This window comes from Paralcaligenes sp. KSB-10 (genome assembly GCF_021266465.1).
Lineage (GTDB): Bacteria > Pseudomonadota > Gammaproteobacteria > Burkholderiales > Burkholderiaceae_B.
This window is the reverse complement of record NZ_CP089848.1, coordinates 3,023,754-3,253,153: the sequence shown is the minus strand read 5'-3', so window position 1 is coordinate 3,253,153 and position 229,400 is coordinate 3,023,754. Positions and strand designations below refer to the sequence as shown.

Annotated in this window: 221 protein-coding genes, 1 tRNA gene and 1 pseudogene (2 of these 223 cut by a window edge); 110 read left to right on the top strand and 113 right to left on the bottom strand. The window is 56.9% G+C overall.

Annotated elements, in window-relative coordinates; translation table 11 throughout:
• Positions 1–844, bottom strand: partial view of a CoA ester lyase gene (locus LSG25_RS15010; RefSeq protein WP_232741710.1) — the 5' portion only. 17 nt of this gene lie to the left of the window's left edge; only the first 844 of its 861 coding nucleotides appear in the window; the start codon lies at positions 842–844; the stop codon falls past the left edge of the window.
• A gap of 90 nt (positions 845–934) precedes the next feature.
• Here LSG25_RS15010 and LSG25_RS15005 point away from each other — a divergent pair, with 90 nt between their 5' ends.
• Complete coding sequence (locus LSG25_RS15005) at positions 935–1,825, top strand: LysR family transcriptional regulator (RefSeq protein ID WP_232741709.1); 891 nt, start codon at positions 935–937, stop codon at positions 1,823–1,825.
• Positions 1,826–2,009: 184 nt separating this feature from the next.
• Positions 2,010–2,261: a diguanylate cyclase gene (locus tag LSG25_RS15000; RefSeq protein ID WP_232741708.1), complete on the top strand. Its 252-nt coding sequence runs from the start codon at positions 2,010–2,012 to the stop codon at positions 2,259–2,261.
• On the opposite strand, the gene LSG25_RS14995 is transcribed toward LSG25_RS15000, so the two are convergent.
• Positions 2,255–3,007 (bottom strand): SDR family NAD(P)-dependent oxidoreductase, encoded by a 753-nt coding sequence (locus tag LSG25_RS14995; protein WP_232741707.1) that lies wholly within the window; start codon positions 3,005–3,007, stop codon positions 2,255–2,257. The genes LSG25_RS15000 and LSG25_RS14995 overlap by 7 nt on opposite strands.
• Positions 3,008–3,171: 164 nt before the next feature.
• Between LSG25_RS14995 and LSG25_RS14990 the strand changes: the two genes are divergently transcribed.
• Positions 3,172–4,188, top strand: coding sequence for a LysR family transcriptional regulator (locus LSG25_RS14990; protein WP_232741706.1), 1,017 nt, complete (start codon positions 3,172–3,174; stop codon positions 4,186–4,188).
• Here LSG25_RS14990 and LSG25_RS14985 read toward each other — a convergent pair.
• The 5 genes from LSG25_RS14985 to LSG25_RS14965 all read right to left on the bottom strand — a co-directional run bounded on the left by LSG25_RS14985 (position 4,101) and on the right by LSG25_RS14965 (position 9,178).
• Positions 4,101–5,084 carry a D-2-hydroxyacid dehydrogenase family protein gene (locus LSG25_RS14985; RefSeq protein ID WP_232741705.1) on the bottom strand — a complete coding sequence of 328 codons (984 nt, stop codon included), beginning with the start codon at positions 5,082–5,084 and terminating at the stop codon, positions 4,101–4,103. The genes LSG25_RS14990 and LSG25_RS14985 overlap by 88 nt on opposite strands.
• Complete coding sequence (locus tag LSG25_RS14980; RefSeq protein ID WP_232741704.1) at positions 5,081–6,451, bottom strand: MmgE/PrpD family protein; 1,371 nt, start codon at positions 6,449–6,451, stop codon at positions 5,081–5,083. The genes LSG25_RS14985 and LSG25_RS14980 overlap by 4 nt, the downstream gene beginning before the upstream one ends.
• A gap of 32 nt (positions 6,452–6,483) precedes the next feature.
• A complete protein-coding gene (locus LSG25_RS14975; protein ID WP_370635883.1) occupies positions 6,484–7,464 on the bottom strand; it encodes a Bug family tripartite tricarboxylate transporter substrate binding protein in 981 nt (326 codons plus the stop codon).
• Positions 7,465–7,512: 48 nt separating this feature from the next.
• Positions 7,513–8,214 carry a GntR family transcriptional regulator gene (locus LSG25_RS14970; RefSeq protein ID WP_232741703.1) on the bottom strand — a complete coding sequence of 234 codons (702 nt, stop codon included), beginning with the start codon at positions 8,212–8,214 and terminating at the stop codon, positions 7,513–7,515.
• A gap of 70 nt (positions 8,215–8,284) precedes the next feature.
• The gene (locus LSG25_RS14965; RefSeq protein WP_232744714.1) at positions 8,285–9,178 is read right to left on the bottom strand and encodes a LysR substrate-binding domain-containing protein; all 894 of its coding nucleotides are present in this window, start codon (positions 9,176–9,178) and stop codon (positions 8,285–8,287) included.
• 75 nt (positions 9,179–9,253) lie between these two features.
• Between LSG25_RS14965 and LSG25_RS14960 the strand changes: the two genes are divergently transcribed.
• Positions 9,254–10,018, top strand: coding sequence for a sulfite exporter TauE/SafE family protein (locus LSG25_RS14960; RefSeq protein ID WP_370636011.1), 765 nt, complete (start codon positions 9,254–9,256; stop codon positions 10,016–10,018).
• A 379-nt stretch (positions 10,019–10,397) separates the two neighbouring features.
• Here LSG25_RS14960 and LSG25_RS14955 read toward each other — a convergent pair whose 3' ends face one another.
• From LSG25_RS14955 to LSG25_RS14930, 6 genes are all read right to left on the bottom strand, one after another.
• Positions 10,398–11,369 (bottom strand): tripartite tricarboxylate transporter substrate binding protein, encoded by a 972-nt coding sequence (locus LSG25_RS14955; protein WP_232741702.1) that lies wholly within the window; start codon positions 11,367–11,369, stop codon positions 10,398–10,400.
• A 119-nt stretch (positions 11,370–11,488) separates the two neighbouring features.
• Positions 11,489–11,869, bottom strand: a complete 381-nt coding sequence (locus LSG25_RS14950; protein WP_232741701.1) for a VOC family protein — start codon at positions 11,867–11,869, stop codon at positions 11,489–11,491.
• An 18-nt stretch (positions 11,870–11,887) separates the two neighbouring features.
• Positions 11,888–12,838, bottom strand: coding sequence for a hydroxymethylglutaryl-CoA lyase (locus tag LSG25_RS14945; protein ID WP_232741700.1), 951 nt, complete (start codon positions 12,836–12,838; stop codon positions 11,888–11,890).
• Between the two features lie 22 nt (positions 12,839–12,860).
• Positions 12,861–14,051 (bottom strand): CaiB/BaiF CoA-transferase family protein, encoded by a 1,191-nt coding sequence (locus tag LSG25_RS14940; protein ID WP_232741699.1) that lies wholly within the window; start codon positions 14,049–14,051, stop codon positions 12,861–12,863.
• A gap of 128 nt (positions 14,052–14,179) precedes the next feature.
• Positions 14,180–15,121, bottom strand: coding sequence for a LysR family transcriptional regulator (locus tag LSG25_RS14935; protein ID WP_232741698.1), 942 nt, complete (start codon positions 15,119–15,121; stop codon positions 14,180–14,182).
• A gap of 334 nt (positions 15,122–15,455) precedes the next feature.
• The gene (locus LSG25_RS14930; protein WP_232741697.1) at positions 15,456–16,982 is read right to left on the bottom strand and encodes an aldehyde dehydrogenase family protein; all 1,527 of its coding nucleotides are present in this window, start codon (positions 16,980–16,982) and stop codon (positions 15,456–15,458) included.
• A gap of 347 nt (positions 16,983–17,329) precedes the next feature.
• Here LSG25_RS14930 and LSG25_RS14925 point away from each other — a divergent pair, with 347 nt between their 5' ends.
• Positions 17,330–19,189, top strand: a complete 1,860-nt coding sequence (locus tag LSG25_RS14925) for a sigma-54-dependent Fis family transcriptional regulator (protein ID WP_232741696.1) — start codon at positions 17,330–17,332, stop codon at positions 19,187–19,189.
• Positions 19,190–19,271: 82 nt separating this feature from the next.
• Here LSG25_RS14925 and LSG25_RS14920 read toward each other — a convergent pair whose 3' ends face one another.
• A complete protein-coding gene (locus LSG25_RS14920; protein WP_232741695.1) occupies positions 19,272–20,204 on the bottom strand; it encodes a LysR family transcriptional regulator in 933 nt (310 codons plus the stop codon).
• A gap of 154 nt (positions 20,205–20,358) precedes the next feature.
• Here LSG25_RS14920 and LSG25_RS14915 point away from each other — a divergent pair, with 154 nt between their 5' ends.
• Positions 20,359–21,759, top strand: a complete 1,401-nt coding sequence (locus LSG25_RS14915) for an MFS transporter (RefSeq protein WP_232741694.1) — start codon at positions 20,359–20,361, stop codon at positions 21,757–21,759.
• Between the two features lie 307 nt (positions 21,760–22,066).
• Here the strand turns inward: LSG25_RS14915 and LSG25_RS14910 are convergent, their stop codons facing one another.
• From LSG25_RS14910 to LSG25_RS14870, 9 genes and pseudogenes are all read right to left on the bottom strand, one after another.
• Positions 22,067–22,645 carry a PIN domain-containing protein gene (locus LSG25_RS14910; protein WP_232741693.1) on the bottom strand — a complete coding sequence of 193 codons (579 nt, stop codon included), beginning with the start codon at positions 22,643–22,645 and terminating at the stop codon, positions 22,067–22,069.
• 3 nt (positions 22,646–22,648) lie between these two features.
• A complete protein-coding gene (locus LSG25_RS14905) occupies positions 22,649–23,122 on the bottom strand; it encodes a helix-turn-helix domain-containing protein (protein ID WP_232741692.1) in 474 nt (157 codons plus the stop codon).
• A gap of 774 nt (positions 23,123–23,896) precedes the next feature.
• Entirely contained in the window at positions 23,897–24,310 is a 414-nt protein-coding gene (locus tag LSG25_RS14900; RefSeq protein WP_370635882.1) for an Hsp20/alpha crystallin family protein, read from the bottom strand.
• 16 nt (positions 24,311–24,326) lie between these two features.
• On the bottom strand, positions 24,327–24,767 hold the full coding sequence (locus LSG25_RS14895; RefSeq protein ID WP_232741691.1) for an Hsp20/alpha crystallin family protein: 441 nt from the start codon (positions 24,765–24,767) through the stop codon (positions 24,327–24,329).
• Positions 24,768–25,166: 399 nt separating this feature from the next.
• A complete protein-coding gene (locus LSG25_RS14890) occupies positions 25,167–25,844 on the bottom strand; it encodes an EAL domain-containing protein (protein ID WP_370635881.1) in 678 nt (225 codons plus the stop codon).
• A 138-nt stretch (positions 25,845–25,982) separates the two neighbouring features.
• Positions 25,983–26,516 (bottom strand): GGDEF domain-containing protein, encoded by a 534-nt coding sequence (locus LSG25_RS14885; protein ID WP_255696753.1) that lies wholly within the window; start codon positions 26,514–26,516, stop codon positions 25,983–25,985.
• Positions 26,505–26,882: pseudogene (locus tag LSG25_RS14880) on the bottom strand (PAS domain-containing protein); the annotation flags it as partial. The pseudogene LSG25_RS14880 and the gene LSG25_RS14885, both read right to left, overlap by 12 nt.
• 197 nt (positions 26,883–27,079) lie before the next feature.
• Positions 27,080–28,522: a deoxyribodipyrimidine photo-lyase gene (locus LSG25_RS14875; protein ID WP_232741689.1), complete on the bottom strand. Its 1,443-nt coding sequence runs from the start codon at positions 28,520–28,522 to the stop codon at positions 27,080–27,082.
• A gap of 22 nt (positions 28,523–28,544) precedes the next feature.
• Positions 28,545–29,150, bottom strand: coding sequence for a TetR/AcrR family transcriptional regulator (locus LSG25_RS14870; RefSeq protein ID WP_132476187.1), 606 nt, complete (start codon positions 29,148–29,150; stop codon positions 28,545–28,547).
• Between the two features lie 185 nt (positions 29,151–29,335).
• Between LSG25_RS14870 and LSG25_RS14865 the strand changes: the two genes are divergently transcribed.
• From LSG25_RS14865 to LSG25_RS14825, 9 genes are all read left to right on the top strand, one after another.
• On the top strand, positions 29,336–30,622 hold the full coding sequence (locus tag LSG25_RS14865) for an NAD(P)/FAD-dependent oxidoreductase (RefSeq protein WP_232741688.1): 1,287 nt from the start codon (positions 29,336–29,338) through the stop codon (positions 30,620–30,622).
• Positions 30,607–31,443 (top strand): DUF1365 domain-containing protein, encoded by an 837-nt coding sequence (locus LSG25_RS14860; RefSeq protein ID WP_255696583.1) that lies wholly within the window; start codon positions 30,607–30,609, stop codon positions 31,441–31,443. The genes LSG25_RS14865 and LSG25_RS14860 overlap by 16 nt, the downstream gene beginning before the upstream one ends.
• Positions 31,440–32,654: a cyclopropane-fatty-acyl-phospholipid synthase family protein gene (locus LSG25_RS14855; protein WP_232741686.1), complete on the top strand. Its 1,215-nt coding sequence runs from the start codon at positions 31,440–31,442 to the stop codon at positions 32,652–32,654. Before LSG25_RS14860 ends, LSG25_RS14855 begins: the two co-directional genes overlap by 4 nt.
• A gap of 1 nt (position 32,655) precedes the next feature.
• Positions 32,656–33,171, top strand: coding sequence for a chalcone isomerase family protein (locus LSG25_RS14850; RefSeq protein WP_232741685.1), 516 nt, complete (start codon positions 32,656–32,658; stop codon positions 33,169–33,171).
• Positions 33,168–34,424, top strand: a complete 1,257-nt coding sequence (locus LSG25_RS14845) for an MFS transporter (RefSeq protein ID WP_232741684.1) — start codon at positions 33,168–33,170, stop codon at positions 34,422–34,424. The genes LSG25_RS14850 and LSG25_RS14845 overlap by 4 nt, the downstream gene beginning before the upstream one ends.
• Positions 34,421–34,945, top strand: a complete 525-nt coding sequence (locus tag LSG25_RS14840) for a DUF3833 domain-containing protein (protein ID WP_232741683.1) — start codon at positions 34,421–34,423, stop codon at positions 34,943–34,945. The genes LSG25_RS14845 and LSG25_RS14840 overlap by 4 nt, the downstream gene beginning before the upstream one ends.
• A gap of 26 nt (positions 34,946–34,971) precedes the next feature.
• Positions 34,972–35,754: an SDR family NAD(P)-dependent oxidoreductase gene (locus tag LSG25_RS14835; RefSeq protein WP_232741682.1), complete on the top strand. Its 783-nt coding sequence runs from the start codon at positions 34,972–34,974 to the stop codon at positions 35,752–35,754.
• Positions 35,755–35,832: 78 nt separating this feature from the next.
• Positions 35,833–36,285, top strand: a complete 453-nt coding sequence (locus LSG25_RS14830; RefSeq protein WP_132476166.1) for a TspO/MBR family protein — start codon at positions 35,833–35,835, stop codon at positions 36,283–36,285.
• A complete protein-coding gene (locus LSG25_RS14825; RefSeq protein WP_232741681.1) occupies positions 36,234–37,193 on the top strand; it encodes an alpha/beta hydrolase in 960 nt (319 codons plus the stop codon). Before LSG25_RS14830 ends, LSG25_RS14825 begins: the two co-directional genes overlap by 52 nt.
• Before the next feature lie 97 nt (positions 37,194–37,290).
• Here the strand turns inward: LSG25_RS14825 and LSG25_RS14820 are convergent.
• A tRNA-Thr gene (locus LSG25_RS14820) sits at positions 37,291–37,366 on the bottom strand.
• A 495-nt stretch (positions 37,367–37,861) separates the two neighbouring features.
• Here LSG25_RS14820 and LSG25_RS14815 point away from each other — a divergent pair.
• From LSG25_RS14815 to LSG25_RS14800, 4 genes are all read left to right on the top strand, one after another.
• A complete protein-coding gene (locus LSG25_RS14815; protein WP_232741680.1) occupies positions 37,862–38,644 on the top strand; it encodes an ABC transporter permease in 783 nt (260 codons plus the stop codon).
• A gap of 9 nt (positions 38,645–38,653) precedes the next feature.
• The gene (locus LSG25_RS14810; protein WP_232741679.1) at positions 38,654–39,430 is read left to right on the top strand and encodes an ABC transporter permease; all 777 of its coding nucleotides are present in this window, start codon (positions 38,654–38,656) and stop codon (positions 39,428–39,430) included.
• A gap of 7 nt (positions 39,431–39,437) precedes the next feature.
• Entirely contained in the window at positions 39,438–40,235 is a 798-nt protein-coding gene (locus LSG25_RS14805) for an ABC transporter ATP-binding protein (RefSeq protein ID WP_232741678.1), read from the top strand.
• A gap of 62 nt (positions 40,236–40,297) precedes the next feature.
• Complete coding sequence (locus LSG25_RS14800) at positions 40,298–41,359, top strand: ABC transporter substrate-binding protein (protein ID WP_232741677.1); 1,062 nt, start codon at positions 40,298–40,300, stop codon at positions 41,357–41,359.
• Between the two features lie 127 nt (positions 41,360–41,486).
• Here LSG25_RS14800 and LSG25_RS14795 read toward each other — a convergent pair whose 3' ends face one another.
• Complete coding sequence (locus tag LSG25_RS14795) at positions 41,487–43,073, bottom strand: amidohydrolase family protein (RefSeq protein WP_232741676.1); 1,587 nt, start codon at positions 43,071–43,073, stop codon at positions 41,487–41,489.
• 144 nt (positions 43,074–43,217) lie between these two features.
• Complete coding sequence (locus LSG25_RS14790; protein ID WP_370635880.1) at positions 43,218–44,708, bottom strand: PLP-dependent aminotransferase family protein; 1,491 nt, start codon at positions 44,706–44,708, stop codon at positions 43,218–43,220.
• 251 nt (positions 44,709–44,959) lie between these two features.
• Here LSG25_RS14790 and hisD (LSG25_RS14785) point away from each other — a divergent pair, with 251 nt between their 5' ends.
• Both hisD (LSG25_RS14785) and LSG25_RS14780 read left to right on the top strand, forming a co-directional pair.
• Positions 44,960–46,303, top strand: coding sequence for a histidinol dehydrogenase (gene hisD, locus LSG25_RS14785; protein WP_305072044.1), 1,344 nt, complete (start codon positions 44,960–44,962; stop codon positions 46,301–46,303).
• Positions 46,290–47,483: a DegT/DnrJ/EryC1/StrS aminotransferase family protein gene (locus LSG25_RS14780; RefSeq protein WP_232741675.1), complete on the top strand. Its 1,194-nt coding sequence runs from the start codon at positions 46,290–46,292 to the stop codon at positions 47,481–47,483. The genes hisD (LSG25_RS14785) and LSG25_RS14780 overlap by 14 nt, the downstream gene beginning before the upstream one ends.
• A 36-nt stretch (positions 47,484–47,519) precedes the next feature.
• Here LSG25_RS14780 and LSG25_RS14775 read toward each other — a convergent pair whose 3' ends face one another.
• The 5 genes from LSG25_RS14775 to petA form a co-directional block, all read right to left on the bottom strand.
• Complete coding sequence (locus LSG25_RS14775) at positions 47,520–47,951, bottom strand: ClpXP protease specificity-enhancing factor (protein ID WP_232741674.1); 432 nt, start codon at positions 47,949–47,951, stop codon at positions 47,520–47,522.
• Positions 47,952–47,955: 4 nt separating this feature from the next.
• Positions 47,956–48,564 (bottom strand): glutathione S-transferase N-terminal domain-containing protein, encoded by a 609-nt coding sequence (locus tag LSG25_RS14770; RefSeq protein ID WP_232741673.1) that lies wholly within the window; start codon positions 48,562–48,564, stop codon positions 47,956–47,958.
• A gap of 140 nt (positions 48,565–48,704) precedes the next feature.
• Positions 48,705–49,559, bottom strand: a complete 855-nt coding sequence (locus LSG25_RS14765; RefSeq protein WP_232741672.1) for a cytochrome c1 — start codon at positions 49,557–49,559, stop codon at positions 48,705–48,707.
• 18 nt (positions 49,560–49,577) lie between these two features.
• A complete protein-coding gene (locus tag LSG25_RS14760) occupies positions 49,578–50,966 on the bottom strand; it encodes a cytochrome bc complex cytochrome b subunit (RefSeq protein ID WP_232741671.1) in 1,389 nt (462 codons plus the stop codon).
• Between the two features lie 78 nt (positions 50,967–51,044).
• On the bottom strand, positions 51,045–51,689 hold the full coding sequence (petA, locus tag LSG25_RS14755; protein ID WP_232741670.1) for a ubiquinol-cytochrome c reductase iron-sulfur subunit: 645 nt from the start codon (positions 51,687–51,689) through the stop codon (positions 51,045–51,047).
• A gap of 123 nt (positions 51,690–51,812) precedes the next feature.
• Here petA and mscL point away from each other — a divergent pair, with 123 nt between their 5' ends.
• Complete coding sequence (gene mscL, locus LSG25_RS14750) at positions 51,813–52,262, top strand: large conductance mechanosensitive channel protein MscL (protein ID WP_232741669.1); 450 nt, start codon at positions 51,813–51,815, stop codon at positions 52,260–52,262.
• Between the two features lie 67 nt (positions 52,263–52,329).
• Here the strand turns inward: mscL and LSG25_RS14745 are convergent, their stop codons facing one another.
• Positions 52,330–53,106: a Nif3-like dinuclear metal center hexameric protein gene (locus tag LSG25_RS14745; RefSeq protein ID WP_232741668.1), complete on the bottom strand. Its 777-nt coding sequence runs from the start codon at positions 53,104–53,106 to the stop codon at positions 52,330–52,332.
• A 16-nt stretch (positions 53,107–53,122) separates the two neighbouring features.
• Between LSG25_RS14745 and LSG25_RS14740 the strand changes: the two genes are divergently transcribed.
• Positions 53,123–54,256 (top strand): S1C family serine protease, encoded by a 1,134-nt coding sequence (locus tag LSG25_RS14740; RefSeq protein WP_232741667.1) that lies wholly within the window; start codon positions 53,123–53,125, stop codon positions 54,254–54,256.
• Between the two features lie 47 nt (positions 54,257–54,303).
• Here LSG25_RS14740 and tatC read toward each other — a convergent pair whose 3' ends face one another.
• From tatC to LSG25_RS14610, 26 genes are all read right to left on the bottom strand, one after another.
• Entirely contained in the window at positions 54,304–55,086 is a 783-nt protein-coding gene (gene tatC, locus LSG25_RS14735) for a twin-arginine translocase subunit TatC (RefSeq protein WP_232741666.1), read from the bottom strand.
• Complete coding sequence (tatB, locus tag LSG25_RS14730) at positions 55,083–55,520, bottom strand: Sec-independent protein translocase protein TatB (RefSeq protein WP_232741665.1); 438 nt, start codon at positions 55,518–55,520, stop codon at positions 55,083–55,085. Before tatB ends, tatC begins: the two co-directional genes overlap by 4 nt.
• 58 nt (positions 55,521–55,578) lie before the next feature.
• Complete coding sequence (tatA, locus tag LSG25_RS14725; protein ID WP_232741664.1) at positions 55,579–55,812, bottom strand: Sec-independent protein translocase subunit TatA; 234 nt, start codon at positions 55,810–55,812, stop codon at positions 55,579–55,581.
• Positions 55,813–55,827: 15 nt separating this feature from the next.
• Positions 55,828–56,196, bottom strand: a complete 369-nt coding sequence (locus tag LSG25_RS14720; RefSeq protein ID WP_232741663.1) for a histidine triad nucleotide-binding protein — start codon at positions 56,194–56,196, stop codon at positions 55,828–55,830.
• Between the two features lie 13 nt (positions 56,197–56,209).
• The gene (locus LSG25_RS14715; RefSeq protein WP_232741662.1) at positions 56,210–56,563 is read right to left on the bottom strand and encodes a phosphoribosyl-ATP diphosphatase; all 354 of its coding nucleotides are present in this window, start codon (positions 56,561–56,563) and stop codon (positions 56,210–56,212) included.
• Positions 56,560–56,964, bottom strand: coding sequence for a phosphoribosyl-AMP cyclohydrolase (gene hisI, locus LSG25_RS14710; protein WP_232741661.1), 405 nt, complete (start codon positions 56,962–56,964; stop codon positions 56,560–56,562). The genes LSG25_RS14715 and hisI overlap by 4 nt, the downstream gene beginning before the upstream one ends.
• A complete protein-coding gene (gene hisF, locus LSG25_RS14705) occupies positions 56,961–57,770 on the bottom strand; it encodes an imidazole glycerol phosphate synthase subunit HisF (protein WP_232741660.1) in 810 nt (269 codons plus the stop codon). The genes hisI and hisF overlap by 4 nt, the downstream gene beginning before the upstream one ends.
• Positions 57,767–58,510 carry a 1-(5-phosphoribosyl)-5-[(5-phosphoribosylamino)methylideneamino]imidazole-4-carboxamide isomerase gene (gene hisA, locus LSG25_RS14700; RefSeq protein ID WP_232741659.1) on the bottom strand — a complete coding sequence of 248 codons (744 nt, stop codon included), beginning with the start codon at positions 58,508–58,510 and terminating at the stop codon, positions 57,767–57,769. Before hisA ends, hisF begins: the two co-directional genes overlap by 4 nt.
• 53 nt (positions 58,511–58,563) lie before the next feature.
• The gene (gene hisH / locus LSG25_RS14695; RefSeq protein ID WP_232741658.1) at positions 58,564–59,217 is read right to left on the bottom strand and encodes an imidazole glycerol phosphate synthase subunit HisH; all 654 of its coding nucleotides are present in this window, start codon (positions 59,215–59,217) and stop codon (positions 58,564–58,566) included.
• Positions 59,218–59,237: 20 nt separating this feature from the next.
• Positions 59,238–59,825: an imidazoleglycerol-phosphate dehydratase HisB gene (gene hisB / locus LSG25_RS14690; RefSeq protein WP_232741657.1), complete on the bottom strand. Its 588-nt coding sequence runs from the start codon at positions 59,823–59,825 to the stop codon at positions 59,238–59,240.
• A gap of 121 nt (positions 59,826–59,946) precedes the next feature.
• Positions 59,947–61,251, bottom strand: a complete 1,305-nt coding sequence (gene hisD / locus LSG25_RS14685) for a histidinol dehydrogenase (protein ID WP_232741656.1) — start codon at positions 61,249–61,251, stop codon at positions 59,947–59,949.
• A 35-nt stretch (positions 61,252–61,286) separates the two neighbouring features.
• The gene (gene hisG, locus LSG25_RS14680) at positions 61,287–61,952 is read right to left on the bottom strand and encodes an ATP phosphoribosyltransferase (protein ID WP_232741655.1); all 666 of its coding nucleotides are present in this window, start codon (positions 61,950–61,952) and stop codon (positions 61,287–61,289) included.
• A complete protein-coding gene (gene murA, locus LSG25_RS14675; protein ID WP_232741654.1) occupies positions 61,949–63,217 on the bottom strand; it encodes a UDP-N-acetylglucosamine 1-carboxyvinyltransferase in 1,269 nt (422 codons plus the stop codon). The genes hisG and murA overlap by 4 nt, the downstream gene beginning before the upstream one ends.
• Positions 63,210–63,458: a BolA family protein gene (locus LSG25_RS14670; protein ID WP_232741653.1), complete on the bottom strand. Its 249-nt coding sequence runs from the start codon at positions 63,456–63,458 to the stop codon at positions 63,210–63,212. Before LSG25_RS14670 ends, murA begins: the two co-directional genes overlap by 8 nt.
• Positions 63,459–63,460: 2 nt before the next feature.
• Positions 63,461–64,252 carry an ABC transporter permease gene (locus tag LSG25_RS14665; protein ID WP_232741652.1) on the bottom strand — a complete coding sequence of 264 codons (792 nt, stop codon included), beginning with the start codon at positions 64,250–64,252 and terminating at the stop codon, positions 63,461–63,463.
• Positions 64,249–65,037, bottom strand: coding sequence for an ABC transporter ATP-binding protein (locus LSG25_RS14660; RefSeq protein WP_232741651.1), 789 nt, complete (start codon positions 65,035–65,037; stop codon positions 64,249–64,251). The genes LSG25_RS14665 and LSG25_RS14660 overlap by 4 nt, the downstream gene beginning before the upstream one ends.
• 73 nt (positions 65,038–65,110) lie before the next feature.
• Complete coding sequence (locus LSG25_RS14655) at positions 65,111–65,752, bottom strand: phospholipid-binding protein MlaC (RefSeq protein ID WP_370635879.1); 642 nt, start codon at positions 65,750–65,752, stop codon at positions 65,111–65,113.
• Positions 65,753–65,764: 12 nt separating this feature from the next.
• On the bottom strand, positions 65,765–66,613 hold the full coding sequence (locus LSG25_RS14650; protein WP_232741650.1) for a VacJ family lipoprotein: 849 nt from the start codon (positions 66,611–66,613) through the stop codon (positions 65,765–65,767).
• A 36-nt stretch (positions 66,614–66,649) separates the two neighbouring features.
• The gene (mlaD, locus tag LSG25_RS14645) at positions 66,650–67,171 is read right to left on the bottom strand and encodes an outer membrane lipid asymmetry maintenance protein MlaD (protein ID WP_232741649.1); all 522 of its coding nucleotides are present in this window, start codon (positions 67,169–67,171) and stop codon (positions 66,650–66,652) included.
• Between the two features lie 18 nt (positions 67,172–67,189).
• Complete coding sequence (gene mlaE / locus LSG25_RS14640; protein ID WP_232741648.1) at positions 67,190–67,978, bottom strand: lipid asymmetry maintenance ABC transporter permease subunit MlaE; 789 nt, start codon at positions 67,976–67,978, stop codon at positions 67,190–67,192.
• On the bottom strand, positions 67,975–68,811 hold the full coding sequence (locus tag LSG25_RS14635; protein ID WP_232741647.1) for an ABC transporter ATP-binding protein: 837 nt from the start codon (positions 68,809–68,811) through the stop codon (positions 67,975–67,977). The genes mlaE and LSG25_RS14635 overlap by 4 nt, the downstream gene beginning before the upstream one ends.
• 157 nt (positions 68,812–68,968) lie before the next feature.
• The gene (locus LSG25_RS14630) at positions 68,969–69,493 is read right to left on the bottom strand and encodes a chromate transporter (protein ID WP_232741646.1); all 525 of its coding nucleotides are present in this window, start codon (positions 69,491–69,493) and stop codon (positions 68,969–68,971) included.
• A gap of 42 nt (positions 69,494–69,535) precedes the next feature.
• The gene (locus LSG25_RS14625) at positions 69,536–70,111 is read right to left on the bottom strand and encodes a chromate transporter (RefSeq protein WP_232741645.1); all 576 of its coding nucleotides are present in this window, start codon (positions 70,109–70,111) and stop codon (positions 69,536–69,538) included.
• 68 nt (positions 70,112–70,179) lie between these two features.
• Positions 70,180–71,643: a glutamate synthase subunit beta gene (locus tag LSG25_RS14620; RefSeq protein ID WP_232741644.1), complete on the bottom strand. Its 1,464-nt coding sequence runs from the start codon at positions 71,641–71,643 to the stop codon at positions 70,180–70,182.
• A 10-nt stretch (positions 71,644–71,653) separates the two neighbouring features.
• Positions 71,654–76,381 (bottom strand): glutamate synthase-related protein, encoded by a 4,728-nt coding sequence (locus LSG25_RS14615; protein ID WP_232741643.1) that lies wholly within the window; start codon positions 76,379–76,381, stop codon positions 71,654–71,656.
• A gap of 284 nt (positions 76,382–76,665) precedes the next feature.
• A complete protein-coding gene (locus tag LSG25_RS14610; RefSeq protein WP_232741642.1) occupies positions 76,666–77,358 on the bottom strand; it encodes a hypothetical protein in 693 nt (230 codons plus the stop codon).
• Positions 77,359–77,543: 185 nt separating this feature from the next.
• Between LSG25_RS14610 and LSG25_RS14605 the strand changes: the two genes are divergently transcribed.
• Both LSG25_RS14605 and fghA read left to right on the top strand, forming a co-directional pair.
• Positions 77,544–78,650, top strand: coding sequence for an S-(hydroxymethyl)glutathione dehydrogenase/class III alcohol dehydrogenase (locus LSG25_RS14605; protein ID WP_232741641.1), 1,107 nt, complete (start codon positions 77,544–77,546; stop codon positions 78,648–78,650).
• Positions 78,650–79,507, top strand: a complete 858-nt coding sequence (gene fghA / locus LSG25_RS14600) for an S-formylglutathione hydrolase (RefSeq protein WP_232741640.1) — start codon at positions 78,650–78,652, stop codon at positions 79,505–79,507. The genes LSG25_RS14605 and fghA overlap by 1 nt, the downstream gene beginning before the upstream one ends.
• Positions 79,508–80,202: 695 nt before the next feature.
• Here fghA and LSG25_RS14595 read toward each other — a convergent pair.
• The 11 genes from LSG25_RS14595 to LSG25_RS14545 form a co-directional block, all read right to left on the bottom strand.
• Positions 80,203–81,351 (bottom strand): ABC transporter substrate-binding protein, encoded by a 1,149-nt coding sequence (locus LSG25_RS14595; RefSeq protein ID WP_232741639.1) that lies wholly within the window; start codon positions 81,349–81,351, stop codon positions 80,203–80,205.
• 185 nt (positions 81,352–81,536) lie between these two features.
• Entirely contained in the window at positions 81,537–82,265 is a 729-nt protein-coding gene (locus tag LSG25_RS14590) for an SDR family NAD(P)-dependent oxidoreductase (protein ID WP_232741638.1), read from the bottom strand.
• Between the two features lie 14 nt (positions 82,266–82,279).
• Positions 82,280–83,071: a cyclase family protein gene (locus LSG25_RS14585; protein WP_232741637.1), complete on the bottom strand. Its 792-nt coding sequence runs from the start codon at positions 83,069–83,071 to the stop codon at positions 82,280–82,282.
• Between the two features lie 28 nt (positions 83,072–83,099).
• Positions 83,100–84,344 carry an SDR family NAD(P)-dependent oxidoreductase gene (locus LSG25_RS14580; protein ID WP_232741636.1) on the bottom strand — a complete coding sequence of 415 codons (1,245 nt, stop codon included), beginning with the start codon at positions 84,342–84,344 and terminating at the stop codon, positions 83,100–83,102.
• Positions 84,341–85,516: a thiolase family protein gene (locus tag LSG25_RS14575; protein ID WP_232741635.1), complete on the bottom strand. Its 1,176-nt coding sequence runs from the start codon at positions 85,514–85,516 to the stop codon at positions 84,341–84,343. The genes LSG25_RS14580 and LSG25_RS14575 overlap by 4 nt, the downstream gene beginning before the upstream one ends.
• A complete protein-coding gene (locus tag LSG25_RS14570; protein ID WP_232741634.1) occupies positions 85,513–87,153 on the bottom strand; it encodes an AMP-binding protein in 1,641 nt (546 codons plus the stop codon). Before LSG25_RS14570 ends, LSG25_RS14575 begins: the two co-directional genes overlap by 4 nt.
• 10 nt (positions 87,154–87,163) lie before the next feature.
• A complete protein-coding gene (locus tag LSG25_RS14565) occupies positions 87,164–87,658 on the bottom strand; it encodes an aromatic-ring-hydroxylating dioxygenase subunit beta (RefSeq protein ID WP_232741633.1) in 495 nt (164 codons plus the stop codon).
• Positions 87,655–88,977 carry an aromatic ring-hydroxylating dioxygenase subunit alpha gene (locus LSG25_RS14560; RefSeq protein ID WP_232741632.1) on the bottom strand — a complete coding sequence of 441 codons (1,323 nt, stop codon included), beginning with the start codon at positions 88,975–88,977 and terminating at the stop codon, positions 87,655–87,657. The genes LSG25_RS14565 and LSG25_RS14560 overlap by 4 nt, the downstream gene beginning before the upstream one ends.
• Before the next feature lie 16 nt (positions 88,978–88,993).
• Positions 88,994–89,971, bottom strand: a complete 978-nt coding sequence (locus LSG25_RS14555; protein ID WP_232741631.1) for a PDR/VanB family oxidoreductase — start codon at positions 89,969–89,971, stop codon at positions 88,994–88,996.
• Between the two features lie 67 nt (positions 89,972–90,038).
• Positions 90,039–91,586, bottom strand: coding sequence for an indolepyruvate oxidoreductase subunit beta family protein (locus LSG25_RS14550; protein ID WP_232741630.1), 1,548 nt, complete (start codon positions 91,584–91,586; stop codon positions 90,039–90,041).
• Between the two features lie 12 nt (positions 91,587–91,598).
• The gene (locus LSG25_RS14545; RefSeq protein WP_232741629.1) at positions 91,599–93,800 is read right to left on the bottom strand and encodes an indolepyruvate ferredoxin oxidoreductase subunit alpha; all 2,202 of its coding nucleotides are present in this window, start codon (positions 93,798–93,800) and stop codon (positions 91,599–91,601) included.
• 260 nt (positions 93,801–94,060) lie between these two features.
• On the opposite strand from LSG25_RS14545, the gene LSG25_RS14540 reads away from it, so the two are divergent.
• Positions 94,061–94,495 carry a MarR family winged helix-turn-helix transcriptional regulator gene (locus LSG25_RS14540; RefSeq protein WP_232741628.1) on the top strand — a complete coding sequence of 145 codons (435 nt, stop codon included), beginning with the start codon at positions 94,061–94,063 and terminating at the stop codon, positions 94,493–94,495.
• A 72-nt stretch (positions 94,496–94,567) separates the two neighbouring features.
• Here LSG25_RS14540 and LSG25_RS14535 read toward each other — a convergent pair whose 3' ends face one another.
• Together LSG25_RS14535 and LSG25_RS14530 are read right to left on the bottom strand one after the other, a co-directional pair.
• On the bottom strand, positions 94,568–95,287 hold the full coding sequence (locus tag LSG25_RS14535) for an enoyl-CoA hydratase/isomerase family protein (protein ID WP_232741627.1): 720 nt from the start codon (positions 95,285–95,287) through the stop codon (positions 94,568–94,570).
• 4 nt (positions 95,288–95,291) lie between these two features.
• Positions 95,292–96,452, bottom strand: coding sequence for a CaiB/BaiF CoA-transferase family protein (locus LSG25_RS14530; protein ID WP_232741626.1), 1,161 nt, complete (start codon positions 96,450–96,452; stop codon positions 95,292–95,294).
• A gap of 634 nt (positions 96,453–97,086) precedes the next feature.
• On the opposite strand from LSG25_RS14530, the gene LSG25_RS14525 reads away from it, so the two are divergent.
• Positions 97,087–97,563 carry a MarR family winged helix-turn-helix transcriptional regulator gene (locus tag LSG25_RS14525; protein WP_232741625.1) on the top strand — a complete coding sequence of 159 codons (477 nt, stop codon included), beginning with the start codon at positions 97,087–97,089 and terminating at the stop codon, positions 97,561–97,563.
• A gap of 79 nt (positions 97,564–97,642) precedes the next feature.
• Here LSG25_RS14525 and LSG25_RS14520 read toward each other — a convergent pair whose 3' ends face one another.
• The 3 genes from LSG25_RS14520 to pgi form a co-directional block, all read right to left on the bottom strand.
• Positions 97,643–98,902, bottom strand: coding sequence for a RimK family alpha-L-glutamate ligase (locus LSG25_RS14520; RefSeq protein WP_232741624.1), 1,260 nt, complete (start codon positions 98,900–98,902; stop codon positions 97,643–97,645).
• A gap of 141 nt (positions 98,903–99,043) precedes the next feature.
• Entirely contained in the window at positions 99,044–99,304 is a 261-nt protein-coding gene (gene infA, locus LSG25_RS14515) for a translation initiation factor IF-1 (RefSeq protein ID WP_232741623.1), read from the bottom strand.
• Positions 99,305–99,786: 482 nt separating this feature from the next.
• Positions 99,787–101,373 carry a glucose-6-phosphate isomerase gene (gene pgi / locus LSG25_RS14510; protein ID WP_232741622.1) on the bottom strand — a complete coding sequence of 529 codons (1,587 nt, stop codon included), beginning with the start codon at positions 101,371–101,373 and terminating at the stop codon, positions 99,787–99,789.
• A gap of 178 nt (positions 101,374–101,551) precedes the next feature.
• On the opposite strand from pgi, the gene LSG25_RS14505 reads away from it, so the two are divergent.
• The 5 genes from LSG25_RS14505 (at position 101,552) to rfbB (ending at position 105,488) form a co-directional block, all read left to right on the top strand.
• The gene (locus LSG25_RS14505) at positions 101,552–102,112 is read left to right on the top strand and encodes an antitoxin Xre/MbcA/ParS toxin-binding domain-containing protein (RefSeq protein WP_232741621.1); all 561 of its coding nucleotides are present in this window, start codon (positions 101,552–101,554) and stop codon (positions 102,110–102,112) included.
• Complete coding sequence (locus LSG25_RS14500) at positions 102,109–102,600, top strand: RES family NAD+ phosphorylase (protein ID WP_232741620.1); 492 nt, start codon at positions 102,109–102,111, stop codon at positions 102,598–102,600. Before LSG25_RS14505 ends, LSG25_RS14500 begins: the two co-directional genes overlap by 4 nt.
• 74 nt (positions 102,601–102,674) lie before the next feature.
• The gene (gene rfbC / locus LSG25_RS14495; protein ID WP_232741619.1) at positions 102,675–103,244 is read left to right on the top strand and encodes a dTDP-4-dehydrorhamnose 3,5-epimerase; all 570 of its coding nucleotides are present in this window, start codon (positions 102,675–102,677) and stop codon (positions 103,242–103,244) included.
• A complete protein-coding gene (gene rfbD / locus LSG25_RS14490) occupies positions 103,241–104,224 on the top strand; it encodes a dTDP-4-dehydrorhamnose reductase (protein WP_232741618.1) in 984 nt (327 codons plus the stop codon). Before rfbC ends, rfbD begins: the two co-directional genes overlap by 4 nt.
• Before the next feature lie 199 nt (positions 104,225–104,423).
• On the top strand, positions 104,424–105,488 hold the full coding sequence (rfbB, locus tag LSG25_RS14485) for a dTDP-glucose 4,6-dehydratase (RefSeq protein ID WP_232741617.1): 1,065 nt from the start codon (positions 104,424–104,426) through the stop codon (positions 105,486–105,488).
• A 27-nt stretch (positions 105,489–105,515) separates the two neighbouring features.
• Here rfbB and rffA read toward each other — a convergent pair whose 3' ends face one another.
• From rffA to LSG25_RS14420, 13 genes are all read right to left on the bottom strand, one after another.
• Positions 105,516–106,655, bottom strand: a complete 1,140-nt coding sequence (gene rffA / locus LSG25_RS14480) for a dTDP-4-amino-4,6-dideoxygalactose transaminase (RefSeq protein WP_255696571.1) — start codon at positions 106,653–106,655, stop codon at positions 105,516–105,518.
• 1 nt (position 106,656) lies between these two features.
• A complete protein-coding gene (gene rfbA / locus LSG25_RS14475) occupies positions 106,657–107,535 on the bottom strand; it encodes a glucose-1-phosphate thymidylyltransferase RfbA (RefSeq protein ID WP_232741616.1) in 879 nt (292 codons plus the stop codon).
• 21 nt (positions 107,536–107,556) lie between these two features.
• Positions 107,557–108,177: a class I SAM-dependent methyltransferase gene (locus LSG25_RS14470; RefSeq protein ID WP_232741615.1), complete on the bottom strand. Its 621-nt coding sequence runs from the start codon at positions 108,175–108,177 to the stop codon at positions 107,557–107,559.
• Positions 108,177–109,043: a bifunctional 2-polyprenyl-6-hydroxyphenol methylase/3-demethylubiquinol 3-O-methyltransferase UbiG gene (locus LSG25_RS14465; RefSeq protein WP_232741614.1), complete on the bottom strand. Its 867-nt coding sequence runs from the start codon at positions 109,041–109,043 to the stop codon at positions 108,177–108,179. The genes LSG25_RS14470 and LSG25_RS14465 overlap by 1 nt, the downstream gene beginning before the upstream one ends.
• A gap of 13 nt (positions 109,044–109,056) precedes the next feature.
• The gene (locus LSG25_RS14460; RefSeq protein ID WP_232741613.1) at positions 109,057–109,425 is read right to left on the bottom strand and encodes a hypothetical protein; all 369 of its coding nucleotides are present in this window, start codon (positions 109,423–109,425) and stop codon (positions 109,057–109,059) included.
• Between the two features lie 19 nt (positions 109,426–109,444).
• On the bottom strand, positions 109,445–110,356 hold the full coding sequence (locus tag LSG25_RS14455; RefSeq protein WP_232741612.1) for a hypothetical protein: 912 nt from the start codon (positions 110,354–110,356) through the stop codon (positions 109,445–109,447).
• An 8-nt stretch (positions 110,357–110,364) separates the two neighbouring features.
• Positions 110,365–111,030, bottom strand: coding sequence for an acetyltransferase (locus tag LSG25_RS14450; protein ID WP_232741611.1), 666 nt, complete (start codon positions 111,028–111,030; stop codon positions 110,365–110,367).
• On the bottom strand, positions 111,027–111,662 hold the full coding sequence (locus LSG25_RS14445) for a class I SAM-dependent methyltransferase (protein WP_232741610.1): 636 nt from the start codon (positions 111,660–111,662) through the stop codon (positions 111,027–111,029). The genes LSG25_RS14450 and LSG25_RS14445 overlap by 4 nt, the downstream gene beginning before the upstream one ends.
• Before the next feature lie 24 nt (positions 111,663–111,686).
• A complete protein-coding gene (locus tag LSG25_RS14440; RefSeq protein WP_232741609.1) occupies positions 111,687–112,736 on the bottom strand; it encodes a class I SAM-dependent methyltransferase in 1,050 nt (349 codons plus the stop codon).
• Between the two features lie 166 nt (positions 112,737–112,902).
• Positions 112,903–113,733 carry a phytanoyl-CoA dioxygenase family protein gene (locus LSG25_RS14435; RefSeq protein ID WP_232741608.1) on the bottom strand — a complete coding sequence of 277 codons (831 nt, stop codon included), beginning with the start codon at positions 113,731–113,733 and terminating at the stop codon, positions 112,903–112,905.
• Complete coding sequence (locus LSG25_RS14430; RefSeq protein WP_232741607.1) at positions 113,730–114,719, bottom strand: glycosyltransferase family 2 protein; 990 nt, start codon at positions 114,717–114,719, stop codon at positions 113,730–113,732. Before LSG25_RS14430 ends, LSG25_RS14435 begins: the two co-directional genes overlap by 4 nt.
• Positions 114,716–115,411: a WbqC family protein gene (locus tag LSG25_RS14425; protein ID WP_232741606.1), complete on the bottom strand. Its 696-nt coding sequence runs from the start codon at positions 115,409–115,411 to the stop codon at positions 114,716–114,718. Before LSG25_RS14425 ends, LSG25_RS14430 begins: the two co-directional genes overlap by 4 nt.
• A gap of 37 nt (positions 115,412–115,448) precedes the next feature.
• Positions 115,449–117,092, bottom strand: coding sequence for a hypothetical protein (locus LSG25_RS14420; protein ID WP_232741605.1), 1,644 nt, complete (start codon positions 117,090–117,092; stop codon positions 115,449–115,451).
• A gap of 540 nt (positions 117,093–117,632) precedes the next feature.
• Between LSG25_RS14420 and LSG25_RS14415 the strand changes: the two genes are divergently transcribed.
• The 12 genes from LSG25_RS14415 to LSG25_RS14360 all read left to right on the top strand — a co-directional run bounded on the left by LSG25_RS14415 (position 117,633) and on the right by LSG25_RS14360 (position 132,991).
• Positions 117,633–119,918: a hypothetical protein gene (locus tag LSG25_RS14415; protein WP_232741604.1), complete on the top strand. Its 2,286-nt coding sequence runs from the start codon at positions 117,633–117,635 to the stop codon at positions 119,916–119,918.
• Positions 119,919–120,072: 154 nt separating this feature from the next.
• Positions 120,073–121,326, top strand: coding sequence for an O-antigen translocase (locus LSG25_RS14410; protein WP_232741603.1), 1,254 nt, complete (start codon positions 120,073–120,075; stop codon positions 121,324–121,326).
• Entirely contained in the window at positions 121,323–122,531 is a 1,209-nt protein-coding gene (locus LSG25_RS14405; protein ID WP_232741602.1) for a glycosyltransferase family 4 protein, read from the top strand. Before LSG25_RS14410 ends, LSG25_RS14405 begins: the two co-directional genes overlap by 4 nt.
• A gap of 21 nt (positions 122,532–122,552) precedes the next feature.
• Positions 122,553–123,836 (top strand): hypothetical protein, encoded by a 1,284-nt coding sequence (locus LSG25_RS14400; protein ID WP_232741601.1) that lies wholly within the window; start codon positions 122,553–122,555, stop codon positions 123,834–123,836.
• A gap of 45 nt (positions 123,837–123,881) precedes the next feature.
• A complete protein-coding gene (locus tag LSG25_RS14395) occupies positions 123,882–124,916 on the top strand; it encodes a polysaccharide biosynthesis protein (RefSeq protein WP_232741600.1) in 1,035 nt (344 codons plus the stop codon).
• 3 nt (positions 124,917–124,919) lie between these two features.
• Positions 124,920–126,026: a capsular polysaccharide biosynthesis protein CapF gene (locus LSG25_RS14390; RefSeq protein WP_232741599.1), complete on the top strand. Its 1,107-nt coding sequence runs from the start codon at positions 124,920–124,922 to the stop codon at positions 126,024–126,026.
• A 1-nt stretch (position 126,027) separates the two neighbouring features.
• A complete protein-coding gene (gene wecB, locus LSG25_RS14385; RefSeq protein WP_232741598.1) occupies positions 126,028–127,158 on the top strand; it encodes a non-hydrolyzing UDP-N-acetylglucosamine 2-epimerase in 1,131 nt (376 codons plus the stop codon).
• Positions 127,159–127,162: 4 nt separating this feature from the next.
• Positions 127,163–128,398 carry a glycosyltransferase family 4 protein gene (locus LSG25_RS14380; protein WP_232741597.1) on the top strand — a complete coding sequence of 412 codons (1,236 nt, stop codon included), beginning with the start codon at positions 127,163–127,165 and terminating at the stop codon, positions 128,396–128,398.
• A complete protein-coding gene (locus tag LSG25_RS14375) occupies positions 128,395–129,000 on the top strand; it encodes a sugar transferase (RefSeq protein ID WP_232741596.1) in 606 nt (201 codons plus the stop codon). The genes LSG25_RS14380 and LSG25_RS14375 overlap by 4 nt, the downstream gene beginning before the upstream one ends.
• A gap of 2 nt (positions 129,001–129,002) precedes the next feature.
• Entirely contained in the window at positions 129,003–129,656 is a 654-nt protein-coding gene (locus tag LSG25_RS14370) for an acetyltransferase (RefSeq protein WP_232744706.1), read from the top strand.
• Positions 129,657–129,752: 96 nt separating this feature from the next.
• The gene (locus tag LSG25_RS14365; protein ID WP_232741595.1) at positions 129,753–130,928 is read left to right on the top strand and encodes a DegT/DnrJ/EryC1/StrS aminotransferase family protein; all 1,176 of its coding nucleotides are present in this window, start codon (positions 129,753–129,755) and stop codon (positions 130,926–130,928) included.
• Between the two features lie 227 nt (positions 130,929–131,155).
• On the top strand, positions 131,156–132,991 hold the full coding sequence (locus LSG25_RS14360) for a nucleoside-diphosphate sugar epimerase/dehydratase (RefSeq protein WP_232741594.1): 1,836 nt from the start codon (positions 131,156–131,158) through the stop codon (positions 132,989–132,991).
• A 72-nt stretch (positions 132,992–133,063) separates the two neighbouring features.
• On the opposite strand, the gene LSG25_RS14355 is transcribed toward LSG25_RS14360, so the two are convergent.
• Positions 133,064–134,134: an LPS O-antigen chain length determinant protein WzzB gene (locus LSG25_RS14355; RefSeq protein WP_232741593.1), complete on the bottom strand. Its 1,071-nt coding sequence runs from the start codon at positions 134,132–134,134 to the stop codon at positions 133,064–133,066.
• A 234-nt stretch (positions 134,135–134,368) separates the two neighbouring features.
• On the opposite strand from LSG25_RS14355, the gene LSG25_RS14350 reads away from it, so the two are divergent.
• The 5 genes from LSG25_RS14350 (at position 134,369) to LSG25_RS14330 (ending at position 138,880) form a co-directional block, all read left to right on the top strand.
• The gene (locus LSG25_RS14350; protein WP_232741592.1) at positions 134,369–135,625 is read left to right on the top strand and encodes an O-antigen ligase; all 1,257 of its coding nucleotides are present in this window, start codon (positions 134,369–134,371) and stop codon (positions 135,623–135,625) included.
• Between the two features lie 227 nt (positions 135,626–135,852).
• Complete coding sequence (locus LSG25_RS14345) at positions 135,853–136,707, top strand: ABC transporter substrate-binding protein (RefSeq protein WP_232741591.1); 855 nt, start codon at positions 135,853–135,855, stop codon at positions 136,705–136,707.
• Positions 136,708–136,776: 69 nt separating this feature from the next.
• A complete protein-coding gene (locus LSG25_RS14340; RefSeq protein ID WP_232741590.1) occupies positions 136,777–137,442 on the top strand; it encodes an amino acid ABC transporter permease in 666 nt (221 codons plus the stop codon).
• Positions 137,439–138,098: an amino acid ABC transporter permease gene (locus tag LSG25_RS14335; protein WP_232741589.1), complete on the top strand. Its 660-nt coding sequence runs from the start codon at positions 137,439–137,441 to the stop codon at positions 138,096–138,098. The genes LSG25_RS14340 and LSG25_RS14335 overlap by 4 nt, the downstream gene beginning before the upstream one ends.
• A gap of 50 nt (positions 138,099–138,148) precedes the next feature.
• Positions 138,149–138,880 (top strand): amino acid ABC transporter ATP-binding protein, encoded by a 732-nt coding sequence (locus LSG25_RS14330; protein ID WP_232744705.1) that lies wholly within the window; start codon positions 138,149–138,151, stop codon positions 138,878–138,880.
• 74 nt (positions 138,881–138,954) lie between these two features.
• On the opposite strand, the gene LSG25_RS14325 is transcribed toward LSG25_RS14330, so the two are convergent.
• Positions 138,955–139,692: a GntR family transcriptional regulator gene (locus LSG25_RS14325; RefSeq protein WP_232741588.1), complete on the bottom strand. Its 738-nt coding sequence runs from the start codon at positions 139,690–139,692 to the stop codon at positions 138,955–138,957.
• A gap of 91 nt (positions 139,693–139,783) precedes the next feature.
• On the opposite strand from LSG25_RS14325, the gene LSG25_RS14320 reads away from it, so the two are divergent.
• The 4 genes from LSG25_RS14320 (at position 139,784) to LSG25_RS14305 (ending at position 144,878) form a co-directional block, all read left to right on the top strand.
• On the top strand, positions 139,784–141,031 hold the full coding sequence (locus tag LSG25_RS14320) for an enolase C-terminal domain-like protein (RefSeq protein ID WP_232741587.1): 1,248 nt from the start codon (positions 139,784–139,786) through the stop codon (positions 141,029–141,031).
• A 50-nt stretch (positions 141,032–141,081) separates the two neighbouring features.
• Positions 141,082–142,581 carry a mannitol dehydrogenase family protein gene (locus LSG25_RS14315; RefSeq protein ID WP_232741586.1) on the top strand — a complete coding sequence of 500 codons (1,500 nt, stop codon included), beginning with the start codon at positions 141,082–141,084 and terminating at the stop codon, positions 142,579–142,581.
• A complete protein-coding gene (gene uxuA, locus LSG25_RS14310) occupies positions 142,581–143,768 on the top strand; it encodes a mannonate dehydratase (protein ID WP_232741585.1) in 1,188 nt (395 codons plus the stop codon). Before LSG25_RS14315 ends, uxuA begins: the two co-directional genes overlap by 1 nt.
• A 150-nt stretch (positions 143,769–143,918) precedes the next feature.
• Positions 143,919–144,878, top strand: coding sequence for a 3-hydroxyacyl-CoA dehydrogenase family protein (locus tag LSG25_RS14305; protein WP_232741584.1), 960 nt, complete (start codon positions 143,919–143,921; stop codon positions 144,876–144,878).
• Positions 144,879–144,915: 37 nt separating this feature from the next.
• On the opposite strand, the gene LSG25_RS14300 is transcribed toward LSG25_RS14305, so the two are convergent.
• From LSG25_RS14300 to LSG25_RS14290, 3 genes are all read right to left on the bottom strand, one after another.
• Positions 144,916–145,158: a type II toxin-antitoxin system CcdA family antitoxin gene (locus LSG25_RS14300; protein ID WP_232741583.1), complete on the bottom strand. Its 243-nt coding sequence runs from the start codon at positions 145,156–145,158 to the stop codon at positions 144,916–144,918.
• A gap of 101 nt (positions 145,159–145,259) precedes the next feature.
• Positions 145,260–145,631 carry a type II toxin-antitoxin system HigA family antitoxin gene (locus tag LSG25_RS14295; RefSeq protein ID WP_232741582.1) on the bottom strand — a complete coding sequence of 124 codons (372 nt, stop codon included), beginning with the start codon at positions 145,629–145,631 and terminating at the stop codon, positions 145,260–145,262.
• Between the two features lie 3 nt (positions 145,632–145,634).
• Positions 145,635–145,937, bottom strand: a complete 303-nt coding sequence (locus LSG25_RS14290) for a type II toxin-antitoxin system HigB family toxin (protein ID WP_232744704.1) — start codon at positions 145,935–145,937, stop codon at positions 145,635–145,637.
• Positions 145,938–146,037: 100 nt separating this feature from the next.
• Here LSG25_RS14290 and LSG25_RS14285 point away from each other — a divergent pair, with 100 nt between their 5' ends.
• On the top strand, positions 146,038–146,271 hold the full coding sequence (locus tag LSG25_RS14285; RefSeq protein ID WP_232741581.1) for a hypothetical protein: 234 nt from the start codon (positions 146,038–146,040) through the stop codon (positions 146,269–146,271).
• A 166-nt stretch (positions 146,272–146,437) separates the two neighbouring features.
• Positions 146,438–147,181: an SDR family NAD(P)-dependent oxidoreductase gene (locus LSG25_RS14280; protein ID WP_232741580.1), complete on the top strand. Its 744-nt coding sequence runs from the start codon at positions 146,438–146,440 to the stop codon at positions 147,179–147,181.
• Positions 147,182–147,494: 313 nt separating this feature from the next.
• On the opposite strand, the gene LSG25_RS14275 is transcribed toward LSG25_RS14280, so the two are convergent.
• Positions 147,495–148,658: an ATP-binding protein gene (locus LSG25_RS14275; protein WP_232741579.1), complete on the bottom strand. Its 1,164-nt coding sequence runs from the start codon at positions 148,656–148,658 to the stop codon at positions 147,495–147,497.
• Positions 148,659–148,877: 219 nt separating this feature from the next.
• On the opposite strand from LSG25_RS14275, the gene LSG25_RS14270 reads away from it, so the two are divergent.
• Positions 148,878–149,540, top strand: coding sequence for a dihydrofolate reductase family protein (locus LSG25_RS14270; RefSeq protein ID WP_232741578.1), 663 nt, complete (start codon positions 148,878–148,880; stop codon positions 149,538–149,540).
• A gap of 187 nt (positions 149,541–149,727) precedes the next feature.
• The gene (locus tag LSG25_RS14265) at positions 149,728–152,340 is read left to right on the top strand and encodes an autotransporter domain-containing protein (RefSeq protein ID WP_232741577.1); all 2,613 of its coding nucleotides are present in this window, start codon (positions 149,728–149,730) and stop codon (positions 152,338–152,340) included.
• Positions 152,341–152,540: 200 nt separating this feature from the next.
• On the opposite strand, the gene LSG25_RS14260 is transcribed toward LSG25_RS14265, so the two are convergent.
• The 6 genes from LSG25_RS14260 to LSG25_RS14235 form a co-directional block, all read right to left on the bottom strand.
• On the bottom strand, positions 152,541–153,350 hold the full coding sequence (locus LSG25_RS14260; RefSeq protein WP_232741576.1) for a class I SAM-dependent methyltransferase: 810 nt from the start codon (positions 153,348–153,350) through the stop codon (positions 152,541–152,543).
• A gap of 135 nt (positions 153,351–153,485) precedes the next feature.
• On the bottom strand, positions 153,486–155,054 hold the full coding sequence (locus tag LSG25_RS14255) for an aldehyde dehydrogenase (NADP(+)) (protein WP_232741575.1): 1,569 nt from the start codon (positions 155,052–155,054) through the stop codon (positions 153,486–153,488).
• Positions 155,055–155,908: 854 nt separating this feature from the next.
• A complete protein-coding gene (locus LSG25_RS14250) occupies positions 155,909–156,934 on the bottom strand; it encodes a 4-hydroxythreonine-4-phosphate dehydrogenase PdxA (protein ID WP_232741574.1) in 1,026 nt (341 codons plus the stop codon).
• Between the two features lie 20 nt (positions 156,935–156,954).
• A complete protein-coding gene (locus LSG25_RS14245; RefSeq protein ID WP_232741573.1) occupies positions 156,955–158,472 on the bottom strand; it encodes a tripartite tricarboxylate transporter permease in 1,518 nt (505 codons plus the stop codon).
• An 11-nt stretch (positions 158,473–158,483) separates the two neighbouring features.
• The gene (locus LSG25_RS14240; RefSeq protein WP_232741572.1) at positions 158,484–159,032 is read right to left on the bottom strand and encodes a tripartite tricarboxylate transporter TctB family protein; all 549 of its coding nucleotides are present in this window, start codon (positions 159,030–159,032) and stop codon (positions 158,484–158,486) included.
• A gap of 69 nt (positions 159,033–159,101) precedes the next feature.
• The gene (locus LSG25_RS14235) at positions 159,102–160,124 is read right to left on the bottom strand and encodes a tripartite tricarboxylate transporter substrate binding protein (protein ID WP_232741571.1); all 1,023 of its coding nucleotides are present in this window, start codon (positions 160,122–160,124) and stop codon (positions 159,102–159,104) included.
• 93 nt (positions 160,125–160,217) lie between these two features.
• Here LSG25_RS14235 and LSG25_RS14230 point away from each other — a divergent pair, with 93 nt between their 5' ends.
• Positions 160,218–161,159 (top strand): LysR family transcriptional regulator, encoded by a 942-nt coding sequence (locus tag LSG25_RS14230; protein ID WP_232741570.1) that lies wholly within the window; start codon positions 160,218–160,220, stop codon positions 161,157–161,159.
• Positions 161,160–161,223: 64 nt separating this feature from the next.
• Here the strand turns inward: LSG25_RS14230 and LSG25_RS14225 are convergent, their stop codons facing one another.
• On the bottom strand, positions 161,224–162,396 hold the full coding sequence (locus LSG25_RS14225) for an L-rhamnonate dehydratase (RefSeq protein WP_232741569.1): 1,173 nt from the start codon (positions 162,394–162,396) through the stop codon (positions 161,224–161,226).
• A 516-nt stretch (positions 162,397–162,912) separates the two neighbouring features.
• Between LSG25_RS14225 and LSG25_RS14220 the strand changes: the two genes are divergently transcribed.
• The 8 genes from LSG25_RS14220 to LSG25_RS14185 all read left to right on the top strand — a co-directional run bounded on the left by LSG25_RS14220 (position 162,913) and on the right by LSG25_RS14185 (position 171,807).
• Positions 162,913–163,881: a tripartite tricarboxylate transporter substrate binding protein gene (locus tag LSG25_RS14220; RefSeq protein ID WP_232741568.1), complete on the top strand. Its 969-nt coding sequence runs from the start codon at positions 162,913–162,915 to the stop codon at positions 163,879–163,881.
• A gap of 24 nt (positions 163,882–163,905) precedes the next feature.
• Positions 163,906–165,354, top strand: a complete 1,449-nt coding sequence (locus LSG25_RS14215; RefSeq protein WP_232741567.1) for a sulfatase-like hydrolase/transferase — start codon at positions 163,906–163,908, stop codon at positions 165,352–165,354.
• 29 nt (positions 165,355–165,383) lie between these two features.
• Positions 165,384–166,328 (top strand): LysR family transcriptional regulator, encoded by a 945-nt coding sequence (locus LSG25_RS14210; RefSeq protein ID WP_232741566.1) that lies wholly within the window; start codon positions 165,384–165,386, stop codon positions 166,326–166,328.
• Between the two features lie 34 nt (positions 166,329–166,362).
• Complete coding sequence (locus LSG25_RS14205; RefSeq protein ID WP_232741565.1) at positions 166,363–167,184, top strand: cytochrome b561 domain-containing protein; 822 nt, start codon at positions 166,363–166,365, stop codon at positions 167,182–167,184.
• A 74-nt stretch (positions 167,185–167,258) separates the two neighbouring features.
• On the top strand, positions 167,259–168,188 hold the full coding sequence (locus tag LSG25_RS14200; RefSeq protein WP_232744703.1) for an SMP-30/gluconolactonase/LRE family protein: 930 nt from the start codon (positions 167,259–167,261) through the stop codon (positions 168,186–168,188).
• Complete coding sequence (locus tag LSG25_RS14195; protein WP_232741564.1) at positions 168,185–169,117, top strand: YncE family protein; 933 nt, start codon at positions 168,185–168,187, stop codon at positions 169,115–169,117. The genes LSG25_RS14200 and LSG25_RS14195 overlap by 4 nt, the downstream gene beginning before the upstream one ends.
• A gap of 80 nt (positions 169,118–169,197) precedes the next feature.
• Positions 169,198–170,232, top strand: a complete 1,035-nt coding sequence (waaC, locus tag LSG25_RS14190) for a lipopolysaccharide heptosyltransferase I (RefSeq protein ID WP_232741563.1) — start codon at positions 169,198–169,200, stop codon at positions 170,230–170,232.
• 237 nt (positions 170,233–170,469) lie between these two features.
• Positions 170,470–171,807: a 3-deoxy-D-manno-octulosonic acid transferase gene (locus tag LSG25_RS14185; protein WP_232741562.1), complete on the top strand. Its 1,338-nt coding sequence runs from the start codon at positions 170,470–170,472 to the stop codon at positions 171,805–171,807.
• 50 nt (positions 171,808–171,857) lie between these two features.
• Here LSG25_RS14185 and galU read toward each other — a convergent pair whose 3' ends face one another.
• Positions 171,858–172,688, bottom strand: coding sequence for a UTP--glucose-1-phosphate uridylyltransferase GalU (gene galU, locus LSG25_RS14180; protein ID WP_232741561.1), 831 nt, complete (start codon positions 172,686–172,688; stop codon positions 171,858–171,860).
• 233 nt (positions 172,689–172,921) lie between these two features.
• Here galU and LSG25_RS14175 point away from each other — a divergent pair, with 233 nt between their 5' ends.
• Genes LSG25_RS14175 through LSG25_RS14165 form a run of 3 tightly spaced genes read left to right on the top strand, consistent with a single transcriptional unit; the run spans position 172,922 to position 175,429 of the window.
• Positions 172,922–173,659, top strand: a complete 738-nt coding sequence (locus LSG25_RS14175) for a GntR family transcriptional regulator (RefSeq protein ID WP_232741560.1) — start codon at positions 172,922–172,924, stop codon at positions 173,657–173,659.
• A 52-nt stretch (positions 173,660–173,711) separates the two neighbouring features.
• Positions 173,712–174,665, top strand: coding sequence for a tripartite tricarboxylate transporter substrate binding protein (locus LSG25_RS14170; RefSeq protein WP_232741559.1), 954 nt, complete (start codon positions 173,712–173,714; stop codon positions 174,663–174,665).
• Between the two features lie 11 nt (positions 174,666–174,676).
• Positions 174,677–175,429 carry an aspartate/glutamate racemase family protein gene (locus LSG25_RS14165; protein WP_232741558.1) on the top strand — a complete coding sequence of 251 codons (753 nt, stop codon included), beginning with the start codon at positions 174,677–174,679 and terminating at the stop codon, positions 175,427–175,429.
• Here LSG25_RS14165 and LSG25_RS14160 read toward each other — a convergent pair.
• From LSG25_RS14160 to LSG25_RS14150, 3 genes are all read right to left on the bottom strand, one after another.
• On the bottom strand, positions 175,378–175,575 hold the full coding sequence (locus tag LSG25_RS14160) for a hypothetical protein (protein ID WP_232741557.1): 198 nt from the start codon (positions 175,573–175,575) through the stop codon (positions 175,378–175,380). The two genes, LSG25_RS14165 and LSG25_RS14160, sit on opposite strands and share 52 nt — an antisense overlap.
• Before the next feature lie 82 nt (positions 175,576–175,657).
• Entirely contained in the window at positions 175,658–176,464 is an 807-nt protein-coding gene (locus LSG25_RS14155; RefSeq protein WP_232741556.1) for a type III pantothenate kinase, read from the bottom strand.
• Positions 176,461–177,327 (bottom strand): biotin--[acetyl-CoA-carboxylase] ligase, encoded by an 867-nt coding sequence (locus LSG25_RS14150; RefSeq protein ID WP_232741555.1) that lies wholly within the window; start codon positions 177,325–177,327, stop codon positions 176,461–176,463. The genes LSG25_RS14155 and LSG25_RS14150 overlap by 4 nt, the downstream gene beginning before the upstream one ends.
• A 108-nt stretch (positions 177,328–177,435) precedes the next feature.
• Here LSG25_RS14150 and LSG25_RS14145 point away from each other — a divergent pair, with 108 nt between their 5' ends.
• The 20 genes from LSG25_RS14145 (at position 177,436) to LSG25_RS14050 (ending at position 199,685) form a co-directional block, all read left to right on the top strand.
• Entirely contained in the window at positions 177,436–178,080 is a 645-nt protein-coding gene (locus LSG25_RS14145) for an alpha/beta hydrolase (protein WP_232741554.1), read from the top strand.
• Between the two features lie 155 nt (positions 178,081–178,235).
• Entirely contained in the window at positions 178,236–179,516 is a 1,281-nt protein-coding gene (locus LSG25_RS14140) for a D-alanyl-D-alanine carboxypeptidase family protein (protein ID WP_232741553.1), read from the top strand.
• A 150-nt stretch (positions 179,517–179,666) separates the two neighbouring features.
• The gene (locus tag LSG25_RS14135) at positions 179,667–180,530 is read left to right on the top strand and encodes a D-amino acid aminotransferase (RefSeq protein WP_232741552.1); all 864 of its coding nucleotides are present in this window, start codon (positions 179,667–179,669) and stop codon (positions 180,528–180,530) included.
• An 11-nt stretch (positions 180,531–180,541) separates the two neighbouring features.
• On the top strand, positions 180,542–180,817 hold the full coding sequence (locus LSG25_RS14130; protein ID WP_232741551.1) for a DUF493 family protein: 276 nt from the start codon (positions 180,542–180,544) through the stop codon (positions 180,815–180,817).
• 46 nt (positions 180,818–180,863) lie between these two features.
• Entirely contained in the window at positions 180,864–181,520 is a 657-nt protein-coding gene (lipB, locus tag LSG25_RS14125; protein WP_232741550.1) for a lipoyl(octanoyl) transferase LipB, read from the top strand.
• A 511-nt stretch (positions 181,521–182,031) separates the two neighbouring features.
• On the top strand, positions 182,032–182,820 hold the full coding sequence (locus tag LSG25_RS14120; RefSeq protein ID WP_232741549.1) for an enoyl-CoA hydratase: 789 nt from the start codon (positions 182,032–182,034) through the stop codon (positions 182,818–182,820).
• A gap of 219 nt (positions 182,821–183,039) precedes the next feature.
• Positions 183,040–184,038 carry a lipoyl synthase gene (gene lipA, locus LSG25_RS14115; protein WP_232741548.1) on the top strand — a complete coding sequence of 333 codons (999 nt, stop codon included), beginning with the start codon at positions 183,040–183,042 and terminating at the stop codon, positions 184,036–184,038.
• 274 nt (positions 184,039–184,312) lie between these two features.
• Positions 184,313–185,341 carry a TRAP transporter substrate-binding protein gene (locus tag LSG25_RS14110; RefSeq protein ID WP_232741547.1) on the top strand — a complete coding sequence of 343 codons (1,029 nt, stop codon included), beginning with the start codon at positions 184,313–184,315 and terminating at the stop codon, positions 185,339–185,341.
• A 72-nt stretch (positions 185,342–185,413) separates the two neighbouring features.
• A complete protein-coding gene (locus LSG25_RS14105; RefSeq protein ID WP_232744702.1) occupies positions 185,414–187,240 on the top strand; it encodes a TRAP transporter large permease subunit in 1,827 nt (608 codons plus the stop codon).
• Positions 187,241–187,253: 13 nt separating this feature from the next.
• Complete coding sequence (locus LSG25_RS14100; RefSeq protein WP_232741546.1) at positions 187,254–188,315, top strand: LacI family DNA-binding transcriptional regulator; 1,062 nt, start codon at positions 187,254–187,256, stop codon at positions 188,313–188,315.
• 23 nt (positions 188,316–188,338) lie between these two features.
• Positions 188,339–189,364: a hydroxyacid dehydrogenase gene (locus LSG25_RS14095; RefSeq protein ID WP_232741545.1), complete on the top strand. Its 1,026-nt coding sequence runs from the start codon at positions 188,339–188,341 to the stop codon at positions 189,362–189,364.
• Complete coding sequence (locus tag LSG25_RS14090) at positions 189,358–190,185, top strand: amidohydrolase (protein ID WP_232741544.1); 828 nt, start codon at positions 189,358–189,360, stop codon at positions 190,183–190,185. Before LSG25_RS14095 ends, LSG25_RS14090 begins: the two co-directional genes overlap by 7 nt.
• Positions 190,186–190,293: 108 nt before the next feature.
• Entirely contained in the window at positions 190,294–191,214 is a 921-nt protein-coding gene (locus LSG25_RS14085) for a 2-hydroxyacid dehydrogenase (RefSeq protein WP_232741543.1), read from the top strand.
• 431 nt (positions 191,215–191,645) lie between these two features.
• A complete protein-coding gene (locus LSG25_RS14080) occupies positions 191,646–193,193 on the top strand; it encodes an ABC transporter substrate-binding protein (protein ID WP_232744701.1) in 1,548 nt (515 codons plus the stop codon).
• Positions 193,194–193,209: 16 nt separating this feature from the next.
• Positions 193,210–194,184, top strand: a complete 975-nt coding sequence (locus LSG25_RS14075; protein ID WP_232741542.1) for an ABC transporter permease — start codon at positions 193,210–193,212, stop codon at positions 194,182–194,184.
• Complete coding sequence (locus LSG25_RS14070; RefSeq protein ID WP_232741541.1) at positions 194,181–195,104, top strand: ABC transporter permease; 924 nt, start codon at positions 194,181–194,183, stop codon at positions 195,102–195,104. Before LSG25_RS14075 ends, LSG25_RS14070 begins: the two co-directional genes overlap by 4 nt.
• Before the next feature lie 12 nt (positions 195,105–195,116).
• Positions 195,117–196,109 (top strand): ABC transporter ATP-binding protein, encoded by a 993-nt coding sequence (locus LSG25_RS14065; protein ID WP_232741540.1) that lies wholly within the window; start codon positions 195,117–195,119, stop codon positions 196,107–196,109.
• Positions 196,106–197,272, top strand: a complete 1,167-nt coding sequence (locus LSG25_RS14060; RefSeq protein ID WP_232741539.1) for an ABC transporter ATP-binding protein — start codon at positions 196,106–196,108, stop codon at positions 197,270–197,272. The genes LSG25_RS14065 and LSG25_RS14060 overlap by 4 nt, the downstream gene beginning before the upstream one ends.
• A 123-nt stretch (positions 197,273–197,395) precedes the next feature.
• Positions 197,396–198,262 (top strand): N-formylglutamate amidohydrolase, encoded by an 867-nt coding sequence (locus LSG25_RS14055; protein WP_232741538.1) that lies wholly within the window; start codon positions 197,396–197,398, stop codon positions 198,260–198,262.
• Between the two features lie 226 nt (positions 198,263–198,488).
• Entirely contained in the window at positions 198,489–199,685 is a 1,197-nt protein-coding gene (locus tag LSG25_RS14050) for a M20 aminoacylase family protein (protein ID WP_232741537.1), read from the top strand.
• A 431-nt stretch (positions 199,686–200,116) separates the two neighbouring features.
• On the opposite strand, the gene LSG25_RS14045 is transcribed toward LSG25_RS14050, so the two are convergent.
• Positions 200,117–201,055: a LysR substrate-binding domain-containing protein gene (locus LSG25_RS14045; protein WP_232741536.1), complete on the bottom strand. Its 939-nt coding sequence runs from the start codon at positions 201,053–201,055 to the stop codon at positions 200,117–200,119.
• Between the two features lie 105 nt (positions 201,056–201,160).
• On the opposite strand from LSG25_RS14045, the gene LSG25_RS14040 reads away from it, so the two are divergent.
• Together LSG25_RS14040 and LSG25_RS14035 are read left to right on the top strand one after the other, a co-directional pair.
• Positions 201,161–202,141 (top strand): tripartite tricarboxylate transporter substrate binding protein, encoded by a 981-nt coding sequence (locus LSG25_RS14040; RefSeq protein WP_232741535.1) that lies wholly within the window; start codon positions 201,161–201,163, stop codon positions 202,139–202,141.
• A gap of 4 nt (positions 202,142–202,145) precedes the next feature.
• Complete coding sequence (locus LSG25_RS14035; RefSeq protein ID WP_232741534.1) at positions 202,146–203,342, top strand: CaiB/BaiF CoA-transferase family protein; 1,197 nt, start codon at positions 202,146–202,148, stop codon at positions 203,340–203,342.
• Positions 203,343–203,361: 19 nt separating this feature from the next.
• Here LSG25_RS14035 and LSG25_RS14030 read toward each other — a convergent pair whose 3' ends face one another.
• Positions 203,362–204,222, bottom strand: coding sequence for an IclR family transcriptional regulator (locus LSG25_RS14030; protein ID WP_370635876.1), 861 nt, complete (start codon positions 204,220–204,222; stop codon positions 203,362–203,364).
• A 117-nt stretch (positions 204,223–204,339) separates the two neighbouring features.
• On the opposite strand from LSG25_RS14030, the gene LSG25_RS14025 reads away from it, so the two are divergent.
• Genes LSG25_RS14025 through LSG25_RS14010 form a run of 4 tightly spaced genes read left to right on the top strand, consistent with a single transcriptional unit; the run spans position 204,340 to position 208,461 of the window.
• Positions 204,340–205,611: an aromatic ring-hydroxylating dioxygenase subunit alpha gene (locus LSG25_RS14025; protein ID WP_232741533.1), complete on the top strand. Its 1,272-nt coding sequence runs from the start codon at positions 204,340–204,342 to the stop codon at positions 205,609–205,611.
• A 38-nt stretch (positions 205,612–205,649) separates the two neighbouring features.
• Positions 205,650–206,630 carry a tripartite tricarboxylate transporter substrate binding protein gene (locus tag LSG25_RS14020; protein ID WP_232741532.1) on the top strand — a complete coding sequence of 327 codons (981 nt, stop codon included), beginning with the start codon at positions 205,650–205,652 and terminating at the stop codon, positions 206,628–206,630.
• A 22-nt stretch (positions 206,631–206,652) separates the two neighbouring features.
• Positions 206,653–207,426 carry an SDR family NAD(P)-dependent oxidoreductase gene (locus LSG25_RS14015; RefSeq protein WP_232741531.1) on the top strand — a complete coding sequence of 258 codons (774 nt, stop codon included), beginning with the start codon at positions 206,653–206,655 and terminating at the stop codon, positions 207,424–207,426.
• 45 nt (positions 207,427–207,471) lie between these two features.
• The gene (locus tag LSG25_RS14010; RefSeq protein ID WP_232741530.1) at positions 207,472–208,461 is read left to right on the top strand and encodes a PDR/VanB family oxidoreductase; all 990 of its coding nucleotides are present in this window, start codon (positions 207,472–207,474) and stop codon (positions 208,459–208,461) included.
• A 59-nt stretch (positions 208,462–208,520) separates the two neighbouring features.
• Here the strand turns inward: LSG25_RS14010 and LSG25_RS14005 are convergent, their stop codons facing one another.
• Both LSG25_RS14005 and LSG25_RS14000 read right to left on the bottom strand, forming a co-directional pair.
• Positions 208,521–209,006: a cupin domain-containing protein gene (locus LSG25_RS14005; protein WP_232741529.1), complete on the bottom strand. Its 486-nt coding sequence runs from the start codon at positions 209,004–209,006 to the stop codon at positions 208,521–208,523.
• Between the two features lie 220 nt (positions 209,007–209,226).
• Positions 209,227–209,709: an Lrp/AsnC family transcriptional regulator gene (locus LSG25_RS14000; RefSeq protein WP_232741528.1), complete on the bottom strand. Its 483-nt coding sequence runs from the start codon at positions 209,707–209,709 to the stop codon at positions 209,227–209,229.
• Between the two features lie 253 nt (positions 209,710–209,962).
• On the opposite strand from LSG25_RS14000, the gene glmS reads away from it, so the two are divergent.
• Entirely contained in the window at positions 209,963–211,795 is a 1,833-nt protein-coding gene (glmS, locus tag LSG25_RS13995) for a glutamine--fructose-6-phosphate transaminase (isomerizing) (RefSeq protein ID WP_232741527.1), read from the top strand.
• Positions 211,796–212,298: 503 nt separating this feature from the next.
• Here the strand turns inward: glmS and LSG25_RS13985 are convergent.
• From LSG25_RS13985 to LSG25_RS13975, 3 genes are read right to left on the bottom strand one after another with little or no spacing between them, the layout of a single operon-like run.
• The gene (locus LSG25_RS13985; protein ID WP_232741526.1) at positions 212,299–212,538 is read right to left on the bottom strand and encodes a hypothetical protein; all 240 of its coding nucleotides are present in this window, start codon (positions 212,536–212,538) and stop codon (positions 212,299–212,301) included.
• Positions 212,535–213,719 (bottom strand): beta-propeller fold lactonase family protein, encoded by a 1,185-nt coding sequence (locus tag LSG25_RS13980; RefSeq protein WP_232741525.1) that lies wholly within the window; start codon positions 213,717–213,719, stop codon positions 212,535–212,537. Before LSG25_RS13980 ends, LSG25_RS13985 begins: the two co-directional genes overlap by 4 nt.
• 59 nt (positions 213,720–213,778) lie before the next feature.
• Positions 213,779–214,765, bottom strand: a complete 987-nt coding sequence (locus LSG25_RS13975) for a tripartite tricarboxylate transporter substrate binding protein (RefSeq protein WP_232741524.1) — start codon at positions 214,763–214,765, stop codon at positions 213,779–213,781.
• A gap of 310 nt (positions 214,766–215,075) precedes the next feature.
• Here LSG25_RS13975 and LSG25_RS13970 point away from each other — a divergent pair, with 310 nt between their 5' ends.
• Together LSG25_RS13970 and LSG25_RS13965 are read left to right on the top strand one after the other, a co-directional pair.
• Positions 215,076–215,840 carry an IclR family transcriptional regulator gene (locus LSG25_RS13970; RefSeq protein ID WP_370635875.1) on the top strand — a complete coding sequence of 255 codons (765 nt, stop codon included), beginning with the start codon at positions 215,076–215,078 and terminating at the stop codon, positions 215,838–215,840.
• A gap of 127 nt (positions 215,841–215,967) precedes the next feature.
• Positions 215,968–217,191, top strand: coding sequence for an alpha-hydroxy acid oxidase (locus LSG25_RS13965; protein ID WP_232741523.1), 1,224 nt, complete (start codon positions 215,968–215,970; stop codon positions 217,189–217,191).
• A 253-nt stretch (positions 217,192–217,444) separates the two neighbouring features.
• Here LSG25_RS13965 and LSG25_RS13960 read toward each other — a convergent pair whose 3' ends face one another.
• Complete coding sequence (locus LSG25_RS13960; RefSeq protein ID WP_232741522.1) at positions 217,445–218,449, bottom strand: tripartite tricarboxylate transporter substrate binding protein; 1,005 nt, start codon at positions 218,447–218,449, stop codon at positions 217,445–217,447.
• Between the two features lie 144 nt (positions 218,450–218,593).
• On the opposite strand from LSG25_RS13960, the gene LSG25_RS13955 reads away from it, so the two are divergent.
• The 3 genes from LSG25_RS13955 (at position 218,594) to LSG25_RS13945 (ending at position 220,712) form a co-directional block, all read left to right on the top strand.
• Positions 218,594–219,349: an IclR family transcriptional regulator gene (locus tag LSG25_RS13955; RefSeq protein WP_232741521.1), complete on the top strand. Its 756-nt coding sequence runs from the start codon at positions 218,594–218,596 to the stop codon at positions 219,347–219,349.
• A 588-nt stretch (positions 219,350–219,937) separates the two neighbouring features.
• Positions 219,938–220,504 (top strand): molybdopterin-dependent oxidoreductase, encoded by a 567-nt coding sequence (locus LSG25_RS13950; RefSeq protein ID WP_232741520.1) that lies wholly within the window; start codon positions 219,938–219,940, stop codon positions 220,502–220,504.
• Between the two features lie 16 nt (positions 220,505–220,520).
• Positions 220,521–220,712: a hypothetical protein gene (locus tag LSG25_RS13945; protein ID WP_232741519.1), complete on the top strand. Its 192-nt coding sequence runs from the start codon at positions 220,521–220,523 to the stop codon at positions 220,710–220,712.
• Here LSG25_RS13945 and LSG25_RS13940 read toward each other — a convergent pair.
• A complete protein-coding gene (locus LSG25_RS13940; protein WP_232741518.1) occupies positions 220,698–221,594 on the bottom strand; it encodes a LysR family transcriptional regulator in 897 nt (298 codons plus the stop codon). The two genes, LSG25_RS13945 and LSG25_RS13940, sit on opposite strands and share 15 nt — an antisense overlap.
• A 161-nt stretch (positions 221,595–221,755) precedes the next feature.
• Here LSG25_RS13940 and LSG25_RS13935 point away from each other — a divergent pair, with 161 nt between their 5' ends.
• The 9 genes from LSG25_RS13935 to LSG25_RS13895 form a co-directional block, all read left to right on the top strand.
• Complete coding sequence (locus LSG25_RS13935; RefSeq protein ID WP_232741517.1) at positions 221,756–222,721, top strand: agmatinase; 966 nt, start codon at positions 221,756–221,758, stop codon at positions 222,719–222,721.
• 84 nt (positions 222,722–222,805) lie between these two features.
• A complete protein-coding gene (locus LSG25_RS13930) occupies positions 222,806–223,219 on the top strand; it encodes a RidA family protein (RefSeq protein ID WP_232741516.1) in 414 nt (137 codons plus the stop codon).
• Positions 223,220–223,323: 104 nt separating this feature from the next.
• The gene (locus tag LSG25_RS13925; protein ID WP_232744698.1) at positions 223,324–224,112 is read left to right on the top strand and encodes a transporter substrate-binding domain-containing protein; all 789 of its coding nucleotides are present in this window, start codon (positions 223,324–223,326) and stop codon (positions 224,110–224,112) included.
• Between the two features lie 84 nt (positions 224,113–224,196).
• A complete protein-coding gene (locus tag LSG25_RS13920; protein WP_232741515.1) occupies positions 224,197–225,588 on the top strand; it encodes an MmgE/PrpD family protein in 1,392 nt (463 codons plus the stop codon).
• A 37-nt stretch (positions 225,589–225,625) separates the two neighbouring features.
• The gene (locus LSG25_RS13915) at positions 225,626–226,306 is read left to right on the top strand and encodes an amino acid ABC transporter permease (protein ID WP_232741514.1); all 681 of its coding nucleotides are present in this window, start codon (positions 225,626–225,628) and stop codon (positions 226,304–226,306) included.
• Positions 226,303–226,953 carry an amino acid ABC transporter permease gene (locus tag LSG25_RS13910; RefSeq protein WP_232741513.1) on the top strand — a complete coding sequence of 217 codons (651 nt, stop codon included), beginning with the start codon at positions 226,303–226,305 and terminating at the stop codon, positions 226,951–226,953. Before LSG25_RS13915 ends, LSG25_RS13910 begins: the two co-directional genes overlap by 4 nt.
• A 10-nt stretch (positions 226,954–226,963) precedes the next feature.
• A complete protein-coding gene (locus LSG25_RS13905) occupies positions 226,964–227,740 on the top strand; it encodes an amino acid ABC transporter ATP-binding protein (RefSeq protein WP_305072043.1) in 777 nt (258 codons plus the stop codon).
• Positions 227,741–227,808: 68 nt separating this feature from the next.
• Positions 227,809–228,801, top strand: a complete 993-nt coding sequence (locus LSG25_RS13900; RefSeq protein ID WP_232741512.1) for a M14 family metallopeptidase — start codon at positions 227,809–227,811, stop codon at positions 228,799–228,801.
• 148 nt (positions 228,802–228,949) lie between these two features.
• Positions 228,950–229,400, top strand: partial view of a GntR family transcriptional regulator gene (locus tag LSG25_RS13895; protein ID WP_232741511.1) — the 5' portion only. The gene runs 326 nt beyond the window's last position; 451 of the gene's 777 nt are visible here — the first part of the coding sequence; the start codon lies at positions 228,950–228,952; its stop codon lies off the right edge, out of view.

Sequence of the window (229,400 nt, the reverse complement as noted above, 5' to 3'; positions counted from 1 at the left end):
GCTGCTGCGCGTTGCGTACCACTTCGTGGGCTCGATGCACGAACGGCGCATCGACCATCTTGCCGTCAAGCAGAAAAGCCCCATTGTCCTGATTGGACTGGGCTGCTTGCGTTACCTTTTGCGCCCACTCCACTTCCGCCGGAGTCGGACTGAAAACTTCGTTGGCGATCTCGACCTGGCTTGGATGTATGCAGGTTTTGCCCAGGAATCCGAGTGAACGCGCCATCAGCGCCTCTGCCCGATAGCCCGCGGTATTCTTCACATCGGCGTAGGCCGAATCGTAGGCGTATACGCCGGCTTCGCCGGCCGCCATTCTGAGCGTGAACATCATGGCATGCACATTTGCGGCGTTGTAACGGGCAATGCCCAGGGGCTCGAACAGATCGCCTAGGCCGAGTTGCAGCCCGCCGACCCGGGGATGGCTGGCTGCGATCTCGCCGGCCCGCCGCACGCTTTGCGGCGTTTCGATATTGGCCAGGAGCGAGATCGTTGGCGGCAGCGATTTCTTGCGTTCCATGTCTTCCAGATGGGCAAAGAAATCGAGTGCGTTTTCCGGCGATTCTATTTTTGGAATATTGAGAATGTGCACGGCGGGGTGGCAGCACGCAGCCAGGTCGGCAAGAAAATGGGGTGTGTCCATGCCGTTGACGCGCACAATGATTTTTTTGCCGCTCGAGGCCAGGCCCGCATCACCCAGGAATCGGGCCAGCTCTTCGCGCGCGTAATCCTTGCGGCTTTCCAGCACCGAGTCCTCCAGGTCGAAACTGATGGCGTCGGCCTGGCTGTCCAGGGCCTTGCGGAATAATTCCGGGCGCGACCCGGGTACGAATAGCTTGCTGCGCATCGTGTGTCTCCTGTTTTTTGCCTATTGTGCCGGGATAACGATAAAAAAGTAGCTTGAAATATCCGATCAAACGATATATTTTCTATCGTTATGAATACCCGATTCCTCACTACTTTTGTGCTTGTTCATCGATACGGCTCCATGGCCGAGGCGGGCCGTCGCCTGAATCTGACTCATGGCGCCGTGGCGCAGCAGATCCGGGCGCTGGAAAGCGAGCTGAATATTGCGCTCGTGACCCGGGCCGGCCATACCGTGCATTTGACGGAAGCCGGTAGCCGGATTCTGGAAAAAGCCAGGGAAATACTGGGCAATATCGATGAATTGATGTCGATCGCCAAGTCCGATGTCGTGCGCGGCGAACTTCGGCTGGGGGCCGGCAACACGTCCCTGCACAGCGTCGTTCCCCATGTCCTGGCCAGGCTGATCAACAAGTATCCGCTGGTGAATGTGCTGATCAATCCGGGTTATTCGGCCGATTTCTACCCGGCGGTCGAAAACAAGGAGCTCGACATTGCCATTGCCACGCAGGCGCCCTATGCATTGCCCAAGACCCTGAACTGGCACCTGCTGCGTGTGGAGCCTTTTGTGCTGCTGGCGTCGTCCAGGCATGCCGGCAAGCCCGCGCGCGAGCTGTTGCGCCGCCAGCCCTTTATCCGTTATGAACGCAATAGCTGGACCGGGCAGATGATCAGCGCCTATCTGAAGGAAGCGAATATAACGCCGGTGGAGCGCTTCGAGCTGAACAGTCTCGAGTCCATTGCACTGATGGTGAATCTGGATCTGGGCGTGGCCATAGTGCCTATGGCGGCCAATCTTCTCGGGCCGCAACTGAGCCTCACGGCCATCGAACTGGAAGGCTACAGGGAGCCCAGGCGTTTCGGCCTGATCTGGTCCAGATCGTCGCCCAAGGTCGGCCTGATACAGGCCTTTCTGGAAGCGGCTTCGATCGAGTACAAGAATTACAACGAATCGATATCCTGACTCGCTGTACCCGGGCCGCCAGTTTGGTTCCATGTTGTCATGGCTTTACGGCTCCGCTAAAAATCGCATATAACAGTTTTACTAAATATTACGATGGCGGGTGTCAAGTGTGCCGTAAAACATAAAGTGCTTAAGTGGCCCCTTTAACACCTTGCAGCTGCATTTCGTGTCGGCGGTGCTGATCATGAGTGAACTCACCCACTGCGCGAACCATGGGGGCACGTTTGCGCTTGTGATGTTTGACATCGACCGGTTCAAGGCCATCAACGATGAATTCGGGCACGGCGCCGGTGATCAGGCCCTGAAAGCACTGGCAGCGTATGCTGCCCGGACGTTCCGTGATATAGACAGCCTCGGGCGCTGGGGAGGGGACGAATTCGTGGCGTTGGCGCGGAATGTGGATGTCGTGGCAGCCAAGGCGGGCCCGCGTCAGTAAGTGGCGCGGCCGCCCGATAAGTCGAACACGGCGCCCGTCGTGAAGGAATTGTCTTCAGACACCAGCCAGGCGACCATGGACGCGATTTCGCTCGTCAGTACGAACCGGTTGCGTGGAATCTTGGAGAGCATGTAGTCGATATGCTGCTGGGTGATCTGGTCGAAAATCCGGGTCTTGGCCGCTGCCGGGGTAATCGCGTTGACACTGATGTCATGGCTTGCGGTTTCTTTTCCCATGGACTTCGTCAGCCCGATGACCCCTGCCTTGGAAGCGCTGTATGCGCCCGCGTTCGGGTTTCCCTCCTTGCCGGCGATCGACGCGATATTGACGATGCGGCCATAGTTGTTGGCGATCATTTCGGGCAGAACCGCCTTGCCTACATAGAATGTGCCATTCAGGTTCACATCGATGACCCGGTTCCACTCGGCTTCGGGATACTCGGCGACGGTCGCGTTGACCCCGGCAATGCCGGCGCTATTGACGGCGATATCGAATTTTCCAAATGTCTTCTTGGTTGCCGCGGCGGCCCTTTTTACGCTGTCCGGATCGGCGACGTCGACCTGCATGGTCGCTACCCGGCCCAGGTGGGCCAGGTCTTTTTCGGCAATGGCCAATTCGGCGGGGTTGATGTCCCAGATGGCGACCTCGGCTCCGCCTTTAAGCAGCGCCTGGGTAATGGCAAGCCCTATGCCTTGCGCTCCGCCGGTAACGATGGCGACACGATTTTGAAAGTCATATTGATTCATTTTTTCCTCGGTGCAGAAAAATCACTCGGTAGGTGGATGGTGGCACAGGACACTGGCAGCGCGCCGCCATGCGCGCTTGCCAAATTTAACTAGACAGCCCGGGGCTCGAATAGTGACAATATTCGATCTATAGATAACTGTTCGTTATCACCTGAATAGGCCCTATGAAAAATATAGAATCGATTGTCGCCAGGCTCCGTTTCCGGCATATGAAAGTCCTTATCGCCCTCGATGAGCTGGGCTCCATGCATCGGGCGGCCGATTTTTTGTCCATGACCCAGCCCGGCATAACGAAAGCCCTGCAGGAAATAGAATCGGCGCTGGGCGCGGCCCTGTTCGACCGATCCGCCCGGGGAGTCGAGGCCACGGCCGTCGGCCAGTGCGTGATTCGCTATGCGTATATCCTGTATGCCGAACTCGATCAGATGTCGGCGGAAATCCATGCCATCAACGCCGGCCAGGGCAGCGTCATTTCCGTGGGGGCCGTCGCGGGAGCCTTTCCTTCCCTGCTGACCGGCGCTATTACCAATGTAAGGCGGGCGCACAAGAAACTGACGGTAAAGGTCAAAGAAGGCACCAGTGCGAACCTGCTGGCGGAGCTGGGCGAAGGGCTGCTGGACATTGCCATTTGCAGAACGGCGGTCTTGACCAACCGCGACATATTCGACCGGATGGAATTGGGCGACGAGAAAATTTCGGTCGTGGCAGGCCCCAATCATTCCCTGGCGCACAAGAAGGTATCCCATCTGTCGGACCTCAGCGCTTGCCGCTGGGTTCTCTTTCCGAATCGCATGCCGGTAAGGCGGCTGCTGGAAAGAGAGCTCATGGAAGAAGGCCTGGATATGCCTTTGTATCCGGTAGAAGCATCGTCCACGTTTGTGACCGTATTGATGCTGAACGAGGATCCCAATCTGGTGGCGCTGGTATCAAAGGAAACGGCCGAGTTTTTTGCCGAAAAGGGTATCTTGAAAATACTGCCCATCACCATCAAGGCCCGCACCGAGCCTTATGAACTGGTGACGCGCAAAGGGTATGTGCTGCCTGCCGCGGCGATGGTGCTGGTCGATGAAATAAAGCGCCGTGCAGGCTTGCGTCAAACCGGTGCGGATGAAGGCAGCACGGAGCCCTCGGCCAGCCAGGACCGCAGGCTCTCGCGTATGCCTTCGGCAAATTTACGGTAAACGGGCTCGCTGACAAATCCGTAATGAGGGGTCAGCAGCACATTGGGCAGGCCGAGCAACTCGTTGGCGGGTTCGATGGGTTCGGTGTCGAACACATCTATTGCGGCGAAACCCGGCCGACCCTCTTTCAAGGCTTCGATCAAGGCGGGCGTATCGATCAATTCGGCCCTGGATGTATTGACCAGCAGGCTGCCCGGCTGCATCAGGCGCAGGCGTTCCTGGTTCAGCAGATGGCGTGTGGCGCCGGCCGGCACCAAATGCAGGCTGACCACCGCGGAGGTCGCCAGCAACTCTTCCAGGCCTAGGGCCGCGACCCCGTGTTCCAGCGCGCGCTCGTGGGTCATGTTCGGGCTCCAGGTCGCGACATCCATACCCAGGGCCTTGCCCACCGCCGCAACGCGCTGGCCGATCTGGCCCAGTCCTATCAGGCCCAGGCGTTGCCCGTGCAGGACTCCAGGCAGTGCGCCGGCGCTGTCGGCATCGCGCCATGTCAGCCGCGACGAGGACAGCATGATTTTCGGCAACTGTTTCATTGCGGCCAGAATCAATGTCCAGGTCATTTCGCAGGTGCTGGCCTTGGACGGGCCCCAGTCGGTGTGGCTGACCTGGATGTTCCGCTCGGCTGCCGCTTCCAGGTCGAGCTTCTTATTGCGCGTTCCGGTAAAGACAATGTGGCGCAATGTCGGTAAAAGCTTGAGCATATCCTTGTTTATCGGGGTTCTGTCGCGCATCAGCACCACGCATTGCGCGGGCCGCAATGCGTCCAGCAGGGCGGCGCCCGACAGTTTGCGGTTATGGATGACAACCTCGGCCTGCTGTTCGATGGCGGACCAGTCCACCAGACGGCGCAGGCCGTTTTCCCAGTCATCCAGGACGACGATGAGGGGCCTGTTCACGGTCGCGAGAGCTCGACAAGTCGTTTGACGTTCGGAGCCGCGGCCAGATTCCAGCATTCGGCCAGCAATTGCCCTGTTTGTTCGGCTCCGATGATTTCGTCGGACATGCCGCGGAATTTTTTCTCGAGATCGAGGTCTGTCATCGGGTGCTGCAAGGATCCTATGGCATGCTCGACGTACACGTGCACCGTGTTGCCGTCCTTCAATGTGGCAACAGCATCGACACTGGCTTCGTTGATGTTGTTGTCGACGGTCGCCACGACCTTGCGGCGTACATCGACGACATCGGGACGCGTGACGATGCTGTCGGCGTATTCATGTTCGGAAGCCTGGCCGAAGATCAGGCCGGCGGCGCAGCCGTGGTAAACGCTGAACTTGCCTTGCAGGCCATCGGCCGGTTCTTTCTTGCCCGTCAGTTCAAGTACCAGGGAATGCACTTTCAGGTCGATGCGAAGCAGATTGTCAGGGGTAACGCCTTTTGCACGCAACTGGACGCAGGCATCGATACTGGGATGTATCACAATGCCGCAGGCAAATGGCTTGTACGCGTTGAAGGAAATTTCGAAGCGCTTGCCAAGCTCGTCGGTAATTTCGTTCCAATCGTGTTTTTCCGATACAACCTGGGCAAAGCCTCGCGGCGCCTCGAGGGCGCGACGGCTGGATGTGAAGCCGGCGCGGGCCAGCAGGGCGGACATCAGCCCGGCCTGGGCGGCGGCGCCCGGGTGGAAAGGCTTGGTCATGGTGCCGAACTGTTCCCGCAGGCCTATGGGCTGCGACGCCGCGATACCCAGGGCCATGATGGTTTGTTCGACGTTCAGGCCCAGCAGTCGGGCGCAGGCCGCCGCCGAACCCAATACACCAGTCGTGCCGGTAATATGCCAGCCGCGATCGTAGTGGTCCGGGTACATCATATTGCCCGCGCGGCACGAAACGTCGATGCCGATGACCAGTGCGTCGATCAGTTGGCGGCCGCTGGCGCCGGTATGTTCGGCCAATGCAACCAGGGCGGAACACACCGGCCCGGCTGGGTGGATGATTGTTTTTAAATGAGTGTCGTCAAAGTCGAAGGTGTGTGAAGTGATGCCGTTGATCAACGCCGCACTGCCGATATCGACTTTTTCCTTTCGGCCCAGGATGCTTGCCTGCGCCGAGGGTTCGAGTACCTGAATTGCCTGGAGCGCAGCCTGGGCGGCTTCATGATGGGCAGCCCCGATTGCGCAGCCCAGCCAGTTCATGAATGTACGATGCGCCTCGTGCTCAACTTCGTCTCCCCAGCCGCGCGAGGGATGCTTGACAATATATTCAGCCAATAGGCTGGTGATGGGAGGGGCGTTTAGGTCGGCATGGACCTGGGTATTGCGAGCCATAAATGTCACTTCACTGTAGGGGGTTAGGACGATCAGGAGTTCAAGGTAATATGTTGTTGTTTGGCCAGGCGCGTCCAGCGATCGAGGTCGCGTTTCGCGTAATCGGCGAATTCCGCCGCGGACATGGGCATCGGAATAATCGCTTCGACATCCAGTTTTTTGGCAAGATCGGGCACGGCCAGCACTTTATTCAGGCTGTCGTTCAGTATTTTTACAATGCCGCCATCGATGCCTGCCGGGCCCGATACGCCATACCATTGCAGGGTATCTTCGAATCCCTTGATGCCCAGCTCTTCCAGAGTCGGTATGTCTTTAAAGCCCGGATTGCGTGTTTTGCCGGTGATGGCAATCGCCCGGACGCTTCCCGATTTCAGATGAGGAACCGACGCGGCGAGGCCGGGAAACATGGCCTGGGTCTGGCCGGAAATCAGATCGGTGAATGCCGGGGAAATCCCTTTGTAGCTGATGTGGACCATTTTCGAGCCCAGTTGCTGCTTCAGCAGTTCCATCAGGAGATGGGTAAGGGAGCCGACGCCGGCCGAGCCATAGCTGACGCGATCGCCGTGTTCTTTGGTGTAGGCGACGAAATCCTGGAAGTTCTTGATCGGCAATTTGGCATTGACGACCAGCACGTTGGGCGTGCCGCCTATCATGCCGATCTGCGTGAAGTCGCGCATGGGGTCGTAGGGAACTTTTCGTGTTGCCGGGCTGGTGGCCAGGGTGGCCACATAGCCTTGCATCAGGGTATAGCCGTTGGGCTCGGCGCGCGCCACTTTCTGGCAGGCGATGATTCCGCCGCCGCCGCCCTGGTTTTCTACGATAAAGGTTTCACCCAGTTCCTTGCCCCATTCGTGAGTGACCGTGCGCCCTACATAATCGCTGCCGCCTCCGGGGGCGACCGGTACGACGTAGGTCAGTGCGTGATTAGGGTATTTCGAGGCGGCGAAAGACAGGCGGGGCAAGCTCATTACTGCGGCGCTGCTCAACAAAAAGGAACGGCGATTCATACTCATGCTGCTAGTCTCCTGAGTCGGTGGATGTTATAAAAATAATGGGATTGATTAGGCCAGAGTCGAAAGCCTGTCGTAGGCATTGATGACATGGTGGCTTAGCAGTTCTGCGCAGTAATTGGCATGCGCAATGGTTTTGGAATCGTAGATTGCCTTGACGATTTGCTTGTGCTCGGCAATGGACATTTCCCGGTACGATTCCGTAGACAGGTTCTTCAGCCGCGACAAGTGCAGTTTCTGGATGACTTCGCGGTAGGTCTTGGCGATTTCCCGGTTGCCGGCGTATTCGATGAACAGCCAGTGGAACCGCAAGTTTTCGCGGTAATAGGCCTGCGAATTCTTTTCCTGGTTGGCGGCATCCATGGCTTCGGTCCTGGCTTCGAGCTCCTTGACCAATTCGTGCCGGCGTTCGGTAGGCAGTTGCGAAACGACCAGGCCCGCATGACTGTCGAGCAGGGCGCGAAAGTCGTAAAGATCGCGGACTTCGCTGTTGCTGAGTTCGCGCACATAAACGCCCGAATGCTTTTTCGACACCACCAGGCCCGAGCTTTCCAGTTCGCGCAGTGCTTCGCGTACCGGCGCACGCGAAACCTTCAGGCGGTCGACCAGGTCCGATTCCCTCAGTGCCTGGCCGGGCAGGAAAACGCCTGACAGAATCTGGCTGAGCAACTGATCGCGCACCAGCTTGCCCAGCGACGTGTTCCTGATTTCTTCAAATTCGGTATCGGCAACTTCGTTGAATAGCCAGTCCATTTTGTTCTCTCAGCGCTTAGGTTTCGTAGAATTGTATACGATACTACGAAAAAATAAAGAGGCGAGAACTTTAACGTGGCCCCACGCCCGATTCAGTGAGTTGCTGTGCGAGCAAGCTGGCGTGAGGTGTCAGCGCGGAAAAATCGCGGGCGCACAGATGCAGTGTCCTGGATGCCCAGGGTTCGTGCAGCGGCACTATCACCAAGCCGGCTTGGCGCAACGCGGCCGCGGAGGCTTCGGGCAAAATGGCGATTCCCACCCCGGCCTTCACCAGCATGCCCACATTCTCCACAGTCCTGAGCTTGACACGGTACTGTATCTGGCGGCCCAAACGGGTGGCGCGTTCTCCCAAATGGGTTTCCAGCGCCGCATCCGACAGGCCGACAAAGGCCTCGCCCACGATGTCCGCAAAGGCTGCGGATGGCTGGCCGGCAATCCGGTGCGCCATGCTTGTTGCAACAACGAGATGATCCTGGGCGATGAGGCGGGTCTGCAGCGCGGCCAGGTCGGCAATATCCGCCACGATTCCCAGGTCCGTCTTTCCTTCGGCGATCGCCACGGCGATCTCGGTGCTGGGCCGTTCGTCGAGATCAATTGAAAGGTCGGGATATTGCGCGAGGAAGCGGCAGATCTGCTGCGGCAAAAAAGCGGCCAGTGCCGCGGTGTTCGACATTAGTTTGATGCGGCCTTTGAGGCCTGTCGCATAGGAACGCAGTTCGCCGCGCATCTGTTCGACCTGCCCTACGATAATGCGGGCATGGCGCAGCAGGGCGTCTCCGACGCTTGTGGTGTGTACCCCGCGCCGGGTCCGCTCCAGAAGAGGAGCGCCGAGCACCGCCTCCATGCCTGAAATGCGCTCGCTTGCGGAAGCCAGGGCAAGGTTCATCGCCTGGGCGCCGCGGGTCAGGCTGCCGTGTTCGACCACAGCCAGGAATAGACGCATATCGGTCAGGTCAAAACGCAAGATCAATCTCTTTCTTCGGTTTAGACGAAGTCTAGCACCGGAAATGCCAGATTGTGCGCAGCCAGGGCCTTGTCTATGATCGATGCCATGAACGACTTCCTGATAGTTTCTGGCGCGGGTTTGCTGGCTGGCGCAATGAATGCCCTGGCCGGAGGCGGCTCGTTTGTCAGCCTTCCCGCTCTGATTGCCGTTGGAGTGCCATCGGTTCAGGCGAATGCTTCGAGCACGGTCGCGCTGTTTCCCGGGGGTATCGCCAGCGCCTGGGCCTATCGCGATGGGCTGGGGCCGGTCGGTGCGGTGTCGCTGCGACCCCTGATGTTTACAACACTGGTGGGAGGCGTGATCGGGGCGATCCTGCTGCTGTGGACGCCGTCGAAAACCTTCGACACGGTGCTTCCCTGGCTCTTGTTGATTGCCACGCTGGCGCTGGCCTTCGGGCGCCGCCTGGGTGAATGCTTGCGGCGCCGCTGGCGAATCAGGCCTTCGGTCGTTCTGGTCATTCAGTTTTGCCTGGGCGTTTATGGCGGTTATTTCGGCGGCGCCGTCGGCATCATGATGATGGCCGTCTGGGGCCTGCTCGACAGCCGCGACCTGAAAAGCCTGAATGCGCCGCGCACGCTGCTGGTCAGCGCAGCCAACACGATAGCGGTGCTGACATTCATCGCGGCTCGCGCGGTCCGGTGGCCGGAAACCCTGGTCATGCTGCTTGCCGCTATGGTCGGCGGCTATGGCGGCGCGCAAATCGGCCGTCGAGCTCCGTCGTGGGCCATCCGGGCCGGGACATTGCTGCTTTCCACGGGAATCACTGTGGCATTTTTTGCGCGGGCTTATTTTGCGTAGGATGTGGCTCTTATTGCTGCTGGTCGTGCGCGTTCTTCGTTCTTAAGGCGCGGGGGTGGCGGCCCAGGCGGGGTGGAGCTCGCATCGTCCGGTCCTGGCTACGCCAGGACTGCCCGCGGCCGCAGCCTGGATCGGGCGGTCGCGGAACTCGCGTCGTCCACAGCCCCCCGGGCTGTGGACACCCTTGACGCTCAAACAACCGCTCCCTTGCATCCCGATCCAGGCTGCGGCCGCGGCGGACTCAAGCTCGCTCACCCCGCCTGGGCCGCCACCCCCGCTCGTGGTGACGTCTTTTGCATGCTTATAGGTTAACGCGACAATGCGGGAATCGCGCGGACATTTCTTGCCGTATGCATCTCCCGCACCGAGATCAGATGGCTTACAAAGGCTTGATGCCCGCCGTTTTGATCACTTGCTGCCAATGCTTGATATCCGATTTGACCTCTGCCTCCAACTGATCGGGCGGCAGATACTTGGCATAGGCTCCTTGCGATTCCATATTGGCCTTGTAACTCTTGTCGGCAACGACCTTTTTTAGCGCTTTGGTCAGGATCGCCGTGACATCTGGAGGCATATGGGCGGGTCCGAATACCGCGAACCAGGCTTCGAGCTTGTAATTGGGCAGGCCCGCCTCGGCCGTTGTCGGCACGTCCGGCAGCATGGGGTGGCGGGTGTCGCTCGCAATCGCCAGGGCCTTCACGCGTCCGGCCTTGATCTGCCCTATGACAGACGGAGGAGTGGTAATGAATAACTGGACTTGCCCGGCAAGCAGGTCCTGCATGGCGGGGCCGGCGCCCTTGTAGGGCACATGGAGCATGTTTATTCCGGTCAGTTGCTTGAGCTGTTCGGTGCCCAAGTGTTGAATCGAACCCGCGCCCGACGATGCATAATTCAGTTTGCCCGGTTCCGATTTTGCCAGGGCCAGGAAGTCCTTCAAGGTTGAAACCTTGAGTGTGTTGGGCACAACGATAACGTGTGGGGCGGTGGATACTTCGGCGATAGGGGTGAAGTCTTTGACCGGGTCCCACGTCAAGGTTTTGAAAAGAGCCGGGTTGCCTGTGTGATAGCCCGAGTACGACAGCAATAAAGTATAGCCGTCGGGCTTGGCTCGACTCACGAAGGCATTTCCTATGTTCCCACTTGCTCCAGGCTTGTTTTCGACGACAACAGGCTGGCCAAGGATTTTTGCCAGGTTCTGGGCAACGGCGCGTGCGGACACGTCGGTTGTACCGCCAGGCGCGGATGGAACAATCAAGGTAATAGGACGGTCGGGATAGGACCCGGCATGTGCGCTGGATCCTATTAGCGCAAAGCCGACGCACATGCCGAGTTTATACAAGCGTGTTTTCATAATGTCTCCTGATGTTGTAATGGGTACCGCCTGGGGGTTGCAGCCTTTAAAAGGCGTAAAGTCTCCATTGCCTTGTCTCTTGCAAAGCATCGGATAAAACAAAAATGGGTAAATACGGCTTAGGGGAAGGGCTCTGAAATTTCGATCAGATTCAAATCCGGATCGCGAACATAAATGGAGCGGATTTTTTGAATTGCGCCGGTACGCATGACCGGCCCTTCAATAATTGGCCAATTTTCAATCCTTAAATGGGCCATGACCTCGTCCAGGGGTATCGATGCAATCAGGCACAGATCAAGCGCCCCTGGCATGGGCCGATGAGCCTTGGGCTCAAATTCGCGCCCCTGTACATGAAGGTTGATTTTCTGATTGCCGAACTTGAAGGCCAGCCGGCCCGCGCCAAAGACTTCCAGTGTCATGCCCATGACGCGGGTGTAAAAGTCCTTGCAGGCGTCTGCATCGGCACAGGTCAGAACGATGTGGTCCAGGTGGTCAATCATGAAATGCTCCAAAGCGGTTCAACGCACTTGCGGCTTTTCCAGGTCGCGCACGTAATCCGGGGCCGGATGCAAGGCCAGGCGCGGCCCTGCCTTCAGTATCTGGCTGGGAATATCATGCCCGACCAGGCGCGGCAGTTCGGCGCTGCAGGCAAGGCAGTGTTGCAGCGATACGCCGGTGTCGTAGCCCATCAGTTCCAGCATGTGCACCAGTTCCTCGGTGCATATATTCCCTGAAGCGCCGGGCGCATAGGGGCAGCCGCCCAGGCCGCCCAGCGACGCGTCGAAGCGGTCGATGCCGGCGTTGATGGCCGCCAGCACATTGGCCAGCCCCAGGCCCCTGGTATTGTGGAAATGGGCCGTCAACATCAATGACGGGAAGCGTGTCTTGACGTCTTTCAGCAGGGCTTCCACCTGCGAGGGATAAGCCATGCCGGTGGTGTCGCAAAGCGTAATGCCGCGCACATCCAGGCGCGCGTAGCGGTCCACCCACGACAATACGTCGTCGGCTTCGATATCGCCTTCCATCGGGCAGCCGAACACCGTCGACAGCGACACATTGATGGCCAGCTCGCTGCCTTTGACACTATCGGCCACAGCTTTCAATTGCTCGAAGGAGGCGTCGCGTGTCATGCGCAGGTTGGCGCGATTGTGTGTTTCGCTGACCGACATGACCAGGTTGATTTCATCCACGCCGCAGGACAGGGCGCGTTCGGCGCCGCGCACATTGGGCACCAGCACGGTGTATTCGACGCCGGGCTTGCGCACGATGCGGTGCATGACTTCTTCGGCATCGCGCAAGGCCGGTATGGCGCGCGGCGAGGTAAACGAAGTGGCCTCGATCTTGGCGTAGCCGCAATCGCTCAGCGCGTCGATCAATGCCACTTTTTCGTCGGTGGGAATGAATACGCCTTCGTTCTGGAATCCGTCGCGTGTGGCGACTTCGTGTAGGTAGAGACGGGTTTTCTGCATGGTGGCCTCGCGGCGGTGGGGTTCAGATAATGCCGCGGCTGGTCCAGTCGCGTTGCGTGTCGGCGTCGATGCCCAGCGCCGTCAGCACGCGTTCGGTGTCCTGCCCGAGTTTGGGGGCTTTGCGCTCGACCGTGCCGGGAGTGGCACTGAGTTTGGGAACGATGCCGGGCAGCTTGACCGGTGTGCCATCATCGAGCCGGCTCTCGAGGATCATGTCGCGTGCCTGGTAGTGCGGATCCGCGCAAATATCGGCAATGTCGTAGATGCGCCCGGCGGGGATGCGCGCCTCGTGCAGGCGCTCCAGAACTTCCTCCAGGGTATGCGTTCGAGTCCAGGCTTCGATGGCGGCGTCGATGGCCTGCGCATGCTGCGCGCGCCCGTCGTTTTGGGCGTAGGCCGGGTTTTCCGCCATATCGCCGCGATCGATGACGGTCATCAGCCGCTTGAAAATGCTGTCGCCATTGCCGGCCACCAGAGCGTATTTACCATCGGCGCATACGTAGGCGTTGCTGGGTGTGATGCCCGGCAGGCTGCTGCCCGAGGGCTGTCGAATGGCGTTGAAGACCGAGTACTCCGGCAGCAGGCTTTCCATCATGTTGAATACCGACTCGTACAGGGCGACATCGATGGATTGGCCTTCGCCCCCATTCTGCTCGCGATGGCGCAGCGCAAGCAGCGCGCCAATGACGCCATGCAGGGCCGATAGCGAATCGCCGATGGAGACTCCGACGCGCACGGGTGGCCGGCCGGGTTCGCCGCTAAGGTGGCGCAGGCCGCCCATGGCCTCGCCCACGACGCCAAAGCCGGGCCGATCGCGATAGGGGCCGGTCTGCCCGTAGCCGGAGACGCGCAGCATGATCAGCCCCGGATTGATGGCATGCAGCGCTTCCCAGCCCAGGCCCCAGTTTTCCAGAGTGCCGGGGCGGAAGTTCTCGATCAGGATATCGGTGGTCTTGGCCAGTTTGCGCACGACGTCCTGACCTTCGGGCTGACGCAGGTCCAGGGTAACCGATTGCTTGTTGCGCGACTGGACTTCCCACCAGACCGAGGTGTCGTCATGCAGCAGGCGCCATTTGCGCAGGGGGTCGCCGGTCTTGGGCGGCTCGATCTTGATGATTTCAGCGCCGAATTCGCCCAGTATCTTGGCGGCGAACGGGCCGGCTATGAGCTGACCGAGTTCGAGTACGCGAATTCCGCTTAAAGGTTTGAGCATAGTGCGAATTTATCCGTAAATTATGGGTATATTCTGAACGCATGCGGAGGATCTGGGAATTGCGGATTTTTCCTGGACCTTTTCCAAATGGTTAAAGCTGTGTCAGGATCGACATTCCGCGCTTCGAATCATTCCGACGACGCATCTATCTGCGGTTCCGGTTGAACGTTTGCATGACGCTGCGCCAGAAAGTTCAGGACATGCAAGGCTTCGGGGGGTAGTTCCTTGACGTTTCGGACACCCAGCCACAAGCTGCGCGAGGCCCAGCCGTCCGAAAGCGGTATGGCGCGCAGCCCCGCCCCCAGTATTTCCTGACGGACCGAGCCGCGCGGCAGCACGCCTATGCCCAGTCCGGCTTCGATCATGCGGCATATGGCGTCGAAGCTGGCAACCTGGACACGCAACTTCAGAACTCGTTCCAGGGCGGCGGCCGCGCTGTGCATTCGGCTCAACAGGGAACTGCCTTCATTCAGGCCCACGAAATCATAGTCCAGCGTGTCGGCGAAATCGACGGTGTCCCGCTTCGCCAGGGGATGATTTGGCGGGACCAGCACGACGAGCTGATCGCGCCGATATAGCCGTTTTTCAAGGGAAAGAGAAGATACGTAGCCAGCAAAGATGCCGATATCCGCAATACCATGGGCAACCGCGTTGACCGCCTCTTCACTGACTTTTTCTTCGAGAATGATGCGGATGCCCGGGTGTTGTTCCATAAGGGCGGCAAGATCGATGGGCAGGAACTGGATGATGGCCGATGTATTGGCCCAGATACGCACGTGGCCGCGCATGCCCAGCGCGTAGTCATTCATGTCCAAGGCCATGCGATTGACGCCATTCAACAGACTCTGCACATGTTCCGTCAAGTTCTGGCCTGCCGGCGTCAGTGCCAGGCCGCGCGGCAGGCGCACGAACAAGGGGCAGCCTATGGCTTTTTCCAGCTCGGAAATGCGCTTGCTCAGTGCCGACGTAGTCATGTGTGAGCGTTCGGCCGCCTTGGTAAGGCTGCCTGCCTGAGCTGCATATAAAAAAAATCGCAAGGATTGGATATCGAAATGAATTAGATTGACCATCGGTTGGGAGCCCCATCAAAAATTGGAAAAAGAGCTTTCTTCGTCACTTTAACCAGTAATCGAAGGCTCCAATTTTTAATGAGGCTCCAAAATATGGCTTCGAATACCATTAAAGCGGCTTTTCGGTGCGAGGCAAATCGTTGATCAACGTAGCTTTAATCATGGCTGGGAAGTACGCATGGGAATGCGAAGCCGCAAGAGATGGTCGAGCGATTCATGGATCAAAAATGTCCACAAAGTGCTTGCACAGAGCCAGGAAAGCAAAACGCCAATTCTTCAGAATTGGCGTAGATGCTTGAATCTGCTGCTGCCGGCTGAAGGAGCCGAACTCCCGTTAGAAGAACCCCAAGGCATTGGGGCTGTAGCTGACCAGCAGGCATTTGGTCTGCTGATAGGCATTGAGCGCCATCTTGTGGTTTTCCCGGCCGATGCCCGATTGCTTGTAGCCGCCGAAGGCGGCGTGCGCCGGATACAGGTGATAGCAGTTGGTCCAGACGCGGCCGGCCTGTATCTGGCGGCCCACGCGGTAGGCGCGCGAACCGTCGCGAGTCCATACCCCCGCGCCCAGGCCGTAGTAGGTATCATTGGCGATGGCCACCGCCTCTTCCTCGTCCTTGAAGGTCATGACCGAGGCCACGGGGCCGAAGATTTCTTCCTGGAACACGCGCATATTGTTCTGGCCGAAGAGTAGCGTCGGCTTGATGTAGAAGCCCTCGTCCAGTCCCTGGCCTAGCGAGTTGCGTGCGCCCCCGGTCAGGCAGCGCGCGCCTTCGTCCCTGCCAATGTCGATATAGCCCAGGATCTTGTCGAGCTGCGCTTTGGATACCTGGGCGCCGACCATGGTGCCGCTGTCCAGCGGATGGCCGGTTTTCATGCTTTCGACCCGCTTGACGGCGCGCGCGATGAATTGCTCATAAATGGATTCCTGAACCAGGATGCGCGAGGGGCAGGTGCAGACTTCGCCCTGGTTGAGCGCGAACATGCTCAGGCCTTCGAGCGCCTTGTCCAGAAATGCGTCGTCCCTGTCCATGACGTCTTCAAAGAAAACATTGGGGCTCTTGCCGCCGAGCTCCACTGTGCTGGGAATCAGATTGTCGGCGGCGGCATGCAGGATGTGCTTGCCGGTGGGCGTGGAACCCGTGAACGCGATCTTGGCGATGCGCGTGCTCGAGGCCAGCGCCGCGCCCGCTTCCTTGCCGTAGCCATTGACGATGTTGAGGACTCCGGGCGGAAGAAGATCGCCGACGATTTCCATGAGCACCAGGATGGACGCCGGCGTTTGCTCCGCCGGCTTGAGGACCACGCAGTTGCCCGCGGCCAGTGCCGGCCCCAGCTTCCAGGCAGCCATCAGCAGGGGGAAATTCCAGGGAATGATCTGGCCGACCACGCCCAGGGGTTCGTGGAAGTGATAGGCCACGGTGTCCTTGTCGATCTCGGATATCCCGCCTTCCTGGGCGCGAATGCATCCGGCGAAATAGCGCAGATGGTCGATGGCCAGGGGCAGGTCCGCCGCCATGGTCTCGCGCAGCGGCTTGCCGTTGTCTATGGTTTCAGCCACGGCCAGCAGATCCAGATTCTGCTCCATGCGGTCGGCCATGCGCAGCAATACCCCGGAACGCTCGGTCGCCGAGGTTTCACCCCATGCGCGGCGTGCCGCGTGCGCCGCGTCCAGCGCCAGGTCGATATCCGCTGCATCGGAGCGCGCAACTTCGCAAAACGGCTTGCCGCTGATGGGCGAGATATTCTCGAAATAGTTGCCGGCAACGGGCGCCACCCAGCGCCCGCCTATGTAGTTTTCATAATGGTTCTTGTAGGGAAAGCGAACGTCGATGCCAAAATGCTTGAGGTCGGTCATGTCCATGATGTGTCTCCATTTTGATAGGGGAACGAGGCCGGAAGGATTGCGCCAGCGATGCAGGGCCTCACCATGGCATGAAGCAACAAGCATGCCAGCACGGTTTTGTGGTGACCGCAGAAGCGCGTTGCGGATTTCGCCACCGACATCGGCGGCGGCTTTGGCCCAGTACGCGCTCGCGCCCATCCGATGCTGTACAGGGTCCGGGAATGCCTTTCAAAGGGCCCGCATACATGGCATACTGGCTCTGTAAAACGCAATGGAAACAATGGCCTGTCGCATTTTGCGACACCATGCCACGCAGCTTGCGACACCGCTGCGACGCAATCCGCAACATGGGGAATACTATGTCCATGCCGCCATCGCTACACGTGTCAGCCCGAACAGCCGCTACCGTCGGCCACAGTCCCGCCTCGCATATCCAGCGTTCCTGGGAACGCTGCGCCGACCTCGACCCTGCCCTGCTGCGCGACCCAGCTCCGCTGTCGCTGGCCGATCTCAACGTGCGGCGCGAGTCGCAGCGCCGCCTGCTGGAGCTGGCCCGGCCCGAGATCGCCGCGCTTGAATCCCTGGCCGAGGCCGCCCACAGCGTGGTCTTGCTGGCCGATCCCAGCGGCCTCATCCTGCAGGAAAGCGGCAACAAGACCTTCCTCGGCAGGGCGCGCCGCGTAGCCCTGCAGCCTGGCGTAAGCTGGGCGGAATCCATGCGCGGCACCAATGCGGTCGGCACGGCCCTGCACGACGGTCGGGCCGTGCGTGTGCACGGTGCCGAGCACTTCCTGCCCAGCAACCGCATACTCAGTTGCCATGCCGCTCCTGTCTTCTCCGGCACCGGCGGCATCCTCGGCGTACTCGATCTTTCAGGCCCTGCCGAAGAAACGCAAGGCTACGCGCTGGGCCTGGTACAGATGTATGCCAGTCTGATCGGCAATCGCATTCTGCACGACACACCGCTGCGGCGGCTGGTATTCCAGGCCGATCCCACGCGGCTCGGCGGTGTCGGGCAAGCCATTCTTCTGATCGACGACGCGCGGCGCATTGCGGGAGCCAATCCCGCCGCGCTGCAACTGCTGGATACCGATTGGTGCCTGATCGGCAGCCCCCTCGAACAATGGATCGATGGCGGACTGTCGCAGGGAACCTCGACCGGTGCGCTGCGCAGCCATAACGGCAAGCCTTTGGTGGGAACATTGCATGCGCCGGGGCCCCGCCTCCATCCCGTGGCTGTCCGGCCAACGCCTGCAGGCGGCATCGACAGCGCGCCCGAATTCGATCCGGCCCTGTGCGTGCGGCTGGAGCAGGCCGTGCGCGCCGCCAATGCGGGGCTGGCGCTGCTGCTGCAAGGCGAAACCGGAACCGGCAAGGAAGTCCTGGCGCGCCGCGTCCACGCGCAATCCATCTGGTGCGGTGGCCGTTTTATCGCCATCAATTGCGGCGCGTTGCCCGAGAGCCTGGTCGAGTCGGAACTGTTCGGTTACGAAAGCGGGGCCTTTACGGGAGCCCGGCGGGAGGGCGCGCGCGGCCTGCTGCGCCAGGCGCACAAGGGCGTCCTGTTCCTGGACGAGATCGGCGACATGCCGCTCGGCTTGCAGACGCGGCTGTTGCGCGTGCTGCAGGAACGCGAAGTTCAGCCTCTCGGGTCGGAAAAAAGCATCCCACTGGAATTCGGCCTGATCAGTGCCAGTAACCGCGACCTCAAGGCCATGGTGGACCACGGCACGTTCCGCGCCGATCTGTATTACCGTTTGCAAGACCTGCAGGTGTGCCTGCCGCCGCTGCGCGAGCGCGACGACCTGGCGCAGTTCCTGCAACGCAGCTTCATGCTGAAAGGGGGCCGCTACACCCCCGATGCGCTCGTCGCGCTCGGTCGTTATGCGTGGCCCGGCAACTACCGGGAAATGCACAGCGTCATGCGTCGGCTGCTGTGCCTGTATCCAGACCAGGAGCCGATCGATTCGCACATGCTGCCTGCCGAGATCCGTGCGGCGCGACCGCTCCCGCTGTCTGCCATCGATGCCCGCGCGCCAGCGCCCTCCATGCCCGGAACACCCGCAAGCCCCCGCCTGTGCGATCTCGAGCAGTCCGCCATCGACGCGGCGCTGCAAGCCTGCCAGGGCAACATCAGTCTTGCGGCGCGCAAGTTGGGCATACATCGCAGCACCTTGCACCGGCGCCTGAAAGCCCGCGATCATGGCGCGCCTTCAGGCCGCTGAAGGGTAAATAACGCAGCAGGACGATACGAGCGATGCGGTTTTCTTGAAACTGCACTCTTTCAGGCGGAACGGACCGAAACGTCTAGTCTTCCCCGGGAATGACTTGTTCCCGACAAACCCGCCGTACCAGTTGCCGCAACCAGCGGTGTGCCGGTTCCACTTCCAGGCGCGGGTGCCACATTTGTGAAATCGTGATGGTCTCAGCCGGAAAGGGAAGATCAAACGTCTGAAACCCCGCTGCTCTTTGCCTGCCTGCGGATTGATTGGGCAGATACGAAGCGGGAAGCAGTGCGATCAAGTCCGACGCCATCGCCACCGCCAGTGCCGCTGGAAACCCGGGCACTACACTGGCCACCTTGCGGGCCAAGCCCATTTCGGCCAGCGCGTCGTCGACCGGGCCATGAGAAAGCCCTCGGCGCGAGGCGACCACATGGCCGTACGAGACATAATGCTCGGCGGTGATTACCGGCTCGGACAGCAAGGGGTGGCCGGCTCTGACCACGCCGACGAAATGATCTCGAAACAACGCCTGAAGGCGGATTTCCGGCCCCATGTCGCTGACCACACCGATTTCCAGGTCGACCAGCCCTTCACGAAGATAGCGGGAATTCTTTTCTATTTTGGGCGCGAAGCGCAAACATACGCGTGGCGCCACGCTGGCCACAGCGGCAATCAGCATAGGACCGAACGCCTCGACAAACCCTTCGTTGGCCCGTATGGCAAAAACACGATCCAGAGAGGATAAATTCAGTTCGGAAACCGCGGGCTGCAGCAGTGCCCGGGCTTCGAGGACCGCATTGCGGGTTCGCTCACGGATTGCCTGCGCATAAGGGGTCAGAACCATGTGGCGCCCTGCCCGCACCAGCAAGGGGTCGCCGGTTACTTCACGCAGTCGGCCAAGCGTGCGGCTCATCGCCGAGGTGCTCAGGCCGGCGCGCCTCGCCGCGCCGGCCACACTGCCTTCGGCAAGCAGCACATCAAGCGCCATCAGCAGGTTGAAATCAGGTTCGGACATACGTATCGCGCCTTGTTGTTGTGAAAACCGTGTCGTGACAAAACAATATGCATGCGTGCCATGCAATATATGAGTGCAATTGGTGCGTCTTCCGCCTTGTTCTTGCCGCGATTATATTTCTTCAATGAATTAAACGACAATGAGGTGCGATTCCATGGAGTTATTTACAGACAAGCCTGGCGACGAAGGGCTGCCGGGCCGTGAGCGTGCCGCCGTCATGGCGGCACTGATGACCGCTACCGTCATGGTGGTGTTCGATGGGTCCGTGATCAATATTGCGTTGCCGAAGATGGCCGGTGCGCTGCAGGTTTCACCGGCTGTGGCAGTGTGGTTTGCCAATGGTTATCTGCTGTCGGTGGCCATGACATTGGCCATTTTCGCGGCGCTGGCCAGCCGCTTCGGGTTTCGACCGCTGTTCCTGTTTGGCCTTGCGTTGTTCACCGTGGCGTCTGCGGGCTGTGCGCTGGCGTCCGATGCGTTTGCGCTGATTGCCATGCGGGTATTGCAGGGCGTGGGTGGGGCGGCCGTGGTCAGCATTGGGCCGGCCATTCTCCGGTCGGTGTTTCCCGGCCGCCTGCTGGGTCGGGTTCTGGGCTTGAACGCGTTGCTGATCGCCGCCAGCACGGCCATTGCCCCGATTGTTGGCGGCACACTGCTCGACACCTGGGGCTGGCAGTGGCTGTTCGCCTTGAACATTGTTCCCGGTGTGATTGCGCTGGTGATTGCCATGAAGGCCCTTCCCCTGCGTACAGCGGCTGTGCGCGAGCCTTTCGACACCCCCGGGGCATTGCTGTCCGCCGTGCTGGTGGGGGCGTTGATCATGGCCGCCAATCACGCAACGATGCCGGGCGACGGCTGGTATGCCCTGATCGCGTTGGTGGCCGGCGTGGGGTTTGTGTGGCGCTTGCGCCATGCCAGGCAACCCCTTCTGCCTCCTGTTATCTTTACGTCAACCCGGTTTTCACTGGCGGCGTTGACCTCAATGGCGTCATTCGTGGGGCAGGGCATTACCTTTGTGGCGCTGCCGTTCCTGTTCCAGAACGTATACGGCTACAGCGCGTTTGAAACAGCGCTGTTGTTTACGCCATGGCCGGTAGGTATTGTGCTGGTCGCCTCTCATGCCGGGCGACTTGCCGACAAGTATTCACCCGCCATGATCTCCACTGTCGGCTTGTTCGCGTTGGTGGCGGGCCTGGTTTCGCTCGCCTTGTTGCCTCGGCAGCCGGAGGTTTGGGAGATAGGCGTGCGCTGTTTTCTGTGCGGGGTCGGTTTCGGCTGTTTTCAAAGCCCCAATAACCGTGAAATGCTGTCGAACGTGTCGCGTGAGAACAGCGGCTATGCCTCGGGGGTGCTGGCCATCATGCGTACGTTTGGCCAATGTCTGGGGGCGGCGCTGGTGGGTGTGCTGCTGGCCGTGATTGCGCAGGGTGGCGCTCCAGCCCTGGAACGGCAAGCGGTGCAGGTAAGCATGTGGATTGCGGTGGCGGCGACGGCGGTGGCCGTTGTGCTTAGCCTGAGCCGGTTGCGGAGAATTCCTTATCGTCTGGCATCGTAGGGCAGAGCAGGCCAATAAATGCAACAGCCAGCTTCGTGTTTGTTGCCGTGCAATCACGAGGCCGGAAAAGCAACACGCCAACCCTTGTGGATTGGCCAGATTGGCGTAAATGCTTGAATCTATTGATGCCGTTAGAAGAGTCGAACTCCTGACCTTCGCAGTACAGGTATCATTTTGGTTGTTTTTGTATGGCTCCTGGTGTTTTTCTAAGGAAGGCCGAACCGGGCATAAGACGCTTGAAATGTTGAAACCACATAAGCATTTACGCATCGCAGACTTGGCTAAGGGACTTGGGTAATTTCGCCAGTCAGATTAATCCAATTGCGTCTTCCAGTAATTTACAAGTTTGTGGCAAGCCTTGGGAGAGGTATGTGGCAATTAGCTCTTGTGCGGTTCGTTGTGGATTTTTGAGTCGTTCACGGAGCGTTTGGACGACCTTTAGCATTCTTACTGGAGCCAAGTCATATTGTGCGACTAGAAAATCATCGGGATGCAATATTTCTAGGCCATGTGCGTTTGCAATCTCGCTAGGAAAATCTTTGAGATTGAAAGTAACTATCGCATCGGCATGCCCAGCAATAGCTGCCGCGAGAACATGTCGATCATTTTCGTCTGGCAAGGTCAGAGAGTCGATAAGATATTCGTAATTTTCTACCAAACAGTCATCGACGGCCTCATTCATTAGCTCCACAGTACGATTCAGAGTGTCAGGTTTTAGATCCGGACGTTTAGCCAATACATTTCTGGTCCATTCATCGTGAATGGATGATGTCCAGCGCCCGCGGAATACGTCGGCCTCAGCAAGACTCAACAGTAAATCCCGCAACGGCGCTGGATACAAAACACAGGCGTCGAGAATGACGGTGTAGCTATACGATCCGGCCATTAATCAATAGCCCATATCCATCTCTTGAGCTTGGTCAGTTAGTTTCTGCAGAGCAGCTTCTGAGATTTTCCGCCTGTTTTCCTTGTACTTGACTACATCCTCAAAGCGTATTCTTCTATGTGTCCCGACCTTGTGATATTGAATCTTGCCGTCCTCCAACAGTCGTACGAGAAAAGGGCGGGAGACGTTCAAAAACATGGCAGCTTCTTGCGTCGTAACGTCAAGCTCCTTCGGTATTATGGCGACAGCCTTACCCTGGGCTAATGAGCCAAGCAGGTCGGCGATAAGCCGCAAAGCCTTAGGAGGCAAGCGCAGTAGAGGCGATCCATCATGCCGCTCGACGCCATCTTCAATTATCGCGATATTGATCGCTTTAGAATGATCCAGTGCGCTAACTATGCAACGCTGTGCGGCTTTTGCAAGCTCCACATCTTCTTTATTGTCCAGGACCATATCCAGATCGAGGTCGTTTGACATGTCATTTTCTCCAGGGCTTCAATGCTTACAACTTTGCAGCGCTGTAAGTTCCATTTGCTGTGGCAGGAATTTGAGTCAAATTCCTGCCACAGCAAATGGATAGGTCAAAGTCATTTTAAACAAATTATACGAAACAAAAGAAATATTCGCAACGGAATCGATTGCGGATTTTGTACGTTTTTTTAGGGCAAAAACTTATTCGTTAGAAGAAAAACTGCTAGACGAACTTCTGGATGAGTGGGATGACGGAAAAGCAAAACGCCAACCCTTGCGGATTGGCGTAAGTGCTTGAATCTACTGGTGCCGGTTAGAAGAGTCGAACTCCTGACCTTCGCATTACAAGTGCGTTTTTGCTGCCCAGGTGGCCACCCTAAGCTATTGAAAAATAAGAATTTTCTATACCTAGTGTTCCTGCATTTTACCTCATTTTCCTGGCCCATTTGGCCCAAATTTGGCCCAAACCTAAAGGTGGTGTCAAGTGCGGGGTAAATTCAGGTAATTAAAAAGCGAGTCTTTTGCCTATACTCTCCGCGGTCGACGTGACTGTTGATCTTCGGGGCAATCGTTTCGATGGTCGCCCACAACGATGGATACTCGCCACGATGTTCCTGCACCATGCCCACAGCGCGCTCACCTTTCGAGTTAAATGGATTTAATCCCGATACTCGCGAGCAGCGACTTGAAACTTTGCTTGATCCCTTACAGTTTTTCAACCGTATGTTGTGATCCGGACAGCTGAGCGGCCGCCCCTCGTGCGAGGGGCGGCCGTTCGCTTTAGCTTACCTTGATGTCGATTCGGCGCGGCTGGGCATGCTCGGCCTTCGGAATGCGCAGACTCAGCACACCTTGCTTGAGCTCGGCAGAAACCTTGCCGGTATCGAGTTCCTTGGACAGCGTAAACACCCGCCGGAAGCGGGGTAGACGGACCTCGACGTAAGTCGCCTCCATGCTTTCCAGCATTGGAATGCTCACTTCGCCCTCGATCGTCAGAGTGCCCGCCTCCACCTGCAGTTTGAGCTTGTCTTTGGGCACGCCTGGAAGATCGGCGCGTAGTGTTATGCCGGTGCTGTCTTCGATCACATCCACCGGCGGCATCAGGGCTTCATCGCTGCGCTGAGTGGCGTCGGCGCGGGTAGTCGCAGCACGGGAAGCCTGTTCGTTTCGGGCAATTGCAGTCGTATCGTTCATGATTGATTCTCCGATTTCATTCCACAGTAATGCGGCGGGGTTGGGCCGATTCCTGGCGCTTCATGTGGATGTGCAGCACGCCGTCATGATAGTCGGCGGATACCGTACTGGGATCCACATCGTCCGACAAGCTCACTACCCGCCGGAATCGGCCGCTGAAACGCTCATTGATGTGTACGGTGGCTTTTTCATCGTCGCCGGAAGGAAGTTCCGGGCTCCGTTCGCCGGCGATAGTTAGCAAACCACGATCCAGACTCACTTCCATCGTCGCCGGATCGAGACCAGGTGCAAAGGCGTAAACCTCCACTGATTGTGGCGTTCCGCCAACGTTTAGCGCGGGAAATCCTCCCCGATCGATGCCGCGAATGCTGGGTGACAGGCCAAACGCGTCCTGCATTTCGCGCTGCAGACGATCCAGCTCCGCGAATATGTCTCGGGCAAACAAGGGTCGGAACATAAGACTCTCCTTTTTGACGGTTGAACCATGCGTCGCGGCACACGCCGTGGCGCTTCCAGTGATTATTTTGGGGTCGACCCAGGAGATTTCAAGAGCTTGACTGTCCGCGTTGTAACCACAACCCGCACTCAATTTGCTCCAGGCAAACGCCTCTGGAATGGAAAATCCGCTCGGAATCTTCGATTCCGGTCAGCAAGGAAACCAACCAGCTTTTGAAGAAACAAGAAGATGGAATATGTAGCCTGCGCGATCTGTCGACCGTGTTCTCCGATCATCTGGTAGTTTGGGCCGATGCGCTGTTGCCCTGACGCGTAATGCTACAAAAAAAATACAAGTCCGGCCAGCGCGCCGGTGAAATTGCCACTACCCTGACCCGGAATGTAAGTGTGGGGTTTTAAGTTACACCAACTTGCCAATCGTCGGTCGGGCGAATAAATAACCTTGCATATAGCGAACGCCCAAGTCGCTCAACAAATCGCATTCGGCCTGGGTTTCGATTCCCTCGGCTATTATCAGGATGTCAAGTTTCTCGGCCATCAGTACGACGCCCGCCACAATGGCTTGCCGCGCCACATTGCTGTCAATGTCGCGGGTCAGCTCCATATCAAGCTTGAGCACGTGTGGCTGGAATCGGGCCAATAAGTTCAAGCCTGAATATCCGGCGCCGAAATCATCAATTGCTGTCGTGAATCCGTGTCGATGGTATTCCTCGAAAATATTTACGAGGTGTGCCGGGTCGTCCAGCTGTTCGCCTTCGGTTACTTCGAACATGAGCCTTTCCAGCGGAAATTCGCACTGGCGGGCAGCTTTCAATGTGGCCTGTATGCAGGCTGCGGGCTGGTAGACGGCGTTAGGCAGAAAGTTGATGCTCAGTTTGCAGTCCGGCAAATCCTGCAACCCAAGGCTGCTGGCCAGTTCTATGGCCTTGATGCGGCATGATTGGTCGAATTGATATCGGTTGCCGTCGTTGACCAGGGCGAGGACTGTCGCGGCGGATTCGCCTTGCAGCCCTCGAACCAGTGCTTCATATGCGTACGGCCGCCCGGTGTGAAGATCCAGGATGGGCTGAAACGCCATTGTGAAATCAAAATTCAGGCCATGTCCATCCCGGCATGCCGTGCATTTAGAAGCCGATGAAGGGTGGTCAGTTGAAGTAATGAACATTGGTTGATGCTCTGTGTAGATTGGTTGACGTGCATCACTGCCGAGGGTGTTTCATTCGTGAGTGGCGCTTTTCAATTTGATTTTTACTGTTCCCTTTCCGCCTGACTTTGCGCTATATAACGCCTTGTCGGCCCGAGCCATGGCAGAGTTCAAGCCTTCGCCAAACAATAACGCAGTTACTCCGGCGCTTGATCCAAACTGGATTGGATTGTTCTTTTTAATTTCAAGCTCAAAACTTCCAGCAACGATTTTCTGGGCCACCTGGTGCGCATCTTCAAGTAGTGTATCCGGCAGCAGGATGACAAATTCATCACCCCCAAGGCGAGCCACGAAATCATCCCGGCGAAGATTCGACAATAGTAAGGTCGCAAACATTCTAAGTAATTCGTCGCCGGCAAGGTGACCGTAAGTGTCATTCACCTGTTTGAATTCATCCAGATCCAGCAACACAAGCGAATGGCCGCGCGCCGATGGCCTGATGGACAGGCTGCGGAACTTTTCTTCCAGGGCGGCTCGATTAGGCAGGCCGGTCAGCACATCGCGGTGCGCCAGGCGCAATAGCCGTTCCGTTTGCTTGCGCTGCACGGTGATGTCGCGTTCGATCGCACCGAAGTAACGTACTTTGCCAGCCTCATCAGGCAATGGCACGATATGCAGGTGCAACCAATAAGGGGTGCCGTCCTTGTGATAGTTCAGAACCTCTTCGTGGCATTCGCGCTGTTGCTGTAGTGCTAGCTTTATACGGTCCAGAGCCTTGCGATCCGTGCCGGGCCCTTAAAGAATGCGGGGGCTTTGCCCCACTGCTTCTTCGAACGTATAGCCGGAGATGTCGGTAAATGCCTTATTTACATAAACAATTTTCGGGCCTGGAGCATCTAGGGGGTCAATCTCGGTAACAATGACCATATCATCAATACTTTCCAACAAGGTATATAGAAAGCTGGCTGACATGGTTTGGGGACGGGGCATTTAGAGGAACCTTACAATAAAAGCAATGGAACCTGCGATCATACCGATCCACATGCAAGATGAAATATATGTTATACGAAGTATGACAGAAAATCCCTCCACCCTCCTTTTGGCGTATGTTTCGGACGTTTTTAACCAGCGCGGTTGGCGAGGGAATGGGGGTGGGTTCTTTTGTGGGTTCAGTCTTTCAATATCCCGTAGCGCGCCAAGGTTACCTTGCGCGCGCAGCCGTGATCGACGATGGGCATAGGGTAGCTGACGCCCAGCGTTATCCCGGCGTGGACTAGCGCAGTTGGCTGAGCCAGCCACGGAGCATGGATATCTTTGCTGGAAAGAGCCGCGAGCTCGGGAACGTAGCGTCGAATGACGTGGCCCTGTGCATCGAATTTGCGCGATTGTGTGATGGGATTGAATATTCGAAAGTAAGGCTGCGCATCACAGCCTGTGGATGCGGCCCATTGCCAACCCCCATTATTGGCCGAGAGGTCAAAGTCGTTCAGTTGCCGGGCGAAGTACTGTTCGCCCCTGCGCCAGTCTATACCCAGGTCTTTGGTCAGGAAGCTTGCAACGACCATCCTGAGTCGATTATGCATATAGCCGGTCTGGTTCAACTGGCGCATGGCAGCGTCCACGATGGGATAGCCTGTGATGCCGTCGCACCAGGCCCGAAAAAGCTTGTCAGCTTCGGGGCCGCATTCCCATGAAATGGCATCATATTCAGGGCGAAATGCTTGTCCAGCGACATGGGGAAAGTGATGCAGAATCATGAAATAGAAATCACGCCATATCAGTTCGCTTAACCAGGTCGCCGCACCGACGCTGCCTGCTTGCATGGCGGGATAGGCTTCGCGGGCCAGGGCGCGAATTGAAATGGTGCCGAAGCGCAAATGCACGGACAGATAGCTCGGCCCTTTAACGGCGGGGAAATCCCGGCGTTCGTGATAGAGATCCATGCGTGGCAGGAAATCAGCAAGCAAACCCTGAGCGCCGCGACTGCCGGTAGCTACGGGAATCGGATGCGCTGGATGGCTGAAACCAATATCATTAAGGGAGGGGCGTTGCGTCAGCTGGGCTGGCGGCGGCGCCAACGTGCCTGATGGCGGCTGATTGATAAACGGTTCAATATGCGTCGGGCGCAGTGCCTTGAGCCAGGCGTTTTTGTAGGCCGTAAACACCTTATAAGGTTCGCCTTGCCCATTAAGAATTTCGTCCATTTCGAAGATGGCTTGATCTTTGCACTGGAGAAAATGACGCTGTTCCAGCTTGAGCGCGGCAGCCACCCGCTGGTCGCGCGATTTTGCTTCAGGCTCGTAGTCGCGGCCAGCGAAGACGACGTCTGCATTCAGGCTTCGCGCCAAATCGGGTATTGCTTTATGCGCAGCCTCATGGCGAACGATCAGCCCACCGCCGGCCGCCCGCAGCTCAGCATCAAGTTCGGTGATGCAGTCGTCAATAAAAGCGACGCGCCGGTCATCCGCAGGAAGTGTCGACAGAATGTCGGTATCAAAGACAAAAACACAAAAAAGCCTGCGACATTCGCGTAACGCCTGTACCAGGGTGGCATTGTCCTCAAGGCGCAAGTCGCGCCGAAACCACATCAGGCCGCGTTCGAATTTGGGCATGGCGCTGGTTCCCGGGGCAAAGCTACTGTAAGCCTTCAAAGCAGACCTTCAGCATATGTTGCACGATGGCATCGTCATCCAGCTTGCTATAGAGCTGAAGATATTCGACTGACGGGTCGCAGGTTCTGGCATAGAAAGAGAACAGGATCACGTCATCGGGCAGGCTGGTGCTGAGCTCACCCTTGGCTTTGCCTTGCCCAACGATTTTCTTGAGCCGATTATGCAGCTTGAGTACGCGTGTGACATACCTCAAGTTGCGTGTAAGCATCTTGCGTACATGAGGACTGGTTGAGGGAAGAAACGGCAAGCCGCCGGTCAGCCGCACCCTTAGTGCCCACTCCAGCAATGCCTTTAGTTGCTCGCGTGGCGTTGCCTCTTTTGGCAAATCATCAAGACGCTCCAGCGCTCCATTCATCAGCCGAATCATGGCTTCGCAAACCAGATCTTCCTTGGACTTGAAATGCTTGTATAAGCTGGGCTTGGAGATACCGACCTCGATGGCGATGTCGTCCATCGTCATCAGATCAAAACCCTTGACGCCCAGGGTTTTCGCGGTGGCGTCAAGAATTGCGTCTTCGCGCATCTTAAAAGCCTTGTCTTTGAAGCTGGATCGATTTAGAATACTCATTCGTAAATATAAATACTAAATAGTAGCGGTTTTGACATGGAAGTAGATTTAATCTTATCACTGATTGCTGAGAATGCGCACAATGTTTACTGCTCGCACAGATATTCCTAGGGTTTGCATCGCGCCACCACCGTGCCGCCGTCGCCACCCACATCAAAGCGGTGTGCCGACCGTCAGGGTGCTTCATGTCTAGCGCCCCCGTTTATGGCGCGCGTGTCGCCGTGGTGGGTGCGGGCATCAGTGGCCTGGCCAGCGCTTACTTGCTGGCCAGGCGTTACGACGTCACCTTGTTCGAAGCCGCCGACTATCCCGGTGGGCATACCAATACGGTGGATGTGACCCTGGACGGCGTGACGCATCCCGTCGATACCGGCTTTCTGGTTCTCAATGACCGCACCTATCCGAATCTCATCAAGCTGTTCGAAGAGCTGGGGGTAGCCACACATCCCAGTGACATGAGCTTTTCCGTGTCGCTCGATGATGGCCGGCTTGAATGGGCGGGCAGTGATCTGAACACGGTGTTTGCGCAGCGGCGCAACATTTTTTCGCCGAGCTTTATTGGCATGTTGCGCGATATCGTGCGTTTCAATGGTTCGGCGCAGCGCCATCTTGATATGGCAGAGACCACGGGCTGCTCTTTGAACGAGCTCTTGTTGCAGGGCGGTTATGGCATCACTTTCAGGAACAACTATCTGCTTCCCATGTCGTCGGCTATCTGGTCTAGCGCCGCCGCCGATATCCTGAACTTCCCGGCCGCAACTTTTCTTCGTTTCTGCGTAAATCACGGGCTGTTGCAAGTGCGCAATCGTCCTCAATGGAGAACCGTGGTCGGCGGTGGCCGTGAATACGTGGGACGCATGATTCGCCAGATTCCCGGCCTGCGCCTGAACTCCCGGGTGCTCGGGATTTCTCGCAACGCAGGCAGCGTTTCCATATTGACCGCGTCGGGCGCAGAGCAATTCGATGCTGTCATCATGGCTACGCACGCTCCTGACTCGCTGCGCATGCTGGCAAATCCCGATAGGCGCGAGCAAGCCATACTCGGCGCCGTGCGCTATCAAAAAAATACGGCGGTGCTTCATACCGATGCTTCTCTTTTGCCTCGCCGTCGCCGCGTATGGTCCGCCTGGAACTACCTGGGCGCAAATGCGGCGGGCGCCAGCCGTCCTGTTTGTGTTAGCTATCTGCTTAATCAGCTCCAGCCCTTGCCGTTCAGCACGCCACTGGTGGTAACCCTGAACCCCATCGAGCCGCCCGCGCCGGAGAAGCTGCTGTCTTCCTTCGAGTATGCGCATCCCATTCTTGACCTGCATGCCATTGCGGCACAGACGCAGCTTTCCTCGCTGCAGGGGTTGAACGGCACCTGGCATGTCGGTGCCTGGACGGGTTATGGTTTTCACGAAGACGGCCTGAAATCAGCGCTTCGCATCGCCAAAAGTTTTGGCGTTTCCCCGGAATGGGCCAAGTTATGAGCACCTTTGGTTCCACTTCAGACACACTAAGTCCCCCCTTGTTGCTGGTTGAGCGGGTTATGCATGAACGGCTGCGGCCTGCGCACAACCGTTTTGTTTACCCGGTGTTCTGCGTACGGCTCAATCTTGATCGGCTGAAAGATCTTGATCGATGGTGGTTTGGTGTAGATCGCCGTTGCTTGATGGGCATCCGTACGCGCGACTATGGGGCATGCGACGGATCTGATCTGGCCGCCTGGATGCGTCGGCATCTTGCCGAAGCGGGCGTGCAGGCCGATGGCGAGATCTGGCTGCAGACCTTTCCCCGCGTCTTCGGCTACGTCTTCAATCCGGTAAGTTTCTGGTATTGCCATGACAGCGCAGGCGGATTGCGAGCGCTATTGGCTGAGGTAACCAGTACCTTCGGAGAGCGGCACAGTTATCTGCTGACTGGGCCAGAGGGCCAGGCCATCACCAGCAGCACCACGCTCGAATGCCGGAAGCAATTGCATGTATCGCCTTTTTGTCGCGTAGAAGGCCGATATCAGTTTCGCGTACGGGACACGGCAGACACTTCATTCGTGGGCATTGATTATTTTGATAGCGCTGGTCTGGTGTTGCGTACATCAATTGGTGGGCGCAAGAGCGTGCTCAACCGCCAATCGGCTACGCAGGCCTTAATGAGACAGCCTTTTATGACATTTTCAATCATTGCACGAATTTATTGGCAGGCAGTGCGTCTTTGGCTAGCTAACGTTCCATTTTTTCCAAAACCTCAAGTTTCGAACGCGGCATCACCCACCGTTACTTCCGAAAACGCAATAACAGAAAAGAAACCATGACATCCTACTTTGCGTCTGACTCCGCCATAGAGCGTGTGCCCACGTATGCCCAGCTATTTTTTTCGCTGCTCGAGCGCGTCCGGGTCGGACATCTGACTCTGGTAATGCCATCAGGCGAGAGGCGAATATTCGGCAACTCCATGTCGCTGCCTGGGGCCGTGCTGACCATCCATGATTGGCGTGCTTGCTCGCGGATACTTAAGAGCGGTGACATCGGTTTTGCAGATGCCTATCAGGCTGGCTGGCTGGACACCCCGGATTTGACAGACCTGCTGCGCTTTGCTTTGTGCAATGAAGCGGTGCTTCCCGAGGCGGTGTGGGGCAAATGGATTTCGCGCCTGTGGTACGCCTTGTTGCATCGCTTGCGCGTGAACAGCCGGGCGGGAAGCAAACGCAATATCCATGCCCATTACGATATCGGCAACGCGTTTTATAAACAGTGGCTGGATCCCGGGATGAGTTATTCCAGCGCGCTGTTTGCGGGAGAGGCGGCAAAGAGCCTCGAACAGGCCCAGACTGACAAGTACGAGCATATCGTGCAGTCTTTGGCATTGCGGCCGGGTATGCAGGTGCTGGAAATAGGCTGTGGCTGGGGAGGGTTTGCCTTGCATGCCGCCCGTCAGGGAATACGAGTGCATGCCGTGACGATTTCTGAAGCCCAGTACGAATTGGCGCGGCAACGCATCCTGGATGAAGGGCTCACTGAGGTCGTCCGGGTAGAGCTTTGCGATTATCGTGATCTGCATGGCCAGTACGACGCCGTGGTCTCTATAGAAATGTTCGAAGCGGTAGGCGAAAAATTCTGGCCGGAGTTTGGCCGCATCTTGCACGAACGGCTCAAGCCCGGAGCACAGGCACTGCTTCAATCCATCACCATCGACGAAGCGCGATTCGAGCATTATCGCCGCAGCAGCGACTTCATCAGGCAGGCCATTTTCCCTGGCGGCATGCTGCCTAGCCCGGAGCGACTGCTCGGGGTAGGGCGCAAGGCTGGTCTTGAGGGTGACATTACGCTGCGCTTCGGCCTGGATTACGCCGAAACCCTCAGGCGCTGGCGACAGGCATTCGAGAAGAATCTGACAGAAGTTCGCAGGCTGGGATTCGACGATGCTTTTGTGCGTGTCTGGCGGCTCTACCTTGCTTATTGCGAGGCGGGGTTTGAAGAGCAGCGCACGGATGTTGTGCAATTTGTATTTACCAGGCCCAGCTAGCATGCGCGGCGGCCTGATTGCACTCGCCCTGTTTTTCTTCAGCGGCCATGCGTGGTCGGACTGGCGACCGGCGCTGCCGGATGCACAGCTTTGCGGGCAGGGCGAGTTTCGAATGTTTGGATTTGATATTTATACTGCGCAATTGTGGGGTAGCTGCGACTCAGCCCCCTTCGATGCGCCGTTTGCGTTGCAACTGACCTACCATCGCACTATTGCGCGCAGCAAGATTGTTGACAGCAGCCTGGATGAAATGATGCGTCTGGCGGCTCGTCCCGTGTCCAGTGTTACGCTGGCGCATTGGCGCGACCTGATGCAGACGGCTTTTGTTGATGTAAAGTCGGGCGACACGCTTACTGGGGTTTATCTACCCGGCGAAGGCGTGAGGTTCTATGCCGGCACCCGGCTCACGGCGGATATCGACGACGTTCAGTTTGCACGTGCCTTTTTTGAAATCTGGCTGCATGCAGAGACGCGGGCGCCAGGCCTGCGCAACGATTTGCTGAAGGCAAGGCCATGAGCCGACGCGCAGCTTCGTTCGCGGCATATGGCCTGCTCGGCATGCCGCTGGCCATGGCAGCCTTGCCTGTCTACATTCAGGTACCCATTTACTACACCAGCCAGCTTGGGCTGTCGCTGTCGCTGACAGGGTTTGTGCTATTTGCCGCCAGGATTGTCGATACGGTCCAGGACCCCTGGATAGGTCTGTGGGTGGACCGTCTTGCGCGTCGATCCCGCCTTGGCCGTGCGCTGTGGGTGGCATGCCTGGTGCTTATTATTGCCTTTGCCGGATTGTGGCTGGCGCCAGTATCCGGTCCGCTGCTGGCTGCATGGCTGGCGTTTGCTCTGATCATTGTCTATACCGCTCACAGCGTGCTGAACATCGCCTATCTGGCTTGGGGCGCCCGATTGGCGCCCGATACCGTTGGGTTGACCAAAGCTGCGGGCTGGCGTGAGGCCTTCGGCCTGGCCGGGGTTGTGCTTGCGAGCACGCTTCCAGCCTGGCTGGTCAATGCCGCAGACAGGAGTTCTCAACAAAGCATGGGTGCCTACTCCATCGCGTTCGCGCTCCTGCTGGCGCTGGGCGTTACTGCCTTGCTCCATCGGGCGCCGTCGTGGCTTCATGCTCAACTGGCGGAAAATAGCGCTTCATGGCGCGTCTGCCTGGCTAACCAGCCGGTCAGGCGCCTGTTGCCTCCTTATTTTCTGAACGCTTTGTCGGTATCCGTTCCGGCCACACTTGCGCTTTTCTTTATTGCCGATGTGCTCGTGGAACCGCACTGGTCGGGCTATTTTCTGGGCACGTATTTTCTGGCCGGCGCGGCAGGCATGCCGGTATGGATGAAACTGGCAACGCGCCTGGGCCCGGCTCGCGCATGGCGACTGGGCATGATTCTGGCAATCATCACTTTTGTGTGGGCTGCCACGCTGGGGCCTGGTGATCGCTACCCTTATCTTGCCATTTGTGTATTGGCAGGCCTTTCACTTGGCGCCGACCTGGTGTTGCCTCCGGTTTTGCTGGCCCGCCTGATACCCGATCGCCAAGCGCCAGCGGCCTACTACGGTTTATGGAGCCTGCTCGGGAAGCTCGCGCTGGCTTTATCGGGTCTTGCTCTGCCCTGGCTGGCCATTCTGGATTACCAGCCCGGCGAGATCGGCAGCGGCGGGCATGCCTTGGCCTGGACCTACGGTGGGTTGCCATGTTTTTTGAAGTTGCTGGCCTTGTGGCGCTTGCGTAATTTTCACGATTCAAATGGAGAACAAACCACATGAAAAGACTGCTTATGCTGGGAAGTGTGCTGGCACTTACTGCCTGCGCCATGCCCGATGTTTCCCGCTACGCCCAGGACGAGCCCAAGCTCGATGTCACCCAGTATTTTCAGGGCAAGACCGAAGCATGGGGCATGTTTCAAAAACGCAGTGGCGAGGTCGTCAAGCGCTTTCACATAAAGATGGAGGGCCATAACCAGGATGACAAGTTCATTCTAAAAGAGCATTTCTTCTATACCGATGGAACGAGTCAGGAGCGTGTATGGACTTTTACGCGGCAGACGGATGGTTCACTGCATGGCAGGGCTGATGATGTGGTGGGCGTAGCCATAGGCAAGGGGGCCGGCAATGCCTTTCGCATGCGCTACACGCTTAAGTTGCCGGTTGGCGACTCCGTCCACAACGTCAAGTTTGATGACTGGCTCTTCAGGGTGGATGAGACGACCGTCGTGAATAGGGCTAGCGTGACGAAGTTTGGTTTCGAAGTCGGGCAGGTCACTGTGTTTTTTCGCCGTGACCAATAATTGGTTGCAGGCATAGCGAGGCTATCATGTTTCTGAAGGCGCTTAATCCTCGCTGGACTCACTGGCAGGGGAAACGAGTATGGCTGGTTGGTGCCTCCAGCGGTATCGGCGCGGCAGTTGCCCTCGACCTGCTGCGGCAGGGAGCGCGCGTCGCCCTGAGCGCGCGCAGGCAGGATGCGCTTCTCGCTGTTGCCGCCAACTCGGCGCTGGCCAGCGTGCTGCCCATGGATGTCACGGATCCTGCCGCGTGGAGGGTCGTGCACGATCGATTGATTCAAGAGTGGGGCGGGCTGGATCTGATCGTTTTTTGTGCCGCGCAGTATGAGCAGATACGTCCATGGGAACTGCAGTCAGACAAGGTTCGAGGAACAATTGAAACCAATCTTTCCAGCGTTTATTACGGGCTTGAAGTGATCCTGCCTGGCCTGATCGCTCGAGGCAATGGTTCGATTGCGTTGATCGCCAGTGTGGCTGGCTACCTGGGGCTGCCCAATGCCACCGTGTACGGGCCGACCAAGGCTGCACTCATCAACTTGGCGGAACTGCTTTATGCAGAGCTGCACCCAAAGGGCCTGGGTGTCTATTTGGTGAACCCCGGTTTTGTGAAAACCAAGCTGACCGCCAATAACAAGTTTCCTATGCCCGCCATGATTTCCGCGAACGAGGCTGCCAGGCAGATAATCGATGGTATCGAGAAGGGACAGTTTGAGATTCATTTTCCGAAACGATTTACACGGCTGCTCAAGGTAATTGAACTGTTGCCATATCGTCTGCGGCTGACTGCGCTGGGGCAGATGATGAAGCAGTGATGACGTGCGATCTTCTCGTTGTATCGGATAAGGCACTGCCATGCGCTTAGAGCTATTAATCAAATCAGGTAGATGACAATGCATCAATACAAATCGTTGGTCGTTTTTCTTGCCTTGACCGGGGCAACGGCATTGATAGGAAGCCAGTTCCTGCCAGGCCCTTGGTATGCGTCGTTAAACAAACCATTTTTCAACCCGCCGAACTGGATTTTCGCGCCTGTGTGGACCGTTCTGTATGTGATGATGGCGGTTGCCGCCTGGCGCATATGGACACGAGTCGGGAGGATCGACAGCGCTCTTGCTTTATGGGCAATACAGCTAGTTTTGAACGGACTATGGTCCTGGATTTTCTTTGGCTTGCACCGCTCCGGCCTGGCGCTGATCGATATCGGTATCCTGCTCGTCATGATCGCGATAGTGACTATGCTTTTTATGCGTCGCGACCGGCTGGCAGGCTATTTGATGTTGCCCTATCTGGCATGGGTGGCCTTTGCTTCGGTGCTCAATTTTTCTCTCTGGCTATTGAATTGACGGTGCTTCGTCCCGTGATCTATGCCTCAATAATAGTATTGCTGTCGTTGGCGGCACTGGCCGTGTTTTCCCCGCTGAGGCTTGTGAACATGCTTGCTTGGGCTGACGTAAAAAGCAAGGTGGTGAAAAACCTGTCTTATGGCAACGAAATGCGCCAAAAGCTTGATATCTATATTCCTGCGCAATCGGAGTCGGCGCCCAATGTGGTCGTATTCCTCTACGGGGGAAACTGGAACAGCGGGTCGCGTGGGCAGTATGGCTTTGTAGGTAAAGCGCTGGCTTCACGAGGCATCATGGCCGTAGTGGCCGATTACCGCCTGTCTCCTGAGGTAGCATATCCCGTCTTCATTGAGGATACAGCCCAAGCGGTATCGTGGACACTGAAACACATAGGCGAATATGGGGGTAACGTCGGCAACGTTTTTGTAGCTGGCCACAGTGCGGGGGCCTACAATGCAGCCATGGTGGCGCTGGATCCACGCTGGCTTGCAAAACTCGATGCAAGTCCGGCGGCGCTGCGCGGCTGGATAGGTATCGCAGGCCCCTACGACTTCCTGCCCATTGTGGCCGAGTCCATAAAGCTCGCTTTTCTCTATCCGAATACGCCTGTGGACTCGCAGCCCGTAAGACACGTTACTGCTGCAGCACCGCCCACACTGCTGATTACCGGCGCCGCAGATGATGTAGTGGATCCGGAGAGAAATTCCGCAGGTCTCGCCGCGGATCTACGCGCCGCGCATGTTCCGGTGCAAACCATTATCCTTGAAGACGTAGGCCATGGCCTACTGGTTGGGGCGTTTGCGCCTTTACTGCGATCTTTTTTTCCGGTGCTCGACGAGGTGAGCGCTTTTGTATCTTGTATTTCAGATACTGTACGCCGTAAAGAGGATATCTGCGTTCGCTCTTAGGCTGCAAGGATAGGCACAGTGTGGAGCATAATGACCCCAAAAACCAAAATGACCACCCCTAGAGGTGGCCATTTGGCGCGGAGAGCCGCATGAATACTGGTGCCGGTTAAAGGAGTTGAACCCTCGACCTTCGCATTACAAGTGCGCTGCTCTACCAACTGAGCTAAACCGGCAAAGCAGACATTCTACAAGATTTTTGTGTTTAGCGTTTGCCGCTAACACACGCAGAATAAGGCTTTGCAGGTTTTCTAACCGTGACAGCGCAGGACAGGAAAGTTAATAAATCACTGTCTTATGCAGTAAGGCCTTTAATACATATAAAGGGGCGCTTGTGTTGCTTAATTACTTTTTTTATCAATGGGTTAATGCCGACCTAGCCGTTAAATCGACAATGTCTGTGCGGCAACGCGATACACGCAATTGTCCGTGTATTGTCAGAAGAAAGAGGCCAGTGCCAGGCGCGCCTGCCGGGCAAGTGCTGTTATCGCTAATCAGGAAATTCCTGGTCTTACGGATAGGTCATAACTGGTATTAAGAGAAATAACTACAGTCACGTACCATTTCCCAAAAGCAAAATATGGAGACAAAATCATGAACGTCATTGTAAATAATGGCTGTGCCGCCATTAACGCTCCGCCACCTTGTCACGGCATTTGCCGTTAACAACCATGATTGCCAGGGATAAGTTTCTACGGGCGCAAGTGGGTGTTGTTGTCGTGTTGACAGTGCTTGGTTCGTGGTATTTCGGCTCCAAGTATGGCTTTATCAACCCACAACTTTTCCCAACGCCCGAACAGTTCATTGCAGCGGCGCGTCAGCTAACACTGGGCGAAGGCTATGCCGGAGGGCTTTTGCTCCAGCATATTTTGCAAAGTGTAAAGCTTATCTTGCTGGGGTTTCTTGCTGCGACGGCTCTAGGTGTGCCATTAGGGCTATGGATTGGCTGGAGCAGAAAGGCCGAGGCGCTGGTGGGCCCCGTTTTTCTACTAATTCGGCCCATTCCTGCATTAGCCTGGATCCCACTAGCCATTGTATGGCTCGGGCTGGGTGATGCAGCGAAAATCATGATTTTATGGCTTGCTGCGTTTGTACCTTCGGTTATCAATAGTTTTACAGGCGTGCGCAATATTCCCTTAACCATAATCGAAGCCAGCCAAATGCTCGGTATTCGCGGGTGGCCTCTTGTGAAAGAAGTGATTGTGCCGGGCGCATTACCGTCCATTTTCACGGGAGTGCGGTTGTCACTACAAGTCTGTCTTACGGCTCTTGTCGCCGCAGAGCTTCTCGGTGCTCCCTTAGGATTAGGCAAAATTCTCTACCAGGCCAGTCTGGATATCTATCCTGCGATGATTCTGGTGGGTATGGTAACCGTAGCGATTGTCGGCTTTGTGCTCACGGCAGCATTTGATTATGTTGAGCACCTTTCGATGCCCTGGCGTACAAACAACTGAGGTTTTACGATGGACGGCAGACTTACTAAAGCACAGGCCATTGCGCTTCCAATAACGGGAATGCTGCTTTTTTTCGGCATATGGGTTTTTGCGGCTTGGGCCAAACTGGCGCCACGTGAATTTTTGCCATTTCCTTGGGATGTATTGGACGAAGGACTAAAACTAGTAACGGTTCCATTTTCTGACTTAACTCTGCAAGACCACCTGGCCGCCAGCATTGGACGATTCATGAGTGGCTTCTTCTTGGCCGCGGCTGTCGGGGTTCCGATGGGTCTGTTAATGGGCTGGTATCGTTGGCTGGACAATATCGTGACGCCCCTGTTTGATAGCTTGCGGTTTATTGCTCCTATTGCGTGGGTACCCTTCGCGGCATTGTGGTTTGGAGCTGGAATTGGCGGCCCCACCATGATTATCTTTGCCGGAGCCTTTCCCCCATGTCTCATTAACGCTTATCGAGGCTCCCTCTTTGTCGAACAAAAGTATATCGAGGCGGCACAGGTCTACGGTGCTTCAGGCGTCCGCATTGTCTATGAGGTGCTTTTACCCGCCGCGCTCCCATCTGTCATCGCCGGCCTGCGAGTTGGTGCAGGGGCTGGCTGGCAATCGTTGATTGGTGCCGAATTGATCGCGTCTAACAGTGGTATTGGCCTATTAATGGTGCGCGCGCAAGCCGCCTTAGACACCCCGATTGTGATGGTGGGCATGATCGCTACGGGTGTAGTGGGGATGCTTATTGATTTTGGTTTGGGTGGTGTTGAGCGTTGGCTTAATTATAAGCGAGGCTGATGGATTTATGAGCAATATTGTCTTTTCTAATGTCTCTCGTAGCTTTCGTCGGGAAGGTAAAGATTTCCTGGCTCTCGATGACATTACTTTTTCTGTGCAGGAAAAGGAGTTTGTCGCCGTGGTCGGACCCTCTGGCTGTGGCAAAACTACGTGTTTGCGCATGGCTGCCGGGCTGGAGTTCGCCAGTACGGGGAGTGTTGCAGTGGGTGGCAAGGAGGTTAAAGCTCCGGGGCCGGAGCGTGCAGTGGTGTTCCAGCAGTTCGCACTATTTCCATGGAAGACCGTCTCGGAGAATATTCGGTTCGGGCTTCGGTCGCTGCGTGTTGCTCGCAGCGAGGCAGACGAGCGCATCCAATGCAATATACGGCTTATGGGTTTGGACGGCTATGAATCTGCCTATCCCCATCAGCTTTCCGGTGGCATGCAGCAACGTGTGGCAATTGCTCGTGCCTACGTGCTCAATCCCAGCGTACTTTTAATGGACGAACCCTTTGGGGCGCTCGATGCTCAAACTCGCACGGTGATGCAGGAAGAACTGCTGCGCGTGGGGCGGGTCAATCCGCGAACCGTGATGTTTATCACTCATGCCGTCGAAGAGGCCGTTTATCTGGCCGACCGTGTGGTTGTGATGACCCGCCGTCCAGGAAGAATTCAGGAAATAGTCGATATTAAGCCAGTTCGTGATGCCGAAGGATGGCAACAGTACGAACGCATTGAAGACGTAATGGATCTTGAGTCATTTGTGCATCTGCGAACGCAGATCTGGCGGTTGCTGCGTGAGCAAAACGAATCAGTAGCTAATTAATCCCCAACGCGTTGAGTTTCTATCGTTACAGTTGTCTTTGAAATAAATCGAGGAGAAATGGTATGAATAAGATTATTAATTGGGTTGTGGCCGTGTTGCTAATGCTCACAACCTTGGGCGTTTCAGCTAAAGAATTGCAAGAGGTTCGTATAGGCTCGCAGCCTGCCTTGTTTAGTACCTTACCCTTTTTAGTGGCTGAAGAAAAAGGTTGGTGGAAGGATGTCGGCCTGAAGGTAACAATTACCAACTTCCCTGCCGGCGCACCGCAAATTGCAGCGAGCAGATCGTGGGATGTGGGCATAGTTGGATCGGTGCCTGCAGTACTCGGTGCCGTGCGGTTCGGGCTTCACACGATCGCGCTCGCCGAAGATCAGTCGGCCGTCAACGCACTCTACGTGCATGGTCCAAATAGTGATAATTACATCAAAAATCCCGCGTCAATCAAGGGTAAGACGATATATCTGACCGGAAACTCTACGGTAGACCTGGCCGCTCGGTACTGTCTAAAGAAGTTTGGCCTGAAAAAGGGTGACGTCACCATACGGTCAATGGATCAAGCTCAGATTGTATCTGCCATGAGTTCAGGTAGCGTCGAAATTGGTGCGCTATGGGCGCCCAATACGTACACAGTAGAAGAGAAAGCGGGTGCTAAGCTGCTCTGTTCGGGTAAGGATGCCGGTGTTTTGATTCCTGGCAATGTAGTCGTACGGGCAGAGTGGGGTAACGCCCATCCGCAACGAGTAGCGGCCTTCCTTGCTGTCTATTTGCGTGCCCAGCGTTGGTTGGAGGCCAACCGGAAGGATGCTCTTGCCTTGATGAAAAAATACTACGCAACGGGTGGTGTCTCCATCTCGGAGGCGGCGATGAATAAAGAGTTTGATCGTCGCCCCACTTTTGATCTTTCCCAACAATTGGCTTTATTCAAGCGCGGCTCGCAAGCGTCTCGCGTTGATACCAATATGAACACAATTGCTTCCTTTTCGAAAGAGGTCGGCGCTTTGCGTGCGGATGAGCCATTGCCGGACCCCAAGACGTATATCACCGATAAATACTTAAAGTTGGTCAACGACAATCCGAAACTGAAATCATTTGCTGATTTAGCTAGTAGTGGCAAGGGTCAGTAAATTTCTTCATGCCTCGATTTCCTCTGATGCTGGAGGTTTCTCAACTGCCCGGGCGTATCAACCCGGCAGTTGGCGAGCGGTAAGTGACGATCCATCCAGACCTAATCTGCGTGGTGTCGTGTTGAGATTAATGACGCAGTACACGCCCAGACTGCACATCGTTTCGCGTTCCGTCGCGCACTGCAAAGCACCCGTTAACCATGACGTGAACGAAACCTTTGGGCGAATTGAGAGGCGCTCGCACGGTCGATTCATCGTGCACCAGTTCCGGATTGAAGACTGTAACGTCAGCGAATGCTCCCGCTCGAAGCCTCCCTCGATCGGCCAACCCAAGCCGTTCGGCGGGCCGAACAGTGATACGATTGACTGCTTCCACTAATGAAATAATTCCACGTTCGCGGGCATAGTGGCCAAGTAAGCGAGCCGTCCATCCGTAGCCGCTAAGCGATCCGATAAGCCCCTTTAGCGGGCCACGTTGCGAAAGGGCCAACGTATCTGACATCACCATGCATTTGTTTTCTCGCATACACATGCAAATGTCATTATCGTTAAAGCTGTGAGAAGTCCACATCATTTGCGGCAAGCCCTCTCCTTCCTCCATTAGTAGATCCAGCACTGCATCAAATGGTTCTACGCCTCGCAGTTGAGCGATGTCCGAGAAATTCATACCAATCAGGGCAGCATTCGATACCGAATGCAACAATACAATGTCATTCCAGCGTCCTGCTGTAACCAGGCGCCACATGTGGTTTGGATTCTCCTTCATGCGTTTGCGCAAAGTCGGGTCTTTAAGACGTTCGAGGGTTTTAGTTGTACCACCTTCGCGTGCCCACATAGGCAGTACCGACACCGTACTTGTATGGTTCCAGTCATGCGGGATAATATCGAAAGCAACGTCTACGCCTTCGCGCTCTGCGCGATATAGCATTTCGAGCGTGTGCTGCATGGCCATGGCGGGCGCACCAAACTTGGGTTGTATGTGCGAGATTTGGAGTTTGGCATTAGTGTGCCGTGCCGTTGCAATGGCTTCGGAAAAACCCAGGTCGTAATAAACATCACGGTTACGCACATGAGTGGAGTACAGGCCATTGCGTTTGGCCGCGACGGTGGTTAGTGTCGTGATCTCTTCGAGCGAGGCCGCAATGCCTGGCCAATATTCGAGGCCCGTCGAAAATCCCCACGCTCCGTCGTCAAAGGCTTCTTCCGTGAGCCGCTGCATGGCGTTTATTTCGTCAGCAGTGCTAGGCGATGAATCATTTTCTTTAACTGAGCTATGAATTGCACCATGGCCAACGAATGCCGCCACATTGACGGCAGGACGCGCCTTTTCGAGTTGTTCGAGATACTCTCCGAAAGAGCGCCAGTTAATTGGAATACCGGCGTCGACGTAACCGAACAGTTGACTGCCGCCTGCGTGTCGGCCGAGCGGCGCACAGCTAAAGCCACATTGTCCGATGACTTCAGTTGTAACGCCTTGGCAGAGTTGGCTATCAGCACGTCCGTCGGCAAGTAGCGTGAAATCGGAATGGGTGTGGATGTCGATGAAGCCGGGTGTGACGGTTAATCCGCTTGCGTCGATACGGTTGGCTGCGCTGGCTTGCTTCAAATCACCCAGTGCAATGATGCGGTCTCCTGCAATACCAATGTCGGCCACGAAACTCGGTGCTCCAGTGCCGTCAATGATTTCACCGCCTGCGATAATAGTGTCGAACATGAATTGGCCTCCTTATGGTTGTTCAACGTTAGCAGTCCAATAAATGCGCAGGTAGGTCCAGATGAATTTTATTGATAAGGCCAGCGTATTCACACTACGACTCATCGAATGAGGTATGACCTTGGTAAGTCGTGTTTTTGGCGATTAAGGGTTCAGCATGAGTTCTTCTGCGATGATCTTTACCCCCGGTTCAATACGGTCTATTGCAATAGACGAATAGCCGATTCGCAGATGATTTTGCGGTTGTTCGTTGCCGGCGAAGAAGACGTCTCCAGGTTCGACGACAACACCTCTTGCATAGAGGCGCTGCGCGAGTTTTCGTGTGTCCAGCCCTGGCGGCCCGCTGACCCAGAGCGCTGAGCCGCCTTCTGCGGGCACTTGTGACAGTTGCGGCGTATAGGCTTGCAGGGCCGAATATAAAGCGGCGGCCCGATGCCGGTAAGCTATATTAAGCCGACGCATGAAAGCTTCATGGTGGCCGTGGGCGATGAAGCTGGCCGCTGACTGCTGATTATTGGTCGGCACGTGTCGCATCATTAGACGTCGTAGGGATCGAAGCTCGCGTATGAGTTCTGCCGGCGCCACGACAAAGCCTAGCCGCAGACCATGGGCGAGTGTCTTTGAGAGGCTGCCGACATAGATAACGCGCTGCGCAGTGTCCAGGCTTTTAAGGGCGGGAGTCGGCCGGCCTGAAAAATTAAGCTCACTTTCGTGATCGTCCTCGATCACTATGAAGTCATCGCGCGCCGCATAGGACAGTAACAGGCGTCGTCTCTCGATCGACATGGTTACCGTAGTCGGGCATTGATGGCTAGGCGTGACGTAAACATAATCGCAGTGTGACAGCGTGGCGTCTGGCACAAGGCCATCGCTATCTACGGCCAAAGGCTGGATGTTTTTTGATCTGAGCGAAAAATTGTTGCGTGCGTCAGGATAACCGGGATTTTCAATACCGATTCTGGTATTTGGGCCTATCAGTAGTTGGGACAACAGAAATGTGGCTTGCTGAGCCCCTGCTGTAACAAGAATTTCGTCTTGCTCGACCCATATGCCGCGTGCGGGAAGCAGGCGTCGCTGGATTTGTTCGACGAGCGGTTCATTGTCGCGGTCGAGGTGATCGGGAGCCCAGAGATGTAAGGCGCGTGGCTGAAGGGATTCCAGTACGCACTCGCGCCAATCGTGGATCGGAAACAGGCTGGCGTCAAACTGCCCGTAAATAAAGGGAAATGGCTGTTGCTGCCAGTCGGCCGGCTTTTCTATGTTCTGTTGTGTTGATGGGGTAATAAGCAAACGGCGTTCCCACGCGACGCCTTCTCGTGGCATCGCCTCGTCAGGTTGCTTCCGGGCACCAAGATGGGCGGCCTGAGGTTGTTCGGCAACCACATAACCGCTGCGTTGCTGGCCTACAACCATGCCTTTGTCTGCCAGTGCCTGCAACGCCAGCATGACCGTCGTACGAGATAGCCCGAGCGTCTGGGCCAGAAGGCGGCTGGAGGGAAGGGTTTCGCCTGGAAGAATAAAACCTTCTATAACGGCATGCATCAGCATGTCGCGCAATTGCCCTTGCAATGTGCTGGATTGCTTTTCGAATTGCCGGAATAGCTGCGGCCACATTATGTCGATGGTGCGAGTCAACGGCTTCATTTTGTGGCTCACGGTGTCGGCGGAGGGTAAAAAATGCTGGCTTTATGGATAGATCATATCTGGTATTAAGAGAAACAACCACAGTCACGTACCATTTTCAAATTATCCCTGCAGCCAGTCTGCAATTGCTGAGCCGGCACCAGGTCAATAGGTCTACGCAGGTCAAAGAAGATAGCTATGCCTTTCGCACTATCTGGCGATGCGTGGGTTGCCCTATTCAATCGAGAATTCTGGAGACTAATGTGCGTTACATCAAGACGGCCGCAGCAATCGGACAGGTTCGCGCCGAGAACAAATTGATTCAGGAGCGTGTAGAGGCGATGCTTGCCGACATAGAAAAGCGGCGTGAACAAGCGGTTATCGACTATGCGCGACGGTTGGACGGCTGGGAAGGTGATTTTGTGCTTTCTGCGTCAAAGCGTGAAGCACTTATCAGTGAAGTGCCCGATGGGTTGCGGGAGGATATTTGTTTTGCACATAATCAGGTTGTCAGGTTTGCCCAGGCGCAACGTAACAGCCTGACCGAATTCGAGATTGAAACTGAACCGGGTGTACGGTTGGGCCAGCGTGTGGTTTCGATCGCCGCCGCAGGGTGTTATGTCCCCGGAGGGCGTTATGCTCACGCCGCGTCAGCCATCATGAGCGTTGCTACTGCCAAGGTCGCCGGTGTTTCGGGTATTGTCGCGAGCTCGCCTCCGCGTGGCTCAAGTATAAACTCCGCGGTGGCTTACGCGATGGACCTTTCCGGCGCCGACATTATTCTTGAAATGGGGGGAGTACAGGCCGTCGCCACCATGGCTTACGGGCTGTTTGGTTGCCCGCAGGCCGATATTATCGTGGGCCCCGGTAATGCCTATGTGGCGGAAGCCAAACGTATTCTGTTTGGACAGGTAGGCATCGATGTTTTCGCCGGTCCGACAGAGTCGGCGATTATTGCCGACGGAAGCGCCGATCCGATGACCATTGCCGTCGATCTGGTGTCCCAGGCCGAGCATGGCCCGAATTCCCCAGTCTGGCTTTTTACCACGTCCGAGCGCCTGGGCCACGCGGTCGCTGAACTAATGCCCCAGGTGGCCGCCGACATGCCCAATGCGGATGTGGTCATTGCCGCATGGCGCGATCATGGCGTGGTCATATTGTGTGAATCACGCGATGAGGTAGTGAAGATCAGTGATCAATATTCTCCCGAGCATGTGCAGGTTCTTGCCGAAGATCCGTCTTGGTGGCGCGACAATCTCAGCAACTATGGATCCTTGTTTCTTGGCGAAGGAAGCACCGTTAGTCACGGAGACAAATGTTCGGGTACCAATCATATTCTTCCTACCAAGGGCGCCGGTCGTTACAGTGGCGGCTTGAATGTACAAAAGTTTCTAAAAGTTCTTACCTATCAAGAGCTCTCGCCCCAGGCCAATAAGGTGTTCAGTGCCGTAGGCTCGCGGATTTCTCGTGCCGAGGGTATGGAGGGTCATGCGCGGGCGTGTGATTGGCGGTTGCGCAAGTATTACCCCGACACGTGCTGGGATTTCGATGTCTACGAGCAAAGGAACTACGCATCAAGCGCGGGAGATAGCCGTGGAAAACTTTGAAAAGTCTTTTACCCAGCAAGAACCAGTGCCGGAAATCGGCATTGAGCGTGCCATTGAGATAATGCGTGGCGGGCGCTTGCATCGCTATAACGTGAATCAAGGCGAAACCTCCGAAGTGGTGACTCTCGAAAACCAATTCGCGAATTATCTCGGAGTGGACTACTGCCTGGCATGCGCTTCGGGTGGCTACGCAATGGTGACGGCGTTGCGGGCCTTTGGACTGCAGGCGGGCGAGTCTGTGCTCACCAATGCGTTAACGCTGTCGCCTGTTCCTGGCGCCATCCATGCGGCGGGGGGCAAGACGATTTTAGTGGAGACGACAGACCAGCTCGTGCTCGACCTGGACGATCTGGAGCGAAAGCTGGGTGATACCTCCTCCCGGCTTGTGCTGATCTCTCATATGCGCGGCCATATTGTCGATATGGACGCCTTGTTGGCCATTCTTGACAGGCATGGTGCGTCGTTGATCGAGGATTGTGCCCACACAATGGGAGCCGCCTGGGCGGGGCGTAGCAGCGGAACTTTCGGAGTTGCCGCCTGTTTCAGCACCCAAACGTATAAACATATCAATTCGGGAGAGGGTGGCTTCCTGACCACCAATGACTCCGGCCTGATGGCGCGAGCGGTAATTCTGTCTGGTTCCTATATGTTCTACGATCAGCATACAGCGGGGCCGGCGCCTCATGTGTACACCGATATACGGCTCGATACGCCAAACTGTTCCGGCCGCATGGATAACCTGCGTGCAGCCATATTGTTGCCTCAACTATCCTGTTTGGGTGACCGCGTTTCGCGCTGGAATGAGCGCTATCACGCCGTCGCATCCGAGTTGGACGGGGTGGACGGTCTGAAAATGCCGCTGCGGCCGCCCGAAGAGCAGTTCGTCGGCAGCTCAATACAATTTCTTGTCCCCGGCATCAGTACATCACAGGCCAATGTCTTGCTTGTGACATGCAAGAAGCGTGGCGTTGAGCTTAAGTGGTTTGGTGCCGCGGAGCCTCGTGGCTATACCAGTCATTACTCAAGTTGGCGTTATCTAGGCACGCAAACCCTGCCACAGACAGACCAAGTGCTTCACAGTCTGTTTGACATGCGTATTCCACTTACCTTTTCTATTGATGATTGCCATCTTGTCGGACGAATCATCAGGGAGAGCTTCAACGTTTCATTAAGTTCATAAGTTCGCATAATCAGCGGACAACACCATCAGCAAGCGCTACTTGACGACAGTAAGACGCGGGCGCTTGGGATCGTCGTCGGGTGAGTCGGGGGGGGCGTCGGCAGCCGGTTTGGCGGTATCGCCGTCGGCGCCGCTGTCGCCGGAATGAGGTTGGGACGGCTCTACGTCAAAACCCATGCCGGCGCCGGTTTCCCGGGCATAAATGGCCGATACCGCGGCGACCGGCACGAATATGTGTTCAGTGACGCCGCTGAAGCGGGCTTGAAACTCGATAAACTCATTACCCAGGGTAAGCCGGTTGGTGGCCAGCGTGCCGATGTTCAGGGTAATCTGGCCGTCGTGGATATGTGCTCGTGGCACAACCGTGTTGGCATCGACCGTTACAACAATATGAGGGGTATAGCCGTTATCGGTACACCACTCGTGCAAGGCGCGGATCAGATAGGGTTTTGTCGAAGTTTCAGGCATGGATTTAGCGGCGCATAACTTTTTCGGACGGAGTCAACGCTTCGATATAGGCCGGGCGCGAGAAAATGCGCTCGGCGTATTTCTGGATCGGAGCCGCGTTTTTAGGCAGCTCGATCCCATAGTGATCCAGGCGCCAGAGCAAGGGGGCGACAGCCACGTCGAGCATGGAAAACTCTTCGCCCAGCATGTACTTGTTTTTCAGCAGCATGGGGGCAAGTTGCGCCAGGCGATCGCGGATGTTGTGACGCGCATTGTCGAGTACCTTGCTGTCGGTTTGCGCGCGATTCTCGAGCGTGGAAACGTGTACGAACAGCTCTTTCTCGAAGTTGTACAAGAATAGGCGAGTGCGGGCCCGCATGACGGGATCAGCCGGCATGAGTTGCGGATGCGGGAAGCGCTCGTCGATGTATTCGTTGATGATGCTCGACTCGTACAACACCAGATCGCGCTCGACCAGGATGGGGACTTGGCCGTAAGGGTTCATAACTGCGATGTCTTCAGGCTTGTTGTAGAGGTCGATATCGCGAATTTCGAAGTCCATACCTTTTTCGAACAGCACAAAGCGGCAGCGTTGGGAAAAGGGGCAAGTCGTTCCGGAGTAGAGCACCATCATGTTGTGGGTTCCATCTTAGAAGTAAAAACAAGAGCACGCCAAAAACTCGGCTCATAAAAGGGAAATAGGCGTATTACGTTACGCCTATTTCTTGACCGGCAGCTTAAGCGATCAGCTAAGCGCTACCGGATGTAACAATGCTACTTGACGTCTTTCCAGAACGCGGCATTCAGGCGCCACGCAACCAACAGGAAAAAGGCCAGGAAAATCAGGACCCAGACCCCCAGTTTTTTGCGGAACAACTGGGACGGCTCGGCCATCCAGCCCAGGAAATTGCTGATGTCGGCAACATTGTTGTCGTAGGCAGCCACTTTGGACGGGTCGGCGGATGCGAAAGTGTCTTTGGAGACTTCCGGGCCGTGATAGTTGCTGAGAGCCACGGTCTTGATTTCGGAGAAACCCTGATCGTCGTACTTGCTGGTGGTCTGTTCCCATTTGGCTGTGCCATCGGCCTGTTCGACTTCGTGGATGGAAACGCGGGTCAGCGTGCGCGGGCCTTGCAACTGCCATAGCACGTTGGGCATGGCCACGCTTGGGAATACGAGATTGTTCCAGCCCGTATGCATGGAGGTGTCGCGGTAGAAGCTGCGCAGGTAGGTGTAGATGTAATCGACGCCCGAGTGCCCCAGGTTCTGCGATTTGGCGCGCGCGATCACCGACAGGTCGGGGGGCGAAGCGCCAAACCACTTCTTGCCGTCGGCCGGCGTCATGGCGACCTGCATCAGGTCGCCGACTTTGGTGCCGGTAAACAAGAGGTTCTTTTTGATTTCCGCATCGGTAAGACCGATATCGGTCAGCTTGTTATAGCGCATGGAATTGGCGCTATGACAGTTCAGGCAGTAGTTGACGAACAGCTTGGCCCCGTTTTGGAGCGAAGCCAGGTCGTTGATTCGATCGGGTGCGCGGTCTAGCGGATACCCACCTTCGGACGCGAAGGCGGCCGTGAAGGTGAGGGATATCGCAATGGCACCAAGCAGCTTTTTAATCATGATCATTCCGTACGGTATTAGGCCTTAGTGAGCGTGAAACGTGACTCGGTCGGGAACGGGTTTGAATGTACCCAGGCGGCTCCAGACTGGCATCAGGAGGAAGAAGCCCATGTAGATCACGGTTCCGATTTGACTGATCAGGTTGTACGTGGGGTTGGGCGGTTGAGTGCCCAGGAAACCCAGCACCAGGAAGGCCAGAATGAAGATCGCGTACAGGAATTTATGCCACGTTGGACGATAGCGTATCGACTTGACCGGGCTGTGGTCGAGCCAGGGCAGGAAGAACAGGATGACTACCGAGCCGCCCATGCTTACAACACCCCAGAATTTGGCGTCCAGGGTTTTCATGAGGATTGCGACGATAATGAGGATGACCGGCACGATAATCCGCCAGGCGCCCGACAGCTTGCCTTTGAAGAAGAGGGCAATGGCGGCGATGAGGGCGCCGGCCGACAGCACCCAGGTAAAGTCGCTGGTGGTGGCGCGCAGCATTGTGTAGAACGGCGTGAAGTACCAGACCGGAGCGATGTGCGGCGGTGTTTTCAGCGAGTCGGCGGGAATGAAGTTGTTGTACTCGAGGAAGAAGCCGCCCATTTCCGGGCCGAAGAAAATAATCGCGGCAAAGATCATGAGGAAGCCCGCCACACCCATGATGTCATGGACCGAGTAGTAGGGGTGGAAAGGAATGCCGTCCAGCGGGTGGCCCTGAGCGTCTTTGGGGCCTTGCTTGATTTCGACGCCATCCGGATTGTTCGACCCCACTTCGTGCAAAGCGATGACGTGAGCTACCACCAGTCCGATGAGCACCAGCGGAATCGCAATCACGTGGAATGCAAAGAAGCGGTTGAGCGTTGCATCCGAAACCACATAGTCGCCGCGAATCCACAGGGAGAGTTCAGGTCCGATGAAAGGAATGGCCGAGAACAGGTTGACGATAACCTGCGCACCCCAGTACGACATCTGGCCCCAGGGCAGGAGATAGCCGAAAAAGGCTTCGCCCATGAGACAGAGGAATATCGCTACGCCGAAAATCCAGACGAGTTCGCGGGGCTTGCGATACGAGCCGTAGAACAAGCCGCGCAACATGTGCAGGTACACGACCACGAAGAACATCGAGGCGCCGGTGGAGTGCATGTAGCGAATCAGCCAGCCCCAGGGGACTTCGCGCATGATGTATTCGACCGAGGCGAACGCCATCGCGGCATCGGGCTTGTAGTTCATGACCAGGAATATGCCGGTCACGATCTGGATCACCAGCACCAGCAGTGCCAATGAGCCAAAGAAATACCAAAAATTGAAATTTTTCGGTGCGTAATATTCCGACATGTGTTCTTTGAAGAGGGAGGTAAGCGGGAAGCGCTTATCTATCCAACCTAAAAACCCTGTCGTATCGACGGTTTTCTCGCCAGCCATGAAACGGCTCCTTTTTCTATCTTACGAGGCGTGTTGATTCAAAATCATGTGAAGCAGGGGCTTCCGGTATGGAAGCCCTTAAGCCTTGTTGTCTTCGTCGACGCCGATGGTAACCATCTTGCCGTCGGCCGAAAATGCATAAGGCGGTACTTCGAGATTGTCGGGAGCGGGCATGTTTTTGAATACCCGCCCGGCCAGGTCGTAAGTAGAGCCATGGCAAGGGCACAGAAAGCCGCCTTCCCAGCTGGCGGGCAAGCCGGGCTGGGCGCCCACGTCGAAGTGCGGCGTGGGTGAGCAGCCCAAGTGGGTGCAAATGCCCACGCAAACCAGGTATTCGGGTTTGCGCGAGCGATATTCGTTTTTGGCGAATGGGGGTGTGAAGCCCGGGCGATCGGAATTGGGATCGGCCAGCTCAGGATCGTTTTTCGGCAAATCTTTGAGTTGCTCGGGGGTGCGGTGCAGTATCCATACAGGCTTGCCGCGCCATGCAACGGTGTGCATTTCACCGGGGGCGATTTTGGAAATGTCGACTTCAACTGGGGCGCCGGCCGCTTTTGCTCTTTCGGACGGAGCAAAAGAACTGACAAAGGGAACTGCGGTGGCGACGCCTGCTACACCGCCTACTGCACAGGCAGAGGCGACCCAGAAACGGCGCGAGGGATCGGGTGGAAGGTTGGGATCAACCGCACCGGCATCATCGAGCTGTGTCTTATCCTGACTCATTCTTGTATCCTTATTCATGCCCGTCCGGGCATTACCATTCACTGTTTTGGCATATGTAAAAGCTTAGCAACCGCGTATTATAGCGTTAGCCCGTTGTCGGGTGAATTACTAAAGGATGAACACATGAGCAAAGCAAAAGGTTTTCTGGGGGAGTTTCGAGAATTCGCCGTTAAGGGAAACATGATCGACCTGGCCGTTGGTGTCATCATTGGCGCGGCTTTTGGGAAGATTATCGACTCTCTGGTGAAAGACGTCATCATGCCGATCATCAGCTTCATCTTTGGCGGCAAAGTTGATTTTACCAATCTATTCTGGGTACTGTCTCAGCCCGCGAATTATGCGGGCCCGCATACCTACGCCGATTTGACCAAGGCTGGCGCGGTCGTACTGGCATGGGGCAACTTCCTGACCATCCTGATCAATTTCTTCTTGTTGGCTTTTGTGGTGTTTTGTCTGGTGAAGGCGGCCAATACAGCCCGCACCAAGATCATGAAAGAAGAGGCGGCCGCTCCTGCGCCGACTCCGGCAGACATCGTGCTGCTGCAGGAAATCCGCGACCTGCTTAAAAAATAATTGCCCGCTTCACGTTCTTTAGCATTCTCTTGAACCAAGGCCACGCCGATTCGCGTGGCCTTGGTTTTTATATCGGGTTGTCCAGGTCGATAAATTCCACTCGTATGCCGAACTGCGCGGCCACGGCCTGGCCAAGCGCCTGTATGCCGTAGCGCTCGGTGGCGTGATGGCCGGCTGCAATGAATCCTGTGCCGGTTTCTTGTGCCCAGTGAAAGGTTTGTTCCGAAGCTTCGCCTGTGACGTACGCTTGTGCGCCGGCGGCGGTGGCGGCTTCGATCATGCTTTGCGCTCCCCCGGTGCACCAGGCGACGCGTTCAATATTTTGTTGTGGATTACCAACAACCAGGGGCTGGCGCTGTAAAGCTTCGTAAATTTCATTGCCCAGCGCGCCCAGTGTTTTCGCGCGGGTCGGGCGGCCCAGCCAGACCAGTCCGTCGGGGCCGCAGGTAAGGGGCTGGCCGGATTCATCGCGCTCGGGCTCGAAACCCAGCACACGCCCCAATTGCGCGTTGTTGCCCAACACAGGGTGGGCATCGAGCGGCAGATGATAGGCCCACAGATTGAGCTCGTGCCGCAAGGCCAGGGCAAGCCGGGCGCGTTTCGGCCCGCGGATGCAGGGGTCTTCGTTTTTCCAGAACCAGCCGTGATGAACCAGTACCGCATCGGCCTTTTTCGCGACGGCAAGCTCGATGAGCGCCTGAGAGGCCGTAACTCCGGTGATAATGTAGGTAATTGCGCCTTTGCCTTCGACCTGGAGTCCGTTCGGACAGTAGTCCTTGAAGCGCCAGGCTTGCAAGGTAGTATCGAGCCAGTGAGTGAGCTCCTGCGTGGAAACCTGATTCATTTTTGCCTTTTGCCTTATGCGTCGATTGTGGTTGCTATTCGCCCAAACAGTAACGGTCTGCCTCGGTATTTTATTCATCGTGGCCACTTTGCGTCCCGATTGGCTGCACTCGTCGCCAAGCGGTCGCTCCGCGGCGCCGCAAGTCTCGGCGGCCGGCGAGGTCTCGTATGCCAAGGCCGTTGCCCTGGCTACTCCCGCTGTGGTGAATGTTTATACCAGCAAGAAGATTCGGGTGCCTGTGGTGCCGCTGCCCAACGACCCCGAGCTCAATCGGCTTTTCCGCGATTTGCCTGGGTTCAGCCGGCGCAAGAAAACGACCAATCTGGGTTCGGGCGTAATTGTGCGCGCCGACGGCTATGTGCTGACGAATTATCACGTGATCGAGGCGGCCGATTCGATTCAAGTGGCCTTGAGCGATGGCCGGCAGGCCGCGGCCAAGCTGGTCGGGGCGGATCCCGATAGCGATCTGGCGGTCCTGAAGATTGACTTGCCCAATCTGTCCGCCATTACGTTCAACAGCGAGCGCCATGTCCAGGTCGGCGACGTCGTGCTGGCCATCGGCAATCCGTTTGGCGTGGGGCAGACCACGACCATGGGTATCGTGTCGGCCTTGGGGCGCAATCGTCTCGGGATCAATATTTACGAGAATTTCATACAGACCGATGCGGCAATCAACCCGGGGAATTCAGGCGGTGCCCTGATCGACACCACGGGTCGTCTGGTTGGCATCAATACCGCGATTTATTCCGAGAACGGCGGTTCGCTGGGCATCGGTTTTGCCATTCCGGCTGAAGCCGCGCACAAGATCATGGAACAGATCATCGCCACCGGCTCGGTGACGCGAGGCTGGCTGGGCATCGAACCCCAGGATATCACCCCCGATCTGGCCAGGGCCTTCAACCTGCGGCAGGACGATGGGGTGATTATTGCCAGCGTACTTAAAAACGGCCCGGCCGGCCGGGCCGGCATCCGTGTGGGCGACATTGTGCTCAAGATCAACGATCAGCCTGTGTACGACACCATAGGCTTTTTGAACCAGATCGCGCCCTTGCCCCCTCGCCACGAAGTCACATTAACGATCTTGCGTGGCGGCAGAGTCATCGAGCAGACTGTTCAGGTCGGCACGCGCCCGCGCATCACCAAGCCGTAGGCGGCGTTTCTCCGACGCAATTCGCGCATCGAATGCGCCCGCCGAATTCACTCGTCGAGCGTGCTGATCTCTTTGCTTTCGGCTTCGCGTTCCTTGGCTTCCTGTTTCTTGAGCATGCTGGCGACGAATACGCCCAGCTCGAACAGTACGCACAGGGGGAAGGCCAGCATGAACTGGCTGAGCACGTCGGGCGGTGTAACCACGGCCGCGGTGATGAACGCCCCGACAATGACGTAGCCGCGAATCGAGCGTAGCTTTTCCACCGTGACCACGCCGGTTTTGACCAGCAGGATGACCGCGATGGGCACCTCGAAGGTAACGCCGAAGGCCACGAACATGGTCATGACGAAGTTCAGGTAGGCTTCGATATCTGGCGCCGGGGTAATCGAATGCGGCGCGAAAGTGGCAATGAAGTGGAAGACCGTGCGAAAAACCACGAAATAGCAAAATGCCATGCCCAGCAGGAACAGCAGCGTGCTGGAGATGATGAGCGGCATGGCCAGGCGTTTTTCGTGTTTGTACAGCCCCGGGGCGACAAACGCCCAGGCCTGGTACAACACGAAGGGCAGGGCCAGGATCAGCGCCGCCAGCATCGTTACCTTGACCGGCACCATGAACGGCGTGATCACCCCGGTGGCGATCATGCGGGTGCCTTCGGGCAGCGTGGCCAGCATGGGCTGGGCCAGGATGTCGTAGATTTTCGAGGCGCCCGGATAAATGAACAGCACCACGAAAATGATCAGCACGGCAAAGGCCGCGCGCATCAGCCGCGTACGCAGCTCGATGAGGTGCGAGATGAAGGAGTCTTCTTGAGGGGCGTCCTGTGTCACTGTGGCGTCCCGGTAGGTGGTTTGGGATGGGTTTCTTCGACCAGTGCGCTGGCTTCGGCGAAGCCAGGCAGGCTTTTCTGGGTGTCGGGTACCGCCGGCTCGGAGGCCGCCGCATGGGTGGCCTCGTGCAGGGATTGCGATGCGTCGGCAAGGGCGTCTTTAGCCTCTTGCAAAGGCGCTTGCAGGCTCTTGCTGGTTTCCTCCAGCGACGTCTTTACCGACCGGGCCGCGTCTTCCATCTGGTCTTTCAGGCTGCTCAGGTCGCCGAGGTCCATTTCGCGCTGGATATCGCCCTTGACGTCGTTGACGTAGCGTTGGGCGCGGCCAACGAGATGGCCGACGGTGCGGGCCACTTTGGGCAGGCGTTCGGGACCGATCACGACGAGCGCGACGGCGCCGATCACAATGAGCTCACTAAAGCTGACGTCGAACATGGATAGGCAGATCGCTTAAAAAAAGACGGGGTACACCGGCAAAAACAATTGGCCGGCCTCAGGCGTCGGATTTCTCTTTTACCTGCACGTCGATGGTTTCGCCGGCCTTGACTTGCTGCGGGATGGCGCCTTCGGCGGGTTTGGTTTCATCGTTGGCATCGTTCATGCCTTTTTTGAATCCCTTGACCGCATTGCCCAGGTCTTCGCCGACATTGCGCAGCTTTTTGGTGCCGAAAATCAGGGCAATGATGACCAGAACGATCAGCCAGTGCCAAATACTAAAACTACCCATGATGGTGCTCTCCGGTTATGCGGCAGGTGCCACTCTTTTATTCCAGGGGCGAGGGCCCCCGATGATATGAAAATGCAAATGGGCGACTTCTTGCCCGCCATCGATTCCGCTATTGGCGAGCAGCCGAAAACCGCCTTCGGGTCCGGGCCGGCAGCCATGATCGAGCGCAAGCCGGGGTACCAGGGTCATCATTCTACCCAACCACGCCGCGTCGTCGGGTTGAATCTCCTGCATTGAAACAATATGGCGTTTCGGGATAAGTAGCAAGTGTACGGGAGCCGCCGGCTGAATATCGTGAAAAACAAACAAATCTTCGTCTTCGTAGGCCTTTTTGGATGGAATTTCACCCTTGGCGATTTTACAAAACAGACAGTTGTCGCTCATTGTGGTTTGCTCTTTAGTGAGGCTCGGGCCGATTGGCTTTCTCGACCAGGCCGGATACCCCTTCGCGGCGCGCCAGTTCGCGCAGCACATCTTCGGGGCGCAGATTGTAATGCGCCAGCGCCACCAGCGTGTGAAACCACAAGTCGGCGGTTTCGCACACCACGCGGTCGGGTGCGTTGTCTTTCGCGGCCATGACGAGTTCGGTGGCTTCTTCGCCGATTTTCTTCAGGAACGCATCGGGGCCGCGCGCCAGCAGCTTGGCCGAGTACGAGGTAGCCGGATCGCCGCCGTTTTTGGGCAGGCGCGATTCGAGGGTGTCGGCCAGGCGGGACAGGATATCGGCGTGGGCGAAATCGGGTGCGGTCATTTGTAAATCAGCTCGGGGTCTTTCAGTACCGGGTCGGTGGTGGTCCAGACGGCGTCGGCGGCATCGCCGTCGAGGCGTCGAAAAAAACAGCTTTCTCTGCCAGTATGACAGGCAATGCCCCCCTGTTGTTCCACTTTGAGCAAAATGACGTCGCCATCGCAGTCCAGCCGGATTTCGCGCACGATTTGCACATTGCCCGATTCTTCACCCTTGCGCCACAGGCGACCGCGCGAGCGCGACCAGTAAACGGCGCGCCGGGTGGCGGCGGTTTCGGCAAGCGATTCGGCGTTCATCCAGGCGACCATCAGTATGGTGCCGGTGGTGGCATCTTGAGCGATGGCGGGAAGCAGGCCGTTGGCGTCGAACGTCACGGCGGAAAGCCAGTCGGTATTTTGAATCATAGGGGTAATCGTACCTTAATACCTTGATCCGCCATGAATTCCTTGGCCTCCCTGACGGTGTGCTGCCCGTAATGGAAGATGCTGGCTGCCAGGACGGCGCTGGCGCGGCCGGTGGTTACGCCATCGGCCAGGTGCTGCAGATTGCCCACCCCGCCCGAGGCGATGACCGGGACCGGCACGGCGTCGGACACGGCCCGGGTCAGTTCGAGATCGAAACCCGACTTGGTTCCGTCGCGGTCCATGCTGGTAAGCAGGATTTCACCGGCGCCGTAATCGGCCATTTTGCGGGCCCATTCGACGGCATCGATGCCGGTGGCCTTGCGGCCCCCGTGCGTGAAGATTTCCCATTTCGGCGCCGCGCCCGGCGCCGAGCTGCGGCGGGCGTCGATGGCCACCACTATGCATTGCGAGCCGTGATAATCGGCGGCGGCCCTGACGAGTTCGGGGTTGCTGATGGCCGCGCTGTTGATCGAAACCTTGTCGGCGCCGGCATTGAGCAGGCGCTGGATATCGGCCACCTGGCGCACCCCTCCGCCGACCGTCAGGGGAATGAATACCTGGGCCGCAACGGCTTCGATAATGGGCAGGATCAGGTCGCGGTTGTCGCTGGTGGCGGTGATATCGAGAAATGTCAGTTCGTCGGCGCCCTGCTCGTTATAGCGCTGCGCGATTTCGACAGGGTCGCCCGCGTCGATCAGGTCGACGAAATTCACCCCTTTGACCACCCGCCCGGCAGTGACGTCCAGGCAGGGGATGATGCGCCGCGTCAGAGAGTCGTCGGCGAGTGCTGCCCGGGGCGCGTTCATGATGCGCCGAGTTCGTCGGCCAGGGTTTGCGCCGCATCGAAATCGAGCGTGCCTTCGTATAGGCTGCGGCCCAGGATGGCCCCTTCGACGCCCTCGCTTTCGACGGCGCAAAGCGCTTCGATGTCTTTCAGGTCGGTGACCCCGCCCGAGGCGATTATCGGGATTTTGACGTGCTGCGCCAGTTTGACCGTGGCTTCGATGTTGACGCCCGAGAGCATGCCGTCGCGGCCGATGTCGGTGTAGACAATGGCTTCGCAGCCGTAGTCTTCGAATTTGCGGGCAAGATCGAGTACGTCGTGGCGCGTGAGCTTGCTCCAGCCGTCGGTGGCCACCTTGCCGTCGCGCGCGTCGAGGCCAACGATGATATTGCCGGGGAAAGCGCTGCAGGCATCGCGCAGAAAGCCGGGATCCTTGACCGCCGCCGTGCCGATGATGACATAGGCGATACCGCTGTCGAGGTAGCGTTCGATGGTGTTGAGATCGCGGATTCCGCCGCCGATCTGCACCGGAATTTCGTCGCCCACCGCGCGGATGATCGACTTGATGGCGGCTTCGTTTTTGGGCTTGCCGGCAACGGCGCCGTTCAGGTCGACCAGATGCAGTCGTCGGGCGCCCTGGTTGAGCCACTGCGTGCCCATGGCGGCAGGGTCGTCGGAAAAGACGGTTGCGTCGTCAAGGTCTCCTTGGCGAAGGCGTACACAACGCCCGTCTTTGAGGTCGATGGCGGGGATGAGAAGCATAATCGATAGTCGGTAAAAGCAGTTGGTAAAAAAATGACAGCTCGGATTGAACCCTAAGGGTTCCAGGTAACGAAGTTGCGATACAGGCGCAAACCGTCGTCGGCGCTTTTTTCTGGGTGAAACTGTACGGCAAAAATATTAGCTGCTGCAATCGCACAGGTAAAGCTTACTCCGTAATGGGTTTCCCCGACAGCCAGAGCGTGATCGGCGGGTTCGGCGTAATAACTGTGCACGAAATAAAAAAACGTATTGTCGGCAATGCCGTCCCATAGTACATGCGGCCGTGTCTGGCTGACATGGTTCCAGCCCATGTGCGGCACTTTCAACAGTTCCTGGCTGGCCGCGGCCTGGCCTGCCGCGGCATACTGCGGGCCGTCAAACCGCCTGACCTTGCCGGGAAAGATATCCAGGCATGGCGTATTGCCTTCTTCGCTATGGGAGAACAGCATTTGCTCGCCCACGCAAACCCCCAGCAGAGGCTTGTTGCGGGCCGCACGAACGACGGCCTCGCGCAGGCCCGATTCGTTCAGGGTGCGCATGCAATCGGGCATGGCTCCCTGGCCGGGGAATACGACCCGCGAGGCCTGGTCGAGCTCCTGGGCGGTGCTGCAAATTTTGATATCGGCCTCGGGGGCGGCGGCGCGCAGGGCACGGGCAACTGAATGAAAATTGCCCATGCCGTAGTCAACAATGGCGATGGTATTCACGGTCGGTCGGTGGTCGGGGGTTAGAGTACGCCTTTGGTTGACGGAACGACGCCTGTGCTGCGCGGATCGAGTTCCGTCGCCATGCGCAGGGCGCGGCCGAAGGCCTTGAAGACGGTTTCGCACTGATGATGCGAATTGGTGCCGCGCAGATTATCGATGTGCAGGGTGACCAGGGCGTGATTGACGAACCCCTGGAAGAATTCACGAGTGAGATCGACATCGAACTGGCCCACATGCGAGCGGGTAAACGGGATGTGGTATTCCAGCCCCGGGCGTCCCGAGAAATCGACCACCACGCGCGACAGGGCTTCGTCGAGCGGCACGTACGAGTGGCCGTAGCGGCGCAGGCCCGCCTTGTTGCCCACCGCGGCGGCAAAGGCTTGCCCCAGGGTGATGCCGACGTCTTCGACCGTATGGTGATCGTCGATGTGAGTATCGCCATCGCACTGGATATCGAGATCGATCAGGCCGTGGCGCGCGATTTGGTCCAGCATGTGATCCAGGAAAGGAACGCCGGTATTGATCGATTGGCGGCCGGTGCCATCGAGATTGATGGCTACGCGGATGCGCGTTTCGTTGGTGTTTCGGGTGATGTCGGCGGTACGCATGGTCAGGACTGAATTATCTCGGTTGGGCTGTGGTGATAACGGCGCTTTCCTGCATGGTATCAATAAAAGCGCCGCAACAGTAATTGCTCAAGGAATCGTGTACAGGCTGCCTGGCGCCGGCTTAATCCGGTTTGATGCGGTACTGGGCGCTGGCGGCGTGGGCCTGCAGGCCTTCGCCATGAGCCAGGGTGGAGGCGATGCGCCCCAGCGTTTGCGCGCCGGCCTGCGAAACCTGGATCAGGCTGGAGCGTTTCTGGAAATCATACACCCCCAGCGGCGAGGAAAAACGCGCTGTGCGGGATGTGGGCAGCACGTGATTCGGCCCGGCGCAGTAGTCGCCCAGGGCTTCGGAGCTGTAGCGCCCCATGAAAATGGCCCCGGCATGACGGATCTTTTCAGCCCATTTTCCGGCGTCTTCGGTCGAGATTTCCAGATGCTCGGGAGCAATCTCGTTGGCCATGGCGCAGGCTTCATTCAGGTCGCGCACCAGAATCAGCGCGCCGCGGCGGCTCAGGCTGGCCCGAATGATATCGGCGCGCGGCATGGCCGGCAGCAGGCGCGCAATGGCCGCTTCGACCTCATCGAGATAGGCGGCGTCGGGGCAGAGCAAAATGGCCTGCGCCAGCTCGTCGTGCTCGGCCTGCGAGAAGAGATCCATGGCAATCCAGTCGGCGGGCGTCGAGCCATCGCAGATGACCAGAATTTCGCTGGGACCGGCGATCATGTCGATTCCGACCGTGCCGAAAACCCGGCGCTTGGCCGCGGCCACATAGGCGTTGCCCGGCCCGACGATTTTGTCGACCGCGGCAATGGATGCGGTGCCGTAAGCGAGTGCTCCGATAGCCTGGGCGCCGCCTATGGTCCAGACGCGATCGACTCCGGCGATGGCGGCGGCCGCCAGCACGATGGGGTTGCGCGTCCCCTTGGGGGTGGGCGTGACCATGATCACTTCGGCTACGCCGGCCACTTTGGCCGGAATGGCATTCATGAGCACCGACGACGGATAGGCCGCCTTGCCGCCCGGAACGTATAGCCCGACGCGGTCCAGCGGAGAGATTTTCTGCCCCAGTACCGTGCCGTCCGCCTCGGTGTAAGTCCAGGTTTCGCTGCGCTGGCGCTCGTGATAGCCGCGTACCCGCGAAGCGGCCGAGTCCAGGGCCTGGCGCTGTTCGCCGGGCAGGGCCTCCAGGGCCGCGAGCCACTCGCCGCGGGGAATTTCGAGGGCAGCGACGCTGGCCGCCTCGACCTGGTCGAAGCGCCGGGTATATTCAAGCAGGGCATCGTCGCCGCGCGCCTGGATGTCCTTGAGTATGTCGGCGCTGGTGCGTTCGATGGATTCGTCTTGCGAGGCATCGAAGGCCAGCAGCTTGCGCAAGGTAGCCAGGAAATCGTCGGAACGGGTGCTGAGGCGGTTGATCAATGACATGGTGCGGTGGCCGGCGGATAAGGGTAAAAATGCGTTCAGGCTTGCGAGGCGCGCGCAAAGGCGTCGATCAGGGGTTGCAGTTCGGTTGACCGGGTTTTGAGCGAAGCCTGGTTGACGATAAGGCGCGAGGAAATCGGCACGATATCTTCCACAGCCACCAGATGGTTGGCCTTGAGCGTGCCGCCGGTCGATACCAGGTCGACGATGGCATCGGCCAGGCCGACCAGGGGCGCCAGTTCCATCGAGCCGTACAGCTTGATCAGGTCGATATAGACGCCTTTGCCGGCGAAGTGTTCGCGCGCCGCCTGCACATATTTGGTGGCGACCCGCAGGCGCGAGCCCTGGCGCACGGCGGCTTCGTAATCGAAACCCTGGCGTACGGCGACGCACAGGCGGCATTTGGCGATATTCAGGTCGATGGGCTGGTACAGCCCGCCCGGGTGCAGCGCGGCGTGCTCGAACAGCACATCCTTGCCGGCAATGCCGAAATCGGCGGCCCCATACTGCACATAAGTGGGTACGTCGGAGGCGCGCACGATAATCAGCCGCAGCCCCGGGTCGCTGGTGGGCAGGATCAGCTTGCGTGACGATTCGGGGTTTTCGGTGACATGAACATTGGCCGCCGCCAGCAGCGGCATGGTTTCGTCGAAAATGCGCCCCTTGGACAAGGCGAGCGTCAACGGAGCGGTGGCGAGCCTCATGCCGCCTCCTGGGCGCGTACTCGCCGGATATCGGCGCCGATGGCGCACAGTTTTTGTTCCATGCGCTCGTAGCCGCGGTCAAGGTGATAAATGCGTTCGACGGTCGTGTCGCCCTTGGCCGCCAGGCCGGCTATGACCAGGCTGGCGGAAGCGCGCAGGTCGGTGGCCATGACGGTGGCGCCCGACAGCGAATCGATGCCGGTCACGACGGCGGTGTGCCCGTCGATATCGATCCGGGCACCCATGCGGCCCAGTTCCTGCACGTGCATGAAGCGGTTCTCGAAAATGTTTTCGACCATGACGGCGGTGCCGTCCGCAATGCAGTTCAGGGCCATTAATTGCGCCTGCATGTCGGTGGGAAAGCCTGGGTATTCCCGGGTGCGTATTCCCACCGCCTTGGGGCGCTGGCGCATGGCGCAACGAATCCAGTCGGTGCCGCACTCGATCTGCAGGCCCGCCTCTTGCAGTTTGTCGAGCAGGGCGCCCATGGTGTCGGGGGCGGCGTGCCGCAACATGATTTCGCCGCCGGTGGCGCCCACCGCGCACAAAAAGGTGCCGGCCTCGATGCGGTCGGCCACGACCCGATGGCTGGCGCCGTGCAGGGTATCGACCCCGTCGATGACGATGCGGTCGGTTCCGTGCCCCTGGATGCGCGCACCCATCTTGATCAGCAGTTCGGCCAGATCGGAGATTTCGGGCTCGCGGGCCGCATTTTCCAGCACGGTCTGGCCTTCGGCCAGCACCGCCGCCATCATCAGGTTTTCGGTGCCCGTGACAGTCACCATATCGGTGCGTATCGACGCGCCTTTCAGGCGCTTGGCCTTGGCGATCACGAAACCGTGTTCGATCCTGATGTCGGCGCCCAGCGCGGCCAGGCCCTTGATATGCTGGTCGACCGGCCGCTGGCCGATGGCGCAGCCGCCCGGCAAGCTGACCCTGGCTTCGCCGAAGCGGGCCACCAGCGGGCCCAGCACCAGGATGGAGGCGCGCATGGTCTTGACGAGTTCGTAGGGGGCTTCGAGGCTGCTGACCTGCGCGGCGCTCAGGCTGACCGTACCGTCGTTGCCGCGCTCGGCGCGCACGCCCATTTGGCCCAGCAGGCGCAGCGTGGTGCCTATGTCGTTGAGCGCCGGGACATTGCTGAGCGCGATGGTATCGGAACTGAGCAGGCTGGCGCACAGGATCGGCAAGGCGGCGTTCTTGGCGCCCGAGACGGTAACTTCGCCTTCCAGGCGCCTGCCCCCTGTGATTGACAGCTTATCCATTCAGGCTGGCCTTGTATTCGTCAGGGGTGAGGGTGCGCATCGACAGAGCGTGGACTTCGGCTTTCATGCGTTCTCCGAGCGCCGCATAAACCAGTTGATGGCGCGCGATCAGCCGCTTGCCTTCGAAGGCCGGGCTGACGATAAGGGCTTCGAAGTGCGAACCGTCGCCCTGGACTTCAAGGTGTTCGCAGGCGAGGCCGTCGGCAATGTATTGGCGTATTTGTTCAGGGGTGGGCAGCATGATCAATTCCGGAGTTTATAGCCGCTGGCTAACAGGCGTAGGGTACAGAAGCAGAGAATGGCGAATACGCAGCTGACGACCGCCAGGCTGTGCCACGGCGAGACATCGGAGACCGCAAAGAAACCGTAGCGAAAGCCGTCTATGGTATAGAAAATGGGGTTCCAGCGCGATACGGCCTGCCAGAAGCTGGGCAGGCTGTGTATAGAGTAGAACACACCCGACAGGAAGGTGGCGGGCATGATCAGGAAGTTCTGGAAGGCGGCGAGTTGGTCGAATTTTTCGGACCACAATCCGGCGATCAGCCCGAGCGTGGCCATGATGCCGCAGGACAGAATTGCAAAGACCAGCAGCCACAGCACATTGGCGGGGGGCAGCGGTATGAAAAACAGGGCTACCAGCCAGACACAGGTTCCCACGCACAAGCCGCGCACAATGGATGCGATCAGGTAGGCGCTGAAGATTTCGCGGTGCGACAGGGGCGGCAGCAGTATGAACACCAGATTGCCGGTAATACGGCTTTGTATCAGCGATGACGAGGGGTTGGCAAAGGCGTTTTGCAGCATGCTCATCATCATGAGGCCGGGAATCAGGAAGGCGGTATAGGGCACGGTGCCGTACACCTGGACCCGGCCTTCCAGGACATGGGCAAACACAAGCAGGTACAGCAGCGCCGTCAGGACCGGCGCCGCAATCGTCTGGAAGCTGACTTTCCAGAAACGCGATAATTCCTTGCGCAGCAGGGTCGGGAACCCTGAGCCCATATCGGTGCGCGGTGCGATAACAGGTACGCTCATGCCGCCACGCCCAGCGTATCGTCGTGCATGATGCGCACAAAAGCGTCTTCGAGGTCGGTGCCGCCCACACGTGCCAGCAGGGCCTGCGTGGTGTCGAGCGCGACAACGCGCCCGTGCTTGAGCATGGCGATGCGCCCGCACAGCGCTTCGGCTTCTTCAAGATAGTGCGTAGTCAGCAAAATGGTGTGTCCGGCCTTGTTCAGGCGCGAGATGAATTCCCACAGCGTGCGGCGCAGGTCGACATCGACGCCCGCTGTGGGTTCGTCCAGAATAATGACCGGCGGACGGTGGACCAGGGCTTGCGCCACCAGAACGCGGCGCTTCATGCCTCCCGACAGCGCGCGCATATTGGAGTCGGCCTTGTCGGTCAGACCCAGGTTGCTGAGAATTTCGTCGATCCAGTCGTCGTTGTTGCGCAGGCCGAAGTAGCCGGACTGTATGCGCAGGGTTTCACGCACGGTAAAGAACGGGTCGTAGACGATCTCCTGGGGCACGACGCCCAGCGAACGCCGGGTTTGTTTATAGTCGGTCACCACGTCGTGGCCGCAAATGCTGGCTGTGCCCGAAGTGGCGCGCGCCAGTCCGGCCAGAATCGAGATAAGCGTGGTTTTGCCGGCGCCATTGGGGCCAAGCAAGCCGAAGAATTCGCCGTATTCGACACTTAGGCTGACATCGTCAAGTGCCCGAAAGCCTTTTGCCGCAGGGGTTGATGAAAACCATTTTTTCCAGCCGCTCGAGCGGGGTGGATAAGTTTTTGATATGTGATCTAGAGTGAGGGCGGGCATAATAATAGAAAAGCCTGGCTCGGGATGAAGCCAAGCTAAGTATTATAGGGGAACACCGCCTCGGGCGACTTGCCTACTTGTTACGCTGGTTCAATGCCTGGATCAGGCCATCGATGCCGTTCTGCGCGATCTCGCCGGCAAACTGGTTGCGGTAGTTTTGGATGAGCCAGATTCCTTCGACATTGAGGTCGTAGATTTTCCAGCCCTGAGGGGACTTTTCAAGCCTGTAGTCGATGGCCACAGACGGCGCATTGCCCTGCGTGAGCGTCGAACGCACCACCACGTCGTCGGCCTTGGGGTCGCCGCGGAACGGCGCGATCGTAAGAGTTGAATTCTGGTCGACTTTGGTGAGTGCGCCGCTGTAGGTGCGGATCAGGGTTCCCTTGAAAGCCTGTACCAGGTTTTGCTGTTGCTGGGGTGTGGCCTGGCGCCAGTAGCGTCCGGCCGCCAGCCGCGTGGTTTTTTCGAGATCGACGTAGGGCAGTACGTATTCGTTGACGAGCTCGTTGATCTTCGCAAGATTGCCCTGTTTCGCCTCGGCCGATTGCTTGATGGCATCCAGCGCGTTATTGCCGACCGCCTGAACGAAAGCCGGAGGGGCGCCGTTGGGGTCGACCGCCTCTTTGGCGTGCGCCGCGGCGCATAGCCCGGCACCCAGCAGGGTCATGGCGAACAGGCGCTGCAGAGCGGAGAATGAAAATGGTTTGAAACGCATAAAGGCTCCTGGTTACTGCCCCGTTTTGTTGACGGGTTTTACGGGCGGCGTCGCGGGTTGCGCTTCGTCGTCGGAGTAATTAGGCAGGTTGTCATCGGAATAGTTCGGCAGATTATCTTTGTTCATTCGAACCTTGTGCCCTTGCACCATCGCCTTGCGGCGTTGCAGATAGGCGTCGCGTATGAAGCTGTAGCGATCAAGGGCCACCGAGTCGACCAGCTTGTCGGTATCCAGAAGATTAGCGCGTGTGTCGATAAATGCCATGCCAACAAGTGAATTTCGTAACGGAATGTTGTCGATGGCGCCGATCGACAGATAGGTTGCCGCGCCGCCGAACACGTCGCCCGCCCTGCCCACGCCGTCGCGCACCGAGCTGGGTCCGAGCAGAGGCAGTACCAGATAAGGGCCGGGTTTGAGCCCCCATACGCCCAGTGTTACCCCGAAATCGTTTTCGATGCGTTTCGAGCCGTTCATGGAGGCCACGTCGATACATCCACCCAGGCCCATGGTCGAGTTGAACAGCACGCGCCCGAGAGTATTGACAAAATCGTGCCCGCGGCCCTGGATGAAGCTGTTGAAGGCCGACCAGACGTCCCAGACGTTATTGAAGATATTGTGCACGCAGGTTTGCACAGGCTTGGGCGTGATCGCCGCGTAGCCTGAAGCGACGGGCTTGATCAGCGCCTTGTCGACCGTATCGTTGAACTTGTACATGCCGCGGTTGTAGCTTTCCCACGGGTCGTTGGGGTTGGGGTGAGGTACGCTGGCGCAGCCCGCCGCAATGGCTGCGATGGCCAGTACAGGGGCCAGGCGCGCGAAACGCCGCGCGGGAGCGGAGGTAGGGGTGTGTGAAGTATTCATGAATGTGCTTTTGATTTTTAATTTACATTTTGTATTCTAGGGCTTTGCCGGTTCGCCGCTGCCCGAACCCTCTTTATGGGTCGTGCTGTCCTTGGCCGTACCTTCCTTGCTGGCGGAACTGTACAGGAATTTGCTGATGAGTTCTTCAAGAACAACGGCGCTTTGCGTGTATTTGATCTGGCTGTTCTGAGCCAGCATCTTGTCGTCGCCGCCAGGGGTCAGGCCGACATACTGCTCGCCCAGCAGGCCCGAAGTCAGGATCGAAGCCGATGAATCGTCGGGAAACTGGTATTGCTTGTTGAGATCGAGCGTGGCCACGGCCTGGAAACGCTGGTTGTCGAAGGCGATATTTGCCACGCGCCCGACCACCACGCCGCTGCTTTTGACCGGCGCGCGAATTTTCAGCCCGCCAAGATTGTCGAAATGCGCCTGGACCTGGTAGGTGGGAGCAAACGAAAATGAGCTCAGGTTGCCGGCACGCAATGCCAGGAAAACCAGGGCAATGGCTCCCAGCAGTACGAACAGCCCAACCCAGAAATCAGTTTTTTCACGCGTCATGATTATTCCGTCTATTTTTCAATTGCTAAACATCAGGGCGGTCAACAGGAAGTCGAGCCCGAGCACCACCAGCGCGCCGTTCACCACCGTGCGGGTCGTGGCGCGGGCAACGCCTTCGGGCGTCGGTTTGGCGTTCCATCCTTCGTAGAGCGCTATAAGCGTTACCGCGATGCCGAAGACCAGGCTTTTGATGACGCCGTTGGCGATGTCGTTGAAGATATCGACGCCGTTTTGCATTTGCGACCAGAAAGCACCCGGATCGATGCCGATCAGCACCACGCCGACAAACCATCCGCCGATGATGCCGACCATGGAAAACACCGCCGCCAGGATCGGCATGGCGATGACCCCGCCCCAGAAGCGCGGCACCAGCACGCGGCGTATGGGATCGACAGCCATGACCTCCATGGCGGCGAGCTGCTCGCCAGCCTTCATCAGCCCGATTTCCGCTGTAAGCGAAGTCCCGGCGCGGCCGGCGAAGAGCAGGGCGGTTACGACCGGACCCAGCTCACGCGTCAACGACAGGGCGACCAACAGGCCGAGCGCCTCTTCGGAGCCGTAGCGATTAAGCGTGTAATAACCTTGCAGACCCAGCACAAAGCCCACGAACAAGCCCGAGACGGCAATGATCAGAAGCGAATAATTGCCGATGAAATGCACTTGCTGCGAAACCAGCCCCGGACGCTTAACCAGCAGACTGCTGCGGGCCAATATGCCGCCCAGCAGGCGGGCATAGGCACCCAGGCCGGTAACGCGCACCCGTACGGCATGGCCAAGGGACGTAATGACGGCGGCGGGCGACCTCATGGACGTGCTCCGTGTTGCCCCAGCCATTTCTGGAACGCGGGGGTTTCCGGGTAATGAAACGCAATGGGGCCGTCGGGATCGCCCTTGAGGAATTGCTGCACGTAGGGATCCTGGGCGTTTGAAAGCTGTTCGGGCGTGCCGCTGGCGATCATCCGGCCCTGCCCGACCATATAAACCAGATCAGCGATTGCGAAAGACTCCGCCACATCGTGGGTAATCAGAACCGAGGCGCAATTCAGCCTGTCGGTGAGCGTACGTATGAGCTTGGCGGTAATGCCCAGGGAAATCGGATCCAGGCCCGCAAAAGGCTCATCGTATAAAACAAGTTCGGGTTCCAGCACAATCGCCCTGGCCAGCGCCACGCGGCGCGCCATACCGCCGGAAATTTCGGAAACCTTCAAATGCGCCGCCGCGCGCAGGCCCACGGCATCCAGCTTATCGAGCACCAGCTCGACGATTTCCTTTTCCGGCCGCCGGGTATGTTCGCGCAAGGGAAACGCCACGTTTTCAAAGACATCCAGATCGGTAAACAGCGCACCTTGCTGAAACAGCACACCCATGCGCTGCCGCAGCTCGCGCAGCGTATCACCCGACACATGGGCGATATCCTGATCGAAAACGGAGATGGTTCCAGCCTGAGGGGCCAACTGCCCAGTCGCCCCGCGCAGCAAAGTCGTCTTGCCCGAGCCCGAGCCCCCCATCATGGCCACGACCTGACCGCGATGAACCTCGAGATTGACGTCGCTCAGCACAGTGAAATCGCCGTATCCCAATGTCACGCCGCGAAACTGCAGAATCGCATGGTCGGGACGGAGATCAGCGCTGGAACTCATAAAACTAGTCTCATATTGGAAGGTACGCAGGATGGCGCAACGAGAGCATGCATCGAGTGGCCTCAAATTGACAGCTTAGCATTGTATCCCGGCTGTATAAAAACACACCCCCCGCCGCAAATGGCGCCCCTTCAGAGGAAAAACGCGCACGATCCCTTCAAGGCCGCACAAGCAAAAACAACACAGCCCCCACCCCAAGCAGCAAAAACGGACTGACCCGCGTATACATCAGCAGCAGCGTCGAAACAATAGCCACCCCCCAAGCCCATATCCCGCCCTCCGCCGCTTTCAGAATAGTGCCCGTGGCCGCCAGAATCATCCCCGCCGCCACAGGAATCAGCCCCTCTTCAATCGCCTTGATCAACAAAGTACTCTCATAGCGCGCCCACAACTTCGCCAGGTAATACACCAGCATCGCCGCCGGAACGAAAATAGCAAAAGAAGCCACCAGGGCCCCCATCATCCCCGCCGCATCCCAGCCGATCAAAGTCACCAATAGCGACCTGGGGCCGGGTATCAGGCGCGAAAGCGCAAACAGATCAAGAAACTGCGAATTATCGATCCACTTATAAACCTCGACCGATTCCCGATGTATCGCCGGAATAATGCTTTGCCCGCCCCCGACCGTCAAAAATGACAGCGGCGCGAAAACCTTGAACAGATTGATTAGGGTATCGATCATTGGGCTTGTTGCTGGCTGCGTGGATAGTAATAGATATGTGATTTATGAAGAGCGCGGCATGCGGCGCCGCAGCCGGTAATAGGCAATCGCGACGGAGCAGGGGGCCGCGCACAGCACCACCCAGATCAGAGGCAAATTCAAGAGAAAAATAAAGCCGAAAGTGCCCACCACGATCAACGTCGGCAGCAGGCCATTGACCGCGCGTTTGGCCGCGCGCAGGCCCATTTCCAGCGACAGGCCTATGGCCGCCGCGGCAATGCCCGCCAGCGCGAGATGCATATTTTGCGATTGAGTGAGCCGTGAAAAGATCGCCGCCAGGGCAATGGCCAGGAACATGGAGGGCACCACCATCCCCACAGAGGCCGCCAGGGCTCCCTTGCCGCCGCACAGCTTATAACCGATCCAGATGGAAAGATTCACCACATTCACACCCGGAAAGGCCTGGGAAAGGGCCAGCCCGCTTAAAAATTCCTCTTCGGAAATCCAGCGCCGCTGGTGCACGAATTCCCGCATCAGCCAGCCGCTCAGGCCGCCGCCGAAACTGGTCAGGCCTATGCGGGAAAATGCCCAGAATATCTGCAGTGGGCTGGGTCGGGGCACAGCAGGTTCGGTAGCCATGTTCTTTGCCGAAATTGAAAACCGGCTACCTAGGGGTAGCCGGTATAAACGGAACAGATATCCAGGGTTCAGCGGGGTAGTGTACTCGCTCCCATCAAGTACTCGTCAACCGATCGCGCGCACTGGCGGCCTTCGCGTATGGCCCAGACAATGAGCGACTGGCCGCGGCGCATGTCGCCGGCCGCAAAGACCTTGCCGGTGCTGGTGCTGTAGTCGTCGGTATTGGCCTTGGCATTGCCGCGCGCATCGAGATCGACATTGAAGGCTTCCAGGACATTCCTGACAGGCGAAACGAAGCCCATGGCCAGCAGCACCAGGTCCGCCGGGATGTCGAATTGCGAGCCTTCGATTTCACGCATCTTGGTCTGGCCGGTGGCTTCGTCCTTGAACCATTCCAGACGTGCCGCAACCAGCTTTTCGACCTTGCCGCCTTTGCCTTCGAAGGATTTGGAGGTTACGGCCCAGTCGCGCTCGCAGCCTTCATCGTGGGACGAAGACGTGCGCAGCTTGGCCGGCCAATAGGGCCAGGTAAGACCCTTGTTTTCCTCGCCCGGCAGCTTGGGCATGAGCTCGAATTGAGTTACCGAGGCGGCGCCCTGGCGGTTGCTGGTGCCGACGCAATCGGAGCCGGTGTCGCCGCCACCGATCACGATCACATGCTTGCCCTTGGCCAGCGTTTGCTTGGCAATCCGGTCGCCGGCGCCCACTTTGTTTTGCTGGCGCAGGAAATCCATGGCGAAATGGATGCCTTTCAGCTCCCTGCCGGGGATGGGCAGATCGCGCGGGTTCTCCGCGCCGCCGCTCAGCACAATGGCGTCGAACTCGGCCTTCAGCGACTCGGGAGTGCGCACCGTCAGCCCGTCTTCGGCGTTGGCGGCATCGCCCACGTAGGTCGACGGGCAGAACTCGACCCCTTCCGCTTCCATTTGAGACAGGCGGCGGTCGATATGCGATTTTTCGAGCTTGAAATCGGGAATGCCATAACGCAGCAGGCCGCCGATGCGATTGCTTTTCTCGAATACCGTGACGGCGTGGCCGGCGCGGGCGAGCTGCTGCGCGCAGGCCAGCCCGGCCGGGCCCGAGCCCACTACGGCGACCTTCTTGCCGGTTTTCCTGCTGGGTACCTGGGGAGTCACCCAGCCTTCGGCCCAGCCTTTGTCGATGATGGCGTGTTCGATCGACTTGATGCCGACAGCGTCGTCATTGATGTTCAGGGTACAGGCGGCCTCGCAGGGAGCGGGGCAGATGCGGCCGGTGAACTCCGGGAAATTGTTGGTTGAATGCAGCACATCGAGCGCGCTGCGCCATTGCTGCTTGTAAACCAGGTCGTTCCAGTCGGGGATGACATTATTGACCGGGCAGCCGTTGCTGCAAAACGGTATGCCGCAGTCCATGCAGCGTGCGCCCTGTTGCTTGGCCTCGTCGTCGCTAAGGGTATGGACGAATTCACGCCAGTGCTTGAGACGCTTCTGAGGCGCCTCGTACGCTTCCTTGACGCGCTGAAATTCGATGAAACCGGTAATCTTGCCCATGCTCTCGTCCTCAGGCGGCTATTTGTTGCAGGTTGTTGGCGCGCCACATTTCACCCAGCGCACGGCGGTAGTCGGTCGGCATGACTTTCACGAAAGTGCCGCGCGCCTGTTGCCAGTCGCCGAGTATGTCGCGTGAACGGAAGCTGCCTGTATACCGGTAGTGGTCCTCGATGAGGCGGCGCAAAATGGTTTCGTCGGTTTCCCGCTCGCTGCCGCGCACCGCGCTGTGCCATCTGTCGATGCCATTGGCTTCGACCTGCTGGGCATGGGCGAGCACGGGCTCGAGCTCGACCATGGACAGGTTGCAGTGTTCGCGGAAGGTATTGTGCGGATCCCAGACATAGGCGACTCCCCCCGACATGCCCGCCGCAAAGTTGCGCCCGGTTTCGCCCAGCACCACCACGGTGCCGCCGGTCATGTATTCGCAGCCGTGGTCGCCGGTGCCCTCGACGACCGCCGCCGCGCCCGAATTGCGCACCGCAAAGCGCTCGCCCGCGACGCCATTGAAATAGGCTTCGCCGGCCAGCGCACCGTATAACACGGTATTGCCGGCGATGATGTGGTCGGGGCCGAAGCCGCGGAAGTCATTGGGCGAACGCACGATAATGCGGCCGCCCGACAGGCCCTTGCCCACATAATCGTTGGCTTCGCCAACCAGATCGAGCGTGATGCCGTGGGCCAGGAAGGCGCCGAAACTCTGGCCGGCGGCGCCATTGCACTGAATGTGTATGGTGTCGTCGGGCAGGCCCTCGTGGCCATAGCGCTTGGCAATGACCCCCGACAGCATGGCGCCGATGGTGCGGTTGCGGTTGCGCACGGGTGTAATGAAGGATACTTTTTCGCCGTGTTCGATGGCGCCCTTGCTGCGTTCGATGAGCAGATGGTCGAGCGCCTTGGCCAGGCCGTGATCCTGTTCTTCGGTTTGATAGCGCCCGGCTGCCGAGTCAACCTGGTGGAATACGCGGGAAAAATCCAGGCCCTGCGCTTTCCAGTGCTCTATGCCATTGCGCATGTCGAGCAGATCGACACGCCCGATCAATTCGTTGAACGAGCGGATGCCGAGCTGAGCCATGATTTCGCGAACCTCTTCCGCAACAAAGAAGAAGTAGTTCACCACGTGCTCGGGCTTGCCCTGGAATTTCTTGCGCAATTGAGGGTCTTGCGTGGCCACCCCGACCGGGCAGGTGTTCAGGTGGCATTTGCGCATCATGATGCAGCCTTCGACGACCAGCGGCGCGGTGGCGAAACCGAATTCGTCGGCCCCAAGCAGGGCGCCGATGGCTACGTCGCGGCCGGTTTTCATTTGGCCGTCGGCCTGTACGCGGATGCGGCTGCGCAGGTTGTTGAGCACCAGCGTCTGCTGCGTTTCGGCCAGGCCCAGTTCCCAGGGCGTGCCGGCATGCTTGATCGACGATACGGGCGAAGCGCCGGTGCCGCCATCGTGGCCGGCGATGACGACGTGGTCAGCCTTGGCTTTGGCCACGCCTGTTGCAACAGTGCCGACACCGACTTCGGAGACGAGCTTGACCGAGACCGAGGCGGACGAATTGACGTTCTTCAGGTCGTGAATAAGCTGCGCCAGATCTTCGATGGAGTAAATGTCGTGATGCGGCGGAGGCGAGATCAGGCCTACGCCGGGCACCGAGTAGCGCAGCTTGGCGATGTAATCGGACACCTTGTGTCCGGGCAACTGGCCGCCTTCGCCCGGCTTGGCGCCTTGAGCCATTTTGATCTGGATCTGGTCGGCGCTGGACAGGTATTCGGCCGAAACGCCGAAACGCCCCGACGCGATTTGCTTGATGCGTGAACGCAGCGAATCGCCGGCCTCCAGCGGCACATTGGCCTCGACGCGGTCGGAGCCCAGCAGCGAGGCGAGCGTATCGCCCTTTTTGATGGTGCTCTTGCCGGCGCGCATTTCGTCGCGGTAACGCAGTTCGTCTTCGCCGCCTTCGCCGGTGTTCGATTTGCCGCCAAGGCGATTCATGGCCACGGCCATGACCGTATGCGCCTCGGTCGAGATCGACCCCAGCGACATGGCCCCCGAGGCAAAGCGCTTGACGATTTCCTTGGCCGGCTCGACCTCGCTCAGGGGAATGGCTCGCGCCGGATCCACCTTGAACTCGAACAGGCCGCGCAGAGTCATGTGGCGGCGCGACTGATCGTTGATGAGTTGGGCGTACTCTTTATACGTGCTGTAGTTGTTGGCCTTGGTCGCGTGCTGCAGCTTGGCGATCGAATCAGGCGTCCACATATGCTCTTCGCCGCGGATGCGGAAAGCATAATCGCCGCCTTCATCCAGGGCGTTTTTCAAGACCGGGTCGTCGCCGAATGCCGCCTTGTGCAGGCGCAAGGCTTCCTCGGCGACTTCAAAAATGCCTATGCCCTGGATGTTGCTGGGAGTGCCGGTAAAGTATTGATCGACGAGCTTGGACTGCAGGCCGACCGCTTCGAAAATTTGCGCGCCGGTATAGGACATATAGGTCGAGATGCCCATTTTGGACATGACCTTGTTGAGCCCCTTGTCGATGGCCTTGATATAGTATTTGATCGCCTGCTCGGGGTTGTCCAGCGTGGACAGCGATTCGAGCGCCAGGTAAGGGTGGATGGCTTCGGCTCCGTAGCCGCCCAGCAAGGCGAAGTGATGCACTTCGCGCGCCGATCCGGTTTCCACGATCAGGCCGGTGTTGGTGCGCAGGCCGGCGCGAATCAAATGCTGGTGAATGGCCGAGGTGGCTAGCAGGGCGGGAATGGCAACGCGTTCGCTGTCGATCTTGCGATCGGACACCAGCAGGATGTTGTAGCCGCTGCGCACCGCATCGGCGGCGTTCGAGCACAGGCCCGCGATACAGGCCTCGATGCCTTCGCGGCCCCAGATCGCGGGGTAGGTGATGTCGAGTTCGAACGTGCGGAACTTGTGCGACGTAATGTGTTCGATATTGCGAATTTGCGCCATGGCGGCAAAGTCGAGCACCGGCTGGGCCACTTCCAGGCGCAGCGGCGGGTTGACGTTGTTGATGTCGAGCAGATTGGGTTTGGGCCCAATGAACGACACCAGCGACATCACCATTTGTTCCCGAATCGGATCGATAGGCGGGTTGGTCACCTGTGCAAACAGCTGGCGGAAATAGTTGTAGAACGGTTTGGCGCGGTTCGACAAAACGGCCAATGGCGCATCGTTGCCCATGGATCCGGTAACTTCTTCGCCGTTGCGGGCCATGGGTTCGAGAATGAACTTGAAGTCTTCCTGGGTCCAGCCGAAAGCCTGCTGGCGATCGAGCAGCGAGGCGGCCTGAGCCGGCGCCTCGGCGATTTTCTGGGCCGGCAGCGATTCCAGCTTCAGGCGCAGGCGTTCGATCCACTGGCCATAGGGGCGGCTGTTGGCGAGCTGCGACTTGATCTCGGCGTCATCGATGATGCGGCCTTGCTGCAGGTCGATCAGGAACATCTTGCCCGGCTGCAGGCGCCATTTCTTGACGATGCGATGCTCGGGAATCGACAACGTGCCGGCTTCGGAAGCCAGGACGACCATATCGTCATCGGTGATCAGATAGCGCGCCGGGCGCAGCCCGTTGCGGTCCAGGGTGGCGCCAATCTGGCGGCCGTCGGTGAATGCCACGGCGGCCGGGCCATCCCAGGGCTCCATCATGGCCGCATGATATTCATAGAAGGCGCGGCGGTGCGCATCCATATTGGTGTGCTGCTCCCAGGCTTCGGGGATCATCATCATCATGGCGTGCGCCAGCGAATAGCCCGACATCACGAGCAACTCCAGGCAATTGTCGAAGGTTGCCGTATCGGATTGGCCTTCATAGACAATCGGATAAAGCTTGGGCAGATCGTCGCCCAGCACCGCCGAATGCATGGCGCCTTCGCGCGCGCGCAGCCAGTTGAAGTTGCCCTTGACGGTGTTGATTTCGCCGTTGTGGGCAATCATGCGATAAGGGTGGGCCAGCGGCCAGGCCGGGAAGGTATTGGTCGAGAAACGCTGGTGCACCATGGCCAGGGCGGACACGGCGCGGGTGTCGGCCAGGTCGCGATAATAGCGGCCGACCTGGTCGGCCAGAAGCAGGCCCTTGTAAACGACGGTGCGCACCGAGATCGAGGGGACAAAGTATTCCTGGCCGTGCGCCAGCCGCATATGCTGGATGGCATGGCTGGCGGTTTTGCGGATGACGTAGAGTTTGCGCTCGAGGGCATCGGGCACCATGATGTCGGGGCCGCGGCCGATGAAGAGCTGGCGGATGACCGGCTCGCAGGCGCGCACGGCGGGCGACATGGGCATTTCGGTGTCGACGGGCACATCGCGCCAGCCCAGGACCACCTGGCCTTCGTCGCGCACGGCGCGCTCGAGCTCTTGCTGACAGGCCAGGCGCGAGGCCATTTCCTTGGGCAGGAACACCATGGCCATGCCGTACTCGTCGGGCGGCGGCAGTTCGATGCCTTGAGCGGCCAGATCCTGGCGGTACAAGGCATCGGGAATTTGAATCAGGATTCCGGCGCCATCGCCCATCAGCTTGTCGGCCCCGACAGCACCCCGGTGGTCGAGGTTTTCGAGAATCTTCAGGCCTTGCTGAATGATGGAGTGGCTTTTGCGCCCCTTGATATGGGCCACAAAACCGACGCCACAGGCATCGTGCTCGTTTTCGGGCGAGTACAGCCCCTGGGCAGGCGGCAGGCCGATACGCGTCGCGTCGATAGCGGCTTCAGAAGAGCCGGAGGGGGTCGGAATTTGGGACATAAGGGGACTCCGCAGAGTTCTGCGCTGGAAATGTTGCGTTGCAAGATCTAAAAGATACTGCGGTCGGCTTCGCTTGGCAAGAATTTTATATAGGGTACGTCCCTAAATAAAATATATTAAATCTTTTGTTTTAGAAATAAGGGACGCATCAGTTTCATTGGGAAAAGGCGCATCCGGGCTCCCGAATGGGATGGTTTCAAGAGAAATGGACATGTTGCGCCCAGTCACTGCCGCTTGCTTGAACGCGAGGCCGCACCTGATTGCGCCGATCGGGAAATAAAGAATCAGGGCGCGATTTTTCTGGGTCTGCCCCGCGGTGCGGGAGTCAGCCGGCGGCTGGCATGAGCTTCAAGCTGCTGCAGAAACGCCGGGTCTCCAAGCGCCCATTGGCCAAACAGCGCCTGTTCGATTTGCTGGCGCTGGCTCAGGGGCAAGCCTGCACGCAGACGCTCCCGATACCGGGCCTGCCGGTCGAACGGCGTGTTACCGGCGTTCCAGTAATCGGGGTGATCGTCGGCCCACGCGCCGGCCGTGGCCTGGATGCCGGCGTGATAGGCCGCCGATGACCAGGGCCAGCTTTCGGCCTGCTCGACATAGGCCAGTTGCACCGGCAAGGATTCCAGCCAGATCAGGGCGGGCAATACCCACCGGCCCGGCTCGAGCAGGGCGCTGCGATAACGCTCGGCGAACACCCTGCCGTGCCGGTACCGGGCCGCGAAACGCCGGCCGAGGGTCTGGATGAGCTTGGGCAGGTTCTCGCGGCCTGGAGGCGTGGCCAGCAAGGCGATGCGGTCGTTGATCAGCGACCAGCCGTGCACGGCGACACGATGTTCGCGGGCGCTGTCATGCAGCCATACCAGCATCTGATCGAGCTCCGCGGCCGGGCTGGGATCGGACTGCCGGGCCAGCGGCTGCGCAAAACGGGCCTGTACAAGCTGGGGAGTTTGCGGAGCGTAAAGGCGTGGCAGTCTGGCCATGGTAGGTGGATTGAAGACGATACAAAGGGTTTCGATTTTACTCGCAGGAACGTGTTGCATAATAGCCGTTAAAGCGGGCGCGGCCATATGTCTATACAAGGATGCGCGCATCTTATACTATGCCCATGAAGAGCTCGTTGCGATCGTCGGCGCAACGGCGTCAAACCAGCCATCAGGAGTCCAACATGAAAACGATAGCAGCCATTGCCTGGAAAGCGGGTGCGCCCCTGACCATTGAAGATGTCGAACTGGAGGGCCCCAAGGCCGGCGAAGTGCTGGTCGAAATCAAGGCGACGGGAATTTGCCATACCGATTACTACACCTTGTCGGGCGCCGATCCCGAAGGGATTTTCCCCTCCATACTGGGGCATGAAGGCGCCGGCGTGGTGCTGGAGACCGGCCCCGGGGTCACATCGGTCAAGGTGGGCGACCATGTCATTCCCCTGTATACGCCGGAGTGCCGTCAATGCAAGTTCTGCCTGTCGCGTAAAACCAATCTGTGCCAGGCCATACGCGCCACGCAGGGCAAGGGCCTGATGCCGGACGGCACTTCGCGCTTCACCGTGGGCGGCAAGCCCGTAAGCCACTATATGGGTACGTCCACCTTCTCCAATCATATTGTGGTGCCGGAAATTGCCCTGGCGAAAATTCGCGACGATGCCCCTTTCGACAAGGTTTGCTATATAGGCTGCGGCGTCACGACCGGTGTGGGCGCGGTGGTGTTCACGGCCAAAGTCGAAGCCGGCGCCAATGTGGTGGTTTTCGGCCTGGGCGGCATAGGCCTGAATGTGATCCAGGGCGCCAAAATGGTCGGAGCCGACAAGATCATCGGTGTCGATTTGAATCCCCGGCGCGAGGCACTGGCACGCCAATTCGGCATGACTCATTTCATCAACCCGTCCGAAGTCGACAATGTCGTCGACCATATCGTTCAACTGACCGACGGCGGCGCCGATTATTCGTTTGAATGCATAGGCAATACCAAGGTCATGCGCCAGGCCCTCGAGTGCTGCCACAAAGGCTGGGGGCAGTCCATCATCATCGGCGTGGCCGAAGCGGGCGCCGAGATTTCCACCCGTCCGTTCCAACTGGTGACGGGGCGGCAATGGAAGGGCTCGGCCTTCGGCGGCGCCCGCGGGCGCACCGACGTGCCCAAGATCGTCGATTGGTATATGGAAGGCAAGCTCAATATCGACGACTTGATCACGCATATACTGCCGCTCGAAAAAATCAACGAGGGCTTCGACCTGATGCATCGTGGCGAATCGATCCGTTCGGTGGTGATGTACTGATGTCGCACGATATGCTGGAACTCGTCAGCGAGCATCGATGCTTCGGCGGGCGGCAGCGTTTCTACCGCCATGCCTCGGGCGTCATAGGCTTGCCCATGCGCTTTTCGGTCTTCATTCCCGGCCAGGCCGAGCAGCAGCGGGTGCCGGTGCTGTTCTTCCTGGCGGGCCTCACCTGCACCGAAGAAACTTTTATGATCAAGGCCCATGCCCAGCGTTTCGCGGCGGAGCACGGGCTGATGCTGGTGGCGCCCGACACCAGCCCGCGCGGAGCCAACATTGCGGGCGAAGACGCCAGCTGGGACTTGGGTACGGGCGCGGGGTTCTATGTCGACGCCACGCAGGCGCCGTGGAACACGCATTACCGCATGGAAAGCTACGTGGCAAAGGAATTGCACGGCATCGTCACCAGCACCTTGCCGGGCGATGCGGGCCGCGTGGGTATTTTCGGCCATTCGATGGGCGGTCATGGCGCCCTGGTGCTGGCGCAGCGCCATCGCGGCACATTTCATTCGGTATCGGCGTTTGCACCCATTGCCGCACCTTCGAAATGCCCGTGGGGCGAGAAGGCGTTTACGGCCTATCTGGGGCCCGACCAAGGCGGCTGGGCCGGCCACGATGCCTCGCGGCTCATGGCTGAAGCGGATTGTCCCTTTCCAGACGGAATCCTGATCGACCAAGGTCTGGCGGACGGTTTCCTGGCCGAACAGCTTTATCCCGAGGTGTTCGAGGCCGCCTGCGCGCAGGCCCGGCAGCCCCTAACCCTGCGCCGTCATGAAGGCTACGACCATGGCTATTATTTTATTTCCACCTTCATCCAGGACCATATGGCCTTCCATGCCGAGCGTTTGAAAGCATAGACGCTTGGGATCGGAGGTTGGGGTATTTACGGCATTCGGTGGAGGATAGGTATTTGAAGACGCCGTCTATTGGGGCTTGGGGGCAGGTCCGGCACGGCGTGCTTCATCCGGATTTAGCTCGTCAAGGCGGGCGTCGGTCGAACTCGCGCCGCCCCGCGACGCGGGGCGGCACTCAGACAGCGCCCGACGACTTCCCCCGCCTTGACGAGCTAAATCCGGCGCACGCCTTACGCCGGTCCTGCCCCCAAGCCCCAATAGACGGCTTACGTAATGGCATGCCTGGAATGAACCCGCTCGCATCCACAGTTCATGTGGTTGCATCTAAAGAATAGTGAACGTGCCCATGCCTCCATCAGGTGGCCACGTATACCTCGATGCATGACCCCAATGCCTCTCCATGCATTCCCTCAACGCAAGCCGCAGGGTGGGTGGTGCTGTACAGTCCGGCGGTAGTCCAGCGCCGGGTGCTGACGAAGGGAAGGCGGGGGCTTTCGGCGGGCCCTGTCTGAGCAGTGCCTCGCGCGCGAGGCACTGCGAGTTGGCCCGACGCCCGCCTGGACGAGGCAGACCCGGGCAGTCGGGGTGCGTAGCACCACGACCGCTGGACGTGCCGGACTGTACAGCACCACCCACCCTGCGGCGTTTTAATAGAACAGCTCAAGCCCGCGTGGCCATCGAGACCACAGCGCCGAATACTACTTCAGCAACCGCCATTCCCCGTCTTTAACCGTAATCAACTCACGCCCACGGTCATCGAAGCCGCTGTGATCTTCAGGCGTCATGTTGTACACCCCTTGCGTAGCCACCAACTCATGCGTTTTTTCAAGCGCATCGCGCAAAGCACTGCGGAACTCCTTGGTGCCAGGCTTGGCCGACTTCTCCGCAATTGGAATCGCGCGTTCCAGCAGCATTCCCGCATCGTAGACATTCGCGCCAAAGGTCGCGGGACGCTCCCCATAGACCTTCTTATAAGCGGCAATGTAATTTTCGGCAATTTTCTTGGACGGATTGGCGTCGGAAATCTCCGGCAGTACCAGCATCAGGCTGGCGGCCAGAATAGTGCCGTTGACATCCTTGCCGCCGAGCTTCAGGAAGGCTGGCAACGCGGCGCCGTGGGTTTGATAGAAAGTACCTTTATAGCCTTGCTTGGCCAGGGTTACCTCGGGCAGCACGGCGGCTGCGCCCGTACCGGCAATTAGAACCGCGTCGGGCTTGGCGGCAAATATCTTCAGCGCCTGGCCCGTCACGGTACTGTCGGAGCGCTGGTAGCGTTCGGTGGCCACGATCTTGATATTGTGCGCCTTGGCCAACTGCGTGAAAACCTTCAGCCAGTTTTCGCCATAGGCATCGTTCAGGCCGATGAAACCGGCGGTCTTGACGTGAGACTTGACCATCTGATCAACCAGCGCCTTGGCGATAATATCGTCGTTCTGGGTGGTCTTGAAGACCCACTTCTTTTGCGGCGTCATGGGCAGGACTACCGCGGCCGTGCCTACCGGCGCCAGCATGGGCGTACCCGATTCGGCCGCAAACTGAATCACGCCCATGGCATTGGGCGAACCTGATGGCCCGATGATGGCATCCACTTTTTCTTCGGTGATCAGCTTCTTGAAATTGGTGACGGTTTGAGTCGGGTCGCTGCCATCGTCCAGCGAAATGTACTGAATCGTCAGGTCGCCGATTTTCTTGGGCAGCAGCGCGACGGTATTTTTTTGCGGAATGCCGATCAGGGCGGTAGGGCCGGTGGATGACGTAACGACGCCGATTTTTACCTGGGCGAGAACCGGGGTTGCGCCCAGTGCCGAGATGACGATCACTGCCGTAGCGAGTTTCTTCAATAACATATTGTTGTCTCCGTTGAGTGCCATCGAGTGGCTGCTGAAAAGAATGCCTGGTGAAGGCTTGTCGTGAATATATCGTGTTATGCGCGAACGGGGTTTAAAGTATAAATAGTTTATGTTTAAAACAAAAGGCTGGTTAAAGGAAAACAGCGGGTGGCGGGACAGCCATGGGCCGAACCGCCGGATGGTCAGATGGTGATCGAGCCGATGCTGGCGCCTCCGCATACATACAGCGTCTGGCCGGTGACAAAGCCGTTGGCGGGATCCGAGAAAAACATCACGGCGCGGGCCACATCGTCGGCCCGGCCCAGGCGCTGCACCGGTATGCCCTTGGCTATATTCTGTTCGCGTTCGCTGCCGGCGGGGATCACATCGTAAAACATATCGGTCTGGATAGGGCCGGGCGCCACCACATTGACCGTGATGCCCTGCGGCGCCAGTTCCAGCGCCCAAGTGCGCGCCATGCCTATCATGCCGGCCTTGGTGGCCGAATAGGCTGTGCGGGTCTGCAGGCCCAGCGCGCCGCGCGAGGACATCAGCACGATGCGGCCGAACTGGTGCTGGCGCATCGAGGGCAGGCAGGCCTGCACCAGCGAAATGGCCGATCCCAGGTGGATCTGGGTCAATCCCTGCAATTCGTCGAGGGTGACATCGGGCAGCAGATGCGGCCAGATCACGCCGGCATTGTGGATCACGTGCGTGACGGCGTGGTCGCGGGCGATTTCGGCGCCGGCCTGCTCGGTTGCCGCGGCGTCGAGCAAATCGACCTTGACCGAACGCAGCCGGGGATGGCTGATCTCGGCATCGCGGCGTGCCAGGGAAATGACGTCGTAACCGGCATCGAGCATCTGGCGGCAGATCTCCGCGCCGATGCCGGCGCTGCCGCCGGTGACGACGGCTGTGTAAGACTTGGACAAAGCATTCTCCGGTTTCAAGCTTGGGCGGCGCAAATCAAGGCCAGGACGCGCAAGGGGCTGCCCGAGCCGCTGCGAATCTTCAGGGGTGCCGAGAAAATCACGGCCCCCGTGGCCGGCAATTGATCCAGATTGGTCAGGCATTGCAGGCCATAGCGATTGTTGCCGTGCATATAGTAGTGGCAGGGATAGGGCGGATTCAGATGCTGGGCCTGCCCGGTATCGGTACCCACCGATTCGGTGCCGAAGCCATGCACATCGCGCTCCTTGATCAGCCAGGGCACGACTTCGGCATCCGGTCCGGGCGAGTGCGCGCCGTCTTCACGCATGTTCAGGTAATCGTTGGGCTTGGCGCGCTTGGACCAGTCGGTGCGCATCAGCACCCAGGATCTTGGCTTGATCCGGCCGTGCGTGGCTTCCCATTGCTTGACGAAGTCGATCGTCAGCAGGAAGTCGGCATTTTCCCTGGATTCGGCCGAGCAGTCGATAACCGCCGCTTCGGCGACGAAGGCGTCGATGGGAATGGTGTCCACGGTGTTGTTGGGCTGGTCCTTGCCGCTGACCCAATGCACCGGCGCGTCGAAGTGGGTTCCCGTGTGTTCCGAGCAGGAAAAATTGTTCCAGTACCAGGCGGGACCGCGCTCGTCGTAACGTGAAATTTCTTCGATGCGAAAGGGCCAGGCCTGGCCGAATTCGGGCGGCAGCACAATGGTGGGAAATTCGGGGGTCAGAGTCTCGGTCAGATCGACGATGCGGATATTTCCCGACACAAGTTCCGACATGAATTGGGCTAGTACTGGCGTGGTCATGGTGTCTCCATAAATCGTATGAGGGGGCTCATGAATCGCCCAGTTCGCGTTCCAGGCCCTTGGGGTTGTCGCGCAGGCGAGCCATGAATTCCTGGGCGACATCGCCGACATACACATCCTCGGTGCCGTCCCGCAGGGCTTTCACGATGGCGTTTGCAATGGCGGCGGGGCTGACGCGCGGCGGCGGCGTGAGCTGCTCCCATTCGTGATCGATGGGGCCCGGAAATACATTGACCACGCGCACGCCCGACTGGCGCATTTCGTTGCGCAGGCATTGCGCGACGGACAGCGCGGCAGCCTTGGAGGCCGACCAGATTCCGCGCGACGGCAGGCTGACATGGGCATAGATCGACAGGATATTGACCCAGGCCACGGCGCTGTTGACGCCATCGGCGGTCCGCCCGGCCATGGCCGGGCCGAAGTGCTGCGCCAGGCGCAGCAGGCCCAGGCAATTCACATCGAGCGCATCGTGCGCTTTGTTCAGATCGCGGTTGAACAGCACACCGCCGTCGCGTTCGTAATCGGCGGTGTTCACCAGAATGTCGACCTTGCCCCCTATGGAGCGCGAGATGCGCTCGACCGAATCGGTGTCGGTGACGCCGAAGGCTTGCACCTGGATGCGCGGATCCAGGCACAGGGCATCGAAGTCCGGCGATTTCTTCCAGGTTTCCGGATCGCCCGCGAACACGGTGCCGGCGCCGGCATCGAGCAGGGCTTTGATGACAGCCATGCCGACCGCGGTCTTGCCGTCGGTGACCAGCGCGCGGCGAAACTTGGGATCGCCGGAAGTTTCTCGTAGAGTGGGGTCGTCTGCCATATTCGGTGTCTCGTGTTCCGGGAGAGCGATCATGACGGCGTGGCCGCTGCGATCGAGTTTAAGGGCCATCCTGACCGGGCTGCCATCCTGGCAATCGCCATGGACGTGCGCGACGATCGACGGGCCGGCGGCCAGTTGCACCGTGCCTATGCGCCAGGGCAGGCGCTCGCGAAAATACAGATCGTTGCTGTGGTGCAGGATGGTCGAGGCCAGCAAGCGGCCCTGCGGCTTAACCGCCTGCCATGTCAACTGGTCCGACAGGCACCGATGGCATACCTCGCGCGGCGGATACTGCACCGCCTGGCATTCCTGGCAGACTTGCAGGTCGAAGCGGCCGACCGCGGCGGCGGCGGTCAGGCCCAATGCGCGCCGGCTGCGCAGGCCGGGCGGCAGCGTGGGCTGCCGGGTGCGCGCGACGGGATTTTTCCTGGATGGCTTGTTCAGCGCCCGTGTCATGCCGCGCTCCTTGCCAGCAGGGCGGCGGCGGTACAAATGCCGCGGTCGTAATTGATCATGCCAAAGCCGCTGACCAGGCCGATGTCGGCTTTGGCCACTTGGGTGGCGCCGGCGCTGTCCGTCAACTGGCGCATGGCTTCGACCATGCCCAGATAGCCGCCTGCCGCGCCGGCCTGGCCGACTGAAAGCTGGCCGCCATTGGTATTGAAGGGGAAGCTGCCGTCGATGGTAAACGTATGATCGCGCACGAATTGCGGCGCGGCGCCTTTTTCGCAGAAGCCCAGGTCTTCGATCTGCATCATATTGATGACGGGGTAATCGTCGTAGGCCTGCATGAAATCGATGTCGCCGGGGCCAACCCCCGCATGCTCGTAGAAAGCGTCCCTATCCATGGTCCAGCCGCCGCGAAACTGCATGGGGTCTTCGGCCCAGGCGTTGTGCCGCTCGATGGTCGATAGAATGCGCACAAAAGGCAGTTTCAGTGCCTGCGCTTTTTCCTCGCGCATGACCAGAAAGGCGTCGGCGCCGGCGCAGGGCATGACGCAGTCGAACAGGTGTATGGGGTCGGTGATCTGCCGGGCGTCAAGGTATTGCCGCAGGCTCAGCGGCTTTTTCATCAGCGCGTGCGCGAAACGCAGGGCATTGTCGCGCTGGGCCACGCACAGCTTGCCGAAGTCTTCGCGCGTTGCCCCGGTTTGCCGCATATAGTTCTTGGTAAGCAGGGCGAAGCTGGCGTTGGGGCCGCCCGCGCCATACGGGTAGACGGCGTCCTGGGCGAAACGCGAGAACTGGCTGACGGTATGGCGGAACGAGTCGACGTGGTTGGTATCGCCGGCCACGCAGGCGACGATGCCGGCATCGCCCGCCTGCACCGCGCGGGCGGCGCGGCGCAAGGCAATAACGCCGCTGGCGCCGCCCATGGGAATGTGGTCCAGCCAGCGGGGGCTCATGCCCAGATGCTGGGTCAGGCCCACGGCCGTGTCGGGAGCCAGCGTAAAGCTGGACACGCACAGGCCGTCGATGTCGTGCTTGGCCACGCCGGCGTCGCGCACCATCGCGCCCAGCGCTTTTCCCAGCCACCAATGGGCACTGTGAATCGAGTAGCGTACATAGGGGATGGTGACCGGAACGGTGGCCACGATGCCCTGGTAGCCGGTTCGCGTGGGCGTCATGGCGCGAGCTCCTGCCGTTTTTTCATCGAACAGGTGTCGAAGCACAGCGGCGTGCCGGGCAAGGTGGGAGCCAGTTTCTTGAGCTCTCCGCGCTGAATCTTGTTGGTGGCCGTCAAGGGCAGGGCATCGACAAAAGCCACATAGCCGGGCACTTTGTAATAGGCCAGCTGCGCCAGGCTCCAGCTCACGATGTCGTGCGCCAGTTGCTTGGCCGCGTGGGTTTCGGGAGGCGTGTTGCAGACCACGCAGGCCAGCACTTCGTCGCCGCGCACGGCATCGGGCACGGCGGCCACGGCCACGGCCTTGATGGCCGGGTGCTGGGCCAGCACGCTCTCGACCTCGATGGCGGCAATGTTTTCGCCGCTGCGCCGGATCACGTTTTTCTTGCGATCGACAAAATGCAGGTAACCCTGTTCGTTGCGCCGCACGATATCGCCGGTGTGAAACCAGCCGTCCTGCCAGGCTTCCTGCGTGGCGGCCGGGTCTTTCAGATAGCCCGCAAAGAAGCCGAAACGCGGATTGGCTCCGGCGTGCCTGACCAGCAGTTCGCCGTTTTCACCCGCCTGGGCCGGCTGGCCGGCATCGTCGACGAGCCGGACTTCCACGTCGGCCTCTTCCCTGCCGAAGCAGCTCGTGCCGATAAGCCGGGGTTCGCGATTGGCAATAATGACGGCGCCGGCGCCGGTTTCGGTCATGGCCCAGGCTTCGAGCAAGGGGAAGCCGAAACGCTGCTCGAAAGGCGCGTGCAGGGACCGGTCGATGCCGGCACCGAAGCCGAAGCGCACCCGGTGTTCGGTATCGAGGGCGCTGGGCGAGGCCTTCATGAGTATGGCCGGCATGACGCCCAGGTAGTGCACGACCGTGGCGCGCGAATCGCGCACCGTGTCCCACCAGGTCTTGGGGTGGAAGCGGTCGATGGCGATCAGGCAGCCGCCGGTCAGGACCATGGCCATGACCGAGTAGGCCATGGCATTCATGTGGACCAGAGGCAGGGGCGTAAGCATGCGTTCCGTGCCCGCATGCAGCGCGGCCAGACCGCCGATTCCCGCATACCAGCGTCCGGCATGCAGGAAGTATTCGTTGGGCAGGATGCAGCCCTTGGGACGGCCGGTGGTGCCCGAGGTATACAGCAGCGCGCATTCGGTGGCGCTGTTCACCGCCTGATTGACCAGCGGTGCGGCGGACTGCGCCGGCTGGGGGGCCTGGTCGGGGCCGATGACAACGAGCGGCCGGCCCGTTGTCGCGGCGGCCGCGCGCAACGATGCGTGATGGCTTTCCAGGGCGACGGCGATCGCGATTTCGGAGTGGCCGACCAGGTATTCCAGTTCGGCCGCCCGCATGTCGGCATTGATCGGCACCACGGACACGCCCAGGGCGTTCAGCGCAAACCAGTGCAGGAAGAAGGCGGGACGATTCTCCAGCAGCAGGCCGGCTCGATGGCCGTGTCCGTAGCCGGCATCCTGATACGCGGCTTTCAGTGTGTCGACGCGCGCAAGGAATGCCCGATAGCCGATTTCTCCCGGCTCGATGCCGTAGATGCCGGCCGTTTCCGGCATGACGCACAGGAACGGGTTCTGCGGCAATCTCCGGGCCGTCCAGCCGAATGCCTGATAGACCGAGTTGAGGGTACTGGGCAAGAACGGCTCCTTACATGAACAACTGAATGCTGCGCAATGCCGAGTCGCAGTTGACCAGATCGACACGCTTTTGCCGGATACGCAAAGCCTGCTCTTGCATGGCCAGTTCGTAGGTGGCCCAGCCGGCGTACAGAGCCTGTTGATCCTGCCGGGTTTCAATATAGTGGAAAGCGGCCCTGACCACATAGTGCCCCAGTTCGGGTTGGTGCCAGGGATGCTGGGTTTCGATGGTGGGTTGCTGCAGCAGGTGATGGCTGCGGCTGACGGGTTGTTGCGAATAGGTGCGCTGGCCGGCCAGCCGCTCGACGCGGACTTTGAGCAGGAGCTTGTCTTCGTACATGAGCGAGGCTTGCAGGCGGGCGTCGGTCTGGCCGTGGGTCAGGGGCATCCAGTAATGGCCGTCTTCGGTGAACAGATCAAGCCAGGCATCGAACTGCCGCTCGTCCAGCAGGCGGGCTTCCGCATACACAAAATCGATCAATTGCTGAGAGTTCAAGGGGCTCATGCCTGCTCCTTCATGCTTGCCGTGATGAAGCGCGCCCAGGCCTGGTACTGATTGCGCATCTGCCATTCGCTGGTGCCGTTGACCGCTTCGTTTTTCCGCTCCGGCTCGGTGGGCTCGTAGAGGCGCGCCACATTGACCCAGTCGCGGCCGCGCGAGTGCAATCCGTGCTGCGAGCGTTCGTACACTTCGTGATCGTCATGGCCGACCACCGAAGTGGGCGCATTGATAAGCCGGTTGTACATCAAGGTGCGTTCCAGCAGCAGGTCGGGCGCCCCCACCAGGCGGAAGGTCCAGGACTCGACCAGGGTTTTGTTGGCGGCCAGGGGCTTGAAAATGCGCAGGGTCTGGATCGGACCCTTGACCATGATGTTGGGGAAGTAGGTGGTGTTGTGCCGGGTGTCGGCCAGTATCCGGCGCGCACGTTCTTCGCCATAGGCGGCGACCATGGCCTCCCTATAACCCGGGACCGCCGAGTACGCGGCATGTATGGAATTGTGCACGCCGGTGTGGCCGTGGCCGTTTTCCCAGACGCGTATGCCCATGCCTTCAAAAAATTCGTAAGGCGAAATAAAGGGGGCGAATTGTTCGACGGCCATGGGCTTGGGTGTGCCTTCGGGCGCTTCTTCCCAGACCCGCACGGCGGTCCCGGCCGAAGACTCGTGGGCCACCATGGGGTGACAGGTATCGGTCTGGTTGTCGACCAGCATCTTCCAGTTGCAGTCGTGCATATAGCGCAAGACGCCGCCGGCCACTTCCAGCTTTCCTTCGGGCGAACGGTCGATCATATTGTCGATGGTCGAGAGCGATTCGCCGAAGAAGTCCTCGAAGGACAGGCCCTGCGGGCTCAGGCGGCAAAAAATGAAATCGCGGTAGTCGCGCGCGTTTTCGACCGGCGCCATGCCCTGGCTGGCTTCGCACTGGCTGAAGACCTCGGGGTCGTAGCCTTTCTTCAAGGGTACCGAAAGCAGCTTGCCGTCGGTCTTGAAGGTCCATGCATGGTAGGGGCAGCGAAAGAATTTGCCGGTATTGCCGCAGGTGTCGCCGGCCACCATGACGCCCTTATGGGGGCAGCGGTTGTACAAGACCTTGACGGTCTTGTCGGTATGCCGGACCATGACCACGGGCTGGTTGCCGACCGTGGTGGTGTAGAAGTCGCCCACGTTGGGGATCTGGCTGCCGTGGCCGACATAGACCCAAGTGTTGGCGAACAGGTGTTCCATTTCAAGATCGAACACTTCATCGTCGATGAACAGGTCTTTGTGGACTTCCGTGGCGCGCACCAGTGCCTGGACGGCGGCGGGATTATGGCGATAGCTCATGGGGGTATCCTTGGGTCTAGAGGTCTAAAACCAGACGATCGGAGCGGCTGCGGGAAATGCAGATTTGCATGACCTTGCCTTCGGCCCGCTCGTCATCGGAGAGGTAGTAGTCGCGATGGTCTGGCACGCCTTCCAGGACCACGGCCTGGCAGACGCCGCACTCGCCCCGCTTGCAGTCGAAAAGCGGATCGCAGCCGGCTGCTTCGAGCACTTCAAGTATGGTCTTGTCAGGTGGAATATGAAACACCTGGCCGGACTGGCGCAGTTCGACCTCAAAGCCGCGATCGCCCGCTTGCGGGGCCGCCGCGGTGAAGAGTTCGAAGTGCACGTGCGAATGCGGCCAATGCTTGCCGTGCGATTGTTCGACAACGGCATCGATCAGCCCTTTGGGACCGCATATGTACAGGTGCTGCCGGGGGTCTGTTTGTTCAAGCAGCGCGGGCAGGGGCAGCAGTGTGGCGGCATCGTCATCGGCATGAATGCTCAATGCGGCGCCGTGCTGCCCGCACAGTTCGTCCACGAAGCTCATCTGGTCCAGGCTGCGTCCGTAATAGTGCAGCTGGTAGGGCCGCTGCTGGGCTTTCAGCGCGGCGGCCATCGAAGCAATCGGGGTGATGCCTATGCCGCCGGCGATCAGTACGGTGGCGGGTTCGTCGGCCTGGGCGGCGTGCAGGGGAAAATCGTTCTTCGGGCCTTCGGCGATGAGCGTGTCGCCGGCCTTGATCTGATGCATATAGCGCGATCCGCCAGTGCTTGGGTCTTCCAGACGGATTCCCAGGCGATAGCTGGCGGGCGCCTCGAACAGGCTATTGTCGGGTTCAATGCCAATCAGAGAGTAGCAGCGCGGCTCTTTCTGGCCGGGGATATGGATCTTCAGATGCGATCCCGCCGTAAAGCCGGGCAGCGCCGCTCCGTCGGCCGCTGTCAGGACCAGGGATCGAATGATCGGAGTTTCAGTCTGTACGGCGGCAACGGTAAGAGTCAGGGTGGTCACGGCTTATCGCTCGGTATGGTGGGCCAATCCCGGATTGGCCGGCCAGGGTTGTTGAAAGAGGCGTCTTCTATGCGGCGGCCTTGAGATCCTGTTCCAGCAGATGATCGAGCTGCGTGCCTTTGTCGTCGGCCAGGGCGGCATTGCGCAATGTGCGCAGGCGTGCCGCCGCGTTCTGCTGGCCCAGCAACTGGCTGGCTGCCAGCAACAGTCGCTGGTACTTGCTGTCGCCGCGGGCATGAGTGTCGCTATAGCCCTTGACCAGGCGCCGGCAGTTCACGACCTCGACCGCCAGATCGTAATCGTGGTGCGCGGTGTCGGAAATCTGCTTGAGCCACTGATCAAGGCTTTGAACCTCGGCCTGGTGCCGCAAGGTGCCGCGGCGGAAGCGGCGCATGCCGGCCAGGGCATACAGCATGATGAAGCCGCCCAGCGTACCGCTTTGCAGGAAGCGTCCTTTACGGAAAAAACGATTCAGGAAGGAACTGAGTCTCTTGGAGTTTTCGATCTTGCGCCCCAGGAAGGCCGGCAGGGTGCCGCAAACTTCTTCCAGCCTGGGGTGCATGTATTCGGTGGTATAGACCAGTTGGTCTTCTTTGGCGCCGACCTCCTGGCGCACGCGATCGAAACGCGAGCCGCGGGTTTTCAGGTCGGCCACACGGATGACATCGTCGTAGGCCATGGCCACGGCCACATAGCGGGCCGCCGCCGTGGTGAGTTCCCACGATTCCGCCGTACCGCCGAACTGGCCGTCCAGCTTGCGGATATCGCGCATATGGTCCAGGTATTCCCTGGCGTAGCGCAGATCCTGGAATTCAAGTACGCGCCGCAGGCCGGCAACCAGCATGGGCTGGGCCTGGACAGGGAAGTTTTGCTTGAGGTCGTCGAGCAGCGCGCGCACCTTGGGGTGCGGGGCGGTTTCGGGAATCGTCGGCATGGGGCGGCTGGTATCGATGCGCGATGGGGCTTTGGGCGCCCCGGCCGCGGCATCGAAGCCCAGGGAAAACGCCTTCAGGCTGGCGTTGACGCCAACGCCGGCGCGGCGAATCGTGGCCTCGTAGTCGTCTCGGGCAAACGGCAGGGCGCCGCTGCCCGCAATGGCGCCGAACAGGCTGGCGCTGATCACGCTGCCGGCCTGGTCGGCCAGGGCTTGCAGGTCGAAGCAGAAAAACTGCTTGGCGGCCTCGTTGCCGGCTTCGATGACTTTGTTGGGGTCGGCAATGCCATTGCCGTGCGCGGCCTTCTCGCCCACGGCATAGCTGCGGTGCGAAGACGAAATCAGCACGGTGCGCCGGGGCGTGACCAGGCCGCGGTGGATGGCGCGGCCGCCTTCCATGAGTTCGGCGGCAACCACCAGGTCGACGTCGCCGGGGGTGGGCATCATGGCCAGGGTGGGCGGCTTGCCCGCGGCTTCAACGGCGGATTCGGCCAGCAGTTCGACATAGTAAATAGTGGCGCCGGTGCGCTGCGCGACGCCTGGAACCGAGGTGGTTTGCGCCCACCAGTGCGAGTGCTCGGCCATGTCGACGATCCAGTCGGCCAGCACGCCGCCGCCTTGGCCGCCCATGGCGAGAATGGCGATTTTGATCGGGGTGCCGGCATGAAACAGGGTGGTCATGATGGTTGCCGCCTACAGGGAGTATTGATTCAGGCGCGCCGTGCGGCGCTGTTGCAGGAAACCGATGACGCGTCGGCGCACCCTGGCCTTGAACAGGTCCCAGCCGTTGGGGTTGTGCACGATATCGGCGCGGTAGAACGAGGGGCAAAGCACGGCGGCATGGGCGACTTCGCCGCAGTTGCCGCAGCCCACGCAACTGTTGTCGACGTAGGCGATAGGATCTTCTTTGAGGATGTCGCCGCTATCCTTGACGGTCAGCGAGGGACAGCCCGACAGGCGGATACAGACGTGGTCGCCGCTGCATACATCGGGATCGACGCCAAAACGTTCTTTGACCCTGCGCTTGCCGTCCTTGACGGCTTTGTTGAACAAGGGCTTTTCGCGGCGCTGCTTGTTGAGCATGCACTCGGATTGGGCAATGATGACCTTGGGGCCGGTGTCGGAGGTGGTGAGGGCCTCTTCGATGGTGGCGCGCACCTTGGCGACGTCGTAGGTGCGGTCAAGGGTGCGGATCCATTTGACTCCGACCCCGCGCACCGCGCTTTCGATAGGGTTGTTGGTGGAACGGTGATCGTTGCCGGCCCGCGACGACAGGATGTCCTGCCCGCCTGTGGCGGCCGAGTAGAAGTTGTCGATAATGACGATGACGCCATCGTATTTGTTGAATACTGCGTTGCCCACGCCCGAGGCCAGGCCATTGTGCCAGAAGCCGCCATCGCCCATGATGGAAATGGGCCGCTTGGCAGCCGGCACGTTGAATGCCGCCACGCTGGACGCGCCCAGGCCATAGCCCATGGTGGTGGCGCCCAGGTTGAAGGGCGGCAAAATCGAGAACAGATGGCAGCCGATATCGCAGGCGATGTGATGCTCGCCCAGCGTTTCCTGGGCCAGGGTCAGGGCGGAAAATATGGGGCGCTCGGGGCAACCGGTACAGAAACCCGCCGGCCGGGCGGGTACCACTTCGGCCAGTTCCTTGGCGCGGCGCTGGAAAGTAATGGCCTGTTCCTTGACGGGCCGCACTACCTGGCTGATTTCCATTTGCCCGCCGGCCGGTTCGGGGGCGGTGTCGATGGCGGGCAGAATCTCGGGATGGTACCGGCTCAGGAAATTTTGCAGGCCGTCGCGTATGACGGCCGTGGTGTATTCGCCCGCCATGGGCAGGACATCTTTGCCTGCCAGCGCGGCGGCAATGCCCGCCTGCCGCAAAATGGTGTTGAGGTTCTGTTCGATGTAGTTGGGCTGACCTTCTTCGAGCAGCAGAACCGCCTTTTTTTCCTTGCAGAACGCCGCGATCTCGTCGTCGATAAGCGGATAGGTGACATTCATCACATACAGCGGAATGCGGCTGTTGCCGAAGTGATCGGCCAGGCCAAGCAGTTGCAGCGCCCGGATCACGCCGTTGTACAGGCCGCCCTGCAGGATCAGGCCTATGTCCTGGACGTCGCCGTCGAAAAATTCGTTGAGCCGGTTTTCCTTGATGAACTTGATTGCCGCGGGCCAGCGGGCCTTGACCTTTTCCTGTTCATGCAAAAACGAGGCGGGGGGCAATACGATGCGGCTGACATCGCGCACCGGGTTTTCCAGCGCATGCCTGAGGCTGAACTTGGGTCGCTGATTGTCTTTGGCGGTAAAGCGCCCGTGCACATGGCAGCCGCGAATACGCAATTGCAGGATGACTGGGGTATTGCTGGCTTCGGACAACTGAAAGCCGTCTTCAACCGCCTTGACCATGCTTTCGAGATTCGGACGCGGGTCGAGCAGCCAGATTTGCGACTTCATGGCAAAGGCGTGCGTACGTTCCTGCATGATCGACGAGCCTTCGCCGTAGTCTTCGCCGACGATGACCAGTGCGCCGCCGGTTACGCCGCCGGAGGCCAGGTTGGCCAGCGCGTCGGAGGCGACGTTGGTGCCTACCGTGGATTTCCAGGTTACCGCGCCGCGGATCGGGTACATGACCGAGGCGGCCAGGGTGGCGGCGGCAGTGGCTTCGGAGGCGCTGGCTTCAAAGTGCACGCCCAGTTCTTCCAGGATGTCCTGGGCGTCGGCCAGGACATCCATAAGATGGGAAATGGGCGAGCCCTGATAGCCGGCGACATAGCCTACGCCCGATTGCAGCAGCGCCTTGGTGACGGCCAGAATGCCTTCGCCGCGAAATTCTTCGCCCGCACCGATCCGGAGTTGTTGAACTTCTTTTTTGAATGAACGTTCTGCCATGATCTCTCCAGGGATCGCCGCGATCCGGCCGACAACGCAAGGCGCGGCCCGGCGGCAGTGCTACGGCGAAAATACGGTGCGGCTCTGATGGGTCTTGAATACTTTAGGCTTGAAGCTTAGGCTTGTCAATATAAACATGAATATTCATATATATTGGAAATTTAATATATATAACAGGTGCTTGAATATAAGTAAAAACCATTATGTTGACTGCTTTCGCGGTTTGGAATACGATTTTTCGAGTCACAAGGAAAGCATTCATGTCCACCCCGCAGCCGACTCGTTTTGTGCATCGCTACCTGGCCTCCGTGCTGGCTCTGGCGAGTCATCGCATTTCGGCGGAATTCCACGTCGAGGTCAGAAAGGCCGGCCTGACCGTCACCGAGTGGCGCGTTCTGGGCAGCCTTATCGAGGGCGAGGGTGAAACCGTGGGCGAACTGGCCGAATTGGCCGTCACCAAGCAGCCGACGCTCAGCAAGGTGCTGCCGCGGCTGGAAGCCCAGGGCTACGTTACGATGCACACCGCGCGTGCCGACCGGCGCCAGACCCTGGTGCGGATCACGCCCAAGGGCTCGAAGCTGATCAGCGGTTTGTGCGACCGCGCCATGGAACACCAGCACCGTCTGCTTGAAAAGCTCGATCCCGACCACGCCGAGCGCCTGGTCGATATGCTGCGGGCGATTATTGCGCGCTAAGGCCGAAGCCCGCCCCCTAAGGCGTTCGGGCTTTACATCGGCATTTTTGTCTATTTTTACGAGGCCTGAGCCCTAGCCGTTCAAATAGCGTGCGATGCGCCCTTTTAGGCCGGGGCGTGCCGCCGAGCGCACCAGCGCCGCCAGGTCATCATTGGCGTGATTCTCGTGAATCGCGCCATGGAATCGGACACGCGTGTCGTGATCCAGGGCGGCGGCGGTTTTCCTGGCGCCATCGATAAGCCCGGCCCATTCATCGGGTTCCACCGTTTGCTGGACAAAGCCGATGCGTTCGGCTTCCGCAGCCGAAAAGGTTTTGGTCTCGCCAAGGATGGCCAACGCATTTTGCCTGCCTACGATATCGGCAAATCGCCGTGTTCCCAGCACCAGGCCGAAATTGAGCCCCGGCATGCGGAATGTGGTTCCGGGCGCGCAGTACCTTTGTTTGCATACGGCAAACAGATCGACCCCGGCGCCGAAATTTTTTCCGTGCGCGAAGGCGATCGTCAGGCTCGGCGACATGGCGATGGCGTTGAGCAGCATTTCTATGCGAACAAAACGCAGCAGCAGGTCGCCCTCGCTTTGGGCCTCGTAGTCGGTGAAATCGAAGCCGGCGCTCAGGTTCTTGCCGCTACCCTGGAAAACAAGCAAAGGAATTTTTTCGTCGTACGCCTGCGCTACTCCAGCCAGCAGGGCTTCTATCAGTTCAGACGAAAGGGCATTCATTTTTCTGGGGCGGTCCAGGGTGAATGTCCAGCAATCGGATTGTCGGTCTATTTTTAACGGGCTATCCATCTTCTTATTCCGTCATTTTGGACTGTAATTCCGCCAGGATTTCAGCGTTGTGCTCACCCAGTGCGGGCGGAGGCTTGCGTATTTCCGAGGTCCGCGAGTCGAAGCGAATGGGCGATCCAAACGTTTTGATTTGCGATCCGTTGGGCAGGCTCAGGTCTTGCACCCAATTCATGTGGGCGACCTGTGTATCCGACAGGACGTCCGAGTAGGTATTGATGGGCGCGCATGGCACGCCGGCCTTGCGGAAACGTTCGAGCCAGGTTTCGGCGTCTGCCGCGGCGAATATCGATTCCAGTATTTCCCTGAGACTGTCCTGGTGCGTGGCCCTGGATCCGGTCGTCAGGAACCGTTCATCGCCCAGCAGATCCTGGCGCGAAACCACGCCGCATACCGATTTCCATAGCGAGTTGTTTCCGGCGGCCATGCCGAAGTATCCGTCGCGGCAGTGAAATACCTGGTAGGGCGCATTGCGTGGATGCGCCGAGCCCAGCTTCTGGGGATCGATGCCGGTGCCAAAGTATTGCGATGTCTGGAGTGCCGCAATGCCAAGCGTGGCGCCGAGCATGGAAATGTCGATATGGGTTCCATGGCCTTCGCGTTGCGCCGCCCGCAGCGCCGATACGATTGAAAATGCCGCATACAGGCCCGCGGTGAAGTCGCAGACAGGCACGCCGCATTTCACCGGGGCGCCATCGGGCTCGCCCGTAACGCTCATCAGGCCGCTCATGGCCTGGAGCGTCAAGTCGAAGCCGCCCTCCTGGTTGCGCGGACCCGATTGGCCGTAGGCCGAAATGGAGCAATACACCAGTTTCGGATTGATTTCCCGCATGGCCTCGTAGCCCAGGCCCAGCCGATCCATGACGCCGGGCCTGTTGTTTTCCAGAATGACGTCGGCTTGCGCTATCAGTTGCCGCGCGATTTCGACGTCCGCCGCGTTTTTCAGATTTAGTGCGATCGATCGCTTGTTGCGATTCAAAGAGGCGAAATTCTCGCTGAAACCATTGGTGATGGGCGCCCAGCTTCTCAGGGTGTCGCCGCCTTCGGGATGTTCGATCTTCACCAGATCCGCCCCCATGTCCGCCAGCAGCATGCCACAGTAGGGGCCAGCGGCAACATTGCATATTTCAATAACCCGGATGCCTTCCAGCGCTGTTTCCTGTTTCATACATTTTCCATAAGGGCTTTCAACGAGGTTCCATCCGTTTTGTTCCTAAATAATGGGATTTAAACCCCATAATTCAGTTGGTAATGCGGAAAAATAATTGGCTGAATGCATCGTATATGAGATTCCAGTCAAAATCAAATTATAGTATTTATATCCTAATATATAGGATACAAATCATGCTCGGCAATAAAATGGATCAGGCCCCCGCTATGCCTTGCCAGTGCACATGCCTTTGCGTGGCATGAGTCCTTTATTCCGTTGCGTTTATGTATTGCCCGCAGCAAGGTTCACTCTTGCGAAAACAGTCGTTCGCCCGGGGGCTAGGGTATTTCCTGATTATTTGTCACTTGCCGCTTATTTGGATTTTGTTTAACTTTAAATAAGTGTATGCAAATGCATAAATATGGGTGAACTGGAACCTGTCAGGCCATTGAACAAAAAACAAGCAATACAGCGAACAAAACGCCGATCGGGCCTGTCATGGGAACGATATGTCGATATTCTGTATCTAACAACCAACATAATCGGAATTCAATAAATCATCGTGCAATAAAGTGGGGATCATCGCTCGCGACGAAATGCGAGCGCACGATAGGCCGCCAATACCACTAAAAAATTAACCAGCAACCCATAAATGAAGAGCGAAACCCAAGAACAAGAAAGCCCCGATTCGGGGCCGTCGGCCTATCGGGGCCACAGCACTTTTTTACCGTATGTCCTGAATCGAACCACGTCGGCGGTGAACGCCGACTTTCAAATGGTGCTGCGTGAGCAAGGCCTCACGCTAATACACTGGCGCGTGCTGGCCTTCCTGCGCGATGCCGACGGCCTGGGCGTCAGCGCCCTGGCCAATGTTACCGGCACCGACCAGGCGACTTTGTCGCGCGCGCTGACCGTCATGGAAAAGGCCGGCTATATCGCCCGTGATTCCGACCCTATGGATCAGCGCGTCGTTGTCATCAAGCTGTGCCCGGCCGGCAAAAAGCAATTCGCGAAAATCCTGCCTGTTGCCTGGGAGTTGCATACTCGTGCCATTGCCGGCTTCAGCCCCGAGGAGCAGCATGTTCTTAATCAGCTGCTTAACCGTATCTGCGACAACGTTCTTGCGTAGAGGGCCCGCGAACCCGCCGACCCACCCCGTTCCCTAGGGGCGGCCCTCGTGGCCACCCGTTACTCCGATTCGCCCGTCATCACGACTTTGTTCCCACGCGTGCTTTTTCCAGCATTTCACGAAATGCGGCGAACACTTTGCGCATGGCGGGGGCCTTATAGGGAAACAAATCTTCGGGATCCATGGCGTGGACAATCATGGAATTGTCCACTTCGAAAATCAGCAGCTCGCCCGACGCGGTTTCCGCGCAATCCATGCCCATATAGGGCAGGCCGATGCGTTGGTCGATGGCCTGCAGGGCCGCCGCGTGGCGCACCGCGAAATCGTCGTCGAAGGTAGCCATGCAGGCCGCTTCCTCCATCCGTTTCTCGGCGCTTTCGACCATCCCCGCGTTCAGGTAGTGAATCATCCAGTGTTCGGAAACGGCAAAATGGCAGACAAAAGGCTGCCCGTCAATCATGGCAATGCGGTACTTGCGGAACAGGCCGTCGGCGCCGCGGTAGTCGACGAAGCGGGACACGTAAAAATACTCGTCTCCCACCGCGTGCAGGTATGCGGCAAAATCTTCCGCGCGCTCGAGCTTTTCCAGATCATTCCCCGCATGCGATCCGAGCGGGCGCACGATAATCGGAAAATCGCCGTCCGGAAGAATATCCGTGATGGCCGTCTCGCCATTGCTTAGCGCCTGCAAAACCGATCTGTCGATACGCACCGAAGCGGGAATCTCGACGCCCGGCAAGCCTTGCAGCGCAGCGTAGACGCCGTTGCGAGAGAGCTTGACGATATGTTCAGGGCGATTGATGACGGGATTCGGCCAATCGTCCAGGTATTTTTCCAGGCGCTTGAGCAAGGGCAGGTTGGCATCGGATTCGGCCATCGCCACCATCAGCACATCATGGTCGGGCAAGCTCGCCGGCAACTCGGCTTTGTCGCCAAGATAAAGCAATTCCAGCGATACATCCGAGTCTTCAACCAGGAACTCAACCGGCGTGTTCGCCATGAAGTCGCCAGGCCCCATGAGAACCAGCAGGCGCAGGCCGGGCTTGGCGTGTCGGGCAGGCAAGAAATAGCGCGACTGCATGGCGAGCGCTTCAGCCTGAATCGCCAGCGCATCCTTCCGGTGCCCGGTGATCAGCAGAACCGCCGAAAGATCCAGACAGGCATGGGCATCGAGCGGGTTTTCCTGGGCGCGCGCCAACAGCTTCTGCGCCATCGGCACCAGGTTTTCGCCGTTGAACGCGCGGCGTATCAAGGGTGCCATCCCTATGAGCGGTGGAATTTTCGTCGCGGCGGACTCTGGCTTGGGGGTGATGGCGTGTTCAGCATTGTCATCATGCATGACGGGCAGTCCCGGTAAGGGGCCGCTGACAGCAGGGATTTACAATCGAGCACGGCACCGTAGCGGGAATATAGGCCCGCAAACTTAGCCGAAACTTAGGAGCGTTGATCGGGTGGGCGCAAGCCCACGCCGGCAAACCGATCAGCGGCGGCGCTGGGTCGACGGCGTTGGCGCCGGGCGGCCTGCTATGTGGCGGAAAGTAATGCGACCCTTGCTCAGGTCGTACGGCGACATTTCCAGCGATACTTTATCGCCCGCCAGAATGCGGATATGGTGCTTGCGCATTTTGCCGCCCGTGTAGGCGATGACCAGGTGTCCGTTGTCCAGCGTTACGCGAAAACGTGAGTCGGGCAGCACTTCGGTCACCAGGCCGCCCATTTCAATCAGTTCTTCTTTAGCCATAAAGGTAAATCTCCTGTGTAGTATTCAATAAACGCGGGCTTGGCGGACTCGCGATGCGTGCCATCCAGCCAGCCGATGCGTCCAAACGCGCACGAACCCATCCTGTATTCAACCCGCACGCGGCATGCGGCCGCCGCCTGAAGCTAGCGTTTCTCGCGGCTAGAGGATGAAGACGTGATGCGCGGCGCCACTGTGGCGACTTGGTGCTGCGTTTCCGATGCGGAAACGTGAATAAGAAAAAGTCCAGTCGGCATGCATGGCCGGACAAAGCGCGCCATGCTGCTTAGTGGCGGAAATTGCGTGTAAAAAATGGACTTGAATCAAGCAGAGCCAATGGAGCTTGCGTGGGACCTGCCTGTTGAAGGCAGTGTGATATGGCTGTTTTCTGCCGAATGCAGGTATGGTGTAGCAAGTCTATGATACCACACATGTTTTATTGAAATTCGATTTGTTTGGGGGCGAATGCCGCACTGCGGCCGTCCTTACTGGCCCAAAGACCTCGCAAACACCTGTACCCAATGCGCCGTCGAGGCGTCATGATGGCTTTGGGCCGAATCCTGCGTGCCCGACAATTCCTTCACAATCCCCTTGGCCAGCACCTTGCCGTACTCCACGCCCCACTGATCAAAGGGGTTGATGCCCCAGATTACACCTTGCACAAATACCTTGTGCTCGTACAGGGCCAATAAAGCCCCCAGCGTATACGGTGTAAGCTTGGGCAGCACGATCAGGTTGGAAGGCCGTCCGCCTGGATGAATCCGATGCCGGGCCAGCCACTGGGCTTTTTCCTGGGGCATACCTTCGGCCAGGCACTCGGCCAGCGCGGCTTCGTAGGTCTTGCCTTTAAGCAGCGCCTCGCGTTGCGCCAGGCAATTGGCCAATAGGCTTTTATGGTGTTCGCTCCAGCCGTGATCCGCTTCCTGGGTAATAATGAAATCCACCGGCGCGCCGTCGCTGCCCTGATGCAACCATTGAAAGAACGTATGCTGCGCATCGGTGCCTGGCATGCCCCATACTGCCGGCCCGGTCGGTACGCCCACGGGATTGCCGTCCAGGCCTGTCGATTTGCCCAACGATTCCATTTCCAATTGCTGGATGTAGGGCACCAGATTCGCCAGACGAAAATCGTAAGGCGCAATATTCAAGGACCCATAACCCAGCACGCTGCGGTTGATTATTCCCGCCACCGCCATCTGGATGGGTGCGTTTTCAGCCACGGGGGCTTGGGCAAAATGCGTGTCCATGGCGGCCGCGCCGGCCAGCATGCCCGCCACCACATCCGACCCCACAGCCAAGGCTGTTGTCAGGCTAACTGAGGACCACACGGAAAAGCGCCCACCGACCCAGTCCCACAGCTTAAAAACATGTGCTTCGGGTACACCCCAGGCCTGGGCCACATCTGGTTTTGCGGTAATGGCGACCACCTGTTTATAAGGGTCTTCGATGCCGGCTGCACTTAGCCATTCCACGGCGCGTTGGCCGTTCTGCAAAGTTTCGGCGGTGGTAAAGGACTTGGACGCCAGCACGATCAGCGTATCGCGCGGGTCCAGCCCTGCCAGGCCACCGGCAATGGCATGGCCGTCGATATTGGCCACAAAGCGCACATTGCGCCATGTGCCTGCGTAGCCGAAAGCGCTGACCGCCAGGCGCACTCCCCAATCGCTGCCGCCTATGCCTATATGCACGATATTGCGCCAGCGGCGTTCCGAATCGGCTCGTCGAATGAATTCATTCATGCGCTGCCTCTCGGCAGCCACTTCGGCGATGGCGGCGGGCTCGCGTAATGCAGTATGCCAGGCGGCGCGGTTTTCGGTGGCATTGGCGATTTTGCCGGCCAGTAGTTGCTTGCGCAAAGAGTCGAAATGTCGCGTGTTTAATAAAGCTTCAGTACAGGCATGCAGTGCGGGAGACTGACTCTGGCCGCTTAAATCCAACTGCAGCCCTGTCGCCGTCACAAGCCGCAGGTCGTCCACACGAATAGGCGCCGCTTTCACCGCCGCCACAAAAGCCGCCCATTCGGGTAGCTGCGGCAAAGGCAGGGGAGGGCAATCAGATGTGGTCACTGGCATATTGGCATTCATGTAAATATAGAGCACCGGCCATTATCGCCGTTAAACGTGTCATTTCATAATAAACGCGTAGCGGTGTGTAACCTCGACGCTGCCACTTTCTGTACGGAGGTATCAAACAGCGATATCGCATAATTCGATCATTCGATTTAAAATAAACGATCAAATGGAGGTTTCTATGCAATCCAATCTTACTGCCGTCGAAACGAAACAAGCCCCAACTAAATCGAAAAAAGCGGTAACGAAAGCCGTTTCAACAAAACGTGCCCAAGTAAGCAAAATGCCGCGAACCCTATCTTTAGCTAAGAGTGAGGAAGATCCGCACTCGGTTTATATGATGGAGCCGGCAGATAGAATCAAACTGATTAAACGGGGCGTTCATGCCGATGCTGTCTCGGCTTTGGCCAAACGCATGGCTTGGACAAAAGAGCGGTTTATCCATAGCCTGGGGTTGTCCGTAACCACAATTGATCGGCGCGTACGTCAGCAAGAAAAGCTGACAACACATGAGAGCGAACGATACGTTGGCGTCATCAAATTAATCGGACAGGTGCAGGCGATCGTAGAGCAGTCTGGTGATCCGACCCATTTTGATGCCGCGCAATGGTTTGCACTATGGCTGGATAAGCCGCTGCCGGCGCTTGGGGGCGATAAGCCTGTGGAATACATCGACACATCTGAAGGTCGAGAGTTACTGTCGAGGCTGATTGCCATGGCGCAAAGCGGTGCTTACGCATGACAGCGCACATTAAGGTCTGGCGCATTGCCACCGACGCGCCAGACTTTACCGCCGACGACAAATCAGGGATGGGCGCAAAAATAACGGGTGGCCATTGGAGCCGGGAGGGAACGCCGATGGTGTATTGCGCGTCCAGCATTGCCCTGGCTTGTTTGGAAACGATAGTTCATTTAAATTTTGATGGATTACCCTTGAATCGCTTTTTGGTTGAAGTGAGTATTCCAGAAAAACTTTGGTCTGCAGCGCAGACGCTCAAGCCGGAAAATCATGTGGGGTGGGATACCATTCCCGCAGGTAAAGTCGGCCTGGACACCGGCGATGACTGGGTAGTTAGTAATACAAGTCTATTATTAATAGTGCCGTCCGTGATTGTTCCTGAAGAACACAATGCTCTTCTCAACCCAAGGCATCCCGATATAGCGAAGATTACGTTCAAGAAAATTCGACAGTGGCATTACGACGCCAGACTACCTCACCCTACGTCGTAGCCCATCCTCGTTCCCTGTAAAATTTCTTTTATGAAAATTCGCATAATGCCTTATCAACCTGGCAGACATCCGGCATGAAAATCCTCGATACCCGTCTGTCTGGCGTCAAGCGGATTCAGCCCGCGGTTCACGAAGACGAGCGGGGCTATTTTCTGGAAACCTTCCAGGCGCTGCGTTATCACCAGATGCTGGGCTTGGCGCAGCCATTCGTTCAGGACAATTGCTCGCATTCCAGGCACGGCGTGCTGCGCGGCCTGCATTTTCAGGCACGGCATCCGCAAGGTAAATTGCTGCGTGTCGCCCATGGGGAAATCTTCGATGTGGTCGTGGATTTGCGCACCGAGTCAGCGACCTATGCCCAGTGGGAAGGCGCTGTGCTGTCGGATCGGAATCACGAGCAGCTATGGATTCCGCCAGGCTTCGCGCATGGTTTTGTGGTGCTGTCCGAATCGGCCGATGTCACGTATCAGTGCACGGACTACTATCAATCCCAGGACGAAGTGTGCTTGCGCTGGGACGATCCCGATCTGGCCATTGCCTGGCCGATTGGCAACCCTGTGCTGTCGAGCAAGGACTGCGCGGGCCTGACACTGGCCGAGCTGCGGGCTTTGGGGCGCTTGCCCCGCGTTGTTCAATCCCCATGAAAGCGCTGCTGACCGGCGCCGGCGGGCAATTAGGGCGTTGCCTGCAGGACCGCTGCCCGGCCGATTGGCAGTTACTGGCGCTGGACCACCGTGCCCTGAACATTACCGACAGCCATGCGGTAGGCCAGTGCGTGCGGCAATTCCAGCCGGAACTCATTATTAATGCCGCCGCCTATACCCGGGTCGACCAGGCCGAACGCGAGCCGGCAATAGCCTATGCCGCCAACGAAGAGGGCCCCCGCCACATTGCGCAGGCCGCTCGAGCGATCGGAGCTCGCTTGATTCATCTGTCAACCGACTATGTATTCGATGGCCATAGCGCACGGCCTTATGTTGAAACGGACCTTGCCGTTCCGCTCAATGTGTACGGACGCAGCAAACTGGCTGGCGAGAATGCCGTGTTGCGGGATCCGCCGGGGCCGGAAGCCGAACCCAGGGCTATCGTCTTGCGCACCTCCTGGCTCTATAGCGAGTACGGGAATAATTTTGTTAAAACCATCGTTCAGCGCATATTGCTCGGGCAGGTGCTAAGCGTGGTGGATGATCAGGTCGGCGCTCCTACCTATGCCGGCGACCTGGCCGATGCCATCATTCAAATCGCGAGAATGCCTGGCGCAAAGGGTGGCTTGTATCACTACAGCGGTACGGAGGCCCTTAGCTGGCATGCGTTTGCGGTCAAGGTGATTGAAGCGGTGATGTTTGTTCAGAACCAGGGCGCAAGCCCACCACGGCCGAATTCCACAGAGGCTGCGAAGCGAGCACAAGGAACAATCGGTGAAGGCTCCTGGCCCAAGCCGGTGTCGTCCGAGCAATACCCCGCCGTTGCCGTGCGACCCAGGTATTCGGTGTTGGATAGCCACAAGATTCAAAAACTGGGAATCAGCCCCTCGGCCGGCATGGATACACACTTGCGAACTATAGCCGCTTTGTTGCTTGGAGGCCGCGTTCGCGGTAGCCAAAAACTCGGCCTATTCAGGTAGTTGGGTCAAGGGGCGCATAGAGGAAGGAGCTATCGTCAAGAACGTATTCCCATTCGTGTATTTTTATAATGAAACGATTGTAATGCCTATAATTCGCCATGTTCTTCCGGCGCTTGCCCAAGTGTTTTTCGACCATAATCGAAGATTATTGGGCAAACAACGATTACCTGCTTATACGCCACGGATACCGATCGCATAAATGAAAATTCTCGTCACCGGCGGCGCCGGCTTTATCGGTTCGGCGCTTATACGCCATATTATCGGCAATACTGCGGATTCGGCCGTCAATCTCGACAAGCTCACCTACGCCGGCAACCTGGAGTCATTGGCGGGCGTGGCGGATAGCGGGCGCTACGTTTTTGAACAGGTCGATATCTGCGACCGGGCCGGGCTTGAACGGGTATTCGGCCAGCACCAACCCGATGTGGTGATGCACCTGGCGGCTGAGTCCCATGTGGATCGATCCATCGACGGCCCGGCGGCTTTTATCCAAACCAATATTGTGGGTACCTACACCTTGCTGGAGGCGGCGCGCGCGTACTGGCAGGCAATGGACGGGCAGCGCAAAGCCGCGTTTCGTTTCCACCATATTTCCACGGATGAGGTGTTTGGCGACCTGGAAGGCACAGGCTCGCTTTTTACCGAAGCAAGCGCTTATTCGCCCAGTTCTCCGTATTCCGCCAGCAAGGCCAGTTCCGACCATCTGGTGCGCGCCTGGCAGCGCACTTATGGCTTGCCGATTTTAATTACCAATTGCTCCAACAATTACGGACCCTATCATTTTCCTGAAAAACTCATACCCTTGATGATTCTTAATGCCCTGGAGGGAAAGCCATTGCCGGTGTACGGCCAGGGCAAACAGGTGCGCGACTGGCTGTATGTGGAAGACCATGCGCGGGCCCTGTACAAGGTGATTTCAGAAGGGAAGATCGGCGAAACCTATAATATCGGCGGCCATAACGAAAAACAGAACATGGATGTCGTGCGCACTTTATGCGAATTGCTGGAGGTATTGGCCCCCAACAAACCTGCCGGCGTAGCACGCTACAGCGACTTGATTACGCATGTGAAAGACCGCCCCGGCCACGATCTGCGTTATGCGATCGACGCCAGGAAAATCCAGCAAGAACTGGGCTGGGAGCCGCAAGAGACTTTTGAAAGCGGTATTCGTAAAACCGTTGAGTGGTATTTGAATAACCTGGAATGGTGCCGCCGCGTGCAAGATGGCAGTTATAGACGGGAGCGTCTCGGCACGCAGGGATAGCTGCTTGCTTGAGCGGCACCGCCTTGGTCAGGTTAGTGCCTTTGTCAGTATGTCCACGACCTTGTTTTGCTGCACATCCGTCAATCCGACCCAAAGCGGCAGACGGATTAAACGCGCCGAGAGTGAGTCGGTCAGGGCCATGCTTCCATGGACTCGGCCGTAGCGTTGCCCCGCCGGCGACGAATGTAAGGGCACATAATGGAATACCGAGTAAATGTCATGACTCTTGAGTCTTTCCAATACGGCGTGCCGATCAATCTCCGGTGCAATTAGCACGTAATACATATGTGCATTGTGTCGGCATTCAGGCGGAACAATAGGTCGGCGCAATAGTCCTTGGCGCTCCATGGGCTCCAGAAGCCTGTGGTAGAGATCCCAGGATGTCATGCGCTCTGCGGTGATGCGCTCGGCCTCTTGCAATTGCGCCCACAGAAAGGCGGCTGTGATCTCGCCCGGTAGAAACGAGGAGCCCACTTCTTGCCAGGTGTATTTATCGACCTGGCCACGAAAAAATCGACTGCGGTCGGTGCCTTTTTCACGAATAATTTCGGCCCGCAGGGCCAGATCCGGGTCATTGACAAGCAGGGCGCCACCCTCACCGGAAATCACATTCTTGGTTTCGTGGAAGCTGAACGCGCCTAGATCGCCAATACTGCCCAATGCACGACCTTTGTAGCTTGCCATGACCCCTTGGGCGGCATCTTCGACGACCTTGAGATTATGGCGCTTGGCAATAGCCATGATCGTGTCCATCTCGCAGGACACCCCGGCATAATGCACCGGAGCAATGGCTTTGGTGCGGGAGGTAATTGCGGCTTCGATAAGCTGCTCGTCGAGGTTAAGAGTGTCTTCCCTGATATCCACGAACACGGGCACTCCGCCACGCAATACGAATGCATTGGCCGTGGATACAAATGTGTATGACGGCATAATGACTTCATCGCCGGGTTGGGTGTCCAGCAGCAGGGCCGCCATTTCCAGCGCTGCCGTGCAGGAATGCGTCAAGAGCGCCTTGGAGCAAGCTGTATGCGACTCGATCCATCCATGGCAGCGTTTAGTAAAGGGGCCGTCCCCCGCCAGCATATTGCCGAACTTGGCTTCGGCGATATAGTGCAATTCCCTGCCCGTCATATAGGGCCGGTTGAATTGGATCTTTTCCGTGCTCACTTTATCCCCTTAATTTGCGAGCTTCGTCTGCCACAGTTACCAAATATTCCCGGTATTCGCATTTTGGCATCTGCTGCATTAGGGTGTCGAATTCGGCCAGGCTTAAAAAGCCGCGCACCAGCGCGGCCTCTTCAGGACAACCAATCTTTATGCCTTGGCGACGCTCTATGGCTTCTATATAGGCGGATGCTTCTTGCAAGGCGGTGCTTGTGCCGGCATCCAGCCACGCAAAGCCGCGGCTTAAGCGATGCACCTGCAACTGTCCTTGTTCCATATAGGCCCGATTGATGTCCGTAATCTCCAGCTCACCGCGAGCAGAAGGGCGGATGGTCTTTGCTATTTCAAGTACACGATTATCGTAGATATAAATGCCTGGCACGGCGAAATTGCTGCGCGGAGCGGCTGGTTTTTCTTCGATGGATAGCGCCCTGCCGGCGCGGTCGAACTCCACCACACCGTACCGCTCCGGGTCTTTGACGCGGTAAGCAAAAATCGTTGCCCCACCTCGAAACTCGGCCATGGATCGAGGGAAGTCGTCACCACCCGAGAAAATATTGTCACCCAGCATCAACACGACGTTGTCACTGCCGACAAAGTCTTCGGCAATCAGAAATGCCTGGCCGATGCCTTCGGGACGGGCTTGTTCCCTATATTCAATGGTAATCCCCCATCGAGCGCCATCTCCCAGCAATTGCTGAAAGCGCGGTAGGTCCTGAGGTGTGGAAATCAAACAGAATTCGCGAATACCCGCTGCCATCAATATAGTCAGCGGATAATAAATCATGGGTTTGTCAAATACCGCCTGCAATTGTTTGCTCGATATTTGTGTGAGCGGGTACAGGCGAGAGCCGTTGCCGCCGGCTAGGATGATGGCTTTCAACAATATCTCCTGTTTTCTGTTCTAAGCGGTTTTAGTACATTCCATAAAGCAATGTGTATAAGGAATCCATGCTTGGTGTCGAACTTCCAGGCGGCGCAAGTCAAAGACCTGGCTTGCTATCGAGTCGTAACCCGCTTTGTCCCTTACATTTTGCCCCCGATCATGCTGAATCAAGAAGCGAGCAATTGGGTTCTGTGAAGAGTCTAGGCAGGGGTCTATAGTTAGCAAGCGTCCGCCTGGTTTAAGCGCTTTAAACGCGAGTTGTATTACATTTATAGCCTGGGCATCATCGAGATGGTGAATTAATCCTAACGCGAGCACTATATCGAAGGCCGGCAGTGCCTCTAAATCAATTTCGGCAAGATATTGGCAGTAAAAAATGCCACGATTACCGTATCTGTGTCGTGCCTGGGCAATGTATGACTCGCTGATGTCAAACCCATAATAATCAGTCGAAGGTATGTAGTTAAGGATATCGGCTGGGCCGCATCCTATATCCAGAATTTTCATGCCAGGAGTAGATTTTATAAAATCCCTAGCGAATCTTGTGCGAGCCTGATGTGCTCCCATCAGCGTTTGAAATGCAGAATAGACAAACGGGTGCGACAGTATGGCGTGAATGCCACTAGTAACTTGAGCCATCAATTGCTCCGTTTAAAGCTGATTTTATGCAAACGACAATCGATAATTGGCTGGAATATGGCAGGCACATAGGCAAATATTTCATGTAGCTTTAACCGGACCAGGCCAAGAATAATTGTTCGTATAAACGGAGACCTCCGCTGCGCGAAACCCGGGTCTGTTGCAATGCGTTCGAGCGTTGATACCAATAGCGTTTTATTAAAAGAGACTTGGACGTTACGAAGCCCTTTAACCCCTTTACCGATTACCAAAGGGTTAATCCAATTCAGGGATCTCCAAGTTCCGGTCGCATCTGGAACGGTTTTGCTCTGATATATTTTTTTATAAAATAATTTTTCTGTCAGACGTTTTGAGAAAAAGGTTGGAATATTAAAATGTGGCTCGTAAGGGAACAGATAATTAGGGCACGTAAAACGATACGCCGCTCCAGCTTTAATGGCCGAACAGACGTTGGCAAGTGCCTGCCCAATATTGCTCACATGCTCCATGACGTTGATGGAAAATGCGTAATCATAGCTGTCTCTTTCGGACAAACGTTCGACGGTCTGGTCAATGATATGTGGCTGACAATTAATAGCATTGGCCCGCTCTAATACTAATTGACGGAGTCTGGAAAAATGGGAGAAGCCAGAACCGATAGGTTCAAGTGCAGAAACGTTAAAACCTTCCCTTACAAGCTGACAGCTCAGCAGCAGTGATCCGGCTCCAATCTCCAAAATTCGAGCCCCTTTAGGCAATTGTAATAAATCATCTGTTATGTATTGCCTTCCAAATGTGGCTTCAGCCAAGTATATTTCCAGCATAGGCATAAGGTCCGGCGCACTAAGCTGTATGTGCTGCTTCACGCCGGATAGCCAGTCTGTCATGTCGGTGGTAGCCCTATGCATCTGCCCATACTCCGAGAACTATGCCTGAAAATATTAAGATCACCGCAATTAGTTTTGCGGGGCTGGGCGTTTCTGCTAGAAAAAGCCAGCTTCCAAATAGGACCAGAACAAACGTTAGCCCAATATAGATAGGGAATGCGATGGAAAGAGGCAATTTCGTGACAACAAAGAGCCAAGCAAACGAGGCAATTAGGGCAGAAGAGTAAGCGGATATGATAAAGGGGTCAAATATATAGGCGAACAGTTTTTCTAAAATGCCCGAGTTGGCATTAATTACGATGCTTGTCGCTCTAATCTTTACTATAACTTGGCTGTATGCAACCAGCAGAGCTACAGGGAGTATTAAAAAATAAGTTTTCATTATTATTCGATGTTTGAGGTCATTCGGAATCCATTACGGCCAAGCCAAATCCAGATTTGCCGTAGTCATTACCGTTGTAGAGCATGTAGCGTAGGCCTCCGTGATCAAAAACAAACGGATATTCAATCATTTCAGAATCCCATCCTGTGGGCGATACATCTATGCCGGAATCTTCCAATCGTAGCGCCCACGTCTTTCCGTCAGCGCTACAGGCATAGCCAATTCTATACTTATCGCCTGACCCGCCGCGATATGAGAACCACATATGATAGCCATCATTTTCGTTGCCAATAACCGTTGGGCGAGAAAACGCTTGAGCTATACCCAGTGCGTAGGGGACGGCAAGGCCTTCTCGATGCCAAATATGGCCATCAACCGACGAAGCTTGGTTAATCACATGTAGCATTTCACCATTGCCTGCGTCCCAAGTAGCTGTTGATCCGTACCACATACGAAAATTTCCGTGTTTTTCCTGTACCGTCCAGGGGTATGAAAGGCTAATTGGATCGGTTGTGCTGGTTGCCATAAAAGGCAAGTCACTGTCCAGACGCAACGAAAAATCGGATTCAAGCACTAGGCGTCCGATGTCACCTCGCCAGTGTCCGCCGAGAGGGAGTTGCCATCCCATAAACAAGATGTAGCGATGTCCGTCTGCTTCATAGCAATTGCCAATACTGACCCCATGTGAGTAGAAGCTATTTTCCCGGCCGTGCGTGAATGCAGGTTTGTCGTGGATGTGCAGGACCTCGCGCTTCACGATGTCTGCGTCGATGAAACTTACTGAAGAACGATTTTGACTGTCGCGGCCGCTATAGAAGATACGATACACATCGCCGTTCAATAGCACGGCCAACGGGTTCGCTGCGTGGCTTGCAAGTTTAGGGTGTATAAATTTTGGGCAGTAAAGTTGCCCCAGCTTTTTCCAGAGCATTGACGCCTCTAAATATTTCTTAGTCGAGTGCTAGGCACTCTGGAGCGCGGGGTGGTTTCGCCCATATATACGCCTTGGGGTTCAGCGTCCGCTAAAAGCAATGCTCCTGCTCCGATAACGCATTTTTCGCCAACTTTAATGTGGTCGCGTAATGTAGCGTTGACGCCGATAAAACATGATTCGCCAATGTCTACCCCGCCGGAAACTATGACGTGCGACGCGATGAAGCAGTGGTCGCGGATTGTGGAGTGATGCCCAATATGGTTGCCGCTCCACAGCGTCACGTTATTGCCGATGGATACGAAAGGTTGAACGGTATTGTCTTCAAGGACGAAACAGTTCTCGCCGATTTGACCGTTGTTGAGTATTGTCGCATGGGAGCTGATATAGCTAGCAATACGATAGCCAGCAACTTTAGCGGCTAAATATTTCTCTTTGCGAGTTTGGTTTAGCTTTGAGTAACTTAGCGCGATAAAAATTTCATGAGTTTCTGCGGGGTAATAGTCTGCAAGTTGTTCGAACGGTACAAGAGGGGCTCCGCAAAATTCGTTGATAGTTAAATAAGCAGCATCTACTGTGAAAGCCTCAACGGTATAGTTCGAGTCTGTGCTGAAATAATAATGGGCAAGCTGTGCAATATCGCCCGCGCCAAAGATAATTAAGGGTTTTTTCATAGATCTTTTCTCACGACAATTGTGAATTCATAAAGGCCATAATCATGCAACAAGGCGACGTGACGTGAATAGCGACGCATGCATAGGTCAAATAAAGTACACGGATTGGCATAATAAAGATAATCGCGCATTTTTTCCGCATCAGAGTATGAAGTTAGGCAGTTAAAGGCAAAGCCTCTCCGGCTGGTGCGATTCAATATATCGAGTGTCATTTGTATGTAATCGAACCACTCTGCATCACTGCGTTCTAGCCGAACATTAAAAATGCCGCTGGCAATGCCATAATCTGCAATCAAGGAAGGCTCTGAGGCGACTGCAAAATTGGCATTTTCGCGATGAATATAACGGCCCCTTGCCGCTCGAATCATACTGTCGGAGATATCCCACCCATGGTACGTAAACTGTGAACGGATAACGTTCAGGTAGTCGTAAAGCGCACCATAGCCACATCCCAGATCATTGAGTGAAAATGGCGTGGTTGGTTCGATGCACTTACTAAGTTGACCAAAGCGGAGTTCTTGGCTTTCGGTTCCATTCCAGTCAACGCCGCGTGGCGTCTCGCCATGTTTATTGAGCTTGGCTGTATAGTAGTCAGCTACACAGCTTAAAATGTCTGAAGTTTCTTTTTTCATAGCCATTTTTGCAAAACACTATAGTTAGCTTAAAATCAAGTCATCAAACCGTATCGCTGTTAGGCCATCCTGAGTGAGGCGTTCTGCAAGCTTTGCTTGCACCCTCGGCGATACTGCGAGAATGATCGGATATTTTTTAAGTTTGGTAACGTTTTCGAGGTAATTGTCTACCGGTTTGTCGAGTTGCCATGCGTCATCAACATTGTCCATGACTAGCAGCTTAACTTTTTTCCAAACGAGAGGAGCATAGGCTCTAATTAGCGCTGCCATCTGCCCGGCGCCAAACATGGCAATATGTGGGGAATCGTCGGTGCGAGCTAACAACGTATCTTCCAATTTTCCCCAAGCATTTAAGTATGCCGCTCTTAATTTCGCCAAGGCAAGCTCACCTCCTTCGAAGGGTCTCGCTAGGGTGTTGTCTCGCTGTGGCGCCTGGCAAAAAGTAGCGAGCTGGAAATCCCCAAGCTGTGGCAGATTTTCGATACTGGATACAAGCGAGAGTCCAGATGCCATAGCCGTTACCGCTAATGCGCCTGCTGTAAATGTATGTAGATGATCATAGAACATCAGCTCGACGTTTGGAGGGTGCGCGGCGGGGCAGATAACCGCCAATTGGCCATCAGGCGTCAGGAGTTCGGAGGCTAAAGCAAAAAATTCAGTAGGAGAATTGATGTGTTCTATGACGTTAATAGAAAAAATAAGATCAAATTTCTTGCTAAGGCCCCCTTTCGCCGATGCATCGAAGAAGGCTCGCACATACTGTGTTCGTTCAGTAGAAATGATTTCGTTCGGCAGTGCTGGGTCAATGCCTACAAAAAAGGAATTGTGCCAGCGGCTTGTCATCTCTTGAAGCAAGTTGCCGGATCCGCAACCGATCTCAAGCACTCGCTTGGCAGGGTGAAAATTGTTAACCAAGGTTTTCGCATAGTTCTGAGCCCTGGCTTTATCCGCGAGCGGTGAAGATGTGGAAAGGGCGTAGCTTTCATCGTATGCAGTCTTTACCGAATCCTCAGCCAGTTCGTTGACATGTGCCGCCAGACCGCAGGAGAGGCATGATGCCTTTTCAAGAGCCACACCTAGTATGCGGCCATCACTAAGCATTGCGCGGTTTGTCTTGGGGACAGGGAGTAGTTGCAAGGGGTTAGAGCATATATTGCATATAAGCGTAGTCATGCGATGCTTGAAGTTCTTAATTGGTGATCACTATGTCTGATTCGGTGTTCAAGATTGTGGGGTGGGTTCAGTTGTTCAACTTGGCACGTAATGGCCTGTCTGTAATGAATTCTTCAATGGTTCGTGGGCTTTCATAGCGAAACCCTAAAAGATCTTTGGCCGCTTCGTCCAAGCTAGCTGCTTCCTCTCTTAATGCGGAAGGAATAAGTATTTGCTGTTTGATATACGGTATCGTATAAACATGGTTCACCGCGCGCCTCGGAGTTTGTGTCGTGTTTTTGCCGCCGCGATGGTAGGTCATGCCGTCGATGATAATAAACGAGCCTGCAGGCGCTGCCACTTGAATAGCATTTTTTGCCACGTACTCGTCTGAGGGGAAGGCATTTTGCTTGTGGCTAGCTGGCAATACGTACGTTGCACCATTCTGTGCAGTGAAGTCGTCTACGCAATAAAGAGCATTAATAATGATGGGGCGTGTGCTGACGAAGTGCTGATAAGGCAGGTCACGGTGCCATGCGCCTTGATTATATCGGCTACCGACAGGATTAATAATTCCGTTTTGTTGATTCAGGATGAATTTTCCGTAGATAAGTTTGGAAATAATGGCAATAAGATTTTTGTTTGTGGCCAAATATAAAAAACTGGAATTAAAAGCAAGTGGGAGGCGAATCGTATTATGCTCGTCTCGGTCGTTAAGAAATGCTGTTCCAAATCGATGTTGATACGCGGCATACACAATATCGAATTTCGTAGCTAATTGCTGAGCATTTTCGTCAGAAATACCGGGGTTTATAACTGCGTAGCCTAGGTTTCTTATCTCCTCCACAATGCGGTCGGAGTCATCAACGGTTGGACTTCTTTCAATAATTCCGTAGCTTGGGATGACGCTTGTGCTCATGCTGCTGTCTCGCTCGGACCAATTTCTTTAGATGGGCTGGGGATGTCAGCCCCTGTCGCGCCAAGGTGGTTTCTATATATTTGCTTAACAATCGTGTAAGGGCGGCGTTTAGTTTCCGAGAAAATTTTTGATAGGTAAATGCCGACAATTCCGATAAATGAGATGATCAACCCGCCCAAAAACCATATTGAAGCCATCACGGATGTCCAACCACTTAAAGGCTTGGCAAAAAATGTCCAATGAATCAAAAGATAAGCAATGTACCCACCAGCCACGCACAAAATAGTGATACCAATATAGAAGATAGCAATTAAAGGTGCATTACTAAATGAGGTAATAGAGTTCACTAGTAATGACATTTTTTTTCTGAAGGTATATGTTGTATCGCTATGATTATGCTTTTTGATAAGTTGAGGCCGTTGGTCAAAGCCTGTAATCAACCATAGCCCTGCGATTACGACTTCTCGTTCCGTGTGTAAAAGTAATGCATTCACATAACGTCGTGTCATGAGCCGAGCGGTGACGGTATTCTCGGGTAATGTTAATCCCGACAACAGTTTAAACATGCGATAGAACCATTGTCCGCTCCACCGTTCAAAAAAATTGCCTTTGCGTTGCTCTTGGATGCCGTACACCACATCACAACCTTCACTAGAGAGCTTTTCGGCAAACTGAGGCAGCCATTCTGGCTCCTCCTCAAGGTCGCAATCAATTAGAAATACTTGCTCTCCACATGTATGTGCCAAGCCAGTCATCATTGCCTTGTGATGACCAAAGTTGCGCGATAAATCGACGAGGACAATGCGGGGATCGCTCTGCGCTAGAGTAATGGCGCGTTCCAAGCTATTATCCAGCGACCCGTCATTTACTAAAACAATTTCGTAGTCATCACCTACCAACAGCTCGGCAGCCGCGCTTGCGCGACGATAAAATTCGTCGATATGAGGTGCTGATTGATATAGGGTGGTGACGATAGATAACTTCATGGCCTGACATGTTTCATATAATGTGAAGTGTCCTTGCCGCAGTTAAACAGTAGATCGAGAATAGTAACGCCATGTACAAACGCACCCCAGAGTTGATGATATTCAGGATAGCCTGAGTAATCGAACCAAGTCAGCTTTATGTCCATGTCCATAAATACGTTCTCGTCAATGTAATCCCGTGCTGCGGGGCCTGAGATGTATTCAGTCCCCCCCGCTTGGGCGCATAAATCGGCCAGACGTTCTGTTTTTCCTTCAACTAGTGTGTAATCCCAAGAATTGCTAATTTTAGTAGTAATGCCTAGGTAACTACATACCGTCTCGATCAGGTTGCGGTTAAGTGCTGACAAATGGGTGTAGGTGTGTTCTAGGTAGAGTGGTTCGAGCAGCGTGGCTACTTCTTCGAAATGGGGTGCCTGGTGATAATTTTGAGACAGCGACTTCCAATGCGATTTTGCCCAGTCGGAGTCATCTATTTCGGTTTCGCGAATAGTTTGATTGTATTTGCCTTTTACCCGGACGGGGATCGTAAGCCACTGGACCCCTTGTGGGGTTTTAATCTGATTGCGGTTGCGCCAATCGCGGCGGGTGTACTGCATGTCGTCGTAGAGAATAAATTCGTCTACGGCTGCGATCATGTCAAAGTAGCCCTTCCATGGGATGTAATTGGATTGAAGAATGGCGACTTTTTTCATAGCCTTTTCGCTGAGTAAGTAACTGTATCGTGACCAATCATTGTTGGCCCATCAAATTAATACAACAATAACCACCGAGTTCGATGGTTTTTAGCGTTTTGAGTTGTGATGGCATATAAGTACAGCGTGCAATTATTGCAGGGCTAGCCATCTTTTTTAGGAATGGCAGAAGTTTACCATTTGCCAAGTCAACACCGAATCCCGGCTCAGAGATATAAAGTACGTGGATTGGATTGCGTAGCTCAGTAAATGCGAAATAAGTCATGTGGTCAACGACAAGGTTTTTTGCATTATCGCCGGATACTCCGCATGCCTTGGCTAGATTTCGTATCGTCGATATATGTTCTTTTGTGTTAAAAACTGGGATCGACAACGGCTGGTTCTTTATGTCTGCGGCCAAGGTTTGTGAGTTAATAATCATGGTAGGCAAATATTGGGAGGCAAGAATACCCATGGATGTGCTTGCGCAGATCACTGCTAAAAAAAATAGAGGCTGTATTTTATGCAGCTTCCCGTCTAGCTTTAAGGAGTACAGACAAATTAGAAGCAGGATTGTTGATATTGGAACAGCCTGGGTTGCTCCGTAAAAGTTCCATGTATTATAGAAGAAAGCAGTTCCTATTGATCCGAATAAAATCAATATTCCGAGCCAAAGCGCTGAGGTTAGTTGTCTTAGGTATAATTTATATGCGAATAGTATAAGTATAAATATATGACTTCCAAAAATTAGCATATTATATATATATATTATGCTTGTATTAATTATTCTTTCTAATGATGATAGATGCCCCTGTCCCGGTAGCCATCCTGATTGATATGATGGTTGAAATGTTATATGGTGAATTATTTGTGCTGGTGCATTGTAAATGTTTGATATGCCACGAACAAAAAATTCTATGGGGCTCTGAAAGAGTAAATTTAAAGGAATGACATTGTATGCGAAGATTTTTCCAATTCCGGGCGCATCTTGGCAATGACTTAATAGGCTGCTATTTTTGAAACTTTGATAAGCAAATGCAGTAATTAAAAAAAATAAAATAAAGCGTAATAGCTTTGGCTTTCTTTGAGTTATATGGAAAGCGGAGAAAATAATGACAGGTGTGAAGAAAATTGCCTTTGGATGCGCATATAATAAGCAAGAAACAATAAGTAAAAATAGAATGATAAAAATAGAATAGTAATTTTTTAAAAAATAATCCCGCCAAAAAAGACACGACAAGCATAGGAATAGCAAAGATGTTGTGACTATCTGTTCGGAGCGCGATAGAATTAAAAGATATGGCATAACACCTATGGCACTAAGCGCCATTAACGCCGAAATAATATATATGGCCATACTTGTTTCTTTTGTTTTTTTATGTACCCAGTATGCAATGCCAAAAAACCACAAGAGGGCAAATAATATGCCGCTTACTCTGATCCCTAAGGGCCCCAAACCACCATAGACGAGAGAGTATATTATGGCAGCTGGATAGAATAACGGAGAAATAGGTTGGTCTAATGATGTGGAGCATTGTGGGAAAAATGACAAGGCATGAGCGTTGTCGGCGAAAAATCGTGCTAGCCCCCATTTAGTCACTACTTCATCGGAATACACTGGTAGATATAGGCCGCTTAGTAAAACGCATAAGAATAAGAAGATGAAAAGGTAAGAGGAAAATGAAATGATTTTTTTTGTCATATACTGCCCGAGGCATACCTGAATAACTACCCAATTAATGACTGTAATTCGGAAAGGGCGTAAAACGCACAAGATGCATGCGCTATTTCTGGCTCAGTGCGTCGTTAACGCGATGTGTCGTAATTCTTGACGTGGAAATTCTATTTTTGATGAAGGATTGGTAGCTTTTTTCTCTAATAAGTTCTTTGCGTAATGCCATATGTGGTATTGAACTTGTCATTGTGCCCCCGTCATTCGTTAATTTGCCCGGCTTTCCGAGGTGACTTCCATAAGTCGGATATTATAGGCCTTGTCACGTTGTTTGGATCAGAACGAGACCGCGTGGGTGGCATAGTTGTGGCTTTTATATATACATTGTGGCTGTTAGTCGGAGCCACCGTAGCCGGAATAGTTGCCTGACGCTAGGTGATGTTGTTTGGCGTTTTTATTTGGCTGCGAATCGGATCGATAATAAAAGTACGCTTGAGAATGTTTACGACGTAAATGGACGCTGAGTTTTGTACCATTGTGGTGATTGCGATAATTTAAGAAGAGGTAGGTGTGACGGCTACATATTTAAAGCGATTTAATGGATGTTTCGAAAGCTATAGCTGCGTTATTCTGATTTATACCATTTTATTTTTGTTCATCGCATCACCATTTTTGTTTTTGGGTGATGTGGTTTCTCCATATAATCAGTGTTCAGACTTCGGCTATCCAAGTACTTGTGACGTTGGCACTCGTGTTGAACATAAGGGTTTGACAGATCACCCCTCGTTTTATGTCCCAGAAGTTTATCAACAATTGCAGGGAAAGCGTTCAGGATGGATCGGTCTCTGGACTGATCAAAATGAACTCGGGCGCCCCCTAAGCCATTTGGCGGGGTTCAGCCGTGCTTATTTTCCCAGTTGGGTTATTTCTTGGTTTACCGTAAATCCATGGGTATTTATAACTATTCTCAGTTTGGCCATGGCGTATTTGGCTGGACTATTTATTGTGCTTCTTGCCAGAGAGAATAGCTTGCACCCTCTCGCCGGTTTAGTGGGAGGGGTAGCATTCGGCTTATCACCGAATATGTTGCTTTGGCTTATATTTCCCATGTATATAGGAGGATGGTGTTGGGCGGCAGGAGCTTTATGGGGAGGGGTGCGACTCCTTAAAAGAAAAGATATGCTAGGTTGGTTCGTGCTGGCTTTCTCCATCTATAGTTTACCGCTAATCTCGTATCCGCAATACATAGTTTTTCATGCTTGGATAATCGCAGCCTTCTTCTCTATTTTTCTTTTTCGGCGACGTACTATTCTTGCATGGAAGGATATTGTACTGCTTTGCACTGCAATTTCTTTAGGTGCGATTCTTTCTGTTCCTGTTCTTGTTGATCTCGTACGCGTTGTTGCTGACTCCAACCAGGGGGTAAAGGGTATTAGCTTTTTTACTATGTATCTTCAGGGAATGAACTATTGGGTTGATGCCTACAGGTTTATGGTATTTGTCACTCAGCCAGATTTCTTTGGGAATTACGCAGACGGTTTATTTAAATACCCCTCTTATGGCTATAGGATTACTGTATTAATAGTCTTTTTTGGATTATTAGGTATTTTTGGTGCCTTTCGTCGGACGTATATTTGGCTGATCGGGACTATTCTGTGTGTAGTATTAACTTTTTCGTACTCAATGTATGGGTTTGGAGTGAAATATCTTGGCTTTAATTTAAATCCGATATTACCAATCGCAATTTCAACTTTACCTTTAGCTATTATTTCGATGTATGGCGCCGACGTGCTGATGTCGCTTAAAACCAGATCGTTTAGGCGTACTTTATTTGGTATGGCAACAGTGGGGGCAATATCTTCCATTTTTGCGAGTGTTTATTATGCATATTCTTATGATTTACCCTTGCGGTGGGAAATGGTTTTCTATACGGTCGTTATGCTTGGTTTGTTTTGTATTTCTATTAAGTACGGCCCAGTTACGCTGATCCTTGGCTTGAGTTTGGTGGTAATTGTTACATCATTTCCTGTAATGTATAGGCAAAGCTCGACTTCTATTCTAAATTCTTCTCCTTTAGTAGATGCAATTCGTGAGGGACTTTCGGGGGGCGGTCGGTACATGATACAAAGTCCAGGATATGGTCTGAAGCTGCTTCCTCCCAATCTCAACGCGAGACTGGGGATTGCAACCGTACATAATTCCAACTCGTTGGCATCTCAACGTTATCAAACGTGGCTTGAAACTATGGGAGAGCCAAAGGAATGGAAGGGAGGCCGGAACTCTTCTTTATCCCCAGACTATGGCGGTGCGATGTTTTGGATGAGTAACATTGCTTTAATTCTTTCACCCAAACGATTGGAACATGATAATTTAACGTATTTAGAGACGGTGCAAGGAGTTCAGTTATACAAGGTAAATAATCGAATGGGGGGGGCGATATTAGCGGATATTCCATTTGATAAGAGCGGCAACGGGAAAGTAAATTTTACTGGTCCGGAATCAGTAAGCCATCTTAAATGCACCCCTGTTGAAGATAAAGGGGATTTGAAGGAGTATGTTTTCCCTCCACAAAAAACATCATCAATATTTATATTAAGTCAAAAATTCTATCGAGACTGGAAGGCCATGGTTTACCGCTCGTCGCAATGGCAGCAGGTGGAGACGTTAGAGGTTAATGGCGTATTTCAAGGCGCTATTGTTCCTAAAGGGGCTTCGCGAGTTCGATTTGAGTTTCAACCTTATGTTCGATACTCTTTTATAGGGCATATAATTTGGATTCTGCTTGGTGCCTTTACTTTGTACGGACTGATTCGTCGGCTTCCTTTTCATCGTACTGTAAGCCTCTTCACAAAATAGCATCTTTTGTGAGTGGAATTTCTACAAAGACCTGCTCCTATTTATAGAGACTCCTAAACTTGAGAAGTTACTGTGTACGTGCGCTAGAATCACCAGATAAAAATTTGATTGGCTTGTTTTTGCCCGATATCAATTCACCTGTGAGGAGTGATGTTTGCATAGGCTAAAAGCAGCATTGCACTTTGCGTCCTCCACGCTTGTCAAGATTGCAGCTGGGCTTTTCGTGATTAAGTTTTTGGCCTGGAAGCTTGGCCCTGATGGTTTTGGGCTTTTGGGCCAACTGATGACTTTAGTGGCCATCACGGGAATGCTGGCAGGCGGTGGCATTGGGAATGGATTAATCAAGGCTCTATCACAATCCCCGGCGAACACTCGGGAAGGTGGTATTTGGGTATCAACGGCATTCACGCTGGCTGTTCTATTTGCGACAGTAATTGCATCCATGTTGATTATGTTTTCTCCTGCAATATCCAAAGGATTTTTAGGTGGAAATTTTGCGACGGTGATTATATTTTTATCATTATCGCAAGTATTTATTGGTTTCGGTGTTTTAATACAAGCTGAGGCGAGTAGTCGTGGCGATAGTAGTCTATTTGCTACTATTAATATAATTGGCACTCTATTAGGTTCAATAATCCTTGCCGGTGCTGTTGTCTTATCTGGGCTTCATGGTGCAGCATATGGGGTAACTGTGACCCCCGTCTTGACAGGGATAGTAGCAATTTTTTTTGTGGTTCGTAAACATCGTCACCTATTACGATATTGCAAACTGAGGTTCGATTTTGAAAGAATGCGGTTTTTGCTTTCATTTTCAAGCTTAACGCTCATGGGAGCTATTTCCGTGCCTGTAGCGCAAATGTTAATTCGGAATTCCATAGGTCAACATATTGGATGGAATCAAGCAGGGTTGTGGCAAGGCGTTATAAAAATATCCGACGTATATATGCAGTTTGTCGGTGTTATATTAATTAATTACGCACTGCCGAGGCTAGCGGCGCTAGCTGAAATACGCCAATCTTTGGCTGAATTAAGAGTAATTTTATCGTGGCTTTTAGTGACTTTATTATTCGGTTTTTTCTGTATTTATGTATTTCGTTATTGGGTAATTAAGTTACTTTTTTCTCAGGCATTTCTGCCGATGGCAGATTATTTCCTACCGCAGATGTTAGGTGATCTACTCCGGACAACTGCTGCAGCAATTTCATTTATGTTTATATCAAAGGGGCTTGTCAAAATTGCCTTTGTATTTGAAGCATCTCAGGGCCTTCTTCTTTTCGGGACATTTAAGATCTTTGAAGGCTCGACAGGAGGAATGGCTCCCTTTTACGCTCATGTTTCTACGTATTTTATAGCTACAGTTGCTATGGTTTCGGCTTTGGTCATTTGGGCGAAGATGCAACAAAAATGAATATTCTAATACTTTGCACGAAATTTTCGTTAGACGAGAATGATGCGTGGCTGACTAATGAACTTGCAGATGCCTTTCAGCATCAAGGCCATCAAACTAGCGTAATAGTTGTTGATTGGGGCGCTACCTTTGGTCGATCTGCCGCTGATTTCAAATCCACAAGCGGTGTTGATGTTAACGTGATTCCGGCGGTAAATGTGTCGTTCCCTGTGCCTTTCGTGTCGAAGGCAATGAAGTGGATTTTTTCGTCTTTTGCGGCTTATCGAAAATTGCATCAAAAATTGAAGAAAGAGAAACCGGATCTGGTAATTACGTTTTCGCCATCTGTCACGATGGCGTTTCCCATACTTGCCATGGCGGTATTGCGACACAAAAAAAAATTCCTTATCCAATGGGATTTTTTCCCTTACCACCATAAACAGATAGGTTTGTTGTCTTCGAGATTCGTATTTAGTATTGCGAAGAAGGCAGAGGAGTTGTTGATTCGCCGTTTCGACGCCATCGGCTGCATGTCGCAGCGAAACGTTGACTACCTGCGCAGCCATTATCGCTTGAGAAGCCGTCAGAAGGTCGCGATCCTTCCTGTCTGGGGAAGAGGGGCTTCGATTCCAGATGTGGATCGTGATGCGATTCGTGCTCGCTATGGTTTGCCAGAGATTCGGCCTTTAGCCGTTTTCGGTGGGCAGCTTGCTGTAGGCCGGGGCCTGGAGGATCTTCTAGCTGCCGCCAACTTAAGTGAACGGTTGTGCTCTAATATTGTTTTTGTCGTGATTGGTAGTGGGCCACTAGGGTCGTTGCTTACGGATTATTTGGAGAAGGGCCATTCAAACGTAGTATGGATCCCTCGCGTTCCACGCATTGAGTACCTTCAGGTTATCAAAGCATGCGATCTTGCTCTTGTGTGTACGGTAAGAAATGTAGATGTGCCGAGTTTTCCGTCGAAAACAATCGATTATTTGAGGGCTGGGCTACCGATTGTGGCTTCAGTAGAAAAAACAACTGATTATGGCGACTATATAGTTTCGAAAGGGGTCGGTTTGAGCGTCGAGGCGGGTCATCCAGATCAACTATATGCTGAAATAGAACGTCTTCTTCATGATGAAAAGCAGATGCTGTCTATGAAAAGACAGGGCCCTCATTTGTTTATGAGTGAGATGGAGGTTGAGCACGTAGCCAAGCGATTATTGCAATTAGTGGCTGATTAGGTAGGCGCTGCTTGAGAAATTATGAATATTGCTTTTAAAAAAATAAAATATGCGCCAATTATGATTGGCATAGCATATCTGCTGTTTACCGTTTTATTATTCTTTGTTGGGCCATTTGATTGGCCTATCAAGAATTCAGATACGCTTTCTCTGTTTTTGGCTTCATGCTTTTTGGCACTGATATTAGGTTTTTGGCTTGGAGTGTATAAAAGCGAGCAGCAGAAATCATTTGACTCCTGGAAATTCTACTTTCGACTAGGAGCGGTTGCTAGCGTTGCATTGCTCTTTCCCTCCACGTATGCATATACAGGCAAATGGCCATGGGAAATCTTTAGTGTTATAGGTAATCAAGGTACTGCGTACGGCGAGATGTTAGCGGCGTTGGCGGCAAATGAATCAGGTATCCGAGCCTACGTAGCGCTAGCTCGTGGGTTATTCGCTCCGTTTGTTTTTTGTGTAATTCCACTTGGAATTTTAAACTGGAAAAAATTAAACTATATTGATGTTTTTCTGCTTGGCGCGCATCTATTTGCCATATTGATTTTTTCTTTTATGCGTGGAACAGATCGTGAAACGGGGGATTTGGTATTTTTTGTTTTCGCTACAATTATATTGGTAATATGCAGACGGATTGTTAATCGTGGCCGCCTTTCTTTTAAGCTCTCGCAATTTATTATCTGGCCATTGTTGTTGAGTATTATCTTTCTTTCAGCGTTGTCACTTTTTATTGATAGGAAAGAGTCCCGTATGGGAGGGACAGAGGCTTTTTGTATTGCCGAAGGAGTTGTTTGTTCAGCTCATGATCCAAATGCGAGCTCGTTTGAGCGTAAGAGCATGTTTGGCATAGAAATGATATCTGCGTATTTGTCTCAAGGGTATTATGGCTTGTCGCTTGCACTCAATGAAGATTTCACTTCAACTTTTGGCTTAGGGCATTCTGCCTTTTTAACTAATGTTTTTACAAAAGCGGTTGATGATTCTATCTATGAACGTAGTTATTTATACAAGGAAAGGGCAGTAGGATGGGATGACAGATCTCAGTGGTCTACCATCTTCCCATGGATAGCGAGCGATGTTGGTTTTCCAGTTGTGCCATTTGTAATATGCGGCATAGGCTTTTTATGGGGCGCGGCGTGGAGAAGTGCTGTATGTGGGAAGAACGATACTGCTGTTCTTGTTTATTTATTTTTGTGTTTGCTTGTGGTTTACATTCCTGCAAATAATCAACTGACACAAACTTTTGACTCATATTTTTCGTTTCTGTTTTGGCTTATATTTTGGGCCTTTCAGCGCACCCGTAAATAAGATTTTTAACCTCATCTTAATAGGTGAGATGAAAAGGGGGTATTAATGTTTAGTGGTAATAATCTTCTTATCACCGGCGGAACAGGTTCTTTTGGTAATGCGGTTCTTAAACGCTTTCTTAACACGGATATCGCTGAAATTCGTATCTTCAGTCGTGATGAAAAAAAGCAGGATGATATGCGTAAACGATACGTCAATTCGAAACTGAAGTTCTATATTGGTGACGTTCGTGATTATCAAAGCGTGCTCAATGCAACACGCGGTGTAGATTATATTTTTCACGCAGCTGCGCTTAAGCAAGTTCCTTCTTGCGAGTTTCATCCCATGGAAGCGGTCAAGACTAATGTTCTGGGAACCGAAAATGTTCTTGAGGCGGCGGTGTTGAATGGTGTTAAGCGGGTTGTATGCCTAAGCACTGATAAGGCGGTGTACCCCATTAATGCCATGGGAATTTCCAAAGCTATGATGGAAAAGGTCATGGTGGCCAAGTCTCGTAACGTCGATGACCGAAAAACGGTTATTTGCGGCACCCGTTATGGCAATGTCATGGCCTCGCGTGGTTCGGTGATACCGCTTTTTATCGAGCAAATCCGTGTCGGGCAGGCCTTAACCATCACCGATCCTAATATGACGCGTTTCATGATGACGTTGGCGGATGCGGTTGATTTGGTGATTTATGCTTTCGAGCATGGCAATAATGGTGATCTTTTTGTGCAAAAAGCGCCGGCGGCAACTGTTGAGATTTTGGCTAGGGCCTTGACTCGCATATTAAAAAAACCGCAACACCCGATTCAGATAATCGGCACACGTCATGGCGAAAAGCTGTACGAGGCCTTGCTTAGCCGCGAAGAAATGGCCTGTGCGGAAGATCGGGGGGAGTATTTTCGCGTACCTCCAGACTTGCGCGATCTGAATTACGGCAAATATGTGGAACAGGGGGAAGAAAGAATTTCCCGTAGCGAAGACTACAATTCGCACAATACCGAGCGCTTGGATATTGATGGCATGGAGCGCCTGCTTCTCAAGTTGGACTTCATGCGTGCCATTCAGCGCGGCGAAAACGCGACGCCCGAGGAGTAAGTAATGAAAGTATTGGTTACAGGAGCCAACGGATTTGTTGGCAAGAATCTTGTTGCCCATTTAGCTGAGCGCAAAGATATAGAGGTGCTTCGTTTTACGCGTGAAGACGATGTGTCGCTATTGCGGGATTTGGTTTCCAGATCGGATTTCGTGTTTCATTTAGCTGGTGTCAATCGGCCACAAAATGCGGAAGAATTTAAGCTGGGCAATACGAATCTGACTCGTGTCCTGTGCGAGGCAGTCGCGGCCCAAGGCAAGCCTGTGCCGGTTTTATATACCTCGTCTACACAGGCGGAGCTGAGTAACCCCTATGGCGCCAGCAAGCGAGAGGCTGAAGAAGCGTTGTTGCAATTATCAACGACTCATGGTTCGCCTGTGCATTTGTTTCGATTACCCAATGTGTTCGGTAAATGGGCTCGTCCTAACTACAACTCGGCTGTTGCGACATTTTGTCACAACATTGCCCGCGACCTCCCTATTCAGGTCAACGATCCGGCCGCCATGGTTTCGTTGGTATACATCGACGATGTCATTACACAGTTTATGGCGGTGATGGAGGGGCTGGTAGTTGGTGATCCTTTTGTTAAGGTGGAGCCGCAATACACCATTAGTGTGGGGGGCCTGGCGTCGCAACTACATGCTTTTCACGATAGCCGTGACACCTTGTTGACGGATAGCGTTGGCACGGGTCTAGTACGTGCTTTATATTCCACTTATGTCAGTTATCTGCCGACGGACCGCTTTGCCTACGAGGTGCCTAAATATGGCGATCCGCGTGGTGTATTTGTCGAGATGCTCAAGACTCGCGATTCCGGCCAGTTTTCTTTTTTTACTGCCCATGCCGGGATAACGCGAGGCGGGCACTATCATCACTCCAAGACAGAAAAGTTCCTTGTCATCAAAGGTAAAGCCTGCTTTCGTTTTCGCCATATTGTTACGGGTGACTATCACGAGCTGTTTACTTCAGGCGAGAAGCCTGAAATAGTAGAAACCGTACCTGGTTGGACCCACGACATTACCAATGTGGGAGAAGATGAAATGGTTGTGATGCTTTGGGCCAACGAAATCTTTGACCGTGCCCATCCTGATACCTATGCGCGCCAAATTTAAAATGAAAAAACTGAAAGTAGTGACGGTTGTTGGAACTCGTCCGGAAATTATTCGGTTATCTCGTGTCATGGTGGCATTGGATCAATATTGTGATCATGTCCTGGTGCACACAGGGCAGAACTATGACTATGAGTTGAATGAAATTTTTTTTCAGGACCTAGGCATACGCAAGCCAGATCATTTTTTGAATGCTGCCGGTGCAAGTGGTGCTGAGACCATTGGTAAAGTGATTATTGCCGTCGATCAAGTATTGGCGGAGGTCAGGCCCGAAGCGTTGTTGGTATTGGGCGACACTAATAGCTGCATGGCTGTGATTCCGGCAAAACGCCGCAAAATCCCCACTTTTCATATGGAGGCTGGGAATCGTTGTTTCGATCAGCGCGTGCCCGAGGAAATCAACCGCCGCATTGTGGATCACACTGCTGATATCAATCTGACATACAGCAGTATCGCGCGCGAGTATTTGTTGCGGGAAGGCTTGCCGCCCGATATGGTTATCAAGACTGGTAGCCCTATGTTTGAAACGTTGAGCCATTATCGCGAAGGGATCGATTCTTCTGATGTATTGCGACGTTTGAATATAAAAGAGGGCGAGTTTTTTGTGGTCAGTGCGCATCGCGAAGAGAATATCGATTCGGATCAAAATTTTGCTAAGCTCACTGATGTGCTTAATACTATTGCCCAAGTCTATGGGCAGCCCGTGATTGTATCGACACATCCACGTACTCAAAAACGTGTCGATGCGCTTGGTGTGGAGTTTCACCCACTGGTGAATTTGCTTAAACCGCTGGGCTTTAAAGACTATAACAAGCTGCAAATGTCTTCTCGCGCTGTTTTGTCTGACAGCGGCACGATCAATGAGGAGTCTTCAATCCTCAATTTTCCCGCTTTGAATATTCGCGAGGCGCATGAACGCCCTGAGGGGATGGAAGAGGCTTCCGTCATGATGGTAGGGCTAGATGTTGAGCGCGTCATGCAGGCGTTGAGCATTTTGGCAGATCAACCGCGTGGTGCCGAACGTCTGTTGCGCCAAGTTGGCGACTACAGTATGCCGAATGTTTCCGACAAAGTGGTTCGAATCATTCACAGCTATACGGACTATGTAAACCGTGTAGTTTGGAAGAGGTATTGAAGAAGTGGCTACCCGTGTTCTTTTGTTGACTCAGTGGTTCGATCCCGAACCTACTTTTAAAGGACTGGTATTTGCGCGTGAGTTAGTGCGGCAAGGTTTTGACGTTGAGGTTATTACGGGTTTCCCCAATTATCCGCAGGGCAAGCTTTATCCTGGTTATAAAATAAGGCTGCTTCAGCGCGAGAAAATCGATGGGGTGGATATAACTCGTGTGCCTCTTTACCCAGGTCATGACTCGGGAGCGATCGGGCGTATTTTAAATTACATGAGCTTTGCCACGGCAGCCTTGTTCTATGGTTTGTTTTTCGCTAAACGCGCGCAAATTATTTATGCATACCATCCCCCACTGACAGTGGGAATCGCCGCAGCTCTAATACGTTTTTTTAGGCGTATTCCGGTTGTATATGATATTCAGGATATGTGGCCGGATACTTTGCGTGCCACGGGCATGTTTTCCAATGAGAAGGCGCTGAGGATTGTATCTGCTGTTTGCGGTTGGGTATATCGTAAGGTCGATCGGCTGGTTGTGTTGTCACCTGGCTTTAGGCGCCTGCTGATTGAGCGGGGAGTGCCTGAGAGCAAGATCGATGTAATCTACAACTGGTGCGCGGAAGACGCGTTGACGATGCCTGCGGGTTCCATACCGATGGAATTTCCTTCGAATGAAAAGTTTCGAATTTTATTCGCAGGAAATATGGGTAAGGCACAGGCCTTGAGCGCGGTCCTGGAGGCTGCTGAGCTGCTGCAAGCACAGGCCTCGAATGTCGTATTTGTGTTTTTGGGTGGAGGGCTTGAGGTTAAGAAGCTTAAGCAACTGGCCAAAGACAAATTACTCTTGAATGTTATTTTTATTCCACCGGTTCCTATGGCGGAAGTGGGTAGTTTGCTTGCTGCGGCCGATGCGCTGTTGGTGCATCTTAAAAAGGACCCTTTATTTAAAATCACTATTCCTTCCAAGACACAAGCGTATATGGCCGTTGGTAAGCCAATTTTGATGGCTGTGGATGGTGATGCCGCCAATCTGGTTATCGAAGGCGCATGTGGGAAAATAGCCGAATCTGAAAACCCATCCTCTATTGCCGATGCGGCGTCAGCCTTAATGGCATGTGGCGATCATGAGCGTGCCGTAATGGCGGAAAACGGCAGGCGGTTTTATAAGGAAAAACTGTCGCTAGCCGTCGGTGTTGCCCATTTTGGGAAAGTTTTCGCACGCTTGACGGAGAAGGACTTCAAGCCATGAAACGGTTTTTGGATATTCTTATATCCAGCCTTGCGCTAGTTATGTTTTCTCCAGTGATGGTTTTTATCGCTTGGCGGATTCGTCGCAAATTGGGCTCACCCGTATTATTTCGGCAGGTTCGCCCGGGCCTGAATGGAAAGCCCTTCAAGATGATCAAATTCCGCTCTATGCTTGAGGCTTGTGATACCGCAGGTAATATCCTGCCTGACTCAGAGCGCTTAACATCGTTTGGCCGTTTTTTGCGCGCAACCAGTATCGATGAATTACCCGAGTTGTGGAACGTATTGAAAGGGGATATGAGCCTGGTCGGTCCGCGCCCGCTCTTGATGGAGTATCTTTCTTTGTACACTCGGGAACAATATCGACGGCATGAGGTTCGTCCAGGAGTAACGGGGTGGGCCCAGATAAATGGTCGAAATGTTCTGAGCTGGGAGGAAAAATTCAGTCTAGATGTGTGGTATGTAGATAATCGATCATTTTGGTTGGATTTAAAGATTCTATTTTTGACTGTAAGAAAGGTTTTGATACGTGAGGGGATTAGTGCTACTGGTCAAGTGACTATGCATAAGTTTACTGGGTCGTCATCTGAGGAGAATAAATGAATATGCCAGTATTTGCCGTTTATGGGGCAAGTGGTTTCGGGCGTGAGGTTATGCCCTTTGTCCGTGATCAACTACATCAGCAAGGGATAGCCGCGACACAGTTGCTATTTGTGGACGACAATCTAAAAGTAGCCACAATAAACGGGCATCGCATATTGACATATGCTGAATTTCTTAGTTTGGAGGCTAGTCGGCGCTATATGGTGTTTGCAATTGCGAATAGTATAGTGCGCGAAAAATTGACAGCTCGTTGTTCGGATGATGGGGTTCAACCATTATCTGTAATGGCTGCTAATGTCATCGTTCTAGATAACGTACAAATAGGTGATGGGGTCATTCTTTGTCCATTTGTCAATCTTACGTCAAATATCCGGATAGGCCGTTATTTTCACGCAAATATATATAGCTATGTAGCGCATGATTGCGTAATTGGTGACTATGTAACTTTTGCTCCCGCAGTGAAATGTAATGGCAACGTATTGATCGAGGATCATGCATATATTGGTGCTGGAGCGGTAATCAAACAAGGGCAGCCGGGTAAACCTCTGGTGATTGGCCGTGGCGCGATTGTGGGGATGGGAGCTGTAGTAACAAAAGATGTACCAGCAGGGGGGACAGTTGTTGGTAATCCGGCGAAGCTATTTTCTAAAAACTAAAGCAACCCGTATGAGAGGGGTAAGAAGTTCGATATGCACTGTGATGCTTGTCTTCGTTGTCCGGGCATAGTGAAGTATTTTATTTAGGAAAATTTGATGTTAAATAGTCCGTTTTCGCCATGGCCGTCTTTCACTGAGGAAGAGGCTAACGCTGTTCGTGATGTGGTTCTGTCTAATAAGGTAAATTATTGGACAGGACAAGAATGTCGAGAGTTTGAGAAGGAATTTTCACTCTGGGTGGGAACTAGTTATTCGGTAGCTTTAGTTAATGGTACGGTGGCGCTAGATGTGGCTTTACATGCGCTTGGGATAGGGAGGGGAGATGAAGTGGTGGTCACGCCACGTACCTTTTTGGCTTCAGTGTCATGTATTGTCAACATCGGCGCGGTACCAGTATTTGCGGAGGTGGATCGAGATTCGCAGAATATCACCGCTGAAACGATTCGTGCTGTACTGACGCCGCGTACTCGCGCGGTGATTTGCGTGCACTTGGCAGGCTGGCCTTGCGATATGGATCCGATCATGGCCTTGGCTGACAAACACGGCTTGCTTGTCATTGAAGATTGTGCCCAGGCCCACGGTGCACGTTACAAGGGCCGTTCCGTTGGCTCTATTGGCCATATTGGGGCTTGGTCATTTTGCCAGGACAAGATCATGACCACAGGTGGCGAAGGTGGTATGGTCACTACCAATGATCGGGCTTTATGGAAAAGCATGTGGGCTTATAAGGATCATGGCAAGTCGTGGGATGCCGTTCATAGCAAGCAGCATCCACCCGGTTTTAGATGGTTGCACGAAGGCTTTGGCACGAATTGGCGTATGCTCGAAATGCAAGCGGTTATTGGCCGTATGCAGATCAAACGCATGTCACTATGGCATCAAAAGCGCTTACAGAACTGCAATAAAGTATGGAATGCAGCAAAATCATTGGCGGGCCTACGCGTACCTGTTGTGCCAGATGGAGTCGAGCACGCTGCGTACAAATGCTACGTGTTTGTGGAGCCCAAATTGCTGAAATCTGAGTGGTCTAGAGACCGAATTTTGCTGGAATTGAATAAGCGCGGAGTGCCGGCATATTCGGGTTCTTGTTCCGAGGTATATCTTGAAAAAGCGTTCGATAATACGGGATGGCGTCCCGTTGAGCGCTTGCCTGTGGCACGTGAATTAGGAGAGAACAGTTTGATGTTTTTAGTGCATCCTACGTTGTCTACAGAAGAAATTGATAAAACTTGTAAAGAATTGAACGAAATAATGGCCAAAGCAACAAATTAGTAAATAGTATGAAGTCTTCTATGCAATCAATCTGATGCAGTTTTTTGATTTATTCGTTGGCAGATAGTGTTAGGTGGTTAGCAATGAAAGGCCTGTGACATGCTAAGCGAGTTAAACGCCGATTAAAATGCAATTAGTCAGACTGTTATTTGTTTTAGGTTCCATCAAAGGTTGATGGGGTTTGCATAATCGCTCAAATAGTTAGTCTAAATGGATAGCCCATTGTTATGGTTATAAGCGTCGGGTTTCGCTCCGCCCTTGTTTTTTTGTTTGATTTGGCTGCCGTATTCGTCGCGTGGATCGGTGCTTTCTTAATTCGATTTAATTTTGACTGGCCGGTTGGATATGAACACTCCATTTGGTGGGGGGTTTTGCCACTACTGGTCGCACAACTAATAGCATGTCGCTGGGCTGCCTTGTATCGTGGAATGTGGGTGTTTGCGAGTCTCCCAGATTTAAAACGAGTATTAAAGGCTGTTTTTGTCTCGGCGACCGTGTTGTTGTTATTTACTGAGTTCGCACGCGACTATGTGTCGATTCCTCGATCAATTATTTTGCTGTATCCCTTATTGCTCTTGCTGATAATGGGCGGTGGGCGTGCAACTTGGCGCATATGGAAGGAACATCGTCTGTATGGTGATGTTCGTGGTAAGGGTAAGCCTGTTGTGGTTGTTGGGGCGGGCACGGCCGGGGCAATGTTAGTGCGCGAGCTGGCTAGAAGTTCGGATTGGCAGGTGGTTGCCTTGATGGACGATAATCGATCCAAGTGGGGGTTGGAGATTTCTGGCCGCCGAGTGGAAGGGGGATCTGAAAAACTGGCGGATATATTGGAGCGTTATAGCGCCAAGCATGTAATTTTGGCGATGCCGTCGGCAAAAGCCGAAGATCTCCAGCGAGTAACCAAAATTGCTACTCGAGCAGGTGCACACTTGTTCACTGTGCCTGGGCTAGGGGAATTAATGAGCGGGCGGGTTGCCATCAACATGATGCGTCCCGTCAGAATTCAAGATTTGCTTGGCCGTGAGTCGGTACATATTGATAACGATCATGTGCAAGCCATGTTAACGGGTAAACAGATCTTGGTAACCGGTGCGGGCGGGTCAATTGGTAGTGAGTTGTGTCGACAACTGTCACGGTTTTCACCGGCCTGTATCGTGTTATTTGAAGCTAGCGAATTTGCGCTATACATGATCGAGCAGTGGTTTACTGAGCATCGGCCTGAAATAAATATTATTCCGTTGGCTGGTGATGTCAAGGACAGCCAGCGCATGACACAGATTTTCACTACATGGAAACCTGATGTTGTATTTCATGCGGCAGCTTATAAGCATGTGCCGCTCATGGAGGTTGGCAACGCGTGGCAAGCTGTGCGCAATAATGTGCTGGGTACCTTGAATGTGGCTTTATGTGCGCAGCGCTTTGGAGCGGAACGTTTTGTTTTGATTTCTACTGACAAGGCGGTGAACCCAACAAATGTTATGGGTGCTACCAAACGTATGGCTGAAATGGTTTGCGAGGTATTGCACTGTCAGGGGCAGGGCACACGGTTTCAGATGGTGCGATTTGGCAATGTATTAGGCAGCACAGGAAGTGTCATACCCAAGTTTCAAGCACAAATTGCTCATGGAGGCCCTGTTACCGTCACTCATCCTGAAATCAATCGTTACTTTATGTCTATACCAGAGGCTGCTCAGTTGGTGCTGCAAGCGGCAGCGATGGGTAACGGGGGAGAGGTGTTTGTTTTGGATATGGGTGAGCCAGTTAAAATTGTGGATATGGCACGCAATATGATCCGTCTTTCTGGGTTTGATGAAGACGAAATTCGTATTGAATTTACAGGTCTGCGGCCAGGCGAAAAGCTTTATGAGGAACTATTGGCTGATTCAGAAGAAACGCTGGAAACGCCTCATGCCAAACTTCGCATTGCGCGTTCACGTCCAGTGCCAGAGGGCTTTTACTCTTATATACAAGAGTGGCTTGCAGAACCAGAGCCCGTATCTGATGATCAAGTTCGGATTGAATTGAAACGTTGGATTCCAGAATACGAGCCTATGAAAACGTAATGGCTTCGGTATTGTTTTTCATTTTTCGAGATAAGTAGGGCTGCAAGAAAAGTGGCTCCACTTTCGCATACATTAGAGGCGCTTAGATATTTTCCGAATTAAGGCAATAAGAACCCCTAATATGCTTCCTAAAATAACTCCTAAAATTAATACTAGGAGCTTTTTGGGCTTGACAGGTTCTTGAGGAACAGTGGCGGCTTGATCAATAGTCGCCACTGATAAATGTGATGGGTTTAGATCAATACTCTTAAGTAACGCTCGCTTTTTTAGCAGATCGGGTAGATTGTCGATATAAGGGTCGTCGTTGCTGCGTTTTTCCAGAACATCTAACTCGGCTTGCAGCGCTTTGGCACCGCGTAAATAGGTCGTTTCCCCAGTGTACGAGGTCACCAGGTTTCCTGAGTTGGCAGGCACTTCTAAACCGATTGATTTGGCCACTTGTAAAGCGTCTTTCAGGCGTGTAATACGATCTTGGCGCGCGACCAAGGCGATTTTGCGCAACGTTGAAATTTGGTCATCTATGCCTTGTGTGCGTAAAGCGACTTCTCCGGCCAAGTCGTTCAGGAGTTCTTTCTGAGTCGCTTTGATAGCCATCGCTACATACGTATCCGCCCAATTCGCGATGGTTTGAGGGTTGGTGCCTTCAAAACTAACCCTTACCGTATTGTCTGTTGGTTTGGTGGGTAAAGTTATGGCCAACGCTTTCGCTAGTTGTTTCTTCAGTTTGTCTTTGTTGATTTGATCAGTTGTCGTGCGCTGCGCAGGTAGATATACGTTCTCAAAAAATTGTTGGCGCACTGTATTCGATGTTAGATGTTGCAAGAAATCGTTATAGGCTTCTTTAATGCTCAGTTCTTTTATGCTGGGGGGGGCGGCGGACGAATTGGTCTGAGTTATACCGCTAATGGCCACCCCCGTAAGTTGGCTGCCTATGTTGTAGCCAGATAGGCCGCTGGCTGTAGGTGGGAGAGTCTGGACATAAGTTTCATATACCGGGGTGCTGAAAAAAACGTAGACTGCGGCAATACAAGTGACAACTAGTGTGACAAGAAGAATCAAGAGCTTGGAGGCCCATAGCGTTCGCGCGATATCGCGCAAATCGATTTCGTCTGACGGTTGATAATGAGAGACGTTTTGTTCCACGTGGTGCTCCGAAGTGGGATGATTGCCTGGTACAGCGGCGACTTACATTTTCAGGCATTATAAGGCACTATTTTTTTGCAAATACTTGTGAAAAATGTGTTGTGACGGCTGCTTAATCTTGGTAGCGTCTTAAGTGGGCGCTTGGCGCAAATCTCCCATATCGTGCAAAATGCGTCCCTTGCCCAGAGGGCAGGTCAGTTAAGGCTTAGCATCAAGAATGGATTTGAACCAACAATGATAGCGATTGATTCACCGGGTACTTGGCTCTCCAGAATAGCTTCCGTCGGTGCATTCTTGTTTTTTGCACTGACGTTGTCGGCGCCTTCGGGTTATTCCTACGGAACTGCGCTGTTGTTTCTGGCTAGTGTGGCTTTTCTATGTAGGCGCCCTCATCTTTCTTTGTTGGCGGAAGATAAAGCGTTAGCCATTCTCTTTCTGGCTATTTTCCTCATTTCTGCCTTTATTTTTCTGCTGCACGGCAATCCACTCAAGACGTTGGATCAAACCAGCCGTTATGTATTGGCAATTCCTGTCCTGTTTCTGTTGCTTAGGGTGCCGCCAAGTCTGTCGTTTGTCTGGGGGGGGCTGTTTGTGGGGGGCGTAACGTCGGTGGCAATTACGCTGTGGCAACGGCATTGGCTGGGCATCGCTCGTGCTGATGGCTTTGTGACTAGCGCAATACCTTATGGTGATATTGCCTTAATGATTGCGTTGCTGTGCATCGCCGGCTTGTTTTGGGCCTGTACCCTGAGGCGCCATGCTTGGCTTTGGTGTCTTGCCTTGGTGTTGGGTGCCCTGGCTGGCTTCTATAGTTTTATTGCTTCTGAAACACGCGGTGGGTGGCTGGCCGTACCTCCGGTGGTGGTTCTGTTTTTCATTGCATTCGCCAGAAAGCACAACGTCAAATGGACTATACATGCGATTGTGACCTTATTGCTTGTTGTTGGTGTGGTGTTGTCGCTTGCGCCAGATCTGGGCATTAAAGCCCGATACGATGAAGCGGTGAAAGAAGTTCAGATGTACCGAAACCAGCAAGTGTCCGATACCTCGGTTGGTGCTCGGTTGGGCGCGTGGCATCTGGCTCTTGCCGGTATTTCCGAAAAACCGTTGCTGGGCTGGAGCTATAAAGACTATGACGCCAAGCTTGATCGTTTGGCTGCAGAAAAGAAGATAGATCCGTTTGTGTCCGGCCTTTCAAACACACATAATAATTACCTGGAAGTATGGCTGCATCAAGGCTTGTTTGGCTTGTTGGCTCTTTTGACCCTTTACTTCTATGCGTTCTGGCGTTTTTGCCGGCGGCTAAGGCATGACGGTCTGATGGTTCGGGTATTGGCGGTGTCAGGAGCCTCCCTGATGGTGTCGTTCTTTATGTTCGGCATGACCCAGGTGATTTTGGGGCGCAACAATGGGGTGCTTTTTTTCCTGTTGACCTTGATTATCTTCTGGGCCTGTATGCGACATGAAGAGGGTAAGCATAATTCCACGTAATGGCGGCCCTTGTGGCCGCCCCGGGGGTTGATGTGTTGGCCGAAGCGGGCAGGCATAAGGCCCTTCTCTACGAAAATTTAAGAGCCTCCTTACAAATATGATCAGAAAAATATTAACTTTTTCTGAAATGTATACTAGAATCCAATCAAGAATTCAGCGCTGCCTGGCGGGTCGAACTGGCCAGCCGTGGCAAGCGGATCACGATTCACTTATTGGGAGACATAGGAATGACTCGGTTTTCACTACGGAAGGTATTGGGCGCTACGCAGCGGTATTCGCTGGTGGCGTGTCTTGGGCTGGCGGCGTTGCCGGCGGTGGGTCATGCCGATGCGCTGACTCCGCCGGCCGATAGCCCGCGCATCCAGGCTATTAAAAAGGCCGGGGCGCTGAAGGTGGGGGTATTGTCGAACCCGCCCTGGCTGGTGGAAAACACCCAGGGCGGCGGCGAGGCCTGGTCGGGTCCGGCCTGGCTGCTGTCGAAGGAATACGCCAAGCTGCTGGGCGTGAAGCTGCAGCCAGTGCTGGTGTCGCACGAAACCAAGGTGCCGGTGCTGGCTTCCAATCAGGTTGATATGACGATTTCGCCGCTGTCGGTAACGCCGGCTCGGCAAAAGGTGGTGGATTTTGTCACCTATTCGAAAACCAGCTTGTGCGTATTTGGCCGGGCCGATAATCCCAAGGTGAAAAACGCCAAGTCGGTGGACGACTTCAACAAGCCGGACATCACCGTGGCGTATCTGACGGGCGGCGGCGAAGAGGCCTGGGTGAAAACGCGCTTTCCGAAGGCCAAGCTGCGCGGTGTGGCCAGTGGTGTGGCGGCCCCGGTGGAAGAGATCATGGCGCATCGCGCCGATGTAACGCCTATCAATCGTATTCCATGGATTGCGCTGAACAAGAAAGTGAAAGGCCTGTATGCCCTGCCTTTGGGCAACAACTGCCAGGACAGCACCGAGATGGCGTCCGACATCGGCCTGGCCATCGACAAGAACCAGCCCAAGTTCCTGAGTTGGCTGACGGCCGTGAAGGACCACATGCAGCCGCAGCTCACCGCGGATGAGAAAGCCTCGATTGAAAAAATGTAAGGTTGCGATCGGTTTCGGCATGGCCCAACTGGGCCGTGCCGTGCGATGGCGCTATTTCGCGGGATAGGTATGGAGTTCGACTTTAGCCCTGTTTTCCAGAGCGGCTGGTTTTTGCTCTCGGGTGTGGGTGTAACTATTTTGCTGTCGCTGCTGGCGGTGCTGGGCGGGGCGATTCTGGGCACGGCCATGGGGCTGGGGCGCTGCTACGGGCCGCGCTGGCTGGCCTGGATACTGACGTTTTATATCGACAGCATGCGTGCGATTCCGGTGCTGGTGATTCTGGTGTGGGCGTATTTCGCCTTCCCGATTCTTACCGGGCTTAGCCTGCCGCCGTTCTGGGCGGCGTTGGCGGCATTGAGCCTGCATTTGGCCGCCTATGTGGCCGAGATCCTGCGGGCCGGCATCGAGTCGATTCGGCCGGGCCAGACGCGCGCCGGGCTGGCCCTGGGCATGTCGACCGCGCAGCTGGTGCGCAAGATTATCCTGCCGCAGGCCTTTGTGCGCCTGCTGCCGGATTTCGGTTCGATTATTTCCCGCACCATCAAGGATACGGCCATTGCCACGGTGATTGCGGTGCCGGAGCTGATGCGCCGCGCCGATACGATCGCCACGCAAAGCTATCGGCCCATCGAGGTGTTTACGGTGGCGCTGGTGATCTACTTTATTCTTATTTTTCCTGTGACACGCATTGTCGATGTGTTCTATCGGCGCGTGGCGCATTTAGGCCGATCATGAATCTGGACTGGTCCGTTGTTACTGATCACTGGCAGTTGCTGGCGCACGGGGTGCTGCTGACCATACTGCTTACGGTATTCACGATGCTGATTGCCGTGCCGGGCGGTATTTTGCTGGCGTCGATGCGCCTGTCGCGGTTTCGCATTTTGTCGGCCGGCAGCACGTGTTTTGTGGAGTTCTTCAGGAATGTGCCGATCATCCTGGTGGTGTACTGGGCGTTTTATGTGATGCCGGTCTTGACGGGCGTGGGGCTTTCTCCCTTTATGACGGGTCTGGTGGCCTTGGCTTTGAACAATTCGGCGTACAACTCCGAGACGTTTCGCGGCGGTATCAATTCGATACGCATGGGGCAGAAAGAGGCCGGGCTGGCGCTGGGCATGAGCAACGCCCAGGCGTTTTTCAAGATTGTGCTGCCGCAGGCCTGGCGGCGGGTGCTGCCGGTGCTGGCCAGCGCCTGGGTGTCTTTGTTCAAGGACACCTCGCTGGTGTCGGTGATTGCGGTGGGCGAGCTGGCCTACACCGCGATGCAGATCCGCTCGCAAACCTTCCGCGTGATAGAAATGCTGACGGCGATGGCGGCGATTTACTGGCTGCTGGGCTACCCGCAGGCCAAGCTCGTGGACTGGATCAACAAGAAATACGGAGTTAAGGAATGAGCATGGCCAATACCGGGGCGACCGGACGCAAGGGCTCGAACGAGCCGCCTATGCTGGTGTACGAGAATGTGCAAAAGTCGTATGGCTCGTTTGTGGCGCTCAAGGGCGTGTCTTTGCAGGTGAATCGCGGCGAGGTCATGTGCCTGATCGGGCCGTCGGGCTCGGGCAAGTCGACCTTGCTGCGTTGCACCAATGGGCTCGAGATCATCGATGGCGGCCAGGTGGTCTTCGGCGGCAAGGCGCTGGGCAAGGATCCCAAGTCGCTGCGCCAGGTGCGCCAGCATATGGGCATGGTGTTCCAGAGCTTCGAGCTGTTTCCCCACAAGACCGCGATTGAAAACATCGCCATAGGGCCGACCACGGTTCTGGGCATGGACGAAAAGGCCGCCAATGAACGCGCCATGGCCTTGCTGGCCAAGGTGGGCTTGACCGACAAGGCGCAGAGCTATCCCAGCAATTTGTCGGGCGGCCAGCAGCAGCGCGTGGCGATCGCCCGGGCGCTGGCGATGGAGCCGGAGGTCATGCTGTTCGACGAGCCCACCTCGGCGCTGGATCCGGAAACAGTGGGCGAGGTGCTCAATGTAATGAAGAAGCTCGCCAACGAAGGCATGACCATGATTGTGGTGACCCACGAGATGACCTTCGCGCGCCGGGTGGCCAATTGGGTCGTGGTGTTTGAGGCGGGCGCGGTATTGGAGCAAGGCCCGCCGGATCAGATTTTCGTGAACCCCGAACAGGCGCGGACCAAGGATTTTCTAAGCCATTTGGGTTGGAGCGGTTGACGGCACAGCGTGTATGGACGTTTCGTATGTCGACGCAAGGGCCGCCCCTATGGAATGGGGCGGTGTGCTCGAATTTACGAATCCAGCTCGAAGAATTCGGGGAATTGTTTGGCGGTCAGGCTCAGGTGCTGGAAGATTTTGCGCAAATGTTCTTTAACGGCGATTTCGGCGGTTTCGGATTTGCCGCTTTTGATGGCCAGGGCAATGGCGCGGTGCTGTTCGATGATCTCGGCCATGCTGTCGATGTGCTTCAGGGTGAATTGCCGGGCGCGGTCCATGTGCAGCTTGGCGTCGGCGATGTCGGCCCACAGTTCGGGCAGGTCGGCGTAGTACACGATGCAGCGGTGGAATTCTTCGTCCGAGGCATAGAAGGCGTCGGTATTGCCGGTTTTGATGCAGGTTTCCTGCAGGGCGATCTGTTTGCTCAGTTCTTCGTACAGGGCCAGGTGATGTTCGGATTCAAGCGCCTTCTTGATCAGGTTGATTTCCAGCGATTCGCGGATGAACTGCGATTTTTTCAGGTTGCTGATGCGTATGGGGGCGACGATGGTTTTGCGCTGCGGGTAGATGTCGACCAGTTGCTTGGTGGCCAGCAGCACCAGCGCTTCGCGCACCGGCGTGCGGCTTACCCCCAGGCGTTCGGCCAGCATGTTTTCCGACAGCACTTCGCCGGGCTTGAGTTCAAGGGTAAGAATTTCGTGCAGCAGGCGCTGGTACACCACCTGCATTACCGTGCGGGCCTGGGCCGGATCCCCCCGCTTGATGCCGCGCAGCCAGTTGGGCTGGTTCATATCCAAACTGGCGTCTGACATGTATGCCTCCTGTTGATTTATTTCTTATTTTAGTCATTGACCATAAATTGTACACTACCATACAATTTAAATTTTGCTAGCAAGGCGCACCATGCGACGACCCAAGATTGTTGATATCAAAGCCACCACCGTCACGGTTCCGCTCGAGGCGCCGTTGCGTCATGCCAATGGCGCGCACTGGGGCCGCTTTGTGCGCACTATTGTCGAAGTGGAAACCGACGTCGGTATCGTGGGCCTGGGCGAATTGGGCGGCGGCGGCGAAAGCGCCGAACAGGCCATCCAGGGCTTGAAGCCGTACGTGGTGGGCACCGACCCGTTCGAGCTGGAAAGCCTGCGCTTCAATATCTGCAACCCCACGGCCAGCCTGTACAACAATCGCACGCAAATCCATGCGGCCATCGAATTCGCCTGCATCGATATCATCGGCAAGTTCCTGGGCATACCGGCCTACGATTATCTGGGCGGCAAGTTGCGCGATTCGGTGGAATTCGCCAGCTACCTGTTTTTCCGCCATCCCAACAAAACCACGGGCGAGGGCGAGGTGCGCACGATCGATCAGTTGGTCGAGAACGCGCTAAGCCTGAAGGCCAGGCATGGCTTCAGTTCGCACAAGCTGAAAGGCGGCGTGTTCCCGCCCGACTACGAGGCCGAGGCCTTCCAGGCCATGGCGCATGCCATGGGCAATGACGGCGTGCGCTACGACCCGAATGGCGCGCTCAGCGTTGAAGAGGCCATACGCTTTGCCAAGGCCATCGACGGCCTGAACAACAATTACTACGAAGATCCGGCCTGGGGCCTGAACGGCATGCGCCGCGTGCGCGAGAACACCTCGATACCGTTGGCAACCAATACCGTGGTGGTGAATTTCGAGCAGCTGGCCAGCAATATATTAAGCCCGGCGGTCGATGTCATTTTGCTGGACACCACCTTTTGGGGCGGCATCCGGCCTTGCATCAAGGCGGCGGGTATCTGCGAGGCTTTCCAACTGGGCATTGCGGTGCATTCGTCGGGCGAACTTGGTATTCAATTGGCCACCATGCTGCATCTGGGCGCGGTGCTGCCCAACCTGGCCTTCTCGGCCGATGCGCACTACCATCACCTGGTCGACGACATTATTGTGGGCGGAAAAATGGAATACCGCGGCGGCAAGATTGCGGTGCCCTCCGGCCCGGGCCTGGGCGTGGAACTGGATCGCGAAAAACTGAAGCAATATGCCGAGCTGTACAAGGAAGAGGGCGGTTATTTGTACGACCGCGACCCGGCGCGCCCAGGCTGGTTCCCGCTGATACCGAATACGCGCTGGGCCGACCCCGAGCGCGGCGGCATGGTGGATTATTGATCCATGGCCCTCGCTTGCCGGCCGCCTGTATTCAGGTTTGCCCCATCATTATGAACAGACTTTCGCAAAGTACTTTAGGCGGCGTGAAGCCGGGGGTGACCGTTCCTTCGTATGACCGGGCGCGTGTGGAGTCGCGCATCGTGCATCTGGGGGCGGGCGCATTTCATCGCAGCCATCAGGCGGTGTATACCGACGATGTCATGGCCGGCGGCGATACCCGCTGGGGTATTGTGACCGCCAGCCTGCACAGCCCGGCCATCAGCCAGGCGCTGACACCGCAAGACGGCCTGTACACGCTGCTGGTCGACGATAACGGGACCACGCGGGCGCGTGTTATCGGCAGCCTGAAAGAGGTGCTGTGCTTGGGCGAGTCGCGGCGGCGCCTGCAAGAGCAATTGTGTTCGCCCTTGACCGAGATTGTCAGCCTGACGATTACAGAAAAGGGCTATTGCTATGAGCCCTCATCGGCCACGCTGGACGAATCGCACGCCGATATCCGGGCCGACCTGACCGCGCCGTGGAACCCGAATACGGCCATAGGCCTGCTGGTGGCGGCGATTTATGAGCGCAAGAAGAACGGCGTCAAGCCGTTCACGATTCTAAGCTGCGACAACCTGCCCTCGAATGGCCTGACCCTGCGGCGCGTGCTGGAACGCTATGCCGAACTGGCACAGCCGATGTTCAGCGATGCGCAGCTGAAACGCCATTTGCTGGACCACTATGCCTGCCCCTGCACCATGGTCGATCGCATTACGCCGGCCGTCGTGCCGGCCGACCTGGCCAGGGCGGAGCAACTGGTGGGTGCGCACGATGCGTCGCCCGTGGTGGCCGAGCCGTTTTCGCAATGGGTGATCGAAGATGCGTTTTCGTCGAATCGCCCCGCGTGGGAAAGTGTGGGCGCGACCTTTACCGATGATGTCGGCGCTTTCGAAGAAATGAAGTTGCGCCTGCTGAACGGTAGCCATTCGGCCCTGGCGTACCTGGGCGGACTGGCGGGCTGTAAAACTGTGGCCGCGGCCATGCAGGACCCGGGCCTGGCGCGGTTTGTGCGCGCGCTGATGGGCGATGCGGCCGACACCCTGGCCATGCCTGCCGGGGTCGGCCTGGACGATTACATGCGCTCGCTGCTGCGGCGTTTCGGCAATGTGTCGCTGAACCACCTGACCGCGCAAATTGCCATGGACGGTTCGCAAAAATTGCCGCAGCGCATACTGGAGCCGATCCGCCTGCGTTTGGCGCGCGGCTTGCCGATCGACCATCATGCCTTGGTAGTGGCCGCCTGGATTCGCTATTTGATGGGGCGCGACGAGCAGCACGGCGTGCTGGCAATCAACGACCCCATGGCGGACGTACTGGCGCAGGCGCTGGCCCGCGCCAGTACGCAGGCTGATGATTTGGTCGCCGCCGTGCTGGGCTTTGCCCAGGTGTTCGGGCGCGACCTGCCCGGCAATCCTGTTTTTGTACGCAGTGTTGTCCACGCATTGCAAAACCTGTTATCCCAGGGCGTGCGCGCCACGCTGTCCGCCCTGGCTTCTGCGAGAGTTCAATAATGGAACAAACCTGGCGCTGGTTCGGCCCAAGCGACCCTATCCCTTTGAATCATATTCGCCAGGCCGGCGCGACGGGCATCGTGACGGCCCTGCACCATGTGCCCGCCGGCATTGCCTGGCCTGAATCCGAAATTGCCAAGCGCAAGGCCACGATTGAAGCGGCGGGAATGCGCTGGTCGGTGGTCGAGAGCATTCCCGTGCCGGAATCGATCAAGCTGCGCACGGGTAGTTTCGAGTCGGATATCCAGGCCTGGAAGGCCTCGCTGACGCAATGCGGCCGGGCGGGCATACGCACCGTTTGCTACAACTTCATGCCGATTGTCGACTGGACCCGCACCGACCTGATGTGGCAGCGGCCTTCCACAGGCTATGCCCTGCGCTTCGATATCAACGATTTCGCGGTCTACGATATTTTCATTTTGCAGCGCCCGAAGGCGCGCGACAGTTTCAGCGATGAGATTGTGCTCGAGGCCGAAAAGCGTTTCGCGCGCCTGGGCGATGCCGACGCCGAGCGGCTGGAGAAAACCATTATCGCCGGCTTGCCGGGCGCGGATTTTTCGTACGATCGAGCGGGCCTGAAGCGCCTGATCGCGCAGTACGACGACATCAGCCCCGACGACCTGGCCCGCAACCTGACGCTGTTCCTGGAAGAGGTCGCGCCAGTCGCCCAGGCCGAAGGCGTGCAGTTGGGCATACATCCCGACGATCCGCCTATGTCTTTGTTCGGCTTGCCGCGCATTGTGTCCACGCAGGACGATTTGCGGCGCTTGCTGGATGCCGTGCCGATTGCGGCCAATGGCCTGACTTTGTGCGTGGGATCTTTAGGCGTGCGGGCCGGCAATGTGCTGGTGGATATGGTGAAGGCGTTCGCCGATCGCATCCATTTCGCGCATTTGCGCGATGTGACCTATGAAGCCAATGGTTCGTTTTTCGAGGACGAGCACCTGGACGGTTCGTCGGACATGATAGGTGTGGTGGCGTGCCTGCTGAAGGAAGAACGCCGCCGCCGTGAGCAGGGCCATGCGCAGATCGAAATCCCGTTCCGCCCGGATCATGGCCATTTGCTGGGTGATGATATCAATAAGAAAACCAATCCGGGGTATTCGTATATAGGCAGGTTGAAAGGACTGGCGGAGTTAAGGGGGGTGATTCGGACCTTGGAGTATATGGAGGTTGCTCGGCGGTAGCTGGCTGGGCCGCCACCCCCGCTCGCGTATGGATGTTATTCGGAGTAGACCCGCCGTAAGGCTTCGGCAGGGCGTATTGCTGTCGTATTTGCCGTGTAGACCCCTGCGATCGCGGTACGATATCGGCATTGATTCGAAAAGGCTGAATACATGACGCAGAAAAACTTGCTTGGGGCGCCGTCGAGCGCGCGTGCTGTGGTAGTGGGCGGCGGGACGATGGGGGCGGACGTTGCCGTGGTGTTGCTGCGGGCCGATTGCCGGACGTGTGTGGTCGAGCCGAACCGGGCGCAGCACGACACGATTCGTGAACGGATCGAAGCGAACCTTCAGGCCATAGGCAAGCCGAATAACCTGGGGCTTCTGCAGGTGGCGAATTCCGTCGACGATCCGGATTGGGCCGATGTGAACCTGATGATCGAGTGCGTGCCGGAAGTGCTGGATATCAAGCGCACGCTATTCAAAACCTTGGCCGACAAGGCGCCTGGCCATGTAATTCTGGCCAGCAATAGTTCCAGCTTTCCCATCAGCCAGGTGGGGGAAGGCCTGGCCACGCAGGAACGTATGGTGGGGCTGCATTTTTTCATGCCGGCGCATATCGTTCCGCTGGTGGAAGTCGTCATGGGTCCCGCTACCGATCAGGGCGTGGCCGATGCGATGATCGCCTTCATGCGCCGCTGCGGCTCGGTGCCGATTCTGGTTCGCAAGGATGTGCCCGGGTTCATTGCCAACCGTTTGCAGCATGCCCTGGGGCGCGAGGCGTTTTCCTTGATCGAAGAAGGCATTGCCACGCCGGAAGACATCGATGCCGCGGTGCGTTTCGGTTTTGGCTTCCGCTACCTGGCTGCCGGGCCCATCATGCAGAAGGAACATGCCGGGCTGGACGTTCACGCCGCGGCCGCGGCGACGATTTACCCATCGCTGTCGAATGCGGCCGTGCCGCCGCCGGTCCTGGCCGACAAGCCCAAGAACGGCACCCTGGGCATGAAGTCGGGCCAGGGGTTTTATAAGTGGTCCGATGCCGACATCAAGACTGAAAGGCAGCGCTACAACCGCGTGCTGCGCGCGGGCCTGGAAATATTGGCGGATGAATTGCCGGAAATAAAGCCGTAGTTTGGGTGAGGGCGGTGGTGCTTAAAAACGCGCCGTGTCAGAACGAGCGCCATTGATCGAGAGGAAGGCCTTCTTCTTTCACCAAGCGGTTATGGGCCGCAATGAAATCCGAATATTCAGCAGTCCAGGCGCGGGCGGTGCGTATCGCTTCGCGCACGCTGCGCTCGCAAGTCTGCGATAGGTTGATGCCCAAGGCTTTGGCTTCATTGTAAACATCGACAGATAGAGTGATGTTCGTTGCCCGCTTGGGCGCGGTCTTCTTTAAAGAGATCTTTTCCATGTTGCCTCTCAATGCGCATAAATATGAGGGTCGCTGATCTTTCGGTGTTGGTGCTGGAGCAAGCCGAAGGTCCTCATTCGCCCTGATGCGGCTAGTTTTAGTCATGCGTGCGAGGTGGGCCTGATGAGGCTTTCGGCCGGAATGCCAAGCTGCCGGTGCAGCTTCCAGATCATCGGGAGCGTTAAGGCGCGTTTGCGGTTCAGTATTTCGTAGACGCGATTACGCTGGCCAATCATCGGTTCCAGATCTTTGGCGGTGAGGCCTGCCTGCTCCATCCGAAACTTGATGGCCTCAATGGGGTCGGGCAAGTCAATTGGATAGTTCTTTGCTTCATAGGATTGCACTAGGGTAGCAAGCACATCAAGGCGGTCGCCTTCTGGCGTCCCTGGCTCTGGGTCGCTTTCCATGAGACGAGAAACTTCTTTTAGGGTGGCCTTGTAGTCGGCATCGGTATGGATGGGACGGATTTCCATGAGTTACTCCATTTCTACGGTTTCGGCGTCGATATTGTCGTATTCGGCGTGGGTGCCGATAAATTTTACGTAGACAATGCCGATGCGGTAAGCAATGGCGACAATAAGGCGGTAGTCATTGCCCTTGATGTTAAACACGACGCGTCGGTTTTTCAGAACGCTGGCGCTACGATATTGAATCTTGATATCAGCAGGTTGGGCCCAGTTTGCTTGAGTGGCCTCGTCCACCCAGGCTTTAATTGCTTGCTCAGCGGCAGGGTGAGTTTCCCAGAACTGATGTAAGGTGCTGATCGCTATCACTCGCATGAAATAACTATAGTCCCATATTGGGACTAATGCAAGCATTAACTTATCGAATCACAATTGAAGGAAGCCGTCGAGAACGGATCGTTACAGGAGATCTGCCATGACCAATAAAACTCAGGTGAAAAGCTCAATACTTGCAGCAGTGCACGAAACAGCCAGCGACCTGCATCGACAAGGGTTCATTAACAAGCGGACGATGGGCCGTTATGATGCTCTTTGCCTGAAGCCGATTCCTGCCTGCAACAGTGAAGACATCCGCACCATGCGCGAAAAGCTTAAGCTCAGCCAAGCCGTACTGGCTTCCATAGCGACCGACCGCAAGGCATGCCACTAACGGCAGTAATCAGCCTTTACTGGCCACTATCGAAAAATCCGCGAATTTCCGCTTTGCGTCGGGTTCGGCCATCTGTATTTGGCTACAATCGGCCACAAGTTAAGCCGCCAAATTACGTCCTGCGCTCTGCGGTGGGTGGCCCTTTACTCTTGATATCGATACGTCTATGAACTCTTCGTCTCCTGTTGCCCTTGTCACCGGCTCTACTTCCGGTATCGGCGCCGCCATTGCTCGACGGCTATCAAACGAGGGATTCGCTATCGTCTTGCATTCGCGCAGCTCGGTCGATGCAGGGCATGCGTTGGCCGGCGAGTTCGCCAAGGGGGCGTATGTGCAAGCCGACCTGGCTAATGAGGCGGACCGGGAGAGGCTTGTACGCGAAGCAATTGCCGTGTGGGGGCGACTCGACGTGCTGGTCAATAACGCCGGCGTCAGTCGCGTAATTCCGCATGCGGATATCTTGGCGGCCACGCCGGATGTATGGCAGGAACTGCATGAAGTCAATGTCGTTGCCCCATTTCGTTTGGTAGCGCATGCGGAATCCGCGCTCCGTGATGCTGCCGCGCGGGGCAAGCCTGGGTGTGTCGTTAATGTTAGTTCGCATGCTGGCGTCCGACCAAAGGGTGCATCCATTCCTTACGCAGCGACCAAGGCCGCGCTAAACCATGTGACCCGCTTGCTTGCTCTTTCGCTTGCCCCGCATATCCGAGTGAACGCCGTCGCACCAGGCCTGGTAGATACGCCTATGACGGCGGACTGGACGCAGGCACAGCAACTTTGGAAAGAACGGGCGCCTATGCGTCGGGCGGCTAGTCCAGAAGACATTGCCCAGGCTGTTGCAATGCTGGTCGCCTCGGACTATTTGACGGGCGAAATTCTACTGTCGGATGGTGGCTTGAACCTCACCTAGCCAGCGCGTGTCAATCGGCCAGTTGAAGCGGATGGTCCTGCGTTTGTAAAATCGCCTTGTGGCCAGAAGCTGATTCGGAACTTTTAGGCTTGGCTAAATGCATGCGCCCGGGCAGTTTCCTGTGAACGAGGTAAGCGGGTTTGTGTTTATCCGGCGAGGAGCTGCAGCCGCCTGGTCGCTTTCCATGAGACGAGAAACTTCTTTTAGGATGGCCGTGTAGTCGGCGTCGGTATGGATGGGACCGATTTCCATTCGTTGCTCCATTTCTACGGTTTCGGCGTCGGTTTTCAGAACGCTTGCGCTACGATCGGATTCATCCCTGGCGCTGCATGTATTCTGCGAAGAGTGGAACGGTAAAGTTCAGATAGCCATGATCTGTGCTGTAAATCATTCCTTTAGAAATAATGCTGGCCCGAGTTGGCCCGAGCGATGACTGGGTTCGCCCCAGTGCCTTGGCAATATCTGCCATGGCATAGGGGCCATCACCCAGTTCCGACATCGTTTTCACGAACTGAATCTCTGACTTGGTCAGCCGATCGATACGGACTCTGAAGAAGCCTGCATCAAGTGAAGCGAGAGTTTCGGCATAGGATTGGTTCACGTCGTCAATGGTGATTTCTGGTCCTTCAGCGTTGTTCCAGGTTGTGGAAGCCCACTCTTGTAGGAAGAAGGGATAGCCACGTGTACGATCGACGATGATGCCGAGTGCCGTCGGTTCGATTGAGGCATCTTCGTCTAATATCGGCTTTTCAACCGCTTGAATAGCGGACGGCTGATCGAGCGCTCCAACGGCTGGGTAAAGAAAAAGCCGCTCGGAATAGGACTTTGCTTCGCCCGCGAGTCGGGCAACTTGCGGAAGACCTGCACCGACGAGAAGTACTGGAAGGCCTTCTTGGGACATATGATGGATGGCAACGATCAGTGCTGATAGATCTGCTACGGAAAGGTACTGGACTTCGTCGATGAGAAGAATCCATCCTTTGCCTGCGGCTTTTGCTGCTTGACCGATTACATTAAAAAGGTCTGGAAGATCGTGCTGAAGGTCCCCACTATCAGCGAGGCCGGGCTCAGACTCAACGCCGATTTCGACACCAGCGATGTCAATCTTGAAGATCGACGCAAAACCTCGAAGACCCTTCAGTCCGCGGTCGGCCATCTGCTTAGCGGCCTGTACGCTCGAAAGCGAGCGCATAACCTTTCGCATTTCAGGATAGAGAAGACGTGCGAGACTCTCACATTCCGGAGACTCCACCTTGGAGACAAGAAGGCCTTCTTCCTGTGCGATTTTCCCTATTTCATTTAGCAGGACAGTCTTGCCGGTCCCCCTCAGCCCGAGGAGCATGACTGATCGGGCGCTTCGCCCTTTAACGGCGCGGCCACATGAAATCCTTGCCGTCTTAAGAATTGCATCGCGCCCAGCAAGTTCAGGCGGTCTACTTCCTGCGCCTGGGGCAAAAGGATTACGGTATGGATCCATTTTATCCTCTACTGATTTCTAGCTTAATATACGTAAGTATAGTATTTTTTACTATATTTCACTATATTAAGCATTTTTGGTGCTGACGGGCTAGTTTCCTCGGAATTGATCACTCGGATTCCTGCCTGCAACAGGTCGAGTTTGATCGTGAACATGGGACTACAATCGGCCAAAAGCGTTCGTTGATTTACTTCTTGGGCGTTTAAACGGAGGCAAACGATGACACGAGTTCGCGTTGACGGCTTCACCATTTCGCTTGACGGATACGGGGCAGGCCCAAATCAAGACATCGACAATCCGCTCGGCGTTGGCGGGACGGAACTGCACCAGTGGCTAGTCCCAACACGCACGTTCCAGAGGGTCTTGTTCGGCAAGGACGGCGGTACGACCGGAGTTGACGATGATTTCGCCGCCCGTAGCTTTCAGAATGTTGGGGCCTGGATTCTTGGAAGGAACATGTTCGGGCCCATTCGTGGGGACTGGCCGGACTCCAACTGGAAAGGCTGGTGGGGAGACAATCCACCGTATCACGTGCCAGCCTTCATTTTGACCCATCATGCGCGCCCACCCATCGAGATGGAAGGCGGCACGACGTTCCACTTCATAACAGGCGGCATTCGCGAGGCGCTAGACCGTGCACGCGAAGCCGCTGCCGGCATGGACGTACGGATCGGCGGTGGGCCGGGCACAGTACGGCAGTATCTGCGTGAGGGCCTCATTGATGAGCTGCATATTGCTATCTCGCCGGTCCTGCTCGGCCGGGGAGAATCGCTGTTCGAAGGGCTTGACTTGCGGGCTCTGGGATACGAATGCGTTGAATCCGTAGCGTCGGAGAAGGCCACGCATGTCGTCCTGCGGCGCCAAGGGCGCAGGGGCGCCTGACCTCCCGCTGAAGGCCGACGTCCCTGACGGCCCGCGGTGCTTACCCAAGCCCCCAGCCAGCGGCACGCATGGCGATTGAACGCCATCGTCCAAGCATCAAAATATAAATAAATATACCAAAGCAAATCTAAATGTTTCATAATCCGATCGTCACGAATGTGACTTTTTTATCCTATCGGAGGAAACAATGACGATTCAAAGAGTATCGGTGTTGCCGTTGGAAGAAAGTGGGATTCATGTGGTCGGCGCGGGCAATGGGCCGTGGCAAGGGTTGCCGGTTTGCAGGTATTTGTGGAGTTTAGTGGCGGCCGTGGGGGTTTCTTGCATGGGTCTGGGCGATTTGGCGGTGGCCGCGCCGCTGGCCGAAACTGAGCACAAGCGGCAGCACGATCCTTTGTCGGCGGTGTTGTGGTCGCCGCCGCCGGATGGCTGGGAAATTATCGAGAACGAGGCGCAATGGGGTTCCCCCGATGCGCCTTTTGTGTTTTCTGGGGGTGCGTTGCATGTGGGCGGATCGTTTCAGTCGAACCGCGAAGTGCGGATCGGCGAACGGGCTGTTATCAATACCTTGGCGGATACGGCCCTGCATTTGAACGGCCCCATCGGCAATGTATGGCCGTCGCGCGAGGGTCTGGCCAAGCTGGGGGCCGGCACACTGGTTTTGTCGGGAGCCAACACCTATGCCGGCAATACCTTGCTGCTGCAAGGCACGCTGCATGTAGCCGGCAACAGCGCTTTGGGAGGCGACTACCGGACGCTGAACGCCAATACGGGCACGGTCCTGAGTTATGCGCCGGGCATCACGCTGCTGAATACGCTGCAGTTGCAGGCGATGGATATCAGCCGGGAAGTGCCGGCGGGTTCGTACGCTGATGTCGTGCCGGCCGATTATGCCGATAGCGTGCAAATGACGGTCGATAGCGGCGAGGCTATCCAGGCGGGCACTTTGGCCGGCGCGGCGCCGCTGGTGAAGCAGGGGGCGGGACGCTTGCGGATCAGTGCCGATGCCATGGCGTATTTCGGCGCGGCGACGGTGAATCAGGGTACGCTGGCGGTGGATCGATTTTTTTCGGGATCGGTGCGGGTGAATCGGGGCGCGCGCTTGCAAGGCGTGGGCTCGGTCGGGTCGGCGACGATCATGGACGGCGGCACGCTGGCCGCGGGCAACAGCCTAGGCACGCTGGCGGTACAGGGCGACCTGGTGTTCAAGCCCAATGCGCGGTTCGAGGTCGAGGCAACGCCGCAGGGCGCCGCGGACTTTGTGCAGGTCGGCGGCAAGGCCTTGCTGGATGGCGATGTAATTGCCCTGGCCGAAGCGGGCGATTGGCAAACCAGCACCCACTATCCGATCTTGCGCGCCGAACAGGGACTGGACAATAGTCGCTTCGCATCGGTGCAAAGCAATTTTGCATTTTTGACGCCGTCCTTGAGCTATGACGACAAGCAGGTGCACCTGACTCTGACCCGCAACGATACGGCGTTCGACGAGGTGGCGGAAACGCCCACGCAAGAGCAGGTGGCCGATGCTGTCGAAGACGAGGCGGCGGGAGGGGATGGATCGGCAGGGCCGGCGCTTTACGATAAAGTGGTGGTGCTGGATGAGCCTCAGGCCCGATCGGCATTTCAGCAATTGTCGGGTAGCTGGGCCGCGTCGCTGCAATCCAGCTTGATCGACGATAGCCGTTTCGTGCGAGAGGCTGTGCTTGAGCACGCAAGCCCGTTCGGGCCAGGCTTGCCTTTTGATGAAAGCCGCTCGGTTCGACAGGCAGCGCGTCATGCCGATAGTCCGCAAGCGGTCGGCCATACTTCCCGCGTCTTGCCGGATGCATTGCCTGCTCAATCGGATCGGCCCCGGTTTTGGAGCCAGGCATATTATTCCTCGGCCGATCGAGCCGCTCAATCGGGAACGCCGGCCGATCAGCGCAGTATCCAGGGCCTGGTGCTGGGGCTTGGTGCGCCGGTCAATGCCGACTGGGCCGTGGGCGGTTTCTTTGGCGCCCAGCAAAGCCATGTATGGCGCGGCCAATCCATGGCCAATGCCCGGATTCACAGCACGCACCTTGGCCTGAACCTGGCCGGCCGCTGGCGGGGCAGCGTGCTTGCGCTGGGCGCCGCGCATTCCCGGCATGGCGTGGAAAGCCGTCGAAAGGTCGCTGTGGCCGGCCTGCACGATGATCTGCAAAGCCGCTATCAAGCCGGCGGCACGCAAATCTTCGGGGAAGTGGCCTGGCCGATATCGTTGCCGTCGGCGGGCGCGGCAACATCGGCTCGGATATCCCCGCTCTCCGCGGGCACGGATTTCATGGATAGGGGCGACTCCAGTGATCGCCTGCAATCCCCGTCATCGCATTCACCTGCAACGAAATCCCCATCGACTCTTGCGCCCTTCGTGCGCCTGGCCTGGGTGCGAACCCATATCGACGGCTTTACCGAACAGGGCGGTGCGGCAGCGCTCGATGTTTTGCCTGCCCGCCCGTCGGCGCTATTTACCACGCTGGGATTAAGGCTGACGCACGAAATTGAAACGGCCGTGGGCGCCGCCAGGATCCGGGGCTTGCTGGCCTGGCGCCACGCCAGCGGTGCCGTGCGCTCTTTTTCCCATCAAAGTTTCAGGGACGCCGCTCGGCATGCGGTCTTTGAGTCCGAAGGCCAAGCTTTGGCGCGCCAGGCCTGGCAATTCGAACTGGGTGTGCAGGCCAGACTTGCCAGGAATGTGAGCCTGGGCGTTGCCTACGCCGGCCAATTCGCCCGCCGCCTGCAAGACCACGGCGCGCGTTTGAATTTGGTGTGGGCATTCTAGGATCTTTCCGCACAAGGCTCTGTAGCCTGGCATGGACATCCCCGGAATGCTCACGCAAGGTTTCGTAATCTGGCATGGGTATTCTGGGAACGTCCACACCAGGCTCTGCAGAGGCGGGCTTTGTGCCTGCCCGTTCAGGCCGGTGCGTCATCACCCACGGGCGGCCACGAGAGTCGCCCTTACGCACGGCATCGATGAATCTAATGCCGCGTGCCGATCGTGAGCAGGTATTCGCGGGGGACGGCGATGCCTATGTCCGTGGCGAATTCGTCGTGGAAGGCGGCGAAGTCGCTCTGGAGTTGCGCCCGCCGGGCATCGTCCAGACTGTTGGCCAAGGCCTTGGTAGGCCCGTATCCGGTGGAGAATGCGTGCCACGCGGCCTTGCCGTCCTGATCGTAGTAGGTCGTGATGCCTTCTTCGAATTTCAGGTCGAAACTGGAACCCAGCCTCTCCTGGACGCGATCGCGGTTTCCCCAGGCGAATGGGGATGGTGGCGCGGGATTCGCCGGCGTAGGCATGTAGGGCCGCATCACCACGAACATCTTGTAGACATTGCCGTCCGGCGTCCAGGTCGCCAGGCCGAGACGTCCGCCTTTGCGACAGACCCGGGCCATCTCGGCCGCCGCCGCTTCCGGATGGCTTGCGAACATTACGCCAAAGGTCGAAACGACGGCGTCGAAACTGCCATCCGCAAAAGGGAGTTTTTCCGCATCGCCGATTTGGTAGGTGATCTCGAAGTTCTCGGCTTTTGCTCGCGCTTTGGCGGCAGCGAGGAGGTCGGTGGCGATGTCGGCGCCGGTAACCTTCGCCCCGCGGCGTGCCAGCAGGCGCGATGTCCATCCGGTACCTGTGGCCAAATCCAGAATGCGTTCGTTTGGCTGTGGATTGATTCTGAGTACACAGTGATCGAGCGCGCTGGCGATCTGATGGCTGATTTCGTTATAGGCGTCTCCGCCGGATCCCCACACGGTTGCGGGGCGTTCATTATGTGCTTCTATTTTTCCGTCCATGACATACCTCCACTTGAAAATTAAAGTGTTTTTGGTATGTGAAAATCATACGCTCGAATAGCGGGGCCGGCGCATTTAAAAAGAGGTAAGAGCGCCTAAAATGGCGCCCTTACGCCAAATGGCCAGGGTTACGTTTCAATCTTCCAGGCGCGGAATGCTCCATGGATTCGCGGCCTTCAAGGCTTCGGGAAGCAATGCGTCCGGAATATCCTGATAAGACACAGGACGCAGGAAGCGATAGATGGCGGCGGTTCCAACCGACGTGCTGCGGCTGTCCGACGTCGCGGGGAATGGGCCCCCGTGCACCATGGCGTGGCAGACTTCAACTCCGGTGGGATAGCCATTCGCCAGAATACGGCCTACCTTGAGCTCCAGGGCGGGGATCAGTGTGGACAGCAGTGCTTGGTCTTCGCCTTCCTTGATCTGCAATGTGGCGGTCAACTGGCCCTCGAGGGCTTCGACGATGGCCAGCATTTGCGCGGCGTCGCGGCATTCGATGACCAGCGAACTCGAGCCGAACACCTCCATGCCCAGTCCGTGCGGGTCTTTCAGGAAAGCGTCGGCCGTTGTGCGCAACAGAGCCGATTGGCACTGATTGGGCGCATTGGAAGCTTGGCCGCGGGCCAACACTTCAATGTCGGCATGATGGCTAAGCTGCTCCACACCCTTTTGATAGGCGCTATGGATGCCCGGAGTCAGCATGGTGGCGGTGGCGCTTTGGGCGACAGCGTCTTTGCTGGCTTGTACGAACGTATCCAGTTCAGGCGAGGCCAGGCCTATGACCAGACCGGGGTTGGTGCAGAACTGGCCGGCTCCCATGAGCAGCGAGGCCACGAAGCCTTGCGCGATTTTTTCCGGCTGAGCCTTGAGCGCGGCGGGCATCAGGAACACAGGGTTGATGCTGCTCATTTCGGCGTATACCGGAATAGGTTCTGGGCGAGCCGCTGCCGTATGCATCAGCGCTACGCCACCATTGCGCGAACCGGTAAAGGCAACCGCCTTGATAATGGGGTGCGCAGCCAGGCCTTGCCCGACATCGCTGCCAGCGCCGAACAACAGCGAAAACACACCTTCGTCCAGGCCGCATTGCTGCACGGCCTTGCGCACCGCGCGGCCAACCAGTTCGGAGGTGCCGGGATGGGCCGAATGAGCCTTCACAATGACCGGCGCGCCGGCGGCAAGCGCCGACGCGGTGTCGCCGCCGGCCACGGAAAAGGCCAGCGGAAAGTTGCTGGCGCCAAAGACGGCGACCGGTCCCAGCGGAATGTAGCGCAGGCGGATATCGCTGCGCGGCATGGGCGTGCGATTGGGCTGGGCGTTGTCGACGCGCGCATCGAGCCAGCGGCCGGCACGCACAACCGAGGCGAACAGGCGCAACTGGCCGACGGTGCGTCCGCGCTCGCCCTGCAGACGGCCCAGGGGCAGGCCGGATTCCTGGTGAGCGCGGGTGATCAGATCATCGCCCAGCGCCATGATCTGTTCGGCAATCTCTTCGAGAAACACGGCGCGTTGCTCGAGCGTGGTTTCGCGGTAGCTGGCAAAGGCGCGCTGCGCCAGGCGGCAGGCACGATCGACGTCCTGGGCGTTGCCGCCCTTGAAGCCCGGCTCCAGAGTTTCGTTGGTGGCCGGATTGATGGCCCTGATTTCTTTGTTGGAACCGAAGACATCTTCGGCGCCGATCAGCATAGCACCCGTAATATTCACAATATACCTTGTCGTGCAGGGACGGCAGCGGCTGTATGCCATAGCCATCGATTAATTAAAAAGTAGCTTTGCCAGCCATGAAACCGGCCCGTAAACCTTGAAGCAGCATGACGGAGCCAAAGCGCAGAAATACTAATATCTTAGTTTATCCATAGTAAACCCGATTTTCCAATTGTATTTTTCTTTGGCCACAATAGATTATAAAAGAATATGAGATGTCATACATCTTGATAGAACGCCAATTATGGATGCCAGTTTCAAACGTTTTCCCGACGAGCGGCCACAGGCTGACTCCGAACTCATGAACAACAAGTCCTTACGAGTCCGCAAGCAAGCACGTAGATGCCCCTGCAATCCCCACATAATCGTGTGAACTTATGGCCATAGTTCATAAGCCCCATGCAAAGGAAGTCCCCCTACAATAGCCCTCACGCAAAAGCCCTCATACGGAAAGTCCTAATACGAGCGGGGGTGGCGGCCCAGGCAGGGTGAGCGAGCTTGAGTCCGCCGCGGCCGGCGCCTGGATCGGGAGGCAAGGGAGCGGCTGTTTGAGCGTCACGGGTGTCCACAGCCCGGGGGGCTGTGGACGACGCGAGTTCCGCGACCGCCCGATCCAGGCGCCGGCCGCGGGCAGTCCTGGCGAAGCCAGGACCGGACGATGCGAGCACCACCCTGCCTGGGCCGCCACCCCCGCGCCTTAAGAACGCATATCGTGCAGGCATTTGCCCTGGCCATTGGCCCGCCGCCCTCGTGTCTTAAGAACAAAAACAGTACTTATAGAACAAGAATAATAGCTAAATAACGAATGAGACAGACAGCCACAAGCCACCCATAACGGCAACTCCAAGATTGTCCTATGACTCACCCCATCTCTTCCTATAAGCCTCCCCCATGCGGCAAGCAATAAGATAAGCATTACGCATGGCATTCACATTCGCCAGATTCTTCCCCGCAATATCATAGGCAGTGCCATGCGCCGGCGTCGTTATAGGTATCGGCAGCCCCCCCTGCACAGTTACCCCTTTCTCGAACCCCAGCAGCTTGATCGCAATCTGCCCCTGATCGTGATACATCGTAACGATCGCATCGTATTTGCCGTCGCGCGCCTTGATGAAAATAGTATCTGCGGGGAAAGGCCCTTCAACCGGATAGCCCTGTTGCTGCAACGATCGTACGGCCGGCTCGATAATATCGATCTCCTCACGCCCGCAAGACCCGCCATCGCCGCCATGCGGATTCAGCGCGGACACCGCCACCCGCGGCTGGGCAATGCCGGCCGCCTTGAGCGAATCGTAGATCAGCCGGCTGGCGTCTTCGATGCGTTCTTTGCTGAGCAGCGACGTCGCGTCTTTCAGCGGCACGTGCGAAGACACCCGCGAAGTCCACAAGCCGTCCAGCGTATTGAACTCACAGAAATACGTGTCCACCTTGAGGTAGTTGGCGAAGTGATGCAGCTCGTCTTCGAACTTCATGCCCGACTGCTTCATGGCGTGCTTGTTCAGCGGTGCGAAACAGATGGCGTCGATCTGGCCGGCCATCACGGCATCCATGCACAGGTTCAGAATCTTCAGCACCGAGGCGCCCCCGGATGCGGCGGCCTGTCCTTGCCGGACTTGCCCGGGAGCAACGCTGTCGACGGCAACAAACAGCGGCTTGTCGCCGGCTGCGCCGCGCGCGTCGGCCAGCGAGGCAATGGCCTGGGTGGCCACGGCCACGCCTGCTGCTTTTTGCCCGGCCTCCCACAGCCATGGGTCGCCGATCAGCACAATATTGCCCTGTTGCAGGTTGGCGGGATCGTTCAACAGTTTGGCGATAAGTTCAGGGCCGATTCCGGCGGGGTCGCCCAAGGTCAGGGCAATCGTGGGTTTTTGTGCAGGCATGGTATCTCGATGGAGTTCGTTTAATCCGGGTTTGGAACAATGGCCGGAATCGGTTCTTTACGCTTGAACAGGCGCCCGATCAGGGGCAGGCAGGCCATCAGCAACCCCAGCGTGGTCAGGGTGCCCGCCAGGCCGTTGTGCCAGAAAATGCCCAGGCTGCCGCCCGAGAACAGCATGGATTGCCGGAACGCATCTTCGGCCTTGTCGCCCAGCACGGCGGCCAGCACCAGCGGAGCAATCGGGTAGCCCAGCTTCTTGAACAAATAGCCGAACACGCCGAACACCAGCATCAAGTCCACATCGAACAGCGACTGATTGACCGCGTAGGCGCCGATGCAGCACACAATGACGATAATCGGCGCCATGATGGAAAACGGCACGCGCAGAATGGAAGCGAACAGCGGCACGGTGGACAGCACCACGACCAGGCCCACCACATTGCCCAGATACATACTGGCGATCAGGCCCCAGACGAAATCCTTCTGTTCCAGGAACAAAGTTGGGCCGGGCTGCAGGCCCCAGATCATCAGGCCGCCCAGCATCACGGCGGCGGTGGCCGAGCCCGGGATACCCAGCGTCAGCATGGGCAGCAGGGCGCTGGTGCCGGCCGAGTGGTCGGCGGTTTCGGGGGCGATCACGCCTTCCAGCGCGCCTTTGCCGAAACGCTCGGGCGTTTTCGACATGCGCTTGGCCACGCTGTAGCTCAGGAACGATGCGGCGGTGGGGCCGCCCGGGGTAATGCCCATCCAGCAGCCTATGGCCACGCTGCGCAGCCAGGTGGCCCAATAGCGCGGCATTTGCTTCCAGGTCTGCCAGACAATCCGGGCGTTGATTTTTGTGTGCTCGCCCTTGAATACCAGCCCTTCTTCCACCGTGCACAGGATTTCGCCTATGCCGAACAGGCCTATGACCGCGACTTCAAAGCTGATGCCGCGCAGCAGGTCCGGGATTCCGAAGGTCAGGCGCAGATTGCCTGACACCGTATCCATGCCTACGGCGGCGACGGCAAAACCGATCATCATGGACGATATGGTTTTGAGCGGCGGGGTTCGGCTCAGGCCGATGAAGCTGCCGAACGCCAGCACATAGACGGCAAAGAATTCCGGCGAACTGAAGCTCAGCGCGAATTTGGCGATATAGCCCGACAGAAAGGTAATGAGCAGAACGCCCACCAGCGCGCCCAGCAGCGCCGACGTAAAGGCCGCCGTCAGTGCTTCGCCGGCGCGCCCCTGCCGGGCCATAGGATAGCCGTCGAAAGTGGTGGCGACCGACGAGGGTTCGCCCGGGATGTTGAATATGACCGATGTGACCGAGCCGCCGAACAGGGCGCCCCAGTACATGCACGACAGCAGGATAATGGCCGATACCGGCTGCATGGTGAAGGTGATGGGCAGCAGCAGGGTCACGCCGTTGGGCGCTCCCAGGCCCGGCAGCACGCCCACCAGTATCCCCAGCAAAATGCCGGCGATCATGATCATGATGTGGTACCAGGACAGTACGACGCTCATGCCGTGCATCAGCAGGTTGAGTTGTTCCATGCGGTTTCGTCCTACATTCCGAACCAGGCCGGGAATGGGCCGGCGTACAGCGGAACCTCAAACCAGCGGGTAAAAATGAAATAGCAGGCCAGCGGCACCACGATCGAGATGGTCAGGATCTTGAGCCAGCTGTAACGCTTGCCGTCTTCGGCCATGCGCCACATGAACCAGGCAATGAATAGCGCCGAGGCCACGTACATGCCGATGAAAGGCATCAGCGCCACGTAAACGCAGATGGGAATGAATACGCCCAGCACGCGCTTGAGCTGCGGGCGGGTGGTCAGGTCGGCGCGGCCGAAGGGCCATTTGGACAGGGTTTTGATAGCGGTGCCCAGACTGGACAGGGCAAGGAACAGCCCAACGTAAAAAGGAAAATACCCGGCCATGGGGCCGCCGTCGTCCCAGCCTATGCCCTGCTGCAGGCTGCCCGCCATGACGATGCCGCCCAGAATCACGAGCGACAAGGAGGTGGCCAGCCCGCCCACGCGCAGGCTCAGCCCGCCCTGTCCGGGGGGCGGGCCGGCAGGGCCGGGTGTGTCTGCGGATGTCTGTGTATTCATGGCCTTCGATTCGAAGAGTTGCCGCGTCGTGGTGCTTGAGTTGCCGCGACGCAGCCGGTTTGCGGATATTTACTGCTTCAGCCAGCCCGCCTCTTTGAAAATCTCGCGGGCCCGTTTGTCGTCGGCTTGAATGTAGTCGTTGAATTGCTTGCCCGCCAGGAAGCTGGGCACCAATGCGCCGCGCTCGAGATACTCTTTGAATTCGGGCGTTTCCGTGACTTTTTTCAGCAGGTCGACATAGTACTGGCGTTGTGCGTCGGTGACGCCGCCCGGCATGAAGACGGTACGCGGGAAACGGAACTCATCGATGTGGATGCCCTGCGAAACACAGGTGGGCACATCGGACCAGGCCTGGGTATCGGTGATTTTCTTGGTATAGACCATGCGCTCTTTACTGAACACGCACCAGGGCTTGACCTGGTGGGCACGCCATTGCGAGATGCTCTCGCTGGGATTGTTGGTGTTGGAAGCGATGTGGCCGCCCGCCAGTTGTGTGGACGCTTCGCCGCCGCTCTTGAACGGAATGTACACAAACTTGGTGCCTTCGGTCTTGTTGATCAGCATGGTCAGCGTTTGGTCCACATCTTTCGATTGGCTGCCGCCCATGGGGTATTTGGCTGGCGTGGCCTTCACGGCATTGATGTAGTCCTTGACGGTTTTGAAGGGCGAGTTTTCAGGACCCCATAGAATGAAATCGTCCTGGGCCACCATGGCAACCGGTGTCAGGTCCGTCCATTGGTAGCCCAGCTTGGCCACCAGCGGCAACAGGTACGCATTGTTGGTGCCGACAATGATTTTGTAAGGATCGCCTTTGGCCATCTTGATGTCCAGGAAGCCTTCGGCGCCGTTGCCGCCCCCTTTGTTGACGACCACGGTGGAGACATCCATGAGCTTGTGGCGCGTAATGATGGATTGAATCAGGCGCGCCAATTGATCGGTGCCGCCGCCCGCTCCGGCCGCCACGATAACCTGGATATTCTTGGTGGGCTTCCAGGCGTCGGCGGCATAGCTGTGGGCCGAGACAAACAGGCTGGTCATCAGGCCGGCGCTTATCGCACCGCGGCGCAACTGTTTTTTCAGGGATGTCTGCATGGTGTCTCCTGTAATTTATGATTTAGTGCTACAAGTATGGCCAAACTTGTGATAGCTTAATAATAAATTAATAAGATATAGTGATAACCCCAAGTGATACCTAACGCCGCCATATTATTCAATCGCCTGCGCATGCGGCAGCTTAGTTTGCTGCTGGCGCTGCATGAACATCGTTCCTTGCGCAAGGCCGCCGAGCAAATCGGCCTGACCCAGCCCGCCGCCACGAAAATGCTGCACGAGATGGAAGACGTGATCGGGCTCAAGCTCTTCGATCGTCTCCGGCGTGGCGTACAGCCTACAGCCTACGGCGAGGTCATGACTCGCTATGCGCAGGTGGTGTTTTCCGACTTGGGCGGCGTACGCGACGAGCTGGTGGCCATCGAATCGGGAAATATCGGCAAGATCCGCATCGGCGCCATCATGGCCCCCGCCCCTCAACTGCTGTCCGACACGCTGATCATGCTCAAGCAGCGCCACCCGCGGCTGGCTCCCAGCATCCAGATCGATACCAGCGATGTGCTGATCACGGCGCTGTTGCAGGACCGGCTGGACGTGGCCATCGGCCGCGTGCCCGATAACTGGGACAGCCGCGAGCTTATGTTCGAGCCCATTGCCGAAGAGGCTTTGTCGATAGTGGCCGGCCCGTCCAATCCCGAGGTGCGCAACCGCAAAGTGACTTTGGCCGGCCTGCTGCAGTATCCGTGGGTTCTGCAGGCTCATCCCAGCCCTATGCGCAAGGTGCTGGAACTGGTGTTCATGGAGTCTGGCCTGGCCTTGCCGATCAATATTCTCGAGACCTCGTCCATGCTGCTGACCTCTTCCCTGCTCAGGCAGTCGGATATGCTGGCGGTCATGCCGACGCTGGTGGCCAAGCACTACGAAGAGCGCAAGACGCTGGGCATTGTGCCCTTGAAAATCAAAAGGCAAATACCTTCCTACGGAATCATCACCCGCAAAGGCCGCATTCTCAGTCCTGCCTCTCAAGTGTTCATCCTCGAGATCCGGGCCGCCATGGAGAGTACCCGGCTTGTATAGTTTTTTGTGTCTCGAACAATGACGGCGGGGCGGCCTCGGTAGAAACGAGGCCGCCCCGCGCGGCTTATTCGATGATATTGAATTGGTCCAGGTATTTATCGGACAGGGTCAGGCCCAGTCCGGGCAGGTTGTCGTCGAGATCCAGATAGCCGTTTTGCGGAGCGGGGTCTCCGTCGAAGATGTAGTAGAACAATTCGTTGCCTATTTCGACATCGTGCACGGGGAAGAATTCCGACATGGGCGAGGCCAGGGTCGACATGGTGAGATGATAATTGTGCATTTGCCCCGCATGCGGAATGACAGGAACGCCATAGACCTCGGCCAGGGCGTTGATCTTGTGGGCCGCAGTAATGCCGCCCACTCGATTGGTGTCGTACTGGATGACCGAAACGGCACGCTTGTCGAGCAGCTGGCGGAACCCATGGCTGGTAAATTCGTGTTCGCCCCCCGAGATCGGAATACTGGTCAGATGGTTGAGTTCGGCGTAGCCGTCGATATCGTCGGCGATCACGGGTTCCTCTAGCCAGCGGGGTTCGAAGCGTTCGAGTTTCGGCAAGATGCGCTTGGCATATTCCAGGTTCCAGCCCATATAGCATTCGAGCATCAGGTCTACGTCGTAGCCTATGACTTCGCGCACGGCTTCGACGCTTTCGATATTCTTGCGTGCGCCGGCGGGCCCGTCCTTGGGGCCGTAGCCGAAGCGCATCTTCATGGCGCTGAAGCCTTGGTCCAGGTAAGACTGGGCTTCACCTTGCATTTCACTCAGGTCTCTGCGATAGAGCTTGGAGGCGTAGCAAGGAATTTTTTCTTTGGTGCGCCCGCCCAGAAGCTTGAAGACCGGTCGGCCAGTGGCCTTGCCCATCAAGTCCCACAAGGCGATATCGATTGCCGAAATGGCGGCCATGGCTACGCCTTTGCGCCCCCAGGCTAGTGTGGAGCGGTACATGCGCTGCCATAGGTATTCATAGTCGAAGGGGTCCTGGCCGATGACGAGTGGACTGAGATACTGATCGATGATCTGCTTGGCGATGCGAGGCGCCAGCGCGACATTGCCTATGCCCACATGCCCGTCATCAGTTTCGATTTCCACTACGGTCCAGCCATGGAAGCGGAAGGTGCCCATTGAGTCGCCGCGATCCCACAGCAGGCTCATGGCGTTGGTGCAGAAATGAGGTTGGGGGGGGACTGTCTTTCCTTTCCATTCGAAAACGCGCGCTCGGATATTGACTACTTTCACTTGATTCTCCATTAGGGGCCGCTCGTGAATGTGTCGAGCAGTGTGTGGCGTGGGCGATTTACCCCGTGCGGCATGAATCGGAATGGCGTTGCGGGTCAATCAGGGCTACCAGTATGGCGAAACATGCGATAGCTTAATAATGAATTAGTGCGATATGGAGATAACCTCAAGTGATACCTGGCGAATCCTTCTTCTTCCATCGTTCGCAAGGGCGGTCGTGCGGCCGCTCCGTTTGATTTTCGCGACGAGACCAGAATATCCAGGGCAAAAAGGCGCAGTGGGATTGCTATCCTAAAAGTGGATATATGTATCGTGAAAACTTAATTTAGAAACCGATCTCCAGGTGATATTCTGTAAAAAAAGCCCATTGAATAAAGGGTTTTCAAAAATTTCAAGGTATGCAAAGTTGGCATGCATAGTGTTTTTCTGAGTAAGGCACGATGCGCGAAACGAGGAAACTGCAGGCCGACGGCAAAGCGCCCCATAAAACAGGACAGGAGATCAATGGTGAGTCATATGAGTGGAAAAGTGGTATTGAACGCGGTGTTTATCGGTTTGCTGGCGGCCGCCTCGACCGGGGCCGAGGCGGCGGGTGGGTTTCCGTCGCGGCCCATCACGATTGTCGTGGGATCCGAGGCGGGCAGCTCTCCCGATGTATTGGCTCGGATCGTGGCCACCGACATGGGCCAGGCGCTAAAACAGTCGATTATTGTCGAAAACAAGCCAGGCGCGACCGGAGCGATTGGTGCGGGCTACGTGGCATCCGCCCACCCTGACGGCTACACCTTGTTGATGGGCACCGTCTCCAATATTGCCCTGTCGCCTTTGTCCCGGACGGTTCGTTATCGATCGCAGGATTTCACGACTGTCGGCGCCGTTGCTTCAGTGCCTTTGGTGCTCGTTACCGGGCCGGGTACTCATGTGCGCAGCTTGAGCGACCTGAAGGCCTTGGCGGCCAAACAGCCTCAAGGCATGGTTTTTTCCTCGCCCGGCATCGGAGGTCCGCAGCATTTGGCCGGTATTTTGCTGCAGAAGGAATTGGGCTTGGACCTTCTGCATGTTCCTTACAAGAGCGGCGGGGCGGCGGTATTGGCGGTGGCCAGCGGTGAAACACAAATGACCTTCGCAGGCGTATCCGCGGCCATGCCCTTGATCCATTCCAAAAAAGTGGTTCCTGTGTTCATCACCTCCGAGACCCGGCTGAAATCCTTGCCGGAAGTTCCCACTTCCAAGGAGTTCGGGGCGCCTGGCCTTCTGGTGGATAACTGGCATGGCTTGTTTGCGCCCAAAGGCCTGCCCGATCCCTTGCGCAAGATCTTGACCGATGCCTTGCACAAAGCGTTGGAGAATCCTCAGGTTCAAGGGAAATTCGTTGGCTTGGGCGCTCATGTCGATCTGCGCAGCGCCGAGGAATACACCCGGTTCGTGCAAGAAGAAACCCAGCGTTGGGCGCGTGTGGTTCACGAAAACAATATTACATTTTGACTTTGACAGTCCAAGAGCAAAGCCGTGAAAACTCCTAATCTGATTATCATCATGAACGACGAGCACAACAAAAAAATGCTCGGGTTCAACGGCCATCCCATGGTCAAGACTCCTAATCTGGACAAGCTGGCCGCCAAGGGCACTGTCTTTCGCAATGCCTATACCAACTCGCCAATTTGCGTTCCGGCGCGAGCAGCGCTGGCCACGGGGCGGTATGTGCACCAGAACAAATGTTGGGACAACGCCATTGCCTACGACGGCCGTATGCGCAGCTGGGCGCGGCACTTGCGCGACACCGGCCACGAGGTGATTTCGATCGGCAAGCTGCATTATGCCAATGCGGACATCGATGCGGGCTTTAGCGAGCAAATCATTCCCATGCATATCGAGGCCGGCGTGGGCGATTTGTATGGCCTGATACGCAATCCGCCGCCTGTGCGGCACCAGTCGAAAGACCTGGCGCAATGCATAGGCCCGGGCGCAAGCACATACATCGACTATGACCGCGATATTACCGCTCGAACTGTGCAGTGGCTGGCGAAGCACGGCGCCACGCAGCGCGACAAGCCCTGGGTGCTGTTTTCCTCGTTCATTGCCCCGCATTCGCCGTTGATTGCCCCTCCGGAGTATTACGCGCTTTACAACCCCAGCGATATCCCTCTGCCTAAAAAGACAGCTGGCGGCTTGCATCCCTGGGTTCAACAATGGGACGATTGCTATCGTTTCGATTCGTATTTCGAGAACGATCAGCAAAGAAGGGTTGCCATTGCATCGTATTACGGCCTTTGCTCGTTCATGGACAATAACGTGGGTTCGATATTGCGGGCGCTCGAAATCAACGGACTGGCAGACGATACCGTTGTGCTGTTCCTGTCCGATCATGGCGACAACATGGGGGCTCGCGGTTTATGGGGTAAATCCACCATGTACGAGGAGTCTGTGTCTGTGCCGTTGATCATGTCGGGCCCCAGGGTGGCGCAGCAGGCCGTGGTCGACACTCCGGTATCGCTGGTCGACTGTTATCCAACGATACTGGATGCGGTTGGGCAGGATTTGGAAGGCGCCGAGCTGCCCGGCCGGTCCTTGTTCGAGATCGCGGCCAAGCCGTACGACGGCCAGCGCGCGGTATTCAGTGAATACCATGCGGCGGGATCGGTCAGTGCGGCGTATATGCTGCGCAAGGGCGACAAAAAATATATTTGCTATACCGGGTATCGCCCTGAACTATTCGATCTGAAGCACGACCCCGAAGAGTTCCAGGATCTGGCTTTAGGCGGACGGCATGAATCGGAATTGACGGCATTCGCGGAGACACTGGCGGGTATTTGCGATCCTGGGCAAACCGACGCTCAGGCCAAGGTCGACCAGGGGCGGCTGATTGCGCAGCACGGCGGCGCGGACGCCATCGTCAGGCGCGGCGGGAGCAGCTATACGCCCATTCCCGGCGAACCGGTCAGGCTCATCGGACATTAGCCGCCATTTTTTAGATAACGGTCCATATCTTGAAAACCTTGTATTTTGACGCCCTTAGAATCAAGCACCTGCGGCTACTGGCGGTGCTGCGCGACACCGGTACGATTCAAGGGGCGGCTGCCCATCTGGATATCTCCCAGCCGGCGGCCAGCCGCATGATCCGGGAAATGGAAGAGGCTGTCGGCTGTCCTTTGTTCACGCGTGAGCACCGGGGCGTCACCCCAACGGCGGCCGGCATTCACCTGATGGACAAGGTGGGCATCGTGCTGGAAGAGCTTGGCTACAGCGAATTCGAACCCCGCGGCCCTCATCCCCAAGCCAAGCAGTTGCTGCGGATTGGCGCGATCTCGCAAGTCGTGACGCAGATTTTGCCCAAGGCCTTGTCCCGGATGTGCGATCGGGAGCCCAGCCTTTCGGTATCCTTGCTGGACGCCACCAGCCGGCAATTGTTGCATCTGCTCAAAGAAGGCGAGATCGATTGCGCGATTGGCGGCTTCATACTTGGCGATGAGATGAGGCGGGAAGTCTACGCCCAGGAACTGTGGGAAAAGGATGATCGCCTCTGTGTCATTGCGCATCGGGACAACCCGCACTTCCAAACGCGTTCCAGGGCCGGAAAGAAAATTTCCCTGGCTGACAGCCGGTCGTTGCAATGGGTTTTGCCTACGCAAGGCACCTTGTTGCGGAATGTATTCGACGCTCAATTCGTGAGCCGGGGGCTGATTCCTATCGAACCGCGAATCGAATCGCCGTCGCCCGCTGTGATTCACGCCTTTATAAATGCCCATGTGCAGCTTTGCTCGATAAGCCGGGAGTCGGTCATCCCGCTGTTGCCGGCAGATACCCCCATCGTGAAAATAGCCTTGCTGGAAGGTTTGGAATTACCCAGGCTGCAAATTCTGATACGCCGCAATACGGAAAAAATCCAATCGCTGAAACGGTTCTTGTCGGATCTTAAATCGGAGATCGCGTGAACTCGAACAGATCGAGGCTGCGTGATACAACGCTATGAATGCTGGGCTTTGGATGGACTGCTGGAACTGGCTGTGGGCCCCGGTATCGGGGGCCACGGAACATCACCTGGCCGGTTGGGCTGCCTGGCATGGGCGGCTGATGGTGCTGAGTTGGGGGTTCCTCATACCCATCGGCGGATTGATTGCCCGTTATCTGAAAGTATTGCCCAATCAGGACTGGCCCAGGAAACTGGATAACAAGTGGTGGTGGCATGCGCATCTGGTGCTGCAGACGGCCGGCTTGTTCGCCGCCTGTCTGGCCGTCGCGCTGGCGTGGGGCAATATGGGTTCCGGCCGTGTGCTGGCGGATGTGCATGCCTGGTTCGGCTGGTCGCTGCTGGCCGTGGCGGCAGCACAGGCGCTGTCGGGCGTGTTGCGTGGATCCAAGGGAGGGCCTGCCGATGGCTCCATTCCCTTCGGGCGGAGGATGGAGCTGGGCGATCATTACTTGATGACCCGGCGCAGGCTTGTATTTGAGCGCTTGCATAAATTCCTGGGATGGCTGCTGATTGCCGGCGCCGTGGTTGTCATTGTGCTGGGTCTGTTTGTGGCGGATGCGCCGCGTTGGATGTTCATTGCCTTGCTCCTATGGTGGAGCGTGTACGGCGCGACGCTGGTGTATTGGCAATATCAAGGGCGGTGCATCGATACCTATCAGGCCATTTGGGGGCCGGATCCGAGTTTGCCGGGCAATCGGCGAGCGCCAGTCGGCCCAGGTGTACGGCGGTTTTCGAAGTGCGAATGGGCGGCGCAAATGCGTCACCGGCCTTTATGGGGGTTCAGCGGTGCAAAGCTCAAAGGCCGGAAACATGTATGAAGACAATTTCAGGTGTCGTGTGTGGATCGGGCGGTATATCCGTTCCTGGATGTGGGGGCGAACAGGTGGAAGAGATGAGTGCTGCAATAATTTTCGATGACGCCGCGCGTGGGGTGTTCCGGCCGGATTCTCGTCTGAAGCAGGTGGCGACAGGTGCGGCCTGGAGCGAAGGGCCGGTCTGGATCCATGAGGCCCGTTCGTTGTTGTGGAGTGATATCCCCAACAACCGGATACTGTGCTGGCGCGAAGGCGAGGACGAGGGGTTTTCAGTCTGGCGTGAGGGGGTGGATTTCACCAATGGCCATTATCGCGATCTGGACGGCAGCATTCTGCATTGTTCGCACGGTCGGCGCGCCATTATCAGGACGCGGATGATAGACGGTCTGGCCAGGACGGAAGATGAGGTCGTGGTTGACAGGTATCAGGGGCGACGCTTGAATTCACCCAACGATATTGTGGTCAAGAGCGACGGCACGATCTGGTTCAGCGACCCTCCCTATGGCATCTTGTCAGATCGGGAGGGCCACAAGGCTCCTTCCGAACTACGTCACAACTATGTGTTCCGCTTCGATCCCCGGACTTCGGCGCTGGATATTGCGACCGATTACCTCGATGAGCCCAATGGCTTGGCGTTTTCTCCCGACGAGAGCGTCCTGTATGTATCGGATACCTCGGCGGCACTGCGTCCCGAGGGCCAGGGGCGCCATCACATCATATCGTTCAAGGTGGGAGCGGGCGGCACCTTGTCCGATCCGAAGACATTTGCGGAAGTAAATCCCGGTCTACCTGATGGTTTCAGGCTTGATGAGCGAGGTTGGATATACACCAGCAGTGCGTCGGGAGTGCAAATTTATCATTCCGACGGCAGACGCCTGGCGGAAATTCCGGTGCCTGAAAAGGTTGGGAACCTGACGTTTGGCGGCCTGGGGGGCGATTCACTTTTTATCTGTGCCACGACCTCGCTGTACAGAATTCACCTCAATGCCAAAGGATTGCAAAAATGACAGGCCGCGAAACACTGCTATTGGTCGAAAAATGCAGCCATTGCATAAGTTGGTACGACATACACACGGGTGAGCGCTTTCGCTCGCTGGAGCTTGGCCTTTACCCCCATGAGTTCGTGACCGACAGTCACAACAAGGTGGCCTGGATAGGGCATTATGGCGTGGAAACTTCCGGGCATACCGGCGAGGGCGGGCATGTCTTGTTTCAGGTGGATATCGCCAGTGGGGCGTTGATGCGCACGATAGATCTATCCCCCTACAACCGCCTGCATGGCATGCAAATGGATGAGCAAGACCGTCTTTATGTCTTAAGCGAAGACAAGGCGGTTTTGCTGGTGCTGGACGAGCCTTTGTCCGACGTGGGCCCCAAGCGCGCCACCTCGTCGGCAGGGATCAAAAGCCATTTGTTCGCTTTGGCGCGCGATGGCCGCACCGCTTATTGCATGAACCTGCTGTCGCATACCGTTGCCAAGGTGTTTCCCTGGGATCCTTTGGCGTCTGCGGTGTTGTGCGCCCCAGGTCAAAAGCCCGAGGGATATTGCCTGAGCGAGGATGAAGGCACACTGTACGTAACGAACCGATGGAGCGGGACGCTTGCCGCTATCGACACGCGAACCATGCGGGTCAAGTACACGGCGGCATCGCGCGAAGATCCAACGCGCATCAATCTGTTTCGGGATGGGCGTTTGTTCATCTCCAACTACGGCGATCGGAGCCTCTCGATCGTGGGGCAGTCGGATCTGCGCGAAATCGGCTATGTCAGGCTGGAAGCTCGCGCGATTGCTGTTTCCTTCCATCCCACCCGGCCCATTGCCTTCATTTCCCAGGATGATGATAGGGTGGCTGTGCTGGATACGGACAGCTTGTCGTTCTTGAGCTTCATTTCCACCCAGCGCGAACCGGATGTATCCAAGGTTGTGTTCATTTAATGCTGAATTAGCCCTCCAAATCGGGTATCTGGATGCATGGGGTCAGTTCACAAGACCCGCCCCTACTTTATAATCGCGCCATGACGAAAAAGATTCTCATTGTGCGCACGTCCTCGCTGGGCGATCTGGTACACATGCTGCCGGCCATATCCGATATTGCCCGGCATGTGCCGCATGCGCAGATCGACTGGATCGTCGAAGAGAATTTTGCCGAGATTCCCGCCTGGCATCCGGCGGTCAATGAGGTCATCACGGTGGCGCACCGCCGCTGGCGCAAGCACTGGTGGGCCGCCGATACACGCGCCGAGCGCGCCGCGCTGCGCCAAAACCTGCAATCGCGCCAGTACGACGTGGTGCTGGACATGCAGGCCCTGATGAAATCGGTGTGGCTGGTGCGCCAGACCCACGGGGTGCGGCATGGCCTCGACCGGCAATCTGCACGCGAACCACTGGCTTCCTTTTTTTACAACGTCAAGCATACGGTCAACTTCTGGCAGCCGGCCGTCACCCGGCAGCGCGAACTGGCCGCCGCCGCCTTCGGCTATACCTATAGCGGCGAACCCGATTTTGGCCTGGGTGCGATTACCGATGGGGCCGAGATCCAGCCCTATGCAGTGATCATGCCGTCGGCCAGCCGCGACGACAAGCTTTGGCCGGTAGCCGACTGGCACAAAGTGTTTGAGCGTTTGCAGGAGCATGGCCTGGCGCTTAAATTGCTGGCTGGCAATCCGGCCGAGATTGCCAGGGCGCAAGCGCTGGTGGCGGGCAGGAATCAAGGCGAAGTGCTGCCGCGCATGGATCTCAACCAGATTGCGCACGTGCTGGCCTGCGCGCGCGTGATGGTGGGGCTTGACAGCGGCCTGACGCATTTGTCGGCGGGCCTGGGCAGGCCCACCATAGGCATTTATAAAGCCTCCACACCGGTGCGTACCCCGCTTGAAGGGCCCGCGTACACAGCCAGCCTGGGCGAGCGCGGCAATGCGCCATCGGCCGAAACGGTGCTCAGCGCTGTCGAGCAGGCCCTGGCTTCTCGCGATCGGGCTAATCCTGCGACCGGCCAGGAGCAGAGTTTTTCTTTCAATGCCGCCGCCGAAGGGGCGGATACACCCGACTAAGGCTCGCGTCGCGGCAATCTGCTGTTTGCTCGCTTGGCCGCCGAAAGGGTCGATACCCTGGCCTGAACAGGACTTGCGGTCTGCCATAGTGGTCAATATGACACGAAAATAGGGTTTTTGTCGTCTTTTGTGTATCAACTGCGTTTAAAATGGGGATATGCATCGGTGGCGGGCGACTACAAGGGCCGCCCCCCGCAGATCGACAGTCTTGTTTTATAACCTTGCGGTAAAGCCTCATTGAATCGTTTTTTTTACACTGTTTGCATCCGTCTTTTGTCCCCGGGCCTGCTCGGGTGGATGGCATTGCGTGCGCGGCGCGCCGGCGGCGATTGGGGTGTCTGGTCGGGTAGCCGCTTTGGCCATTATGCCCAAGCCGGCAAACTTGAAGAACCTGTCTGGGTGCATGCGGTCAGCCTGGGTGAAACCCGTGCTGCCCAGCCGTTTGTGCAAACCTTGCTGGACCAGGGCAACTGCGTATTGCTGACGCACATGACGGTGACCGGACGCGCTGAAGGAGCACGGGTATTCGAACAGGCCATAGCCCAGGGCCGCCTGCAGCAAGAGTGGCTGCCTTATGATTTTCCGGGATGCACCCAGCGGTTTATTGCACATTACCGGCCCAGCGTAGGCGTGTTGATCGAACGCGAGGTCTGGCCCAATGTGATTGCCGCCGCGCGCAAGGCCCGCGTACCCATGATGCTGGTCAGCTCGCGGTTTTCCGACCATTCCCTGCGCCAGAGCCTGCGGGCCGGGCGTGTCATGCGCGAAGCCTACGACAGCTTGCAGGCGGTGTATGCCCAGACACTGAACGATGCGCAACGCCTGGAGCAGGCTGGGGCGTCGGCGGTGCGGGTATCGGGCAATTTCAAGTTCGACATCTGTTTGCCGGCCGACAAAGTGGCGCGCGGCAAGGCGTTCAGCGCCGCCCTGCAGCGCAAGGCCATTGCCATTGCCAGCACACGCGAAGGCGAAGACGAGCAGTTCGTCAATGCCATCGTCAAGCAAGACAGGCGGGCCACGGCGCAAGGCAAAAGCCTGGCCGAGCGCGTTATGTTTTACCTGATCCCGCGCCACCCGCGGCGCTTCGACCGTGCGGCCGCCTTGCTGCAAGAGGCCGGCATACCGTTTGTGCGGCGCTCGCAGTTGGTCGATATGGGCGAGGCGGGTGCTTCGGCCTTGCGTGCCGGCGGCGAGCCGCTGGTTCTGCTGGGCGATAGCCTGGGCGAAATGGCGGTGTATTACGCCGGCAGCCATGTCGCCATTGTGGCGGGCAGCTTTGAACCCCTGGGAGGGCAGAACCTGATCGAGGCGTGCGCCGCCGGCGTGCCGGTGCTGGTGGGGCCGCATACCCGGAATTTCGAGCAGGCCGTCGTCGATGCCATCGATGAGGGCGCGGCGCTAAGGGTTCAGTCGCCCGATGCGGCGCTGCAAAAGGCATTGCAGATGCTGGATCACCCCCAATGCCTGGCGAAGATGGGCGAGGCGGGCGCGCACTGGGTGCAGAAGCACACAGGTGCCGTCGCCCGCGTTGTCGCGGGACTGAACGAGCTCCGATCCGAAAAGATTCACCGATAAGCAATTAAGCAATTCGCGGGAGTGGGCCTCGTGCCTACCCCAGGGGCACCCTACAGGCCGTGGTACTTGCGTCCGAGTTCGAGCGTGGCCTGGAAGAAGCCGGCCTTGCTGCCGCAATCGTAGCGCAGGCCTTCGTATTCGAAGCCGTAAACGTCGCGTGTTTTAAGCAGGCTGGCAATGCCGTCGGTAAGCTGGATTTCACCGCCGACTCCGGCCTGGGTTTGCCGCAGGTGCTCGAATATTTCCGGCTCCAGCACATAACGGCCGACCACCGCCAGGGTGGACGGCGCCGCATCGGGCGCCGGCTTTTCGACAATGCCGGTCAGGCGCGTGGTTTTATCGCTGACGCGGGAGCCCGAAATAATTCCGTATTTATTGGTTTGGTCTTGCGCTATGTTCTGTATGGCCAGCACGCTGCCGTTCTGCTGGTGCGCGGCTTCAATCAGTTGATGCGTGACCGAGGTTTTCGCGTCGATCAGGTCGTCGGCCAGCAGCACGGCAAAAGGCTCGTTTCCGACTATGGGCGCCGCGCACAGCACGGCATGGCCCAGGCCCAGGGGGTCGGATTGCCGTGTGTAGATGCAATTGATGTGTGCAGGGATGATATTGCGCACGATATCGAGCAGTTCGGATTTATGTTTTGCCTCGAGCTCGGCTTCCAATTCGGGGACGCGATCGAAATGATCTTCAATGGCGCGTTTATTGCGCCCGGTGATGAAGATCAGGTCGGTGATGCCCGCGGCAATGGCTTCCTCTACCGCGTATTGAATCAGCGGTTTGTCCACAATGGGGAGCATTTCCTTGGGCATGGCCTTGGTGGCCGGCAGAAAGCGCGTGCCCAGTCCCGCGACAGGAAAAACAGCTTTACGAATTGGTTTCATATTGTTGGCTTTGATGCTTGGCAAAGAACCCATTTTAGTGCCAGATGCATTTCGGGACGCAGTTCACGGATCGATCATGCCGCGATGGGCAAATCATGCCTGGACAATGGGGGGGATTTTTTGCTTTCGGGAAAGCTTTGATATATCACATCGCTATTATTAGAATGAGCCAACGGCGATTGTGGGTACTGCATCAATGGTTTGCGCCGGACTATTAATCATCAGGGCCGCTTATGTCCATTTCCGCCGCAGATCGGGTGCTTTACGAGATCGAGACACGCATCGTGTCGGGCCAGTTGCCGCCCGGGGTGCAGCTCGATGAAGACAAGCTGAGCCAAATCTTCTCGGTTTCGCGCACGCCCGTTCGGGAGGCCCTGCTGCAATTGGCCGCCCTGGGATTTGTGCGGATGGTTCCGCGTTCGGGCATCTATGTGGTGCAGCTATCGGCCAATGAGCTGGCCGACATCTTCGAGGCGCTGGCGCACGCTGAAGGCTTGTGCGCCCGTTTAGTGGTGCAGCGCATTGACGATGTGCAGTTGAAAGCCCTGCGTGCGCTGCACAAGGAAGGCAAGCGCGCGGTTACGCAAAAAAATCAGGCCGATTATTCCAATTACAACAAGGCTTTTCACGAGTATTTTTATGCCAGCTGCGGCAATGCCTATTTGATCAGTCAGATCCTGCACGCCCGCAAACGCACAGGCCCCTATCGCATGCGGCATTTCGACTTTACCGAGCGCATGGCCAATTCCTGGTTCGAGCACGACCGCCTGTTGCTGGCCGTCATCGATAGAAACGAGCAAGCTGCGCAGCAGCTGGCCTGTGAACATATTCTGATTGGCGGCAAGGACTTTTGCGACCTGGCCATGGCTTCCCCTGAATACCTGCAGTTCGATCCCGATACCAGTCCCGCATGGAATCGCGGCCTGGTGGACATGCCGCGCCTGTTTGCGCCGCCTTCGACCCTGCATTGATTCCAGACTCATTTATAAATAAATGGCCTGTTATTTGGCCTTGGAGACAAAAATGCTGAAAAGGATTGTATTGGCGGCCATGCTGAGCCTGGGTGTGGTTTCGCTGGCGGCGGCCGAGACTGCGCCGTTGAGGATAGTGGTGGGATTCGCTCCGGGCGGCGGCGTGGATACTCTGGCCAGAATCACGGCGCGCCAGATCGAGAAGACGCTGAAGCGTCCGGTGGTGGTGGAAAACAAATCCGGCGCCGGCGGCACGATTGCCGCCGACTATGTGGCCAAATCGGCTCCCGACGGCAACACCTTGCTGCTGGGCGACTCATCGCTGCTGGTTGCGCCGCATATCTATCCCAAGGTCGGCTACAACATTCAAAAGAGCTTTGAGCCGGTGGGCGTGGTGGGGCAGGCGGATCTGGTCATTGTTGTTCCGGCCGCCAGCCCGGCCAAATCGCTGTCCGGTTTTCTGGACATGGCCAGAAAGGAGCCGGGCAAATACTCCTTCGCATCGGTAGGCGTGGGTTCAATACACCATTTGGCCGGCGAGCTGCTGGGCATCAAGGCCGGGGTAAAACTCCTGCACGTACCCTATCGCGGCGGCAGCCCGGCCAACCAGGCGGCGGCGGCCGGCGAGGTATCGATGGCGATTGCCAGCGTGGCTTCGGCCATGGCTTTGGAAAAAGCCGGCAAAATCCGTATTCTGGCGGGCTTGTCGGCCAAGCGGTTCCCGGCCTTGCCCAATGTGCCCGCAGTCGATGAAACGCTGCCCGGCTACCAGGCTACGCCCTCCTTGTTTTTGCTGGCCCCCGCAGGCACGCCGGCCAGTGCGCTGGCTCCTGTGACGGCCGCCCTGAAACAGGCGCTGGGCGAGAAGTCGGTGCAAGACTCGTTTATCGTGCAGGGCGCGGTAACCGATTTCCACGATCCGGCCTGGCAAGCCGACTGGATGCGGCGAGAAGAAGCCCGCTGGGTCGGCGTGATCAAACAGGCTGATTTGAAGTTTAATCACTAGCCTGGAATTCCATGATGAGCTTTTCTTTCCCCGACGCCCAGAAGCCCATAGGCCTGATTGTCCCCCCGGCCGCGGGCGAGGTGCCCCCGGACGCCCGGATTATGTACCCTGGACTCAGGTTTATCGCCAAGGGCCTGTCCCTGGGTACCGTGGACAAGCAGGGTTATGACCAGGTCATTGATCACGTCATTGAAAAAGCCAGAGCCTTGGCGGACGAGGGGGTATCGGCGATTTCCCTGATGGGGACATCGCTTAGCTTTTATCGAGGCGCCGATCTCAACCAGCGCTTGAAAGACCAGATGGAGCAGGCAACAGGCTTGCCCTGCACGACCATGAGCTATGCCATATTGCGGGGCATGCGTGCTTTGGGTTTGAAGACCGTGGCCGTTGCCACCGCATATGTGGATGACGTGAACCAGCGCCTGGCCGCCTTTCTGGGCGTAGAAGGCATTGCCGTCGCCAGTACGAAGGGCCTGGGCATCAACGGGGTTCGCGAGGTCGGGCAGGTATCCACCGATACGCTGGTCAGTCTGTGCCTGGAAGCCTGGGATGACGCCAAGGGCAACGCCGATGGCATTGTGCTGTCGTGCGGAGGGCTGATTGTGCAGGACGCCTTGAAACAGGTAGAGCGGCAACTGGATGTGCCGGTGGTGGCCAGTTCACCCGCCGGATTCTGGGATGTCGTGGGCACGGCCGGCCTGGATAGCCGGACTCAGGGTTGCGGACGGTTGGCGGCGTCGGCCTGGTTGCCTTCGCTTGGCTGACCCAAAGTGACGATGGCCGGATTCTGCTGCAAGGTCAGCATATGCGGGTCGCGCCCGACCTCGTTGGGCGGTGTGCCGAAAAAGCCTTGCCCATAGGCCAGAACGATAACGTTGGCAATCAGAATCAGAAGAAATAAAAAGCGCATGGCCTGGAAAACCAAAAAACCGATACAAGTGGCCCGAGTGTAAAGCCAGGCCGGACTTTTTGCATCTTGGCGCCCGCCGCGGTCATTGCCGGCTCGCCAGGCGGGCCAGGCCGTCGAGTACCGGGGTGGCCAGCCATTCTATGGGCGCAAGGGGCAGGCCAAGGCGGTTTTGCATGGCGGCCAGCAGGCGCAGGGTTTCTTCCCTGACCACGGGCCAGCCTCCGCCGGCGCTGAAGAGCAGGGGGGCGTTCCCGTAGCGGTCCAGCCCGATCAGCCATTGCCGCAACACGGCGCCTGCCTGGGCGGCGGCGATGCCGGTTGCGATGGCCTGGTGGGTGTGGGCCGGGTAGGCGGCCGTATCGCCGTCCGCCTCGGGCAGATTGGCGGTGCCCTGCGCGAGCGAGGTGCGCATCAGGGCGGGGCCGGGAAAGATCAGCCCGCCCTGGAAAGCCAGGTCGGGGCTGAGCGTGTCGATGGTCGTGGCGGTGCCGAAACTGGCCAGCATCAGGGGGGCGGGGCTGGTAGAGCTTGCGCGTGGGCCTTCCGCATGCTGGGCCAGGGCCAGCATGGATACCCATCGGTCGGGACCGAGCTGGCCGGGTTGATGGTAGGTGTTGCGTATTCCCAGTGCTTCGCTCTGGCTGGCGACCCAACTGACGGGGCAGGCATGCGGCGCGAGCCGTGATTCGATGGCCGCGGCGGTTGCCGCGCCGGCCACGTTGACCCCCAGGGCCGCGGTGGGGCGCATGGGAAGTTGTTGCAGCCATTGCGACAGCTGATCCAGCCCGGCATGGTGCAGGGCCAGTGCGACGGTTTCGCGCCGGCCGCTGCCGGGTTCGATCCAGCCGAACTTGACGCGCGTGTTGCCGGCGTCGATCAGGAGCATCATGTTTGCGCCCGCACCGAGATTTCGCCCACCGAGATGGGCTTGTCGCCATCTGCAGTGCGCACCAGCAACTGGCCGAAGGTATTGATGCCGCAGGCGATGCCTGCGTGGATAATGCGCCCGTCGTCCAGTACGTTGACATGCTGGCCGGCCAGGGCGTCGACCTGGGCGTAGCGCGCCGGCAGGGCGTCGAACCCCTCTCGTATGGCGGCGTTGAAACTGGCGTACCAGGCGTGGGCGATTGCGGCAACCATGGTCGATGCCGAGGCTGCGGCCGCCTGCGCGTCCTGGGCCGTGACTTCCGACCAGTCGGCGACCTGCCGGTTCAGGGATTGGCTGAGCGCCCGGGCGTCTTCAAGATTGATGCCGATGCCGACAATGGCAACATGGTGATCGGCCGCCAGCTTCGAGGTACTGGCCCGGGTGATTTCGACCAGAATGCCCGCCAGCTTGGCAAATTGCCAATGCACGTCGTTGGGCCATTTCATGACAAGGCGGGTTTGGTGCGCAGGTTCGATCAGGCTGCGCAAGGCCTCGCAGGCGGCCACGCCGGCCAGCGGCGAAAGCGTGGGCAGTTGCTTGGGCGGCAGGAATACATCGAACGCGCAGGAAAACATCAGGTTGGCGCCGGCGCGGTTCTGCCAGGTTCGGCCGGCCCGGCCGCGGCCGCCTTCTTGCAGGTGCGCGCCCAGCAGCCAGGGCCGGGCCAGGTGATGGCCCCCGCGGCGCGCCTTGGCAAGCAGGTCGGCGTTGGTCGAGGAGGTGCTGTCCACCCACTGCACTTGTTTGAAATTGGGCAAGGCCGCCCGCAGACTGGCGGCCATCTGTTCCGGCGTGGGCAGGAGGGGAATCGACGCTGATGACATCGTGTATGGGGCCGTGTAATCGTCATTGGGCCAAAGTGGCCTGTTACTGGACTAATAAGTCTACCTGATGTTGTTATGATTCGAGTTCTTGTCGGGATTTTTAGCCTTATGTCTGTGAACGTCAAAAATACGGTATTCAAGGGTTTGGCCGGGGCCATCGACTGCGCCCTCGATTGGCCCGATGGGCCTGCGCGCGGCTGGGCGCTGGTCTTGCATCCGCACCCTTTGCATGGCGGGGCGCGCGACAACAAGATCGTGACCACGATTGCACGCGCCTGTGTGCAGCACGGCCTGGTGGCCGTACGCCCCAATTTCCGTGGTGTTGGCGCTTCGGCTGGTGAATTCGACCGGGCCGTGGGTGAAACCGCCGACATGCATGAGCTTGTCGGGCAGTTCGAACTGGCCTACCCCGAGCTGGCCGCCGGCAAGTGGGTGCTGGCGGGCTTTTCCTTCGGCACCTCGGTGGCGGCCCAGTTGTATTCCGGCGTGGCCGAGCAGGCGGGGAAAACGCCCGATGCGCTCATGCTGATAGGCTCGGCGGTCGAGCGTTTCAAGTTTCGCGAGGTACGCATACCCGATGATACGTTCTTGATTCATGGCGAAGTCGATGAAGTCGTGCCTTTGTCGGAAGCCATGGATTTTGCACGCGTGCGCGGTTTGCCTGTCGTGGTGGTGCCCGACGCCACGCATTTTTTTCATGGCCGGCTGATTACACTGAAGCAATTGCTGCAGCAACGCCTGGCGATACTGTAACGTTTTTCAAACTTCCGTAGCAAGTATTTTCAGTTTCCACGCTCAAATGGCCATTCTGGCGGTATTGTCCCGCGCAGGCTCTGCCTATAATGGGCGTTTCGCTTATCCGGCTTCCTTGACCGGCTTTCTTGACGGAATCGTTATACGGTATGTCGATGACACATTCAGCTTTTATTTTCTCCCTGCGCCGCTCGCGTTATCTTGTCGCCGGGCTTGCACTGTCACTTGCTCCCCTCTTGTCCCTGGCCCAAAAGGCGCCCGCCGCCACACCCGCACCGGCGGCTTCGACCGCCGCGGGCAAAGCCCCGGTTGCGGCGCCTGCGGCCTCGACTGGCGCCGCGGGCGTGTTGACCCCGGTGGGCGACTTGTCGTCCGTTCCGCCTCCCGCCATTACGGCTAAAGCGTGGCTCACGCTCGATGCAACCAGCGGCCAGATCATCGCTTCGTCAAATCCCGACGAAAAGATCGAACCGGCCTCGCTGACCAAGCTGATGTCGGCCTACGTGGTGTTCGATGCCATCGACAACAAGCGCCTGACACTTAACCAAACGGTCAATATTTCCACGAAAGCCTGGAAAACCGAAGGTTCGCGCATGTTCGTCAAGCCCAATACGCAAGTATCGGTCGACGATCTGCTGCAGGGCCTGGTTGTGCAGTCGGGCAACGATGCCACGGTGGCCCTGGCCGAAGCCGTGGCCGGCAGCGAGTCGGCCTTTACCGCCCTGATGAACCAGGAAGCCGCCAAAATGGGCATGACCGATACCCATTTTGCCAATTCAACCGGCTTGCCCGACCCCACCCACCTGACCACGGTGCGCGATCTGGGCATCCTGGCCAAGAACCTGGTGCGCAATCATCCGCAATATTTGCACTACTACAGCCAGAAAGAATTCACCTATAACAAAATCAAGCAGATGAATCGCAATCGTCTGTTATGGACCGACCCGACGGTCGATGGCCTGAAAACCGGCCACACCCAGTCGGCCGGCTATTGCCTGGTGGCAACGGCTGTGCGCAATGGTCGCCGCGTGGTGTCGGTCGTGGTGGGCGCCACCAGCGATTCGGCACGCACGGAAAACAGCCTCAAGCTATTGAACTGGACCTATCAGAATTTCGATACCATCAAATTGTTCGATACCGAGCATCCCGCCGTGAAAGCCCGGGTATGGGAAGGCCAGGCCGAAACCGTGGGCCTGGGCGAAATGCAGCCGCTCTGGATTACCGTTCCGCGCGGCAAGGGCCCCGAGGTCAAGCCGGTAGCCCAGTACACGCAGCCCCTGATCGCGCCGCTTAAAAAAGGCACCAAGGTCGGAACCGTTTCCCTGTCTCTCGATGGCAAGGTGTTGCGCCAGGACTCCCTGCTGGTTCTCAACGATGTGCCCGAGGCAAGTTTCTTCGGCCGGATTTACGATAAAATACGCTTGATGTTTCAATAAAAATCAGGTCAACACTTAGCGCAATTCAGGCACGTTTTCAGGCAATCCCGGGCTGCGCGCGACTCATCAAGGGCGAATCTTCGGGTTTGCCCTTTATTGTTTGTATTGCCCGTTGTTTCAATTTCATTTTTTTTACGCGAGGCGTGAGCAATGATTCCAGATGTCGATAACGAAAGTATTGTTTATTTGAACGGCGAGTATGTGCGCCTGGGAGACGCCAAGATTTCGGTGCTCGACCGCGGCTTTATTTTCGGCGATGGCATCTACGAAGTCGTGCCGGCCTACAAGGGCAAGCCTTTTCGCATGAACGGGCATCTGGCGCGCCTGGAACGCAGCCTGAAGTCTATCGGCATCGAGCTGGACTGGTCGCGCAGCGACTGGGAAAAACTGGTGCACGACATGCTGAAGCGCTCAGCGCTTGATGACAGCATGGTGTACATACAGATCACGCGCGGCGTGGCCAAGCGCGATCATGCTTTCCCTAAAAATGCGACGCCTACTGTCTTCTGTATGGTATCGCCGTTCAAGCGCCCCAGCGCGGAATTGCGCGACCAGGGGCTTACCGCCGTTGGCGTGCCCGATGTGCGCTGGCTGCATTGCGAGATCAAGTCGGTGTCTTTGCTGGGCAATGTGCTGGCCAAGCAGCAGGCGGTCGAGGCCGGGGTCGACGAAGTGCTGCAGTTTCGCGACGGCAATTTATCCGAGGGCGCTTCGTGCAATATCTGGATGGTGAAAAACGGTGTCCTGGCCGCGCCGGTGCGCAACAACCTGATTCTTGAAGGCATACGCTACGGTTTTCTCGAAGAGCTGGCCAAGGACGCGGGGGTTCCCTTCGAGTCGCGCCAGGTTTCGCAGCAGGAAGTCGAGCAGGCCGATGAGCTGATGATGTCTTCGGCCACCAAAGAGGTCCTGCCTATCGTTACGTACAACGGCAAGCCGGTGGGCAGTGGCAAGCCGGGTGCCGTCTATGCGAAATTGCGGGCGGGGTACGACAAGGCCATCGCTGCGCTATAAGGTCTCTCAAGATGCATACTATTCCTCCTGAAGAGTCCCTGATCGAATACCCAAGCGCCTTCCCCATCAAGGTCATGGGCAAGGCGCATCCGGATTTCGCCCAGGCTTTGACCGATGTGGTGTTGCAGTTCGATCCTGAATTCGATCCGGCCACGATAGAAATGCGGCCCAGTTCGGGCGGCAAGTACATAGGCCTGACTTTCACCGTGCATGCCACTTCGCGCGAGCAGCTGGACAATCTGTATCGTGCCTTGCATGCGCACCATATGGTATCGATTGTTTTATAGGCCAGGCGCGCGGCGCGTCCGGCGGCCGTGATTTGATGGTTGGGCGATGACACTACATAAATGGTGGCCGAGGCCGGCCGAGTATCTTGAGGTCTGGCAGGCCATGCAGGCCTTCACCGAGGCGCGCGATGCACAGTCGGCCGATGAGATCTGGCTGGTGGAGCATTCTCCGGTCTATACCCTGGGCCAGGCGGGCAAGCCTGAGCATATTCTGGACAGCGGGTCGATTCCCATAGTTCAGTCGAATCGCGGCGGGCAGGTTACGTATCACGGGCCGGGGCAGGTTGTGGCGTATTGTCTGGTGGATCTGCGGCGCATGGGTATTTATGTCAAAGAGTACGTGGAGATGCTCGAGGATGTGGTGCTGGGGGTGCTGGGGGAACTGGGCGTGGCCGGGGCCTGCCGCAAGTCTGGAGCGCCGGGGGTGTATGTGCCTATGGCGGACGAGGCGGGCGAGCTTGCCAAGATTGCCGCGCTGGGCATCAAGGTTCGCAAGGGTTGTGCTTATCATGGCATAGCGCTTAATGTGGCTATGGATTTGTCGCCTTTCCTGGGGATCAATCCGTGTGGGTATGAGGGTTTGCGGACTGTGGATTTAAGTGCTTGCGGGGTTGATGTGTCACTTGGACGGGTTGGCGATCTGCTGGCTGGGCGCTTAAGCGACTCTTTCGAGGCTTATTGCAAGACGTCTCACTCTGTTTAGCCCACCATTTTTGTTCTTGAGGCGCGGGGGTGGCGGCCCAGGCGGGGTGGTGCTCGCATCGTCCGGTCCTGGCTGCGCCAGGACTACCCACGGCCGGCGCCTGGATCGGGCGGTCGCGGAACTCGCGTCGTCCACAGCCCCCCGGGCTGTGGACACCCTTGACGCTCAAACAACCGCTCCCTTGCATCCCGATCCAGGCGCCGGCCGCGGCGGACTCAAGCTCGCTCACCCCGCCTGGGCCGCCACCCCCGCTTGCGTTGAGGGCTTTTGGGCGATTGCTGGGGGCTTTTGCATGTTTGTGGGCCGGCGCGGCTATGGGGGATCGTGCGGAGGCTTTGCTCGCTGTGGTTCCTTGATGTCGGGGGGCGCTATATATGTGCGGATGCGGATGTGGATGTGGATTTGGGGCGGTTTCTCGTGATGGCGGTGTGGATATTTTGCGTGAAGGCACGAGGTCGGGCTATGCTTCATGGGCCAGCGGGCAAATATTATTTTCTGCCGGGAGACCGATATGTCGATATCAGGACAATCTTTATTGCTGGCCGATCGGGTCGATGGGGTGGTGACGCTGACGCTGAATCGGCCGGATCAATATAACGCTTTGTCCGAAGAGCTGTTGGGTGAATTGCAGCGCAATCTGGATGCGATCGCGGGCGACAATGAGCTGCGCTGTGTGGTCCTGGCGGCGGCGGGCAGGGCGTTTTGCGCCGGCCATGATTTGAAGCAGATGCGCTCCCGGCCCGATCAGGCATATTACGAGGAGTTGTTTGCGCGCTGCGGGCGTGTGATGCAAAGCCTGGTGGCGCTGCCGGTGCCGGTTATCGCCAAGGTGCAGGGCACGGCTACCGCGGCGGGTTGTCAGTTGGTCGCCAGTTGCGATCTGGCGGTGGCGGCCGATACGGCCAAGTTTGCTGTGTCGGGTATTAATGTCGGGCTGTTTTGTTCGACGCCGGCGGTGGCTTTGTCGCGCAATGTGCCTATCAAGAAGGCCTTCGAAATGTTGGTGACGGGCCGTTTCATAAGCAGTTCCGAAGCCGTTGACAATGGCCTGATCAACAAGGCGGTGGCGCCCGAACAGCTTGATGTGACCGTGGCCGCGCTGGTGCAGACCATTTGTTCGAAAAGTCCGGTGGCGGTGCGCACCGGCAAAGCCATGTACCGTCGGCAGCATGGCATGAGCCTGGGGGATGCCTACGATTATGCGGGCAAGATCATGGCGCAGAATATGATGGCCGATGATGCCGGCGAAGGTATCGATGCCTTCATGCAGAAGCGCCCGCCCGTGTGGAAGGGGTGTTGAACTCTGTTGCAGGGGTGCTCCTTGTAGGCCCCGTGCCTGCTGTATAGGTATTGCCGGCGGGCGCCAGGCTCGCCTCTTGATGCCGTTCCTTGATTTCCAGGACAACGATTGGGCGCAGCGGCACAGCCGCCCCTGGTCAACGATTAGGTGGAGTGGGGCGGGCGCGTTAAAATGGGCCCTCTTTAAACGCCAAGCCTGTGTTTTGCCACAGGAATTCGCATGACTACACCCGTCGATCAGTCCCCCGCCCGTGAAGCCGTTGCCAGCCCGGCGGCCTACGATCCCACCCAAAAGCAGAAGTCTCAGGCTAAAACGTCGCGCATTCCCATCAAGATTGTGCCGGCCGAGCGTCTGAAAAAGCCCGAGTGGATTCGTGTCAAGGCGGCTGCTCCGGGCTCGCGTTTCTACGATATCAAGCGCATTTTGCGCGAGCACAATCTGCATACCGTGTGCGAAGAGGCCTCGTGCCCCAATATTGGCGAATGTTTCGGCAAGGGTACGGCTACCTTCATGATCATGGGCGATAAATGCACCCGCCGCTGTCCGTTCTGTGATGTCGGCCACGGCCGCCCCGATCCGCTCGATGTCAACGAACCCGAAAACCTGGCACGCACCATTGCCGCGCTCAAGCTTTCGTATGTGGTGATTACCTCGGTCGATCGCGACGATTTGCGCGATGGCGGTGCCGGTCATTTTGTCGAATGCATACGCAAAGTGCGCGAGCTTTCGCCCAATACCCGCATAGAAGTCCTGGTGCCCGATTTTCGTGGCCGCCTCGACCGCGCGCTCGAGATCCTGAACGCCGGCCCGCCCGATGTGATGAATCACAACCTGGAAACCGTGCCGCGCCTGTACAAGCAGGCGCGCCCAGGCTCCGACTACCATCATTCCCTGAAGCTGCTGTCCGACTTCAAGAAGCTTCATGCCGATGTGCCCACCAAGTCGGGCCTGATGCTGGGGCTGGGCGAAACCGATGAGGAAATCCTGCAGGTCATGCGCGATTTGCGCGAGCATAATGTCGACATGCTGACCATAGGCCAGTATTTGCAGCCTTCCGAACATCACCTGCCGGTGTTGCGCTACGTGCATCCCGACACCTTCGCCATGTTCGAACGCGAAGCCTATGCCATGGGCTTCAGCCATGCGGCCGTGGGCGCCATGGTGCGTTCTTCGTATCATGCCGACGAGCAGGCCCATGCCGCGGGCGTGGGCGTTTAGTGTGCTGTTTGGCTAAGCAAACAGCACACTAGGCTGTCGCCCTGTTCGAAGTAAATCTGAACGTTGAAATAAGGCGCCTCTAATTGGGCGCCTTATTTTCATTGATCCTGCGGCTTCCATAATTCCTGCCCTCTCAAAAAGAAAAATCCGGCGAGCCGTGTGGACGGCTTCCGGGAAAACCCCAATTTTTGAGATAACTGTATCGATTTAGTATATCGATACAGTGATTTTAGAAAGCGGCTTTTCCGTGCTTAAAAAAAACCAGGAGACACACATGACTACCATTTCCCGTCGACGTTTTCTTCAAACGGCTTCGGCCGCTTCATTGGCTGCGACCATAGGCATTCCCTCTTTGGCGCGTGCGCAGGCGCCGGTCAGGCTGCGCGTTTCTTCATCGATGCCGGCGGATCAGAATGCGTCGCTTCATGTGTGGTATCAGCACCTGGCGGACAATCTGAAGGCGGGGGTGGGTGAGGGCATCAAGCTCGACTACTTTCCCAATAACCAGCTCGGCAAGGAAAGCGATGTGGTGCAGCAAGTCAAGATCGGCTCCACCGACATGATGGTGTCCGGTGCTTCGATCTGGGCCACGGTGGCGCCCGAGCTGGGCATGCTGGACCTGGGCTATCTTTTCAACAGTTTCGACCATGTCCACGAAGTATTGAATGGCCAGGTCGGGGCAAAGCTGAGCGAGGTTCTGCAGCGGCGTTCGGGCTGCACGATCCTGGCCTGGGCGCCGCAGTTTGGCAGCCGCAATGTCTTTACCAAGCATCCGGTGCGGTCGCTGGCTGAAATAAAGGGTGTCAAGCTGCGGGTGCTGCCCACGCCCGCGTTCATCGAGACCTTCAAGGCAATGGGGGCTGTGCCGACACCGCTTCCGTTCGGCGAAATGTACATGGCCGTGCAGACCGGCGTTGTCGACGGCATGGAGCACGATGCGGCCACCGTGATCACCAGCAAGCTGAATGAGGTCGTGAAATCGTGCTGGCAGACGCAGCATGTGTTCAGTCCGCTGGTTGCGGTGATGGGCAAGCGGTCGCTTGCCAAGATTCCCGAAGCCCTGCGGCCGGCTTTCATGAAAGCCGTGCACGATGCCACAGAGCAGCAGCGTCCGATCGCTGCGCAGAAGTCCGAGCAGGCAAACCAGCAGCTCAAGCAGCAGGGCATGACGTTCTTCCCTATGGTGCAGGCCGAACATGACGCGGTGCACCGCAAATTGCAGGACACGGCATACACCAGCTTTGCCAAGAAGTATCCCGTCACGGCGCCGCTCTTTGCCGCTGTTGCGTCCGCCAAGGGATAACTCATGACTGCCTTCCTGGCCACGCCCTACCCGGGTGTGAAGGCCGGCCCGCCATCCGCGGCGGCTCGGCGTATGTCGATCGACCGTGCGTTGAAGATGCTGATGTGCGTGGTGGAGCACCTGTCCGCCGCCGTGCTGGCGGCCGATGTGGGCGTGGTTTTCGTGTCGGTCATCTATCGTTATTTTTTGCATGATCCGGTCGATTGGGCCGAAGAGGTCGCGGAAGCGCTGATGATCGTGCTGGTGTTTTTCGGTGCCGCTTCGGTGCTCGGGCGCAGCCAGCATGTGGGCATCGATCTGTTTCGGGGGATGCTGCCGGCGCGCTGGCAGCCGGCGCTGATTCACGTAAGCCACTGGATCATCGCGGGAGCCTCGGTCAGCCTGTGCGCATCGTCGTACCTGCTGTTGCTGGATTCGTACGAGCAGATGACGCCCAGCGGCCTGCCGGGATGGATCAACACCTATCCGGTGCTGATCGGTAGCGCGTTCATGACGATTTTCGCGCTGGGCAATGCCCTCAATGGCGCGCCGCGGATAGTGCTGGGCACCCTGGCCGCGTGTATAGGGGTTGCGGCGGGCGTGGTGGCCTGGAACCTGGCCGTGCCGGCTTATGCCCTTTCGCCCGGTGTCCTCCTGGCCGTGGGCTTTGTGGGCAGCCTGGCCCTGGGCGTTCCCATTGGCTTTGTACTGGCCTTTTCATCGCTGCTGTTCTTCCTTGCCGATCCATCGCTGCCTATTCTGGTGTACTCGCAGCAGGTCATGGCCGGTGCGAACAACTTCGTGTTGCTGGCGATTCCTTTCTTCGTGCTGGCGGGCCTGCTCATGGAGTCCAACGGCATGTCTTCACGGCTGATCGAACTGCTGTTGCGCCTATTCGGCCGCGTGCGGGGCGGCTTTGGACTGATCATCATCTTCGCCACGGCCTTCTTCTCGGGCGTATCGGGCTCGAAATTGGCCGATGTCGCCGCCGTAGGCGGGGTGGTGATGCCCGCAGTACGGCAAAGCCGCCAGGATCCGAACGAGGCCGCCGCTTTGTTGGCGTGCAGCGCGGTCATGGCCGAAACCATTCCGCCATGCGTCAATATGATCATCATGGGTTTCGTGGCGAATATTTCCATTGCCGGCCTGTTTCTGGCCGGTGTGGTACCTGCCGCGGTGCTGGCGTTGTCGCTGGCGGTGATGGCCATACTGTTTGGCCGCAAGATCGATCTCAGCTCCCTGGGGACGCGCCGGGCGCTCCTGCCGCTGCTGGGCGGCGCTTTCGTGGCGCTTGTCATGATCACCATGATAGGCAAGGGCGTTACCTCCGGCATCGCAACCTCGACCGAAGTATCGTCTTTCGCCGTCGTTTATGCGCTGGTGGTGGGCTGGCTTGCCTTCAGGGAATTGACCCTGCGCTCGGTGGTGCAATTGTTCGTGCGCGGCGCGGCGATGGCGGGCGGCATTCTGTTTATCGTGGCCGCGGCATCGAGCCTGTCGTTTGCCTTGACCATCCAGCAGATTCCCGTACTGATCTCCGGATTCCTCCTGGAGTTCGCCCATCATTACGGCGCCACAATGTTTCTGCTGCTGTCCGCGCTGATCATGGTTGTGTTCGGTTCGGTGCTGGAAGGCGCGCCCGCGCTTATTATTTTCGGGCCCTTGCTGACCCCACTCGCCATACAATTGGGCATCAATCCACTGCACTTCGGCACGGTGATCGTGGTAGCCATGGGCCTGGGCCTGTTTGCGCCACCGGTCGGAATCGGCCTTTTTGCCACGTGCGCAATTACCGGCACAGAGGTCAAGAACGTTGCGCGGCCGATGCTGAAATACCTGATAGTGCTCGCCATGACGCTTGTGTTATTAATACTGGTTCCATCCTTTTCCGAGTGGCTGCCCAGCCGGTTCGGCTTGTAAGCAAAAATCCACTATGTCCACGATACATGACGTTGCCAAACATGCTGCCGTTTCGGCCAGCACCGTGTCCAATGTGCTCAACGGGCGCACCGGCCAGATGCGCCAGGAAACCCTGGAGCGGGTGCGGGCCGCGATTGCGGAACTTCAATACGGGCCGAGTACGGTGGCGCGCCAGTTAAAGACCGGCCATTCCACATTCATCGGCTTGCTCGTGCCATCGATCGCCAATCCCATGTACGGCTACATTGCGCGGGAAATCGAGCAAATCGCCCAAGAGCGGCACGGCTATCGGGTGTTGATCTGCAACGCGTATCGCGACAAGGAAAAAGAAACCTCGTTCTTCGAAGACCTGCTTGCACATGGGGTGCGGCGTGTAATCGTGATTTCGTCGCTGGCCGACGAGCGCCACCTCGAACTCGCCGCCGAGCGCGGCATGACGGTCGTAAGCTATGACCGCCGGGCCGTGCCTGGCGACCGGCCGGGCGTGGACCACATCACCATCGATAGCGTTGCGGCGGCGCGCATGGCCACGCGCCATCTTATTGCGCATGGCCACAAGCGCCTGGCTTTTGTCACGATGTCCGGAATGACCATGAGCCGCAAGGACAAGATCGAGGGGTTCTGGTCCGCCGTCGACGAGGCCGGACTGCGCGCCAGCAGCCGGGTGTTCGACGCCGGGCCGCTGCACGAATACGGCGATTCGATCATTGGCGAAGCCAGTACCGCGCTGGCGCGCCAGTTGGCCGGTGATCCGCAACCGCCCACGGGTATTGTGGCCGTGAACGATCTGATGGCACTGGGCCTGATGGCGGGCCTGCGCGAAGCCGGCCTGCATGTGCCCAGGGACGTCTCGGTGGTCGGCATGGACGGCTTGTTCCTGTCGGCAATGTCGAACCCAACGCTCACCACGGTGCAGTTCCCCGTTTCGACCATGGCCGCGGCCATGGTCGAGCGCGTGATCGGCCGCGGCGACGCCTCGCGCGCTGAATCGAGCGAAACCATTTTCACCGATATAAAACTTGTCGAGCGCGAGTCCGTCGCGGCGCCATCCTCCCGTTCAACGCGCACTGCTTGAACAGAACCTTCCAAAAGCAGAACATGAATTCCGTATTTGTCAGTCACCCGCAGAATTTGCTGGAGCATTACTTTGGCGCCAAGGCCATCGACGCACTCAAGGCGATCGCCACCGTGCAATTCAATCCGGAGCGGCGTGAACTCTCGATCAGCGAGCTGATCGACGCGGCCATGCACAGCGACGCCATCATCGCCTACCGGCAGACTTCGGCGCCGCGCGCCTTGTTCAGCGCCTTGCCGAATCTGGCGGCGTTTGTGCGGTGTGCGGTGGATATCAGCACCATCGATGTGGCGGCGGCCAGCGAGCAGGGCATTCTTGTGACGCAGGCAAGCGCCGGTTTTGTGCCGGCTGTGTCGGAGTGGGTGATAGGGGCGATGCTCGACCTTGCCCGCGCAACCAGTTCCTATGCGGCTTCTTATCATCGCGGCGTGGCGCCCATCCCGGCGATGGGGCGTGAATTGCGCGGCGCTGTCCTGGGCATTATCGGCTATGGCCGTATTTCCCGCTACCTGTGCCAGCTCGCGCAGGCCTTTGGCATGCGCGTGCTGGTGTCGGATCCGTATGTCGCCATTGAACCGGGCGCCGTGCGCCAGGTGGAATTGCCGGCCTTGCTGCATGAGTCCGATTTTGTCGTTTGCCTGGCGATTTCGAATGCCGAAACAGCAAACATGATGGACGCGAAAGCGTTTGCCGCCATGAAGCCGGGCGCGTGTTTCATCAACACCGCACGTGGCGAACTGGTCGACGAGGCGGCACTGCTCGCGGCGCTGGAGTCCGGACATCTGGCGGGCTGTGCGCTGGATGTCGGGCGTGCGCGCGACCAGATGCCTTCGCTATCGCTGGCATCCCATCCGCGTGTGATTGCCACGCCTCATGTGGGCGGCCTTACACCGGGGGCGATAGAGCACCAGGCCCTGGAAACGGTCAGCCAGGTCAAGACGCTCTTTCAGGGAGAAATACCGGTGGGGGCGGTGAATGCCGGGCATGCCCGCCGGCTTGGCAAGTGGCGTTGCGATTCGCTCGCCGGCGCACCTGGCGCCGCATGCTGAGCCCTGTCGATGCCGCGCCGGGGTATCCGGGGGCTTGCGACTGCCATATCCATATCTACGAAGAGGCTTATCCGCTTGCGGCGAGCGCGGTGTCTCGGCCACCGAACGCGCCTTTGTCCGCTTATCGGGCAATGCAGCCATTGCTTGGATTGTCACGCGCCATACTGGTACAGCCAACGGCCTATGGCGCCGACAATCGCTGCCTATTGGCGGCGCTGGAGCAACTGGGTGCCGGCGCACGGGGTATTGCCGTCGTGCCGGCGGGAGCGGATGAGGCCGAGCTGGAACGCTTTCATCGCAAAGGGATACGCGGCGTACGCTACATCATGCTGGCTGGCGGCATCCTGCCCTGGGACGGCCTGCCCGAGTCGGCGGCGCAGTGCGCCGCGCTGGGCTGGAACATCAATTTGCAGTTCGACGGGCGGGAATTTCCTGAGCGCGAATCCATGTTGCGCGGCCTGCCGGGCCGTCTCGTGATCGATCATACGGGCAAGTTCCTTGAACCCGTGGCGCCCGACAGCGAACCGTTTGCCGCGCTTTGCCGGCTGCTCGATGGCGGACGCTGCTGGATCAAGCTTTCCGCTCCTTATGAGACATCGCGGGCCGGGCCGCCGCATTACGATGACATCGCCTGCCTGGCAAGTGTCCTGGCCCGGCGCTATCCGGAACGCTGCCTGTGGGGAAGCAATTGGCCACACCCCGGTGCGGCGACGGCCCCCGACGATGCTCAATTGCTCGAGTGGCTAAGGTCGCTGGTCGATGACGAGTCGGTTTGCCGGAAAATATGGGTGGATAATCCGGCCGAGCTGTACGGCTTCTAAGGCCGGCCCTCTTGCGGGTTTCTCGTCCGGGCGTACGAGCTTTAGCGTTTACTATTTAACGTGATTGTGCTCTATAGTGCCGTCTGAAATTTCAAGCAGGATTTAGCCATGAACAAGAAAATCAAGATACTTCAGGCCGCCGAACTTCCCGGCAAGGCGGAGCAGGCATTGCGTGAGCAATTCACAGTATTGGCCTTGCCCAAAGAGGCCGGCGACATCGACGCGCTTTTGTTGGAGCATGGCGCCGAAATACGGGGCATTGCGGTACGAAAGCGGAAAATCGATGCGGCCATGATCCAGCGGCTGCCGGCCCTGGAAGTCATATCCAGCTATAGCGCGGGCCTGGAGGGCGTGGATGTCGCGGCGGCCCAGGCCAGGGGTATAGCCGTGCACAACACTTCCGAAGCCCTGGCTGAAGATGTTGCCGATTTGGGTCTGTGCCTGATTATTTCGATAGCGCGGGGCGTGCATAACGGGCATGACTTCGTGCGCGATGGCCGATGGCCTTCCGAGGCATTTCCCCTTGGAAGATCGGTTCGGTCCTTGAAGGCCGGAATAATCGGCCTGGGCCATATAGGGTCTGCGCTGGCTCGCCGCCTTGACAGCATGAAGGCCGAGATCGCCTACTTCGGTCCACGGCCCAAGCCTGTGCCGTATCTGTACTTCCCGGACCTTCTCCAAATGGCGCATTGGGCGGATATGCTGGTCGTAACCTGTCCCGGCGGCGCGGCGACGAGGCATCTGGTCGACCGGGCGGTCATCGGGCAGCTCGGCCCCAATGGCTTCCTGGTGAATATTTCCCGTGGCTCGGTCGTTGACGAGCGGGCATTGATCGAGGCACTCGAAAATCGTGCTCTGGCGGGAGCTGGGCTGGATGTATTCGAGAACGAGCCTGATGTACCCACCGAATTGCGCAATAGCGATCGGGTCGTGTTGTCGCCGCACATGGGTAGCGGTTCCCAGGAGACCCGGGAATTGATGGGAGACAGCATGGTCGGGGCTCTTGTGGCGCATTTTCAGGCGCGGTAGCCAGATCATCTGTCCAAAGTTGTACCGTTATCGGGCCCGCCTCGGGAAAACACTGATCTTTTAATTGGCGTTCGGTCGCTACACTCCCTTCTATTGGCAAGGTTTGGCTTGACGGGTCTGCGGGGGCCTTATATTTTTCCAATCGAATCAAGCCTGATTGCATTGGGGGCCAATACCTATCCGTTTTGTGCACCGCGACGGCATGCTGCTATCTATCGGGAACCGTCGCCGGGTAATTAAATACATATTATTTTTTTGCATAATAAGCGGGTGTAGTATGTTCCCCATACGGCGCAGCAGATTGCCGCTGGCGCCTTGCGGTACCTCGATTTGTTTTTCCCGTTTGATCGTGTTTTGGCTTACCCCGTTAATTTTTAATAAAGGGCAGCATAACCATGAAGTTAATTCGTAAAACAGTCCTGCTGTCAGCGATGGCCGTCAGTTTCCTTTGCGCGGGCGGTGTGGTGCAGGCGCGCGATCTGACGATCGCGCTGCGTTCCGAACCCAGTTCCATGGATCCGCAGTTCCATTCGCTTACTCCCAATACTCAGTTGTCTGAAACGATGTTCGATCCTCTGGTGCGTACCGATGGCAATGCCAAGCCGGTTCCGTCCCTGGCCGAATCCTGGAAGGTCGACGGCAATGTATGGCTGTTCAAGTTGCGCCCCAATGTCAAGTTTTCCGACGGCTCGCCGTTTACGGCCGACGATGTACTGTTTACCTATGCGCGCGTCCCGCTCGTTCCCAATAGCCCTTCGTCCTACACCTTGTACCTGAGCTCGGTGGCCAAGGTCGAGAAGGTCGATCCGCTCACGGTCAAAATTACCACCAAGGGTCCGTCGCCTGTGCTGCTGGCCAATTTGTCCATGGTTCCCATCATGTCCAAGAAGGCCGCTTCCGGGCCGGCGCCCGAAGGCAAGACTACGGTCGAGCTGAATCGCGGCGATGGCCTGGTGGGCACCGGTCCCTACAAATTCGTTTCCTGGAAGCGCGGCGCTGAAATAGTGCTCGAACGCAACCCGTACTATTGGGGCAAGAAGCCCGCCTGGGACAAGGTGGTTTACCGTCCAATCACGAATTCGGCCGCACGGGTGGCTGCCCTGCTTGCGGGTGACGTCGATGTGATCGAAGATCCCCCGACCGACGATTTGCCCAGGCTGCAGAAAGACAAGAAGCTGTACATCCAGGAAACACCCTCGGTGCGGGTTATCTATGTGGCCCTGAACCAGTCCAAGGAAGTGCCGCCGGGCATGTCGGGCACCGATGGCAAGAACCCGCTTGCCGACAAGCGAGTGCGCGAAGCCTTGTCGCTGGCTATCGACCGCAAGGCCATTGTGGCGCGCATCATGGGCGGCGTGGCCCAGCCGGCGGCCAATCTGCTGGCTTATCCCGCTTTCGGCGCATCGAAAAAATACTCCACCGTGCCCGCCGTCAACGTGGCCAAAGCCAAAGAGCTGCTGGCCGCCGCCGGCTATGCCAAGGGTTTCACCATATCCCTGGGGTCGCCCGCCGGACGCTACACCAACGATCAGCGCATCGCCCAGACCGTGGCCTCTTTGTGGGCGCGCATAGGTGTCAAGGCCAATGTCGAAACCATGGCGCCGCCCGTGTTCTTCAAGAAGCGCGACAGCTATTCGTTCAGTACCTATCTGGCAGGCTGGGCGGCCAGTTCGGGCGAAATGCTCAATCCGCTAACGGCCCTGGTCGTTACCAAAGATCCCAAGCTGGGTCTGGGCACCACCAACTGGAGCCATTACTCCAACCCGGCGCTCGACAAACTGGTGCTTGATGCCTCCAAAACGCTGGACGACAACAAGCGTTCCGAAATGCTGCAGCAGGCCGGAAACATGGCCATGGATGACTACGCCATTTTGCCGCTGCAGTTCGAGCTGTCGGTCTGGGCCATGAAGAAAGACATCCGTTATGGCGGGCGTGCCGACCAAATGACCCTGGCTCAAGACATGACCCTGGCCAAGTAGAAGGAAGGCTGCCGGGGTGTTGTCGACTATCATTCGCCGCCTGCTCCAGACTGTTGTCGTAGTCCTGGTCATGTCGGCGCTGGTGTTTGCCGGGCTGTATCTGGTGGGCGATCCGGTGTCCATGCTGGCCAGCCCCGAAGCGACTGACGCCGAGCGCGAGCTCATACGTCAGTCGCTGGGCCTGAACCTGCCCCTGTGGCACCAGTATTTCATTTTTCTCAGCAAAGCGGCGCACCTCGATTTCGGCAACAGCTTTCTAACCGGCGAGCCGGCCATGCGCCTGATTCTCGATCGCATGCCGGCAACCCTGGAACTGGCCACGGTGGCCATGCTGCTGTCATTGCTCATCGGCGTGCCGCTGGGTATTTATGCGGGCCTGAAACCCGAAAGCGTCAGCGCCCGTTCCATCATGACCGGCTCGGTGCTGGGCTTTTCGCTGCCCAATTTCTGGGTCGGCCTGATGCTGATCATGGTGTTTGCCGTAATGCTCGGTTGGCTGCCGGCGGGCGGGCGCGGGCCGGTCGAATCGTTCGGGCCGATACAGCTCAGTGTCTTTAGCCTGGAAGGCTGGCGCAACCTTATTTTGCCGGCCGCCACGATAGCCACGGCCAAATGCGCGCTGATTATCCGCGTTACGCGGGCAGCAACCCGCGAGTGCCTGCCGCTCGATTACATCAAGTTCGCGCGCGCCAAGGGCCTGACCGAAAGGCGCGTGCTGGGCTTGCATTTGCTCAAGAACATCCTTATTCCCATCATCACGATAGGGGGGCTGGAATATGGCCAGGTGTTCGCGTTTGCGGTGGTGACCGAAACGGTTTTTTCCTGGCCGGGCATGGGCAAGCTGCTGATCGATTCCATCATCACGCTCGATCGGCCGGTGGTGGTGGCGTACCTGATGCTCACGGTCGTATTCCTGGCGCTGCTGAATCTGGCCGTCGATATCGCCTACACCATACTGGATCCGCGCGTACGTCTGGGAGGAGGCTCATGAGCATTGCGAATTCGGCGGTCGAAGCTCCCGATGTTGTCGCTCCCCGCGACAGCATGCTGCGGGTTTTCCTCGAGCAGTTCTTTGCCAGCAAGCTGGCGGTGGTGGGTTTGATCCTGCTGGTCCTGTTCCTGTGCCTGGCGATTTTTGCCCCGTGGATCGCACCCCAGAATCCGTTCGACATCGGTAGCCTGGACATCATGGATTCAAAGCTGCCGCCGGGGTCCGTCAGCGGCAGCGGCGCCATGACCTACTGGCTGGGCACCGACGGCCAATCGCGCGATGTGTTCTCCGCCATTCTGTACGGCATGCGCACAAGCCTTATCGTAGGCTTTGTATCGGTCTCGGTGGCTTTTGCAATCGGGTCCGCGGTGGGCTTGATCTCGGCGTATTTCGGCGGCCGTATCGATGCGCTGCTGATGCGCATCGTCGATATCCAGCTGTCGTTTCCGTCTATCCTGGTGGCCTTGATCCTGCTGGCCGTCCTGGGCAAAGGGGTGGACAAGGTCATTTATGCCCTGGTGGCTGTGCAATGGGCGTATTTCGCCCGGGCCGCCCGGGGGGCCGCCATCGTCGAGCGCAACAAAGAGTACGTCGAGGCCGCACGCTGCCTGTCTTTATCATGGCGGCGCATTTTGTGGCGCCACCTGTTTCCCAATTGCATTCCTCCGCTCATGGTCATTGCCACCATCGATCTGGCCCATGCCATTGCGCTGGAAGCCACCTTGTCGTTCCTGGGGGTGGGCGTGCCGGTCACCGAGCCGTCGCTGGGCATGCTGATTGCCAATGGTTTCGAATTCCTGATGTCCGGAAACTACTGGATTTCATTCTTTCCGGGAATCGCCCTGGCGCTGGTGGTCGTGGCGATCAATCTGGTTGGCGATCATTTGCGCGACATCCTCAACCCGCGCAACGCGACCTAGGGGAGCATTTTCTTGACGACCACAGCGGCATCCTCTTCCAGCGAGTGGCTACTTGATGTGCAGGGCCTGAAAACCTGGTTCTACACCCGCGACGGTGTGCTCAAGGCCGTCGATGGCGTTTCCCTGCAATTGAAGGCCGGCGAAATTTTGGGCCTGGTGGGGGAGTCGGGTTCGGGCAAAAGCATGACCGGCTTTTCCCTGATGAACCTGGTCGACAAGCCGGGCAAGATACAGGCCGACCGCCTGTTCTTCAATGGTCTGGATCTGCAGGCGCTTAGCGCCGAGCAGTACCGTTCCCTGCGCGGCAAAGACATGGCGATGATCTTCCAGGATCCCATGATGACCTTGAATCCCACTTTGCGCATCGACACGCAAATGATCGAGGCGGTGCGGGCGCATAGTTCGGTTTCGCGGGCGGCGGCGCGGGCGCGGTCCATCGAGGTGCTGGGCAAGGTGGGGATTCCGGCTCCGGCGGAACGCATGAGCGTTTATCCCCATCATCTATCGGGCGGCATGCGCCAGCGCATTGCCATTGCCATTGCGCTGCTGAACGAGCCGAAACTGATTATCGCCGACGAGCCCACGACGGCGCTCGATGTGACCATACAAGGGCAGATCCTGTACGAGGTGCAAAAGCTGTGCCGCGAGATGGGTACGGCACTGATCTGGATCACGCACGATCTGGCCATTGTGTCGGGGCTGGCCGATCGGCTGGCGGTCATGTATGCGGGGCGCATCGTCGAAACCGCTTATACCGACGAGATCATCCGCGCGGCCCAGCATCCCTATACCCATGGCCTGATGGCCTCTATTCCCACGCTCGAGACGCGCGGGAAAGAACTGTTCCAGATTCCGGGTTCGACCCCATCGCTGCTGAGCATGCCAGAAGGCTGCCCTTTCCGTACCCGCTGCTACCGGGCGACCTCCAAGTGCATCGAGCCCCCGCAACTCGAAGAAACAGGGCCCATGCACCAGGTCAGTTGCTGGCACAAGGGGGTCGCATGAGTCCGGACAATAACGAGATCATCCTGGGCGTACGCCAGCTCGAGCGCCTATATGTGCAGCCGCAAGACATGGTCGATCGGATCGGCCGCCTGCTGAAGGGCAAGCCCGCGCCGCGGCCGGTGCAGGCGGTGGCCGGGGTCGACCTGGATATTATCGCGGGCGAAGTCATCGGAGTGGTGGGCGAGTCGGGCTGCGGCAAATCGACCCTGGGCCGCATGCTTACGGGGATCCTGCCGCCCACCCGGGGCCAGATCTTCTACAAGGGCCGCGCCATCGATACCTTCAATGCCGCGGCACGGCACGAGTTCGAGCTGAGCGTGCAAATGATTTTCCAGGATCCTTTCTCCTCGCTCAACCCGCGCATGCGGGTCATCGATATCATCGGCGAAGCGCCCCTGGCGCATGGCATGATAAAGCGGGCCGAGAAAGAGGCCTATGTATCGGGGCTGATGAAAAAAGTAGGCCTGGATCCCGCTTACCGCTTCCGTTATCCGCATCAGTTTTCCGGCGGCCAGCGCCAGCGCATTGGCGTGGCCAGGGCCTTGGCCATGAAGCCGGCGGTGATTGTGTGCGATGAAGCCGTGGCGGCGCTCGACGTGTCGATTCAGGCCCAGGTCCTGAATCTGTTCATCGAACTGCGCAAGGAATTTGCGCTGACATACTTTTTCATCAGCCATAATCTGGGCGTGGTCAGTCATATTTCCGATCGCGTGGCCATTATGTATCTGGGGCGCATTGTTGAAATCGCTCCAACCGAAACCATCTTCACGGCCGCCAATCATCCTTACACGCAGGCCTTGATCAAGGAACTGCCCAGGCTCAGGGCCGATCATCGGCAGTTCGATCCCATCAAGGGCGAGCTGCCTTCGCCCATCGATCCGCCGTCGGGCTGTCCATTCCACCCGCGTTGCCCCCAGGCCATGCCGCGCTGCCGCGAAGAGCGGCCGGTATTAAGGGAAATCGGGCGGCCAGCCGGCGGCGAAGCGATGCCCGTCGGGGCGGCGGGGCCGGATGTCGGCGTTCCCGCAGGTGGTGGCGCGCCGGAGATAGGCGGGCATGCTGCCACGCGCGAAACAGGCGCCGCCGGGCATGCCGCCACCGTCAAGGAAATCAGGCTTCAGCACCTGAGCGCCTGCCACCTGAACGACATGCCGGCAGGCTGAGTTTCGTAGTGTGCGATATGCTGGTACGCTGAATTCCGTAATGAATCATATGCCGACATGCTGAATTTCGTAGAGACGGCCCTTGCGGCCGCCCGATCACCCACCCATTCGAGGAGCCATTCAATGAATTTCCAGTTCGCCGACGCAGACTTTGACCCCTTTACATTGTCCCTGCCGACTCAAGACCCGATTCCATTGATCTGCGATTCGCCTCATAGCGGCGTCATCTATCCCAAGGATTTCGGCAGTTGCCTGCCCGCATCGATTTTGCGCTCGGGCGAAGATACCTACGTCGATGAATTGTGGCAGGCCCTTCCCGGCGTGGGCGCTTGTTTGCTGGCGGCCAATTTCCCGCGTTCGTATATCGACCCCAATCGCGAGATCGACGATATCGACATCAATATGCTGGCCGAGCCATGGACGAGTGCGCTCCACCCGTCCGAGAAGACGCGCCTGGGGCATGGCCTGATATGGCGGCTGGCCCGCAAGCAGGCGATTTACGATCGCAAGCTCGAGGCGGCTGAAGTTGAAAACCGCATCGCCAGCTATCATCAACCCTACCATGCCGCGCTGACTCAGCAGATAGACGCGGCGTACGCGCGTTTCGGCGGTATCTGGCACCTGAACCTGCACTCGATGCCGGCCAATTCGTATGAGGTGCTCGAGATCGAATCCGACACGCCTCTGGCCGATTTCGTGTTGGGCGATCGCGACGGCGTGACCTGCGATCCGGCATTGATCGAGACGATTGAAGAGTTCCTGGTGGGGCGCGGCTACACGGTGGCGCGCAACGACCCGTTCAAGGGTGTCGCCCTGATTGCGCGCATAGGCCGGCCCGACGAAAATCGCCATAGCCTGCAGATCGAAGTGAATCGCAAGCTTTACATGGATGAAGATACGTATGAGAAGTCCAGCGGCTTCAATGCACTGCAAGAGTCGCTGAGCCGCCTCAGCGCCCATGTTGCCCAGTTCGTGCGGGAATGCATCTGATTGGCCGCCTCTACAGATGCAATTTGCCGGTTTTGTAGAGGCGCCCCTTGTGGGTGCCCGGCGGGTCGCCGCATTGACGGGGAGCGGTCATAAGGGCTGCGGTTGTATTATGGTAATGAATTTGCCGTTCGGTTTTTAAAGCGCCCTGACGCCGCATTATTGCCTGGCGCAGGTTTATGGTCTTGGGTAGTTTGTTTGCGAACAGAGTTATTTACGAGGTCTTGTCATGAGTGTGTTAGCCGATATCGAAGAAAGTCACGAAGAATTGATCGCCATCCGCCGCGATATTCATGCCAATCCGGAATTGGCATTCACCGAACAGCGTACCTCGGCCCTGGTGGCCAAACGCCTGACCGAGCTGGGCCTGGAGGTGCATACGGGCCTAGGCAAGACGGGCGTGGTGGGCGTGCTAAGGGCCGGAACCAGCACCCGGTCCATCGGCTTGCGGGCCGATATGGATGCCTTGCCCATGCCGGAAAACAATCGTTTCGCGCATCGTTCGAAGAATCCGGGGAAAATGCATGGCTGCGGGCACGACGGCCATACCACCATGTTGCTGGGGGCCGTACAGTACCTGGCCAAGCACCGCAATTTCGACGGCGTGGTCAACTTCATTTTCCAGCCGGCCGAAGAGGGCGGCAATGCGGGCGCCAAGGCCATGATGGATGACGGCCTGTTCGAGCGTTTCCCTTGCGATGTGGTGTACGGCATGCACAATATGCCCGGCATGGCAGAGGGATTTTTCGGATTCCGCGCGGGGCCCACCATGGCGTCGAGCAATCGGTTCGATATTGTCATCAAGGGGGTGGGCGGCCATGCGGCGCAGCCGCACAAGTCCGTCGACCCGATCATGATTGCGACGGAAATGGTGCAGGCGCTGCAAACCCTCATTACCCGCAATAAGAATCCGATCGATACGGCGGTATTGTCGATTACGCAAATACATGCGGGCGACGCCTACAACGTGATTCCGTCCGAGGCGATCATACGCGGCACGGTCCGGACGTATAGCGTCGAGGTGCTCGACCTGATGGAAAACAATATGCGCCGCATTGTCACGAAGTTGTGCGAAGCGTATGGCGGCACGGGCGAGCTGGATTTTGTGCGTTGCTACCCGCCGCTGGTCAATTGGCCTGAACAAACCGATTTCGCCGCGAGCGTGGCCGAAAAGATTTTCGGCGCCGATCGGGTCGACCGCGATACGCCGCCGCATACGGGGGCGGAGGATTTTTCGTTTTATCTGGAAAAAGTTCCTGGAACGTATTTGTTCATCGGCAACGGGGATGGCGACCATCGTATGAATACATACCACGGCATGGGGCCGTGTCAGTTGCATAATTCGAATTACGATTTTAACGATGCGCTGCTGCCGATTGGCGCCACGTATTGGTCGAAGCTGGTCGAGGCCACGCTGCCGGCGTGATCGTGCGGGTCCGGGTTTGTGCATTGGCTTTGATGGGTAATGCATGGGCCGGATGATTAATGCATCGTAATGCGGGCCTGGCGCATTTTTGGTTCGAGTGTTTACGGGATTCGACGTTTTGGTATTTTAAGACGCCGTCTATCGGGGCTTGGGGGCAGGACCGGCACGGCGTGCTTCATCCGGATTTAGCTCGTCAAGGCGGGCGTCGGTCGAACTCACTGCGCCTCGCACGCGAGGCTCCGTTCAGACAGCGCCCGACGACTTCCCCCGCCTTGCCAAGCTAAATCCGGCGCACGCCTTACGCCGGTCCTGACCCCAAGCCCCGATAGACGGCTCGCGTTAGGGCTTGCCTGGAATTGCATCACGGCATGCCTGGAACTTGCGTGCTTGCACCTGCCGTTAATGTGCCTGCCCTTTTTGTCCCCGGCACCTCACGCAATTTTCTGTGCCGCTGCCGTGAGCGCCTGCTGTAAAAACTGAATCGGCGCCAGTTTGGTTTTTTCTTGCCGGCAAATAAACAGCAGGGGGCTGATCGAGGTGGGCCAGGAAAAGCGAACGGGGCTGATGACCTTTAGCTCGGCGTAGCGTTGTACCGCCAGATGGGGCGCCAGGGTGATCAGCGGCGTGGCTCCAACCATATGGAAATTCGAGAAAAAAGAAAACGATTCTATCAACGGCACAGGCGGCACAATACCGTTTTGAATGAAAGCCTGGTCGAATGCATTACGCGTTTGCGAGCCCTTGGGTACTACCACCCAATCGTGTTCCGCCAGTGTTTCAAGAGAAATGTTCTTCTTGCGCGCCAGGGGGTTGTTAATGCTGCATGCGACGGCCAGAAACATCGGCAGCAGGGGTGCAAAGCATAGCTGCTGAATGCTTTCGGGCGTGAAATTGACGGCATCCATGCGCCCTATGGCGCAGTCGAGCTTGTTTTCCAGCACATCGTTAATGACGCTGGACACGGTCCCTTCAAAAAATTTCAACACCAGGTGTATATCGTTTTTCACCAGCCAGGCGATTGACTGGGGAATAAGTTCGACCATCGCAATGGGCAAGGCGCCGACGAGCAGGTGGCTGCCGTTGGGTTCGGTGATATTGGCGTTTTGAGCGGCCTGCAGCTCATTCAAGGCGATGTGAAGTCGATCGCGCGTGGTCCTGCCGGCATCGGTCAGTATGGCTCCTTGCCGGGTCCGGGTTACCAGGCCGGCATGAAACACGGCCTCGAGTTCCTTGAGCATGCTGCTCACGGCGGGCTGTGTCAGATTGAGTGCGCTGGCCGCCTTGCTGATGGACTTGAATTCGTCGATCAGATTGAGCAGCAAGAGGTGCTTGAGCCGCAGCTGGCCCAGACGTGGGTTGATGGAGGTCATACAAAAATCTTATCACATTGAAATAATATTTGATTATGTGTTTATGGCCGACACGGACTAGCATTTGTGGACCGCCTTCGGGCGTAATAAATAGAAGGAGACAAGATGAGATTCCCCAAGAAATCTTTGGCCGCCGCGCTGGGCGTTTTTTTTGCCTGCGCCGGTGTGCCGGCGGCGGCAAGCCCGGCCGGCTATCCGCAGGAACCCGTGAAACTGGTCGTCAGCTATGCCGCGGGCAATGTGACCGATCTGGTGGCCCGCATGATCGGCGAAAAACTATCGACCCTCTGGAAGCAGTCGGTGCTGGTCGAGAACCGGCCGGGGGCGGGCGGCAGCCTGGGCGCGGCGATGGTCGCCAAGGCCAGGCCCGACGGCTATACCTTGCTGTTTTCGGCCGTGGCGGCCCTGGCGGTCAACCCGCATATCTATAAAAACGTGCATTACGATCCGCTGAAGGATTTCGACTACATCACCCTGACCGTGGCCATGCCGCTGGTCTGTGTGGTTAATTCCAAATCCGACATCAAGGATTTTCCCGGCCTGATCAGGTACTCCAAAGAGCATCCCGGATCTCTCAATTACGGTTCGGCGGGCAGCGGCACGATTTCCCATTTGACGATGGAGACGCTGAAGGCGAAATATCAACTGAATACGACACATGTTCCTTACAAGGCATCGTCGGCGGTCATGACCGATCTTTTGGGAGGCCGCATACAAGTGGCTTGCGAGCCGGCCACCGTCACCACGCCTTTGGTGAAGGCGGGCACGCTGCGGGCTATCGGCATTACATCGAGCCAGGTGCTGCCGTCCATGCCCGAGGTACCGACCGTGGCATCGCAAATCGGCCCCTTCTCCAGCGGCGCCTGGCTGGGCATGCTGGCTCCCAAAGGTACGCCGCCGGCCATCGTGAAGAAAATAAACTCGGACCTGCAGACGATACTCAAAGACCCAGGCTTCCAGGCCAAAATGAGTCAGCTGGGAATCGAAGTGCTGGCGGAAGGGCCGGCGGATTTCAAGAAACGCGAACGCCAGGATTACGATCAATACGGCGCCATCGTAAAGCGCCTGAACATGAAGGTGGATTGAGGCAATGGGTCCTTTAAGCGGGTTGCGTATTCTGGATCTGGCAACGCTGATTGCGGGGCCGCTATCGAGCACCCTGTTGGCCGATCTGGGCGCCGAAGTGCTGAAAATAGAGCTTCCCAGCGGCAGCGATTCACTCAGAACCCTGCCTCCGTTCAAGGACGGCGTGCCCTTGTGGTGGAAAGTCACCAACCGGAACAAGCGCGGCATTACGCTGGATGTGCGAACAGCCGAAGGGCGGGAGATTTTTCTTGATCTGGTCGCCCGGCATGATGTTCTGGTGGAGAATTTCAGGACCGGAACGATGGACAAATGGGGGCTGGACGCCGCTACCTTGCGCGCGGTCAATCCGAAGTTGACGGTGTTGCGGGTTACCGGATTCGGCCAGACCGGGCCGGATAAATCGCGCCCGGGATTCGCCCGGATGTTCGAGGCCTTGTCCGGCTACACCTATATTTCCGGCCCCGAAGACCGTCCGCCTTCTTATAACGGCTATCCCATCGGCGATGCCGTGGCGGGCTTGTTTGGCGCGCTGGGGATTCTGTCCGCGCTGCTCCAGCTGCGTTCGGGGCCTGGAGACCAGGCTCAGGGCCAGGATATCGATTTATCCGCCACCGAGGCGATGTTCAGGCTGCTGGAATTCCTGCCCATCGAGTACGATCAACTGGGGGTGGTCAGGGAAAGAAACGGCAACACCAGCGCCTACGCGGCGCCGGTCAATACCTACAAGACCCTGGACGATAAATGGGTGTCTTTGCACGCCAGCGCGCAGCCCATGTGGGAACGCCTGGCGGCCTTGATGGGCAAGCCCCAACTGATCGCATCGGCCGAGTTTTCGGACAACGAAAATCGGGTCAAGAATCGGCATAAATTGAACGCCATGGTGGAAGAGTGGGTGCGCGGCATGCCCTACGATGCCCTCAGCCAGGCTCTGACCAGGGCGGACATTGCCCATTGTCCGATCTATTCAATCGCCGATATTTTCAAAGACCCGCAGGTGGTGGCCAGGGAAAGCATTATTCAAATTGAAGACAGATCGCTGGGCCCGGTGAAAATGCAGGGGGTCGTTCCCCGCTTCGAGAAAACCCCCGGCGCGGTGCGCGCCACGGGCCCGAATCTGGGGCAGGACAATACCGAGGTCTATGAGGCACTGGGGATTGATGCCGCAAGAATGGACGCGTTGCGCAAAAGCGGAGTGATTTGATCCTGATCTTGTCACACAACTACAAAAGCCCCAGGGCTTTTGACATGGATTTGGCTTCCGCCATGAGCAGCTTGCCGAACTCTTCAACTTGCACTGGGTTCAAGCGTACGCTTGGGCCGAAGACGCCTATGGATCCGGCTACCAGGCCCGCGCCATTGAAGAACGGCGCCGCAACGGCCACGGCACCCTTGATAAGTTCTTCATTACTGATGGCATAGCCACGTTGGCGGATGGTCTCCAGCTCTTCAGGATAATTGTTCAGGTTGACGCCAGTGCCTTTCGCATAATCGCGCAATTCACTGGCGCCAATGTTTGCATAGGCAAGGATGACCCTACCGCTGGCGCCTAAAACAATGCGTTCGCGATAGCCTATCCCGCGCTTGAAGCTTAACGGTTGAGCGCTAGGGAGCTCAGCAATGCACGTTCGGTACGCGCCCTGCGGCACAAACAGGGCGACGGTTTCGGCCGTTTGTTCCCAGATTCTGCGCAATATGGGTCTGGCGACTTCGCTGAGATCCTGGCTGGATGTCCAGACATGCACCAAATGTGCAACGGATGGCCCCATCCGAAATTTTTGCGGCTCTCCGACGGAGATAAGGAATCCGCTTTGTTGCAACGTATATAGGAGCCGATAGAGCGTCGGGCGACTCAGGTCGACTCGTTTCAGCAACTCGCTGGCCGAAAGCTCGTAGTCGGCTGCTGTGAAAGCCATCAGGATATCCAGTGCTCGATCCACAGCGCGAACGCCATCATTTATTTTTTCAGTCGCCAATCCATTTTCCTTATCAAAAGCGTGTGCCGCGGTCCATTGCATTTCGATTTCGACCACAAGCCTAGCATGACTGGCCACGCCCTGCCGGGCATACCGCACTTCGCTCATGACACTGTCACATAAGTAATTACCCTCATTTAATATTATTCAATAAGTCCATAGAATGGATATGTGTCTTATCAGACGGACAAAATTTGTCGCAATATAGATCAGGAGCGGGAAGTAATGAACAAGGAAATGTCCGAAACACTGGTACGCACCGGACAGGGAACACGGATGGGTGATCTGATGCGCCGCTATTGGGTGCCCATTCTTCTCTCGAGCGAAATCGCTGAGTCAGATGGTCCCCAGGTTCGGGTGCAGATTTTGGGCGAGAAATTGCTTGCCTTCCGCGATAGCGAAGGCTGCCCGGGAATCATTGACGAGTTTTGTTCGCACCGAGGCGCGTCGCTGTTTTTTGGCCGGAATGAAGAAAACGGTATTCGCTGCGCCTATCACGGCGTGAAGTTCGATCGCAATGGAACATGTGTCGATGTGCCGTCGGCGCCGCAGATGTGCCCGCGAATGAACATCAAGTCCTATCCTTGCACAGAACGCGGTGGAATTGTGTGGGCCTACATGGGGCCTGCAGAGAAAATGCCGCAACCCGTCGAGCTGGAATGGGCCACTTTGCCGGAAAACCATGTGTTTGTTTCTCGGCGTTGGCAAGAGAACAACTATCTGCAGGCGATGGAAGGCGGCATTGATACGGCGCATGTTTCGTACGTGCATCGTTATGAAGTCGATACCGACCCCATGCACATGGGTACCAAGGCGCTCGATTACATCAAGGCTGATGGCAATGTCATTTTCGATATTGAAAAAACACCATTCGGTTTAACTCTTTTTGGTCGACGCAATGGTGAACCCGATTCGTATTACTGGCGCATTACGCAATGGCTTTTCCCTTGGTTCACGCTCATCCCTCCCTTTGGCGACCACGCCATGGGCGGGCACATTTTCGTGCCGATCGATGATTACAACTGCTGGGTATGGAGCATCAACTTCCATCCGAAGAAACCGCTCACGGCCGAAGAACGTCGTGACATGGAGCAGGGCAAGGGAATTCACGTGGAATACGAGGAAGGCTCGTTACGCCCCAGGGCGAACAAAGACAATGATTATCTGATCGATCGTCCGGCGCAGAAAGATAAGCGTTCATACAGCGGGGTCTTTGGCTTCGCACTGCAGGATGCGTCTTTGCAGGAAAGTATGGGGCCCATCCAGAACCACGCGGCCGAGCACCTCTTACCTACGGACAAGGCTATTGTCATGGCCCGCCGCATGCTTTACGAGGCCGTGCAGGGTCTTGCGCAAGGTATTGAACCTCCAGCCTTGGACGCATCGGCGCAGCGTGTACGTGCTGCTGGCGTATTGCTGGATCGCGCAAGCGATCCCGCCGAATGGGCCAAGGAGCATTTATCGGACGGCCTTCATCAAGCGCTTTACTCGGTGTAGACGCATCGTTAAAAAATTCATCCCATAAAGGAGACAGTATGAAAATCCTGCAGCGCATAGCCGCAATGGCTCTGTTTGCCACCAGCCTTGGCGGTCTGGCAACGCCTGTGAGCGCCAAAGAGTGGGCGCCCACCCGGCCGGTGCATATTATTGTGCCGATCGTAGGCAGTACCAATGATGTGCTGGCGCGCCTGGTGGCATCCAAGCTGGGGGATTTGATCGGGCAGCCTGTGATTGTCGAGAACAAACCTGGAGCCGGAGGCACTATCGGCGCGAACTACGTTGCCAAGGCTGCTCCCGATGGTTTGACGCTACTGGTCGGTTACAACGGCCCGATTGCTGTCGATGTGTCTCTGTTCGCCAAAATGCCGTACGACCCGGTGAAGGACCTTGAACCTATTACACTGGCCGTGACAGCCCCGCAGTATCTGGCCGTTAACAAGAATCTACCGGTGAAGACTTTGGCCGATCTGGTGGCAATGGCCCGCGCCAAGCCTGATCAGCTTTCCTATGGCTCGGTGGCTGTTGGCAGCGCATCGCACTTGACCATGGAAATGCTGAAATCCGCCGCCAAGATCAATATTGTTCACGTTCCCTATAAAGGTTCGGGGCCGGCCCTGACAGATTTGCTTTCCGGAAACATACAGGCGACTTTCATGGTGCCAGGCAATGTGTTGCAGTACGTGAAGCAGGGGCGCTTGAAGTTGTTGGCCTCTACCGGCCAGAAACGCTTTGCCGGCACACCTGATGTTCCCACGATGATTGAGTCCGGCTACCCCGATTTTGTGGCTTTGTCATGGATTGGTTTTTTGGCTCCCGCAGGCACGCCCAAGAATATTATCGATCGCTACAACAGGGAAATCGTCAAGATTCTTCATATGCCAGACGTGCGTGCCCGGCTTCAAGCCATGGAATTCGAAGTGGTAGGCAGCTCGCCAGAACAGTTTCGCGACTGGATCCAGACCGAAATTCCGCGCTGGGGCAAAGTCATCAAAGATACCGGCACCAAAATCAATTAAAGTGATTAAGGGATAGTGAATCATGGCTAGGCTTGTGAGCAGGACGGCGCTTATTACTGGCGCGGGGGCAGGTATCGGCGCTGCTTGCGCGCGGCTGTTTTGCGCTGAAGGCGCGGCCGTCATGCTGGTCGATGCCGATGCGGTGGCTCTTGAGAAAACGGTGCGCGCGATTCGCTCGGAGCAGCCGCAGGCTTGTCTTGCGCACCTGGCCGCCGATGTGGCCGACGGGTCTTTGGCGCTTGCCGCAGTACAGCGTTGTGTTGAAGTGCATGGCGGTCTGGATATTTTGGTGAATAACGCGGCGATGCGCAATTACTCTACTGTTGCCGACGCGTCGGTCGCCGAATGGCAGGCAATGATCAATGTGAATTTGCTTGGCGCCGCCAATTACTGTCGAGCGGCATTGCCGCTACTGCGTCGCTCGGGACACGGCAGCATCGTGAATGTGTCTTCTTGCTATGCCGTGACTGGTCGCAAGGGCATGGGCATTTACGATACGACCAAGGCGGGCCAGCTTGCCCTTACCCGCACGCTGGCGCACGAAGAAGCTGAACATGGCGTGCGAGCCAATGCAGTCTGCCCTGGCTCCACATTGACCGATTTTCATATTTCCAAGGCTTTGGCCAATGGGAAGAGCGTAGACCGACTCAAGACCGAGCGGCAGAGCACATCGCTGCTAGGCCGCTGGGCAAGCCCGGAAGAAATCGCCTGGCCGATCCTCTGGCTTGCGTCCGGCGAGGCGTCGTTCGTGACGGGCGCTGCATTGATGGTCGATGGTGGTTTATCGATTATGTAGATCCGCTGCGCTGCTTCAGTATTCAGTGCCACAGGAAGCTTTAGTATGTCCACTCCTGCTTTGAACGCCCTTGTCCATACCATGCGCTATGAGGCCAAGGGCATAGTCAGCCTCGAATTACACCCGGCAATGGGCGATGCCGTTTTCCCTGCGTTTGAACCGGGCGCGCACATTGACTTGCATTTACCCAATGGATTGGTACGCAATTATTCATTGCTCAATCCGGCGACGGAGCGCCAGCGTTATGTAGTGGGTGTGCTTGACGATCGCAATAGCCGTGGCGGTTCGCGCTATGTGCACCAGCAATTGAGGGTCGGTATGGTATTGCCGGTTTCCGCACCTCGCAACAATTTTCCTTTGTGCGAATCGGCACAGCACAGCGTGTTGCTTGCGGGCGGTATCGGCGTGACACCCATGCTGAGCATGCTGCAGTCGCTGGCGGCGCGGGCCAGGCAGGTGGAATTCATCTATTGCGCACGGTCCCGCAGCGAAGCCGCTTTCGTTCGCAAGATTGAGTCGTATGCTGGCTTGCCTGGAGTGCGCTTGCGGTGGCACTTCGATGAAGAGGAAGAAGGGCCGCCGGATTTGAGGCAGCTTCTGGCAGGACATACGGCCGATACGCATTTATACGGTTGCGGTCCTGCGCCCATGCTGTATGCGTTCGAACGCACTTGCGAAGAACTGGGCTATGCAAATGTGCATATTGAGCGATTTGCGGTGTCTTCTGCGTCAGTTTCGGCCGTCGCGGAACGTGTGGCCGATGAGCTGAACGGATATTGTGTCGAATTGCGGCGCAGTGGCAAGACTCTTCAGGTCCCCGTTGGCGTTTCCTTGCTCGACGCATTGCTGGAGGCTGGCATATCCCATGACTACAGTTGCAAGGAGGGTTTGTGCGGCGCCTGCGAAACCCGAGTGCTGGCTGGCGAAGTGGACCATCGCGACAGCATCCTGACCAAGTCCGAACGCGCCGCCAACAACACAATGATGGTCTGTGTGTCCCGTTGCAAGCGTGGGCCGCTAGTGCTGGATATTTGAATGGTGTCGCCGGATGACCGCGTCACACGCTGTGGACGCGGCGCTGACTATCCCGGGGATCAATCGTGCGGGTGCGGATGCTTGTGGATAGGGTCTACCCAGTACACTTCCTCGGGCTTTTCGACGGCGTCGATATCCAGGTTGATGACAACGGCTTCGTTGTCGCTGCGCACCAGTACGCATTCCAGGGGCTCGTCGTCGCTGGCGTTGATTTCCTGGTGCGGGACATACGGCGGCACATAGATGAAGTCGCCCGCTCCGGCCTCGGCCACGAATTCCAGATGATCGCCCCAGCGCATGCGGGCGTTGCCGCGCACAATATAAATAACGCTTTCCAGGGCCCCGTGGTGGTGGACACCCGTTTTGGCCTTGGGGAAAATGGTGACCGTGCCGGCCCATAGTTTTTGCGCGCCGACGCGGGCATAATTGATTGCCGCGGCACGGTTCATGCCGGGTGTTTGTGCCGTATTGGTGTCGAGCTGGTTTCCGTGGATGACGCTGACGCCCTCGGTGCGCCAGTCTTTATGCTGATGCTCTTCACTCATGAATTTCTCCGCTGTTGAATTTGTTGATGAAGCCGTTGCAGGCTGAGCGTGCTGGAGTTTGAAATTGCACATTCCCGCGCAAGCAGCTACGCCAGGCCTCATGTCGATCTGCATCAATCATACGTCGAGATGCCGCCGCGTGGAAATGTCCGGAGTGGATCGGGCGTGTTGCCGATGCCGGGGAATCAATGGCGGTGGGGCACAAGGCCTGCCTCTATATCTACACCGGAATACGCGTTTCGAACTTGCTGCGGTGTATCGAAAAAAACGTGCGCACATTGCGCACGTTTGCCTGCGAGGTAAACACGCGATGCGCCATGGCATGGTAAGCCGGCATATCGGGTACCTGGGCAATCACCAGGAAGTCCGGTCCGGGTGATACACGATAGCATTGCAATACGGCCGCTTCATCTGCGACACTGGCCTCGAATTGGTCCAGGTACTCGGCGGTTTGTACATCCAGCGTGATCTCGACAATAGCCGTCAGCGTATAGCCCAGTTTTTCCGGATCAAGTATGGCGACCTGTTTTTCAATCACGCCTTCCTCGATCAGCCGCCGCACGCGGCGCAGGCAGGTCGGGGCCGAGGCATGAACCCGATGGGCCAAGTCCTGGTTGGTCAGCGAACTGTCGGCCTGCATCTGTTCCAGAATGCGCCGGTCCAGTTCGTCCAGGGCCGCAAGCGGTCTTGATTTTTTAATCATGAGGTCAGTTAGGTAATGAAAAGCCGGCCGCCGAAGAGAGTTTGAACCCGATGCTATCGGTTTGATCTGACTCAGGCTTGGCACGGTACATCAGTTAATGCCTATTTAGGTAAAAAAATAAACAAATATGAAATAATATTTTATACTCTTCTTTTGAAGAAATAAAAAATCATAAATAATGAAATAAAGAAATCTAATTTCTCTCTATCTTGAGCACAATAGCCCAGTCCCTAAAAATTAGCTGGAGTTCCTTATGTGTGGCATTGTTGGCGCCGTTGCGCAACGCGACATCACCCCGATTCTTCTTGAAGGTCTCAAGCGCCTTGAATACCGCGGCTACGACTCGTGCGGCGTGGCGGTGTATTCCAATGGCGAATTGCGGCGCGCCCGCAGCACCGAACGGGTTGCCGAACTTGAAAATCAAATCCGGCAAGAGAACCTCAGCGGCTTTACCGGCATTGCCCATACCCGCTGGGCCACGCACGGCGCGCCTGCCACGCACAATGCCCATCCGCATTTTTCCGGGCAGGGAAAAGGGGCGGCCCGCATCGCCTTGGTGCATAACGGCATCATCGAAAATCACGACGAATTGCGCGCCGAATTGCAGGCCACCGGCTATGTTTTTGAAAGCCAGACCGACACCGAAGTCATTGCCCACCTTATCGACCACCTGTACACCGGCGATCTGTTCGAGGCCGTGCAGCAGGCCACGCGCCGCCTGACCGGCGCCTACGCCATTGCCGTATTCTGCCGCGACGAGCCGCATCGCGTGGTCGGCGCCCGCCAGGGCTCGCCCTTGATTGTGGGCCGCGGCACCAATGAAAACTTCCTGGCCTCCGACGCGCTGGCTCTCGCCGGCACCACCGACCAGATCGTGTACCTTGAAGACGGCGATGTCGTCGACCTGCAGCTTGCGCGCATCTGGATCCTTGATGCCGACGGCCGCCCGGTCGATCGTGAAGTCCATACCGTACATGTGCATACCGGCGCCGCCGAGCTCGGCCCCTATCGCCATTACATGCAAAAGGAAATCTTCGAACAGCCGCGCGCCGTGGGCGACACCCTGCAAGACATCGAGAGCATCACACCTGAACTGTTCGGCGACGGCGCCTACAAGATTTTCAAGGATATCGACAACGTCCTGGTCCTGGCTTGCGGCACCAGCTACTACGCCGGCCTGACCGCCCGCTACTGGATCGAATCGATTGCCAAGATTCCTGTCAACGTTGAAATTGCCAGCGAATACCGCTATCGCGACAGCGTGCCCAACCCGCGCACCCTGGTCGTGACCATTTCCCAGTCCGGCGAAACCGCCGACACCCTGGCCGCCCTGAAACATGCGCGCCAACTGGGCATGGAACACACCCTTACCATCTGCAATGTGGCCACCAGCGCCATGGTGCGCGAATGCAAGCTGAGCTACATCACTCGCGCCGGCGTCGAAATCGGCGTGGCATCCACCAAAGCATTCACTACCCAATTGACCGCCTTGTTTCTCCTGACGCTGGCACTGGCGCAAAGCAAGGGCCGTCTGACCGAAGAGCAAGAGGCCGAGCAACTGAAGGCCTTGCGCCACCTGCCTGTGGCCATCGGCGCCGTGCTTGCGCTGGAGCCGCAAATCATGGCCTGGGCCGATCGTTTCGCGAGCAAGGAAAACGCCTTGTTCCTGGGGCGCGGCATGCATTACCCCATTGCCCTGGAAGGCGCGCTCAAGCTTAAGGAAATCAGCTATATTCACGCCGAAGCCTATCCCGCGGGCGAACTCAAGCACGGCCCGCTGGCGCTGGTGACCGAACACATGCCCGTCGTTACCATCGCTCCGCGCGACCAACTGCTGGAAAAGCTCAAGTCCAATATGCAGGAAGTGCATGCGCGCGGCGGCGAACTCTATGTGTTTGCCGACGCCGACACCAAGATGGGCAGCAGCGACGGCATCCATGTGATCCGCATGCCGGAGCATTATGGCAAGCTCTCGCCCATCTTGCACACGATACCGCTGCAATTGCTGGCGTATCACACGGCGTGTGCGAGGGGAACGGATGTGGATAAGCCGAGGAATCTGGCGAAGAGTGTGACGGTGGAATAGGGAGTCATCCAAAATGTGATGACTAGAGTAAATAAAGTCCGTCGGGCCCGAATAAAGTTCGTCGGGTGAATTGCAGATTAGGGAATCGAACTGAGCTTTCTCTGAAACAATAATTCATAGGACCGTGCCCTTTAATTTGAACATTGTGGGCGTGGTGCGGAATGCGGTTGAGCATGGCCGGGGTCAAAGTGGTGTTGCTACCTAAGGGTTGGTCCCGTTTGTATGTTTCCTTGAAAACATGCTAAATCAAATTAGATAACCGCTCATCCGTCAATATTCCATGGCACCACAGGCAGTGTCCGCCGGGCAGGGAAAGGGCTACTTGGCTGGATAGGCGATCGCCAAGAGGTGAATGACCAGCCGTTTAAGGCCTGCCGTGAGGCGGTAAAGTGAGTGACGCTCCTGGTGTAAATCTGTATTTAGACTGGGCCCGAGGATAGCCTAAACGATTAATACATCTTCGGAAGCGGGGCTAATTGCCTGGATTGCTACTTCAGTGCCGTTCAACTCCGCGACAGCGTGGAAGTGGACTGCAGCCCCAGCGCGTCGAGCCTCTGCCGCATTTGTGCATCGGCCTGGAACCCCCGGGCATATTCCTCCAGCGCCGACAAGGCCGCCGCGACGCCGAAGGCGCGCAGGAAATCGCCGTGCGCAACGCCCTGTGCACCCGCAGAGTCGGCTGCGCTGACCACGCGACGGAAGAATAGTAGCGGGGCGGCAGGTACCCAATCGAAACAGGTCACCAACGCTGCGTCTCGAGCCCCGCCCAAAAAAGCTGGTCGCCCCCCACATTTACGGCATGATGACCAAGAGGGTCGAGACGGCCATTTTCGACAATGCGAAAAATGCTGAACCCAGCCGGGCACTCAGTGACTTTGCCCGCCTTGCGTCGCAAGCTTGGCTGGCGAACCGCGGCGATCAGCAGATTGCCCGCTTGCGAAATCATTGCACATCTGGCGTGCATACCCTGAAGCGCTACTCTCTGTAGCAGGCGGGGGCGGCCGTTCGACGGGTCGACACTGAAAACTACTATGCTGTTTTCGCCCCCGCCAGACATAGGCAGGCCGTGGGCGGGCGGCTTGGCATGCGAACGGTTGACGACATAGATCGTGCGGCCATCCGGATGAACGACGATGGCGCCTGCCAGTTGAGGGTCTTGGATCGCAAGCGGATTGTCCAATAACCCGACCGTAAATGCCGGCTGGACGCCTATGGCGCCATCGAGAGTTCTGAACATCGAGAGTGCATTCTGTCGCTCCAGCACGGCATAAAGCCAGGGAGCTTTCGGGTGGAAGGCACAATTCCGGGGCCCGAAGCCGAAACCGCCATTGGGAGCAACGATCTGTGCGCAGAAGGCCTTATCGCCCTCGACGCCGATCACACGAAGCGATCCGGGATTCTCGCCATACTCTGCCGTGGCATTGTCGCCTCGACACGTAAGAAGTAAGTCGTCGCTGCCAGGCATAGGGATGGCCTGATGCGGGAAATGTCCAACCACACCCGGATCGTCAATCCGAACGGCAGAGCCCTGCACCAACCCTTCTTTATTCAGGCCATGCACCGTCAACGCAGCGGGTCGGTTGTAGGCAACGGCCAGCCGGCGCCGGTTGTCATCCAATACCACGTGAATCGGGCGATGGGGAAGCTCAATCGGCTCGCCCATCAAAAGAAAACGCCGTCTACCAAACGACAATTGAACCAATTGGTGGCGATTACCAGCGCTTGAGACTCCTCCATCGCTGCACACCACATATGCGAGCGCGCGGCCAGCGTCGAAGCAACCATACTGAACATTGAGCGGCAACATTACGGAGGTGCACTCCGACAGATTGCCAGCCTGGCTCAGTTGATATTGAACAAGACGGCTTCCAATCGCGCCGAAAAAACTCTCCGGCCGATCAGATGAGCAAAATGAGCCGGTCATTCGCAGACTCTTTCCGGCCTCTGCCATGACGGATATCCCATCGGACGCAGTAAACGGATCTATTGTGTAGTGAGCAGCCCCGACTTGATCAAGTCGGCATATGTAGCCACTTGCTGCTTTAATAGCGCATCTAAGCCCGCTCCGCTCAGGCCCACCGGAATACCGCCGATAGCCGCCACTCGCTGGCGGACCGAGGTATCAGCCAAAACCTTCTTACTCGCTTCGGCAAGCCGTGCAACAATTGCCTGAGGCGTATTGCGCGGCACCATCAAGGCGGCAAAAGGCGCGATGTCCACTTCGGGCTGATGGACTTCCGCCATGGTCGGAACATCGGGCAGCGATGCTACTCGCTCGGGGAAAACGACACCCAGGGCGCGGAGCTTTCCCGCTTTGACAAATGGCAGCACCGAAGGCAGATCGGTTGCCACGGCATCCAACTGGCCTCCGAGCAGGTCTCGTACGGCGGGCCCACTCCCTTTGTACCCCGCCAGAATGAATTTGGCGCCGAGCGCCTTCTGCATCTGCAAGATGTTGACGTGGCCGGCAGTTCCATTACCGGGATGACCGAACTTGATATTGCTTCGTGTTTTTGCGCTGCCGGCCAGGTCGGCATATGTCTTGAAGCTCGAGCTTGCATTGACAACCAGTACGTCGGGCACTTTAGTGAGCAATGTTACCGGCTTCAGGTCGGCCAGGCTGTATGCCGCGGCCTTGCCCGCCAGTTGCCAACTGGAGACAATGGGCCCCGTGGTCGATATGAGGACAGTGTAGCCATCCGGTTCGGCCCGCACGACCTGCAATGCGCCGATCATGCCACCCGCCCCTCCCTTGTTCTCGACAACGAACGACTGGCCAAACAGCTTGGCGTAAGCCTCTGCGAAGATACGCGCCGTGCTGTCGGCGTTCCCCCCCGGAGTGAAAGGAACAACCACCTTGACCGGGTGGTTCGGATAAGCTGGCTTCTGCGCCATCGCGGCAGGGGCGGCGGCTGTCAATACTGCGGCGGCCAAGGCAACCACAGTGCGTCGAGTGTAAAGGCGGGTCATGATGTCTCCATTTGTTCGAAGAATGAAAAGCAAGAGGGATATATGGGGCCGGCGCCAAGATGGGCGCAGCAAAATGCCTTGCCTCATTTATGATCATGGGTAAATACGCACCTATTATCAGGAGAAATAAAACCGCATACAATGAATTACGTCCTGCGTAACAGCCGCGCCCCCACGCTTCCGAAATATCCCGCGGGAACCCCAGTTGACCTATCTCCAGAGGACTAACGCCATGGCTGGCAAAAGACTCCGACCAAGCAGCCCCGCCCGCGCAATCGCTAGTTCGGAAACGGAAACACACTCCAGTACGATGCCGCTTTCCGAGCTTCTGACACCGATTGAGCCGATAAGTATTCAGCAGCGCCGCACACAGGTGCATGCAGTGACCCGGGCTTTATCGATCTTGACTGCCTTCAATAGCGGCGAGGTTTTCTTGACGCTTACCGAGCTTGCGCGCCGAACCGGTATGCACAAGCCGACGGTGCTTCGACTGGCACGAACCTTGGCCGCCTCGCGTTTTCTCGCCCGCCGCGAAGACGGGGCATGGCGGCTCGGGCCCGCAGCAGGCCTTATCGGATCGTTCTATCAGGCACAGTTCGACCTCGACTTCGCCATAGAACCCATCCTGCGTGAGCTTTCCACACTAACTGGTGAAAGCGCATCCTTCTATGTCTACGAAGGCAACCTGCGCAGTTGCCTCACGCGGTGCGATGGGCCCGCCGGCATACCTGACCACGTACGTTCAGGCGAGGTTCTCCCCCTTCACAAAGGCGCGCCCGGTTGGGTCATACTGGCGGCATTAGGGCAGCCGGGCCCTATGTACGAGAAGATCCGTCGCACGGGCTTTCATTACACATGCGGGGAAAGGGCTCCGGGCGTTTCAAGCGTGGCAGCCGCGGTAAGAGGCAAGCACGGAGCGGTCCTTGGGGCTGTCAGCACTTCGGGTCCGGTAAAGCGCTTGACAGAAGCTCGTCTGCTGAGCCATGCCCCGGCCACCATTGATGCAGCGAGACGACTGGGTATAAGTCTGGGCGCCATGCCGGCTACGGCGCTGCGCGCGGCCTGGCACCCCTGATATCGGCTGGTGCGGTTACGCAGTACGTAATGCATTGCACAAACCGGCGGCACTCGTCTAAAGTGCGACGCACTGTTACGGACAGCGACGCATCCCGCTGCCAGGCAGTATTAAAGCGAGTACTTTCATGACAACCTTGCCCCCAAGCCCGCTCAAGCAACAACAGGGCCCGGCCCCCAATGCGCGCAAGCTGTTGCCCAGGCGTTTGCGCAATATCCTGTCGCTGGGCGACTTCGAAAACGCTGCGCGCAGACACCTACCCCGGCCCATCTTCGGCTATATCAGTGGGGGGGTTGAGGACAACGCGTCGCTGGCCGAGAACCGCGCGTCTTTCGCGAAATGGATGTTCAAAACAAATGTCCTTGTCAACGTATCGCGACGCAGCCAAAGTACCGTTCTCATGGGCCGAACATACACCGCGCCCTTTGGCATTGCGCCGATGGGCCTCTGTGCGCTCTGTGCATTCGATGGCGACATGGCCATGGCTCGGGCGGCCGAGGCGGCCGGTATTCCCTATGTGCTAAGCGGAGCATCCCTGACACGGATGGAGGACATAGCTCGCGCCGCACCTACCTGCGGATGGTTTCAAGCCTATATACCCGGGGAAGCCGCACATATTGAAGCGCTCGTGGAACGTGTGCACGCAGCAGGATTCAGCACTTTGGTAACGACGGTCGATACTGCCACCTTGGCCAACCGGGAAAACAACATCCGTGTCGGCTTTTCCACCCCGCTACGGCCGAGCGCGCGCTTGGCCTGGGACGGCATTACGCGCCCTCGCTGGCTGTTCGGCACGTTGGCCAGAACCCTCATCAGCCGCGGCATGCTGCATTTCGAAAATGCGGGAGCCGGGCGCGGCGTACCTGTCATTTCCCGTAGTGTTGTTCGCCAGTTCGGACTGCGTGACCATCTGTCCTGGGAGCACCTCGATCTGATACGGCGCCTATGGAAGGGGCGGCTGATTGTCAAGGGCATCATTGATGCGGATGATGTTCGAAAGGCGGAGCAACATGGCGCGGATGGCGTCATCTTGTCGAACCACGGAGGGCGCCAACTGGACGGATCGATGACCTCCCTTGCCGCGCTGGCCGACGCATCCCTCGCCAAGGGTTCCATGGCACTCATGCTCGACAGCGGGGTACGACGGGGAACCGACGTGCTGAAGGCGCTGGGGCTTGGCGCAGACTATGTTTTCGTCGGCCGGCCCATGATTTACGCGGCGGCCATCAACGGGCAAGCCGGCGTAGCTCACGCAATCAAGCTGCTGCAGGACGAGATCCACCGCGATATGGCTTTGCTGGGGGTCAACCGGCTTACGGAACTTTCCCCCGAAAAACTGGTGCCGCGCTGACCGGATTGCGTCGTGTGTTTGCATGGCCTTGTCGGCGATCTCGATGGGACACGAACCGCTTGCATATCGAGGCTGCGCTGGGCGTCTTGGACGCGGTGTATGGGCATCATCACGCGTAGCGGCTCATACGTCGCCGGCGACGCTGCGCTTGCCCGAATTGCTGCGCCAGAACAAGCCCGTGCTCCGACAACGGGCTATGTTTTTCGGCACCATGAAAAAACCCATGCCGATAATGTTTCCGGATAGGATTATTTCAGTGTTTCTGGAAATTGATCTTCGATGCCACATTACCCCACATAACACTGGTTTCCGAAAGCATTTTCTTGAATGCGTTCGCGTCGAGATAACGTGCCTCGATACCCATATTGTCGGCGAATGACTTCATATCCGGGGCAGCAATGGCCGTCGAAATTTCCTTTTGCAACCGCTCGATCACGGCAGGGGGCGTGCCTCGCGGCGCCCATAACCCTGTCCAATTGACCACCCCTTGGAAATTTTTGACGCTGGCTTCGGAAAAAGTAGGAACTTTTGACAGTGCGCTGCTGCGCTTGCTGCCGCTGATAGCCAAAGGAAGCAGTTTGCCGCTGCGGATATTACCCATAACGCCGGAAGTGGATGCGAACTGGAAGTCGATAATATGGCTCAAGATAGCCTTGGTAGCTTCCGCGGCCCCTTTGAAAGGCACATGCATGAATTTCACGTCAGCCGCAATACCAAGCGCCTCCGCTGCGAAATATGGTGTGGTGCCTAGTCCACCTGACCCGTAGGTAACAGTGCCAGGCTTATTTTTGGCGGCGGCAAGCAGATCCTGCAACGTTTTATATTTCCCATCGGCATTTGTCACCAGAACCATTGGGGCAAACAGAAAGGCCGCTACGGGCTCGAGGTCGTGATCGTGATCAAAAGGCAGCTTCTTGAATACGAACGGCAGTAGCGAGTAGGTAGTGTCGTTCGCAACCAATGTATAGCCATCGGCCGCCGCATGAGCCACTTGACTGACTCCGATGGTTCCGGTTGCGCCTGGCTTATTTTCCACAACAAAGCTTTGCCCCGTCTGCTCAGTCAGCTTTTGTGCGATTTTCCGTGTTGCAACGTCAACCGCGCCTCCGGGCGCATAGGGCACGACAATACGTACAGCTCTGGAAGGCCAAACGTCATGAGCGTGAGCTATTTGGATTCCCAAACAAAATGCTGTTGCACACGCGAGTGAAAAAAACTTGATGCTTGCGTTCTTCAAAATAGAAGTGACTTGTTTCATGCATTGTCTCCTGGCTGGTATTGCGTCGTGCTGACCGAGATGATTTGGTTTGCTCTCCTTGTTGCTTGATTCGAGCACCCGCATTGTCTATTCGAATTTCATCTAATACAATGTCATCTCGTACTGCGACATGTATTCCAATCAATGAAAAATCAAAAAAAAAGCAGCGGCACCAATCCTGAGCAACAAGGTGGGGTAGAGGCTGTACGCAAAGCGATGCGCATCCTCCAAGCCTTTGGCATGGAGGATGCGCATCTGTCGTTGGCAGAATTGAGCCGCCGCACCGAACAGCACCCCTCCACCGCGCTACGCCTGGCAAGAACGCTGGCAATGGACGGCTACCTTTCTCAACGAGCTGACGGCACATGGCGGCTGGCGCATGCGGCGGGCTGGCTGGGTGCTTGTTATCAGGCAACATTCAGTGTGCATGACCTGGTAGAACCTGTGCTGCGTGAACTTTCTATCACTACTGGAGAAAGTGTCGCCTTTTATGTGAGGGAAGGAGGCCAACGGATTTGTGTGGCGCGCGTGGAGGGCCCGCAATCCATTCGCCATCATGTCCGGGCTGGGGCAGGGCTGCCGTTGGAGCTTGGGAGCCCCGGTAGGGTGATCCTGGCGTTTTCTGGTGAGGCCGGCGAACCGTATGAGTCGATACGGCGAGCCGGTTACATGCTGTCGTTGGGTGAACGAGATCCGCAAGTGTCCAGCATTTCGGCGCCCGTATATAGCACGAATTGGGTGCTGCTAGGTGCAATTTGCATATCGGGCCCTCTATCAAGGTTGACCGAGGAAGTCCTGAACCAGCATAAAGAAACCATCCTCTCCACCGCAAGCCGTCTGTCACGGGCAATGATGGGTTTGCATCAAGGCACTAAGGCATCCCGGTCTTTCAGTCGATAAGCTCCCGAAACACAAACTGGATTTTTCTCTTTGGGCGCGTCAACGCCACAATCTGCGCCACTCGACGGCAACGCCCTGATCTGCTCGAACTGCTCGTACACCCTATCGCCTGGGTAGGTTCCGATATAGGGGGCCAGTCGATCATGGCATGCAAATACCTAGTGATCTAGCTGGGGCGAGTGCATAATTCCCGATAGTGTCTCTATTTGGCAGGCTGCTACCTACTTGATATTTCCTGTATACGAAAGGGGCTTGCTATCGATTAAATTTAAGGTTCAGTGCAAGGTATAGGTAAGAGCCCCCAATGGATTTAACGTAAAGGCGGTAGCCGGAAGATGTTACTCGGAAGGCGGTTCGGGCTCAAATTTGCGTAGGATAGAACTATATTTTCTGAGCAATATGGGCGTCCATTCCGGCCAGGATAGAACAATAGTATTCATCACGACCTATCCAGTGCCGAAAATCAAGGGGTTATGTCATTTTTAGGATAGAACTATATTTTCTGTCTACAATTGCCAAAGTCGGCTTCGTGGATGAGACGGCCTCCGCGCGTGTCTGCTTTTTTATGTGCCGCCAAGGGAGGAACATATGCAGCCCAGGATCGACATCAACCTCGGTATCCAGGATGAGCCCGACGCTTGGGTGCATTCAGCCTGTATTCTGTGCTCCAACGGCTGCGGTCTCGATATCGCAGTAAAGGATGGCGAGATCGTTGGCGTACGCGGCAACGCTACCCATCCGGTCAATTTCGGTCATCTCGGCCCCAAGGGCGAACATGCCTGGGTGGCCAACCGTAGCAAACGCCGCGGCACAACGCCCATGGTTCGCCGCCGCAAGGGCGCGTCGCTGGAGCCGGTAAGCTGGCCTGAAGCCATGGATTTCTTCATCGAGAAATTTCGTGACGCCTGGCAACAAGGCCGCCAGAACCTGGCCTGTTATAACTCCGGCCAACTCACAATCGAAGAGTTCTACACACTTGGCAAGTTTTGGCGCGGTGGGCTGCGCTCAGCCAACCTCGATGGCAACACCCGTTTGTGTACGGCCACGTCCGCCACCGGCCTGATGGCCAATCCGAAACGGTGGAGCTGGCGGATATCTATTTTCCGGCTGCGAGCGCCTGTACGAAGACCTGAAGTTCGGGACGAGCGTCGATGATTGCGAAACCTGGGGCGTGGATTTCCTGACCGGCAAGACGACCACGCGTGTCGACTACGAGCGTAACGATCCCAAGGGAAAAGCCTTCCTGCGACCGGCGCACTGGCGCCGACATCTCAACCAGACCTCCGAAGCGTTTCCGTTTTTGCTCATCACCGAACGCGAGCTGGATGGCACCGTTAATCACGAGCCATCAGGCATTGGTTGACTGATTGTCGAAAGCGTGCAATTCGTCAAGGATGTTCAGGAAGAGTTTGACGCGATGGCTCAACGGGCGTGATACCAGGGTGACGGCGCACGCGACGTGCTGAAATGAGGGACTGCGGGGCGGTGTTTTCAGGACGAATCGCTTCTCCAGAATCTGACCGTAGTGGGTGGGCAGAATGCCCTGATAGTATCCCGTGGCGATCAAGGCACCGATGGCGTCGAGTCCACCCGCGTGCGGGCCCTTGATATAGCGGCCGGTGCGCAGGGCCTGTTCCACGTAGGGATGCGAGCGGTACACCAGCGGAAGATCCTGAAATTTCTTTTTGTTGTCGAGCCGCTCCGACACATATACCTGGTGAACCTCGATGTACAGCGGGAGATAACTGAACTCCCCGTTTTCATGATACTTTCCGCGAATCGCGATATCGACGCGCTGTTCACGCAGCGCGCGGTCCAGGTCGGTGAACGGCGCCACGATGATTTCCGGCCGCACATCGGGCGCCCGCTGCTTGAGCACCGCCAGCGCTTCCGGCAATCTGCATTGAGGATGGGTAAGCATATGTTCACCGATTCCGATCGTCAGCGGGCCCGACAGGATTCCGTGGGCTGCATCTATCTCGGGGCGAATCCGCTCCAGCGCCTGCAAGGCGTTCAGCGTTAAGTTCAGGGCGACCACACCTTCTGATGTCAGCTTGAATCCGCTTGGCCCCCGCTCGCACAGGACCACGCCCAGGCGATCCTCCACTTGCCGGATGTGCCGGCTGATGGATGCCTTCGACATGGACAGCCGCTTTTCAGCGGCGGCGAAACCTCCGGCTTCTGCCACATGGCAAAACACACGCAGCGAGCGTAAATCCCGTTCATCGAAATCGAGCTTGAGCATTTTCGAAGCTTAAAAGGTTTCAAATATTAAGACTATATCAGCAAAAGAATCATTTTGTATTCCCTAGGATGGTTCGTAGAATCAGACCATCCAACGTGGGCCGACTGGTGTCAACATCCCGCGGAAGATTTTCCAACCATTCGTTCGAGAGGTCATTTTTCATGGAAGCGCTCACTGTTTCACCCCACACTGGCGGCTACAAAACGCTGCTGTATTCCGATCTGGTTACGGACCTGGAGAATCTTGTCGCGGACATTGCTGTACTGGGCATGCCATTCGGCGCCGCTTATGGGCCTCGCGCATTCACCAATGACCAATCGCGCGCGCCTCAAGCCATCCGCGATGTGACCGACCGCCTGGTACGGGATCCCAGTCATTACGATTTCGATATCGACGGGCCTCTTCTTCAGGGGCGTTCCGATATCCGCTTTGTCGACTGCGGGGACGTGCTGCCGGTGCTGGGAAAACCGGGCGATCACTATCGACGGGCGGAACTCGCAGTGCGGCAGATATTGAAGGGAGGGGGATTGCCCATTGTGCTTGGGGGCGATCATGGCATCACCAATCCGGTGCTGCGTGCTTTCGACGAAGTAGGCCCCGTGACCGTGGTCCACGTGGACGCCCATCTCGATTGGCGTGACGAGGTCAATGGCGTGCGCGATGGGTTGTCGAGCCCATTGCGCCGCGCGTCCGAACTGCCTTTCGTCAAGCATATAGTCCAGATCGGCCTGCGTGCGCAAGGTAGCGGCCGGCCGGCCGATTATGAGGATGCCCTGCGGTATGGCGCCGATTTGATCACGGCGTACGAGTTGCACGATATAGGCATGGATGCGGTGTTGAAGCGCATTCCCGACGGCGGCAACTACTATTTGACGATTGATGCCGACGGGATGGATGCGACCGTCATGCCGGCCGTCGACGGTCCCGCGCCTGGCGGAGTGACCTTTGTTCAGGCGCGCAAGCTGATCCATGGCCTTGTGAAGAAAGGCCGTGTGGTGGGCATGGACATTGTCGAAATTCAACCGGCCAAGGACACCCCGACCAAACTGACCTGCGTCACTGCGGGAAGATTGATCGTCAACCTGATCGGCAGCACTATCCGCGCGGGCTATTTCGATAAGAAGTAGCACGCGGGTCGTTATGCCGGAACATTATCCCGGCCCCCATCCAATTTTTGAATTTTAGACCGACAGAAAATAGGTTATTTCATCATGGCTCATACACGCATCCGAAAATTCAACACCCGTGACACATACCCCGAGCAACAGATCGATAACGATTTGTCCCAAGCCGTGGTCGCGCGCGGGGCAACCGTTTATCTTCGTGGGCAAATAGGACAGGACCTGGATACGTCCGAGTGCGTATGCGTGGGGGACGCGGCGGGTCAGACTGAACAAGCGATGAAAAATATCGACATGCTGCTCAAGGAAGCGGGCAGCAAGCTCGATCATATATGCAAACTGACTATATATATTTCCGACCCGCGCTATCGCGAGGATGTGTATCGCGTCGTAGGCCGCTGGTTGAAAGGGGTTTTCCCGGTTTCGACCGGGATCGTGGTAACGGCATTCGCCCGCACGGAATATCTGGTCGAGGTCGATGCGACCGCGGTTATTCCGGACTGAAATTTTAGCGAATATTCCATATGGAATGGAGTCATGCGGCCTGTCCGCCGGCAGTAGAACGTAATCTTCCTTGTGTGGTAAGTGTTTCTGAAAGGGTCACGAAAATGAAACTCAAAACTTATTTGCCTGCAATTATTGTTGGCGCCATGGTTTTACTGAACGCTGCTCCAGCCGCCGCCGGCGATGCTCTCGCGAACATCGTGGCCAGCAAAACGATTCGGGTCGCCGTCCCCACCGATTACCCTCCATTTGGGTTCGTCGACTCGGACATGGAGCCCAAGGGCATGGACATAGACATGGCCAAGCTCATCGCCAAGAAGCTGGGCGTACAGCTTAAGTTGATTCCGGTTACCGCGCCCAATCGCATTGCCTACCTGCAGACGAAAAAGTCCGATCTGACGATTTCTTCGTTGGGCAAGACACCGGAGCGCGAAAAAATGATTGATTTCAGTATTGCGTATTCACCGTTTTTCGATGCAATCTTTGGCCATAAAGCGCCTCAGGTCAAACAATATAGCGATCTGTCCGGCAAGGTGATCAGCGTGACGCGTGGTTCGATGCAGGACGTGGAGTTGCAGAAGTTCGCCCCTAAAGCGGTCGTCAAGCGTTTCGAGGACAACAATGCCACGTTGGCGGCGTTCCTGTCGGGCCAGACCGAAATGTTCGCGAGTGGAACCTCGGTTGCCGCAGCCATCAAGCACAGAAATCCAAAACTGGATCTGGAACTAAAAATTGTGCTTGCCAATGCCCCGTGCTACGTGGGGGTGCACAAGGGGGAGCCTGAGCTGTTGGCTAAGGTGAATCAGATCATTAAGCAGGCGAAGGACGACGGGTATATCGATACCCTTTCAAAGAAATGGCTCGGAGCGCCGGCCGGGAATTTGCCGGAATAACATCGCCGTGTGGGTTTAGCCGCCGGGTTCTGGCCGTGGGTGTGGTGCCCGGCTCGGTTTCGGTACTGTAGGAGGGAGGTTGGCGTGAGCACACATGACGAACGCGTCAGTTGGCGCCTGGCGGATTGGGCGGCTGGGGTAAGCCCGCGAGACATGCCCACCCGGATCCGCATGCGCGCCAATACCTGTCTGATGGACACTATTGGAGTGGCTATTGCCGGCGCTCGCAGTGGTGCCGCCGGCCTTGCACGGGCGGTTTGCCTCGATGGTGCCGCGCAAGGCTGGTCCACCGCATTCGGGGCAGACCAGCAAGTTTCGGCTCAAGCCGCCGCTTTTATCAATGGCACGGCGGCCCATGCGCTGGATTTCGACGACAATTGCTATGCTGGGTTTGTGCACGGATCGGCTGTCGTGGCTCCCGCTGCGTTGGCTGTGGGCCAAAAGATGAATGGCATGGGTGCGGACGCAATCACTGCTTTCATCGTGGGCGTGGAATGTGAATATGCGGTTGGCGCGGCCACGATGAATGTTCTTTATGATCGCGGGTGGTGGACGACCGGTGTGCTTGGCCCAATCGGGTCGAGCATGGCCGCCGCCCGCCTTCTGGGTCTTGATGCCGCCAGGACCCACGCCGCCCTCGGGCTTGCTGTGGTCAATGCCAGCGGCATGAAGTCTTGCTTCGGCTCCGATGCCAAAGCCCTGATGGCTGGTCGCGCATCCGAGCTAGGAATAGTGTGCGCTGAATTGGCGGCGCGAGGAGCAAGCGGGCCCGAGCATCCGTTCAGCGATAGGAACGGATTCATAAATTTGTTCAACGAGGGCCGGTTCGATGATTCCGGTTTCGCCGCCCTGGGCGAGAAATGGCATATGGAATCGCCTGGGGTCGATATCAAACGCATTCCTGTTTGTTTGTCCTCGCATGCGGCGGTCGACGTTGCCCTGGAGCTAGTGGCAATGCACAATCTGCGCGTCTCGGAAATCCAGAGTATTGTTTGCGACGTTCCATCCATTGTTCGCGCCAACCTGAAGTACGATACGCCACGGACCCCCCGGGAAGCGCAATTCAGCATGCCTTTCGCGCTTGCCTCCAGCCTGCTGTTTCAGTCATTGTCGCTTTCGCTCCTTAATGATGAAACCCTTGAGGATCAGGCGCTACACGCCCTCATGGCCCGCATAACCATGATGTCCGGTCCGATGTGGGACAGTCCGGATATGCACCGGTCCGCGCCGGAGGGGGCTGAAGTCCGCATCCAGATGCGAGACGGGTCCATTTTCGAAGCGTTTCGCGACAAAGCCCTCGGCAGCGCGGCTCATCCATTGTCGGCGGAGCAATTGTCGGATAAATTCCTTGCGTGCGTGGCGCCTGTACTTGGAGATCGCTGCGCTGGAATACTGCTCTCCGACATAAAACAGCTGGACGGCCCGATGTTGCTGCGGGATATTTTTCGTGACGCCGATTTTGGCGTATTGACATAAACCCGGTGCTTTCGCGCCCATGTCCTGAAGAATCGATATGTCTACTTTAAACTTCTCGAATGTGTTGCAGGCTTGGTCGTTGTTTCTGGGCGGTCTTGGGCTGACCGTGGCGCTGACTGTTGTCTCGTGTTTTCTGGGCACATTGCTTGGCACTGCCTGTGCCTGGTGTCGAATTCATGCCACCGGCTGGCTTCGCATCGGGGTTGCGTGCTATGTGGAGCTTTTCCGCAATACGCCGTTTCTGGTGCAGATATTTTTTATTTTCTTCGGTCTTCCTTCGATCGGCTTGACGATGAACAGCATCATCGCCAGCGTGGTTGCCTTGACGCTCAATCTTACCGCCTATGCCTGTGAAATCGTCCGGGCCGGCATCGAGGCGACACCGCGCGGGCAGATTGAAGCAGCCGAGTCGTTGGCGCTCGATCGCTGGCAGGTGTTCACCCGCGTGGTGATTCCTCCCGCATTGGCTCGCGTCTGGCCGGGTTTGATCAGTCAGCTCGTCATCATGCTGCTTGCATCGTCCTTGTGCAGCCAGATATCGGCCGTAGAGCTCTCGTATGCGGCCAGTTTTATTGCCGGTAGAACTTTCGAAACATTTCAGCCCTACGTGGTGGCGACGGTGCTTTATCTTTTACTAGCCATTACGCTGCGTGGATTCCTCAAGTGGCTTGGCCCTCGTTGCATATTCGGCCGCCAAAACCCCGGGAGCATCAGATGAGCAATTTTTCCACATGGGATGTGTTCCGGAACCTGCTGATGTCGCTGCCCTGGACACTCATCCTGTCAGCTATCGCGTTTATCGGCGGCGGGGCGCTGGGGCTTTTGTTGCTGGTGTTAAGGGTCATGAAGCCTAAATCATTGGGGCGCGTCATCGTCTGGTATGTGCAACTGTTTCAAGGCACACCGCTTCTGATGCAGCTTTTCCTCACCTATTTCGGCATGGCCTTGTTTGGCATGCCGACCACCCCCCTGTTCGCGGCCACACTATGTCTGATACTGTATGCCAGCGCCTATTTGACGGAAACGTGGCATGGTTGCGTGGTATCCATTCCCGTGGGTCAATGGGAGGCTTCGGCCAGCCTGGCGCTGACTTTTCATGAACAGCTTCGACATGTGATTGTTCCGCAGGCCTTGCGCCTATCGATTGCCCCCACGGTGGGCTTGCTTGTGCAGATCATCAAGAACACCGCGCTGGCGTCGGTCATAGGATTCGTCGAGCTGACCCGCACGGGGCAAATCATTACCAACGTGACCTACAAGCCCTTTTTTGTCTATGGGGTCGTAGCGTTGCTGTATTTCGCCATCTGCTTTCCATGTTCGCTGTACGCCCGCAGGCTGGAAAGAAAAACTGAAATCCTATACTGAGAGGATACTCATGCAAAATGAGAAGAAAGAATCCGCGTATCTGGTCGAAATCACGAACCTGCATAAAAGCTTTGGCGATGTCGAGGTGCTCAAGGGGATTGATCTATACGTCAAGCCCAGCGAGGTCGTTTGCATTATCGGCAGAAGCGGTTCCGGCAAGAGCACACTGTTGCGTTGCATTAATGGGCTGGAAACTTTTCAGCATGGCGAGCTTTCCGTTGGGGGCAGGGCGCTGGAGCACGACAATGTGCGGGCCATGCGGGAACTGCGCCAGAAGGTTGGGATGGTATTCCAGCAGTTCAATCTGTTCCCCACGATGAGCGCGGGCGAGAACATCATGCTGGCGCCGAAGCTGGTGCGAAAACTGTCCAAGCCGGAAGTTCGGAAACTGGCGGATGTTTTGCTTGCTCGCGTTGGGCTCGAAGGCAAGTTCGACAGCGCACCGCATCAACTGTCCGGGGGGCAACAGCAGCGGGTTGCGATTGCGCGCGCGTTGGCCATGAATCCGGACGTCATATTGTGCGACGAAATGACGTCCGCGCTGGATCCGGAGCTTGTTGGCGAGGTATTGCGCGTCATCGAGAGCCTGGCCAACGAAGGTTCCACCCTGATCATCGTGACGCACGAAATGAATTTTGCCAGGAAGGTTAGTGATCGCGTCGTTTTCATGCATGAGGGGAAAATTCATGAGGAAGGACCTCCCGAGCAGATTTTTTCGTCTCCGAAAACACCGGAACTGAAGAATTTCCTGTCGTTCGAGGGCGGAGCGCCGGGGCCGGGTGCATAGATACGGGTGGATTTATTTAACTTTTAACCGGACACTAGTGGGACGGAATTGAATAAAGGAGCCGGAATATGCCGACACAGAATCAGACTAGCGCCAGTCAAACCGCTTATCCCGTGGAAGTCGAATTCCCCGATATCGGCATATATGCCCAAGGCAACACCGGAATTCCCTATGTTTTTACTTTCGACAGCAATGTGCCAGGGCCGCATGTCATGGTCAATGCCCTGACGCATGGCAATGAAGTTTGCGGCGCGATTATCGTCAAAGCGCTGCTCGATCTGAACGTGCGGCCGCGCCTGGGCAAGTTGACGCTTTCGTTCGCCAACGTCGACGCCTACGCTCGATTCGACCGGGCAAAGCCGGATGCGTCGCGTTTTGTGGATGAAGATTTCAATCGCCTCTGGAAGGCTGCCGTGCTCGATGACGCATCGCGCAGCTCCATCGAACTGGCCCGCGCCCGCATGCTGCGGCCGGTCGTCGACACGGTCGATTACCTGCTTGATCTGCATTCGATGCATGAACGCAGCGCGCCGCTTATTGTCAGCGGCCCCCTCGAGAAAGGAGTGCGGTTTGCCCGCGAGCTTGGCATCCCGCCGACCACTATCTGCGATGAAGGCCATCCTGAAGGTCGCCGCATGCGCGATTACGCGGGTTTTGGGGATCCATCCAGCGCAAAGAACGCACTATTGGTTGAGTGCGGCCAGCATTGGGAAGCCGCCTCGGTGGCTATCGCCCGGGCCAGTACGGCACGCTTTCTGAGTTTGGCCGGAGTCGTCGATGCCGATGATCTTCCAGCGGACTGGTCCGCGCAACCGGCTACGGCGGGGCGCGTCGTTCGAGTCACCCATCCGGTCGTGGCAACCAGTATGGATTTCCGCTTTGCCGGCCCCTACACGGGCCTGGAAACCTTTCCCGAGGCCGGCACTGTCATTGCGTGGAGTGACGGCGAACCAATCACGACACCCTATGCGAATTGTGTGCTGGTCATGCCGTCTCTGCGTCAATTGCGTCCCGGGGTCACGGTGGCCAGGCTGGGCGAATGGGTGGCCTGGCAAGTGTGAATTTCGTCTACGACGCCTTCGGGTCAACTCATCGGTTGTCAATTCAGAAATAAATACGAATGACTGAGGTCGCTATCGTTGATGTAGATGAGCTCCGTATAATTGTTAACAATTGCATTGTTTTCAATCATGATATAGAATTCTCCTCATGAACACACAAGTGCTTAAATCAAGGCTCGCCGAAAGTAGCGGCAAGCTGATGTCCGAGCTAGAGAATGCGGTGGTATTCCGCTTGTTTTCTGATCGGGCAATGCCAACGCTAACCGTGCCCGAGCAGATCGCCGCGCAAATTGGCGATGACGTCATCAAAGGACGGCTCGAGGCGGGTGCGCCATTGAACGAGCAAACGCTTGCCGACAAATTCCAAGTAAGCCGTGGCCCGGTCCGCGACGCCATCCGCATACTTGAGCGTGAAGGAATGGTCACCATGTACCCACGGCGCGGCGCGGTGATCACTAACCTTACGGTCGAAGAAGTGAAAGAGGTGTTCGAAATTCGGGCGGGCCTCTTTGAAATCGTCGCGCGAAAGATCGCCGAACACCACACTGAGGATTTCATGGCTATGCTGGAGGCGGGCGTGCAAAAGCTCGAAGAGCTTG

Coding starts and splice junctions, on each gene's coding strand:
- LSG25_RS14160 (WP_232741557.1), bottom strand. CDS start 175,575: ATGCGCTTTTTATTTCTTCTGATTCTGATTGCCAACGTTATCGTTCTG.
- LSG25_RS14655 (WP_370635879.1), bottom strand. CDS start 65,752: ATGCGTTTCAAACCATTTTCATTCTCCGCTCTGCAGCGCCTGTTCGCC.
- hisI (WP_232741661.1), bottom strand. CDS start 56,964: ATGATTCAAAATACCGACTGGCTTTCCGCCGTGACGTTCGACGCCAAC.
- LSG25_RS14080 (WP_232744701.1), top strand. CDS start 191,646: ATGGCCGTCAGTTTCCTTTGCGCGGGCGGTGTGGTGCAGGCGCGCGAT.
- LSG25_RS14580 (WP_232741636.1), bottom strand. CDS start 84,344: ATGACACGGGCGCTGAACAAGCCATCCAGGAAAAATCCCGTCGCGCGC.
- LSG25_RS14810 (WP_232741679.1), top strand. CDS start 38,654: ATGGACGGCAGACTTACTAAAGCACAGGCCATTGCGCTTCCAATAACG.
- LSG25_RS14285 (WP_232741581.1), top strand. CDS start 146,038: ATGACCAATAAAACTCAGGTGAAAAGCTCAATACTTGCAGCAGTGCAC.
- LSG25_RS14110 (WP_232741547.1), top strand. CDS start 184,313: ATGACTACCATTTCCCGTCGACGTTTTCTTCAAACGGCTTCGGCCGCT.
- LSG25_RS14085 (WP_232741543.1), top strand. CDS start 190,294: ATGAACAAGAAAATCAAGATACTTCAGGCCGCCGAACTTCCCGGCAAG.
- tatB (WP_232741665.1), bottom strand. CDS start 55,520: ATGTTCGACGTCAGCTTTAGTGAGCTCATTGTGATCGGCGCCGTCGCG.
- LSG25_RS14660 (WP_232741651.1), bottom strand. CDS start 65,037: ATGCCCGCCCTCACTCTAGATCACATATCAAAAACTTATCCACCCCGC.
- LSG25_RS14615 (WP_232741643.1), bottom strand. CDS start 76,381: ATGTCCCAAATTCCGACCCCCTCCGGCTCTTCTGAAGCCGCTATCGAC.
- LSG25_RS14890 (WP_370635881.1), bottom strand. CDS start 25,844: ATGGCGTTTCAGCCCATCCTGGATCTTCACACCGGGCGGCCGTACGCA.
- LSG25_RS13900 (WP_232741512.1), top strand. CDS start 227,809: ATGCCGACACAGAATCAGACTAGCGCCAGTCAAACCGCTTATCCCGTG.
- LSG25_RS14090 (WP_232741544.1), top strand. CDS start 189,358: ATGCTGAGCCCTGTCGATGCCGCGCCGGGGTATCCGGGGGCTTGCGAC.
- rfbD (WP_232741618.1), top strand. CDS start 103,241: ATGAAAGCGCTGCTGACCGGCGCCGGCGGGCAATTAGGGCGTTGCCTG.
- LSG25_RS14635 (WP_232741647.1), bottom strand. CDS start 68,811: ATGAGTTCCAGCGCTGATCTCCGTCCCGACCATGCGATTCTGCAGTTT.
- fghA (WP_232741640.1), top strand. CDS start 78,650: ATGTCGCACGATATGCTGGAACTCGTCAGCGAGCATCGATGCTTCGGC.
- LSG25_RS14280 (WP_232741580.1), top strand. CDS start 146,438: ATGAACTCTTCGTCTCCTGTTGCCCTTGTCACCGGCTCTACTTCCGGT.
- LSG25_RS14165 (WP_232741558.1), top strand. CDS start 174,677: ATGATGAGCTTTTCTTTCCCCGACGCCCAGAAGCCCATAGGCCTGATT.
- LSG25_RS14395 (WP_232741600.1), top strand. CDS start 123,882: ATGTTTAGTGGTAATAATCTTCTTATCACCGGCGGAACAGGTTCTTTT.
- LSG25_RS14585 (WP_232741637.1), bottom strand. CDS start 83,071: ATGACCACGCCAGTACTAGCCCAATTCATGTCGGAACTTGTGTCGGGA.
- LSG25_RS14650 (WP_232741650.1), bottom strand. CDS start 66,613: ATGAATACTTCACACACCCCTACCTCCGCTCCCGCGCGGCGTTTCGCG.
- LSG25_RS14980 (WP_232741704.1), bottom strand. CDS start 6,451: ATGGCTCGCAATACCCAGGTCCATGCCGACCTAAACGCCCCTCCCATC.
- LSG25_RS14745 (WP_232741668.1), bottom strand. CDS start 53,106: ATGAATCAGGTTTCCACGCAGGAGCTCACTCACTGGCTCGATACTACC.
- LSG25_RS13960 (WP_232741522.1), bottom strand. CDS start 218,449: ATGAAACAAGTCACTTCTATTTTGAAGAACGCAAGCATCAAGTTTTTT.
- LSG25_RS14245 (WP_232741573.1), bottom strand. CDS start 158,472: ATGGAACAACTCAACCTGCTGATGCACGGCATGAGCGTCGTACTGTCC.
- LSG25_RS13950 (WP_232741520.1), top strand. CDS start 219,938: ATGCAGCCCAGGATCGACATCAACCTCGGTATCCAGGATGAGCCCGAC.
- LSG25_RS14295 (WP_232741582.1), bottom strand. CDS start 145,631: ATGGAAATCCGTCCCATCCATACCGATGCCGACTACAAGGCCACCCTA.
- LSG25_RS14205 (WP_232741565.1), top strand. CDS start 166,363: ATGAATGCTGGGCTTTGGATGGACTGCTGGAACTGGCTGTGGGCCCCG.
- LSG25_RS14025 (WP_232741533.1), top strand. CDS start 204,340: ATGAACAAGGAAATGTCCGAAACACTGGTACGCACCGGACAGGGAACA.
- LSG25_RS14265 (WP_232741577.1), top strand. CDS start 149,728: ATGACGATTCAAAGAGTATCGGTGTTGCCGTTGGAAGAAAGTGGGATT.
- LSG25_RS14835 (WP_232741682.1), top strand. CDS start 34,972: ATGTTTCTGAAGGCGCTTAATCCTCGCTGGACTCACTGGCAGGGGAAA.
- rfbC (WP_232741619.1), top strand. CDS start 102,675: ATGAAAATCCTCGATACCCGTCTGTCTGGCGTCAAGCGGATTCAGCCC.
- LSG25_RS14030 (WP_370635876.1), bottom strand. CDS start 204,222: ATGAGCGAAGTGCGGTATGCCCGGCAGGGCGTGGCCAGTCATGCTAGG.
- murA (WP_232741654.1), bottom strand. CDS start 63,217: ATGGATAAGCTGTCAATCACAGGGGGCAGGCGCCTGGAAGGCGAAGTT.
- LSG25_RS14095 (WP_232741545.1), top strand. CDS start 188,339: ATGAATTCCGTATTTGTCAGTCACCCGCAGAATTTGCTGGAGCATTAC.
- LSG25_RS14220 (WP_232741568.1), top strand. CDS start 162,913: ATGAGTGGAAAAGTGGTATTGAACGCGGTGTTTATCGGTTTGCTGGCG.
- LSG25_RS14340 (WP_232741590.1), top strand. CDS start 136,777: ATGGAGTTCGACTTTAGCCCTGTTTTCCAGAGCGGCTGGTTTTTGCTC.
- LSG25_RS14130 (WP_232741551.1), top strand. CDS start 180,542: ATGCATACTATTCCTCCTGAAGAGTCCCTGATCGAATACCCAAGCGCC.
- LSG25_RS14405 (WP_232741602.1), top strand. CDS start 121,323: ATGAATATTCTAATACTTTGCACGAAATTTTCGTTAGACGAGAATGAT.
- lipB (WP_232741550.1), top strand. CDS start 180,864: ATGACACTACATAAATGGTGGCCGAGGCCGGCCGAGTATCTTGAGGTC.
- LSG25_RS14465 (WP_232741614.1), bottom strand. CDS start 109,043: ATGACAGACTGGCTATCCGGCGTGAAGCAGCACATACAGCTTAGTGCG.
- LSG25_RS14350 (WP_232741592.1), top strand. CDS start 134,369: ATGATAGCGATTGATTCACCGGGTACTTGGCTCTCCAGAATAGCTTCC.
- LSG25_RS14905 (WP_232741692.1), bottom strand. CDS start 23,122: ATGTCAAACGACCTCGATCTGGATATGGTCCTGGACAATAAAGAAGAT.
- LSG25_RS14975 (WP_370635883.1), bottom strand. CDS start 7,464: ATGAGTATGAATCGCCGTTCCTTTTTGTTGAGCAGCGCCGCAGTAATG.
- hisA (WP_232741659.1), bottom strand. CDS start 58,510: ATGCTTCTCATCCCCGCCATCGACCTCAAAGACGGGCGTTGTGTACGC.
- LSG25_RS14550 (WP_232741630.1), bottom strand. CDS start 91,586: ATGACCACCCTGTTTCATGCCGGCACCCCGATCAAAATCGCCATTCTC.
- glmS (WP_232741527.1), top strand. CDS start 209,963: ATGTGTGGCATTGTTGGCGCCGTTGCGCAACGCGACATCACCCCGATT.
- LSG25_RS14320 (WP_232741587.1), top strand. CDS start 139,784: ATGCGACGACCCAAGATTGTTGATATCAAAGCCACCACCGTCACGGTT.
- LSG25_RS14140 (WP_232741553.1), top strand. CDS start 178,236: ATGACACATTCAGCTTTTATTTTCTCCCTGCGCCGCTCGCGTTATCTT.
- LSG25_RS14290 (WP_232744704.1), bottom strand. CDS start 145,937: ATGCGAGTGATAGCGATCAGCACCTTACATCAGTTCTGGGAAACTCAC.
- LSG25_RS14070 (WP_232741541.1), top strand. CDS start 194,181: ATGAGCATTGCGAATTCGGCGGTCGAAGCTCCCGATGTTGTCGCTCCC.
- LSG25_RS14715 (WP_232741662.1), bottom strand. CDS start 56,563: ATGACCGCACCCGATTTCGCCCACGCCGATATCCTGTCCCGCCTGGCC.
- LSG25_RS14010 (WP_232741530.1), top strand. CDS start 207,472: ATGTCCACTCCTGCTTTGAACGCCCTTGTCCATACCATGCGCTATGAG.
- LSG25_RS14315 (WP_232741586.1), top strand. CDS start 141,082: ATGAACAGACTTTCGCAAAGTACTTTAGGCGGCGTGAAGCCGGGGGTG.
- LSG25_RS14305 (WP_232741584.1), top strand. CDS start 143,919: ATGACGCAGAAAAACTTGCTTGGGGCGCCGTCGAGCGCGCGTGCTGTG.
- LSG25_RS14375 (WP_232741596.1), top strand. CDS start 128,395: ATGAAACGGTTTTTGGATATTCTTATATCCAGCCTTGCGCTAGTTATG.
- LSG25_RS14135 (WP_232741552.1), top strand. CDS start 179,667: ATGATTCCAGATGTCGATAACGAAAGTATTGTTTATTTGAACGGCGAG.
- rfbB (WP_232741617.1), top strand. CDS start 104,424: ATGAAAATTCTCGTCACCGGCGGCGCCGGCTTTATCGGTTCGGCGCTT.
- LSG25_RS14595 (WP_232741639.1), bottom strand. CDS start 81,351: ATGTTATTGAAGAAACTCGCTACGGCAGTGATCGTCATCTCGGCACTG.
- LSG25_RS14400 (WP_232741601.1), top strand. CDS start 122,553: ATGAATATTGCTTTTAAAAAAATAAAATATGCGCCAATTATGATTGGC.
- LSG25_RS13905 (WP_305072043.1), top strand. CDS start 226,964: ATGCAAAATGAGAAGAAAGAATCCGCGTATCTGGTCGAAATCACGAAC.
- LSG25_RS14145 (WP_232741554.1), top strand. CDS start 177,436: ATGTCTGTGAACGTCAAAAATACGGTATTCAAGGGTTTGGCCGGGGCC.
- LSG25_RS14665 (WP_232741652.1), bottom strand. CDS start 64,252: ATGAGCGTACCTGTTATCGCACCGCGCACCGATATGGGCTCAGGGTTC.
- LSG25_RS13975 (WP_232741524.1), bottom strand. CDS start 214,765: ATGACCCGCCTTTACACTCGACGCACTGTGGTTGCCTTGGCCGCCGCA.
- LSG25_RS14575 (WP_232741635.1), bottom strand. CDS start 85,516: ATGACGCCCACGCGAACCGGCTACCAGGGCATCGTGGCCACCGTTCCG.
- LSG25_RS14195 (WP_232741564.1), top strand. CDS start 168,185: ATGACAGGCCGCGAAACACTGCTATTGGTCGAAAAATGCAGCCATTGC.
- LSG25_RS14430 (WP_232741607.1), bottom strand. CDS start 114,719: ATGAAGTTATCTATCGTCACCACCCTATATCAATCAGCACCTCATATC.
- LSG25_RS14040 (WP_232741535.1), top strand. CDS start 201,161: ATGAGATTCCCCAAGAAATCTTTGGCCGCCGCGCTGGGCGTTTTTTTT.
- LSG25_RS14845 (WP_232741684.1), top strand. CDS start 33,168: ATGAGCCGACGCGCAGCTTCGTTCGCGGCATATGGCCTGCTCGGCATG.
- petA (WP_232741670.1), bottom strand. CDS start 51,689: ATGAGTCAGGATAAGACACAGCTCGATGATGCCGGTGCGGTTGATCCC.
- hisD (WP_232741656.1), bottom strand. CDS start 61,251: ATGTCATTGATCAACCGCCTCAGCACCCGTTCCGACGATTTCCTGGCT.
- LSG25_RS14875 (WP_232741689.1), bottom strand. CDS start 28,522: ATGCCCAAATTCGAACGCGGCCTGATGTGGTTTCGGCGCGACTTGCGC.
- LSG25_RS14625 (WP_232741645.1), bottom strand. CDS start 70,111: ATGGCTACCGAACCTGCTGTGCCCCGACCCAGCCCACTGCAGATATTC.
- LSG25_RS14435 (WP_232741608.1), bottom strand. CDS start 113,733: ATGAGCACAAGCGTCATCCCAAGCTACGGAATTATTGAAAGAAGTCCA.
- LSG25_RS14540 (WP_232741628.1), top strand. CDS start 94,061: ATGTCCACCCCGCAGCCGACTCGTTTTGTGCATCGCTACCTGGCCTCC.
- LSG25_RS14105 (WP_232744702.1), top strand. CDS start 185,414: ATGTCGATCGACCGTGCGTTGAAGATGCTGATGTGCGTGGTGGAGCAC.
- waaC (WP_232741563.1), top strand. CDS start 169,198: ATGACGAAAAAGATTCTCATTGTGCGCACGTCCTCGCTGGGCGATCTG.
- LSG25_RS14325 (WP_232741588.1), bottom strand. CDS start 139,692: ATGTCAGACGCCAGTTTGGATATGAACCAGCCCAACTGGCTGCGCGGC.
- LSG25_RS14420 (WP_232741605.1), bottom strand. CDS start 117,092: ATGACAAAAAAAATCATTTCATTTTCCTCTTACCTTTTCATCTTCTTA.
- LSG25_RS14035 (WP_232741534.1), top strand. CDS start 202,146: ATGGGTCCTTTAAGCGGGTTGCGTATTCTGGATCTGGCAACGCTGATT.
- mlaD (WP_232741649.1), bottom strand. CDS start 67,171: ATGACGCGTGAAAAAACTGATTTCTGGGTTGGGCTGTTCGTACTGCTG.
- LSG25_RS14805 (WP_232741678.1), top strand. CDS start 39,438: ATGAGCAATATTGTCTTTTCTAATGTCTCTCGTAGCTTTCGTCGGGAA.
- LSG25_RS14970 (WP_232741703.1), bottom strand. CDS start 8,214: ATGGACTGGCTATTCAACGAAGTTGCCGATACCGAATTTGAAGAAATC.
- LSG25_RS14020 (WP_232741532.1), top strand. CDS start 205,650: ATGAAAATCCTGCAGCGCATAGCCGCAATGGCTCTGTTTGCCACCAGC.
- LSG25_RS13925 (WP_232744698.1), top strand. CDS start 223,324: ATGAAACTCAAAACTTATTTGCCTGCAATTATTGTTGGCGCCATGGTT.
- LSG25_RS14720 (WP_232741663.1), bottom strand. CDS start 56,196: ATGAGCGACAACTGTCTGTTTTGTAAAATCGCCAAGGGTGAAATTCCA.
- LSG25_RS14900 (WP_370635882.1), bottom strand. CDS start 24,310: ATGAACGATACGACTGCAATTGCCCGAAACGAACAGGCTTCCCGTGCT.
- LSG25_RS14795 (WP_232741676.1), bottom strand. CDS start 43,073: ATGTTCGACACTATTATCGCAGGCGGTGAAATCATTGACGGCACTGGA.
- LSG25_RS14815 (WP_232741680.1), top strand. CDS start 37,862: ATGATTGCCAGGGATAAGTTTCTACGGGCGCAAGTGGGTGTTGTTGTC.
- LSG25_RS14825 (WP_232741681.1), top strand. CDS start 36,234: ATGGGTGGCCTTTGCTTCGGTGCTCAATTTTTCTCTCTGGCTATTGAA.
- hisG (WP_232741655.1), bottom strand. CDS start 61,952: ATGAGGCTCGCCACCGCTCCGTTGACGCTCGCCTTGTCCAAGGGGCGC.
- LSG25_RS14950 (WP_232741701.1), bottom strand. CDS start 11,869: ATGATTGACCACCTGGACCACATCGTTCTGACCTGTGCCGATGCAGAC.
- LSG25_RS14260 (WP_232741576.1), bottom strand. CDS start 153,350: ATGGACGGAAAAATAGAAGCACATAATGAACGCCCCGCAACCGTGTGG.
- LSG25_RS14960 (WP_370636011.1), top strand. CDS start 9,254: ATGATCGATGCCATGAACGACTTCCTGATAGTTTCTGGCGCGGGTTTG.
- LSG25_RS14955 (WP_232741702.1), bottom strand. CDS start 11,369: ATGAAAACACGCTTGTATAAACTCGGCATGTGCGTCGGCTTTGCGCTA.
- LSG25_RS14270 (WP_232741578.1), top strand. CDS start 148,878: ATGACACGAGTTCGCGTTGACGGCTTCACCATTTCGCTTGACGGATAC.
- LSG25_RS13940 (WP_232741518.1), bottom strand. CDS start 221,594: ATGCTCAAGCTCGATTTCGATGAACGGGATTTACGCTCGCTGCGTGTG.
- LSG25_RS14370 (WP_232744706.1), top strand. CDS start 129,003: ATGCCAGTATTTGCCGTTTATGGGGCAAGTGGTTTCGGGCGTGAGGTT.
- LSG25_RS14995 (WP_232741707.1), bottom strand. CDS start 3,007: ATGAATCAATATGACTTTCAAAATCGTGTCGCCATCGTTACCGGCGGA.
- LSG25_RS14920 (WP_232741695.1), bottom strand. CDS start 20,204: ATGTCCGAACCTGATTTCAACCTGCTGATGGCGCTTGATGTGCTGCTT.
- LSG25_RS14935 (WP_232741698.1), bottom strand. CDS start 15,121: ATGGTCAATCTAATTCATTTCGATATCCAATCCTTGCGATTTTTTTTA.
- LSG25_RS14505 (WP_232741621.1), top strand. CDS start 101,552: ATGCAATCCAATCTTACTGCCGTCGAAACGAAACAAGCCCCAACTAAA.
- LSG25_RS14175 (WP_232741560.1), top strand. CDS start 172,922: ATGTCCATTTCCGCCGCAGATCGGGTGCTTTACGAGATCGAGACACGC.
- LSG25_RS14850 (WP_232741685.1), top strand. CDS start 32,656: ATGCGCGGCGGCCTGATTGCACTCGCCCTGTTTTTCTTCAGCGGCCAT.
- uxuA (WP_232741585.1), top strand. CDS start 142,581: ATGGAACAAACCTGGCGCTGGTTCGGCCCAAGCGACCCTATCCCTTTG.
- LSG25_RS15000 (WP_232741708.1), top strand. CDS start 2,010: ATGAGTGAACTCACCCACTGCGCGAACCATGGGGGCACGTTTGCGCTT.
- LSG25_RS14170 (WP_232741559.1), top strand. CDS start 173,712: ATGCTGAAAAGGATTGTATTGGCGGCCATGCTGAGCCTGGGTGTGGTT.
- LSG25_RS14895 (WP_232741691.1), bottom strand. CDS start 24,767: ATGTTCCGACCCTTGTTTGCCCGAGACATATTCGCGGAGCTGGATCGT.
- LSG25_RS13980 (WP_232741525.1), bottom strand. CDS start 213,719: ATGACCGGCTCATTTTGCTCATCTGATCGGCCGGAGAGTTTTTTCGGC.
- hisB (WP_232741657.1), bottom strand. CDS start 59,825: ATGCGTACCGCCGACATCACCCGAAACACCAACGAAACGCGCATCCGC.
- LSG25_RS14565 (WP_232741633.1), bottom strand. CDS start 87,658: ATGAGCCCCTTGAACTCTCAGCAATTGATCGATTTTGTGTATGCGGAA.
- LSG25_RS14930 (WP_232741697.1), bottom strand. CDS start 16,982: ATGGACATGACCGACCTCAAGCATTTTGGCATCGACGTTCGCTTTCCC.
- wecB (WP_232741598.1), top strand. CDS start 126,028: ATGAAAAAACTGAAAGTAGTGACGGTTGTTGGAACTCGTCCGGAAATT.
- LSG25_RS14015 (WP_232741531.1), top strand. CDS start 206,653: ATGGCTAGGCTTGTGAGCAGGACGGCGCTTATTACTGGCGCGGGGGCA.
- LSG25_RS14775 (WP_232741674.1), bottom strand. CDS start 47,951: ATGCCTGAAACTTCGACAAAACCCTATCTGATCCGCGCCTTGCACGAG.
- LSG25_RS14150 (WP_232741555.1), bottom strand. CDS start 177,327: ATGTCATCAGCGTCGATTCCCCTCCTGCCCACGCCGGAACAGATGGCC.
- tatA (WP_232741664.1), bottom strand. CDS start 55,812: ATGGGTAGTTTTAGTATTTGGCACTGGCTGATCGTTCTGGTCATCATT.
- LSG25_RS13965 (WP_232741523.1), top strand. CDS start 215,968: ATGACAACCTTGCCCCCAAGCCCGCTCAAGCAACAACAGGGCCCGGCC.
- LSG25_RS14500 (WP_232741620.1), top strand. CDS start 102,109: ATGACAGCGCACATTAAGGTCTGGCGCATTGCCACCGACGCGCCAGAC.
- LSG25_RS14250 (WP_232741574.1), bottom strand. CDS start 156,934: ATGCCTGCACAAAAACCCACGATTGCCCTGACCTTGGGCGACCCCGCC.
- LSG25_RS14000 (WP_232741528.1), bottom strand. CDS start 209,709: ATGATTAAAAAATCAAGACCGCTTGCGGCCCTGGACGAACTGGACCGG.
- LSG25_RS14765 (WP_232741672.1), bottom strand. CDS start 49,559: ATGATCATGATTAAAAAGCTGCTTGGTGCCATTGCGATATCCCTCACC.
- LSG25_RS14840 (WP_232741683.1), top strand. CDS start 34,421: ATGAAAAGACTGCTTATGCTGGGAAGTGTGCTGGCACTTACTGCCTGC.
- LSG25_RS14235 (WP_232741571.1), bottom strand. CDS start 160,124: ATGCAGACATCCCTGAAAAAACAGTTGCGCCGCGGTGCGATAAGCGCC.
- LSG25_RS14045 (WP_232741536.1), bottom strand. CDS start 201,055: ATGACCTCCATCAACCCACGTCTGGGCCAGCTGCGGCTCAAGCACCTC.
- mlaE (WP_232741648.1), bottom strand. CDS start 67,978: ATGAGGTCGCCCGCCGCCGTCATTACGTCCCTTGGCCATGCCGTACGG.
- LSG25_RS14770 (WP_232741673.1), bottom strand. CDS start 48,564: ATGATGGTGCTCTACTCCGGAACGACTTGCCCCTTTTCCCAACGCTGC.
- LSG25_RS13915 (WP_232741514.1), top strand. CDS start 225,626: ATGTCTACTTTAAACTTCTCGAATGTGTTGCAGGCTTGGTCGTTGTTT.
- LSG25_RS14560 (WP_232741632.1), bottom strand. CDS start 88,977: ATGAGCTATCGCCATAATCCCGCCGCCGTCCAGGCACTGGTGCGCGCC.
- LSG25_RS14620 (WP_232741644.1), bottom strand. CDS start 71,643: ATGGGCAAGATTACCGGTTTCATCGAATTTCAGCGCGTCAAGGAAGCG.
- LSG25_RS14990 (WP_232741706.1), top strand. CDS start 3,172: ATGAAAAATATAGAATCGATTGTCGCCAGGCTCCGTTTCCGGCATATG.
- LSG25_RS13910 (WP_232741513.1), top strand. CDS start 226,303: ATGAGCAATTTTTCCACATGGGATGTGTTCCGGAACCTGCTGATGTCG.
- LSG25_RS14445 (WP_232741610.1), bottom strand. CDS start 111,662: ATGAAAAAAGAAACTTCAGACATTTTAAGCTGTGTAGCTGACTACTAT.
- LSG25_RS13930 (WP_232741516.1), top strand. CDS start 222,806: ATGGCTCATACACGCATCCGAAAATTCAACACCCGTGACACATACCCC.
- LSG25_RS14945 (WP_232741700.1), bottom strand. CDS start 12,838: ATGCAGAAAACCCGTCTCTACCTACACGAAGTCGCCACACGCGACGGA.
- LSG25_RS14525 (WP_232741625.1), top strand. CDS start 97,087: ATGAAGAGCGAAACCCAAGAACAAGAAAGCCCCGATTCGGGGCCGTCG.
- LSG25_RS14530 (WP_232741626.1), bottom strand. CDS start 96,452: ATGAAACAGGAAACAGCGCTGGAAGGCATCCGGGTTATTGAAATATGC.
- LSG25_RS13935 (WP_232741517.1), top strand. CDS start 221,756: ATGGAAGCGCTCACTGTTTCACCCCACACTGGCGGCTACAAAACGCTG.
- LSG25_RS14760 (WP_232741671.1), bottom strand. CDS start 50,966: ATGGCTGGCGAGAAAACCGTCGATACGACAGGGTTTTTAGGTTGGATA.
- hisF (WP_232741660.1), bottom strand. CDS start 57,770: ATGAACGCGCCCCGGGCAGCACTCGCCGACGACTCTCTGACGCGGCGC.
- LSG25_RS14870 (WP_132476187.1), bottom strand. CDS start 29,150: ATGAGTATTCTAAATCGATCCAGCTTCAAAGACAAGGCTTTTAAGATG.
- LSG25_RS14345 (WP_232741591.1), top strand. CDS start 135,853: ATGACTCGGTTTTCACTACGGAAGGTATTGGGCGCTACGCAGCGGTAT.
- LSG25_RS14610 (WP_232741642.1), bottom strand. CDS start 77,358: ATGGCCAGACTGCCACGCCTTTACGCTCCGCAAACTCCCCAGCTTGTA.
- LSG25_RS14050 (WP_232741537.1), top strand. CDS start 198,489: ATGAGTGTGTTAGCCGATATCGAAGAAAGTCACGAAGAATTGATCGCC.
- LSG25_RS14425 (WP_232741606.1), bottom strand. CDS start 115,411: ATGAAAAAAGTCGCCATTCTTCAATCCAATTACATCCCATGGAAGGGC.
- pgi (WP_232741622.1), bottom strand. CDS start 101,373: ATGCCAGTGACCACATCTGATTGCCCTCCCCTGCCTTTGCCGCAGCTA.
- LSG25_RS14155 (WP_232741556.1), bottom strand. CDS start 176,464: ATGATGCTCCTGATCGACGCCGGCAACACGCGCGTCAAGTTCGGCTGG.
- LSG25_RS14740 (WP_232741667.1), top strand. CDS start 53,123: ATGCGTCGATTGTGGTTGCTATTCGCCCAAACAGTAACGGTCTGCCTC.
- LSG25_RS14670 (WP_232741653.1), bottom strand. CDS start 63,458: ATGCTGCCCACCCCTGAACAAATACGCCAATACATTGCCGACGGCCTC.
- galU (WP_232741561.1), bottom strand. CDS start 172,688: ATGAAACCAATTCGTAAAGCTGTTTTTCCTGTCGCGGGACTGGGCACG.
- LSG25_RS14855 (WP_232741686.1), top strand. CDS start 31,440: ATGACATCCTACTTTGCGTCTGACTCCGCCATAGAGCGTGTGCCCACG.
- LSG25_RS15005 (WP_232741709.1), top strand. CDS start 935: ATGAATACCCGATTCCTCACTACTTTTGTGCTTGTTCATCGATACGGC.
- lipA (WP_232741548.1), top strand. CDS start 183,040: ATGACTACACCCGTCGATCAGTCCCCCGCCCGTGAAGCCGTTGCCAGC.
- LSG25_RS14335 (WP_232741589.1), top strand. CDS start 137,439: ATGAATCTGGACTGGTCCGTTGTTACTGATCACTGGCAGTTGCTGGCG.
- LSG25_RS14455 (WP_232741612.1), bottom strand. CDS start 110,356: ATGCTCTGGAAAAAGCTGGGGCAACTTTACTGCCCAAAATTTATACAC.
- LSG25_RS14520 (WP_232741624.1), bottom strand. CDS start 98,902: ATGCATGATGACAATGCTGAACACGCCATCACCCCCAAGCCAGAGTCC.
- LSG25_RS14915 (WP_232741694.1), top strand. CDS start 20,359: ATGGAGTTATTTACAGACAAGCCTGGCGACGAAGGGCTGCCGGGCCGT.
- LSG25_RS14275 (WP_232741579.1), bottom strand. CDS start 148,658: ATGGATCCATACCGTAATCCTTTTGCCCCAGGCGCAGGAAGTAGACCG.
- LSG25_RS14360 (WP_232741594.1), top strand. CDS start 131,156: ATGGTTATAAGCGTCGGGTTTCGCTCCGCCCTTGTTTTTTTGTTTGAT.
- LSG25_RS14860 (WP_255696583.1), top strand. CDS start 30,607: ATGGGCCAAGTTATGAGCACCTTTGGTTCCACTTCAGACACACTAAGT.
- LSG25_RS14470 (WP_232741615.1), bottom strand. CDS start 108,177: ATGGCTCAAGTTACTAGTGGCATTCACGCCATACTGTCGCACCCGTTT.
- LSG25_RS14460 (WP_232741613.1), bottom strand. CDS start 109,425: ATGAAAACTTATTTTTTAATACTCCCTGTAGCTCTGCTGGTTGCATAC.
- LSG25_RS14865 (WP_232741688.1), top strand. CDS start 29,336: ATGTCTAGCGCCCCCGTTTATGGCGCGCGTGTCGCCGTGGTGGGTGCG.
- LSG25_RS14630 (WP_232741646.1), bottom strand. CDS start 69,493: ATGATCGATACCCTAATCAATCTGTTCAAGGTTTTCGCGCCGCTGTCA.
- LSG25_RS14240 (WP_232741572.1), bottom strand. CDS start 159,032: ATGAATACACAGACATCCGCAGACACACCCGGCCCTGCCGGCCCGCCC.
- LSG25_RS14330 (WP_232744705.1), top strand. CDS start 138,149: ATGCTGGTGTACGAGAATGTGCAAAAGTCGTATGGCTCGTTTGTGGCG.
- LSG25_RS14545 (WP_232741629.1), bottom strand. CDS start 93,800: ATGGCAGAACGTTCATTCAAAAAAGAAGTTCAACAACTCCGGATCGGT.
- LSG25_RS14005 (WP_232741529.1), bottom strand. CDS start 209,006: ATGAGTGAAGAGCATCAGCATAAAGACTGGCGCACCGAGGGCGTCAGC.
- mscL (WP_232741669.1), top strand. CDS start 51,813: ATGAGCAAAGCAAAAGGTTTTCTGGGGGAGTTTCGAGAATTCGCCGTT.
- LSG25_RS14605 (WP_232741641.1), top strand. CDS start 77,544: ATGAAAACGATAGCAGCCATTGCCTGGAAAGCGGGTGCGCCCCTGACC.
- LSG25_RS14200 (WP_232744703.1), top strand. CDS start 167,259: ATGAGTGCTGCAATAATTTTCGATGACGCCGCGCGTGGGGTGTTCCGG.
- LSG25_RS14300 (WP_232741583.1), bottom strand. CDS start 145,158: ATGGAAAAGATCTCTTTAAAGAAGACCGCGCCCAAGCGGGCAACGAAC.
- LSG25_RS14060 (WP_232741539.1), top strand. CDS start 196,106: ATGAGTCCGGACAATAACGAGATCATCCTGGGCGTACGCCAGCTCGAG.
- infA (WP_232741623.1), bottom strand. CDS start 99,304: ATGGCTAAAGAAGAACTGATTGAAATGGGCGGCCTGGTGACCGAAGTG.
- LSG25_RS14100 (WP_232741546.1), top strand. CDS start 187,254: ATGTCCACGATACATGACGTTGCCAAACATGCTGCCGTTTCGGCCAGC.
- LSG25_RS14390 (WP_232741599.1), top strand. CDS start 124,920: ATGAAAGTATTGGTTACAGGAGCCAACGGATTTGTTGGCAAGAATCTT.
- LSG25_RS14830 (WP_132476166.1), top strand. CDS start 35,833: ATGCATCAATACAAATCGTTGGTCGTTTTTCTTGCCTTGACCGGGGCA.
- LSG25_RS14910 (WP_232741693.1), bottom strand. CDS start 22,645: ATGGCCGGATCGTATAGCTACACCGTCATTCTCGACGCCTGTGTTTTG.
- LSG25_RS14120 (WP_232741549.1), top strand. CDS start 182,032: ATGTCGATATCAGGACAATCTTTATTGCTGGCCGATCGGGTCGATGGG.
- LSG25_RS14940 (WP_232741699.1), bottom strand. CDS start 14,051: ATGCTCAAACCTTTAAGCGGAATTCGCGTACTCGAACTCGGTCAGCTC.
- LSG25_RS14535 (WP_232741627.1), bottom strand. CDS start 95,287: ATGGATAGCCCGTTAAAAATAGACCGACAATCCGATTGCTGGACATTC.
- LSG25_RS13955 (WP_232741521.1), top strand. CDS start 218,594: ATGAAAAATCAAAAAAAAAGCAGCGGCACCAATCCTGAGCAACAAGGT.
- LSG25_RS14055 (WP_232741538.1), top strand. CDS start 197,396: ATGAATTTCCAGTTCGCCGACGCAGACTTTGACCCCTTTACATTGTCC.
- LSG25_RS14800 (WP_232741677.1), top strand. CDS start 40,298: ATGAATAAGATTATTAATTGGGTTGTGGCCGTGTTGCTAATGCTCACA.
- LSG25_RS14925 (WP_232741696.1), top strand. CDS start 17,330: ATGCCGCCATCGCTACACGTGTCAGCCCGAACAGCCGCTACCGTCGGC.
- LSG25_RS14365 (WP_232741595.1), top strand. CDS start 129,753: ATGTTAAATAGTCCGTTTTCGCCATGGCCGTCTTTCACTGAGGAAGAG.
- LSG25_RS14450 (WP_232741611.1), bottom strand. CDS start 111,030: ATGAAAAAACCCTTAATTATCTTTGGCGCGGGCGATATTGCACAGCTT.
- LSG25_RS13970 (WP_370635875.1), top strand. CDS start 215,076: ATGCCGCTTTCCGAGCTTCTGACACCGATTGAGCCGATAAGTATTCAG.